The 185,223-nt window shown below is 34.6% G+C and carries 155 protein-coding genes, 1 tRNA gene and 1 pseudogene (1 of these 157 cut by a window edge); 98 read left to right on the top strand and 59 right to left on the bottom strand.

Annotated elements, in window-relative coordinates; genetic code table 11:
• Nucleotides 1–938, top strand: the 3' portion of a protein-coding gene (locus ABXQ82_RS07035) for an FAD-dependent oxidoreductase (protein ID WP_367056954.1). 310 nt of this gene lie to the left of the window's left edge; 938 of the gene's 1,248 nt are visible here — the last part of the coding sequence; its start codon lies beyond the left edge, outside the window; the stop codon is at nucleotides 936–938.
• A 3-nt stretch (nucleotides 939–941) separates the two neighbouring features.
• Here ABXQ82_RS07035 and ABXQ82_RS07040 read toward each other — a convergent pair whose 3' ends face one another.
• Complete coding sequence (locus ABXQ82_RS07040) at nucleotides 942–1,574, bottom strand: response regulator transcription factor (protein ID WP_367056956.1); 633 nt, start codon at nucleotides 1,572–1,574, stop codon at nucleotides 942–944.
• Nucleotides 1,571–3,493, bottom strand: a complete 1,923-nt coding sequence (locus ABXQ82_RS07045) for a sensor histidine kinase (RefSeq protein WP_367056959.1) — start codon at nucleotides 3,491–3,493, stop codon at nucleotides 1,571–1,573. Before ABXQ82_RS07045 ends, ABXQ82_RS07040 begins: the two co-directional genes overlap by 4 nt.
• A 316-nt stretch (nucleotides 3,494–3,809) precedes the next feature.
• On the opposite strand from ABXQ82_RS07045, the gene ABXQ82_RS07050 reads away from it, so the two are divergent.
• From ABXQ82_RS07050 to ABXQ82_RS07070, 5 genes are all read left to right on the top strand, one after another.
• Nucleotides 3,810–4,379: a hypothetical protein gene (locus ABXQ82_RS07050; RefSeq protein WP_367056961.1), complete on the top strand. Its 570-nt coding sequence runs from the start codon at nucleotides 3,810–3,812 to the stop codon at nucleotides 4,377–4,379.
• Between the two features lie 20 nt (nucleotides 4,380–4,399).
• On the top strand, nucleotides 4,400–4,972 hold the full coding sequence (locus ABXQ82_RS07055; RefSeq protein ID WP_367056964.1) for a hypothetical protein: 573 nt from the start codon (nucleotides 4,400–4,402) through the stop codon (nucleotides 4,970–4,972).
• A gap of 11 nt (nucleotides 4,973–4,983) precedes the next feature.
• Nucleotides 4,984–5,394, top strand: a complete 411-nt coding sequence (locus tag ABXQ82_RS07060; protein WP_367056966.1) for a hypothetical protein — start codon at nucleotides 4,984–4,986, stop codon at nucleotides 5,392–5,394.
• A gap of 91 nt (nucleotides 5,395–5,485) precedes the next feature.
• On the top strand, nucleotides 5,486–7,438 hold the full coding sequence (locus tag ABXQ82_RS07065; protein ID WP_367056969.1) for a YgiQ family radical SAM protein: 1,953 nt from the start codon (nucleotides 5,486–5,488) through the stop codon (nucleotides 7,436–7,438).
• Nucleotides 7,439–7,549: 111 nt separating this feature from the next.
• On the top strand, nucleotides 7,550–8,479 hold the full coding sequence (locus ABXQ82_RS07070) for a hypothetical protein (protein ID WP_367056972.1): 930 nt from the start codon (nucleotides 7,550–7,552) through the stop codon (nucleotides 8,477–8,479).
• Here the strand turns inward: ABXQ82_RS07070 and ABXQ82_RS07075 are convergent.
• The 5 genes from ABXQ82_RS07075 to ABXQ82_RS07095 all read right to left on the bottom strand — a co-directional run bounded on the left by ABXQ82_RS07075 (nucleotide 8,472) and on the right by ABXQ82_RS07095 (nucleotide 20,106).
• Nucleotides 8,472–10,685: a DNA cytosine methyltransferase gene (locus ABXQ82_RS07075; protein ID WP_367056975.1), complete on the bottom strand. Its 2,214-nt coding sequence runs from the start codon at nucleotides 10,683–10,685 to the stop codon at nucleotides 8,472–8,474. The genes ABXQ82_RS07070 and ABXQ82_RS07075 overlap by 8 nt on opposite strands.
• A 241-nt stretch (nucleotides 10,686–10,926) precedes the next feature.
• Nucleotides 10,927–13,584 carry a DEAD/DEAH box helicase gene (locus tag ABXQ82_RS07080; protein WP_367056978.1) on the bottom strand — a complete coding sequence of 886 codons (2,658 nt, stop codon included), beginning with the start codon at nucleotides 13,582–13,584 and terminating at the stop codon, nucleotides 10,927–10,929.
• An 80-nt stretch (nucleotides 13,585–13,664) separates the two neighbouring features.
• Nucleotides 13,665–16,523, bottom strand: a complete 2,859-nt coding sequence (gene polA, locus ABXQ82_RS07085) for a DNA polymerase I (protein WP_367056981.1) — start codon at nucleotides 16,521–16,523, stop codon at nucleotides 13,665–13,667.
• Between the two features lie 497 nt (nucleotides 16,524–17,020).
• Entirely contained in the window at nucleotides 17,021–19,192 is a 2,172-nt protein-coding gene (locus tag ABXQ82_RS07090) for a T9SS type A sorting domain-containing protein (RefSeq protein ID WP_367056984.1), read from the bottom strand.
• A gap of 149 nt (nucleotides 19,193–19,341) precedes the next feature.
• Nucleotides 19,342–20,106 (bottom strand): T9SS type A sorting domain-containing protein, encoded by a 765-nt coding sequence (locus ABXQ82_RS07095; RefSeq protein WP_367056987.1) that lies wholly within the window; start codon nucleotides 20,104–20,106, stop codon nucleotides 19,342–19,344.
• 143 nt (nucleotides 20,107–20,249) lie between these two features.
• Between ABXQ82_RS07095 and ABXQ82_RS07100 the strand changes: the two genes are divergently transcribed.
• Nucleotides 20,250–22,169, top strand: coding sequence for a histidine kinase dimerization/phosphoacceptor domain -containing protein (locus ABXQ82_RS07100; protein ID WP_367056990.1), 1,920 nt, complete (start codon nucleotides 20,250–20,252; stop codon nucleotides 22,167–22,169).
• A 1-nt stretch (nucleotide 22,170) separates the two neighbouring features.
• On the opposite strand, the gene ABXQ82_RS07105 is transcribed toward ABXQ82_RS07100, so the two are convergent.
• From ABXQ82_RS07105 to ABXQ82_RS07175, 15 genes are all read right to left on the bottom strand, one after another.
• On the bottom strand, nucleotides 22,171–22,785 hold the full coding sequence (locus tag ABXQ82_RS07105; RefSeq protein ID WP_367056993.1) for a response regulator transcription factor: 615 nt from the start codon (nucleotides 22,783–22,785) through the stop codon (nucleotides 22,171–22,173).
• Between the two features lie 292 nt (nucleotides 22,786–23,077).
• Complete coding sequence (locus tag ABXQ82_RS07110; protein ID WP_367056996.1) at nucleotides 23,078–24,754, bottom strand: hypothetical protein; 1,677 nt, start codon at nucleotides 24,752–24,754, stop codon at nucleotides 23,078–23,080.
• A 1,009-nt stretch (nucleotides 24,755–25,763) separates the two neighbouring features.
• A complete protein-coding gene (locus ABXQ82_RS07115; protein WP_367056999.1) occupies nucleotides 25,764–26,258 on the bottom strand; it encodes a hypothetical protein in 495 nt (164 codons plus the stop codon).
• 62 nt (nucleotides 26,259–26,320) lie between these two features.
• A complete protein-coding gene (locus ABXQ82_RS07120; RefSeq protein WP_367057002.1) occupies nucleotides 26,321–26,596 on the bottom strand; it encodes a hypothetical protein in 276 nt (91 codons plus the stop codon).
• 78 nt (nucleotides 26,597–26,674) lie between these two features.
• Entirely contained in the window at nucleotides 26,675–27,832 is a 1,158-nt protein-coding gene (locus ABXQ82_RS07125) for a hypothetical protein (RefSeq protein ID WP_367057005.1), read from the bottom strand.
• A gap of 250 nt (nucleotides 27,833–28,082) precedes the next feature.
• Nucleotides 28,083–29,216: a hypothetical protein gene (locus ABXQ82_RS07130; protein ID WP_367057008.1), complete on the bottom strand. Its 1,134-nt coding sequence runs from the start codon at nucleotides 29,214–29,216 to the stop codon at nucleotides 28,083–28,085.
• An 11-nt stretch (nucleotides 29,217–29,227) separates the two neighbouring features.
• Nucleotides 29,228–29,782 (bottom strand): hypothetical protein, encoded by a 555-nt coding sequence (locus ABXQ82_RS07135; RefSeq protein ID WP_367057011.1) that lies wholly within the window; start codon nucleotides 29,780–29,782, stop codon nucleotides 29,228–29,230.
• Nucleotides 29,783–29,795: 13 nt separating this feature from the next.
• On the bottom strand, nucleotides 29,796–30,857 hold the full coding sequence (locus tag ABXQ82_RS07140) for a hypothetical protein (RefSeq protein ID WP_367057014.1): 1,062 nt from the start codon (nucleotides 30,855–30,857) through the stop codon (nucleotides 29,796–29,798).
• Nucleotides 30,858–30,869: 12 nt separating this feature from the next.
• Nucleotides 30,870–31,265, bottom strand: a complete 396-nt coding sequence (locus ABXQ82_RS07145; RefSeq protein ID WP_367057017.1) for a hypothetical protein — start codon at nucleotides 31,263–31,265, stop codon at nucleotides 30,870–30,872.
• 72 nt (nucleotides 31,266–31,337) lie between these two features.
• Nucleotides 31,338–31,538 (bottom strand): hypothetical protein, encoded by a 201-nt coding sequence (locus tag ABXQ82_RS07150; protein ID WP_367057020.1) that lies wholly within the window; start codon nucleotides 31,536–31,538, stop codon nucleotides 31,338–31,340.
• A 116-nt stretch (nucleotides 31,539–31,654) separates the two neighbouring features.
• Entirely contained in the window at nucleotides 31,655–32,746 is a 1,092-nt protein-coding gene (locus tag ABXQ82_RS07155; RefSeq protein ID WP_367057023.1) for a hypothetical protein, read from the bottom strand.
• A gap of 50 nt (nucleotides 32,747–32,796) precedes the next feature.
• Entirely contained in the window at nucleotides 32,797–33,081 is a 285-nt protein-coding gene (locus ABXQ82_RS07160; protein WP_367057026.1) for a hypothetical protein, read from the bottom strand.
• 125 nt (nucleotides 33,082–33,206) lie between these two features.
• A complete protein-coding gene (locus ABXQ82_RS07165; RefSeq protein WP_367057029.1) occupies nucleotides 33,207–33,872 on the bottom strand; it encodes a response regulator in 666 nt (221 codons plus the stop codon).
• A gap of 7 nt (nucleotides 33,873–33,879) precedes the next feature.
• Nucleotides 33,880–35,478 carry an ATP-binding protein gene (locus tag ABXQ82_RS07170; protein WP_367057032.1) on the bottom strand — a complete coding sequence of 533 codons (1,599 nt, stop codon included), beginning with the start codon at nucleotides 35,476–35,478 and terminating at the stop codon, nucleotides 33,880–33,882.
• A 357-nt stretch (nucleotides 35,479–35,835) separates the two neighbouring features.
• Entirely contained in the window at nucleotides 35,836–35,988 is a 153-nt protein-coding gene (locus tag ABXQ82_RS07175) for a hypothetical protein (protein ID WP_367057035.1), read from the bottom strand.
• Nucleotides 35,989–36,313: 325 nt separating this feature from the next.
• On the opposite strand from ABXQ82_RS07175, the gene ABXQ82_RS07180 reads away from it, so the two are divergent.
• Nucleotides 36,314–37,615, top strand: coding sequence for a hypothetical protein (locus tag ABXQ82_RS07180; protein WP_367057038.1), 1,302 nt, complete (start codon nucleotides 36,314–36,316; stop codon nucleotides 37,613–37,615).
• Here the strand turns inward: ABXQ82_RS07180 and ABXQ82_RS07185 are convergent, their stop codons facing one another.
• Complete coding sequence (locus ABXQ82_RS07185) at nucleotides 37,616–38,542, bottom strand: FlgO family outer membrane protein (RefSeq protein ID WP_367057041.1); 927 nt, start codon at nucleotides 38,540–38,542, stop codon at nucleotides 37,616–37,618. It lies immediately after the preceding gene.
• Between the two features lie 111 nt (nucleotides 38,543–38,653).
• Between ABXQ82_RS07185 and ABXQ82_RS07190 the strand changes: the two genes are divergently transcribed.
• Nucleotides 38,654–39,943, top strand: coding sequence for a metallophosphoesterase (locus tag ABXQ82_RS07190; protein ID WP_367057043.1), 1,290 nt, complete (start codon nucleotides 38,654–38,656; stop codon nucleotides 39,941–39,943).
• Between the two features lie 143 nt (nucleotides 39,944–40,086).
• Complete coding sequence (locus ABXQ82_RS07195) at nucleotides 40,087–40,383, top strand: thioredoxin family protein (protein WP_367057046.1); 297 nt, start codon at nucleotides 40,087–40,089, stop codon at nucleotides 40,381–40,383.
• A 302-nt stretch (nucleotides 40,384–40,685) separates the two neighbouring features.
• Here the strand turns inward: ABXQ82_RS07195 and ABXQ82_RS07200 are convergent, their stop codons facing one another.
• From ABXQ82_RS07200 to ABXQ82_RS07210, 3 genes are all read right to left on the bottom strand, one after another.
• Entirely contained in the window at nucleotides 40,686–42,095 is a 1,410-nt protein-coding gene (locus ABXQ82_RS07200) for an alpha/beta hydrolase (protein ID WP_367057049.1), read from the bottom strand.
• A gap of 272 nt (nucleotides 42,096–42,367) precedes the next feature.
• Nucleotides 42,368–43,057 carry a polysaccharide deacetylase family protein gene (locus ABXQ82_RS07205; protein WP_367057052.1) on the bottom strand — a complete coding sequence of 230 codons (690 nt, stop codon included), beginning with the start codon at nucleotides 43,055–43,057 and terminating at the stop codon, nucleotides 42,368–42,370.
• Nucleotides 43,058–43,159: 102 nt separating this feature from the next.
• Nucleotides 43,160–46,495 carry a DUF2723 domain-containing protein gene (locus tag ABXQ82_RS07210; RefSeq protein WP_367057055.1) on the bottom strand — a complete coding sequence of 1,112 codons (3,336 nt, stop codon included), beginning with the start codon at nucleotides 46,493–46,495 and terminating at the stop codon, nucleotides 43,160–43,162.
• Nucleotides 46,496–46,709: 214 nt separating this feature from the next.
• Between ABXQ82_RS07210 and ABXQ82_RS07215 the strand changes: the two genes are divergently transcribed.
• Nucleotides 46,710–46,782, top strand: a tRNA-Gln gene (locus ABXQ82_RS07215).
• A 404-nt stretch (nucleotides 46,783–47,186) separates the two neighbouring features.
• On the opposite strand, the gene ABXQ82_RS07220 is transcribed toward ABXQ82_RS07215, so the two are convergent.
• On the bottom strand, nucleotides 47,187–48,011 hold the full coding sequence (locus ABXQ82_RS07220) for a universal stress protein (RefSeq protein WP_367057058.1): 825 nt from the start codon (nucleotides 48,009–48,011) through the stop codon (nucleotides 47,187–47,189).
• A gap of 132 nt (nucleotides 48,012–48,143) precedes the next feature.
• Here ABXQ82_RS07220 and rimP point away from each other — a divergent pair, with 132 nt between their 5' ends.
• The 3 genes from rimP (at nucleotide 48,144) to infB (ending at nucleotide 52,682) form a co-directional block, all read left to right on the top strand.
• Entirely contained in the window at nucleotides 48,144–48,605 is a 462-nt protein-coding gene (gene rimP, locus ABXQ82_RS07225; RefSeq protein ID WP_367057061.1) for a ribosome assembly cofactor RimP, read from the top strand.
• Between the two features lie 13 nt (nucleotides 48,606–48,618).
• The gene (nusA, locus tag ABXQ82_RS07230) at nucleotides 48,619–49,851 is read left to right on the top strand and encodes a transcription termination factor NusA (RefSeq protein WP_367057064.1); all 1,233 of its coding nucleotides are present in this window, start codon (nucleotides 48,619–48,621) and stop codon (nucleotides 49,849–49,851) included.
• Nucleotides 49,852–49,925: 74 nt separating this feature from the next.
• On the top strand, nucleotides 49,926–52,682 hold the full coding sequence (gene infB / locus ABXQ82_RS07235; protein ID WP_367057067.1) for a translation initiation factor IF-2: 2,757 nt from the start codon (nucleotides 49,926–49,928) through the stop codon (nucleotides 52,680–52,682).
• 104 nt (nucleotides 52,683–52,786) lie between these two features.
• On the opposite strand, the gene ABXQ82_RS07240 is transcribed toward infB, so the two are convergent.
• Complete coding sequence (locus ABXQ82_RS07240) at nucleotides 52,787–53,170, bottom strand: SPOR domain-containing protein (protein WP_367057070.1); 384 nt, start codon at nucleotides 53,168–53,170, stop codon at nucleotides 52,787–52,789.
• Nucleotides 53,171–53,390: 220 nt separating this feature from the next.
• On the opposite strand from ABXQ82_RS07240, the gene ABXQ82_RS07245 reads away from it, so the two are divergent.
• The 19 genes from ABXQ82_RS07245 (at nucleotide 53,391) to ABXQ82_RS07335 (ending at nucleotide 84,767) form a co-directional block, all read left to right on the top strand.
• Nucleotides 53,391–54,686 (top strand): c-type cytochrome, encoded by a 1,296-nt coding sequence (locus tag ABXQ82_RS07245; RefSeq protein ID WP_367057406.1) that lies wholly within the window; start codon nucleotides 53,391–53,393, stop codon nucleotides 54,684–54,686.
• Between the two features lie 117 nt (nucleotides 54,687–54,803).
• Complete coding sequence (locus ABXQ82_RS07250; RefSeq protein ID WP_367057073.1) at nucleotides 54,804–58,058, top strand: TAT-variant-translocated molybdopterin oxidoreductase; 3,255 nt, start codon at nucleotides 54,804–54,806, stop codon at nucleotides 58,056–58,058.
• 91 nt (nucleotides 58,059–58,149) lie between these two features.
• Nucleotides 58,150–59,886, top strand: a complete 1,737-nt coding sequence (gene nrfD / locus ABXQ82_RS07255) for an NrfD/PsrC family molybdoenzyme membrane anchor subunit (RefSeq protein WP_367057076.1) — start codon at nucleotides 58,150–58,152, stop codon at nucleotides 59,884–59,886.
• 9 nt (nucleotides 59,887–59,895) lie between these two features.
• Nucleotides 59,896–60,426, top strand: coding sequence for a DUF3341 domain-containing protein (locus ABXQ82_RS07260; RefSeq protein WP_367057079.1), 531 nt, complete (start codon nucleotides 59,896–59,898; stop codon nucleotides 60,424–60,426).
• Nucleotides 60,427–60,434: 8 nt separating this feature from the next.
• Nucleotides 60,435–60,989, top strand: coding sequence for a cytochrome c (locus ABXQ82_RS07265; protein ID WP_367057082.1), 555 nt, complete (start codon nucleotides 60,435–60,437; stop codon nucleotides 60,987–60,989).
• Between the two features lie 20 nt (nucleotides 60,990–61,009).
• A complete protein-coding gene (locus tag ABXQ82_RS07270) occupies nucleotides 61,010–62,392 on the top strand; it encodes a quinol:cytochrome C oxidoreductase (protein WP_367057085.1) in 1,383 nt (460 codons plus the stop codon).
• A gap of 30 nt (nucleotides 62,393–62,422) precedes the next feature.
• Complete coding sequence (locus tag ABXQ82_RS07275) at nucleotides 62,423–63,496, top strand: cytochrome c oxidase subunit II (RefSeq protein WP_367057088.1); 1,074 nt, start codon at nucleotides 62,423–62,425, stop codon at nucleotides 63,494–63,496.
• Nucleotides 63,497–63,521: 25 nt separating this feature from the next.
• Nucleotides 63,522–65,315: a cbb3-type cytochrome c oxidase subunit I gene (locus tag ABXQ82_RS07280; protein WP_367057091.1), complete on the top strand. Its 1,794-nt coding sequence runs from the start codon at nucleotides 63,522–63,524 to the stop codon at nucleotides 65,313–65,315.
• 212 nt (nucleotides 65,316–65,527) lie between these two features.
• Entirely contained in the window at nucleotides 65,528–66,550 is a 1,023-nt protein-coding gene (gene ruvB, locus ABXQ82_RS07285; protein WP_367057094.1) for a Holliday junction branch migration DNA helicase RuvB, read from the top strand.
• 171 nt (nucleotides 66,551–66,721) lie between these two features.
• The gene (locus ABXQ82_RS07290; RefSeq protein ID WP_367057097.1) at nucleotides 66,722–68,062 is read left to right on the top strand and encodes a cytochrome c peroxidase; all 1,341 of its coding nucleotides are present in this window, start codon (nucleotides 66,722–66,724) and stop codon (nucleotides 68,060–68,062) included.
• An 84-nt stretch (nucleotides 68,063–68,146) separates the two neighbouring features.
• On the top strand, nucleotides 68,147–69,043 hold the full coding sequence (gene queG, locus ABXQ82_RS07295; protein WP_367057100.1) for a tRNA epoxyqueuosine(34) reductase QueG: 897 nt from the start codon (nucleotides 68,147–68,149) through the stop codon (nucleotides 69,041–69,043).
• Nucleotides 69,044–69,418: 375 nt separating this feature from the next.
• On the top strand, nucleotides 69,419–71,713 hold the full coding sequence (locus ABXQ82_RS07300) for an NADP-dependent malic enzyme (RefSeq protein ID WP_367057103.1): 2,295 nt from the start codon (nucleotides 69,419–69,421) through the stop codon (nucleotides 71,711–71,713).
• A gap of 52 nt (nucleotides 71,714–71,765) precedes the next feature.
• The gene (ruvA, locus tag ABXQ82_RS07305) at nucleotides 71,766–72,347 is read left to right on the top strand and encodes a Holliday junction branch migration protein RuvA (protein ID WP_367057106.1); all 582 of its coding nucleotides are present in this window, start codon (nucleotides 71,766–71,768) and stop codon (nucleotides 72,345–72,347) included.
• Between the two features lie 6 nt (nucleotides 72,348–72,353).
• Nucleotides 72,354–79,721, top strand: coding sequence for a cell surface protein SprA (gene sprA / locus ABXQ82_RS07310; RefSeq protein WP_367057109.1), 7,368 nt, complete (start codon nucleotides 72,354–72,356; stop codon nucleotides 79,719–79,721).
• 64 nt (nucleotides 79,722–79,785) lie between these two features.
• Nucleotides 79,786–80,166, top strand: a complete 381-nt coding sequence (gene gcvH, locus ABXQ82_RS07315; RefSeq protein ID WP_367057112.1) for a glycine cleavage system protein GcvH — start codon at nucleotides 79,786–79,788, stop codon at nucleotides 80,164–80,166.
• Nucleotides 80,159–80,536, top strand: a complete 378-nt coding sequence (locus ABXQ82_RS07320) for a VanZ family protein (RefSeq protein ID WP_367057115.1) — start codon at nucleotides 80,159–80,161, stop codon at nucleotides 80,534–80,536. The genes gcvH and ABXQ82_RS07320 overlap by 8 nt, the downstream gene beginning before the upstream one ends.
• A gap of 59 nt (nucleotides 80,537–80,595) precedes the next feature.
• Nucleotides 80,596–81,315 (top strand): energy transducer TonB, encoded by a 720-nt coding sequence (locus ABXQ82_RS07325; protein ID WP_367057118.1) that lies wholly within the window; start codon nucleotides 80,596–80,598, stop codon nucleotides 81,313–81,315.
• Between the two features lie 303 nt (nucleotides 81,316–81,618).
• Nucleotides 81,619–82,416: an energy transducer TonB gene (locus ABXQ82_RS07330; RefSeq protein WP_367057121.1), complete on the top strand. Its 798-nt coding sequence runs from the start codon at nucleotides 81,619–81,621 to the stop codon at nucleotides 82,414–82,416.
• Nucleotides 82,417–82,670: 254 nt separating this feature from the next.
• Nucleotides 82,671–84,767: a gliding motility protein RemB gene (locus tag ABXQ82_RS07335; protein ID WP_367057124.1), complete on the top strand. Its 2,097-nt coding sequence runs from the start codon at nucleotides 82,671–82,673 to the stop codon at nucleotides 84,765–84,767.
• 123 nt (nucleotides 84,768–84,890) lie between these two features.
• Here the strand turns inward: ABXQ82_RS07335 and ABXQ82_RS07340 are convergent, their stop codons facing one another.
• Nucleotides 84,891–85,040 (bottom strand): hypothetical protein, encoded by a 150-nt coding sequence (locus ABXQ82_RS07340; protein ID WP_367057127.1) that lies wholly within the window; start codon nucleotides 85,038–85,040, stop codon nucleotides 84,891–84,893.
• Nucleotides 85,041–85,256: 216 nt separating this feature from the next.
• Between ABXQ82_RS07340 and ABXQ82_RS07345 the strand changes: the two genes are divergently transcribed.
• Together ABXQ82_RS07345 and ABXQ82_RS07350 are read left to right on the top strand one after the other, a co-directional pair.
• Nucleotides 85,257–85,853: a hypothetical protein gene (locus ABXQ82_RS07345; protein WP_367057130.1), complete on the top strand. Its 597-nt coding sequence runs from the start codon at nucleotides 85,257–85,259 to the stop codon at nucleotides 85,851–85,853.
• A gap of 84 nt (nucleotides 85,854–85,937) precedes the next feature.
• Nucleotides 85,938–89,096 carry a T9SS type A sorting domain-containing protein gene (locus ABXQ82_RS07350; RefSeq protein ID WP_367057133.1) on the top strand — a complete coding sequence of 1,053 codons (3,159 nt, stop codon included), beginning with the start codon at nucleotides 85,938–85,940 and terminating at the stop codon, nucleotides 89,094–89,096.
• Between the two features lie 73 nt (nucleotides 89,097–89,169).
• Here the strand turns inward: ABXQ82_RS07350 and ABXQ82_RS07355 are convergent, their stop codons facing one another.
• Nucleotides 89,170–90,039 carry an MBL fold metallo-hydrolase gene (locus ABXQ82_RS07355; protein ID WP_367057136.1) on the bottom strand — a complete coding sequence of 290 codons (870 nt, stop codon included), beginning with the start codon at nucleotides 90,037–90,039 and terminating at the stop codon, nucleotides 89,170–89,172.
• Nucleotides 90,040–90,384: 345 nt separating this feature from the next.
• Here ABXQ82_RS07355 and cyoE point away from each other — a divergent pair, with 345 nt between their 5' ends.
• From cyoE to tsaB, 14 genes are all read left to right on the top strand, one after another.
• Complete coding sequence (gene cyoE, locus ABXQ82_RS07360) at nucleotides 90,385–91,278, top strand: heme o synthase (protein WP_367057139.1); 894 nt, start codon at nucleotides 90,385–90,387, stop codon at nucleotides 91,276–91,278.
• 1 nt (nucleotide 91,279) lies between these two features.
• A complete protein-coding gene (locus tag ABXQ82_RS07365; protein ID WP_367057142.1) occupies nucleotides 91,280–91,861 on the top strand; it encodes a cytochrome c oxidase subunit 3 in 582 nt (193 codons plus the stop codon).
• Between the two features lie 343 nt (nucleotides 91,862–92,204).
• Nucleotides 92,205–93,194, top strand: a complete 990-nt coding sequence (locus ABXQ82_RS07370) for a cytochrome c oxidase subunit 3 (RefSeq protein ID WP_367057145.1) — start codon at nucleotides 92,205–92,207, stop codon at nucleotides 93,192–93,194.
• A 142-nt stretch (nucleotides 93,195–93,336) separates the two neighbouring features.
• Entirely contained in the window at nucleotides 93,337–93,717 is a 381-nt protein-coding gene (locus tag ABXQ82_RS07375; protein WP_367057148.1) for a cytochrome C oxidase subunit IV family protein, read from the top strand.
• 148 nt (nucleotides 93,718–93,865) lie between these two features.
• Nucleotides 93,866–94,570 (top strand): hypothetical protein, encoded by a 705-nt coding sequence (locus ABXQ82_RS07380; protein WP_367057151.1) that lies wholly within the window; start codon nucleotides 93,866–93,868, stop codon nucleotides 94,568–94,570.
• A gap of 92 nt (nucleotides 94,571–94,662) precedes the next feature.
• Nucleotides 94,663–95,412 carry an SCO family protein gene (locus tag ABXQ82_RS07385; protein WP_367057154.1) on the top strand — a complete coding sequence of 250 codons (750 nt, stop codon included), beginning with the start codon at nucleotides 94,663–94,665 and terminating at the stop codon, nucleotides 95,410–95,412.
• 56 nt (nucleotides 95,413–95,468) lie between these two features.
• A complete protein-coding gene (locus tag ABXQ82_RS07390; protein WP_367057157.1) occupies nucleotides 95,469–95,993 on the top strand; it encodes a DUF420 domain-containing protein in 525 nt (174 codons plus the stop codon).
• A 265-nt stretch (nucleotides 95,994–96,258) separates the two neighbouring features.
• A complete protein-coding gene (locus ABXQ82_RS07395; protein WP_367057160.1) occupies nucleotides 96,259–96,477 on the top strand; it encodes a hypothetical protein in 219 nt (72 codons plus the stop codon).
• Nucleotides 96,478–96,593: 116 nt separating this feature from the next.
• Nucleotides 96,594–97,295 carry an ABC transporter ATP-binding protein gene (locus ABXQ82_RS07400; protein WP_367057163.1) on the top strand — a complete coding sequence of 234 codons (702 nt, stop codon included), beginning with the start codon at nucleotides 96,594–96,596 and terminating at the stop codon, nucleotides 97,293–97,295.
• Nucleotides 97,288–98,517, top strand: a complete 1,230-nt coding sequence (locus ABXQ82_RS07405; RefSeq protein WP_367057166.1) for an ABC transporter permease — start codon at nucleotides 97,288–97,290, stop codon at nucleotides 98,515–98,517. The genes ABXQ82_RS07400 and ABXQ82_RS07405 overlap by 8 nt, the downstream gene beginning before the upstream one ends.
• A gap of 2 nt (nucleotides 98,518–98,519) precedes the next feature.
• Nucleotides 98,520–99,764, top strand: coding sequence for an ABC transporter permease (locus ABXQ82_RS07410; protein ID WP_367057169.1), 1,245 nt, complete (start codon nucleotides 98,520–98,522; stop codon nucleotides 99,762–99,764).
• Between the two features lie 15 nt (nucleotides 99,765–99,779).
• Nucleotides 99,780–100,907 (top strand): efflux RND transporter periplasmic adaptor subunit, encoded by a 1,128-nt coding sequence (locus ABXQ82_RS07415; RefSeq protein ID WP_367057172.1) that lies wholly within the window; start codon nucleotides 99,780–99,782, stop codon nucleotides 100,905–100,907.
• 2 nt (nucleotides 100,908–100,909) lie between these two features.
• Nucleotides 100,910–102,250 carry a TolC family protein gene (locus ABXQ82_RS07420; protein WP_367057175.1) on the top strand — a complete coding sequence of 447 codons (1,341 nt, stop codon included), beginning with the start codon at nucleotides 100,910–100,912 and terminating at the stop codon, nucleotides 102,248–102,250.
• 88 nt (nucleotides 102,251–102,338) lie between these two features.
• On the top strand, nucleotides 102,339–103,019 hold the full coding sequence (gene tsaB, locus ABXQ82_RS07425; RefSeq protein WP_367057178.1) for a tRNA (adenosine(37)-N6)-threonylcarbamoyltransferase complex dimerization subunit type 1 TsaB: 681 nt from the start codon (nucleotides 102,339–102,341) through the stop codon (nucleotides 103,017–103,019).
• Between the two features lie 87 nt (nucleotides 103,020–103,106).
• On the opposite strand, the gene ABXQ82_RS07430 is transcribed toward tsaB, so the two are convergent.
• From ABXQ82_RS07430 to ABXQ82_RS07450, 5 genes are all read right to left on the bottom strand, one after another.
• Nucleotides 103,107–103,922, bottom strand: a complete 816-nt coding sequence (locus tag ABXQ82_RS07430; RefSeq protein WP_367057181.1) for a mechanosensitive ion channel domain-containing protein — start codon at nucleotides 103,920–103,922, stop codon at nucleotides 103,107–103,109.
• 89 nt (nucleotides 103,923–104,011) lie between these two features.
• Nucleotides 104,012–104,365 (bottom strand): DUF1304 domain-containing protein, encoded by a 354-nt coding sequence (locus tag ABXQ82_RS07435; protein WP_367057184.1) that lies wholly within the window; start codon nucleotides 104,363–104,365, stop codon nucleotides 104,012–104,014.
• Nucleotides 104,362–106,467 carry a thioredoxin domain-containing protein gene (locus ABXQ82_RS07440; RefSeq protein ID WP_367057187.1) on the bottom strand — a complete coding sequence of 702 codons (2,106 nt, stop codon included), beginning with the start codon at nucleotides 106,465–106,467 and terminating at the stop codon, nucleotides 104,362–104,364. Before ABXQ82_RS07440 ends, ABXQ82_RS07435 begins: the two co-directional genes overlap by 4 nt.
• Before the next feature lie 87 nt (nucleotides 106,468–106,554).
• Entirely contained in the window at nucleotides 106,555–106,755 is a 201-nt protein-coding gene (locus tag ABXQ82_RS07445; RefSeq protein WP_367057190.1) for a dodecin family protein, read from the bottom strand.
• An 88-nt stretch (nucleotides 106,756–106,843) separates the two neighbouring features.
• Nucleotides 106,844–107,749, bottom strand: a complete 906-nt coding sequence (locus tag ABXQ82_RS07450) for a NifU family protein (RefSeq protein ID WP_367057193.1) — start codon at nucleotides 107,747–107,749, stop codon at nucleotides 106,844–106,846.
• Between the two features lie 138 nt (nucleotides 107,750–107,887).
• Between ABXQ82_RS07450 and ABXQ82_RS07455 the strand changes: the two genes are divergently transcribed.
• Complete coding sequence (locus tag ABXQ82_RS07455) at nucleotides 107,888–108,898, top strand: type IX secretion system membrane protein PorP/SprF (protein WP_367057196.1); 1,011 nt, start codon at nucleotides 107,888–107,890, stop codon at nucleotides 108,896–108,898.
• 104 nt (nucleotides 108,899–109,002) lie between these two features.
• On the opposite strand, the gene ABXQ82_RS07460 is transcribed toward ABXQ82_RS07455, so the two are convergent.
• On the bottom strand, nucleotides 109,003–110,157 hold the full coding sequence (locus ABXQ82_RS07460; RefSeq protein ID WP_367057199.1) for a vWA domain-containing protein: 1,155 nt from the start codon (nucleotides 110,155–110,157) through the stop codon (nucleotides 109,003–109,005).
• A 210-nt stretch (nucleotides 110,158–110,367) separates the two neighbouring features.
• On the opposite strand from ABXQ82_RS07460, the gene ABXQ82_RS07465 reads away from it, so the two are divergent.
• The 3 genes from ABXQ82_RS07465 to ABXQ82_RS07475 all read left to right on the top strand — a co-directional run bounded on the left by ABXQ82_RS07465 (nucleotide 110,368) and on the right by ABXQ82_RS07475 (nucleotide 113,964).
• Nucleotides 110,368–112,536, top strand: coding sequence for a histidine kinase (locus tag ABXQ82_RS07465; RefSeq protein ID WP_367057202.1), 2,169 nt, complete (start codon nucleotides 110,368–110,370; stop codon nucleotides 112,534–112,536).
• Nucleotides 112,537–112,615: 79 nt separating this feature from the next.
• Complete coding sequence (locus ABXQ82_RS07470; RefSeq protein WP_367057205.1) at nucleotides 112,616–113,350, top strand: LytTR family DNA-binding domain-containing protein; 735 nt, start codon at nucleotides 112,616–112,618, stop codon at nucleotides 113,348–113,350.
• Nucleotides 113,351–113,448: 98 nt separating this feature from the next.
• Nucleotides 113,449–113,964, top strand: coding sequence for a gamma carbonic anhydrase family protein (locus ABXQ82_RS07475; RefSeq protein WP_367057208.1), 516 nt, complete (start codon nucleotides 113,449–113,451; stop codon nucleotides 113,962–113,964).
• Nucleotides 113,965–114,221: 257 nt separating this feature from the next.
• On the opposite strand, the gene ABXQ82_RS07480 is transcribed toward ABXQ82_RS07475, so the two are convergent.
• The 9 genes from ABXQ82_RS07480 to ABXQ82_RS07520 form a co-directional block, all read right to left on the bottom strand.
• The gene (locus tag ABXQ82_RS07480; RefSeq protein ID WP_367057211.1) at nucleotides 114,222–115,244 is read right to left on the bottom strand and encodes a peptidyl-alpha-hydroxyglycine alpha-amidating lyase family protein; all 1,023 of its coding nucleotides are present in this window, start codon (nucleotides 115,242–115,244) and stop codon (nucleotides 114,222–114,224) included.
• 17 nt (nucleotides 115,245–115,261) lie between these two features.
• Complete coding sequence (murI, locus tag ABXQ82_RS07485; RefSeq protein ID WP_367057214.1) at nucleotides 115,262–116,041, bottom strand: glutamate racemase; 780 nt, start codon at nucleotides 116,039–116,041, stop codon at nucleotides 115,262–115,264.
• Nucleotides 116,042–116,267: 226 nt separating this feature from the next.
• Nucleotides 116,268–116,774: an OmpH family outer membrane protein gene (locus ABXQ82_RS07490; RefSeq protein WP_367057217.1), complete on the bottom strand. Its 507-nt coding sequence runs from the start codon at nucleotides 116,772–116,774 to the stop codon at nucleotides 116,268–116,270.
• Nucleotides 116,775–116,809: 35 nt separating this feature from the next.
• Nucleotides 116,810–117,823 (bottom strand): OmpH family outer membrane protein, encoded by a 1,014-nt coding sequence (locus tag ABXQ82_RS07495; RefSeq protein WP_367057220.1) that lies wholly within the window; start codon nucleotides 117,821–117,823, stop codon nucleotides 116,810–116,812.
• Between the two features lie 176 nt (nucleotides 117,824–117,999).
• The gene (gene bamA / locus ABXQ82_RS07500; protein ID WP_367057223.1) at nucleotides 118,000–120,573 is read right to left on the bottom strand and encodes an outer membrane protein assembly factor BamA; all 2,574 of its coding nucleotides are present in this window, start codon (nucleotides 120,571–120,573) and stop codon (nucleotides 118,000–118,002) included.
• A gap of 10 nt (nucleotides 120,574–120,583) precedes the next feature.
• Complete coding sequence (locus tag ABXQ82_RS07505; RefSeq protein ID WP_367057226.1) at nucleotides 120,584–121,324, bottom strand: isoprenyl transferase; 741 nt, start codon at nucleotides 121,322–121,324, stop codon at nucleotides 120,584–120,586.
• A complete protein-coding gene (locus tag ABXQ82_RS07510) occupies nucleotides 121,324–122,010 on the bottom strand; it encodes a DUF6089 family protein (RefSeq protein ID WP_367057230.1) in 687 nt (228 codons plus the stop codon). Before ABXQ82_RS07510 ends, ABXQ82_RS07505 begins: the two co-directional genes overlap by 1 nt.
• A 124-nt stretch (nucleotides 122,011–122,134) precedes the next feature.
• The gene (locus tag ABXQ82_RS07515; RefSeq protein WP_367057233.1) at nucleotides 122,135–123,019 is read right to left on the bottom strand and encodes an NAD kinase; all 885 of its coding nucleotides are present in this window, start codon (nucleotides 123,017–123,019) and stop codon (nucleotides 122,135–122,137) included.
• Nucleotides 123,020–123,056: 37 nt separating this feature from the next.
• Entirely contained in the window at nucleotides 123,057–123,716 is a 660-nt protein-coding gene (locus ABXQ82_RS07520; protein WP_367057236.1) for a CBS domain-containing protein, read from the bottom strand.
• An 89-nt stretch (nucleotides 123,717–123,805) separates the two neighbouring features.
• On the opposite strand from ABXQ82_RS07520, the gene ABXQ82_RS07525 reads away from it, so the two are divergent.
• From ABXQ82_RS07525 to pth, 7 genes are all read left to right on the top strand, one after another.
• Nucleotides 123,806–124,516, top strand: coding sequence for a pyridoxine 5'-phosphate synthase (locus ABXQ82_RS07525; protein ID WP_367057239.1), 711 nt, complete (start codon nucleotides 123,806–123,808; stop codon nucleotides 124,514–124,516).
• Between the two features lie 119 nt (nucleotides 124,517–124,635).
• Entirely contained in the window at nucleotides 124,636–125,400 is a 765-nt protein-coding gene (locus ABXQ82_RS07530; RefSeq protein WP_367057242.1) for an alpha/beta fold hydrolase, read from the top strand.
• Between the two features lie 30 nt (nucleotides 125,401–125,430).
• The gene (locus tag ABXQ82_RS07535; RefSeq protein WP_367057245.1) at nucleotides 125,431–125,778 is read left to right on the top strand and encodes a phage holin family protein; all 348 of its coding nucleotides are present in this window, start codon (nucleotides 125,431–125,433) and stop codon (nucleotides 125,776–125,778) included.
• 312 nt (nucleotides 125,779–126,090) lie between these two features.
• Nucleotides 126,091–127,419, top strand: a complete 1,329-nt coding sequence (gene tig, locus ABXQ82_RS07540; protein ID WP_367057248.1) for a trigger factor — start codon at nucleotides 126,091–126,093, stop codon at nucleotides 127,417–127,419.
• A 143-nt stretch (nucleotides 127,420–127,562) separates the two neighbouring features.
• On the top strand, nucleotides 127,563–128,237 hold the full coding sequence (clpP, locus tag ABXQ82_RS07545) for an ATP-dependent Clp endopeptidase proteolytic subunit ClpP (RefSeq protein WP_367057251.1): 675 nt from the start codon (nucleotides 127,563–127,565) through the stop codon (nucleotides 128,235–128,237).
• A 74-nt stretch (nucleotides 128,238–128,311) separates the two neighbouring features.
• Nucleotides 128,312–129,544, top strand: a complete 1,233-nt coding sequence (gene clpX, locus ABXQ82_RS07550; RefSeq protein WP_367057254.1) for an ATP-dependent Clp protease ATP-binding subunit ClpX — start codon at nucleotides 128,312–128,314, stop codon at nucleotides 129,542–129,544.
• A 150-nt stretch (nucleotides 129,545–129,694) separates the two neighbouring features.
• Nucleotides 129,695–130,261, top strand: a complete 567-nt coding sequence (pth, locus tag ABXQ82_RS07555) for an aminoacyl-tRNA hydrolase (RefSeq protein WP_367057257.1) — start codon at nucleotides 129,695–129,697, stop codon at nucleotides 130,259–130,261.
• 17 nt (nucleotides 130,262–130,278) lie between these two features.
• Here the strand turns inward: pth and ABXQ82_RS07560 are convergent, their stop codons facing one another.
• Nucleotides 130,279–133,020 (bottom strand): reprolysin-like metallopeptidase, encoded by a 2,742-nt coding sequence (locus ABXQ82_RS07560; RefSeq protein ID WP_367057260.1) that lies wholly within the window; start codon nucleotides 133,018–133,020, stop codon nucleotides 130,279–130,281.
• Nucleotides 133,021–133,099: 79 nt separating this feature from the next.
• On the opposite strand from ABXQ82_RS07560, the gene ABXQ82_RS07565 reads away from it, so the two are divergent.
• The 12 genes from ABXQ82_RS07565 to ABXQ82_RS07620 all read left to right on the top strand — a co-directional run bounded on the left by ABXQ82_RS07565 (nucleotide 133,100) and on the right by ABXQ82_RS07620 (nucleotide 149,584).
• Nucleotides 133,100–134,026 carry a bifunctional riboflavin kinase/FAD synthetase gene (locus ABXQ82_RS07565; RefSeq protein WP_367057263.1) on the top strand — a complete coding sequence of 309 codons (927 nt, stop codon included), beginning with the start codon at nucleotides 133,100–133,102 and terminating at the stop codon, nucleotides 134,024–134,026.
• Nucleotides 134,016–135,353, top strand: a complete 1,338-nt coding sequence (locus tag ABXQ82_RS07570; RefSeq protein WP_367057266.1) for an HTTM domain-containing protein — start codon at nucleotides 134,016–134,018, stop codon at nucleotides 135,351–135,353. The genes ABXQ82_RS07565 and ABXQ82_RS07570 overlap by 11 nt, the downstream gene beginning before the upstream one ends.
• A 24-nt stretch (nucleotides 135,354–135,377) precedes the next feature.
• Nucleotides 135,378–136,646, top strand: a complete 1,269-nt coding sequence (gene serS, locus ABXQ82_RS07575; RefSeq protein WP_367057269.1) for a serine--tRNA ligase — start codon at nucleotides 135,378–135,380, stop codon at nucleotides 136,644–136,646.
• Between the two features lie 435 nt (nucleotides 136,647–137,081).
• The gene (locus ABXQ82_RS07580) at nucleotides 137,082–138,857 is read left to right on the top strand and encodes a tetratricopeptide repeat protein (protein ID WP_367057272.1); all 1,776 of its coding nucleotides are present in this window, start codon (nucleotides 137,082–137,084) and stop codon (nucleotides 138,855–138,857) included.
• 14 nt (nucleotides 138,858–138,871) lie between these two features.
• Nucleotides 138,872–139,138, top strand: a complete 267-nt coding sequence (locus ABXQ82_RS07585; RefSeq protein WP_367057275.1) for a SemiSWEET transporter — start codon at nucleotides 138,872–138,874, stop codon at nucleotides 139,136–139,138.
• Between the two features lie 96 nt (nucleotides 139,139–139,234).
• Entirely contained in the window at nucleotides 139,235–139,930 is a 696-nt protein-coding gene (locus ABXQ82_RS07590) for a zinc metallopeptidase (protein ID WP_367057278.1), read from the top strand.
• Nucleotides 139,931–140,098: 168 nt separating this feature from the next.
• Nucleotides 140,099–141,871: a DNA mismatch repair protein MutS gene (locus ABXQ82_RS07595; protein WP_367057281.1), complete on the top strand. Its 1,773-nt coding sequence runs from the start codon at nucleotides 140,099–140,101 to the stop codon at nucleotides 141,869–141,871.
• 114 nt (nucleotides 141,872–141,985) lie between these two features.
• Nucleotides 141,986–142,489 (top strand): hypothetical protein, encoded by a 504-nt coding sequence (locus ABXQ82_RS07600; protein WP_367057284.1) that lies wholly within the window; start codon nucleotides 141,986–141,988, stop codon nucleotides 142,487–142,489.
• A 285-nt stretch (nucleotides 142,490–142,774) separates the two neighbouring features.
• Nucleotides 142,775–143,557, top strand: a complete 783-nt coding sequence (locus ABXQ82_RS07605; protein ID WP_367057287.1) for an amidohydrolase — start codon at nucleotides 142,775–142,777, stop codon at nucleotides 143,555–143,557.
• Nucleotides 143,558–143,694: 137 nt separating this feature from the next.
• Entirely contained in the window at nucleotides 143,695–145,656 is a 1,962-nt protein-coding gene (locus ABXQ82_RS07610) for a histidine kinase dimerization/phosphoacceptor domain -containing protein (RefSeq protein ID WP_367057290.1), read from the top strand.
• Nucleotide 145,657: 1 nt separating this feature from the next.
• Complete coding sequence (locus ABXQ82_RS07615; RefSeq protein WP_367057293.1) at nucleotides 145,658–146,371, top strand: response regulator; 714 nt, start codon at nucleotides 145,658–145,660, stop codon at nucleotides 146,369–146,371.
• 177 nt (nucleotides 146,372–146,548) lie between these two features.
• A complete protein-coding gene (locus ABXQ82_RS07620; RefSeq protein WP_367057295.1) occupies nucleotides 146,549–149,584 on the top strand; it encodes a T9SS type A sorting domain-containing protein in 3,036 nt (1,011 codons plus the stop codon).
• A 187-nt stretch (nucleotides 149,585–149,771) separates the two neighbouring features.
• Here the strand turns inward: ABXQ82_RS07620 and ABXQ82_RS07625 are convergent, their stop codons facing one another.
• The gene (locus ABXQ82_RS07625; protein ID WP_367057298.1) at nucleotides 149,772–151,388 is read right to left on the bottom strand and encodes an Ig-like domain-containing protein; all 1,617 of its coding nucleotides are present in this window, start codon (nucleotides 151,386–151,388) and stop codon (nucleotides 149,772–149,774) included.
• Nucleotides 151,389–151,460: 72 nt separating this feature from the next.
• Nucleotides 151,461–152,135, bottom strand: coding sequence for a phosphoribosyltransferase family protein (locus ABXQ82_RS07630; protein WP_367057301.1), 675 nt, complete (start codon nucleotides 152,133–152,135; stop codon nucleotides 151,461–151,463).
• Between the two features lie 148 nt (nucleotides 152,136–152,283).
• On the opposite strand from ABXQ82_RS07630, the gene ABXQ82_RS07635 reads away from it, so the two are divergent.
• The 11 genes and pseudogenes from ABXQ82_RS07635 to ABXQ82_RS07685 all read left to right on the top strand — a co-directional run bounded on the left by ABXQ82_RS07635 (nucleotide 152,284) and on the right by ABXQ82_RS07685 (nucleotide 163,590).
• A complete protein-coding gene (locus ABXQ82_RS07635) occupies nucleotides 152,284–153,723 on the top strand; it encodes a T9SS type A sorting domain-containing protein (RefSeq protein WP_367057304.1) in 1,440 nt (479 codons plus the stop codon).
• 11 nt (nucleotides 153,724–153,734) lie between these two features.
• Nucleotides 153,735–156,590 (top strand): hypothetical protein, encoded by a 2,856-nt coding sequence (locus ABXQ82_RS07640; RefSeq protein WP_367057307.1) that lies wholly within the window; start codon nucleotides 153,735–153,737, stop codon nucleotides 156,588–156,590.
• A 13-nt stretch (nucleotides 156,591–156,603) separates the two neighbouring features.
• Entirely contained in the window at nucleotides 156,604–156,987 is a 384-nt protein-coding gene (locus tag ABXQ82_RS07645; protein ID WP_367057310.1) for a hypothetical protein, read from the top strand.
• A 477-nt stretch (nucleotides 156,988–157,464) separates the two neighbouring features.
• On the top strand, nucleotides 157,465–157,677 hold the full coding sequence (locus ABXQ82_RS07650; RefSeq protein WP_367057313.1) for a hypothetical protein: 213 nt from the start codon (nucleotides 157,465–157,467) through the stop codon (nucleotides 157,675–157,677).
• Nucleotides 157,678–157,889: 212 nt separating this feature from the next.
• Nucleotides 157,890–158,204 (top strand): annotated as a pseudogene (locus ABXQ82_RS07655) (HNH endonuclease); the annotation flags it as partial.
• Between the two features lie 10 nt (nucleotides 158,205–158,214).
• Nucleotides 158,215–158,769, top strand: a complete 555-nt coding sequence (locus tag ABXQ82_RS07660; protein WP_367057316.1) for a hypothetical protein — start codon at nucleotides 158,215–158,217, stop codon at nucleotides 158,767–158,769.
• Between the two features lie 21 nt (nucleotides 158,770–158,790).
• Nucleotides 158,791–159,570: a hypothetical protein gene (locus tag ABXQ82_RS07665; RefSeq protein WP_367057319.1), complete on the top strand. Its 780-nt coding sequence runs from the start codon at nucleotides 158,791–158,793 to the stop codon at nucleotides 159,568–159,570.
• A 6-nt stretch (nucleotides 159,571–159,576) separates the two neighbouring features.
• Nucleotides 159,577–160,380, top strand: a complete 804-nt coding sequence (locus ABXQ82_RS07670) for a PoNe immunity protein domain-containing protein (RefSeq protein ID WP_367057322.1) — start codon at nucleotides 159,577–159,579, stop codon at nucleotides 160,378–160,380.
• Nucleotides 160,381–160,621: 241 nt separating this feature from the next.
• Nucleotides 160,622–161,299, top strand: a complete 678-nt coding sequence (locus tag ABXQ82_RS07675; RefSeq protein ID WP_367057325.1) for a DUF1963 domain-containing protein — start codon at nucleotides 160,622–160,624, stop codon at nucleotides 161,297–161,299.
• A 167-nt stretch (nucleotides 161,300–161,466) separates the two neighbouring features.
• Nucleotides 161,467–161,865 carry a hypothetical protein gene (locus ABXQ82_RS07680; protein ID WP_367057328.1) on the top strand — a complete coding sequence of 133 codons (399 nt, stop codon included), beginning with the start codon at nucleotides 161,467–161,469 and terminating at the stop codon, nucleotides 161,863–161,865.
• 180 nt (nucleotides 161,866–162,045) lie between these two features.
• Entirely contained in the window at nucleotides 162,046–163,590 is a 1,545-nt protein-coding gene (locus tag ABXQ82_RS07685) for a glycine--tRNA ligase (protein ID WP_367057331.1), read from the top strand.
• An 86-nt stretch (nucleotides 163,591–163,676) separates the two neighbouring features.
• Here the strand turns inward: ABXQ82_RS07685 and ABXQ82_RS07690 are convergent, their stop codons facing one another.
• The 3 genes from ABXQ82_RS07690 to ABXQ82_RS07700 all read right to left on the bottom strand — a co-directional run bounded on the left by ABXQ82_RS07690 (nucleotide 163,677) and on the right by ABXQ82_RS07700 (nucleotide 166,286).
• Nucleotides 163,677–164,204, bottom strand: coding sequence for a DUF3575 domain-containing protein (locus ABXQ82_RS07690; protein WP_367057334.1), 528 nt, complete (start codon nucleotides 164,202–164,204; stop codon nucleotides 163,677–163,679).
• Nucleotides 164,205–164,286: 82 nt separating this feature from the next.
• On the bottom strand, nucleotides 164,287–164,754 hold the full coding sequence (locus ABXQ82_RS07695; RefSeq protein ID WP_367057337.1) for an Lrp/AsnC ligand binding domain-containing protein: 468 nt from the start codon (nucleotides 164,752–164,754) through the stop codon (nucleotides 164,287–164,289).
• Nucleotides 164,755–164,921: 167 nt separating this feature from the next.
• Nucleotides 164,922–166,286 carry a saccharopine dehydrogenase family protein gene (locus tag ABXQ82_RS07700; protein WP_367057340.1) on the bottom strand — a complete coding sequence of 455 codons (1,365 nt, stop codon included), beginning with the start codon at nucleotides 166,284–166,286 and terminating at the stop codon, nucleotides 164,922–164,924.
• Nucleotides 166,287–166,332: 46 nt separating this feature from the next.
• Here ABXQ82_RS07700 and ABXQ82_RS07705 point away from each other — a divergent pair, with 46 nt between their 5' ends.
• Both ABXQ82_RS07705 and pckA read left to right on the top strand, forming a co-directional pair.
• Complete coding sequence (locus ABXQ82_RS07705) at nucleotides 166,333–166,716, top strand: DUF423 domain-containing protein (protein WP_367057343.1); 384 nt, start codon at nucleotides 166,333–166,335, stop codon at nucleotides 166,714–166,716.
• Nucleotides 166,717–166,814: 98 nt separating this feature from the next.
• On the top strand, nucleotides 166,815–168,410 hold the full coding sequence (pckA, locus tag ABXQ82_RS07710) for a phosphoenolpyruvate carboxykinase (ATP) (RefSeq protein ID WP_367057346.1): 1,596 nt from the start codon (nucleotides 166,815–166,817) through the stop codon (nucleotides 168,408–168,410).
• Between the two features lie 18 nt (nucleotides 168,411–168,428).
• Here pckA and ABXQ82_RS07715 read toward each other — a convergent pair whose 3' ends face one another.
• From ABXQ82_RS07715 to ABXQ82_RS07725, 3 genes are all read right to left on the bottom strand, one after another.
• Nucleotides 168,429–168,917: a hypothetical protein gene (locus ABXQ82_RS07715; RefSeq protein WP_367057349.1), complete on the bottom strand. Its 489-nt coding sequence runs from the start codon at nucleotides 168,915–168,917 to the stop codon at nucleotides 168,429–168,431.
• A gap of 138 nt (nucleotides 168,918–169,055) precedes the next feature.
• Complete coding sequence (locus ABXQ82_RS07720) at nucleotides 169,056–169,805, bottom strand: uroporphyrinogen-III synthase (RefSeq protein ID WP_367057352.1); 750 nt, start codon at nucleotides 169,803–169,805, stop codon at nucleotides 169,056–169,058.
• An 18-nt stretch (nucleotides 169,806–169,823) separates the two neighbouring features.
• Nucleotides 169,824–170,468: a DUF4271 domain-containing protein gene (locus ABXQ82_RS07725; RefSeq protein WP_367057355.1), complete on the bottom strand. Its 645-nt coding sequence runs from the start codon at nucleotides 170,466–170,468 to the stop codon at nucleotides 169,824–169,826.
• 140 nt (nucleotides 170,469–170,608) lie between these two features.
• Between ABXQ82_RS07725 and ABXQ82_RS07730 the strand changes: the two genes are divergently transcribed.
• Genes ABXQ82_RS07730 through ABXQ82_RS07740 form a run of 3 tightly spaced genes read left to right on the top strand, consistent with a single transcriptional unit; the run spans nucleotide 170,609 to nucleotide 173,195 of the window.
• The gene (locus ABXQ82_RS07730) at nucleotides 170,609–171,337 is read left to right on the top strand and encodes a polyprenol monophosphomannose synthase (RefSeq protein ID WP_367057358.1); all 729 of its coding nucleotides are present in this window, start codon (nucleotides 170,609–170,611) and stop codon (nucleotides 171,335–171,337) included.
• Nucleotides 171,337–172,683 carry a dihydroorotase gene (locus ABXQ82_RS07735; protein WP_367057361.1) on the top strand — a complete coding sequence of 449 codons (1,347 nt, stop codon included), beginning with the start codon at nucleotides 171,337–171,339 and terminating at the stop codon, nucleotides 172,681–172,683. Before ABXQ82_RS07730 ends, ABXQ82_RS07735 begins: the two co-directional genes overlap by 1 nt.
• Nucleotides 172,680–173,195: a DUF4296 domain-containing protein gene (locus tag ABXQ82_RS07740; RefSeq protein WP_367057364.1), complete on the top strand. Its 516-nt coding sequence runs from the start codon at nucleotides 172,680–172,682 to the stop codon at nucleotides 173,193–173,195. The genes ABXQ82_RS07735 and ABXQ82_RS07740 overlap by 4 nt, the downstream gene beginning before the upstream one ends.
• On the opposite strand, the gene ABXQ82_RS07745 is transcribed toward ABXQ82_RS07740, so the two are convergent.
• Nucleotides 173,155–174,165, bottom strand: a complete 1,011-nt coding sequence (locus tag ABXQ82_RS07745) for an NAD-dependent epimerase/dehydratase family protein (protein ID WP_367057367.1) — start codon at nucleotides 174,163–174,165, stop codon at nucleotides 173,155–173,157. The genes ABXQ82_RS07740 and ABXQ82_RS07745 overlap by 41 nt on opposite strands.
• Nucleotides 174,166–174,419: 254 nt before the next feature.
• On the opposite strand from ABXQ82_RS07745, the gene tyrS reads away from it, so the two are divergent.
• Nucleotides 174,420–175,724, top strand: coding sequence for a tyrosine--tRNA ligase (gene tyrS, locus ABXQ82_RS07750; RefSeq protein WP_367057409.1), 1,305 nt, complete (start codon nucleotides 174,420–174,422; stop codon nucleotides 175,722–175,724).
• Nucleotides 175,725–175,837: 113 nt separating this feature from the next.
• On the opposite strand, the gene ABXQ82_RS07755 is transcribed toward tyrS, so the two are convergent.
• From ABXQ82_RS07755 to ABXQ82_RS07765, 3 genes are all read right to left on the bottom strand, one after another.
• Entirely contained in the window at nucleotides 175,838–176,290 is a 453-nt protein-coding gene (locus ABXQ82_RS07755; RefSeq protein WP_367057370.1) for a YHS domain-containing (seleno)protein, read from the bottom strand.
• Between the two features lie 46 nt (nucleotides 176,291–176,336).
• Nucleotides 176,337–177,317 (bottom strand): acyl transferase, encoded by a 981-nt coding sequence (locus ABXQ82_RS07760; RefSeq protein ID WP_367057373.1) that lies wholly within the window; start codon nucleotides 177,315–177,317, stop codon nucleotides 176,337–176,339.
• A 277-nt stretch (nucleotides 177,318–177,594) separates the two neighbouring features.
• Nucleotides 177,595–177,936 (bottom strand): T9SS type A sorting domain-containing protein, encoded by a 342-nt coding sequence (locus ABXQ82_RS07765; RefSeq protein WP_367057376.1) that lies wholly within the window; start codon nucleotides 177,934–177,936, stop codon nucleotides 177,595–177,597.
• 199 nt (nucleotides 177,937–178,135) lie between these two features.
• Between ABXQ82_RS07765 and ABXQ82_RS07770 the strand changes: the two genes are divergently transcribed.
• Nucleotides 178,136–178,813: a response regulator transcription factor gene (locus tag ABXQ82_RS07770; RefSeq protein ID WP_367057379.1), complete on the top strand. Its 678-nt coding sequence runs from the start codon at nucleotides 178,136–178,138 to the stop codon at nucleotides 178,811–178,813.
• Nucleotides 178,813–179,859: an ATP-binding protein gene (locus ABXQ82_RS07775; RefSeq protein ID WP_367057382.1), complete on the top strand. Its 1,047-nt coding sequence runs from the start codon at nucleotides 178,813–178,815 to the stop codon at nucleotides 179,857–179,859. Before ABXQ82_RS07770 ends, ABXQ82_RS07775 begins: the two co-directional genes overlap by 1 nt.
• Here ABXQ82_RS07775 and ABXQ82_RS07780 read toward each other — a convergent pair.
• Entirely contained in the window at nucleotides 179,833–180,888 is a 1,056-nt protein-coding gene (locus ABXQ82_RS07780) for a glycosyltransferase (RefSeq protein ID WP_367057385.1), read from the bottom strand. The two genes, ABXQ82_RS07775 and ABXQ82_RS07780, sit on opposite strands and share 27 nt — an antisense overlap.
• Nucleotides 180,889–181,082: 194 nt before the next feature.
• Here ABXQ82_RS07780 and trmB point away from each other — a divergent pair, with 194 nt between their 5' ends.
• The 7 genes from trmB to ABXQ82_RS07815 all read left to right on the top strand — a co-directional run bounded on the left by trmB (nucleotide 181,083) and on the right by ABXQ82_RS07815 (nucleotide 185,181).
• Nucleotides 181,083–181,757, top strand: coding sequence for a tRNA (guanosine(46)-N7)-methyltransferase TrmB (gene trmB, locus ABXQ82_RS07785; protein WP_367057388.1), 675 nt, complete (start codon nucleotides 181,083–181,085; stop codon nucleotides 181,755–181,757).
• A complete protein-coding gene (locus tag ABXQ82_RS07790; RefSeq protein WP_367057391.1) occupies nucleotides 181,758–182,387 on the top strand; it encodes a LysE family transporter in 630 nt (209 codons plus the stop codon).
• Nucleotide 182,388: 1 nt separating this feature from the next.
• Entirely contained in the window at nucleotides 182,389–182,718 is a 330-nt protein-coding gene (locus ABXQ82_RS07795) for an MGMT family protein (protein ID WP_367057394.1), read from the top strand.
• A gap of 210 nt (nucleotides 182,719–182,928) precedes the next feature.
• Complete coding sequence (locus ABXQ82_RS07800) at nucleotides 182,929–184,065, top strand: Mrp/NBP35 family ATP-binding protein (protein ID WP_367057397.1); 1,137 nt, start codon at nucleotides 182,929–182,931, stop codon at nucleotides 184,063–184,065.
• Nucleotides 184,066–184,068: 3 nt separating this feature from the next.
• Nucleotides 184,069–184,311, top strand: a complete 243-nt coding sequence (locus ABXQ82_RS07805; protein WP_367057400.1) for a NifU family protein — start codon at nucleotides 184,069–184,071, stop codon at nucleotides 184,309–184,311.
• 111 nt (nucleotides 184,312–184,422) lie between these two features.
• Nucleotides 184,423–184,755 carry a ferredoxin gene (locus ABXQ82_RS07810; protein ID WP_367057403.1) on the top strand — a complete coding sequence of 111 codons (333 nt, stop codon included), beginning with the start codon at nucleotides 184,423–184,425 and terminating at the stop codon, nucleotides 184,753–184,755.
• A 174-nt stretch (nucleotides 184,756–184,929) separates the two neighbouring features.
• Entirely contained in the window at nucleotides 184,930–185,181 is a 252-nt protein-coding gene (locus ABXQ82_RS07815; protein WP_367057412.1) for a YegP family protein, read from the top strand.
• The last annotated feature ends 42 nt before the right edge of the window (nucleotides 185,182–185,223 follow it).

The raw sequence follows: 185,223 nt of genomic DNA on the forward strand, positions 1-185,223 counted from the left end.
GCTACACCAAATTAGTGATTGCTACAGGAGCACGTCCTATAATTCCACCGATTCCAGGAATTAAGACTGCTAAAAATTTATTCCCGTTACGCACAGCGACCGATGTTACCAATATTAAACAAACCATAAACACACTTTCAAGTAAAAATGTAGTGGTTATTGGCGGTGGTTATATTGGTTTGGAAACTGCAGCATCTCTTAAAAAGTTAGGGGCAAATGTTACTGTTTTAGAGCGTGAGACACGTATTTTACAACGTGTTACGGCACCTGTAATGTCTGAGTATTTCGGTCAATTACATCAAGAAAATGGTGTTACTGTTTTAGAAGGCAAGAATGTAACATTGATAGAAACGGATAACGAAGCTAATACAGTTATTTGTGCTGATGGTTCAAAATTTGATGCTGATATGATTATTGTTGGCGTTGGAATTTTTGTAAATAAAGAACTCGCCGATGCCTCAAAAATAGTCACTCAAAACGGTATTTTAGTTGACGAACAAGCACGTACAAACGACCATGATATTTATGCCGTTGGCGATTGTACGTTCCATCATAATCCACATTATGATAGACATGTAAGATTGGAATCTGTACAAAATGCAGTTGACCAATCTAAGGTTGTAGCAGCTTCAATTTGTGGGCAAACACCTGTTTATGATACGATTCCTTGGTTTTGGTCCGATCAGTATGATGTAAAATTACAAATGGTTGGCCTGTCAGAAGGCTATACCGAAGTCATTAAAAGAGAAGAAGCAGACGGAAAAAGCTTTTCAGTTTGGTATTTTAAAGATGATGAATTACTAGCTGTCGATGCTGTAAATAATGCTAAAGCATATGTTTTTGGCACTAAATTTATTAAAGACAGATTGCAAGTTGATAAGACTAAGTTGGTAAATCCTGAAGTACCGATGAAATTGAATGAGCTAAAAACTATTTAATTTCTATTTGTTTTCTTGCTTTAGCACATAATTTACCAAACCCGTATTGCTTTTAATGCCCAATTTTTTGTGGATATTCTTTCTATGGGTATCAATAGTAAATTTACTGAGTTTTAACTGTTTTGCCATCTGTAAAGAGGTTCTGCCTTTTACAAGGAGTTGTAAAATTTCGGTTTCTCGTTTTGTTAATTCAGTTTTAGGAGTGTTTCTTTCCTGGTTGAACCAATCCTTGATATCATCAGGAAGGTTTTTACTGAAATAATATTCGTTTTTTACGAGTGTGTTAATGGCTAATTCCAGTTCGTTTTTATCTACATTTTTGGTCACGTATCCCTTTGCGCCAACTTCGAGCATTTCGGTAACATCAATGGTTTGATCGAACATGCTTAATGACAATACTTTAATTTTGGGATATTCTTTAGTGAGTATTTTAGTCAACCCCACACCATCCAATATTGGCATCCTAATATCAGTAATAATTACATTTGGATGTAAACCTTCTTCAAGTAATTTTAGAACTTCTAATCCATTATTGGCTTCTCCAATAACTTCAACATTTAGTGCTTTTTCTATGATAGATTTTAATCCGTCAATAAAAAGTTGATGGTCATCAGCTATAATGATTTTAATGGTCATAATGGAATATTTAAAATTACTGTGGTACCGTTACCTTTGGAAGTGTCAATGACAAACTCGCCATTAATTTTTTCAATACGTTTTTCAATATTTGAAAGTCCAATACCAGATTTTGAACTGTTCATGTCAAAACCACATCCGTTGTCTTCTACAATAATATTCAGCACATTTTCGTCTTCTGAAAATTGAATTGTTGCTTCAGAAGCTTTAGAATGTTTTGTAATATTGGTAATCAATTCTTGAATAATTCTAAAAATTTGGATCTCAATATTGTTTTCTATCCGCTTTTCAACATCAATATTTATAACCTCTATGTTTAGTTTTTTTGTATCCGAAATTTGAGCAGCTATAGCTTTAGTAGAGTGGATTAGACCACTACTTATTTGAGCACCAAAGTTTTTGTTTTTCGAGATATTTCTTATTTCATTGTATGTATCTCCTATTAAATCTTTCAGCTTACTGTAATTATTTAAAAAATCATCTCTGTTGTCAGAACTTTCTAAAAGCAGTTTTAGCGTTGCCACCTTACTTCCTAAATTGTCATGTAATTCAGCGGCCATTTTAGAGCGTTCTTTTTCCTGTGCTTCTAAAATATTATCGATACCCTCTAATTCTTTGGCTTTTAAGGATTGATTGAAAGCTTGCTCTTTTATTTTCAAATCCTGTTGCATGATGATACGCTTTCTTTTTGCATTTTTCTGCAAGAAATAAATAGAGAAAATAGCCAATGATAGCGCCAATAAAGCCCAAGTAAACAAGTATAAATTCTTTTTACGCTTATAGTTTACTTCAAGGTTCTCGGCTTGTAATTTTAAGATTTCATTTTCCTTTTTTTCAGTTTCGTATTTGGTTTGTATTTCAAGAAAACCTTTTTGATTTTCAACATTTAAAATACTATCATTCAATTTACTCGATTTTTTGGCATACTCTAAAGCATTTTGCAACTGCCCAGTTTTGCTGTAAGCTTCAGATAAATTATTATAAATTGATACCAATTGTTTTCCTTTTATGCGCTTTTCAGCTTTTTTAAAATAAGAAATGGCGGTGGCATACTCCTTGTTTTTAAGATACGCATAACCCAAATTATTCTGTGCAACTTCAACACCAGATTTAAGGTTGAGTTTGTTTTTAAGCTGTAGTGTTTTCTCAAGATATTTTTTGGCTTTTTCAGTATCCTTTTCTAAAAATAAATCCCCTAAATTATTGTAAATAATTGAAAGTGAGCGTTTATCATTTGCCTTTAAAGCTAAATTTTCTGCTTTTGTATTATAGATTAACGCATTAACGGTATCTCCATTTTTGTAGTATTGTGTTGCAAGATTTGGTAACGCGATAAGTTGCAATTGTGTGGCGTTCAAACCTTCAAAAATGGTATTGGCTTTTATACTGTATTCTATGGCTTTGGTATAAATTTCTAATTCTGCAAAAGCACTCGCAATATTTAAATAGCATTTTGCAGCATTAAGATTATCAGAATATTTTTCAAAATAAGAGGCACTTTCTGTTAAGGTTTTAATGGTGCTATTGTAATCTCCCTGCCTTAATTGTATGGCACCAAGGCTAATCTTGATAATAGCAGCATGTTTTTCATCTTTTAATTTTGAATAAATAGTAGCAGCGTTTTTAAAATAAGTTGTTGCGGAATCTAGCTCCCCAGTAAAAAAATGAAACCTACCTATTTGGTTTCCTGTTTTAGCGAGTAAAGTGTCATTCTCTTTATAATTAAAGGCTTTGTGAGCGAACTCTTTTCCTTTCACTAAATCTATACGTTCGTGCAGTTCTGCTAATTGCAAATTTAATATTGCTTTTAGATACGGGTTTGAAGTCGTTTCCAAAACAGATTTTAAACTGTCTGCTTTTTTAGTTTGAGACCACAACAAAGAAGTTGAAAATAAGCATATAATTAGAATTAGTCTCATGTTACAATTAGAAAAGATGTAAAATTAAATATAGGCATTTATTTTATGGGAACTACAGTCTGCTTTAAATTGCTTAAGGTCTTAAAAGGAGTTTTATGCACATATTAATTCCGTCTATACAAAAATTCAATTCAAACTTTTTTAAGCATGTATCATAAAAGCAGGACAGATATTGAGCGAATAATATGTTTTAGTTGAAATAGCATTTAGGTCAAAACTAGGTAAGTATTAAGAGCGTTCATATACCTAACATTAGGTATATGATTATAGACTGTTGAGGTATAGTTTTGTTCTTCAACCAATAAATTGTATATGTATGAAACTTAATTACATTCTCTCAGTAGTTTTAGCATGCCTGATTTTTAGTTGCGACGAACTTGAAGAACTCATAGATAAGGAAGTAACAATAACCACTTCATATACTGATGCTGTAACAATTAATATAGCTTCTGAAGCCGATCCAGAAACCGATGTTAACTTTAGAAACGGAGGGATGTTCGATTTTTTAAATAACTCTGATATTACCGAAGTAATTGGTACTCCAGAGCAAATTAAAAAAATAGAAATAGTAAGTATAAAATACGAATACAAGGATTTTAGTGGCAACGTGGATGCTCAGGCGCTTAATAGTTTTTTCTTTATTGCTACTGGATTTATGAATGGCGAAAGTTTCCCAGTACAGAATGAAAAGATAGCAGAAGCAGATCTTTTGGGTTCTGTATTTAACCTTACTGGAGACTTTAGTAGGGTTAATAATTTTATAACAGAAGGCAAGCTTTTCTCTTATTTATATGAAGGCAATGTATCACACAATCCAGCATTTTTTAGGGTAGAAATTACTGTAACTGCTAAACTTACTGTTGAGGTAAATTTAGATGATATATAATCGTAAATAATTAAAATACTATGAAAAAGATAAAATATGGCATCTCATTGCTTTTAGTAATGTTCACCACTTTGGGATGCGATGAACTCGAAGAATTACTGGAACAGGAAATAGAGGTGCAAACAACATTTATTACCGAGTTGGAAATTAATGTGCCAAATGCAGCTTCCCCAGATGAGGCCGTAGATTTTGAATCTAATTTTGGATTTTGGGATTTTAAAAAAGACCCTAATGTTTTAGATGTTATTGGGAGTACAGATGAAATCACAAAACTTGAAATTAATTCGGTACGTTACTTTTATAAGGATGTTGTTGGCAATGAAAATGCCCATGTTGAAGGTGCAATGGTTTTTGTGGTCGGCCAAGGAAATGAATCGTATAATACAGCTCAGACCAATTTAAAACAAGCCGATTTTAATAACACCTTGTTCACCCTAAATGGAGATTTTAGTCCGGTAAATGCAGCTATGACCCAAAACAAGACCATTGGTTTTTCTTATAAAGGTTCTGTATCCGATAATCCCGTCAGTTTTATAGCAGATGTTTCCATTTCGGTTACGGTAACCATTAAGCCCGACTTAGATAATATATAAAAACAAGTCTTATGAAAATTTCCAAATACAAGTTTTTAATAGCCATTTTGAGTATGACTCTGTTTTCTTGTGATGAAGATGAAGTGCTTTCTGAAAGTAGGGATCTATTGGAATTTGAAATTCTACTCATCAATAACAATTTTGATGTCTGCAATTCTATTTCATTAACATATCTTATAGATGAAGAGGGGGTGCAAACGAGCTATGATGTAGTTTCAGGAAGTTCCAAAACAGTTCATTTAAATGTTAGGAGAGGCGAGTTTATTGGTGTAACAGCCTTTGATACAAATGATAACACTAATAAGGTTTTGGCATTTGCAAATATCGATTCCAGCCACTATTCCAAGGATAAAGAAAACCGTTTGAGAGTGTATTACACAGAATGTCCGGTTATCGATAAAATTTTATGGGTTACTTTTTAGGGCTTCCCAAACAGGGAAAATAACTTATTTATCTCTTAGATTGAAGGCCTTATAATGTAAAGCGTCTATTTTTGCGTATTTTTGCAGCGCTATGCAAGACTTACAACTTTCAGATTGGTTGCCTACCACAAACAAAGAGGTTAAAATCCGCGGATGGGATGCGCTAGACGTTATCTTGTTCAGTGGCGATGCCTATGTAGATCACCCGTCGTTTGGACCTGCGGTTATTGGTCGTATTTTAGAAAGTTATGGCTTGCGGGTTGCCATTGTACCGCAACCTAATGTGAATGATAATCTTCAGGATTTTGTGAAATTGGGCGCTCCAAAATTATTTTTTGGGGTTACTGGTGGTTGTATGGACCCGATGATTAGCAACTATAATGCGAATAAAAAACGCCGAGATAAAGATGCTTACACCCCAAATGGCGATATAGGCTTTAGACCCGATTATGCCACAACCGTATATTCGAATATTTTAAAAGAAAAATGGCCAGATGTTCCTGTTTTAATAGGTGGGATTGAAGCCTCATTGCGTCGCGTTACCCATTACGATTATTGGAGTGATAAACTGATGCCCACTATTTTGGAAAGCTCAAAAGCAGATATGTTGGTGTATGGCATGGGCGAGCAACCTTTGCGGGAAGTAGTGCGTTTGTTGCAAAAAGGAGTGCCGTTTTCTAGTATTACCACTATTAAGCAAACAGCTGTTCTGTTGGATGCCAATGCGAAGATTCCAAAGAACAGTAATTGGGAAGATATTGAAATAGTATCGCATGAAATTTGTTTAAAAGATAAAAAGAAGTTTGCCTCCAACTTTAAAATTATAGAGCGGGAGAGTAATAAGCTGGCTGCACGCCGAATTTTTCAAAAAGTTGGGGATAAGACGTTAATGATAAATCCGCCGTATCCAACCATGACCGAGGATGAAATTGATGCCTCTTTTGAGCTGCCTTACACACGATTACCACACCCAAAATATAACAAACGCGGTCCTATTTCAGCTTATGAAATGATTAAGTTTTCCATCAACATCCATCGTGGATGTTTTGGAGGATGTAGTTTTTGTACCATTTCTGCACATCAAGGAAAATTTATTGCATCCCGTAGTCAGGAATCTGTGTTGCGCGAAGTGGATACTGTGGCAAATATGCCTGATTTTAAAGGCTACTTATCCGATATCGGTGGACCAAGTGCGAATATGTACAAGATGAAAGGGAAGATACAGTCTATATGCGATAAGTGTGTAGCACCTTCCTGTATTTCGCCTGTAATTTGTAGCAATTTAGATACCTCCCATAAGCCATTAACGGATTTATATCAGGCGGTTGATAGTCATCCGAAAGTAAAAAAGTCATTTATAGGTTCTGGAATTCGACATGATATGTTGGTGCCGGAGTTTAATAAAAATGCAGATCCGAAAGAATTGGACGCTTATACAGAAGAAGTGATGACGAAGCATGTTTCGGGACGATTGAAAGTAGCCCCAGAACATACCAGCGACCCGGTTTTAAAACTGATGCGCAAACCGTCTTTTAGTTATTTCCATAAGTTTAAGGAACGTTTTGATAAGATTAATATAGCGAAGGGATTGAAGTTACAATTGATACCGTACTTTATTTCAAACCATCCTGCATGTGAAGTCGAGGATATGGCGAATCTTGCCGCCGAAACCAAAGATATGGGGTTCCAGTTAGAACAAGTACAAGGCTTTACACCAACGCCTATGACGGTGGCGACGGTCATTTATTATAGCGGCTACCATCCCTACACGCTTAAAAAAGTAAAAACACCCATCACACGTAAAGAAAAAGATGAACAACATCGTTTTTTCTTTTGGTATAAAGAAGAAAACAAAGCGTGGATAAAAAAGACCTTAAACAAACTGGGGCGTCAGGATTTATTAAAAGTATTACTCCCAGAAAAAACGGAGAAGTGGCGTAAAAACAAACCTAGCGGAGAAGCAAAACATACTTTTGATGATGCCATTCCTTTTAATAAACGGAAGAACAAGGCTAAGTTTAGGGGGAAGAAGATGGGGCGGTGAGAAATTTTGACCATAGCAAAAGCACATGATTTACTATAATAAAACTTGCTTAAGGAATGTACTTTAGGGCAGAACTTATTTTTGAATATATTTACGAATAAATCTATTTTAATGACAATACCAGATTATTTTAGAAAAATATCAATAGAAAGTTTGTTTACAACCAATACAATGAATAATTGTTGGCCAATTTGGAAAGAAAGTATTGATGAGATTTTGGGAGAAGATTTTAACGAAACTGATATTATTAATCTAGGAGATCATTTGTCTGATATATTTAAATCAACTGGTGGAGAAGGTCGAGGTCAAAGTCAAGTTTCTGCTGGAGGAACTGCATGGGAATCCTTAGTTTGTTGGTATATTAATTTGTGTACTATTGGAAGCAAAACAGTTGCAATAAGAAAAATGAGTTTAGTGCCTACACCTATTCAAGATGCAATTACAGTAAATTATGGAAATTTTGCCTGCAATACAGAGTCAGATATAACTGTTATAACTTTTCCCGATGAATTAGAATTTAATACTAGAATAGAAGATTTAACTGTTCAAAATAATGGTGTAAATATAAATAATTTTAAAAAGGACAAGTTCAATACCGAAGTATCCAATTATTTATGTGGTAGGGACTTTGATAGTTTTGAAATTGGCGTTATTCAATGTAAAACTAATTGGAATGACAATGCTCAAATACCTATGTTATGGGATATGATATATTCTGCCAATGGCTTTAAAGGTAGAAACATTACAATAGGTCGTGATGGTTTCAATATTCATGACACCAATAATTTTACTTATTCTTTTGTAACAGTACCTTCAAATCAAAAAGCTAACTATAATTCTAATTCGGTTGCAGTAAAAAGAGTAACCAATCTTTCTGGTGGTAATTATTGGGGAAATCCTACTGAGCAACATGTGGCTAGATCACTAAAGGAAATTTTCACAAATAACTTCCAATCTGGTTACCCAAATAATATTAGAACAGAAATAAGAAATGCTATTCCTCTTCTTTCAGAAGAGTTATCTTATTTTAAGATTATTTAATATTTTTCAAAATTTCAGTTGCAACTGCTCTAGCTAAAAGTGGCGGAACTGCATTACCAACTAAAGTATATTGTGGTAATTCTGACTTCCTGTTATTTCCACCAGTAGAGCGTTTTCCTTGAAATACAAATGAATCATCAAACGATTGTAATCTGGCCATCTCCCTAACAGTTAAAGCTCTAGGGCAATTATAGTGTATATAATCATCAGCGATAGTCATTACAGTAGGGCTTTGTTTTTCTGGCTTTAATACGTTGTAATTCCTCTTATTTGTAGATAACCCACATTTCTCCAATTTTGTCTTGGCTTTTTTGTAATCGCCTTCTTTTAGTATAATATCAAGTCGCTTTATTACATCTTCACCTTGGTTACTTGTTTTGTGATTATGAAGTACGTCGAACACTTTTTCTCCATTATTTAGAGCCTCTGTACTTTTTACATAGAATGGCTTTTTTGCCTTTGTAAATCGGCCATTCAATCTTCCTTTTTTGCTCCAATCTGCATAGGTTTTCCCATTTGTTTTTAATGGTTTTCCATCAATTGAACGGTTTTTAAGAAGGCTTTTCATCTTTTTGGCTGTTCCATTATATTGTTTGGAAATATCAACCAATTGATAATGATGGACTTCTTCATTATTTCCTATAAAATCTAAATCATATAACGCTTCAAAAACAGAAACCTTTTCTTCTTCAGTAACTGTAGCAGGAATTTCGGATATGAATTTTTGGTCTTTTCTACATCCTATAAATAAAACACGTTCTCTGTTTTGTGGAACTCCGTAGTTAGATGAATTGGCAACAAAAGGTGCTTCAATTCTATAAAGTCTTATGTCGTTTATAATTTTATCTAATTGAGTGCATTGTTCCTTATTACAATAATCACGAATTATTGTAATACAATCATCTATGTTTAAAATGTAAATCTTTAATGCTTGGATAATATCATTACAAGATTTTTTAAAGTCTCTAGCAACGTTTAATTTACCAAATGCTTCTTCTATCTTATTGATAACTTCGTTTGAATCTATATCAGTAAGAAATTGAGTAAAAGAATCTACAAAATAATCATTGTCAATATTACAGAAATCTTTTTCCCGTATAATATCGCGTTTTAATTTTTCCCATTCTTTATTTCTAACTAATAGATTAAATCCGTGCCTAATGGTACTAATTCTTTCATCAGTTTTACTCGTTTTATAATCGGCAATATCTGGAGTTAACTTTTTGAATTTAGAATCAATGGTTTTTATATAAGTCTCTTTTGCTTCTTCCGCTTTTATATCAGTAAACTGTTCAATCTCAATTCTTTTAATTAAACAATCTAAAAGAAAATCATTATCAATATTTGTTTTCTTTAAAGATTTAATAAATGAAGTTAAAGCCGGAATTTCTTTAATATCAACTAGGGAATTGATTTCCTTAAGAATAAGTTCTTTTATTTTCCCTTTTTCTTTTGTTAAAATTCCTCTTACGTTCTCCATTATAAAATACTTTGGTTGAAGCACTTTAATGACTTCTAAATAATGGGAAAATAAATCATCTTTTTTATCAAACTTCTTCCTTTTTCCTGCTAGACTAAAACTCTGGCAAGGTGGTCCACCACAGACAACATCAACTTTTTTGCCTTTAGTTTTTGAGAGTAGATTGTCCAAAAAATCTGGCTCGGTAATGTCTTGGCATAAAAAGTCGGCATCTAAACCTAATTGATGGTTGTATCTAACTACATGCGTTAATTCTGAATTTTCGTTGATGTCATTTGCAACAAGAAAGTCAAAGAATTTGTTGTTGTGTTCTGCTTGAATGAAGCCTTCACTAAATCCGCCAGCTCCTGCAAATAAATCTACAAACGTAAATGGATTACCATAAAGAGATATTTGCTCTCTAATTATATTAACGCAATGGTCTTCTTTGTACGCCTTTACAAAATCGGTAAGTTTTGACTTTATTTCTTTATTTGAATAACTGTTTTTGTATGTGTTGTTAAATAATTCATCTGCTCTGCTTTTTAAATAACCTAGATAATGATTGATTTCTGTTACTCTTTCAGCTTTTTCTTTGACAAGTTGTGTTTCTTTATCAAAATCTTCTGGTTTAATTTTCTCGCCAGTTGAGATTTTTACTTGTTCAGAATTGCAGTTAATTCTTAAATGAATAGGAGCAAATCCTTTTTTATCAGATTTATCGAGATAGAAGTTTACAGTAGCCATAATTATATGTTGCGGACGTTTTTACGGACACGGACAAATTTACGGACAAATTTTTTGTTTTCAGATAAAATGGTATTTTTTTTAATATCTAATGCGCCTCCAACCAGTCCCAATCCCAACATCCATTAAAAAACTCTAATATTTCTAAAAACTATTATTTCTATTCACTTAAAGATTGTCAACCCAAAAATCCCACAATTAAACCATGTATTTCACAATGAAGCATTACCTTTTTTTAAATTTAGGACTTGCCACCATTCAAATCCATTTTAAAAGAAATTGAAACTTCTCCTGTTTCTTTGTTTACATTTACTTTTGGTGTTTCGCCATTTGCAAGGTTTTTGCCAGTGCTCATTTGGTATAATCCTGTTAAAAACTCCATGCCTTTGGTCATCACATCTTCCATTTGCTTAAAATCTGGAGCTGTTGTTTTCCTGTTTTCTGCTATTGGATGTTCATTGGTTTTACTTGATTCTTTTTCTTTGTATCTGGATTCAACTTCTAATACATCTTCTGTTTCGTTTTCTTGTAAAAGTGTTTCAGTTTCTATTAAATCGTCTTCCTCATTTAGCGATTCTAAAGGCATATTGACAGGATCTTCTTTAACAACTTCTTCTAATTGTTGAATGAATTGAGATTTTCCTTTTTCTGAGAAATCAACTTCATCTATTAGGTTGTTTTCATTTAAAACACCTTCAAAAAGATTTTGTTTTAACAACAATCCTGTGGCTATTTTCATTTCAATAGAATCGTAAGACAACAAATTAAAAACATGTAAGGTTTGTTTTTTCTGACCAATTCTGTCAATACGACCTATACGCTGGTTTTTCTTTGCAGGATTCCACGGTAATTCAAAATTTATAACCGTATCGGCAACTTGTAAATTAAGGCCAACACCACCAGATTCTGTTGATAAAAAAATCTTGCAATCGTCATTAGCTTCAAATTCCTTAATTAATTCCTGACGTTTTTTTACGGGAACTTTTCCAGTAAGCATGGTGTAAGTTATGCCTTCTTCCTTTAACATATCGCCAATAATATTGAGCATGGTTACCCATTCCGAAAAAATAATAATCTTTCTATTACTGTTTTTAATATTTAAACGTTGCATTAAAATATCCCTTAATTCCACCAGCTTTGGGGAATTATGCGATTGTTTGTCTATTAAATAACTGGAATCACAAACCATACGCATATTGGTTAATAAAAGCATTAGTTTTTGCCAGTCGTAAGTGGTTTTAAACTTTTTACCCAGTATTTTGGCAATTCCAGATGCAAAACTACCATGCATACTTGCTTGTTCGTCAGAAAGTGAAACATACACATTTTTTTGGATGACGTTTGGTAATTGGTCGAAAACATCTTTTTTCTCTCTTCTAATTAAAATGTCATTTAAGCGTTGCTTTAAGTTTTGAAGATTGTAATACCCGTGAATTCTATTTTTGGATTGGGTATTGAAAATACAATGTTGATACGAGAATTCCCATTGAGGTGCCAATAGATTTTGGTCAAGAAACTGAACAATGGAATAGAGATCCAACAGCTTATTTTCTAAAGGAGTGCCAGTAATTACCAAAGCGTGTTTTTTCTGAATGCTCTTAATGGCAATGGCTGTTTTGGTTTCGTAATTTTTAATTTTTTGGGCTTCATCCAGAATTACAAAATCATAATTTACGTCATTTATGGACGACAGGTCTCGCAATACGGTTTCGTAATTTATAATATGAAAAAAATCGGGATTTGTGGTGTACGTATGGTTTCGTTCTTCTGGAGAACCTTCAATTACGGTCGCTTTTTCATTGCTAAATTTTAAAACTTCGCTTTGCCATTGTCGTTTTACAGAGGCTGGACAAATAACGAGTGTTCTTTTAAAATTAAAAATATCCTTTTTTAGTATGGCAGTTGTTATGGCTTGAAGTGTTTTACCCAATCCCATTTCGTCTGCAATAATGACCCCTTTTTTAAATACCGAAAACGCAACACCTTCCTTTTGGTAAGGATACAATGTGGCATTTATAGGCGAATAATCCAGCTTGGTTTGCTGTTGTAACTGGTCTAGTTCGACGTTTTCAAAATGGGTTTCAATTTTTTCAAAAACTTCTTCCCGTATTTTTATGCGCTGAAAATCTCTTGAATTTTGAAAAAATGAAAAAAATGATGCTATTTTAAAATCTTCAATATATGTTGCATTTCCAAAATACGAGTTTATTAATTTTTCTTCGTCTGCACTTAATTCCTCGGGAAAATACCACGAAATTTTATAATCGTTTAATGGGTCTGTGTAAATTTCTATAAACGGAAATTCCTTTTTTAATCGTGCGGTTTTCTTTGGATTTTCTTCTAGATAATTATAGAGGTATAAAATATGTTTGGTAGTGCCTAATTTGTTGGTTTTCCAGTCTATATTATCAATATAACCTGTTTTGGTTTCAAAATCCCATAAAGTAACTTTAAACGATTTCCCTTTTTCGTTAATTAAACTGTGTTCGCCATACAGGTTATTGGCGAGCTTAACCTTGTAATTTGCTTTTTTTGCTTTGACTGCACGTTCTTCAAGCACACGATGTATCATCCCTTTTCGGGTATATTTTTTTCCGTCGGAAAGCGGTGTTTCCTTTAAATCATGTTTTATAATGTATAGCCCTACAAGACCATTAATATCCCATTCGGTTTCAGAACCGTCAATTTTTAATATTAAGTTATCTTCCGTTTCAGAAGCAACAATTTGGACATTTATGGGTTCTTCATTTTCAATTTGAATGGAAATCGCACTTTTTCCATAAGATAAAATAACATGTTCTTGGGTTTCAAAAATATGCTTTGCTTTTTCTATTTCTAATGGTGAAAGGATTTTGTGGTCTGCTATGGACTTTATGGTTTGGTTTACGAGTTTTATCATTGGGTAATATTTTTTGGTTTACTGTGCCCTATACATAAAATTGGTGCTAGAATTTCTGTTTTTTCAGGATTAAAATAATCTTAATGCGCCTCCAACCAATCAGCTCCAATACCAACCTCCACATCCAAAGGCACATCCATTTTAAAAGCATCTTCCATCTCCGTTTTAATCAAGGTTTTCATCTCTTCCAATTCTGGTTTATAAACATCAAACACCAATTCATCATGCACTTGCAACAGCATTTTGGTTTTATAATTACCAGCTTCCAGTTTGTTGTAAATATTAATCATAGCAACCTTAATAATATCGGCAGCACTACCTTGAATTGGTGCATTAACGGCATTTCGTTCTGCTGCACCACGCACCACAGCATTTCTCGAATTGATGTCTTTTAAATAGCGGCGACGTCCTAAAACGGTTTGCACATAACCATTATCACGAGCAAAATCGACTTGCTCGCCCATATAGGCTCTTAGTTTTGGGTAGTTTTTGTAATAGGTATCAATCAATTCCTTGGCTTCACTTCTGGATAAATCGGTCTGGTTGCTTAATCCGAAAGCGGAAACGCCATAAATAATTCCGAAATTCACGGTTTTCGCATTACTACGTTGCTCACGAGTCACTTCATCCAAAGGCACATTAAATACTTTTGAAGCGGTAGAAGCATGAATGTCTTCACCGTTTTTAAAAGCTTCAATCATGGTTTCTTCTTTACTTAAAGCAGCGATAATACGAAGTTCTATTTGAGAATAATCGGCAGCCAATAAGACGTAGTCTTCGTTTCGCGGAATAAAGGCTTTGCGCACTTGTCGTCCGCGTTCTGTACGGATAGGAATGTTCTGTAAGTTTGGATTGTTGCTGCTCAATCGTCCTGTGGCCGCAACGGTTTGCATATAGTCGGTATGCACACGTCCTGTACTTTCTTCAACTTGTAAAGGCAAAGCATCAACATAGGTACTTTTTAATTTTGATAGCCCTCTGAAGTCCAAAATATCCTGAATAATTTCATGGTCTTTTGCTAAATAGCTCAGCACATCTTCAGCCGTGGAATATTGCCCGGATTTGGTTTTTTTCGGTTTGTCCACCAACTTCATTTTTTCAAAAAGGATGACGCCTAATTGTTTTGGAGAGGCTATATTGAATTCTTCGCCTGCTTTCTCATAAATTTTTTCTTCTAAAGTTTTAATGTCTTTATCCAGTTGTTCCGAAAGGCTATTTAAGAAATCTTTATCCAAATTAATACCTTCCAGTTCCATATCGGCCAAAACACGCAATAAAGGGATTTCAATCTCATCAAAGAGTTTTTGGGTATTGGCTTCGCCTAGTTCATTTTGAAAATGTTCCTTTAATTGCAAGGTGATATCCGCGTCTTCAACTGCATATTCGGTTTGTTTATCTAACGGCACTTCTCGCATTGACAACTGGTTCTTTCCCTTTTTGCCAATCAAGGTTTCAATGGAAATAGGGGTATAGTTCAAATAGGTTTCTGCCAAAACGTCCATATTATGGCGCATATCTGGATTGATGAGGTAATGTGCCAACATGGTGTCGAACAATTTGCCTTTTACTTCAACATTGTATTTCGCCAAAACCTTGATGTCGTATTTTAAATTCTGACCGATTTTTTCAATGGTTTCACTTTCAAAAAACGGACGTAATTGCTCAATAAGTTCTTGAGCTTCATCTTTGTTTTCTGGAAATGGTATATAAAACCCTTTGCCAACTTCCCAAGAAAAAGCTATACCAACGAGTTCTGCAGTTAAAGGATTTAACCCTGTAGTTTCTGTGTCAAAACATACAGAAGTTTGGTTCATCAAGTTTTTAATGAACAGTTTTGTTGCCATTCCTGATGCGACACTTTGGTAAAAATGTGAGGTGGTTTCGGCTGTTTTTCTTGCAAATGCCGAACTTGTTTCAGTATCCGTTTCATTTGATGGATCTGCTCCAAAAAGAGAAAATTGACCTGCGCCAGCCGATGTCATTTCTTTAGGAGTAGATTTCGATTCAGTTTTTTCTTGAGATTCAGATTTAGCAGTAGTATTGCTGGTTTCCGCTTCAACAGCAAATGTCTTTAAAAAATTATCTGTTAAGCGTCTAAATTCCAGGTCTTGAAAAATGTTTTTAACAGCTTCAATATCGGGGTGGTCGAGTTCAAAATCCTTCGCATTAAAATCCACCGGAACATCCAGCATAATGGTGGCCAGTTTTTTGGAGAGCAACCCCAACTCGCCATTGGCTTCCACTTTCTCTTTCATTTTGCCTTTTAGCTTATCGGTATTGGCAAGAAGCCCTTCCATACTGCCAAATTCCTTGATGAATTTTTTTGCGGTTTTTTCGCCAACACCCGGCAATCCGGGGATGTTATCACTGGAATCTCCCATCATGCCTAAAAAGTCAATAACCTGCATGGGCTCTTCTACTTCAAATTTTTTCTGAACTTCGGGGATGCCCCAAGTTTCGTAGCCACCGCCAAAAACGGGACGGTACATAAACACATTTTCGGTTACCAGTTGCGCAAAATCCTTATCGGGCGTTACCATATAGGTTTTATAACCTTCTTTTTCCGCTTGACGGGACAATGTGCCTATAACATCATCGGCTTCATAGCCATCCTTGACCATAATGGGAATATGCATGGCTTTAAGGATATTGTAAATATGCGGAATGGCAGTAAGAATACCTTCGGGGGTTTTATCTCGATTGGCTTTGTATTCGGTGTACATCTCAACACGATCGGCACTTCCGCCTTTATCAAAACAAACCGCTAAATGATCTGGGCGTTCACGTTTAATGACATCCAATAAGGAATTCATAAACCCCATAATGGCGGAGGTGTCTTCACCTTTGGAATTGATACGTGGGTTTTTTATAAAGGCGTAATACCCACGGAAGATTAAAGCATAGGCATCGACAAGAAAAAGGCGTTTTTGATCGGACATTTGAATGATTTTGAAAGAAACTCAAAGCTACAAAAACCAGTAGTACAATACACAGTTTTTTAATTAAGGTTTGGGGTTTTTTTTCAACAAAATATGAACTACGCCATTTTTGTGTTAAGGCTGAGTGCCCATATAATGGCACATGCGATAAAATGAATACAGCACACTGTACGCAGCAAGGTATCTGATAAAATAAAGATAGTGTATAGGAATTCGATGGCGGCTGTAGTGGTCCATAGTAAAAAGGACAAACTATTGGCACATGGCTTTTTCTTTACATAAAGTTCCTTAATGGTCGGGAAATATGCAATTAGGCTGATAATGCTGCTTATAGCGTAGGCTAATATGAGGCCTTTTAATAATAAGCTTTCCATAATTTTGACGAGTTATTTTTATAATGTCCTAATGTTTTCAATAGTGGTCGCGCAGTTCCCGACACTTCATTCTATGAGACTGCACTCATTAGAATATTTTTAGATTTTAAGTTCGTTTTGATGCTACTTTACCATAAGTTTCTTAACAAGATTTTTTTGATCTGAATACATTTTTAAAATGTACAGACCAGATTGCAGATCATTGATTGTAAAGCTGTTTTGTTTTAAGTTAACCTGTTTTATTTTCTTCCCCGTGAGATCGAAAAATTCAATGCGATCGATGGTATAGAGTGTCTTTGATTTTACGGTTACTTCATTCGAAGCAGGGTTTGGGTAAATGCTTACTTGATTTTCGAAGTTCGTCTCGGTGGTGCCCAAGGTAGAAATGGCTTGAATGGTAAAATTGGTATTCCTGGGATCGGTTATGAGACTTCGGTCCCTAAATGCCCGAAGTTTATAGCTATTTCCAGATAACAAATTTTCGAAAAGCGGATCGTTTATGCCACATTCTATTTGGTTTCCGTTGCAGACATCATAAAGGGCAAATTTATTTAAATTAGTGTCGCCGTCAACTTGTAAGCTACCGCTAATGGGCATGGTAAACTCGAACCAAACATCGGCATAATCGTCGGTTGTGCCCGTGCACCCCACTTCATTGTTTATGGATGCTCCGGCAATATTGAAATCAACAGTCATTAACGATGTGTCAACGGTAAGGTTTTCAGCATTATCGCAAATATCGTTTGCAGCAGCTTCAAAGGCTTGTATTTTAAAGCTATTATACCGGGTGTCGTTTACCAATTGCTGGCTTCTAAACACCCGAAGCTTGTAATTGTTTCCAGAAGATAAATTTTCAAAAACCTGATCAGCGAAACCACATTTTATCAAGTTGCCGCTACAGGAATCGTATAGTGCCATTCGGTTCCATGCATGGGTTTCAACCAATAAGTTACCGTTAACGGGCATGGTAAACGTGTACCAAATGTCGGCATAATTATCCATGATGCCCGTACAACCCTCTTCATTGTTTATGGATGCGCCAATGATGTTAAAATTAACCGTTTGAGGTGACGTATCAATGGTAAGGTTTTCGGCATTATTGCACGTATCGTTTACAACGGGCGGAAAAGCTTGAATGGTAAAGAGTGCGAACGACATATTGCTCGCTAAGCTTAGTTCCCTGAACACCCTAAGTTTGTAGGTAAGGCCTGCGGACAAATTGCCAAAAACCTCATTGAGCGCGCCACATTGTATTTGGTTTCCAGTACATGCTTCATACAGTGCAAACTGGTTCCAGCTAATGTTTCCATCAATAAAAACATTTCCGTTAAAGGGCATGATAAACTCGAACCAAACATCGGCATAATCGTTGGTGGTTCCGGTGCAGCCTTCTTCGTTGTTTGTGGTTGCTCCTGCAATATTGAAGTTTACCGTAGATTGCGCTGTGCCAACGGTTATGGTTTCGGCACTGGCGCAGACATCGTTGGTGGCGGCTTCAAAAACCTCAATGGTAAAACTGGTAAATTGAGTGTATGTTGCCAAGCTTAAATCCCTAAACGCCCGAAGTTTATAACTGTTCCCCGGGGTTAGGTTTTCGAAAAGCTGGTTTTGGGAGCCGCATTGCAGTTGGCTGCTGTCGCAAGCATCGTAGAGGGCAAAGTTATTCCAGTTAATGTCTCCATCAACAAATACGTTTCCGTTAACGGGCATGATGAATTCGTACCAAATATCGGCAAAATCGTCGGTGGTTCCGGCGCAGCCTTCTTGGTTGTTTATAGTAGCACCGGCAATGTTGAAGTCAATAGTAGTTTGGGATGTGCTAACCGTGATGGTTTCGGCATTGGTGCAGATATCGTTTGTAGCCGCTGTAAAGGCTTGTATGGTAAAGCTGTTGAATCTTGTGTCTTTTGCAAGATTCTGGGTTCTGAAAATCCTGAGCTTGTAAGTGTTCCCAGAGTTTAGGCTTTCAAAAAGCTGACTGGTAGGGCCACATTGTATTTGTTTGCCGTTACAGACATCGTAAAGGGCAAACAGGTTCCAACCGATGTTGCCGTCAACAAATAGGTTTCCGTTAACGGGCATGGTGAATTCGTACCAGATATCGGCATAATCGTTGGTGGTTCCTATGCAGCCTTCTTCGTTAATTATAGTTGCTTTGGTGATATCGAAGTTAACCGTTGTTGCTGAGGTTGTTACGTCTATATTTTCTGCCGAAGTACAGTCGTCGTTCGCAATTTGTGAAAAAGCGTTGGCAGCTACGAAGATTGTAATAAGAAAGAACGTTAGATTTTTCATAACGGGTTGTTTTTAAGTTTGTTGTATGTTCCAGACCCTTCAGGTCTTTAATCTGAAGGGTCGTGGAAGGGTCTCAATTTCACGACTATAACCATCATTTATAAAGTTTAAACTAATATGGTCATGCACTAAAAAAAATAGGGAACACACTATTTGATGATTATTTTTTTTACCACTGTTTTATTGGTTGAAGTTACGTTTACAAAGTACAAGCCTTTATTTAGCAGGTTAGTGTCTATTCTTGTTTCGGTTTGTCCTTGAACATGCAATTCTTTTATTTTTTTGCCCATAGCATCAAAAAGTGTAATGGCGGCATCTCCTTTTAAATTTACAATCCTAAAATTATCCGTAGAAGGATTTGGAATAATTTGAAAGGCATTCTCATTTTCTTCGGAATCGGGAACGCTCAAAGTAGGATCGTTGATCACAATTTCCGCATAGAAATTTCTAACTATTCCACTAGGGCCAATACTGGTATAATTGATGTTCAGAAAGTTTTGGCCACCATACACATATCCGGGAATGCCGCTTGCAAATTCAGCACTATTTACGGTAAAGCTATTACCGGATTCACCACAAAAGCACTCGCAGGAACTCGCAACAGAACCTGTTCCGATAACCTCACTATTGATGCTTATTTCCATATCTGCATTACAATCGCCAAAATAATTAACCGTTATGGTTCTTGGAATATCTCCCCCAACCAAAGGGTCGGTAAATGGGTATGAAACAGTACCCGTGGTTGTGATGGTTTCATAGGTAATGCCTGCGGGTCCATTTGGGCAGGATTCAGAAAAGCATGAGCCACTTCCGGCAAAATCGATGAGCACCAAGTATTCATTTTGCTGCCCGTAAAACGCACCTGTGATAAACAAGCACATTAAAAGTCTTAAATAAGTAATTGTAGTTTTCATAATAGTTGTTTTTATGGATTAATAATTAGTGTTAATAGCATTGGTATAAAATTATTAACTTAAAGGACGTTTTTTTTCATACTTATGGGTGGTTTTTAAAGCATGGATGTTTACTAACTTTGTGTTATTAAGATGGCTGGCACATGACTAAAATTTTAAAATGCTGTTGTTTTGTATTAGGTGTTTACGGTGCGGTATTTTCCCAGGACGCAAAACCGGATACTTATCAAGATAGTTTGCAGGCTATTATTGATAGTAATATTGCCAGTATAAAAAAGAAAGAGCCTTTGTTTTTATTGGGGGAACATCTGGTGCAGCGTCATCCAGATTTAGCCGAGACCATTGCTGCTAATTTAAAAGCTAATTATCTGAATAAAAATGACAGTAGTGAGATTAGGCGAAACAACTATATTTTTGCAGCAAGCCATAGGTGGCAGGGTGATTTTAGTACTGCTTTAAAATATTATGGCGATATATATGCGTATTCAAAACGGAATAACGATTCTATGGATATTGCCAAAAGCGCCCATTTTATTGGCTCTATATCCATGTTTTTGGGGAATAATGTAACCTCTCAAAAACACCTCCTTGAGGCCGCTGAAATTTATGACCGTATTGGTGACGCCAAACAAAAAGCAAGCATTAACAATGCCCTAGCTAGTTTTTATTTGAATATTGACCAGTTGGAAAAAGGAGAAGAACAATATTTAAAGGCACTAAAACAGTTTGAAGTTTTAAAGGATAGTGCTGGTATGGCAAGCGTAAATGCCAATCTAGGCTTGGTGTACACAGACCTAGGGGACTTTAATAAGGCTGAGATGCATTTAATGCAACAAAAAGCACTTAATGTAGTGTTTCCCACCTTAAGGGAAATGGGGTTCCATCATGATTTTCTTGGGGTGTTGCGCCAAAAAGAAGGCAAACTGCAAGAGGCCTACCAAGAGCATCTTAAAGCGTTGAACATTCGTAAAAATTTAAGCAGCACCTATAATTTATGCGAATCGAAATTAAGTATTGGGGACGTGCTGATTAAGCTAAACAGACCTGCTGAGGCGATAGCCCATTTAAAGGATGTATTTGCTTATGATGAACACCAGTCTCTTAATCAGCAAGAGCGTGCTTATGAAATGCTTGCCGAGGCGTATGAAAAAACTGGGAATTATAAAAACGCGCTTCAAAACTATAAGGCATTTAAAAGGATAAGCGATTCCATATATTCAAAAGAATCAATTGAGATTATTGCCGAGAAAGATGCCCTGTACAACAAACAAAAAAAAGATTCCGAAATTGCTTTATTGAGTAAGGAAAAAGAGATTTCAGATCATAAAATAAAACGTTCTATAACCATTGCCATAATAACTTGTACGGTATTATTGGTGCTTCTTATAGCTGCCATCGCTTTATACAAATTGTATTTAAAAATTAACCATAAAAATAAAATTATAACAAAGGCCTTAAAGGACAGGGAGTTGCTGTTGCACGAAACCCATCATCGGGTTAAAAATAATTTACAAATGGTATCTAGCCTTCTTAATTTGCAGTCTAAATATGTGAAGGACGACAAGGTATATGAAGTATTGCAGAATGGAAGGAATCGGGTACAATCCATGGCAATCTTGCACAAAAACCTGTATATTGGGGAAGACCTAAATATGGTGAATATTCAAAACTATTTTGAAGGATTGGCGCAAAACATCTTGAATTCCTTCAATAAAACAGAAGGAGAGATTCAGCTCGATATTCAGGCTAAAAACATTATGATGGATGTTGAATCTTTGATTCCCATTGGGCTTATAGTTAACGAATTAATAACAAACGCTTTTAAACATGCTTTTCCATTGGATAAAACTGAAAAACCAACAATTACAGTAAAAATGGAAGAAAATGATACAAACTATATTATAGACGTTAAAGATAACGGTATTGGAATCCATACTTCTAAAACTCATAAAACGGAATCTTTTGGACAACGTTTAATTAGATTGTTTGCCGACAAATTAAAAGCAAGGGTTACTACAAATAGCCAAAATGGTACGGAAGTCAACATTGTATTTCCTAAATAAACTAGTGTAATAACTTGTTGAGTACCGTAATTGTTTCCAGCCGGGTATGGGTGTTCATTTTTTCGTAAATGTTTTTTATATGGGTTTTTATAGTGTTTACACTTACAAATTGATCTTCTGCCAATAACTGATTAGTTTTTCCTTCATACAGCCCTTTAAGCGTTTCAAATTCTTTTTGTGTCAACGGTGTTTTTAGTAACGAATTGATAGTCTCCCGATTTATGGCAACGGGAAGCATGAATCTTGAAAAATTATACAATGCTATTTCAATGGTAGAATAGAGCTCCTTTTCGTTAAAGGGTTTGACGATATAGCCCATTGGCAAGGTTTTTTTTGCCCTATCTATTATTTGTTTTCCAGAATAAGACGTCAGGTATATAAATGGGGTTTTGGAGTTTTTATTAATGTATTCTGCAATATCAAAACCTTCATAATATCCTTCTAGATTTATATCCAAAAGTACGAGGTCTGGTTGCAGTTCATCAATGGTTTCGATGGCTTTTTTTTTGTTATAAGCAACACCGACCGTGTTATAGTTTGCATTAGAAAGCATGTCTCTAATATCTTCACAGATAATAGGGTCGTCTTCTACAATTAAAATACGAATCTCTGACATGAGTACCGTTTTTTTCTCATAAACTAAAGATATGAATATTTATGTTTGGAAAAAATGGACAAGGCACTAATTTTAAACAAATAAGTGTTTATGCTTTTTAGGTTTTTTTATGAAGACAGGATACCCACGGACAATTAATAGCGTCAACATTTATAAAAAGGTGTTTTTAATTGGGCATTGTATTGTCTTTTTGAAAATGATAAAACTTCAAAACTTATGGTGGTTTTTGGGCATAAAAAAAAGCCACGGTTTAATTGTGGCTTTTAGTGAATAATTTTGATCTTTATTAAAACTACCTTACACGTTCCACAGAGAAACTTGTAAACTTAGATGTATTGTCAATCGTTAGACCAGAAGCTACGTTAACTCTTGCTTCAATATAAATTGTATCAGCCGCATCTAGTTCTGCCAATGCGGAAACTTGTCTTACTGCTCTAGAATTTTCATTCATTTGCTTGTAATTTACTTCTTGATAGTTGTTGCCACCAGCTACAATTCTTATTCCAAATGTTCTGCTGTTGTTTTCATTGGCATCTGATGTGTACATTGCTGTTATGCGATAAACACCATCTGCTGGCACATCAAACTCATCATTTGGTTCGTCATAATCGTTATTTAAATCAAAATCAGTAGCGTCAAAATTTACTTTGGTCCATGTGTTTGCAGATGCTATTGTTTGATTGGTTGTAACAGTTGCTCTAGAAGCAGCTAATGTACCACCGCCTCCAGCAGCCCAAGTTACCGCACCAGCACCATCGGTTGTTAATACTTGATTTGCGGTACCATCGGCAGCAGGAAAAGCATATCCGGTACCTGTTGGGTCATCAACTTGTAGTGTGCCATTAACCCTAAGGATATTATTGTCAAATTCTCCGTATATCAATGGTGATGCTGTACTCGAATTTTCTATGTATAATTTATCACTACCCGTTTCGTTGTATCCTGAACGGTATCCAATAAATATATTACCGCTTTTATTTTCAGCATTCCCATTACCACTACCGCCACTAGTATAAAGACCAGCACCGGCATCAGAACCTATATATACGTTTTGTGAAGCATTGATATCTGAGTTTCCAGCGTTTGAACCAATATATACATTGTCATCATTATCAAGATCCACCAAATTTTCATCATCTAAAAATCGTCCAGCATAATCTCCAATGGCTGTGTTCTTGTCTCCAAATTCATTGTTCCTAAGGGTCTGATTTCCCAAAGCGTTATTGTTTATTCCAGTTGTATTTGTGGCAAGCGATAAGTAACCAACGGCAACGTTAGAGTCGCCTGTGGTGTTATCATTAAGTGCTACGGCTCCAATAGCTGTGTTGTTGTCTCCAATTGTGTTTCCTTCTAAAGCACCTTGTCCAATGGCAGTATTTCTCTGACCTGAACTATTGGTAGTTAGTGCAGTATATCCTAAAGCTGTGTTTCTTCTACCTGATGTGTTTAATGTAAGTGTTTGATAGCCTACTGCCACGTTTTCGACGCCCTCGTTTGCTACATTGCCAACCGCAGCGTTTAGGGCTTGATAGCCAATTCCTATATTTCCGTTGTCTGAAGCATCATCAGCAGCACCAGCTGTAATTCCTAAGAAAATTGAAGAGCCATCTTGTGAGCCATCCACATCAGATTTGCCATCAGTTAAATCGTCGATTCTTTCAGCACCTGTACCGCCACCTGTAAATGGAATCCATGATAAGGTACTGAAATCCCACCAATAAAAGCCTTCCGTTGGTGTACCTGCACCTGTGGCAAATATAAGCATACCGTTTTGTGTTGTTGTTGGATTTGTAGCTGGAAAATCATCGACACGAGGTATCAGGATTCCATCGGTATTAGCTGGTGTTGCCACATTGCTTGCTGTTATATCCAGCATGGATTGGGGATCTACATTATTCACGCCAACTTGACTTATACTGATTTGAATGCACAGTAAAAAAAATGCTAAAAAAGGAATTTTGGTTTTCATAGGGTTTTTTTTTTCAATAAATTGGTTTCTTTAGTGGTTGGAGGAAACCTTGAGATTAAATCTAAAAAAAGTAGAGAGAATTTAATTTTTAAATTTAGAATCAAAAGCAAATATATGTTTTTAGTCGTTTAAAAAATACATTTTATCGGTTTTTATGTTAAAATTTTCATTAAAAAAAGACCAATTCTACTTTTTTGTAAGCGTTAACTTGTAAAACAGTTAAAAATGTAAGGGTTGTATGAAGCAGTATAGGTTAATTTCTTTACTCAGAATGTTTGTTTGATCTTTAAAGTTTTTGCAGATGTATTTTTATGTAAGGTAATTTTCTGCTGAACGATCTAAATTATGAATCTTGATTGTGTTTTTAGCTTGGGGTCTAGATTATTCATTATGTTTAGTTATAAGTTTGCGCAAAGCTAGCCATTAAAAAAATCTACAGGGTATAAAATTTGACACAATGGGTTTTAAAATTGTCAATTTGAAATTTTATTATGTGGGTTGGATTATTTTAGGCGATGGAAAAAAAGTGCTTTTAATGAGATTATCTTGACTTCTTGTTTTTAATCGAAAATGGGTTTAATGCTTGTTTGAAATAATGGGTGTCATAGTGATGTGATATATTTCCTTTAATCATATAAACCAAGTCGCCTTCAAATGTAGCGTTTAGAATGGCTTAACTGTGGTTTTTTAAATACTCCACATCATTTGAGTTTGCCAAAAAGGCTGTAATAATGATAGTGTTATAGAATATGAAGAAATAAGAAAAGAGAGGTTTCCCGTTTGTTTTTTTTATGAACCTATGCTTTCTTTGTAGAAAACCAACTCATAATTTTCAAAACTAATATTGACTTCATTTTCTAAATAGACTATGTCATTATTTTCCCCATTTTTAATTTATAATTGTCAAATACTATGGGTGTTTGCTTTTGAGCATGATGATAAATAGAAACAGAAGAGTGTGATAAACAAAAGTTTGTGGCTGAAAGGAAATGGTTTCATTTTTTAAAATTTATTCGAGTTTTATGGTATATATTATTGTTTCTAACGATCCTATTCTTAAAGCACTTACATTTGTATTTATATCTATCTCCACTAAGTTTTCTCCAGACTCCAGTTCTGTTCCTTTTACTTCAGTAACAATTTGATTGCCATTCAAAATTTGAATATCTAAACACCCACTACAATTATTAAATAGTGAAATGGATATTTTAGAAACACCTATAGATTTTGTTAAATCTAATTCTAAAACACTAAAATCGCTTGCTTGATTAGGGTAAGCTAAAAGAATACCACCCGATTGAGATTTAACACGAGTAGCTTTAAACTGAAAACCATCAACAACAAAAGAAGTGTCATCGGTATCGATATTTAATCCGTCAAGGTTTATTGTGACAGGTTGAAAAGGGTTTTCTTCTTCTGTATTATCATCATTTGAGCACATTGCTAACGGCAAAGTTGTAAAAATTATGAATATGAATTTGTAACTGAATAGGATGGTTTTCATATTTAAGAAGTTTTATGGTATTCGTATTTAACATTCAATAGATTAGTAAAATTTTTTTAGTTTTATTTGTTTGTAAACCAAAGAGGTCCTAGAATTAATTCACTGATGAACATTAAAACCATTCCAGTGCTCCCTAAGCAACCTATCAACTTACCTTGGTTTTTAGATTTAGTAAAATGTTTATAGTCTTTATACTCTACAGCTCCGCCACTAGTTGTATTCTCAAATTCATACTTGTCCTTTTTGTAGTTCATACGACCTGCAAAAAGCCATAGTAAAAGTCCTATAATGAAAACTGTAATTAGTATTGGACTGTTGGCTTGTTCGAATGGATTCATGCTTTTTATTTCATAATTTATTTATCTATTATGACTATTTATGTCTATCTCTATTTTTACTACAGAGCTGATTTAAAATCAGTTTTTCCGTATTACATCTAATTTTCTAATTGCTGCGGCTCCACTTGCGCTAAAAGCTTCGGTGTTTTCTATAAATGTACCTTTTCCCGTGGTAGGATTAATTATAATAAATTCTCCATCTATAGTGAGACCAAGCAACTGATTTCTAAACAACGCTAATCCCCAAACGTCATTAAATCCAGTTTCTCCAATGAAACTTGTCTCTCCAGTATTTGGATTAATGATAGCAATTCGGTCTGTTGAATACCCTGGAACAATTAAACTCCCATAAAGAAATTCATTATTAACATCAAAAACCAGATCGCCAGAAGAAACGGCACCCGACTCGAAAGTGCCAATTATAGTACCCTTGGCTGTTAGAGGGTCAATTGATAAAAATTTACCATTGTTCGTAGCTGCATATAGTATATTACTTCCTCCTTCAAGTGCGTTAACTTTAGAAACGCCAATATTACCAACTAAAGTTCCCTGTCCAGTATCCAAATCTATTGAGATTAAGTTTGATGATAATGTAACTCCATAAAGATTGTTAGAAAGAAAAGCGATATCACTTAGTTGAAAACCAACCAGTCCTATATTGACGACTTCCCCTGTATTAAAGTCTAGTGTTGAAAGGGTAGAATTATTAGCGAAATTAGAAAAATGAATAACCCGATTCTCAATATCTTTATCGGTTATTGAAATGGTAATATCAATTAAGTCTGATAGTGATTCGTTCTCATCTCTTACACTAATATTCGCATTAAAAGTACCATCATTAATTGAAGAGGGAATGTCGATAGTTATACTAACGGGTTCCGATTCTGCATTAGTAAGCTCATCATCGTTATTGAAAACATAATACCCAGAAGCTCCATTAATTGTGAAATAGACTTCTTTGATATGTGATGCAACATCAAATACCAAATCAATACGTTCCGTAGTTGATCTTGTAGTTTTTATCATGTCAGGATAGCTTGTAATAGACGGGAAAGTGGTGGTATTTGAAAAAGGCAATCCTCCCATTTCAAGAATACCCTCTTTGCCATTTACATAAATTTCCAATGACTCTAAAATTTCATCCGAAGAAGGATTATTTTCATTATTACTTTCTTTGCTACATCCAACTATAACGATGACTGAAGTAACCAAAAGTAGTTGTACTAGTTTTTTCATTTCTTTATAATTAATGTGTTAGCTTTATTTTAATTCAGCTATTATTTATGTGCTTAATAATTGGTAGAGATTTTTCCAATCAGCCTTTAGCTTACTTTGGTTGGCCGTTCTATTCCAAAGCCCAAATACCGTTTCCATTAAGAAATGTTCCAATGATCCAAAGTTTGTTATTAAATACTAAGGTAGCGTAGGTGTTAATTGGGAAAAAGGAAGGCGCAGCTTGCACCCAGTTCACACCATCATCACTGTGTCAAATATCATTATAAAAATTAGGGCTATTATACCCTGCAACAACCCATATTTTATCATTGAAAACGGCTGTGACTAGATTATTTCTTTTAGAAAATGAAGCTTCATTGGTAGCCGCTTCCCAAGTTACTCCATCGTTACTGTACCAAACATCATTTAGATATGTTCCATTACCACTTCCAGCAATTACCCACAGTTTATCCTCAAAAACCACCACACTATGTGATGACCTTTTTGGAAAAGGAGCCCCGGAAGTTGCTTGAACCCATGTTACTCCGTCCTTACTATACCATACATCATTTTTACTGCCTTCACTAAGATTCCATCCTCCAATCATCCATATTTTATTATCAAAAGTAGCCAATGCATGATCATGTCTTCCGGAAAAGGCATTTGATGTAGCTTCTATCCAATTTATACCATCATTGCTGTACCAGACGTCATTATAAAAATCTTCAGGGTCATTTCCATCACCCCTTCCTCCTATTACCCAAATTTTATTGTCGAAAACAATGGATGCATGAAGATGTCTTACCGGAAACTGGGCATTTTCGATAGCTTTTTGCCAATTTTCGCCGTCTTCGCTAAACCATACGTCATTTTTATTGACATATTGATTTCCATCAAAAAATTGCCCTGCAATTACCCATATCTTATTTTGGAAAACTACTGTTGAAAAACCAGTTCTTACGGAAAATGCAGGTGTGTCTGTAATCGATGTGAAATTAAGACTTTCACTTATAGTGGTAAAAGAAAAAATTTCACTTTCTGTAGTACCCCCATTACCATCCATAGCTGCTATTTTCCAATAGTATTTTGTTGAAAACGCTAATGGCTCGTCTATAGTTATAGACGTTTCTGAAATATGCTCTTTATATACTTTTGTTAAAGTTTCATCCTCATCTAGGTATAGTGTATAAGAAACGGAATCACCGTCGGGGTCAATAGCGGTCTCCCAGCTTAGTATGGGAGATGTTACTGTATTTAGGGCTTCGTTTTCAATACTTTTTAGTGCAAAATTTTCTGGAGGTCTGTTTTCTGCTGCCTTATTTTCAATTTCTTCGTCATTATTTGAACAAGAGGTTAAATAAATAGAGAAACAAAGTGCTGCAATTATATAATGTTTTGTCTTCATTCTAGGGTTGTTTAAAAATTATCACAATATTTCCAGCCGTTGCTGGTTTTGGTGAATTTTAGTTTTTGGAGCCAAAACTCCGAAGGTTCCTTTTTGGCAAAAATGGCAAACGGTGTTATTTCAGAGGCCTTAAAATTAACTTTGACAACTGCTGTATTAGTAGATGGTGTTTCATGAACTTCTAAAACCTCATCCACCACATACTTATAGGTCTTGGCTTCTGCGGTACCATCGTTTTCTGGCACGTTTTCCATGTGTTCTAAGGCTTTTTCGGTTAGCTTTACCTCAAACTCCTTGCGTTTTCTATAGCCGGTTTTTACTTCGTTAATCATGGTCATTTCTATAAGGCCTTCATCTAAAAGGGTCTTATATTTTTGTAGCAGTTCCTTATCGTAGTCCCTGTCCCTAAAAGTAGCCTTGCCAATGGTAATTCGTGCAGTACGTTGTTCGGGGCTTTTTTCCAGGCATTCTTTTAGGATATCTTTGGCCTTGGAGTTGCTCAAATTATCCGACCCACAAGAACTTATGGTGATAGCCAATGCCAGTAGTGCAATATAGTTTTTCATGGTTATTATTGTTTTAAAGGTTTTGGTCATTTTTTTGATTGTAATTGATCTGTATTTCAGCAATTTTATTGTGCTGTACTGGATAGCCAGTAGCCATTTTATAAAACTCTATGGTCTTTATTTTGGTCTCAAAACTATAAGGACGCGTTTGCAACTTGGGTATGGCCATTGCATAGGTTGTTTTGACTATCAGCTTAAAAGGAGGGTTTTTACTGCGCTCGTTTAAGCTGGCATAATACTCAAAAATTGCCTTGGCCTCGTTTTCGGCCATATCCAGTTGATAGGTGCGTGAGGATTGATAGCGATAGTTGCTTTTTGGGAATGCCGTTAGTTTTGATTTCGTATTGCTCCTGCCGATTTGTTGACTATGGTTTACATAGTACTTTATATTTAGTTTTTTTGTATTAAAATCGTAGCCTTCTATTGAGGCTGTTACCAATTTGTAAGACACAAGGTTTTCTGGGTCAACACCCTCCAACAGTTTATTAAAAGCTGCCCTCTTTTCGGTTTCTAAACTTTGGCGTATGTCGCGCAGTTTAAAAACGTTGTCCCTATATTCTGAAATAGCATTGTAGTTATAGTATGTATTGAGGTAGTACTCCATGGGCTCTATATAGGGGCTGGGTATAAAGCCCGCACAACAATGGTCTATTTTTATGCGCTCTTTTCCATTTTTTAAATTTCCCTTTCTGTACGAACCAAACACACTATTAAAATTGAAATTCTTGCAGAGTTTTGATGCTGCCAAAAAAAGAATTTGGGCGTCTGTATTATACACATGGATTTGTTCTCCTAAGTCCGAACCGTTAATAACTTGCACGCCGTATGTTGGGTCTCCTGTTATTTCTGTATTTAATTCATTATAAAGCGTTTCTACTGGTTTCTTTTCTTGAGCGTCAAATGTAAAGGGATCATTGTTCTTTTTGCTGTTATTTAAAACGGTAGAGGCTTTTTTCGTTTCCGTCGCCGTACTATCATCCCACGAAAAATCGTCTTGCTTTGATTTTTGTTTACAGTTTGTTGCTAGAATAAAGACGGTTAGGTACCCAAAAATTTGAACTATTGTTTTCATCATAACCTAGGGGTTTTATCTTTTAGAAATTATTTTCAAGTACAGTAACACCTTCAAAGAAATTTGTAAAACCTCCCTAATCAAACCTATGTACAGCGGAGAGAAATAGGTAGTAACCAAAATGCCAAGAAAAAGCCCAAAACTTCCAAAATAACCACTCCATCCCTTTATTGCCATAATAACACCTATTGGGTAAGCCAAAACAATAAGCGCATTAAAAATACTGATTAACCAGATGTATAAAGGGAAATCTGAGGACAAATTACTTTCTTCAGAATCATCAGCTTTACCGTTTGAGAGCGCTATTAATGCATTTTTATAAATTTTAAAGGGCAGCGTTAATGGTTTTACTATAATGAGTTCAAGTGTTTTTAATGCTGCTTTTCCGAAGTTAATTTCTTTTTGTTCCATGATATGATTTTATTGATAGCAATTCCCAAAGCTTATTTATTGGGTTCTTCTTTTAAATAATCAGTATGAAATTTACCTCATACTTTTTTGTTCTTTTTTTTTTTTGAACTTACCATCAAGGTGTTGTAGATCTCTATCCCTTTCTTCCTCTTCTCCAGAGCTATTGGAATCTAACATAATTCTAAATTCTACGTTCTTAGAATTGTTTGTTTTCTTTAATAGTTCTTTTGAAATAAGAGATCTGGCATTTGCTGCTGAGCTTTGATCCTTCATGTTATAATCTGTATAGAAAGAACCCGTGGTAGATATTTCTATTTTTTCATCATCTAAAAGAAAGATGAGCGATTTGCATTCTCTTACTCTTAAAAAAAATACATTTTCATTAGATGTTATTTTGTGTATGTGTACCAAAGAGAATCTTCGGTAACACCGTCACCATTCTTAATCAGAATTTCATTACCGTTTAGGACAACAGTAGCGTCCCAAAACAAGTCTCCATTACCAGGCTCCCTCATTTGGTCAAAAGCTATTTCATCACCATCTAGCCTGAAGCGTCTATATGAAATCAATACTAATCGATTATCGCCCTCTATATATGACCATACTCCTGAATTTTGGAATTTTCTATTTATCTTTTCCAACCAAATAGGGGTGCATTGTTGCCTTGTTGCAGTATAATCGAGAACATCTGTAGTCGAATTATCCTCGTACAAATACGTGCCATCGCTATTGAATATTATCTTGCCATCGCCCTGTATGTTCTCTCCTTTATACTCATATCTAAGCCCAGTTTCTGTACAATCGCCGCTTCCACCAAAGGAAAAAGCAATATCCCCTACTTTATATGTAAAAGGTTCGGTTATCCCGTCTGAAATAGCAAAAGTCTCTCTTTTTTTGAAGATCCATTCATTAGTCAAAACAGAGTCCCCTCCTAATAATTGTATTGTGGTACATACCTTTTGAGGCGCACTAATATTGCCAGCTTCATCATAAACACAGATGTAGTAACAAAAAACACCTGTTTTAATGTTGTCGTTGAAATCTACATCAAATATGTTTGTCTGGTTATTTAACCCCTTTAACTTTTTAACTTGAGGGCTGTTTGATTTTCCAAAAGAATTTAATTGAAGGTTTACATCAAAGTATCCTTTGGCTTTTATATCATTATTGTCGCTAAATTGAATATAGGCACCTAAGATGGGGTTTTCTGAATTAATTGTTATATTAAAACCTTCTATGGGGAGAGCTAAATCATCATTATCAATAAGGTTGAAACTTATCTGTTTGTTGGGTGTGGGTAAATCGGTTTCAATGTAGCTGCTTCCAGCAATAATTACTTTCTCCGATAGCTCATTAGGATCTAGATTTACAGCTGTTGGATCAGCCTTATTTATATCCGAATCATCTTTGGAACATGAAATAAAGAGGGTTAATAGCAATAAGCAAGACAAAAATTTGTGACTAAATGTTAATGTTCTCATTTTTTAAAAGTTATTTAATAATCTCAAACAATCTGAAATATATGTATATGTTAATTACAATCTGAAGAAGCTTTCAAAAGTGCTTCTTGAAATTCTTGTTTTTCCTCTAAAGAAGAATATTTCGCATTCATTTTTTGAACCAAATTTGTTGCTTCTGCCATAAACTCTTGTGCATCTTTCATACTAGATGCATCGCCCGTCATGGCTTTTTGTTGTAGTTTTTTTGCTTTGCATTGCAGATCTGCAACTTCTTGGGCATCGCTAGAGATGGAACCGCCACAACTCGTTAAAAATAATGTTGCAGATAATAGGATGCTTGATAGTAATTTTTTCATTTCTGAGAGGTTTTAAGTTGAACAACAAACCTAACCTCCAAACAGATAAAATCCGTACGGTTTCCCGTAAAGTGCTCGAAAAAAGGGTGTAAATTAGATGAATGTTAAATAAAAAAGATAAACGGCTAGATAATTCCTAAATCTTTGCAGGTGGCTACCAAGTGAACGGTGTTTTTTGACTTAAAATGGACCTTAAGTTTATTGATTTTCTTTTCAATGTAGCTTAAACTTGTCGATTTTGTGTTTCTATGTTGAAACAATTGGGCTATTTCTTTTTGGTTTGTACCTTTTGAGAGTTCCTCTAATATAAAAATATCAATATCATCAATTTCAAAGAGGTTGTTTTGATTGCTCAATTCCAAGGCTTTTGAAGTATAAAGTATATTGTTCCACACACTTGGGATGGCCTCTAAAAGTTCTTTTAAACCATACTTCCCCTTGCTGATAAATCCATTAATGTTATAAGTGTCTGTAAAGGATTGCACCTTGGTTTTTCTGTCTTCCACAGAATATATAATGATTTTAATATCGGCTTGTTTTTCCCTGAGCAACTTAATAAGTTCTATGCCAGATGTGATGTTTTGTTCGCGGTAGCCCTGTTTAAATGTAAGGTCGGAAATTACAAGATCGAAAGGGTTGCCATCGAATGACGCTTTTTGGAATTTGATGTAAGCATCATCACAGTTTTGCGTAAACACAATTTGCGGAATTTGGGTGTTCTTTTTTAAGGTCTGCACAATGCCATAGTTTACGCTATTATGGTCATCTACAACTAAAACTTTTTTAAACATCACGTCATTATATTGGTAAGGAAATGTTTATGGCCACTCCTGATTTTCGGTCTGAATCAAAATTAAGCGTTCCGTTGCAATTTTTAATACGGTTTTCCACATTTTGTAATCCGTTGGCTTTAAAATGGTCTGTTTTTTTTAAACCAATACCATCATCGGTATAAACAATATGGAGGTTTTTTTTGTCTTTTTTAAAACGGATGACCACATTTGATGCGTTACTGTGTTTCTTCATATTGGTCATTAATTCTTGTAGCACTCGCAGTATCGTGATTTTTTTTGAATCGTCTATAGGTTGAAAAACAGCTTTGTTTAAACCCAAAGTTGAAATATGGATTTGAGGCGACTGATACGCGTTCAACATCTCTTTTAATTCTAAATAGAAATAGTTGTTATCTAAGTTGATGGTGCTGTTTTCATGGGAAATATCTCGGGTGCGCCGATATATGTTTTCAAGTTGGTTTACAACATCGGTTTGGTTATCATTGGTTTTGTTCTGTATTTTGTTAATCAAATGGTACATGTCGTTTGCCAATTCATCATGTACTTTTTGTGAAATTCGGGTTTCGGTGGTGTAAATTTCTTGGAGTTTTTCTCTTTTGTGGCGTTGTTTTAAAATATAAACTATAAATCCGCCAACTAAAATTAAAACCAAACCACCAGATAAATAAATAATTTTATAGGTGTATTGTTTTGAGACTTCTAATGCTTGTTTTGCTTTTTCAGCTTCTAGTTTTAAAATGGTTTTTTGGTTGGTTTCATCGTCATATTTCATTTTAGCAAATTGGGTTTTTGCTTTTAGTTCTTGTTTGTATAAGCTATCGTTTAATGCGATGTAGCGGTCTTTATAAACAATGGATTTGGGTTTTAAGGCCATTAAAAATTCTAAAGCCTCTAATTCTCCTTTTGGGCTTTTAATTTGTTTGGAAGTTTTAATAGCTTTATTAAGATACCGTAAAGCTTCATTTGGGTTCTTTTTTAAAAAAAAGTTACCTAAATGGATATAGCTTGCTATTTGCCCATGCTTGTCGTTGTTATTTATCTTTATATTCAAGGCTTTTAGTAAAAGGTTTTGTGTATTGCTCTTATCTTCAAGCCATTGTGCGTAGCCTAAATTATCGATAATGGTAGCATATTGATCAGAGCTTTTTTGTATGGTAGAATCCTGCTCAATAGGTCTTAATAATGTAATGGCATTATTATAGTGCTTGCCGTCTATATAAGTGGTGGCAAGATTATTTTGATAAATGAACTTATCTGCTTTAGAATTGGTGGTTTCAATAGCTTTTAAATAATACGTCGTGGCATCCTTATAATTCAATAATTCTTGATGGTTTATCGCCAGTACGTTGTATGATGAAGCCAAATATTTAGCATCCTTTTTTTTCTTTAGATAGGGAATGGCTTCTGCTACGGTTTCCTTGCTTCCTATATAATCATCCTCTATTTGTTGGATGATGGACATGCTCAATAATTGCTTGCCTGTATTTGTACTATCGTTTACAATCTTAAAATTTTTCTTTGATTGATTATAATAATAAAAAGCACTATCGTAATCGTTATTTTGAAAATGCATGAGTGCCGTGTACCAATTAGCTTTACCCATAAAAAAATAGTTTGAAACTGCATTTGCGTTCTTTAACAAATATCTATCGTAGTAAAATGCACTATCATAGTTTTTTAATTTATAGTGCAATTTTCTTTTTAAGACGATGCAGGACAAGAACAAGGAATCTTTTTTTAGGTTCTTGGTTTTCAAAAAGGAATCAAGGTAAATCAGTCGTGTGTTTGTGTCTAGGGTTTTGTCTTTTGCCTTTTTTACAGCTAAGGGGATTTTGTAGTTATTTTTATCTCTAAAATTGCCTTCGCAATTAAGAAAGAGAAAAAAGACTAAAGATAAATAGAGGAATGAAAATATTGAAAATTTCATTCCCCTAAAGTAATAAGTAATTTTTAATAATGATTAATCTTCATCTGGATCTGGTATAACATTTTTTTTATCGCCATCAGTAGCTATTTCTGTCTGGTCTTCTATACTTTCAGCAGTACAAGAGGTAATGCTTGTGCCTAATAAAATGATTCCCAATACTGCAATTAAATTTTTAAATGTTTTCATAATTTTTTCCTGTTTAAATTTGACATAACTCTTCCTGTTCGGGTTTTTAAACCAAATGGCGTAGAGGCTTTTTGCCTCTGTTTAAAAAATTTGAGTACTCAGTTTTTTGGGAAGTAAAATCTAAATGCGGAAGCTTTTAACACTTCCCATTTGGTTATTGGCTAACCGCATAAAGATTTTTATTAGAAATTTGTTTTCTATATTAGCTTGATATAGTATGAACTAGTTTCTTGAGACAAATTTAGGAGGTTGGATAGCTAGCAACTCTAGCTTATTCCGAAGATTCTTAATGATTTCAAAAGATTCGGTATGATTCTTAAAAACTATGAAACAAAAGACAATTGAAGATTATAGAAATTCAATTTTAGAAAAATTTAATACAGATACTAAGGAGGGAAAAACAAAATACATTTTTAATTCTACGCCTGCTTCTATACGAAATGCCTGCGTTAGATGCCTTAATGAAGAAAAAATTAGTTTAGAAGATAAAAGGATGTTAACCTTATTTTTTGGATTAAAATCAGATGAAGATTATGTAAAGGGCATAATGGATTACCCAGATGGAAAATTAAGAGTTGTGACTAATTTTTTAGTAAATGGAACTAAGCCAAAGCGACAAGGAGTAGATGAGTTGGTAGCTTGGTTAATAGACTTTAAACCAAGACCTTTTTTCAAATTCCGCAATCAAAGATCGAATGAAAAAGCGCTTATAGATAAAGGCAAAAAAGTTGATGAAAAACCAAGAAAAAATTCGGGACAAGGTTTTGATACAAAAGAAGGTAAGTTTAATTATGGCACCGAAAATGAATTTGGCACTAAGGTTCAAAAGAAAGAGGCAAAATCTAAACACAGCTTTAAATTCTTAGTTATTTTAATTCTTATCGCAATATTATTTTTTGTTTATAGCATCTCAAAAAGCACCCATTTTATAAGTAAAGATGTTGAAGCTATCCGAAAAATAAGTAGCAATGAACTTCCCGGTTATTTGAAAACAAACCATACCGTATGGAAAGGCGTGTCTAATTCTGGTACAATGGAATATTTTGCAACATCAGGGAAGCATCCAGTTACGGGTAGAGATTTAATTTTGATGTCTGATGAAGAACGCAGAGACATAATTATAGAGAAAGAGATTGTCGGTAAAACTGAAGAACCCAAAGAAGAACCTAAATTGTTAGAAAAATCTATATTGAATCCTGCTCTTAAAAACAGGATAGATTCCAAAGAAATGGCGATTTTTATTTTTGGAGATGATTTTCAATTAAATAATAAGGTTTTGTCTCAATTGCAAAATGGCATATTTAGCAATTATAATAGTACAGGCAATTTGTTGATACCCAATAAATTAAATGAAACCATAAAAGCGAATTTAATCTCTGGTAATTTGGCTGTTTTAGGAGATGCGCTAGATAAGCATACCGACTATGTTTGTGTTGGAAATGCGAATTCTACATTTAGAAAAAGCACCATAAATTCTGAAATCACTATTTGCGATTTAGAATTGAACATAGCAGTATATGATTCAAAAGGAATAAGACAAAAAAGTTTGTCAAAATCAGACTTCCACATTGGGCAAGGTTTCAATGAACCTGAAGCTTTGAAAAATGCTATAAAACAAATTGAATGATTATTTGATAGTGTAAGTTTTAGATTTGCAGGTTTCTACTTTAAGTTCCCCCATGTCTTTAAGATACTTCCAATAATGGTCATGACTTAGGTAGTGTTCATTTCCTTTAAATTTTTCATCATCTATATAATCTTTCCATTTAGCAATATGATATTTTAAAGGTCTATCTACTAATCCATAAACACACTTGGTTTCCTTTGCGTCTAGTATGATTGTTTTTTTTGAATGATTGAAATACTTAGTGTCAGGAGTTGTAAAAAAGGTCAATTTAACAACAATCTTTTCATTTAATGAATTGGAAAAACAAACATCCCCTGTGCTCATTTTTTTACACTTAGAATCAACCGTTTCAGGATTGTTAATAGTTTCATTAGAGTTCAAAGGTGTGTTAAAACCTTTGTTAGGATTGTTGCCTCCATTTACGGCAATACCTAAATAAGAATTCACATCTTCATTCATAGGTAAACTTGTCATATTTGCAGCAAATTGTAGCGCGGTTTCAGTATCTAATGCTTTAGCGCGTACTTTTATTGTGCTGCTTAAAACGGTATAAGTACCAGTAACAATAGCATCAACGGCTATAATTTTTTGTAGTTCTTTTGCTGTGGCTTTGTCAATATAACCTTCAGAATTTAGTTTATGCTCTTTAAGAATTATATCTAAATGTTTTCTATCTATAATTTCGAAATTATCAGCAAAATTGGTCATGTAAATAGAAAAGTCTTCGGTTAAATAATTTCCTAAAGCCGTGCGTTCGCCACCTTCCGTTACGAAACCCCAAACAGCAATCTTTTTTTTGCCTTTCGTATCTATTTTATGAGATAAATCTTGAGCTAGTTTTTCAAATTTTGAGTCAAAATCTTGGGCAAATAGGGCTGTAATATTTAATATGCAGCATGAAATAAATAAAGTGGAAAGGTGTTTCATAATGTATTTGGATTATTTTTTTGTTAAAATACTAATTTCTTAACCAATAGTTAAATATCTCCAATTTTTCAAATAGTAATTTTGAATACCGCTATATTTGAATAAAAAAACATGTCGCGCTGGATAATTCTCATTTTATTATGTCTTTTTGTTAGTTTTTATGGCTTTCAGGCTATAAGAACCGTTACAAAAAATATTTGGGTTTATGCTGGATATTGGTTGATATCGGTACTGGTAATGGCCAATTTTATCTACCGCTACACCAATTTTGTAAGAGGGGAAAGTTTTACACATGCGCATGGTTATGCATTGGCATTTTTATTTACTTGGTTTCTGCCCATAATGTTTATTACACTATTTATGCTGGGCGAAGATCTATTTAGAGTGGGTTCATATGCCGTTCGTAAAATAACCAATAACGAGGTAGATTCTAATAGCAGGAGACAGTTTCTCTCCCAATTGGCACTGGGCGTTGCGGCCATACCTTTTGCATCATTTTTATACGGAATTACTAGAGGGAAGTACAACTTTCAAGTCATAAAGCACAAATTATATTTTGAGGATTTACCCGATGCGTTTGACGGTTATAAAATCACTCAAATTAGCGATATCCATTCTGGAAGTTTAGAAAGTAAAGAGGATATTGCCTATGGCGTAGATTTGGTGAATAAGGAAAATAGCGACCTGATTTTATTTACTGGAGATATTGTAAACTCTAAAGCCGAAGAAATGGGCGAGTGGATTCCTGTTTTTGATAAATTTAAGGCGAAGGACGGTAAATTTTCTGTTTTGGGCAACCATGATTATGGCTATTATGCCTACGGAGGAGATGTTGAATTAATCGGAAAAAACCAATTAGAACTAGAGGCAGTACACAAAAGTATTGGCTTCGATTTAATGATGAATGAGAGCAGGCGCATAGAACGCAATGGAGAACATATTAATATTTTGGGTGTAGAAAACTGGGGCGCTTCAAGACATTTTCCTAAACGGGGCAGTTTAAAGGAAGCCACAAAACATATTGGAGATAACGAGTTTAATATTTTGATGTCACACGATCCTTCCCATTTCGATTATGCCAAAATGGAACTCAATAAACGTGATATCAATAATCATGATATTGTAGTTGATGAACCCAATATCATCAATTTCGAAAAACATATTCATTTAACATTGGCAGGACATACCCACGGGATGCAATTTGGTATAGAAATTCCACTTTTAGGCATAAAATGGAGCCCTGTAAAATATCGTTATCCAAAATGGGCAGGATTGTATAAAGAAGCCAACAAATATTTACACGTTAATAGAGGATTTGGCTATCTCGCATTTCCTGGACGCATAGGGATTTGGCCCGAAATAACAGTAATTGAACTCAAAAAAGGCACTAATAAAGCATAATTGCAAAGAAATGTTGTATATACTCTAAAATTGTTTATTTTTATAAATAAGTCAGAGTGAACCTGTTGGCATAGGCGTTTTTAAATAGTGTCGAAAAAAGATCAAGCAGGTTTAAAATACATTTTATATCAAAACATTAATATATGTCAAAATTTGGGGAACTAATTGATGTTGAAATTCCTGTTCTGTTCGATTTTTATGCAGAATGGAATGAACAATCTACCGCAATGCACCCCGTGTTGCGAGATGTTGCGGCTGCTCTTGGCGACAAAGCCAAAGTCATTAAAATTGATGTTGAAAAAAATCAGGAACTAGCCGATGCTTTACGTGTTAAAGGCTTGCCAACCTTGATCATTTACAAAGATGGTGAAATGAAATGGCGACAAAGCGGCGAGCAAGATGCCAATACGCTTATTGGGATTATTCAGGAGTATGTTTAAATTCTAAACTTTTTTATTTGGGCGTTACCCTAAAAAGGGTCGGGCTTTCCACTATATCTTTTTTTAAGCGTCATAGCGAGGACTAAGGACGTGGCTATCTGTTAAATTAAAGTTCTAAATAAAGTTTATGTTTATTATTTTAAAAAAAGGATGTCGTTTCAATTCCTAACGCACTTGTTTGCTAATTTAGGTTTTGAATTGTAGGTTATTTTATTTTCTGAGAAGTTTGTTTTAAGGAACTGTTTTCATTAAATAGAATTGGTCACTCAAATGTATTTTTCAAAAGAGAATCTCCTAACATTTTAATTCTTCTTTTGATCTGGCATCGTCAAGTTCCATTTGATTGGCTTCTTTTCAGAGCTACATTCTGTATTAGGTCTCTGGGTAGGATGGTTGAGAAAATCTTCGACTATTTGGAAAAAACACGGGTTAAATAGATTGTGACCTTCATCTGAAAAAATTAATTCATAACCGTTTTTCAAATGCTTTATCGCTTCTTTAGCGTTACTAACGGGAGTAACATGGTCTAAACCACCGCTTACCATTAGTGTTGGGATTTCAGAAACTACAGCTTGATTTTCAATCTCTGAAGCTCTGTAAGAGTGCCAATTCTTAAGTAATCCTATGCCTAGCTCAGAAGACATAGATAAATTAAATGCTATTTCAGATCGTTTTATAGATTCAATCATAGCCAATTCGTCATAAAAAGGAAGTTCTTCATAAGCCATGACCGAATAATTCATAGGCCAATTAATATAATTAGATAAATTTTCAATAGCTTTTATAGCATATAGAAGAGATTCAGTTTCTCCATTTTCGAAAGCCTCAATAAGTAAAGGTATATTCCCTATGGAACGACGATCGTAAAGATGTAGAATAAGTATTGTCAAGGCATCTTGACGGTTTAGAACGAACAGTTTGCCTTCATAGTCAAAATGTAAAGGGTCAGATTGTAATTTCTTTATTGCTTTCAACAAGCGCTCTTTCAAATTTGGGTAACGCTTATTACAGTTTTCATTTTTCTCACAACGCTCAAGAACAGTAAAAAGAGAGTTTTCTAAATTCGGTATATTCTCTTTTAGAATATCCGTTTCTGGTGCAAAGATTCCCGTAAATACTGTACTTCTAATACTGTTTGGGAAATCACGCATTATTGTTAACCCCAGCCTAGAACCATAAGAAACCCCAAAAAGATTCCATTTTTCATAACCCAACGCTTTTCGCAAATCCTCAAAATCAGCAGCATTTTCTTTGCTAGTATATCCAGCAAGGTCAACCTCGTCTTTTTTCATGCTTTTTTTACATTCGGAAAATATAGAGTTTAGTGCCCTAATTTCGCCCTCGTTGTCAAGGTCTTGTCTCATAATAGTGAACATTGCATCTCCAATTTCGATGCAGTTTGCTTCTGAAGCTCCTGTTCCGCGTTGATCCATTAGTATAATATCCCTATTGTTTCTAAGAGGATGGTTTTTCCAGAACTCTGCCTCAATCACGGTTGGTCCACCTGGACCACCCTGTAAAAAAACAATGGGTGCTTTTTGGGTGTTAGCCTTTTTAGCCTTTAACACCTTGTAAACTAATTTGAGGGTTCTAGAATTGGATTTTTTTCGATTTTCAGGGACTTCTAGAATTCCGTCTATAACTTCATTTGAAGAAGTTGTATTACAGGCAAATAAAAGAACTAGCAAAACTAAAATTAATGATGAACGCATATTTATTGATCTTATAGAATCTATTAATTATTCCGTTTCTCTTCGTCCAGATTTTCAATTCCGTTCTGAGCTCTGTTTTTCGCTAAAAACCCAATTTTGAAATTTGATAAAGTGCTTTTTTACAATAAACACTAATGATTCTCTGACGAAAAATCATTTCAATACTGAAACAAGTTCAGCACAGCTGTTTTTTATCAAGCGTTAAACGAAGTTCGACATTTTTTTTTAACAAAGTCAAGTACTCTGTTAATTATTAATGAGTACAATAGTTATTAATTAATAGTATCCAAAACCTCAAACCGATACCCTTTCTCACTAAAACACTCCAAAACCTTAGGCAATGCATATTGCATATTTCTAGAAGCTTTTACGCTATCATGAAATACAATAATACTTCCTTCTTTAGTTTTTGAAATTACGTTATTTAGGCATTCATCTGGACTCACATTTTCCTTCCAATCAAAAGGCAGAACGTCCCACATGATGATTTTATAGCCCAATTCAATTAGTGATTTTCCCTGTGAAGAAGTTATTTTCCCATAAGGTGGTCTGAAAAGATTAACGGTTAACGTCCCAATAGCTTTCGTGATTGGAGCTTTAACATCAGAATTTGTAATTTGGGATTTTAAAACAGCTTCACACAATTCAATGTTTTTGAGATATTCCTTAGCTTTAGTTTTCCAACCTTTTATATGGTGCTGTGTGTGGTTACCAATAGCATGCCCGTCATTTAAAACCTGTTGAAAAATACTGGGATATTTTTCAACATTAGCCCCAATACAAAAAAACGTTGCTTTTGCGTTGTATCGTTTTAAGATGTCTAAAGTCCATTCGGTAATTTCAGGAGTAGGGCCATCATCAAAAGTTAAGTAAATTATTTTTTCAGAAGTGTCAATATTCCAAACATAATTTGGAAATAAAGATTTTACAACTTTTGGAGTTTTTACAGGTACTAAGACCATGTTTTAAATTTTTTACAAAGCCTCGATACACAATGGCTTGCCTCGTTATTTTTGGAATTTAGTTTTTTGATATTTGGAATTTGGTTTTTTGATTTTGGAATTTTATTCTACTGCCTCAATTGGCGCATTACTATCCAATGGAACATCTATGTCGGTTTCCTCTTCAACATCATCATCCCCATAAAAATATCTGAATTTCCTTAAATAGTTATTAAATATTTCGCCCTCCTTTTCAGCTAGTTCGGTATCATACCTTAACAAAACATCAACCAAACCTTTATAACGTTGAATATCAGTATAAATATCTTCAAATAAACGTTCTTGGTTATCTCTAGTTAAACTACTGTAATACATCAAGTTTTCCTGATATTTTTTACTCACTTCAAAATATAATTGCTGAGCCTTTTCTTTACTGCCTACTTCATAATAAGCACCAATATAAGGTTCGAGCAGCGTGTAATACCCAAAATATTCCACTGGCATGTTTTTCATGGCAATATCTGCGATCTCTTCAGCCTTTTCTAGTTTATCTTCGTTAATCAATTGTTCCACCAAACGTGCTAAATTGCCGCGATATGTAATAGAGTTTTTACGTGTCTCAGGATCGTGATAAATATCAGGACTCCCGCTGTTACCCCAATACCAGCTTTTAACTTTTTCATACATAATATCAGTATCAACACGTCCCATGTCGAAAGGGTTTGCTCTATCAACAGGTGTTTTTATGGGTACTAATTTGTAGCACATACCATCCAGTTGTAAATAGTCTTTCATCCAAAGGTAATCGTCATCTCCAAAACTACCTCCTGTAAAGTAAATAGGGCGTTTCCATTCGTTATTGGCAACAATATCGAGCATTAATAATCTATTTTTGTATAATGCATTAGACTTGATTTTTATATCGATATGCGGTACAATTTTATCTGCATCTTCTGGTTTTACAATGCCACTCTTTAGAACATTTTCTTTATTCACAGGAATACGAATATATTCAGTTGGTAAATAGCTGTTATTTAAATCTTGTGCTCTAATCGAAGAAATATCAACACCTTGCTGTTGCAAAATATATTTATATTTCGTTTTTGGGTTATCACTTTGAATAAAATCCAAAGCATATTTTAAATCCAACGTGTCTTTAGTGACAGATTCTATAATGATATAATCATTAGTGCCATATTTATAATCATCATGTTCCAATTGCGACGGAATAGGGTCGCTCTCATAAGCCTTACGTTTCATTTGGTCGATATACCAATCGGTTTGAAATAAACTAGTATTCACCACCCGAACATCGGTTCTATAACCTTCAATTTCCTGGGCATACCAAAGCGCAAATGTATCATTATCGCCTATGGTAAATAAGATGGCGTTTTCGGCACAGGAATCTAGGTATTTTCTAGCCATAGCCTGCGCTGTATATTTCCCAGAACGGTCATGATCGTCCCAGTTGTTTGCGGCCAGAATCCCTGGCACTAAAATTAAACAGGCAATAGTTACAATAGGAGCTGCCAATGCTTTTGGAAGTGTGTTTTTTAGGGCATTGTAAATGGCATATACCCCAAAACCAATCCAAATAGCAAACACGTAAAAAGAGCCAACCACGGAATAATCGCGTTCACGAGGTTCAAACGGACGTACATTGGTGTAAACCTGTATCGCAATTCCTGTAAAGAGGAAAAATACCAACATGACCCAAAAGCGTTTTTTGTCCGTATTCAATAAAAAGAACATCCCTATAAGTCCTAAAATTAACGGCAGGAAATAATAGGTGTTTCTCGCTTTGTTATTTTTAATATCACTTGGTAAATTATCTTGCGAAAAGCCCAAATGCCATTCGTCAATTGGTTTTATACCGCTTATCCAATTTCCGTTATTGTCATATCTTCCTTGAATATCATCTTGCCGCCCTGCGAAATTCCACATAAAATACCGCCAGTACATATAGCCTAATTGATATTCAAATAGATATTTTATATTGCTTACTAAATCAGGTTTTTCAATATCTATATAACTTTTGTAACGTTTTAAAAAACTGTTATAATCTTCATAATCAACATTACCTTGCATCACTTCTTTTCTAAAATCTGAAACGATTTTACGCAATTCGTTTTGCATTTGATATTCAGGTTTCAAATTAAAATTTAAATACCCAGTAAACATCATATAGTTTTCGGCGTGTTCGCCACTCCACATGCGTGGTAAAATGGATGCATGTCTTTTATTGTAATTCTGTTTGGCGTCTTTCCAATTATTTACAACGACATATTTGCCTTTTTCTTCGTCCTTTTCATATTTAGGTTTATCATCTACATAAGGATTGTTGTCATCTAAATAAGCATATTGGTCCGTAAACTGAGGGCCGTAAAACAAGTGTGTTTCAGGGTACTGCTCTAAATTATAATATGCCAAAAGTTCTCTCGCACTCGACGGATTATTTTCATTAATTACCACATCGGCATTAGCGCGAATTGGCAACATCAACCAAGTTGAAAACCCAATGATCACAAAAGTTAAACACAAAATCCCTGTATTTAAATGCACATAATTCTTTTGTCGTGTATAACGCAATGCATAAACAATAATGGCGACCAAAATCAATCCTGCAATGATAGAACCCGAATTAAAAGGCAACCCGATACTGTTCACAAAGAAGATTTCAAAAACACTAAAAATCTTAAGGATATTGGGAGCCAATAATTTAAAGACGAATAATAAAATAGCTACTGAAACCACATTCGCAATAATGAAGTTTTTAACTGTTACTGTTTTATAGTTTTTAAAGAAATAAATCAGTCCGATTACGGGAATTGTCAATAATCCCATAAAATGTACTCCAAAAGATAATCCAATAATAAAAGCAATGAGTATCAACCATCGGTTTCCACGAGGTTTATCCATGTCTTGCTCCCAACGTAATGCCAACCAAAATAAGGCTGCCATAATTAAAGTTGCCATCGCATATACTTCGGTTTCAACAGCATTGAACCAAAATGAATCTGTAAATGTAAATGCTAGACTGCCCACTAAACCACTTCCTAAAATGGCGATATATTGTTGTTTCGTCAAAGTAGCATTTCCAGTAGTGTCTCCCTCTTTATAAGAATTTAAATTAAGGACTAGTTTTGATAAAAGCAGCGTAATTGTCCAAAACATAAACAGGATGGTGAACGCACTCGCAACGGCACTCATCATATTCATCATCAAGCCTATAGCCTCGTTATTTCCAAAAGTAAAGGTTGAGAAAAACGCACCAAGCATCTGGAAAAGTGGTGCCCCGGGAGGGTGTCCTACCTGTAATTTAGCTGAAGTTAAAATATATTCGCCGGCATCCCAAAAACTAACCGTAGGCTCTACCGTTAAACTATATGTTATCAAGGCAATTAAAAAAGAGAACCAACCTAATATGGTATTCCATTTTTTAAAATTAAAATCTAGCATCTAAAATCTGTATTTGTTTGGTTTGGCGAATTTAATATATAAATATGAAACAGGAATAAATATTATACTCCTGTTAACATTAACGCGTTCGCAAGTAGAAAGATTCTAGCAAAAACTCAAAATTTTTAAATCGGACTATTTTGATAGGATATTTTTCTAAAAAATGCTTGTAGAAATAAAACTTTATACTAAATTTGCAGCCTCAATTAAGTATTGGCCTATGGTGTAACTGGCAACACGTTGGTTTTTGGTACCAAAGAGTCTAGGTTCGAGCCCTAGTAGGCCAACAAAAATTGAATAAAGTCCTTGCTTTTAAAGTGAGGACTTTTTGTTTTTTGTCATTCCTACGAAGTCAGGAAGTTTGTACGATAAAATTATTACGCAGAGTCTCATAGAGAACCATGGAGATTAGCAGAGAAATAGTTCATCAATCATTAAAATTTTATTTTTTTTTTACTTTTTGCTCTGTGTCGCCCTGCGCAAACTCGGTGTACCTCTGCGTAATTTTTGTCTATCTTAATCCTTTGCGCGTCCGCGGCCCTGCCTGCCGACCTTTAGGCAGGTTTGCGCGAAAATTATTTTTGGAGATTGTTTTTAGTCTAATTTAGTTTTTAAAACACCATATTTCATTTTTGTATTTTTTTTGAAAGCATAAGAACTTTAAATTAATACAACTTTGCACGATAACTTTCTAAATCTTAAAAGTAATCACCGGTCTCCGTGCATGATTTACCAAATCCTCACTAATACTGCCATTAAAAAAGTGAGACAATCCTTGTCTGCCATGAGTGCTCATGCCAATTAAATCTGCATCGACAGACTGCGAAAAATTCATAATGCCTTTTTCAATCGTTTCATCATTATAAATATGGATGGTGCAATAACTATGGGTTACAGTATCTAAAAACCCTTGTATTCGTGCTTTAGCTTCGGCAGTAGTAATAAATTTATTGGCCGTAACTACCATTAATAAATGCATTTCAACCTCAAATGATTCCGCAAATTTTAGAGCTTTTAAAAAGGGCACTTTAGATTCGTCTTTAAAATCAGAAGCAAATACAAAACTTTCAATCTTAAAAAGTTCGTGCCTCTTTTTTACAACCAAAACAGGTACTTCAGAAGTACGAACCACTTTTTCGGTGTTAGAGCCAATCAATAATTCCTTAAATCCGCTCGCACCATGAGATCCCATGATAATAAAATCGATGTTATTTTTTTCGCAAACGTGATAAATGCCTTTAAAAATATCATGAAATTCTATAGCCTCATGAACTGTAATACCTTGTAAATAGTCTTTTTCTTTTAGCTTTTTAAATTTCTTATGGGCCAATTTCATAAAAAACATGGCTTCTGGCAAATCTCGATACGTGCTTAAAGCATCCACTTCGTGTAAAGGAAGATCTAATACATTTAGCAGATAAATTTCGCTATGGTGTTGTTTTGCCAATTGGGCAGCTACTTCTAGCGCATTTTCAGCTTGTTCTGAAAAATCGGTAGGGACTAGTATTTTTTTCATATTAGGGAGATGTTAGCTTCATAAAAATAAGGATAAATTCTTTAGAAATCAATAAAATATATTATATTTGCGCCGTTGAAAGGCGAGAATTAAATATGAGGGGACGGAAAGTCCCCTCTTTTTATACTAAAAATGTTTAGAAATACAGTAAAAAATTTATTAGATGACGGGCTAAATGAACGCCCTGACTTGTTTTTGATAAGTTTCAATATTAGCGAAGCAAACCATATTAAAGTTGTTCTTGATGGCGATAATGGTGTGCAAGTAGAAGACTGTATGTTTATAAGCAGGGCCATAGAGCATAACTTGGATCGGGAAGAAGTAGATTTTTCTTTAGAAGTCATGTCGGCTGGTGCAACAGAACCATTAGTAAACACAAGACAATATAAAAGACATGTAAATAGATCGCTAAGTGTTAAAACAACATCTGATAAACTAGAGGGTGTTTTAACCGAAGCTACAGATAGTGCCATTGTTTTAGAATGGAAAACAAGAGAACCAAAACCTATTGGAAAAGGTAAGGTTACCGTAAATAAGCAAGCTAATGTTGCTTATGATGATATTGTAGAAGCAAAAGTTATGATAAAATTTTAATTTAAGTAGAGATATGGAAAATGTTGCGTTAATTGAATCTTTCTCAGAATTCAAAGACGATAAACTTATTGATCGTGTGACACTTATGGCTATTCTAGAAGATGTTTTTAGAAGTGCTTTAAAAAAGAAATTTGGAGATGACGATAATTTTGATATTATTGTAAATCCCGATAAAGGAGATTTGGAAATATGGAGAAACCGTGTTGTGGTTGCCGATGGGGAAGTGGAAGAACCAAATCAAGAAATTTCCTTATCTGAAGCTCGTAAAATTGAGCCAGATTTTGAAGTAGGTGAAGATGTATCCGAGGAAGTGAAATTAATAGATCTAGGAAGACGTGCTATTTTAGCATTACGCCAAAACTTGATTTCTAAGATTCATGAGCACGATAACACCATAATCTACAAGCAATTTAAAGATTTAGTAGGCGAGATTTATACTGCTGAAGTACACCACATTCGTCATAGAGCTGTAATTTTGTTGGATGATGATGGCAATGAAATTGTATTGCCAAAAGACAGACAAATTCCGTCAGATTTCTTTAGAAAAGGAGATAATGTAAGAGGTGTTATTGACAGCGTGGAGCTTAAAGGCGCAAAACCTACAATAATTATGTCTAGAAGTTCCCCAGTATTTTTAGAGAAATTATTCGAACAGGAAATACCAGAAGTTTTTGATGGTTTAATTACCATTAAAAAAGTAGTGAGAATTCCTGGTGAAAAAGCAAAAGTAGCTGTAGATTCTTATGATGATAGAATAGACCCAGTTGGTGCTTGTGTAGGTATGAAAGGTTCAAGAATCCACGGGATTGTTCGTGAATTAGGAAATGAAAATATTGATGTTATCAATTACACGAACAATGAGCAATTATTCGTGACTAGAGCATTAAGTCCTGCGCGTGTTACTTCAGTTAAATTAAATGAAGAAACAAAACGCGCTGAGGTAATTTTAAAACCAGAGGAAGTAAGTAAAGCGATTGGTAGAGGCGGACATAATATTCGTCTGGCTGGTCAATTAACTGGTTATGAAATAGATGTATTTAGGGAAGGTGCTGAGGAAGATGTAGAATTAAGAGAGTTCTCTGATGAAATTGAAGATTGGATTATTGCAGAATTCAGTAAAGCTGGATTAGATACTGCAAAAAGTGTATTGGAACAAGATGTTGCCGATTTGGTAAAAAGAATCGACTTGGAAGAAGAGACAATTAATGATGTTATTAGAATTCTTAAGGAAGAATTCGAAGAGTAAATACCAATTCAATTTCATAAGAAATTGGAATTGAACAGGTATTCATATTATATTTGAGATTTTAAAGGCAATTTATGGCTGACACAATTAGATTAAATAAAGTTTTACGCGAACTGAACATTTCTTTAGATCGCGCTGTGGAATTTTTGGATTCCAAAGGCGTGGAAATTGAAAAGCGTCCTACTACAAAAATTTCTGAGGAGACTTATAATATCCTTTCAGATGAATTTGAGACGGATGCGAACAAGAAAATGAAGTCGCAAGAAGTTAGTGAAGCTAAGCTTAAGGAAAAGGAAGATTTACGTATTAAGCGTGAAAAAGAATTAGAGGAAAGGCAAAAAGCTCAGGAAGCCAGAGAAAAAGCGCAACAAGAAGAGGTGGTTAAAGCTTCTAAAGCACTTTCAGGGCCTAAAACTGTTGGAAAAATAGATTTAGATTCTAAAAAACCTGAAGAAAAACCTGCTGCTGAAAAACCAGTTGAAGCTGAAAAGCCTGTTGTAAAAGAAGTCAAAGAGGAAGTTGCAAAAGCAGAAACCCCTAAGACTGAAGAAAAACCAGTTGTCGATAAAAAACCTGTCACCGAAGCAAAAGAAGCTTCTAAACCTGAAGTGAAGCAGGTAGTTATTGATGGGGAATTGGTAACCCCTGACGAAAACGTTAAAACACAATACAAAAAACTTTCAGGGCCTAAAATAGCTGGAGATAAAATTGATTTATCGAAGTTCAATAAGCCAAAGAAGAAGAAAGAAGATAAAAAACCAGATGCGAAAGCGGGAGACCCTAAGAAAAAGCGTCGTCGTATCAGTAAAGTTGGCCCTGGTGGTTCTGGTACTGGTGGACAAAATAGAGGTCCTGGAAACCGTGGAAACGATAGGTTTAAAGGAAAACCTGGTCAAGGTCGTAGAAATATTGTAAAAGAAGAGCCTTCTGAAGAAGATGTAAAAAAACAAGTGCGTGAAACACTTGAAAAATTACAAGGAAAATCAAACAAAGGACGAGGCGCTAAAAACAGAAGAGATAAAAGAGATAAGCATAGAGAGCAGACTGAGATTGATCAGCAAATAGAAGCTGCAGAAAGCAAAATCCTTAAAGTTACAGAGTTTGTAACTGCAAGTGAAGTTGCTACAATGATGGATGTTGGGGTAACTGAAATTATTTCGGCTTGTATGTCGTTAGGAATGATGGTAACCATGAATCAGCGTTTAGATGCTGAAACATTATCTATTGTTGCAGATGAATTTGGTTATGAAGTAGAATTTGTTACCGCCGATATTGAAGAGGCTATTGAAGACGTTCAAGATAAACCCGAAGATTTAAAACCTCGTGCGCCAATAGTTACGGTTATGGGGCATGTAGATCATGGTAAAACATCCCTTTTGGATTACATACGTAAAGAAAATGTAATTGCGGGAGAATCTGGTGGAATTACGCAGCACATTGGTGCATACGGCGTACAATTGGAAGGCGGACAAAAAATTGCATTCTTGGATACACCAGGTCACGAAGCCTTTACCGCAATGCGTGCTCGTGGTGCTCAAGTAACAGATATAGCAATTATTGTTGCCGCTGCCGATGATGATATTATGCCACAAACAAAAGAGGCGATTTCGCATGCGCAAGCTGCGGGAGTACCAATTGTTTTTGCAATTAATAAAATTGATTTACCTGCGGCCAATCCTGAAAAGATTAAAGAAGGTCTTGCTAATATGAATTTATTAGTTGAAGATTGGGGCGGTAAAGTACAGTCTCATGATATTTCAGCAAAGGTTGGAACGGGCGTAAAAGAATTATTGGAAAAAGTATTGCTGGAAGCCGAATTATTGGAGCTTAAAGCAAACCCAGATAAGCCAGCACAAGGAACAGTTGTTGAAGCCTTTTTAGATAAAGGCCGTGGTTATGTATCTACTATATTAGTACAGGCAGGGACTTTGCGAGTTGGCGATTATGTGTTAGCAGGGAAAAATAGCGGTAAGGTTAAAGCCATGCACGATGAAAGAGGAAATGATGTGAAAGCTGCAGGACCTTCAACACCAGTATCTATTTTAGGATTAGATGGTGCGCCACAAGCGGGTGATAAATTTAATGTATTTGCAGACGAACGTGAGGCAAAACAAATTGCTTCCAAGCGCGCACAATTGCAACGCGAACAATCTGTGAGAACACAACGTCATATTACACTTGATGAAATTGGACGTCGTATCGCACTTGGAGATTTCCAAGAATTGAATATCATTCTTAAAGGTGATGTGGACGGTTCTGTGGAAGCATTAACAGATTCATTCCAGAAACTATCTACTGAAGAAATACAAGTGAATATTCTTCATAAAGGTGTTGGAGCAATTACCGAAAGTGATGTGTTGTTAGCTTCGGCCTCCGATGCAATTATCGTTGGGTTTAATGTGCGTCCTGTAGGAAATGCAAGAGATATCGCCGATAAAGAAGAAATCGATATCAGAACATACTCCATTATTTACGATGCCATAAACGATCTTAAGGATGCCATGGAAGGTATGCTATCTCCAGAGCTTAAGGAAGAAATTACAGGTACTGCCGAAATTAGGGAAATCTTTAAAGTTTCTAAAATTGGAAGTATTGCTGGATGTATGGTTACTAATGGAAAAATCTTCAGAAATTCTGGAATACGCTTAATCAGGGATGGTGTTGTAGTCTATACAGGCGAATTAACATCATTAAAACGATTTAAGGATGATGTTAAAGAAGTAGCAAAAGGTTACGATTGTGGTATGCAACTTAAAAACTATAACGACATTAAAGAAGGCGATATAGTAGAAGCTTTCCACGAAGTTGAGGTTAAGAAAAAATTGAAATAAATAATTTTCACTTCTAAAAAAGAAAGGCGAACCAATTTAAATTGGTTCGCCTTTCTTTTGTGCTAATTTTATATGTCTTAGAACAATTTAAGGTTTAATTGGTGTTATGTTTTCTTCGGCTTAAAGATAAAAGCCGCAGGAAACTTGCGTTTAATTCTTTGCAAAGCACGATCTGCTTCTAATCGCGTGCTAAAATTTCCAGCCCAAACCTTGAAATTTGGTGTTTCGTAATGCATTACTGGTCGCCATTGACCATACGCATCTGCAAAATCTTTTTGGGCATTTTGAGCTCCAGAACGACTACCAGAATACACTTGTATTTTATACCTCCTAGAATCGGTTTCGTTCCGATTCATTTCCTTTTTTAAATCTAATAGTTTTGTAATTCTTTTATCCTGATTTACAGTAACCTTACCTTCTTGGGAATGACCGTAAAATGATAGAAAAACTGAACATATAACTGTTACCGATAGACGTTTTAAATTCATGTAATTCATTTTTAGTTATCTTATGCAAATGTATGCGATATAAACGTAAGTCATAGATGTTTTCTTATTTAGAATTTCTCTAAATTAGCAATTAACAGTTCGCTAACATTTCTCAAATCGACTTTTAATATTACTTTTGCCAGAGATTTTACAACTGTGTTTTTTCAAATGTTTAATGAAAAAACCATACCAAAGTTTAGAAGTTAATATAACCAACAATATGAAACAGGTGATACACCGTAGATTAAGCAATACTATTCTTCGTTTAAGCTTAATTGTATTATTAGCGTTTACAACATCACTTTCAGCTCAGGAAGGAGATCCAGCAAAAGGGAAATCTCTATTCAATGCAAATTGTGCTGCTTGTCATCAATTAGATAAAAAAATGACAGGGCCTGCTTTACGTAATGTAGAAGCAAGATTGTCTGATGAGCAAGGTTTAGATAGAGAATGGCTTTCTGCATGGATTAGGAATAGTGCAGGTGTTATCAAGTCTGGAGATGCTTATGCTAACAAAATTTATAATGAGTATGGTGGTGCTGCAATGACAGCATTTCCTCAATTGTCAGATGATGATATTAACAATATTTTAGCTTATACTGCTGAAGAAAAGAAAGCTCCGGCTGCTGCTCAGACTGCCGTAGCTCAAGACGGTTCTGGTGGGGGTTCGTCCGGTGGAATTTCAAACGAAATCATATTAGGCGCCTTAGCTATCTTATTCATTCTTTTAGCGGCAGGTTTATATTTAGTAAACAAAACATTACGCCGTTTTGCTTCGGCACAAGGTATAGAAGTAGATGACGCATCTGAAGGAACACCACTTTGGAAAGCGTTTTTGCAAAACCAATTCTTAATGATAGTTGTTGCAATCTTCTTTTTACTGTCAAGTGCTTATTTTGCGTTTGGTTACTTTATGCAAATAGGAGTAGATCAAGGGTATCAACCAGTTCAACCAATACATTTTTCACATAAAGTACATGCAGGTGATAATGGTATCGATTGTAAGTACTGTCACTCTTCTGCTAGAGTTAGTAAAACATCTGGTATTCCTTCATTGAATGTTTGTATGAACTGTCATAAATCAATCTACGAATATAATGGGGAAACATCTCCAGAATACTCTAAGGAGTTCTATGATGGAGAAATCAAGAAATTATATGCTGCTGCAGGTTGGAGTGACGAAGATCAAAAATATTCAGGTGATGCACAACCAGTAAAATGGGTGCGTATTCACAACTTACCAGACTTTGCATATTTCAATCACTCGCAGCACGTTACCGTGGCTGGGGTTGAATGTCAAACATGTCACGGTCCTGTGGAAGAAATGGAAGTGATGTACCAACATGCACCATTAACTATGGGGTGGTGTATCAACTGTCACAGAGAAACCGATGTGAACATAAAAGACAATGCCTACTACGAAAAAATACATGAGGAATTATCCAAGAAGTATGGCGTAGAGAATTTAACAGTCGCTCAAATGGGTGGTCTGGAATGTGGTAAATGTCACTATTAAGAATATGATTTTTCTTTTCCCCGAAGGCGGAAAACTATAAATTAACAAAAAGTATAAGTTTTAGTTTAGAAGAAATTCTAAAAACTAATGACTAACAACTAATAACTAGTAAAAAATATGTCATCAAACAAGAAATACTGGAAAAGTGTTGAAGAGCTAAACGAAAATAGCTCTATTGTTGAGACGCTAAAACAAAACGAATTTGTAGAAGAGATTCCTACTGATGAATTTTTAGGTGATAAGGAAATATTAGAAGCAACATCTACTACGCGTCGTGATTTCTTAAAATATGTTGGTTTTACAACAGCTGCAGCTTCTTTGGCGGCTTGTGAAGGACCAGTAAAAAAATCAATTCCTTACGTTGTTCAGCCAACAGAAATTATTCCTGGGGTTGCCAATTATTATGCAACTACAATTGCTGATGGATTTGATTTTGCAAGTGTTTTAGTTAAGACTCGTGAAGGTCGTCCAATCAAAATAGAAAACAATAATTTGGCTGCTACCAACGGTAGTGCGAATGCTAGGGTTAATGCTTCTGTTTTAGGATTGTATGATAGTTTAAGAGTTCAAGGTCCAAAAAAAGGCGGAGAAGCTATTTCTTGGAGTGATTTTGATGCTGAAACTACTAAAGCTTTAACAAACGTTGCGGCTGCAAATAAGTCAATTGTGTTATTAACACAGACTTACGCAAGCCCTTCTACAAATAAATTAGTTGCTGAATTTTCTGGAAAATACGGAAATGTAAGTCACGTTCAGTACGATTCAGTTTCAGAATCTGCTGCTCTTGATGCGTATCAAGCAAAATACGGAGAAAGAGGTTTGGCTAATTACGATTTTTCAAAAGCAATGACTATTGTTTCTGTCGGTGCAGATTTCTTAGGAGATTGGCAAGGTGGAGGATTTGATTCTGGATATTCTAAAACTAGAATCCCCGATCATGGAAAAATGTCACGACATATTCAGTTTGAAGCTAATATGTCGCTTTCAGGTGCAAATGCCGATAAGCGTGTGCCATTAACACCAAGTCAACAAAAACAAGCATTAGCAAAATTATATAGTTTAGTGGTTGGTGGTGCAGTTGCTACCGATTTACCAGAACATGTAAACGAAGCGGTTCAAAAAGTAGCTTCTGAATTAAAGAAAGCAGGAAGCAAAGGTGTTGTAGTTACTGGTATTCAAGATGTAAATGCACAAACATTAGCTTTAGAAATCAATGCTGCCTTAAATAGTAAAGCATTTGATCCTGCTACACCAATTAAAACAAGACAGGGAAGCGATAAAGCGGTACTACAATTAGTTGCCGATATGAAGGCAGGTAAAGTTGGAGCCATCATAATGAGCGGTGTTAATCCAGCATATACATTGCCAAATGCTGCTGATTTCTTGGAAGGCTTAAAGAAAACAGAATTATCAATTGCATTTTCTTTGAAGGAAGATGAAACATCTTCTGAAACGCAATATATAGCTGCAGCCCCTCATTATTTAGAATCTTGGGGTGATGTAGAATTGAAGAAAGGACATTACGGGTTGACACAACCAGCTATTCGTCCTTTATTCAACACAAGACAATTTCAAGAGGCTTTATTGAAGTGGACTGGAAACGATAGTTCTTACCATGATTATATAAAAGACACATGGGGTTCTAGCGTGCTAGGTGGACAATCATTCAACAAAGCATTACATGATGGTGTGTTTGTTTATGGTTCATCTAATGGAACAAATGGAGATGCTTTTAAAACCGTTGAAACGACTTCAACTGTATTAAATGATAAAAAGAAAAGAACCTTTGTAGGCGGTATTATTCATGATGTAGCCGTTGGTGTTGGTATTAAGGATGAAGATAAAGCTGGCTTTACAACAATAACATCTTCTTCAAGAATAAATACTGGAAATGGTGCATCGGCAACTGCTGGAGTCCTTGGAGGGGCGGGTGCCGCAAAAGCATTAGCTGCATCTGCAACATCAGAAGGTTTAGAATTAACATTATATACTAAAGTAGGTATGGGAGATGGGCAACAGGCCAATAACCCATGGTTGCAAGAATTCCCAGATCCTATTACAAGAGCATCTTGGGATAATTACTTAACGGTTTCTAAAGCGGATGCTGATGCATTAGGCTTAGAAAATTCACATGTAGCCAATGGCGCATTAAATGGTAGTTATGCTACTGTTAATGTAAATGGTGTGTCTGTAACAGCTCCTGTGATTATTCAACCAGGGCAAGCAAAAGGTTCTGTTGGTTTAGCTTTAGGTTACGGAAAAACTCTAGGTCTAAAAGAAGAAATGCAAACAGGTGTTAATGCATATCCATTATACCAAAACTTCAATACTACACAACCTGTAACTATTGAAGCTGCGGCTGGAGAGCATGAATTTGCTTGTGTGCAGTTGCAAAATACATTGATGGGGCGTGGCGATATCATTAAAGAAACCACGTTAGAGATCTTCAACACTAAAGATAGAGATGTATGGAACAAAGTTCCTACGGTGTCTTTAAACCATCAAGAAACTAAAGTAACTGATCCTAGTGTTGATTTATGGGATGAATTTGATCGTTCAATAGGGCATCATTTTAACTTATCAATCGATTTAAATGCATGTACCGGATGTGGTGCTTGTGTTATAGCATGTCATGCAGAAAATAATGTACCTGTAGTTGGTAAAACCGAAGTACGTCGCAGTCGTGATATGCATTGGTTACGTATAGATCGTTATTATTCATCTGAAGAAACATTCACAGATGATGAAACTAAAAAAGAAGATACAAAAGGATTAGGGGTAATAGGTGCTTTAGAAGAAATGGAATCGCCTGCTCATAATCCGCAAGTAGCTTTCCAACCAGTAATGTGTCAACATTGTAACCATGCGCCTTGTGAAACTGTATGTCCAGTTGCGGCAACATCACATGGTCGTCAAGGTCAAAATCATATGGCATATAACCGTTGCGTAGGTACTAGATATTGTGCAAATAACTGCCCGTATAAAGTACGTCGTTTCAACTGGTTCTTATATAATGGAAATGATGAGTTCGATTATCATATGAATGATGATTTAGGACGTATGGTATTAAACCCAGATGTTGTAGTGCGTTCTCGTGGTGTAATGGAAAAGTGTTCTATGTGTATTCAAATGACACAGAAAACGATTCTTGATGCAAAACGTGACGGACGCGCAATTAAAGATGGAGAATTCCAAACCGCTTGTTCTGCTGCATGTAGTAGTGGTGCAATGGTATTTGGCGACATCAATGATAAAGACAGTAAAGTTGCAAAACTTAAAGAAGATAACCGTATGTATCACTTATTAGAGAGTGTTGGTACTAAGCCTAATGTGCAGTACCATACTAAAGTGAGGAATACAACTGAAGCATAATAAAGTTGGAAGTTAGAAGTTGGAAGTGAAATAGTTCATGCTTCAAAATTTTAACTTAAATAAAAATAATTTTTTTTAATTAATATTAATTATGGCGTCTCATTACGAAGCACCTATTAGAAGACCTTTAGTTACAGGGGAAAAATCATACCACGATGTTACCGTGGATGTAGCAGCACCTGTAGAAGGAAAAGCCAATAAGCAATGGTGGATAGTTTTTGGTATCTCACTTGCAGCTTTTCTTTGGGGAATTGGATGTATCATTTATACCATATCAACAGGTATCGGTACTTGGGGTTTGAACAAAACCGTAGGTTGGGCTTGGGATATTACTAACTTTGTTTGGTGGGTAGGTATTGGTCACGCTGGAACATTGATTTCCGCGGTACTATTATTATTCCGTCAAAAATGGAGAATGGCAATTAACCGTTCTGCAGAAGCCATGACAATTTTCTCGGTAGTTCAAGCAGGTTTATTTCCAATTATTCACATGGGTCGTCCATGGTTAGGGTATTGGGTGTTACCAATTCCAAACCAATTTGGGTCGTTATGGGTAAACTTTAACTCGCCATTACTTTGGGATGTATTTGCAATTTCCACGTATTTATCGGTATCATTAGTATTCTGGTGGACAGGTTTATTACCTGATTTTGCAATGTTAAGAGATAGAGCAATCAGGCCTTTTCAAAAGAAAATCTATTCTTTATTAAGTTTCGGATGGTCTGGTCGTGCAAAAGATTGGCAACGTTTTGAAGAAGTATCTTTGGTACTTGCTGGTTTAGCAACACCACTAGTACTTTCTGTACATACTATTGTATCATTTGACTTCGCAACATCTGTAATTCCTGGTTGGCATACAACAATATTCCCACCTTACTTTGTTGCTGGAGCTGTATTTTCAGGATTTGCTATGGTAAACACACTTCTTATTATCATGAGAAAAGTGTGTAGTTTAGAAGATTATATTACAGTACAACACATTGAATTAATGAACATCGTAATCATGATTACAGGTTCTATAGTTGGTGTGGCATATATTACTGAGTTATTTATAGCATGGTATTCTGGTGTAGAATATGAACAATATGCGTTCTTAAACAGAGCAACCGGACCTTATTGGTGGGCCTATTTGTTAATGATGTCTTGTAATGTATTCTCTCCACAATTCATGTGGTTCAAGAAATTAAGAACAAGTATTATGTTCTCATTCTTTATTTCGATTGTTGTGAACGTAGGCATGTGGTTTGAACGTTTCGTAATTATTGTAACCTCGTTACATAGAGATTATTTGCCATCTTCATGGACAATGTTCCAACCAACATTTGTAGATATTGGCATTTTTATTGGAACTATTGGATTTTTCTTTGTATTGTTTTTGTTATACTCTAGAACATTCCCTGTAATTGCACAGGCAGAGGTTAAGACTATTTTGAAATCTTCTGGAGAGCGTTATAAAAATATTAGGGAAAGAGGAGATAGTTTGGTAGGAACTGGAGCCGATACAAGAACGTCTGGAAAAGCGGTTGCTGAACCTGTAGTTAAGGTTGAAACGACGCCGAAAGACGATAATTCTGAAAAAGTAAGTAACCTTTTAGGAAGTATCGGAAGTTTTGACGCAACAACCCAAACGGCTGATGACTTGAAAAAAATAAGTGGTATTGGACCTAAAATGGAAGAAGTATTAAATAGCATTGGTATTTATACATTCCTTCAGGTTAGTAAGATGACCAAAAAAGAATATGATTTGTTAGACAGTATTACGGGTTCTTTCCCAGGAAGAGCAGAACGTGATGATTGGTCTGGGCAAGCTAAAAAATTAATAAACTAAACATAGTCAATGGAAGCTTCAAAAGTTATTCACGCTATTTATACTGATGATGATATTTTAATGTCGGCCGTTAAAAAGGTTAAGGCAGAAAGACATCACATTGAAGAAATATATACGCCATTTCCAGTTCATGGACTAGATAAGGCTATGGGATTAGAACCTACACGTATTGCTATTACAGCATTTATGTATGGTTTGGTAGGTTTAACAGTTGCAATTTTGATGATGAATTTTATCATGATTGAAGATTGGCCACAAAACATAGGTGGTAAACCTAGTTTTAGTTATATCGAAAATATGCCTGCATTTGTGCCAATTATGTTTGAGTTGACGGTGTTTTTTGCAGCCCACTTAATGGTAATTACATTTTACTTACGTAGTAGAATGTGGCCATTTAAGAAAGCTGAAAACCCTGACCCAAGAACAACGGATGACCATTTTTTAATGGAAATTGCAGTTCACGGCAATGAAAATGAGTTAGAAAGCTTGTTGAAAGAAACTGGAGCAGTAGAAATTAATTTAGTTGATAAAGCCCATTAATTATAAATATGAAAAGCTTAATTAAAATAGTAGTAATTGCAGTTGTATTTGTTGCTGTGTCGTGTAAAAAGGATACTGCACCAAATTATCAATTCATGCCAAACATGTATGAGTCTGCAGGTTATGAAACTTACGGAGAAAATGCAATGTTTGAAAATGGAATGGAGGCAAGAACTCCAGCGGAAGGAAGTATTCCAAGAGGATTTATTCCATTTGATATTGAAAATAACACCGATGGTTTTGCCTTAGCAAAAGCAACACTTAAGAGTCCTTTAAGTTCTGATGAAGTAGATTTTGAAAAGGGTAGCCCGTTATATGCTATTTATTGTGGTATATGTCATGGTGTTAAAGGAGATGGACAAGGTAACTTGGTAAAGCGCGAGAAAATATTAGGTATCCCTAGTTATGATGATGCAGGTAGAGCAATTACTGAAGGCAGTATTTACCATACTATTTATTATGGTAAAAATGCGATGGGTAGTTACGCAAATCAATTAAACGAAGAAGAGCGTTGGCAAGTTGTTGCATACGTTTTGAAGTTAAAAGAAGATTTAGAAAAGTAAGAAGATAAGATTATATAGATATGTACACATTTTCAAATAAATTAAAGACATTTTCTATCGCACTAATAATTTTAGGCGTATTGGGCGTAGGATATGGTTTTATGACATCTCATAAATCTTTTGAAGAGGTTGAGCACATGTTAGCTGAAGAAGCGCATCATGGTGGTGGTCATGGAGAAGAAGTAGCTCATGCCGCTCCCAGCCATGATGAACATGCGACGGATTCACATGCAACTGATGCTCATGATGAACACGCAAATGAAGAAGAGGGGCATGTACAAGTTGATGCACATGCAAAACATGTTGAGCATGTACAACATCAAATAGCAAACAGACCTTGGTCTGCACTTTACGTAGCGGCATTTTTCTTTATGATGATTGCACTAGGTGTTTTAGCGTTTTATGCGATTCAAATAGCATCGCAAGCAGGTTGGTCTCCAGTATTGTTTAGAGTCATGGAAGGTATAACAGCTTATTTATTACCTGGTGCTTTAATAGTTTTAGGTATTGCTATTGCATCTGGAACAATTGGACATTACAACTTGTTTATCTGGATGGATCCAGAAGTTGTGGCTCACGACAAACTAATTGAAGGTAAAACAGGATGGTTAAACATCTGGGGTTTCGCTATTCGCGGGCTTATTTTTATTGCTGGTTGGGTAGCATACAGACATTTTTCACGTAAATTTTCAATCGCTCAAGATACAGCAGATGATAGAAGTAACTTTAAAAAGTCATTTCGTATTTCAGCAGCATTCTTAGTATTCTTTATTTATACAGAATCTATGATGTCTTGGGATTGGATTATGAGTGTAGATCCACATTGGTTCTCTACTTTATTTGGATGGTATGTATTTGCGAGTATGTTTGTGAGTGGGATTACAGTAATTGCTTTAATCACAATCTACTTAAAATCTAAGGGTGTACTTGATTTTGTAAACGAAAACCATTTACATGATGTCGCAAAGTTTATGTTTGCATTCAGTATTTTCTGGACATACCTATGGTTCTCACAGTTTATGTTGATTTGGTATTCAAACATACCAGAAGAGGTAACGTATTTTGTAACACGTTTCCAAGATTATAAATTACCATTCTTAGGTATGGTAGTGATGAACTTTGTGTTCCCAATATTAATGTTAATGAATGCTGATTACAAGCGTATTCCATGGTTTGTGGTTATGGCTGGCTTAGTAATATTATTTGGACATTACATAGATATTTTCAATATGATAATGCCTGCTACCGTTGGCGATAGATGGTTTATAGGTATTCCAGAAATAAGTTCAGTATTACTGTTCGCTGGTTTATTCATTTTTGTAGTATTTACTGCTTTAACAAAAGCACCTCTACTAGTAAAAGGTTATCCTTTTAGAAAAGAAAGTGAAGAATTTCATTATTAATCAAGATATAAATAAAGACTACCGATAACAATGACTGCTTTATTAACAATTATAGTTTTAGTATTTATTTTAGTTGCCATATGGCAAATGGTAAAGATTTTCGATTTAGCTCAGGCGAAAAGCGAAGACACTACACCTGGGGTAGCTACAGATAAGGATAATACATTAAATGGATATTTAATGATGGGCTTTCTGGCTTTCATTTATATTATAACCATTGTATGTGTTGTAAAATATGGTGATTTACCATTAATGTCAAATTCTGCATCAGAACACGGCCCAACCATCGATAATTTGATGTGGATCTCTATGATTCTTATCTTTTTTGTACAAACGATAACACAGTTTCTACTACACTATTTCGCTTATAAATATAAAGGTGAAAAAGGAAAGAAGGCTTTATTCTTTGCAGATAACAATAAGTTAGAATTTATCTGGACTATCATTCCTGTAATCGTTTTGGCCGGTTTGATTATTTATGGATTAAACACTTGGATTAACATCATGGGTGTAGATGAAAGCGATGATCCTTTAGTAGTTGAATTATATGCACAACAGTTTAACTGGAAAGCTAGATATGGAGGTGCTGATAATACCTTAGGTAAAGCTAATGTGAGATTGATTGATATTGACCGTGCTAATATTTTAGGTTTAGATGAATCGGACCCAAATGCTCAAGATGATTTGATTACTACGGAATTGCATTTGCCAGTTGGAAGACCAGTTTTATTTAAAATGCGTTCGCAAGATGTATTACATTCGGCATATATGCCACACTTTAGAGCGCAAATGAACTGTGTGCCCGGTATGATCACGCAGTTTGGGTTTACCCCAACAAAAACAACTGTTGAGATGCGCGACACGCAACAAATGAAGGATAAGGTTAAAAGAATTAATGAAATAAGAGTTGAGAATAGTAAACCTTTAATTGCAAAAGGGGAAGAGGCATTAGAACGCTATGAATTTGATTATTTATTGTTATGTAACAAGATTTGTGGAAAATCACATTACAACATGCAAATGAAAATTGTAGTTGAAACTCAAGAAGAATATGATGCTTGGATTGCAGAGCAAAAAGAATTCAAAAACTCTCTAATTAACTAATACAAAAGAAAAACGATATAAGATTATGTCAGCACACGCAGATACTCACGATCACGACGACGATCACGGACATCATCATAAAGAAACGTTTGTAACTAAATATATATTTAGTCAAGACCATAAAATGATTGCTAAGCAGTACCTTATTACCGGTACTATTATGGGAGTTATAGGTGTACTAATGTCTATGATGTTCCGTATGCAAATCGCATGGCCGGAAGAACCAAATGTTTTGTTTGAAGCATTATTGGGTAAATGGGCACCAGACGGTGTTATGGATGCTGACATTTATTTGGCATTAGTAACGATACATGGTACCATTATGGTATTCTTTGTATTAACGGCGGGTTTAAGTGGTACGTTTAGTAACTTATTAATTCCATTGCAAATTGGTGCACGTGATATGGCATCTGGGTTTTTAAATATGGTTTCCTATTGGCTATTCTTTTTATCGAGTGTCATCATGGTAATTTCATTATTTGTTGAGGCAGGGCCTGCAGCAGCAGGATGGACTATTTATCCACCGTTAAGTGCCTTACCAATGGCTCAAGGTGGTTCTGGTATGGGTATGACCTTATGGTTGGTATCTATGGCTATATTTATTGCATCTTCACTATTAGGATCGCTTAACTACGTAGTTACGGTAATTAACTTGCGTACTAAAGGCATGTCTATGACAAGACTACCTTTAACAATTTGGGCATTCTTTGTAACTGCTATTATCGGTATTATTTCATTCCCAGTATTATTATCTGCAGCTTTATTATTAATTATGGATAGAAGTTTTGGAACATCATTCTTCTTATCAGATATATTTATTCAAGGTGAAGTATTGCATTACCAAGGAGGTTCGCCAGTATTATTTGAACACTTATTTTGGTTCTTAGGGCATCCAGAGGTATATATTGTAATCTTACCTGCAATGGGACTGGTTTCAGAAATTATGGCGTCAAACTCACGTAAACCTATATTTGGTTACCGTGCAATGATTGCTTCTATTTTAGCGATTGCATTCTTGTCAACAATTGTATGGGGACACCATATGTTTATCTCTGGAATGAATCCATTCTTAGGATCTGTATTTACATTTACAACATTATTAATTGCAATTCCATCGGCAGTAAAAGCATTTAACTGGATAACCACACTCTGGAAAGGTAATTTGCAGTTAAATCCCGCAATGCTATTTTCTATAGGTTTCGTATCAACATTTATAACAGGAGGTTTAACAGGAATTATCCTTGGAGATTCTGCTTTAGATATTAATGTTCACGATACATATTTCGTGGTAGCACACTTCCACTTGGTAATGGGAATCTCTGCGCTTTATGGTATGTTTGCCGGTATTTACCATTGGTATCCAAAAATGTTTGGTAGAATGTTGAATAAGAATTTAGGCTATATTCACTTTTGGGTAACAGCTGTTTGTGCTTATGGTGTTTTCTTCCCGATGCACTTTATAGGTATGGCAGGTTTACCACGTCGCTATTATACAAATAGTAACTTCCCCTTATTTGATGATTTGGCAGATGTAAATGTGATTATTACTATTTTCGCTTTAGTAGGAGGGATCGTTCAAATCGTTTATCTATATAACTTCTTTAGTAGTATTTTCTTCGGAAAGAGAACTGTTCAAAACCCATGGAAGTCAACAACTTTAGAGTGGACAGCTCCTGTAGAACACATGCACGGAAACTGGCCTGGAGAAATTCCTCATGTACACCGTTGGGCTTACGATTATAGCAAGCCAGGGCATGATGTAGATTTCGTCCCTCAAAATATTCCTTTAAAAGACGGTGAAGAAGAATTACAGCATTAAACTAATTCCGTAGTTTATACTGAGCGTAGTCGAAGTATAGGCAGGAATCATTTATAAATAACAGAAGACCTTTAGATTGATTAATATTTCTAAAGGTCTTTTTCATTATATTTGTTTATATAGACTTTTTGTCATTCCCGCGAAGACGGGAATCTAATTTTATAATAGCTTATTCAATAAGTAAAGAGATTTCTGCTTTAGCAGGAAGTGTTATGAACCAAAACCTTGATCCAACAGACGATAATTTTTCTCCAGAAGAATTAGATGTAGAACGAAAATTAAGACCCTTATCATTCGATGATTTTACGGGTCAAGATCAAGTATTGGAAAATCTTCAAATCTTCGTTCAAGCCGCAAATTTAAGAACCGAAGCTTTAGATCACTCGTTGTTTCATGGACCTCCAGGATTAGGGAAAACAACTTTAGCGTACATTTTAGCTAACGAATTAGAGGTTGGTATTAAAGTAACTTCAGGACCAGTTTTAGATAAACCAGGAGATTTAGCAGGTTTATTGACTAATCTTGAAGAGCGTGATGTGTTGTTTATTGATGAAATACATCGATTAAGTCCTATTGTAGAAGAGTATTTATATTCTGCCATGGAAGATTATAAAATCGATATCATGATTGAATCAGGACCAAATGCACGTTCGGTTCAAATCAATTTAAATCCATTTACTTTAATTGGGGCAACCACACGTTCAGGGTTGTTAACGGCACCAATGCGTGCACGTTTTGGTATTCAAAGCAGATTGCAATATTATAAAACCGATTTACTTACAACTATTGTACAGCGAAGTGCTATGATTTTAGATGTTCCAATTTCTATGGAAGCTGCTGTTGAAATTGCAGGAAGAAGTCGTGGCACTCCAAGAATAGCGAATGCTTTATTGAGACGTGTTCGAGATTTTGCGCAAATAAAAGGGAATGGCAGTATTGATATTAAAATAGCCAAATTTGCTTTGGAAGCTTTAAATGTTGATGCTTTTGGATTGGATGAAATGGACAACAAGATTTTATCCACCATCATTGATAAATTTAAAGGTGGACCTGTTGGGATTTCTACCATTGCAACGGCAGTAAGTGAGAGTCCTGAAACCATTGAAGAAGTTTATGAACCATTTTTAATTCAACAGGGTTTTATTATGCGTACACCTCGCGGGCGTGAAGTTACGGAGCAGGCTTATAAGCACCTAGGGAAAGTCAAAAGACCAACTCAAGGCGGTTTGTTTTAAGCCATCTACATTTGAAATACATGAAAAACAAGCCTTTTTTCAAAGATAGAAAATGCGCTTCATCGAAACTTTTACAATACAACTAATATATGAGGTTTTCAGCAAATTAATGTAAGGTTTTTAGAGTTGGGTTTTATTTTTACACCACAATAGTAACCCAATCTATTTAATATGAAAAACTTAAAAACCTACAGTCTTCTGTTGTTATGTACTTATTTTTTAAATTCGTGTGCAACAGACCACGATGATTACGCAGCAATTCCATCCCAATCTATTTTAGAAAGACAGATTGAAGATCTATTCGGTTCTAAAGCATCATTATTACTTCCTGCTTCAAACAATTTTACGGATATTCCTAGTGATGCTAAAAACAGTATCACAGCAGCAAAAGTGGCATTAGGCAAATTATTGTTTCATGAAACTATGCTTGGAAAAAATCCAAATAATGAGGAAGGCATGAATACTTACTCCTGTGCCAGTTGCCATCACGCAGCGGCTGGATTTCAAAGTGGTGTTCAGCAAGGCATTGGCGAAGGAGGTATTGGTTTTGGAGTCCATGGAGAAGGTCGAATTAAATCTTCTAATTATTTAGAGACCGATTTGGATGTGCAACCTATAAAAAGTCCAAGTGTCTTAAATGTTGCTTATCAAGAAGTTATGTTATGGAATGGTCAATTTGGAGCTTTGGGTGCTAATCTTGGTACCGAAGCAAATTGGACAGTAGGTACTCCAAAAGAAGCCAATACTTTTGGTTTTGAAGGTGTTGAAACACAGGCCATAGCAGGACTGGATGTACATAGGTTGTTAATAGATAAAGATTTTATCGTAAATTCTTCATATAAAACCTTGTTTGATGCGGCGTTTCCGAATGATGCTGAAGACAGCCGTTATACTAAAATGAATGCGGCACTTGCAATAGCCGCCTATGAAAGAACAGTCTTATCTAATGAAGCACCTTTTCAAAAATGGTTAAAAGGCGATGCATTAGCGATGAGTGAAGACGAAACAAAAGGTGCCTTATTATTTTTTGGAAAAGGACAATGTTACACCTGCCATTCTGGACCTGGTTTAAATGGTATGGAATTTCATGCTTTAGGTATGAATGATTTGGCCGGAGAAAATATAATGACAGTTGTAGATGAAGCTACAAAAAAAGGGCGTGGCGGTTTTACAGGAAATCCTGATGATGATTATAAATTTAAAACACCTCAACTTTATAACTTAACAGATGCTGGTTTTTATGGTCATGGTGCTAGTTTTAAATCTATTAGAGATATCATCAGTTATAAAAATAAAGCAATTCAAGAAAATAGTGAAGTACCTTCAAATAAACTATCGGAGTCTTTTATACCTTTGAATTTATCTGAAGAAGAAGTTGATTTATTGACAATGTTTGTAGAAAACTCATTGTATGATGCCAACTTAAAGCGTTATCAACCTGAAAGTTTACCTAGCGGAAATTGTTTCCCAAATGCCGATTCTCAATCCTCTATAGATATGGGATGTATTTAAAATAAAATCTCTTTCCAACTATAAAATGAAAATCGTAATTTAGATGTTTTAAGAAAACTTGTGGATACACTAAATTACTCCAATATGATTAAAACCGAAGCCAAACGCCTCGGTTTTTTGTCTTGTGGTATCAGTAAAGGGCAGTTTTTAGAAGAAGAGGCGCCTCGACTTGAAAAATGGTTAAATAACAACATGCATGGGCAAATGCACTACATGGAAAACCATTTTGATAAGCGATTAGATCCCACAAAACTGGTAGAAGATTCAAAAAGTGTGGTGTCCCTATTATTAAACTATTTTCCTTCGGAAGCGCAAAATAAGGACAGTTTCAAAATTTCAAAATACGCTTATGGAACAGATTATCACTTTGTTATAAAAGATAAACTCAAATCATTATTACATTTTATACAAGATGAAATTGGCGAGGTTCATGGGCGTGCCTTTGTAGATTCTGCACCAGTTTTAGATAAAGCTTGGGCAGCAAAATCAGGTTTAGGATGGATTGGTAAGCACAGTAATTTATTAACCCAACAAGTAGGGTCTTTTTATTTTATAGCCGAACTGATTATTGATTTAGAGTTAGAGTATGATAGTCCCACTACTGACCATTGCGGATCATGTACAGCCTGTATTGATGCATGTCCAACAGAAGCAATAACAGAACCTTATGTAGTAGATGGTAGTAAATGCATTTCCTATTTTACCATAGAATTAAAAGAAAACATCCCTTCTGAATTCAAAGGAAAACTAGACGATTGGATGTTCGGGTGTGATGTCTGTCAAGATGTGTGTCCGTGGAATCGGTTTTCAAAACCGCATAACGAACCATTGTTTAACCCGCATCCAGAATTACTTTCCATGACCAAAAAAGATTGGGAAGAAGTTACGGAAGACACGTTTAGAAAAGTATTCAAAAAATCTGCGGTTAAGCGAACTAAGTTTTCAGGTTTAGAGAGAAATATTCAGTTTTTAAAATTGTGATTATTTTTACCATATTTCTGACCTGCGAGGTTTTAAAAACCTTGTAGGTCTTACAAACAAACAGTCTTTGTAAATTTTTGGTTTAAGTTGGTTTAGTTAAGCCTATTCGGCTCAAAATAACTGTAAAAATGAGTCGATTAGTAAAATTAAACGGTTCTTTTATGGGTTATTAGTTATCTGTATTTCAAACTCCACAGTAAAACGTACCAAATTCTCAGGCTTTAAAAGAAACATCAATTTTCTAAAAGATTAAGTGTAAGCTCTCTTAGGATTGTTATATTTGTTGGTCTAAGAAAAACTGCTTTAAGCTAGCTTAAAGCTTTCTTTTAAACTGTCATTCCCAAGAAGGCGGGAATCCAACAAAATTAGTCCATTATGAGCGAAGAAAGCAAACGTAGAGAGGCCCTGATATACCACGCAAAACCTACTCCAGGTAAAATTAAAGTAGTGCCAACAAAAAAATATTCTAGTCAGAGAGATCTATCCTTGGCATATTCACCAGGTGTTGCAGTACCTTGTTTAGAGATAGAAAAGGACAAAAACAATGCTTATAAATATACAGCAAAGGGGAATCTCGTAGCCGTAATATCAAACGGAACTGCGGTTTTAGGTTTAGGGAACATTGGTCCTGAAGCATCAAAACCTGTCATGGAAGGTAAAGGTCTGTTGTTCAAAATTTTTGCTGATATCGATGTATTTGATATAGAAGTAGATACTGAAAATGTTGAAGAATTTATTCAAACCGTAAAAATGATTGCTCCTACTTTTGGAGGGATTAATCTTGAAGATATTAAAGCACCGGAAGCTTTTGAAATTGAAAGGCGTCTAAAGGAAGAACTGGATATTCCCGTAATGCATGATGACCAACATGGAACGGCAATTATTTCGGCAGCCGCGTTAATCAATGCTTTAGAGCTTACCAATAAAAAAATTGAAGACGTAAAAATAGTAATTAGTGGTGCAGGAGCTGCGGCAATTTCTTGTTCACGCTTGTATCAATCTTGTGGTGCGACCCGTGAAAATATGGTCATGCTGGATAGCAAAGGTGTTATTAGAAATGATAGAGATAACTTGTCTTCTCAAAAAGCAGAATTTGCAACACATAGAAAAATTGACACGCTTGATGAGGCAATGATCGATGCCGATGTGTTTATCGGTTTGTCTATGGCTGATATTGTGACACCTGAGATGCTCAAAGTCATGGCAAAAGACCCGATTGTTTTTGCTATGGCAAATCCAGATCCCGAAATAAAATACCAATTAGCTATAGATGCCCGTAAGGATATTATCATGGCTACAGGGCGTAGCGATCATCCTAATCAGGTTAACAATGTGTTAGGGTTTCCATTTATTTTTAGAGGGGCATTGGATGTTCGTGCAACAGCAATTAACGAAGCTATGAAAATGGCAGCGGTTAAAGCTTTGGCAGCATTAGCCAAAGAGCCTGTGCCAGAACAGGTAAATGTTGCGTATGGTCAAACCCGTTTAGCATTCGGAAGAAATTACATCATTCCAAAACCATTCGACCCAAGATTAATAGCAGAAGTACCGCCAGCAGTTGCAAAAGCTGCCATGGATAGCGGCGTTGCATTAGAACCAATTGAAGATTGGGGAAAATATAAAAACACATTAAGAGAACGATTAGGCTCTGATAATAAACTGGTAAGATTGCTATTGAATCGGGCGAAGTTAAGTCCTAAACGTGTCGTATTTGCAGAAGCAGATCAGTTAGACGTATTAAAAGCAGCTCAAATAGCTTATGAAGAAGGCATAGCTATTCCTATTTTGTTAGGTAGAAAAGAAACCATCAAATCATTGATGGCTGAGATTGATTTTGAAGCTGATATTACTATTATCGATCCTAAGACTGAAGCCGAAAATGAGCGTAAAAATAAGTATGCCAAGGTGTATTGGGAGCAACGTAAGCGCAGGGGCGTCACGTATTATTCCGCGCAGCGCTTAATGAGAGAACGTAATTATTTTGCTGCAATGATGGTAAATGAAGGCGATGCCGATGCTTTAATTTCTGGATATTCCCGTAGTTATCCAACCGTTGTGAAACCTATGCTGGAGTTGATAGGCATGGCAAAAGGTGCTACGCGAATCGCCACTACTAACGTGATGATGACTAAACGAGGCCCTTTGTTTTTAAGCGATACCTCAATCAATATTGATCCTACGGCTAAAGATTTGGCTAAAATTGCTGTAATGACCTCCAAAGTGATTAAAACATTCGGGTTTGAACCAGTAATAGCAATGACATCGTATTCTAATTTTGGATCTTCCAGTAACGATAGGGCATCTAAAGTTAGGGAAGCGGTTTCGATGTTACACCGAAGCTATCCAGAAATGATCGTAGATGGAGAATTACAAACAGATTTTGCCTTAAATGATGAAATGTTGCGCGATCAGTTCCCGTTTTCTAAATTGGCAGGTAAAAAAGTTAATGGTCTAATTTTCCCGAATTTAGACTCGGCAAACATCACTTATAAACTATTAAAAGAGTTGAATGAAGCCGATTCTATTGGTCCTATTATGATGGGAATGAATAAACCCGTTCACATTCTCCAGTTGCATGCCAGCGTTGACGAAATCGTAAATATGACTGCCATAGCCGTAATTCATGCGCAGAATAAAGAAATTTGGGAGTTAGAAAAAGATATTTCTTAGTATTGAAACGCAAATAATTTCATTACATTTGGCAGGTCAAGAGGGATTTTAGATGATTACACACATACAAGGAAAGCTTATTGAGAAAAACCCAACCGATGTAGTAATAGACTGCAATGGGGTTGGCTACTTTCTAAACATATCTTTACATACCTTTTCGCAAATTCCTGATAAAGAAAGTCTTAAGTTATACACGCATCTTCAAATAAAAGAAGATTCACACACACTTTTTGGTTTTTCTTCTTTAGCTGAACGTGAAATATTCAGATTGCTACTATCTGTAAGCGGTATTGGCGCTAGTATAGCGAGAACCATGTTATCATCTTTAACGCCGAAACAGGTTCGGGAAGGCATTGCTACAGGCGATGTTGCTTTAATTCAATCTATAAAAGGCATTGGCGCAAAAACAGCACAACGCGTCATTATAGATTTAAAAGATAAAATTTTAAAGATTTACGATATAGACGAAGTTTCGGTTTCTAAAGACAATACCAATAAAAATGAAGCGTTATCTGCTTTAGAAGTTCTTGGTTTTGCAAAAAAGCAGGCAGAACGCGTTGTGGACAAAGTTATCATGTCCCAACCAGATGCTACTGTTGAAACCATCATAAAACAAGCCTTAAAAAACTTATAAAAGATTTTGACTATAACTAACCATAGCTATTACAAATCGATTAAAAGATATTTCGCCCTAGTTGCCCTCCTACTTTTGTCGGCTGCCGCATGGTCTCAGCAACCTGTTCAAGATTCCACAAAAACGGGATTTAGTTTAGGAACTATCAAAACCGCTAGACCTAACAGTATAGAGACTAAATACACTTACGATCCTATTACAGACCGATATATCTACACCGAAAAGATTGGTGAATTCAACATTAATTATCCTGTAATTTTATCCCCTAAAGAATATAAGGATTTAGTGGCAAGGGAAAATCTAAAGAATTACTACAAAGAAAAAATAGATGCTTTTGATGGTAAAAAAGAAGGGTCTGAAGAGCAACAAAAAAACTTATTGCCCGAATTTTATGTGAATTCAGGGTTTTTTGAATCTATCTTTGGAAGCAACACTATAGAAGTTGTACCTCAAGGTTCTGTAGAAATGGACTTAGGGATTCTGTTTTCAAAACAAGATAATCCTACATTTTCACCAAGAAACAGAAGTAATTTCACCTTTGATTTCGATCAGCGGATCAGCTTAAGTTTATTGGGTAAAGTGGGAACCAGATTGCAGGTAAATGCCAATTATGATACGCAATCTACATTCGATTTTCAACAAATCATGAAGTTGGAATACACACCAACAGAAGATGATATCATTCAAAAAATAGAAGTCGGTAATGTAAATATGCCATTAAACAGCTCTTTGATTACCGGAGCGCAAAGTTTGTTTGGGGTAAAAGCACAATTGCAATTTGGTAGAACAACGGTTACAGGAATTTTTTCTGAACAACGCTCGCAAGCCAATACCGTTGTAGCCCAAGGTGGTGGTACTTTAGAGGAATTTGATTTTTTTGTTAGGGATTACGACGAAAATAGGCACTTCTTTTTAGCGCAATATTTTAGAGATAAGTACGATGAAGCTTTAAGAGATTATCCGTTTATCAATAACGGTGGTTTGCAAATTACCCGTTTAGAAGTTTATATTACAAACAGGAGTAACAGAACCGATAATGTAAGGAATGTAGTGGCATTACAGGATTTAGGGGAATCATCTCCAAACAACATATATATAAATCCTTTGCCTCCAGGATTTATTCGTCCTGATTTTAGTGTTTTTCCAGATAATGGAAATAACGGTTTTGACCCAACTACAATAGGGTCAGGTTCTATCTTAACCGAATCCATTAGAGATATCGCAACAGCACAAAGTGGTTTTGGCACCCAATCAAATAATGTGGATGAAGGTTCTGATTATGGTAAAATCGAAAATGCCCGAAAATTAATCAACGGTCAGGAATATACGTATAACGCCGAATTGGGTTATATATCTTTAAACCAAAGGTTAAATGCTGATGAAGTTTTAGCGGTTGCCTATCAATTTACAGTTGGCGGACTGGTATATCAAGTTGGGGAATTTGCCAACGATGGTGTAAACCCAAACCAAGTCGATAGAAATGGCGATGGTGATGTTACTGCTGTTACCAATAAAGCCTTGGTGCTTAAAATGCTAAAAAGTAGTATCACGAATGTGCAACAGCCTATTTGGGATTTAATGATGAAAAACATTTACGATACGGGTGCTTTCAATTTAAGTCAAGATGATTTTACGTTGAACATCTTTTATAATGAAGCATCGCCGTTAAATTATATTACACCTGTTCCCGAAGCTGGGGAAACTCAAGAAGAAGCTAACTTTGGTTTAGACATCAACGGAGATCCTGTAGTGACAGATATGGGGAATCCAAATTTTACTGCAACCAATAAGCGTTTACAAAGTATTCCATTAATCAGGCTTTTCAATTTAGATAAACTGAATTTTAATAATGATCCGCAGCCTAATGGAGATGGTTTTTTTGATTTTGTTCCGGGTATAACTGTACAACCTCAAAATGGAAAAATTATTTTTACTAAAGTAGAACCTTTTGGAAGGTATCTATTTGATGTTTTAGATGATGATAATAACCCGAATAATAATGACGAGGATTATGAAACGGGGATTTATAATTTAGATCAAGAAAAATACGTTTACGATATTCTTTATAAGAGTACAAAGATTGCAGCCTTAGAAGAAGCCGAAAAAAATAAATTCAAATTAAAAGGACGTTATAAGTCTAGTGGTGGCGATGGCATTCCTATCGGCGCGTTTAATGTGCCACGAGGTTCGGTAAGAGTTACTGCTGGTGGACGTGTGTTGGTAGAAGGTGTAGATTATACGGTAAATTATCAATTGGGTCGTGTTCAAATTTTAGATGAAGCATTAAAGGCTTCAAACACGCCAATTCAAGTGTCAACTGAAAATAATGCGGTGTTTGGTCAGCAAACAAAGCGTTTTATGGGGGTAAATGTAGAACATAAGTTTAATGATAATTTTGTGTTAGGTGCGACACTTTTAAATTTGAATGAACGCCCAATTACGCAAAAAGCAAATTACGGTTCTGAACCTATAAATAATACCATTTTTGGTTTTAATGGTAATTATTCTTCGGAAGTACCTTTCTTAACAAGATTGGTCAATAAATTACCGAATATAGATACCGATGTACCTTCTAACATTTCATTAAGAGGTGAATTTGCGTATTTAGCACCAGGTGCACCAAAAGGCACAAACTTAAATGGAGAAGCAACATCTTATATTGATGATTTTGAAGGGACTCAAAACGCTATCGATTTAAAAGCACAACAATCTTGGTTTTTATCAAGCAGACCTAAAAATTTAGGAAGGAATTACACCAATATTGGTGGTGTTAATTTTGGCCCTGAGGATGATAATGGAATTCAAAATGGATTTGATCGTGCCTTTTTAAACTGGTATGTGATTGACCCCATTTTTTACAGTTCAAGACGACCTGATGGTATTTCAGATGAAGATTTATCCAGTTTATACACAAGCCGTGTGTTTATTAATGAGTTGTTTCCAGAACAAGATTTAGTACAGGGACAAAATTCAGTTTTAAATACGTTGGATTTAGCCTATTATCCAACAGAGCGCGGGCCTTATAATTTCAATCCTGCTTCTGATGATGGAACTATTTCAAATGGTAATGGCTGGGCAGGGATTACGAGACAATTAACGTCAACGGATTTAGAACAAGCCAATGTAGAATATATTGAGTTTTGGTTACAAGATCCGTTTCAGGAAGACCCATCTAATCAAGGGGGAAAATTAGTGTTCAACTTAGGAAATGTTTCAGAGGATATCATTAAAGATGGAAGAAAATTATATGAAAACGGTTTACCAGAAAACGGAGATATAACCATACTGAAACAAAACCCAACGTTTTGGGGTTCAATCGTACCGCTTAATCAATCCTTAATTTATGCTTTTGATACAACGGGGCAAGAACGTACCAATCAAGATGTAGGTTATGATGGTTATAATGATGCGAATGAAAAACTACCAGTCGAATCTACGAGTACTGATCCAGATGTTCAGGATCGTATTGCAAGGATCAATAATGCAATGGCACCTTTTAGAGGACTTGAAGATCCAGCAAAAGATAACTACACCTATTTCTTAAATACAGATGGAAATATTTTTGACCGTTATAAAAGATACAACGGTGTAGAAGGAAATACGCCAGATACGTTTACGGATACTGATAGAAGTGCCAATACACAACCAGATGTAGAGGATATTAACCGAGATAACACAATGAACACCATTGATAGTTATTTTGAATATGAATTAGACATTACGCCAGCCACTTTAAATTTAAACAATGAATTTATTGTGGATACAAAAAACGTTGATGCACCGAGTGAAGATAACCGAAGAATTCTTGAAAACGGGGATGTTGTCTATCCTAAATGGTATTTGTTTAGAATTCCAGTTACAAAAAGCACAAGAGCAATTGGTGGCATTACCGATTTTCGTTCGGTACGTTTTGTAAGAACATATTTAAAAGAGTTTACTCAAAACACCGTATTCCGTTTTGGAACATTAGATTTGGTAAGAAGTGATTGGAGACGTTACAATCAGTCTTTGGAAGTAAACAATGATGACCCTTCTGATGACAATACCGATTTTTCAGTAGGTATCGTTGGCACCATTGATAATGAAGGTTCGTATGTAAGACCACCGGGAATTGAGCCAGAACAATTGTTTAATAACAATACGGTTGTAAGACAGAACGAGCAATCTTTAGTGGTTAATGTGTGCAATTTGGAATCTGAGGATTCCAGAGCAGTTTTCAAAAACATCAATATAGATATGCGTCAGTACAAACGTTTGCGACTATTTTTACATGCACAGGACGGAGACAATGGGTATCTGGATTCAGCTTCAGAGAAACTTGTCGGTTTTATCCGTATAGGTAACGATTTAAATGATAACTACTATCAAATTGAAGTACCATTGGTAAAATCGCCAAATGGTTCTTTAGATAGAGATGATGTATGGCCTTTTCAAAATGAAATCAACTTACCCATTGATGTTTTAGGTAGAATAAAAGCACAGGGCATTTCTGATGGCACTTTATCTGATGGGTTGCCTACTTTCTATGATGTTGTAGGCGATGAAATTTTACCTGTAGGCGATCAATTTTCTGGTTATGTTACTGGGCAACATCGTGTGGCTATTAAAGGGAATCCAAATTTTGGAGATGTGAGAACATTGATGGTTGGTGTTAAAAATGCAACTGGTAGTGATGCCTGTGCACAAGTTTGGTTTAACGAACTCCGTTTATCAGATTTAGATAACGAAGGCGGTTGGGCAGCCGTATTAAGTGTAGATACCAATTTTGCGGATTTCGCAAATATTAGTGCTACTGGGAGACAAAGTACGTCTGGCTTTGGAACTATTGAGCAAGGTCCAAGTCAAAGAGCATTAGAAGATGTGAAGCAGTATGATGTGGTAACCAATGTAAATGTGGGTCAGTTATTGCCAAAGAAATGGGGCGTTCAAATTCCGTTTAATTACGCACAAAGTGAAGAGTTGATTACACCTAAATACGATCAGTTTTATAAGGATTTAAAATTAGAGGCCCGTTTGGATGCCGCCGCAGATGAAGCCGAAAGAGACGAAATTAAAGAACAATCGGAAGATTATACAAGACGCCAAAGTATCAACTTTATAGGCGTTAGAAAAAATAGAACTACAGAAAAAACACCACGTTTTTACGATGTTGAAAATTTCACTTTTAATTATTCCTATAATAAAGTGGAACATCGCGATTTCGAAATTGAAAATTCAGTAAATAAAACAGTAAGAACTGGCGCTAATTATGCCTTTAACTTCAACCCTATAACTATTGAACCTTTTAAAGAAAACGATTCTCTATTCACAGGGAAATACTGGAAATTCTTAAAGGAATTCAACTTTAATTTACTGCCAACCAGTTTTGCCGTAAATTCGGATATCAACAGACAATTCAACCGTCAAAAATTTAGGGAAGTAGATTTAACAGGCGATAATATTGCTATTGAGGAATTATTCCGAAGAAATTACACCTTCGATTTTCAATACACCATAAATTATAACATCACAAAGGCATTGCAATTAAACTTTACTGCTGCCAATAATAATATTGTTAGAAACTATTTTTTAAACGACAACCTCATTGCGGGCGAACAGGATAAAAGACTAGATGTTTGGGATGGTTTTCTGGATATTGGAGATCCTAACCGACAAACGCAAAGTTTAGGCATTACCTATCAACTGCCATTAAATAAAATTCCAACCTTTAGTTTTATTGATGCTACCTATCAATATAATGGCGATTTCCAATGGCAAAAAGGGTCGGATCTATATGGACAAATAGATGGTTTTAATCAAGAAGAGATTAATACAGTTCAAAATTCAAATACCCACAATATAAACACGAGTTTAGATATGGGACGCTTATACCGGTATATCGGATTGGTTAAAAAACCAACGCGAACGGTAAGAACTAGAACAAGGGCAACGGGAACTCCAGGGGCGAAACCGCAGGAAGTAGTGAAACCTAAAAGTGGCAGTAAAAAAGGTGCTAAATTACTAAATGCAGGCATTGATATTTTAACGAGTATCAAACGTGTTCAAATAAATTATTCTGAAAACAATGGTACGTTTTTACCAGGATATACCAGAACGCCAGGTTTTGTAGGGACTTTAAAACCCACTTTAGGATTTACATTTGGGAGCCAAAGTGATGTAAGGGATGAAGCGGCCAGAAGAGGATGGTTAACGTCTTTTCAACAGTTTAACCAACAATATACCGAAACCCATAGCGAGCAATTGGATATTTCTGCAAGCTTGGAACCGGTAAGGGATTTGAAGATTGATCTTACTGGAAACAAAACCTATTTTGAGAATTATGCTGAGAATTACAGGGTAGATGAAACTACTTCAGAATATATTAGTCTTACACCAAACACTTTTGGAAACTTTAATATTTCAACCATATTAATAAAAACCGCATTTGGTAAAAGTGACGAAACAGGTTCGGATGCCTTTAATGATTTTAGGGCTAACCGATTACTTATCGCAAGACGTGTTGCTGCTGCAAACGGCGCAGATGTTAACGATGTGGATGCGGAAGGCTTCCCTAGAGGATTTGGCAAGAATAGTCAAGCAGTATTGCTGCCTGCGTTTTTAGCGGCTTATAGCGGTCAGGATGCCAACAATGTAAAACTGGGCGCATTTAGAAGTGTGCCTATTCCAAACTGGGATTTGAAGTACACCGGTTTTATGAAATTTAAATGGTTTAAAAAGCGTTTCAAACGTTTTTCTGTAACGCATGGGTACCGTTCAAATTACAACATCAACCAGTTTCAAACAAATTTGGATTATGGTGACGGACCAGATTTTAGTATAGACTATGATAGTCAAAACCCAAACACTAAAGATCAATCGGGCAACTATAAAAATGCAAGATTGTACAGCAATATCAACCTAACAGAAATGTTTAGTCCGTTGGTGCGATTAGAATTCGAAATGAAAAATTCGGTTAAGATTCTTGCTGAAATTAAAAAAGACAGATTGTTGTCCTTAAGTTTCGATAATAATTTAATGACCGAAGTTTTAGGGAATGAATATGCTTTAGGTCTAGGATACCGTATTAAAGATGTGCGTATAAAGTCTAAAATGGCGGGGCCTAAAAAGCGCATTGTGAGCGATTTAAATATGAAAGCAGATCTTTCGATTAGGGATAATAAAACCATAGTAAGATATCTGGATTTAGAAAATAATCAGGTCACTTCTGGACAAACCATTTGGGGACTTAAATATTCCGCAGATTACGCCTTTAGTAAGAACTTAACTGGTATTTTCTACTTTGATTATTCATTTGCTGAATATGCTATTTCAACTGCGTTCCCACAAACAACCATTCGCTCAGGACTTACATTGCGTTATAATTTTGGTAATTAATGGTTTCCTGTTTGAAATGTAGTTTTGAATAAATACATTTGCGAAAACTTTTTAAATTAGTACAATGAATATCCCATCAGAATTAAAATATACCAAAGACCACGAATGGATTAAAATCGAAGACGATTTAGCTGTTGTTGGTATTACCGATTTTGCCCAAAGCGAATTAGGAGATATTGTTTACGTTGAAGTAGAAACCCTAGACGAAACTTTAGAGGCAGACGAGATTTTCGGAACGGTTGAGGCTGTCAAAACTGTTTCGGATTTGTTCTTGCCACTATCAGGGGAAATAGTTGCTTTCAATGAAGGTTTAGAAGATGAACCTGAAAGCGTAAATTCTGACCCCTACGGAAATGGTTGGATGATAAAAATCAAGTATTCTGATGCGTCCCAAATAGATAATTTGTTATCCGCCGAAGATTATAAAACTCTTATTGGTGCTTAAGCGATATGCACTTTTGCTTGCAATACCATACTCTATTGCGTTAGCTACGGTAAGTTTAATGCATCTTAAAAATGTTCCTGATGTTGGGGTAGATTATGGTGATAAAATCTTTCATTTTCTGGCATATGCAGTCATGTGTTTTCTGTGGTATCTCGTATTTCGTTTTAAATATAATTATACTTTTAATAAAGCGATAGGGTATGCCGCAATTTTGGCAATCGTCTTTGGTATAATTATTGAAGTATTACAAGGAACGTTAACCACAAAAAGATCATTAGACGTTTATGATGCTCTTGCAAATTCTTTAGGGGCATTGTTAACAAGTGTGGTATTAGCAATAAAACATAAAATACAAGTTAAAAATGAATAAACACTTGCTTTTTTAACAAATAAGTGGTTATTTTAGCAATCTGGAAAAACAATAAAATTATGGAACCTAAAAAAAATCCGAAAGCTAATGTAGCAAGAAACAGTTCTCTGTATTTCGCCATTGGTTTAGCATTAATGCTGTTTTTAGCAAATTATGCCATTAATTACAAAACGTATGATAAGGCTGAAGTTGATATAGGAATGGTAAATATGGAAGAAGAAATAGAAGAGGAAATTCCATTAACACAACAATTACAAACACCTCCGCCACCACCTCCACCTCCTGCAGCTCCAGAAGTTATTGAGATTGTAGAAGATGAAGAAGAAGTGGAAGAAACAGTCATTGAATCTACTGAGGTAGATCAAGAAACTGAAATTGTTGAAGTAGAAGAAATAGAAGTAGCAGAAGTAGAAGAAGATATTGAAGTGCCATTTGCGGTTATTGAAAACGTACCGGTTTTTCCTGGATGTGAAGGCGGAAACAATGCTGCTAAAAAAGCTTGTATGTCTGATAAGATTTCAAAATTTGTAAATAGAAAGTTTAATACTGAATTGGCAGGTGAATTAGGATTATCAGGAAGACAGCGTATCAATGTAATTTTCAAAATAGATAAAACAGGAAATATTGTGGGTATCCGTGCTAGAGCACCACACCCTGGATTAGAAAAAGAGGCCAAACGCGTTATTGGTTTGTTGCCTAAAATGAAACCAGGTAAACAACGTGGAAAAGCGGTAACTGTACCTTATTCATTACCTATTATTTTCCAAGTACAAGACTAAGCATCTAAAAAAAAATATTTAATCAATAGAACCTTTGGAGCTAATGTTTCAGAGGTTTTTTTATATCTTCTTTGGAGAGATTGAAATAGTTTGAAGCAGTTTTGGAAGAAGCGTAAAATCCCGTAGCATTAAATGTTACGGGATTTCTCTTTTGGTATGCTTATTGTGTTTTTATCATAATATTAACATTTTAACTATATTATTATGAAATGAGCATAGACTAATAGCTGTTTTCTTGCATGCGAAGCGAGACATTAGTTTAGCGAATTACATTTGACTGTAGTTTTATAAAAATCACAACAAATGAAAAATTCAAAACAATCCCACGAGCTCATTCGGCAAAATGAGCAAACCGTGAAACAATCACAAAAGCATGATGCAAATTTACAAAAAAACTCCACGCTCTATTTTCAAGTGGGTTTAATTGTGTGTTTATTGGCTGCATTTGGTTTATTAGAACTGCAGTTTGAGAATACAATTGACAATTATTCTGAGACTTTACCTCCAAGGGAAGAAACTTTCGAAATGGCGGTAAAGGATTTCGAAATTTATGAAGAACCAAAAGCAGAGGTAAAACCTAAAACCGAAGCAAAAAAGGTGTTATTAATTGATGAACCTATAATCGTTGATGATGATACGCATATGAAAGAGGCTTTAAAAATTGATACACCTGAAGAAATGACTCCTGATGTGCCTTTTGATGATAGTAAACTTGATATCGATAAACCAGATGAAATAGTTGAAGTTCATTTTACCAGAATAGAAGAGGTTCCCGTTTATCCAGGCTGTGAAAAAACAAAGGGCAACGACGCACGAAAAAAATGCATGTCTGATAAAATCACACAATTGGTACAGCGTAAATTTAACGGCAGCGATATTGCTTCTAATTACGGTTTATCAGGAAAACAAATGATTTCTGTAGAATTTTTAATAGACAAAACAGGAAACGTTACTAATATTAAAACCCGGGCACCGCACCCTGAGTTAGAAGCCGAAGCAAAACGCGTAGTAAATAAAATACCGGAAATGAAACCTGGGAAACAACGCGATAAACCTGTTGGCGTTCGTTATACGCTTCCAATTATTTTTATGGTGGAATAAAGCCCATGGTAATTTAGCATGCAACAAGCCGTTATCTTTTAAGGATAATGGCTTTTTTTTATTTGGCTTGTCAATTCGAGTGAATTTTACACTTTTTTAAGTATGAAATTTTTATCGATAATCATTATTTTTTCAGATTTTAAAAAGTTCTCGATACAATTTTCTGTAGAAAATCACTCGAACAGACAATGTCAATATGTTACCTAAATAAATTATACTATCTTTCGACCCAAAAAGACATCATATCTTATCATATGAAGCAGTTTGCAGCCCTTCTACTTTTCTTAATTCAAAGTCAAGCCTTTTCTCAAGACACAAATTTTTATGAAAAACCACCGGTTTTTCCCGAATGTTCCAATGTTTCCATAGACTCACTTCAAACGTGTTTTGATGTCAATGTCTATAAATTGATATCAAAGCATTTTAAAGTACCCCAAAATGTATTGGGCAAGAAGTATAAAGGTGAAGTTGTAGTGCTTTTTGAAGTGGATACCACAGGACAATTTCGGGTTATGTATGTGGATGCCATGTATAGCGAATTAAAAGAAGAAGCAAAACGTGTATTTTCGTTATTTCCAAAGATAATGCCTGCAACATATAATGGGCGACCCACGTATAAGCAATATTCAATGCCTATAAAAATTCCGTTGGAAGAGTATGATCCAACGCATTCTAGTGACCTATCAAAAGATAATGAATTCACTAAGTTAGAGTCTGCCGCTAAACAAGAATTTGATAGTGTGAATGCGACTTTAAAACCCTATTCAAATAGGGCGTTATCAAGTCAATTAAATATTCAATTTACACATAGTGATTACGCGCGATTTGATCGTGCTATGAATTTGATTGGCACCAACAGCCATACAGCATCAAAACCATTTTTATATGATGATGTATCTAAATATCATGATTTTGAAGCAGAACGAAAGTCGTTATCAAAACCTACCGAAACATGGGCAGGTAAAAAATTGTGGAACGAACATTTGGTGCAGTTACAAGGTAAAGACTATTGGTTTACTATAGACCCTATTTTCGATTTACAAACAGGAACGGACTCAGAAGGTGGTTCAACCTATAACAACACCAGAGGGTTTATGGTTCAGGGAGGTTTGGGCAAAAATTTTAATTTTTACACAACGGTTTTTGAAAGTCAAGGGCGTTTTGCTGATTACGTCAATCGCTATGCCGAAAGTTTAAAAGCCTTTGGTCCAGATCCTGCTATAATCCCTGGGCGTGGTATCGCAAAACGTTTTAAAACAGATAGCTATGATTATCCTGTGGCAGAAGCTTATTTATCATATTCGCCAGCTAAATTTTTGAATGTTCAGTTCGGACATGGAAAAAACTTTATAGGCGATGGGTACCGTTCGTTGTTAGTGAGTGATGTTACCAGTCCGCATCCATTTTTAAAATTAAACACAAAGTTTTGGAAAATAAAATATACCAATACGTTTATGTGGATGAAAGATGTGCGTGATGAAGTAGTGCAAGACAAGGCATTTTTAACCAAATACATCGCCAACCATTATTTAAGTTGGAATGTCTCAAAGCGTTTTAATCTGGGATTGTTTGAGTCGGTATTGTGGACCAATAGTAACGATAGAGGTTTTGATGTGAACTATTTAAACCCGGTTATTTTTTACCGTGCCATAGAATTTGAAACTGGCCAAGGCGCTGGAAATGCATTACTGGGAGCTACCGCAAAGTATAAATGGAATGATAATGTGAACCTATACGGGCAATTTATTTTAGACGAATTTTCGTTAGGGGATATTAAAGGCGGCGAAAAAAGTTGGAAAAACAAATACGGATATCAATTAGGAGTTAAATATTATAACGCCTTTAAAGTTGATAATTTAGTGTTGCAATTTGAGTACAACCGTGTGAGACCATATACGTATTCTCATAATACCATAGTTTTAAATTATGCACATAATAATCAGCCATTAGCGCATTTATGGGGCGCTAATTTTAGTGAAGTGATATTCATTGGACGCTATCGTTACAACCGATGGTATGGTAATGCTAAATTTATCTTCGGAAATAGAGGATTGGATTTCAACAACGGTACGGATAACTTTAGTTATGGTGGTGATATTTATAGAGATTATAACGACCGGCCCTTTGATACTGGTGTAGAAATAGGTCAAGGCATCAAAACCAAAAGCTTTTACGGAAATTTACAAGCGGGTTATTTGATAAACCCTGCATCAAACATGAAACTATTTACAGATATCACAGTTCGAAATTTTAATCCAGAAGCTACAACAGCAACTACCTTTAAAAACAATACGGTTTGGTTGAATTTTGGGATTAGGACTGATTTGTTTAATTGGTATTTCGACAACTAAAGTTGTCGTGCTGAACTTGTTTCAGTATCTCACTTTATTTTTATTCCTGCGCAAGCAGGAATCTCTTCCCATTTATATTTTTAAAAAACAGCTTCCCGCTCCGCAAAGTCTCCCGACTTTGAGCTATGAATACTGCTCCAATTCCTCCTTCAAACTCATATAAAAAGTCCTCTTCATTTTTTCTGAAGAAATAAAACAACACCCATAATCCATATCATCATAGGGTTTAGCAATTGAAGCGTTATAAGCAACTTCATCTTTAGTTTTGCCCATTGTTTACTCCATTTTAAATATTTAAAAAAAACATTAGAAACTGATATTTATCATGTTTCTAGTGTTTTTTCTGACATATATTTACCACATTATTTAAAACAACATTCCTGCTTTAGGTTTAAATTTAGAATGCAAATCTCACTACTGCATTTTTAAACCTATAACATCTCTCAACTAAAGCAGTATTATTTATTATATTAATTTAAAAAGAACACTATGAAAACAACACTCTTAATTTTAAGTCTATTATTACTACAATGTTGTAGTGAGAAAGACAACGGTTTTACGCCTACATTACCGCCCATAACCCAAACGGGCGCAAATACCTTTGGCTGCTACATAGATGGTAAGCTGTTAACACCTCGTGATGGTACGGGCACTTTTAATTTACCAGATTCTGGAATGAGTTATACTGGGCTTGGAATAGCACCTAATTATGACTACAATGAAATTAAAGTTCACGATTTTAAAAGCGGAACGGGAGGTCTTATGGACATACACATCCATAATCTTCATGCTATAGGGGAAGGTTCTTATGTTATTAATGAAAGTAACTGTGAAGATAATGTAGATGCTAACCAAAATGTAAATATCCGTTGTAGATGGTGGGATGAAAATTTACAGGTTTATAAATGGTATTGTTCTATGGAAAATAGTGGCACACTTAATATTAATCGATACGATTTTAAAAACCGAATTGTTTCTGGAACATTTGAATGTACCGCTCAGAACAGAGATGACCCCAATGAAATCATTGAAATTACCCAAGGACGTTTCGATATTAAATGGGATGCCATCCCCAGTTTTCCTTAAACTAAAAAGGGTGCTACGCCAATAGCACCCAATTAACAAATAAAACCTTTAACAACATGTTTCACTTATTAATACTTTAAAATTATGAAAAATTTAATTACTTCAATTCTAGTATTTATGTTTATAAATTTTGGTTTTGGTCAAACTAAAAGCGACATCTTACAGCCTAATATAGATAGTATGTTGGTACATATAGATAAAACCAAACTTACGTCTTCTTTTTTATATGACCGTACAACACCTATTGCTAATTTAACGCATTTTAATTCCAAGGATAAAAATACTTCTAACTTAGGGTATTTTGAACAAGCCTTACAGGAACTTTACAAGTCTTCTAATACAACTAGATTCAAATCATATAAGGATGCCCGTAGAGATTACAAAGGTAAGGAAGATTTAAATACTGTAAATATTGGTGTTTTACATGTAAAACTGCAAAGCCTTAACTATAACAGGATAAACGAGTCTCTTGGCGCCTTACATTTTGAAAATAACCAAATAACTAGAATAAACGAAAACCCCGTTTTTTTAGAACACGATGTACTGGTGGTTTCACCATTATTGGATTATGCCGTAGGTAGCACAATTAATTATATGTTTAACCCAGATTTATGGTTTGAAGATAGTGAAAACGAAATCACGTCTATTACAGCTAATTTTGATACTTATAGTAACTACGTAATTTACAGCAAAGGTGGGTATAAACAGATTAAACTACCTATTACTTACAAGGAACCAGGTTATAAAACCTTAAAGTTTACTGCCATTTATAAAGATGGAACAGTAAAAACCACTTATGGTAAATTACATGTAAAATTATCCAATACAACCAAGCATAGAATGATGGATCCTTTAGTTGAGGATGTACAGGGATTTGTATCTACCATTCCGTTTCAAGGCTATGATGAAACATCTCCAGTTTATGGCGAATTAGATTATCGCATATTCTACCATACCAATAATGGTAATACCCAACCAACATTATTAAAACCTATCATTATTATAGACGGTTTCGATCCTGGAGATGCGCGTAAAATACAGGATGAGGACTCGCCAAAACCAGCTGATGAGCATAATTCTATTGAAGAAATGATGATTTATTATGATATCGCAGGAGTCAGACAAGACATAATTCCAATATTGCGAGACTTAGGCTATGATGTCGTTATTGTAAATCATCCTACTTATGAAAGAGGTACAAAAACTATAGATGGTGGTGCCGATTATATAGAACGCAATGCCATGACCCATATTGCACTTTATCAACGTTTAAATAGTAGTGTGGCTGGTAATGGTAGCAATGAAGAACTTGTTATAGTTGGTCCCAGTATGGGTGGGCAGATAAGCCGTTATGCCTTGGCGTATATGGAAAAACATAATATACCTCATAATACACGGCTTTGGGTAAGTATAGATAGCCCACATTTAGGTGCAAATATCCCTATTGGTGTGCAAGCACTTTTAAATGTTCTTAAAGACCAAACAGGTAGCGTAGGTGCTATAGATTTTGTTGATAAATGGTTAGGCTCAGTTGCTGCGAAACAACAATTGATAGAACAACACAAGTTAAATTATATTAATATACCTCCTGTTGGGCTTATTCCCTTAGAGGATCTTAATCAAGATTATATGGATGGCAGAACCATATCCCAAGGGTTCTCCGAAACTAGAGGCCATCCATTTTTTACACAATTTTATGATAATTTGTTTTCAAATGGTCTGGCTAATAGCAAAGGATATCCACAAAATCTGCGTAAAGTGGCTATAGTTAATGGTTCGTTATCTGGTAGTAGGGCTTATAAGAATCCTTACACCAATTTAGGTACGAACCTTAGTGGGTCAACGTTTGATGATAATTTTGCATACAGTACCGCAAAAGCCTTAAAAATTGAAGGAAATGAAGATGTTCTAGATCTTCATTTAGCTACCTTAGAATCTTATTTTATGCCAACTTTTGGTGCGCGTCATAAATCAGCTTATTTCAAGACGAAGAAGTTTGGTGGCTGGAATTATTACCATCGCTATGTAACTAATGTAAATTCAAGGGGAAATATGGATAATATTTCTGGAGGATGGTTTCCTACCCAAAGAGAACTGGCACATTCAGTCATAGGTGAGTCGCCCTCACAAACTATATTTGGCTTGTTAAATTGGACTATTACTATCGATAGATGGATTGTTAAAGATTTAGAGCATGTAAGTTCGTTTATCCCTACAGTAAGCGCTTTAGGTTTTAAAAATCCTGATTTTGATTGGAGTGACGCATTAAACCAGAATTTAGTATGTACTAACGAAATCCCATTTGATAGTTATTTTGGACCTGACGTAAATGAATCGCATACTTCATTTACTGAGGAAAGTGTTGATTGGTTACTTGAGGAATTGAATAAAAATCCTCAAGATCCATATTTTCCTGTTAATGCTGCTAAATTGACGGGATCAAGCAAGGTTTGTAGTGCCGAAACTTATACATTTCAAAATTGTTCTACTCCTAGTACTGTACAAAATTGGGATGTGTCATACAATTTAGAGATTGTTAATAGTGATAATAATTCAATTACTGTAGACTTGAAATCTCCTAATGCCGGAGGTAATGGCTGGATAAAGGCAACTTTTAGTAATGGAAACCAAATGCAGAAGAACTTAGCGGTTGGCACTCCTAATGTAGATAATGTGTATTTTGAAAATGGTATTTATGAAGAAGGCTATTTTTGTTCCAGCAATTACGGAAACACTTATGAAATTTATCCTAATATATCTGGGAATTTATATCAATATAGGTTATTAAAGTATCCAAATTTAAATGTAGTATATACATCAACTGTAACTAGTAGTTCTTCGGGAACAGTTTATTACACTCCAAGTCCAGGATGGTATCTTTTCGAGGCTAGAATGACAGATGCTTGTGGGACTTCAGATTGGGCAGGTTTTGAGGTTGAATATGTAGATTGCAGCAATAGTGGTGGTGGCGGAGAAGAATATAGATTTGCTGTGTATCCAAATCCATCTTCTTCTGAGATAAATATTTCAAAAAACACAAAAGAAAAGTCATATGCTTTAGCGAATCAAAAGAATGCTATTACCAGTTTAAGAGTTTATGGTTTTTCGGGTAATGTAATACTAGAAAAGAAACGAGGTAGCTTAAAAAATATAAATGTATCTCGTCTTAAGGAAGGCATGTATTATCTGGAAATAACATCAAACGAAAATGTGGAGGTACATAGAATTATTATTGAAAAATAATTTTGTAGGGTAAATTTATAACTAAGGCTGTCTCAAAATAACGAAACTTTTAAGGCAGCCTTATTCATTTAAATTATTTTCTTTTCAAACTCCTATAAAAGGTCCGTCGCATCTTTTCCGACGAAACAAAACAACACCCATAATCCATATCATCATATTCTTTAGTAATTGTATCATTAGAAGCAACTTCATCTTCAGTTTTACCCTTTTTTATTTCAGCCAAAATAGTAGCTTTTACTGTTTCTAACATTTTTAAAAACGTTTCATAATCGCTTTTGTTGGCTAAATTTCCGTGTCCGGGAATAATTTTGGTGTTATCATCAATTAACATCAGACCTGCTTTAACGGCATTGATGTAACCATCTACACTTCCTCCAGAATTTAAATCGATGTAAGGATAGCGTCTGTTAAAAAAGGTGTCGCCTGTGTGCAATACATTACTTTCTGTAAAATAGAGTAAAGCATCGCCATCGGTATGTGCATTATCAATATGAAAAACCAAAAGGTCTTCTCCGTTTACTTGAACACTTAATTTATCACTAAACGTAATAACAGGTAAAGCAACTTCGGGACTTTTTTCTTTAAGGCGTTTTTTTACGTTATCGTGTGCCATAATGGTGGCGCCTAAGTTCCCAAGGTTTTCGTTGCCTCCTGTATGGTCGCCATGATGATGCGTGTTCATAACTGTTTTTATCGGTTTATCACTTAATTCTTTGATAGCTTCCAAAATCTTAGGTGTTAATGGTGCAAATTGCGTATCGATGACTAAAACGCCATCTTCCCCAATAGAAACACCAATATTTCCGCCAGCACCCACAAGCATATATGTGTTTTTAGTCAATTTAATGGTTTCAATAGTGACTTTATCAAACCGTCCTTGGGCACAATTTGTAAGACTGATTAGCAAGAAAAATAGAACCGTGAAAAATTTTATGAGTTTCATAAATAGTTAATGTTAAGGATGATGTGTGTTAAAGATATTGAAATTTTAAGACACGTCCCGAAGTTTCGGGATCAAGAATTATCCCGGATTTTTTTAAAAATCTAAAGATTTTACAGCTTTTAAATTAGTTATAGAATTAAAGAAATAAACTCACACCTCCCTTAATCCCTCCTTAGTAGGAGGGAAACTGTTGCGCATGAGTTCCCCGATCCACAAAGTCTCCCGACTTTGAGAAACATACTTCACACAGTATTTCGAAGCGAATTTATTTCATCATTTTGAAGTTTATTTGGTTTTAAGACCTATCTTTGCACTCGCATAAAAAAGCGGTAAAGCACATTAACTTTGGGCACTACAAAATCTTCATTAACAACCCCTTCTGTGATTTCAGATTTTAAGGAAATCACTAAAATGCGTCTGGCATTGAGTGTGGTGTTTTCTTCGCTTGCTGGTTATTTGTTGGGTGTTGAAACTGTAGATTATAAGACCTTGATTTTACTAGCTTTTGGCGGTTATTTTATGGTGGGCGCTTCTAATGCTTTCAATCAAATTATTGAAAAAGATTTAGATGCGTTGATGAACCGTACTAAAAACCGACCAATTCCTGCGGGACGCATGTCGGTAACTACAGCATTCATTATTGCTTCAATTTTTACGGTTTTAGGGATTATTATTTTATACTCCATCAACAAGCAAACTGCTATGTTTGGTGCGATTTCTATATTTTTATACACCTGTGTCTATACACCGCTAAAAACAAAAACGCCATTGTCTGTTTTTGTAGGTGCCATCCCTGGCGCTATTCCGTTTATGTTGGGTTGGGTGGCTGCAACGGATGATTTTGGTATAGAACCAGGTACTTTGTTCGCATTACAATTCTTTTGGCAATTTCCTCATTTTTGGGCGATTGGTTGGTTTTTATACGAAGATTATAAAAGAGGTGGTTTCTTTATGTTGCCTACTGGAAAGCAAGATAAGGGTACAGCGGTACAAATTATCATGTATTCCATATGGACTTTGGTGGTTTCTATTATTCCTGCCTTTGGTTTTACAGGACGCTTACACCTGTCTATTATTGCAGCAATTGTAGTTTTTCTTCTTGGATTATGGATGTTGTATTCCGCTGTTCGATTGTTTAAATTGATGACCGAAAAAGCGGCAAGACAGCTGATGATAGTAAGTGTGTCTTACATTTCGCTAGTACAAATAGTTTACGTTATTGATAAATTTTTAAGTTAGAATGGATTTAACTCAAGGTACACCGCAAGAAAAGAATAGCAGAGCCAAAAAAATGATGCTTTGGTTTGGGATTGCCTCTTTAATCATGTCTTTCGCAGGATGGACAAGTGCTTTTATGGTAAGTAGTTCTCGACCAGATTGGTTGAAAGATTTTGTGTTGCCAAATGGGTTTATTGTCAGTACTGTCGTAATTATTTTAAGCAGTATCTCCTTCATATTAGCCAAAAAAGCTTTAAAAAACGGACAGCACAAAGCAACATCGCTTTGGTTGTTTATCACGCTTATTTTGGGAGTTATATTTATTCTGAGTCAGTTTTCTGGATTTCAACAAATTATAGATTTAGGTTATAATTTTACCGGACCAACGAGTAATGTGACCATGTCTTACATCTATTTAATAGCTGTTGTGCATATTTTACACGTTGCTGTTGGCTTAATTTGCCTGTTGGTTGTAATTTATAATCATTTTAAACAAAAGTATAGTTCAGGGAATATGTTGGGTCTGGAATTGGCAGCAACCTTTTGGCATTTTATAGATATACTTTGGGTTTACCTCTTTTTGTTTTTATATTTTGTGAGGTAATGATTAACAAAACAAGCTTTTAATTGCTTGTTTTACAGGGGTTTTGGAGGATGCATGCGTTAGGGGTTGAACGGCATGTCTTGATCCCGATAATCATCGGGAGAGTAGTATGAAAGCCCGACTTTTTGTGATCCCACAAGGTTTTTAATCCCGAAATGTCGGGAGTAGCTATGAGCGAAAAGTAACGGCCAAACCATTTTTAACGATGATAAATTTCATGTTTTTAATTTTTAAAGCGGTATTTTTTATTAGATAAATAAATTGATTATTTTTGTGCAACTTTTAACAATACTGGTTTAGCTTGTTTTGTAGAACAACCTAAATGGTATACTAACCAAAATATATGAGTACAGCAGTAGCAGAAGGCAAAACTTGGGGTGGAGGAAACCAACCTTTACAAGCGAGTTACGGTAAAATGATGATGTGGTTTTTCATTGTTTCCGATGCTTTAACTTTCTCAGGATTTTTAGCAGCTTACGGATTTTCAAGATTCAAATTTATTGATGCATGGCCAATTGCCGATGAGGTGTTTACGCACTTTCCGTTTTTACACGGTGTAGATGCGCCTATGTATTACGTGGCATTTATGACGTTTGTGCTTATTATGTCGTCTGTAACAATGGTACTTGCCGTTGATGCTGGACATCATTTGGATAAAGCCAAAGTAACACTCTATATGTTTTTAACCATTATTGGTGGTTTAATATTTGTAGGATCTCAAGCTTGGGAATGGAACACATTCATTAAAGGAGATTATGGCGCTGTACAAACAAAAGGTGGTAACATTTTACAGTTTGGAGAATACGTTGAAGAAGATGGAGAACAGGTATTTAAAAGAGTGGCTGTAAGAGATTTTGCGGCAAACGGACATGGAGAACGTGTTGTGCACGAAAGAAAAAATGGACTTTGGTTTGTTGATGAAGGTACGCTTCCAAATTATACAGTAGATGAAGTGATTCACGGGTTACAGGCTAACAAAAACATTTTAGTAAGAACTCAATTTATAAATGATGAAGGCGAAAAAACGGTTTTGTCTAGAGGCGAATCGATGAATCAAATCATGAAAAACGGTAAATTGGTTGTTGAAGGTGCAAATCTTCATGTGAACGAATATGGTTCGCCGTTGTTTGCTGATTTCTTTTTCTTTATCACAGGATTTCACGGATTTCACGTATTTTCAGGTGTAGTTATCAATATTATCATTTTCTTCAACGTTGTTCTAGGAACTTACGAAAGACGTAAAAGTTACGAAATGGTTGAGAAAGTTGGTTTATACTGGCACTTTGTAGATTTAGTTTGGGTATTTGTATTTACATTCTTTTATCTGGTTTAATAAATAAAGTCATTTCCGCGAAGGCGGAAATAAACAACAGTTAAAATGTCATTTCCTTGAACCTGCTTACCGGCAGACAGAGAAGGAAATCAATTAAAAATATATTTTCATCCTGATGCTATCGGGGTCTAAAACACATAAAATGGCACACGAACATAAATTAGCAATATTTCAAGGTTTAGTTAAGTTTAAATCCAACACGCAAAAAATTTGGGGCGTTTTGGTTTTCCTAACCATAGTTACTGTGATTGAGGTTGCTTTAGGTATCCTTAAACCAGAAGCTTTAATGGGGTCGTTTTTAGGCATGAAGCTTTTAAACTGGATCTTCATTATTTTAACCGTTGTAAAGGCATACTATATTACTTGGGATTTTATGCACATGCGTGATGAAACAAAAGCTTTAAGGCGTATGGTGGTCTGGACCGCTATTTTCTTGATTATATACTTAATTTTCATCTTATTGCAAGAAGGGGGTTATGTATTTGATGTCTATGACAGTGGGTATATAAAAAAGGATTTCTAATGAAACTCTATTTTTGAAAGCTACAGAGTAGCGCATTAAAATAGCAAGTTGAATTGATCCCGTATTTTCATGGGATAATCATAAAAAATTAGTGTTAAAAATATACAATTAAGGTGGTTTTTATAACCACCTTTTTTATTTTTGCAAAATGGACAAGAAGACCACAAAAAAGAATTTAATATTAGGGATTTTGTTTTTTCTACCCGTAGTGTTTGTGTTCATCATGTCTATATCTTCTGAAAATTATGAGACTTTGGATATTGTAAAATCTGATGTTACAGATATTCTTCCCGAGTATGATGCAGATGTAAAATTAAAAGAGCATTTAACGGTATTGGCTTTTTTTGGTAAGCACCCTATGGAACGCTCCATTGAAGCCTTAAACCTCAAAGAGATTGTTTACGATAAGTTTAAGGGGTTTAAAAAATTTCAAATTGTGGTATTGGTGACGAAAGATGCCAAAGCAGAAGCAAAAGAGTTATTTCAAGAAATTGCATCCTACGAAGATTTAAGGTTTTGGCATTTTGTGCATTTGGAAGCAGAGGATATTCAAAATACATTTCGCAGTTTGAAAACCGATTTTAGTTTGGATGCTAACCTATCGACCGATAAGATTTTTGTTATAGACACCGATTTAAATCAGCGAGGTAGAATTGATGCTAGAGCGGACAATGAAAAAGGAAAAAATAGTCCTGTTTACGATATGAATTTTTACAGTTGTATTGAAGTAGCCGAATTAAAAAACAAATTGGCTTCGGAAGATTTACGTGTGTTATTTACAGAATACAGACAAAAACGAAAGGGAGATTTTAATTCTGATGTAAGAAGGGCGGATGATTTAAAAGCCAAATAAATTAAAAAGACCTGTCAGGTTTTAAAAACCTGACAGGTCTAATAAAAAAAATATTTCCAAGGGATTTTTGGGTGGCGATAAAACATATTTAAATGAACAAAAAAACTAATTATTCATACATAGGCATTGCATTTATCATTTTAGTTTTTGGAATATTGTTTGTTCCAAAAATAGTGGATAGAATAAGTGATGGCGATATTTCTCGACAAGAAAGTAGAAGTGATCAAAAAGCGGCAATTGAAAAGACGAGGCTTTCCGATTTGGTTTTTATTGAGAATAACGGCCAAAAAAGAAAAGTTCCAGAATTTAGTTTTACAAATCAAGATGGAAAACAAATCACAAATAAAGATTACGAAGGGAAAGTTTATGTTATAGAATTCTTTTTTACAAGCTGCCCTACTATTTGCCCAAGAATGAATTCCAATTTAATTCAAATTCAAAATACCTTTAAGGATTTTGAGGATTTTGGAGTGGCATCATTCACTATTAATCCAGAAACCGATACACCAGAAGTTTTAAAAACCTATGCCGAAAACTATGGAGTTACAAATCCTAATTGGCATTTAATGACTGGAGATAAAGATGCAATTTATAAATTGGCGAACGAAGGGTTTTATATTTATGCTGCTGAAAATCCAGATGTGGAAGGTGGTTTTGAACATTCCGGAAACTTTGCGTTGATTGATAAAAACGGATTTATCCGCTCAAGAAAAGATGAACATGGAAATCCGATAATATATTACAGAGGGATTATTTCAGAGGAAGAACAAAAGGATGATGACGGTGTAAAAGAGCAAATAAGTGCCTTAAAACAGGATATTAAAAAATTACTTAATGAGTAGTTTTTGTCATTCTGAATTTATTTCAGAATCTCATTCCAAAATTAAGAATTATTAAAATGAATAACCAAAATCAACTTTTAAACGAGAAAAAATACAACAAACTAATTGTTGTTTTATCAATAGCAATACCGTTGGTAGTTGCTGCACTTTTTGGGATTAAAATAGATGCAGAATTACCAGTTTTTTTACCACCTATTTATGCATCTATTAATGCTACCACTGCATTTGTACTTGTACTTGCTTTTATTGCTATTCAGAATAAAAAAATAAAATTGCATGAGGGTTTAATGAAATTTGCGATAGGACTTTCCGTATTGTTTTTACTGCTGTACATTGCATATCATATGACGAGCGATTCAACAAGTTATGAAGGCAGTTACAGTTTTCTATATTACTTTGTGTTATTAACGCATATTATATTGTCGATAGCTGTGATTCCGTTCGTATTGATAACCTATGTGAGAGCCATAACCAATAACATAGAAAAGCATAAAAAAATTGCCAAAATAACATTTCCGTTATGGCTGTATGTTGCAGTTACGGGAGTTGTTGTTTTTATTATGATTTCGCCTTATTATTAATGAAACCCTACTTTTCAAAGCTCGAAGAGCGCATGAAAAGTAGTTGGTTGAATTAATCCCGCTGAAGGGCGGGATCTAAATATTATAATTTCGCCCTACTTTTCAAAGCTCGAAGAGCGCATGAAAAGTAGTTGGTTGAATTAATCCCGCTGAAGGGCGGGATCTAAATATTATAATTTCGCCCTACTTTTCAAAGCTCGAAGAGCGCATGAAAAGTAGTTGGTTGAATTAATCCCGCTGAATAGTGGATCATTGAAATTTAAACATGAAGCAAAAAATTATCTTTTTTCTTTTCTCTATCCTCTTTTTTCTAAAGGGTAACGCCCAATGCGCCATGTGTCGCGCGGTATTGGAAAGTGAAGAAGGGCAGGCTACAGCGGAAGGCATCAATAACGGCATTGTGTATTTAATGGCAATTCCTTATATTCTTGTAGCTGGCATCGGCTATTTTATTTACCGTAAGTATTATTCGAAAAGTAAGTAAAAGTTTTACTCATCATTTTAAGTTAAAAAAGTAATAAAAGTTTTTTTAAACATAAAGTGTAACATTTCTTTGCACTGTTAGTCTTATTATAAACCACTTCATTAATCAATCAAAAGATGCTAAAAATAAGCGCATTACACAAATCTTATAGAATTGGGGAAACTAGTTTACATGTTTTAAAAGGCATAGATCTATCTGTTGAAGCGGGCGAAATGGTTGCCATTATGGGGTCTTCAGGTTCTGGTAAATCTACCTTATTGAATATCATAGGGATGTTAGACGTTGCCGATTCTGGGGAATATATCCTTGATGGCTTACCTATTGATAATTTGACCGAAAAGAAAGCTGCTGTTTATAGAAATAAATTTTTAGGATTTATTTTTCAATCCTTCAATTTGATTAATTATAAAAATGCTTTGGAAAACGTAGCACTTCCTTTGTACTATCAGGGCTTAAAGCGAAAAAAACGTCAGGAGTTGGGCATGTTTTATCTTGAAAAAGTGGGGCTGGCAGATTGGGCACATCATTTACCTAAAGAATTGTCTGGTGGTCAAAAACAACGTGTTGCCATTGCTAGAGCTCTTGCGGCAAATCCTAAGTTATTACTGGCCGATGAGCCTACCGGAGCTTTAGATACCACAACTTCTTACGAAATCATGGAATTTATCCAACAATTAAATGATGAAGGTAAAACCATTTTGATGGTTACCCATGAAAGAGATATCGCCAATATGTGCAAGCGTATTGTACGTTTGCGGGACGGCGTTATCATGGAAGATAAAATAGTAACTCAAGTTAGAGCGGGCCAGCATGTTTGATATAGACCTTTGGCGGGAAATATTTCAAAGTATCAATAAAAATAGAACCCGGAGTTTATTATCTGGTTTTACGGTAGCGTTTGCCATTTTATTATTTACGATACTTTTCGGAATTGCCAATGGTTTAGAAAACACCTTTAAGGAAGCTTTTGGAACCGACGCCAATAATTCTATAGTTATTTTTCCAGGTAGAACAACCAAAGCACATAAAGGGCTTCAAGCCGGTAGAAGAATACAGTTTAAAAATGAAGACCATGATTTTGTACTGGATAAGTTTGGCGATAAAGTGCAATACATCACCTCTAAAGTCAATAGAAATGTAGTCGCCTCTTTTAAGAACGAAAAAAACAGTTACCAGCTTAGAGCCGTTCATCCAGAATACATGTTTATTGAAAACAATAAGGTAAGAGAAGGGCGTTACATCAATCAAAACGATTTAAAACATAAAACAAAAGTTGCTGTTATTGGCAGAATTGTTAACGACCAATTGTTTCGAAAAGTAGATGCCGTTGGTAAGTATATCAATTTAAGCGGAATCCCATATAAGGTTGTGGGCGTTTTTACAGATGATGAAGGCGACAATGAAGAACGGGTTATTTACATCCCAATTACCACAGCACAGCAGGTATATGGAAATAACGATTTTATCGATTTTATGCACTTAACCTATAATCCAGAAATGAACAATGACCAAGCACTTTCTTTTGGGACTTTAATTACAAAAAGTTTGAAAGAGCGTTTCTCGGTAGCACGAAGTGACCAAAGAGCAATACGTGTTCATAATATGGCGCAAGGCACTAAGCAAGTTGACATGTTAACTTCTGGTCTAACACTTATCATTTTAGTGATAGGCTTTGGAACTTTAATAGCCGGTATTGTTGGGGTTAGTAATATTATGATTTTTATCGTAAAAGAGCGCACCAAGGAAATTGGTATTAGAAAAGCTTTAGGTGCATCTCCAAAATCTATAGTTTCTATTATTCTTGTTGAATCTGTATTAATTACCGCCATTGCTGGATATGTTGGTTTGTTAATAGGAGTAGGCGTGTTGGAATGGGTTGGGCCCAGTTTAAAGGATTATTTTATAACAGATCCTGGAGTTAGTAACCGTTTAGTAATAGGCGCAACCATTACTTTAATTTTAGCGGGCGCCATTGCAGGCTATTTGCCAGCAAAAAAAGCATCAAAAATCAAACCTATCATAGCCTTAAGAAACGACTAATTATGTTTAGATTTTTATTCGATAGAGATACTTGGCAAGAAGTTATAGATAGCTTTAGCAAAAATAAGCTCAGGTCTATTTTAACAATGGTTGGTGTGTGGTGGGGCATATTATTATTGATTGGTTTATTGGGTTCTGCAAGAGGTTTAGAAAATGCCTTTAATCGGTTATTTGGGGATTTTGCAACAAACAGCGTGTTCTTTATGGGGAATGTTACAAACAAACCTTTTAAGGGTTTTCAAGAGGGAAGACGTATTCAATTAACAATTCCCGATATTAAAAAAGTAGAAGAAAATGTAGAAGGTATTGAGTTTGTAGTACCTAGAAACATGAATCCAGCAATGGTTACTAAAGATTTTCTTTCGGGAACTTTCAATATTTTCGGGGATTATCCCTTGCTGGACAGAGTTCAAAAAAAGAAGTTAATCCATGGCAGGTTTATCAATCAGAACGATATTGATGACCATAAAAAAGTAGCGGTAATTTCAGAAAGCATCTATAAGCAGTTATTCGAAAAAGATGAAATTGCTATTGGCGCTTACATTCAAATTAATAAAATTAATTATACGGTTATAGGTCTATATGACCCTGGGGATGCTAATTTTGGACCCTCCGAAGATATTCATATTCCTTTTACAACATTCCAAAGAATGTACAATCAAGGTGATAAGATTGGTTTTATGATGATTACTGGAAATCCAGAATTTGATATCGTACAAATTCAAAAAGACGCTGAATTAATGCTGAAAAACCTTAACGATGTGCATCCCAAAGATGACAGGGCTTTTCGGAGTTTTAATTTAGGAAAAGAGTTCGCCAAATTCACGGGCTTTTTAAAAGGCATGCAGTTTTTAACTTGGTTTGTGGGCATCGCCACTTTAATTGCAGGCGTTTTTGCTATCGGAAATATCCTGTTGATTACAGTTAAAGAGCGGACCAAAGAAATAGGGGTGCGTCGTGCATTGGGCGCCACACCTTTCGAAATAAAAAGACAAATAGTTGTAGAAGCAGTTTTCTTAACACTAGTGGCAGGTATTTTTGGAATCATTACAGGCGGATGGATTTTAATAGCTTTAGATGCTAAATTCGGGCAAGGTGACGAAGCTACTTTAGTTAATGCATCTGTCTCTATAGGTGTCGTTTTTATTTCCCTGATAATATTAGTTGTTTTAGGGACTTTAATCGGATTGATTCCAGCCTTTAAAGCCACCAGCGTAAAACCCATAGAAGCATTAAGAGAAGAATAAACAATCAAAAAAAAGATGAACAAAACTGTAAAAATTATTTTAGTATTAATTGTGATAATACTCCTGGCATTCGTACTTAAGTATTTTAAAGATGCCAATTCAAAAGATATTATAGATTATAAAGTTGAAGAACCTTTTTACACCTCCATAAATACAAAGGCAGTAGCTACGGGTAAATTAAATCCAGAAGAAGAGATTGAATTAAAACCACAAATTTCTGGAATTGTAGATAAAATTCTTGTTGAAGAGGGCGATATCGTTAAAAAAGGCGATTTAATAGCGACGATAAGAGTGGTTCCTAATGAGCAAAGTTTGGTCAGTGCTAAAAGCAGAATAGCGACTTCAAAATTATCTTATGAGAATTCAAAAGTCTTATATAATAGAAATAAAACGCTTTTTGAAAAAGGCGTCATATCTCAACAAGATTTTGAAAATAGCGAACTGTCTTTTAATCAAGCTAAAGAATCATTGGCCCAAGCACAAAATGATTATCAAATTATTAAACGAGGTTCTATTTCTGGCGGAAGTGCTGCAAACACCAATATTGTTGCTCAAATCCCGGGTACTATTTTAGAAATTCCAGTTCGTGAAGGCGACCAGGTCATACAAAGTAACAACTTTAACGCAGGTACGACCATTGCTACTATAGCCGATATGAGTTTAATGATTTTTGAAGGTAAAGTTGATGAAGCCGAGGTTGGAAAACTTAAAGAAGGCAAAGAGATAAAAGTGATTTTAGGCGCCATAAGGGATAAAGAGTTTCCTGCTACCTTAACCTTTGTAGCACCAAAAGGCATTGAGGAAAATGGCGCAGTTCAATTTACTATAAAAGCAGATGTTAAAATTGATGCCATAACTAATATTAGGGCGGGTTATAGTGCGAATGCAGAAATAGATATTGAAAATAAAGACAGCGTTCTGGCGATTAAAGAAGCGTTATTGCAATACAATAGAATTACGGAAAAGCCTTTTGTTGAAATATTGGATGAGAAGAATAAATTTAGAAAGGAAAATGTTGAATTAGGATTATCTGACGGTATTAATGTTGAAATTATTGAAGGCGTTAAAGAGGGTGATAAAATAAAAGTGTGGAACAAAGCATCTAAAGATAACGAAGACGAAGACGAAGAAAACGATAATTAAGAATGATGAAACTAGTTAAACATAAAATTTTAATAGGTCTATTTCTTGTTGGATTATCTGGGTTTTCACAACAAAAAAAATGGACATTACAAGCGTGTGTCAATCATGCTTTGGAAAATAATATTACAGTAGCACAAAGTGAAAATAATTTACTTATTGATGAACAAGATGTTATTGCTGCAAAAGGGCAATTTCTACCTTCCGCAAGAGCGAACGTCGGGCATAGTGTTGGAATAGGTACACAACGAATTGATATTGGTAGCAACCAGATTGTTATCGATAGAACAACAAACGTTACAAATTTAGGCTTTGGAGTTAGTCAAACTATATTTGATGGATTTAGATTAACAAATTTGCACAAGCAATCACAGTTAAATCTTGAAACAAGTAAGCTGGAATTAGCACGTATTAAAGATGATATTTCCCTAAATGTGGTCAATGCATATTTAAACATTTTATTTAATCAAGAACGTCTAGAAACTGCACAGGCGCAATTACAATTCTCGGAAAAACAATTAAATCAAGTTGAAGAATTGGTTGATTCAGGAGTACAACCAAAAGTTAATATTTATGATGCTGAAGCAACTTTAAGTGCAGACGAACAAAATGTAACCATAGCCGAGAATAACTATAACTTAGCGTTGTTGACCCTATCCCAGTTATTGCAATTGCCTTATGATGGTTTCAATGTTGAAATAATTGAAGTAGATAACCCCTCTGAAGCTTTACTCTACAATACTATTTCTCCAATTTTAAGTTATGCGCTTGAAAATAGAAATGAAATAAAAGTGGCCGCAAAGAATATTGAAAATGCACAATTAGGGACTGAAATCTCCAAATCTGGATACTATCCTACCGTCAGTTTTAATTATAATTTTGGAACAAATGCCTTCTTTACCAATATTACCGATATGGAAGAAAGTTTGCTGCATCAATTAGATCAACAAAAAGCACATAGTTTTGGTTTGAATGTTGGTATTCCAATTTTTTCAAGATTTCAAAATAAAACAGCAGTTGCAAAATCAAGAATTCAAGAGGAAAACGCCAAGTTAGGTTTAGAACGTGCTAAACTGGACTTAGAATCTAATATTCAACGTGCCTTTACAGATGCCCAAGCAGCCTTTAAAGCTTTTGAAGCGGCTAAAAAATCACTAAAATCTCAAAAATTAGCTTTCGAAAATGCTCAAGAACGCTATAATATTGGCGTCATGAATGCTTTTGAAATAGAACAATCTAGAGTTCGATTTATAAATGCGGAATCGGCATTAATCAATGCGAAGTACGATTTTGTTTTTAAGACAAAAGTTTTAGATTTTTACATGGGAAAATCTCTAACTAATTAGCTGAATATTTTTATGTATCAAAGCCAAAAAGAGGTAAAAATGTAAAGATAAAACGATAGTTTTGTTTTTAATACCAATTACAATTCAAATGAGTATCTATATTCTCAACATAGAATCCGCAACAACAAACTGTTCTGTCTCTCTTTCAAAAAATGGAAAAACAATTGTCTTAAAAGAAGATGCAAGAAACGGTTTTTCGCATGCTGAAAAGCTTCATGTTTTTATAGATGCTATTTTAAATGAAGCAAATGTAAGTCGAGATGCTTTAGACGCCATTGCTGTTAGTAAAGGTCCAGGGTCTTATACGGGTTTGCGTATTGGGGTTTCCGCAGCAAAAGGACTGTCCTTTGCTTTAGATAAGCCTTTAATATCAGTACCAACTTTAGAGGCTTTAGCACATCAAGTTCAAACCGATAACGGCGTTATTGTAGCTATGCTAGATGCAAGACGCATGGAAGTGTATTCGGCTATTTATGATTCAGATTATAATGAAATACGAGAAACTGAAGCACAAATTTTAGAGGCAACCTCTTTTAGTGATTACCTAGAGTTAGGAAAAGTTTACTTTATCGGAAATGGGGTTGAGAAAACAAAAACACTAATTATGCACCCTAATGCCGTTTTTGTTGAAAATAAACTGCCTTCAGCTAATGAAATGGGTTTAGTGGCTTTTAATAAATATAAAATAAACGATTTCGAAGATGTTGCTTATTTTGAACCTTACTATTTGAAGGATTTTGTGGCTTTAAAACCTAAGTCTAAATCATAAAAAAAGACCTGTCAGGTTTTTAAAACCTGACAGGTCTGGAATAGTTTTATCCTGCAAGGTTTCTAAAACCTTGTAGGTATGTTATAATTACCCTTGCTTTTTAATTTCAACTTGATGTGGGTAAGGAATTTCAATACCAGCTTTATCGAGTGCTTCTTTTACATCTTCAGTAATTCCGAAGTAAACATCCCAATAATCATCAGAAGTACTCCAAGGTCTTACCGCAAAGTTTATAGAACTATCTGCCAATTCAGACACATTTACCGTTGGAGCAGGATCTTTTAAAACTTTAGGGTGTGACGTTAAAACATTCATTAACACTTCTTTGGTCTTTTTAATATCAGAATCGTAACCAACACCAAATGTTAAATCTACACGACGTGTCCCTTCGGTGGTATAATTAATAATATTTCCATTTGATAAAGAACCATTAGGAATGATGATTTCTCTATTTGAAAGTCCGGTTAATTTGGTTGTAAATATTTCAATTTCCTTTACAACACCAAGTTCGCCTTGTGCTTCTATTAAGTCTCCTATTTTAATAGGTTTGAATATCATTAATAAAACACCACCAGCAAAATTCCCTAAAGAACCTTGTAGTGCTAAGCCAATAGCTAGACCAGCAGCAGCCAATATTGCTGCAAAGGATGTGGTTTCAACACCCATTGTGCCAAGTACAACTATAATTAAAATAATTTTTAATATCCAAGATATTAAGTTTAATAAAAACTTTTGGAGGCTAGCATCATAGTCTGCCTTTTCCATACCTTTTCGGGCTACATTAACGAGTTTCTTAATAACCCAAGAGCCAATAATCCAAATAACAATAGCTCCAAGAATTTTTAGTCCGTAGTCTAAACCTAATTCTAGCCATTTCTCTGTGTCGATGTTTTCTAAATTCATGATTTTTTAATAGTTAATTAGTGGTACAAAATTAAAAACTAAACCTTAGTTTTTAAGTGTTTTATTGATAAAAAAATGATTAATTAATTTTAAATAAAGCAAAAAATAAGCGCAATAATTGCAGGAACTGCTTGCGCATAAAACAACTTTATCTGTTTTGTTGAGTAAGACCCATAAATACCTGCAATGGTCACACATACTAGAAAGAAAATTGCACTATTTTTTTGATTGACGATTAAAGAAAATAGTAATCCCGCTGCTAAAAAGCCGTTGTAAAGCCCTTGGTTAGCGGCAAGTACTTTAGTGTCTTCCGCAAATTGTTTAGATTTTAACCCGAATGTTTTAATGCCTTTTGGTTTGGTCCACATAAACATTTCCAAAAACATAAAATAGACATGTTCTAAAGCTACAATCGAAATTAAAATAATGGTTAAGGTGCTCATTTTTTGAGTAGTTTAATAGCTTTTTCAACTTCAGAAACTGGTAGCTTACAAGCTTTATTAACGCAAACGTAAATTAAGGTTTCTTTTGGGTTGTATCTGTTTTCTAATAAAGGCATATCGTTTTCTGAGGTGCTACCAGCAATGAGTTTATTCGGAATATACGCTTTGTTTAAATCTGAAATCTTTTGTTTCGCGTTTGTTCCAACAATGGCAACTTCGTAATATGGATGGGTGTAATTCAACATTAAATCGAACCAATTGGAATAGGAGGATGGGTATTGGGACATTTCTGGTTTTATAGTATTGAGCATGGTCATAGCAGATTCCGCGAACTTTTTATTATCAAAATAATGTGATAGTTTGAAAAGGTTTTTTGCCATTATGGAATTACTTGCAGGAATAACATTGTCATGATACACAATATTTCTCGACACTAACGAGGTGTCTTCATTTGAAGTAAAAAAGAATAATTTGCTCGTGTCGTCATAAAAATGGGCGAAAGTATAGTTTGCCAAATCTTGGGCCGTGGTTAACCATTTTTCATTTAATGTAACTTCATAAAGCGCTATAAAGGCATCAATTACAGTTGCGTAATCTTCGAGGTAACCATTAATTTTACTTTCACCTTCTTTAAACGTATGATTCAATCCGCCATCTTTTCTTAGGATTTTGGAGATGATAAAATTCGCATTTTTTTCAGCAGCTTTTAAATACACTTCATTTTGGAAAACACGATATGCGTCAACATAACCTTTTAGCATCAATCCGTTCCATGAGGTTAATGCTTTATCGTCCATTCTTGGTTTTGGTCTTTTATTGCGAATTTCAGAAAGTATAGATTTCCATTCGGTTTTCCTTTCTTTAAGTTGAATTTCCGTAAGCTGATGCTTTTTTAGAATTGAAGCATCATCATCTTTTCGAATTAAAACATAATTACCGTGTTCCCAAAGTCCGAAATTATTAATATTATAATAGTCTGAAAACAACTCAAAATCATTTCCTAAAAGCGATTTTAACTCTTCTTTTTGCCACACATAAAAAGCACCTTCTTCTAATGCCCCTTCGGGAGTATCACTATCCGCATCAAACGACGCATAGAAAGCACCTTCGGGAGTGGTCATTTCATTCTTTATGAAATTTAAAGTTTCCTCGACGATATCTTTATACAATTCGTTTTTTGTTAAGAGATAGGCATCCGCATATAGACTTACCAATTGTCCGTTATCGTATAACATTTTTTCAAAATGAGGCACATGCCATTTTTTATCTACTGAATATCTTGAAAAACCACCACCAACTTGATCATAAACACCGCCATACGCCATTTTGGTTAGCGTTAAATTGACAAAATCCAACAATTTTTCGTCATTGTTTTGATGGGCATATCTCAATAGGAACTGATAATTATTAGGCATCATAAATTTTGGAGCTCTATTCATACCTCCAAAATTGGCATCGAATTGTTTAGACCAATTGGAAATAGCATTCTCTATAAAAGACCTTTCAAAAACGGGTTTATCGGTATTTGTTTTTACAATAGTCATAGATTTTATACCAGCTTCAACTTTTTCTGCCTGTTCAATTAATTTTTGAGGAGCTTCGTTGTAAATTTTTGAAATCTGATGTAATACATCCATCCATTGTTCTTTTGGAAAATAAGTGCCACCCCAAAATGGTCTTCCGTCAGGTAAGGCTACAACATTTAATGGCCAACCACCGCTACCTGTCATTAATTGTACTGCGTTCATATAAACTTGATCTACATCGGGGCGTTCTTCTCTATCAACTTTAATATTTATGAAATTTTTATTCATAACCTGTGCTACCAAACTATCCTCAAAACTTTCGTGTTCCATAACATGGCACCAATGGCACGCTGAATACCCTACACTTATTAATAGTAGTCTATTTTCAGCCTTAGCCCTTTTTAAAGTTGCTTCATTCCAAGCATGCCATTCTACCGGATTATGGGCATGTTGCAATAAATACGGACTGGTTTCTTTAATTAGGGCATTGGTATATTTATGATTTTCCATGGGTTTGGAATTCTGACCTTTACAGCTCATTAAAATAATAAGTAAAAATAGTGCGGTGTACTTCATGACTCAAAGTTAGTTAAAATTAGGCATAAAAAAAGCGCTCAGTCCCGACACTTCGAGATGAACGCTATAATTTAAAAGAGTAAGGAATTATTTTACTTCAAAAGTGATTTTTACGTTCACTCTAAAGTCTGTAACCTCTCCATCCTTAACACTTGCGCTTTGATCCTGAACATATACAGAACGAATGTTTTTCACACTTTGAGAAGCGTGTTTTACAGCTTTTTTAGTTGCATCTTCCCAACTTTTTTCTGAATTTGCTAAAATTTCAATTACTTTTAATACTGCCATGATTTTATGTCTTAAAGTTAATAAATAGTTCTTATTAAGATAATAAATTTATGACACATATAAGCTTGAAAAGTCACTTAAAATTATTTTAGCCATTAATAGCTTCAACAGTTTCTACTTTACCTGGAAGCATCTGTTTTAGCATATTTTCAATACCGTTTTTTAAAGTGAACGTAGATGACGGGCAACCACTACAAGCTCCTTGAAGCATGACGCTCACACTTTTTGCATCCGCGTTGTATTCTATAAATTGAATGTTTCCACCATCGCTAGCTACGGCAGGTTTTACGTATTCTTCTAAAATATTTACGATTTCTTTTGAAATATCATCTAATGCTTCAAATTTTTGGTCAAGCTGAGGCGATGTTTTTTGCATGGCTTCTTCGGCTCCTGGAAGCACAACGTCTTTTCCTTCTTCAAGAAATTTTCTAATGAATTCTCGTAGTTCAATGGTAATCTCTTGCCATTCGACCCTATCATACTTAGTGACAGACACATAATTCTCTTCAATAAATACACTTTTTACGAATGGGAAATGAAACAACTCGGTTGCTAAAGGCGATAACTTTGCATCATCTATAGACGTAAATTCAAAAACAGATGTTGCAATTTTTTTATTAGAAACAAACTTCATCACCGAAGGGTTTGGAGTACTTTCTGCATACACCGTAACGGGCGTTTTCTTTATGGCAACTGCGTCTTCTTCCATGACAATTCCGCCATCGTTTAAGTAAGCTTCAATTTGTTCTGCTACTTCATCTTGTACGTCATTCCATTCTACAATATCATAACGTTCTACGGCAATAAAATTACCGGAGATATATACCTTTTTTACAAAAGGCAAATAAAACAATTGTTGGACTAGAGGAGATGATTTTGCTTCATCTATATTGTTGAATTCAAAACTCTGATGCTTTGTAATGAATTGATTGAGCTCAAATTTTACGATGGCATTGTTGGTTGTTTCCTGTACTGAAACCTTGAAATTACTCATTTTAGCTAATTTTTAGCAAAAATACTAAAAGAAAACCTAGATATCCATATATTTGAGTTTAGTTAAGCGTTTAATATATGTAATTTTTTTGCTAAAGAAGCGTTAACTAGAAACCAGTTTACCTAGATATTACAACCTATGAAATTGAAATATACTTTATTATTAATGATTGGAATATTATGTGTTCCAGACTTTAATGCCCAAGAAGGGCTTCCTATATACACCGATTATTTAACCGATAATTATTATTTAATCCATCCGTCTATGGCTGGTGCTGCCAATTGCGCAAAGGTGCGGATGACGGGGAGACAACAATGGTTTGGACACGAAGATGCGCCAAAATTATTAACGTTAAGTATAAACGGACGTATAGGTGATTCGCAATCTGGTATAGGAGCGATTTTATATGCCGATAAAAATGGTTATCATTCTCAGAAAGGTGCGTACTTTACGTATGCGCATCATTTAATGTTTTCAAGAAGTGAGGTAGATTTAAATATGTTGTCCTTTGGGTTAAGTGCTGGTTTTATACAATATCAACTGGATGAAACAACATTTCCTTCTGATGGTCCAGATCCTGGTATTGATGGTATAGTCCAAAACGCCACCTATCCAAATATTGATTTTGGATTTTCATACCATTATTTAGATTTTTATGCACATGCTACCGTTAAAAATATTCTTAAAAACGATGGTATCAATACCGATATAAATCCTGAAATTAGAACCGACAACCTAAGAAGGTACTTATTGTCTGCGGGTGGGGTTTTTGGGAAATTTGGTAGCGAATGGACCTACGAACCCTCTATTATGTTTCAGTACAGAGATGGGACAAAGGAATCTATTGTAGATTTTAATGCGAAGGTTTATAAACAAATGGAGTTTGGTAAACTTTGGGGAGGGTTGTCTTACCGTCAAAGTTTAGATGGTGCGCAATTTTTGAATGGTTCTAATGTTCAGAGCCAGAAACTTCAGCAAATTACGCCAATTATTGGGGTTAATTATAATCAATTGATGTTTGCATATACTTATACCTATCAGACAAATGAAGTGGTTTTTACTAGTGGCGGATTCCACCAAATAACTTTAGGATATAACTTTAACTGTAGAAGAGAGCGATATCATTGTAACTGTCCTGCGGTTAATTAGGAATAGATTTTGTCATTTCGAACGCAGTGAAGCAATCCCTAACAACAAAAGGTCTAAACATTCAACAGGTTACTTCGTCGTGCCTCCTCGTAATGACGCCTGTTTCACCAAGTATATTTTTTCTTTTTAGCCTGGGTTTTTATGGCTTTTGTCAGGGCATTTTCCAATCCATTTGAAGTTGCCTTTTTCTTTTCAGAAATATAGGCTTTTCGTTTTGCATTTAAATCTTGTATTTGCTTTTGAATAACTTTACGTTCTGTTTGCTTTTTAGTGACATATGCTTTTATTTCCGTAGTGTTTTTGCCTTTTAGCTCATCAGGTAATGCTTCTTTATCTAAATCTTCAACTGCTACTTCTTCGGTTTCAACAGCATCCACTAAATCCCACGTAGAATTTTTGTATAAATGTGAACTTTTACTAACCGTGCGACCAACAGCATTTGCTTTACTATAACCACTTGCATTCGCATCTTGTTCGGCTTGCATTAGTCGCTTTTCTTTACCTCTTTGTCCATAAGCTACATACGTTTTATTCAACTTTATATTGAGTTGTAAAATTTGATCATCATAAGGCGAGGCAACATGGACGGTAGCTTTATTGTGGTTTATAGCCATATAATCGCCATGGGTTAAAGCAGCACCATCTTTCCAATACGTAGAAATTCCTTGATTGTAATCGCCGCAAAAAATGGTGTTTACAGTCACGTCTTTTTCCTTCGCATTCGCAGAAGCATCTTTATAACTCACTCTTCCTTGCGTAAAGGGCTCGTTACCGGCGATAAAAATCAATTTTAAATCATCGGCATTTTTACCCCAATTTAATTGGTTTAATGAGGTTTGAATAACTTGCCCGCAGTACTCATTACCACCATTTGTGGTCAAAGAGAATAACTCTTTAGAAATTTCATCTAAATCATCACTAAAGGCTAAAACTTGTTTTATGTAGCCTTCATCAGCATTCAATCTGTCGTTTCCATATTCGTATAAAGCAATTTGTAAATTGGGTTTTTGAGTACCACATTTTGCATAAGACAATTCATTTACAATTTCCCAAAGTTGCGCTTTTGCTTGGTCTATTAATCCGTCCATGCTATTGCTAGTATCCAACAATAAGGCGACTTTTATAAATTGTTTGTTGGGCTCTGGATGCGTAATTTCTGTGCTATTTAAGGCAATATTTTGGGTTTTGTTGTTTGCGTTACAGGCTGTAAAGCTTAAAATTGAAATGAATAATGCGAGTAATTTGATTTGAGTTTTCATAATAAAAATGTTTTTTGATTCATACCGTAAATCTATCATCAAAGTATTTCATAAAAAAAGCAGAATGAGCAACGGTGTCATTTCAATGAGTGAATGCAGGTATTGAATGTGTAAAGAAGGAGAATTGTGAAGTAAAAGTGAAGATTCTTCACTTTTACGATTTTAATATACCAACGAAAGTGCGTAAGTTTAGCTGTTATAAAAAAGTAAATGAAATTATATTTTGAATACATATTGTTTATATGTCTTATGTTTAGTGGCTTTGTGCTGCAAGCGCAGGATTATAAAAGTTCTAAAGAAGGACCAAAGTTTACGGTAAGAGGCTCAGTTATTGAACAAGATACCCGAGACCCAATTTCTAATGTTAATGTTGAAGTCAATGGTGGCTCTTACACAACTACAGATATGTTCGGCGAATTTAGAATTCAAGCTAGAAAGGGCGATGAATTAACCATTAGGCACAAAGATTTTGAAACGGTTTATTATATCATTAAAAGTAATGAACGAATTACTGTAGAAGTTGAACCTAGCGAGCAGGAAAAATTTATCAGTAAGCGTTCAAAAAAAGCCAAAGAACCCCAATTTAATTGGTTTATCGATTCCGCTGAGACCTATCTTAAAAAGGATGCAAAAAAGAGCATTCAATTTATAGCCGAAGCTTTAGAGTTAAGCAATTCCAAAAAGGAAAATGCAGAAGCCTATGAGGTTTTGGGTGACATTTATAGGCATTGGAAACAACCAGATTTGGCGGTTTCAAATTATAGGAACAGCTTAACCAATGCGAGCACAAACGAAGTCAAATTAAAATTAGCGCAAGCCTACAAGCAAAACAAAAATTACCAGGAAAGTATCCAGGAATATCATGGGATGAATAGACGAGAACTTTCAAATTATCAAATGGTAATGCTTTATGAAGGTTTGGGGGATGTGTATCAAATCATCAATCAATATGATGCTGCTGTTAAAGCGTATCAAGAAGGTTTAAAAACAGCGCAAAAGCACTTGATTACACCTAAAATAACCGATTTAAATTCTAAAATAGCTCAAGCTTTAAGTAGCAAAGGGGAATTAGCTGAAGCTGAAGAATATTTTGATAAATCTTTAAAACTTGCCAATACCCAGAATAAAAGGCGCGCATTAGAAGAAAAGGACAAAGTTGCCGACTTTAAAAATAGTAACAATCTATATTCCAAAGAAATTGAATTGCGTAAACAAGCCCTAGAAGATATTAGTGATATTGAAAATGATTCTATTTTAGACAATGAAAGCGCATTGACTTCGCAGCGACAAAATTATAAAATTGGGAAGGCATATGCACAACAAAACGACTATGGAAATGCGATTACATATTTAGAAAAAAGTATTGAGGAAGCCGATACCAGAGAAGATTTAATAGTGAAGAAGGATGCCACCAGAAGACTATCTGAGGTTTATGAAACAACGGGGGATTTTAATAAAGCACTTTCTGCATATCAGGATTATGTTGATGTTGTAGATAAATTGTACAGAAAAAAAGAACAAGAAATCTCCCAAGCCACTCGGTTTAGTAAAGATTTAGTCGCAAAACAAAATAGGATTACAAGTTTGGAGAGTGATAGAGAGCTCTCGGAAAGCAATTATTTATTGACTATTGAGCAATCCAAACGTCAAAAAATAATTATATATTCTTTAATTGGTGGTGTTTTTCTTTTATTGCTTACCGCATTTTTAATGTTTAAATACATCAAGCAACAACGGTTGGCGAATAATTTATTGGCTTTAAAATCGCTGCGCAGTCAAATGAATCCGCATTTTATATTCAATGCATTAAACTCAGTAAATAGTTTTATTGCTTCCAGTGATGAACGTGCCGCAAATAAGTATTTAACAGATTTCTCTAAACTCATGCGTGCGGTTTTAGAAAATAGCGAAGAAGATTTTATTCCGTTGGAAAAAGAAATAGAATTACTCCAATTATACACCCAATTAGAGCATTTCAGATTTCAAGATAAATTCGACTACACCATAAATGTAGATGAAAAAATTAATATTGACGACTTTGTAATTCCGCCAATGCTATTACAACCTTATATTGAAAATGCAGTATGGCATGGGTTACGTTACAAAAAAGAAAAAGGGCAATTAAGCATTGATATAGTTCAAGAACGCGACCATGAAATAAGAATTACGATTAGCGATAATGGCATAGGACGAAAAAAATCAAAAGCCTTAAAAACAGAACACCAACAAAAACAAAACTCAAAAGGGATGGGTAATATTAAAAAGCGTGTGTCTATTTTAAACAATATGTACAAAGATAAGGTTGATGTGTTTGTGGATGATTTTCAAGATGAAGAAGATAGAGGGACAAAAGTAGTAGTAACGTTGAAGAAGGATTAAAAAAAGCTTCCCTAGCCGCCATGGGAGGGGATTCTTACTCTTGTGAAAATAAAAATAAAAAATAATTAATGATACTGTGATGAAGCTAACAGCAATAATAGTAGAAGACGAAGAAACCAGCAGACAGATTTTAAAAAATTACTTGCAAAAATATTGTCCAAATGTTAATGTTATAGGAGAAGCTGCAAATGTTGACGAAGCTTTGGTGTTAATACGAAATAACGATTTAGATCTCGTGTTTTTAGATGTGGAAATGCCGTATGGAAATGCCTTCGATTTATTGGAAAAAGTAGGCGATGTAGATTTTGAAACTATTTTTGTAACTGCTTATAATCATTATGCCATAGAAGCATTAAATGCACATGCTTCTTACTATTTGATGAAACCAATTTCTATAGATGAATTGATAAAAGCAGTAGATTACGTAACCGAAATAAAAACCAAGGAAAATGCATTACAAGATGAGGTACTAGTACCTAAAATAGCGACAATAAATGGTAAAATTACCATCCCACAACAAAGCGGGTTCGAGGTGTTGAACACCGCCGATATTTTATATTGTAAAGCCGATGACAATTACACCGAAATCTATCTCAACAATAACAAACGGAAAATAGTAAGTAAAACTTTAAAGTATTTTGAAGAAGCTTTAAGAGATTCAAGTTTTGCACGTGTGCATAAATCTTATCTTGTAAACGTAAATGAAGTGGTAAAATACCAAAAAGGTAAAGGAGGAAGTGTTGTTTTGAGTAATGGAAAAGAGGTTGTAGTTTCGGCTTCAAAGAAATCTGGGTTGTTGTCTTATTTCAAGTGATTTTTTTGTCATTCCCGCGAAGGCGGGAATCTTTTTAAATTAACTAAATTTATACAATGAGATTCCCTTCTTCAAGGGAATGAAAAAAGGAATAAAATATGCCAGTAATAATACCAGTAAGAGGAAAAACCCCCATCATCCCAGAAGATTGTTTCATTGCCGAAAACGCCACGATAGTTGGAGAGGTCACCATGGGAAATCAATGTAGTGTTTGGTTTAGTGCCGTAGTTCGTGGTGATGTAAACTTTATAAAAATGGGTAACAAAGTAAACGTTCAGGATGGTGCCGTTATACATGCCACATACAAAACTGCGCCAACAACCATAGGTAATAATGTCTCAATTGGGCATAATGCATTGGTTCATGGCTGCACTATTCACGATAATGTTTTGGTGGGTATGGGCAGTATCATTATGGATGGTTGCATTATAGAAAGTAACAGTATCATTGCCGCGGGTGCCGTGGTTACAAAAAATACGATAGTAAAGGCAGGAAGTATTTTTGCAGGCGTACCCGCTAAAAAGGTAAAAGATGTAAGTGAAGAGTTAATTTCAGGGGAAATTAATCGCATTGCCGATAATTATATCAAATATTCTAGTTGGTTTAAGGAGTGACTTGTCATTCTGAACTTGTTTTCAGAATCTTATCAAGAGTTTCTAATAGTTGGGCGTTACCACAAGGGCAGGTCTTTTTTAAGCGTCAATGTAGGACGAAGGACGTGGCTATCTGTTAAATACAAGTAGTCAAGATAACTGTTTTTCTGTTTTCATAAAAAAGGATGCCGCTACAATCCCTAACGCGGGTATGTCTGGATGAGCAGTCTCCAGTTTGCGGTTAGTTTAGTATCCGTATGTTGTGCGTAAGTTTTATTTTATTCGCCTTTCTTTAATTTGAATTTTTGAACCTTGTTGCCTAAAATATCTCCAACATAAATACTTCTTTCATTATCAATTAAAATGTCGTGATATCTCGAAATTGGGCCATCATAAAATCCAGTTCTTCCAAATTGTAATTGTTGATTTAAGTTCAAATCAAAGCGAAAAATATCAGAACCTTTTACAATAGAATCATTAACTGTCATATAATCTATTCCAAACAGATGGTTGTTCTTATTATCAATAGTGACAGAATATAATTGTTCAGTTATTTTATTCTGCCAAAGAGCAATAAAATTTCCTTTGGCATCAAATTTTTGAATTCTATTGTTTTCTCGGTCAGCCACATAAACATTGGCCTCATTATCTAAATCAATTCCGTGTGGAATATTAAACTCTCCTTTTTCATTTCCAAACTTGCCCCATTCAAATAAATATTTCCCTTCCTTTGAAAATTTTACTATTCTGCTATTTTCATAACCATCACTTATATAAAACGAACCATCTTTTGCAACAGCAATATCTGTAGGTAAATTAAAATGTTCAGCATCATTTCCAGAAACTTTTGCTTCGCCTAAAGTCATCAGTAAATTTCCATTTGAGTCAAATTTAAAAACTTGATGAAGTCCACAATCGGTAACCCAAATATTATTCTGATTATCAACTTCAAGTCCGTGAGGCATTATGAATAAATTCTTTCCCCAAGATTTTATGATTTTTCCAGTTTTAGCATCTATTGTTGATATTGTATTCTTTGTAATCAAGGGTAGGTGAGAAATAGGCATAGAATCCCATGCTCTTCCAGAACGATGAAAGACAATAATATTCCCGTTAGTATCGAGTCCCAATCCTGTAGGACTGCCTAGAGTGAAACTGTTTGGTAATTTAGGCCAATCATTAACTAGTTCGTAGTAATCTGAACTAATAGCTTTTTTTGTCTCTTTTTTTTCAGAGTTTCCACATCCTAATATCAGAATCGTTATTAACAAGTATAAAAAACTTATTTCTTTATATTTCATAAGCGATATTGGTTCAATTAAAACTCCAGATATTCAACATCAAATTTAGAACCTAAAAGTGTTGCCATAACATCCACATTCCCATTGGTAAAAAATTCATTTTTCACTTTTGAAATCGATGTATTCAAGACATTATGTTGTTCTAAAATAGCTTTTGTTTGTCTAGCAACCGCTTCTCCAGAATCTATGATTTTAACATGATTAGGCAATAATTCTATTAACATCGGAATTAAATAAGGGTAATGTGTACAGCCTAAAACCAAGTAATCTATATTCGCAGAAATCATGGGTTTTAAATACTCCGATAAAAGCCCTTTCATTTCATCCGAATGTAATTTTCCACTTTCAATAAGTTCAACGATCCCTTCGCCGACTTGCTCTACAACCTTAATATGGCTCGCAAACATTCCAGAAGTTTTAGAAAATAAAGCACTTGTCAAAGTGCCCTTAGTGGCTAAAATACCAACAGCATTCGTCTTCGTATTTAATGCAGCAGGTTTTATAGCAGGTTCAATTCCAATAAAAGGAACGTCGAAGTTCTTCCTTAGGTAATCAATGGCATTAGTAGTGGCTGTATTGCAGGCTACAACAATAAGTTTACAGTTTTTACTTAACAGTAATTCTGTGTTTTTAATGCTTAACTCAGTAATTACTTCAGACCCTTTTGATCCATAAGGGGCGTTTAAACTATCGGCTAGGTAAATAGTATTTTCATTGGGTAAGAGCTGATGGATCTCTTTCCAAATAGAAGTGCCTCCAACGCCAGAATCAAAAATACCAATAGGATTGTTACTCATTTATTAAAAAAACTTAGACCTTGCTAAGATATACAAAGAGATCCTGATTTTCATCAGTATAAGTTCAACTATTTCATTACGATTAAGTGTAATGAAAGTTTACTACATAAAAAAAGCTGCTTCGTTAAAAGCAGCTTTAAGTAAGTTGTTTTTTTCCCATCCGGAATTGCTTTTTGGCAATTCCTACCTCCGCAAGGGAAAGGTGGAATGGAATTTATACTTTTAATTATATTCCTAAAGATTTTTTTACGTCATCCAATAAGTTTTTGCCATCTGCCATGATGGTAACGCCTTGAGAAGAATCCAATACGTAATCAAAACCTTGCGCTCTAGCTACTTTTAAGATGGCTGCTTTTGCGTCGTCAGTAATAGGCTTTAATAAATCGAACTCTTTTTTCTGTAAATCTTGTTGCGCTTTTTGTTGGTACTCACGGATACTTTGCTCCATAGTCTGCACCTCTTTAGCACGGTTTGTGTTTTCTTCCTTAGTTTTTGTAGCTGCTTCAGAATCATAAAGTTGCACTTTCTTTTGGAACTCGGCACCCAAAGCTTGTAATTCAGTTTGGTATGTTTTAGAAAGTGTCTCCAATTGCGCTTTAGCTTGTTCCATAGCAGGCATTGCTTGAATCAATTCTTGTGTGTTTATATGTGCAATCTTACTTTGAGCACCAGAAAAACTGATGGTTCCTATACTTAAAGCAGTTGCTAATAAAATTGTTTTTAAATGTTTCATTTTTAAAATAGTATTAATGTGTTATAGTTTTTAATTTAATTATTTCTCAAGCTATCCTTAGCTTTTTGTCTGTCTTCCAATATTTTTTGTTTTCTCGCTTCTAATTCCTTTTTACGTGCAGCTCTATCCCTTAATTTTTTTTGTCTGTTTTCTTCAATTAATTGAGCTCTCGTTTTTGTTTCGGTTGCAGGAGCGCTAGTTGTTGTTTCTTCTTTTGCTGTTTCTTCATTTTTTTCTTCAACATCATCTTGAGTGGCTATTGTTTTATTTCGAGCATCTAGTTTTGCTTGTTTTGCCTTTTCACGATCTTCTAAAATCTTTTGGCGCTTTGCATTTGCTTCTGCTTTCTTGGCTTCACGAGCTGCTAATATTTCTTGTCTGCGTTTTTCAACTGCACTTTCGCGCGCTTGTTTTTTTTCTTCCAGTGCTTTTTCGCGTTCCTCCAATTCATAATTAATCTCTGGAACCGCTTCTTCATTTTCCGCTGCTTTCTTTTCTGCTTTAGACTTTGCTTGCCTTCTTTTTGAAGACCGTGTGATGGCTCTTAAAACTTGCTCGCTTATATCGAATCGTTTTGCAGAGTATAGCATCACAACATCAGCGGATTTATCAAAAATAAAATCATACTTTCTACTTGCCGCCATATCTTGAACTGCTGCAAAAATTTGATCTTGAATAGGCTGCATCAACTGTTTTTGTTGGATCATTAAATCGCCATTTGGTCCAAAACGCTTTTGCTGATAATCGAGTATTTCTTTTTCCTCAAAAGCAATATCTTCTTCGCGTTCGTCTATGAGCTCTTTAGTTAAAAGTACTTTTTCATTGCTTAAATCTTTACGTTTTTGAGCAATCTCAGAAATTTTACCTTGGATTTCATTTTTCCATTTTTGGGTTTTGTCATCCAACTGCCCCATGGCTTCTTGATATTCGGGAACATTTTCTAAAATATATTCTGTATCAATATATGCTATTCGCACACCACGTTGCGCATGCACCGAAATACTCAGCATAACTACTAAGGTCAATAAAAAAAGAACTTTGTTTTTCATCTGTGTTTCTATTTTTATAATTTATAATTTCCAAAAACGACAGATGATTTCATGTTTTCTGTCTCTCTTTCGAATTGTATCTTCAAAATTAACGAAATTTAATCTTAAAAATTTTAATTCTCATTCAAATCATCAAAGTGTTATTAGAAAATATCGTGCCAAAACTAATTTATCGCTTAAAATTGTTGACCAATTATAAAGTGAGTTTCCCAGCCATTCTTAACACCAGTACCGTCTATCGAGTCGAAACCATGTCCAAAATCTATACCTAATAAACCAAATGCTGGCATAAAAATACGCACACCTAAACCTGCAGAACGTTTAATGGTAAATGGATCAAAATCTCTAAAACTGTTATATGAAGCCCCTCCTTCCATAAAACCTAAAGCATAAATTTTAGCTGAAGCTTTTAAAGTAACAGGATAACGTAACTCTAATGAAAACTTATTGTAAACACTACTACCATCTTGGCTTGATAGGGATTGATTAGGGTATCCTCTCAATTGCACCACTTGTCTGCCGTCTAAAGAAAAATTACCTAAACCATCTCCTCCAAGGAAAAAACGTTCAAAAGGAATCACACCTCTATCATTGTTATAAGCTCCTAGAAAGCCAAATTCAACACTTGGTCTTAATACCAAATCCTTTGTTAACTCGGTGTACCAATCTGCTTTAAAGTTTACTTTGTAGAATTCTAACCATTTAAAACGCTCTTGGTCTATTTGACCTATTCTTTCACTAGCAGCTATTCTATCCGCTTCAGAATTAGAAGTGTCGTTAATAATAGTTTGACTATCGGTTCGTTCTTGTTTTAAAGCTGAATAATCTACACCATCAAATAGAGAATAAGGAATAGATAGTTTTGCGGTAACGGAGAAATTTGAACCTCCTGTTGGATATATGGGATCTACTCTTGTATTGTTTCTACTTAAACCTACGGTATAAGATAAGTTTTTAGCGCTACCATTACCAAAGGTAAAAAGACCTGTATTGTAATTATTTAAATCGTAAACCTGATAACTCAATGCTTGAGATAACGTAAAATAATCATCCGGGACACTCAACCGTTTTGCCAACCCTAAAGTTATACCTGTAATATTAAAACTTTTGCTTTTATCTGCGCCCCTTGTTAAAGGGTTAAACAAAAACTGTTTGGTATGGGAAAGTGATGCTGAAAACTGTACTGGACGTTTACCACCTAACCAAGGCTCAGAAAAAGAAAAGCTATAGGTTTGGAAAAAACGACTTGCTTGTAAACGCAATGCCAATTTTTGACCATCACCCATCGGGATTGGCTTATAAGCATCTTTATTAAAAAGGTCTTTAATAGAAAAATTGTTGAAAGATAAACCTAGCGTTCCAATAAAACCACCGCCACCATAACCACCTTGAAGTTCTATTTGGCTAGATCCAGTTTCTTTAACCGAATATTCCATATCAATAGTGCCCTCATTAGGATTTGGATTGTTGAAGTTAGGCGAAATTTCCTGGGCATCAAAAAAGCCCAATTGCCCTAATTCACGAACCGTGCGTACCACATTGGCTTTACTATATAATTGCCCTGGACGCGTTCTTAATTCCCTGTATATAACGTGGTCGTTTGTTTTATCATTTCCAGTAACAGATACATCATTGAAATAGGCTGGTTTTCCTTCGGAAATTCGTATTTCCATATCAATTACGTTATTATCTGCGCTTACTTCAACTGGGTTTATAGATGAAAATAAATAGCCATTGTTTTGGTATAAATTCGCAATATCATCACCATCTGGTTTTGTGTTATCTTGAATTCGCTTTTCTAGGAGCACACCATTATAGGTTTCTCCTTTCTTAATTCTAAGATACCTGTTTAATTGCTGGTCTGTATAAACCGTATTGCCTATAAATTTGATGTCCCCAAATTTATAAAGCTCGCCTTCTTCTAATTTAAGATGAATTGAAATGGTTTTATCGCCCTCAACGCTAATACTGTCAGAAATAATGCGCGCATCGCGATAACCGTTTTCTGCATATTTGTCAACAACACTAGACAAATCTGCTTGATATGCAGAATCTATAAATTTAGAACGTTTTAAAATTCGTAATCTATTGATTTTTTTCGTGCTCTTCATTGCTTTTCTAAGCACCTTATCTTTTAGGGCAGTATTCCCATCAAAAGTAATATCCTTGATTTTTACTTTTTCACCTTTATCTATGGCAACCACCATATTTACTCTAGCCTTCTCAATGGAATCTTTTACTTCTACGGTGTTGATATGGACCTTAGCATTGTAAAATCCGTCTTTTTTATATTTTTTAACCAAAAAGTTTTTAGTAGTAGTAATAAGGTTTTCGGTAACTTTTGTGCCTTTTTTAAGCTTGTTGTCTTTTATAATACCTTCAATTTTACCTTTTTTTACACCCGTAACCTTGACATCAATTAACTGGGGTAAATCTGACAAGTGAATTTCCAAAAAAGCAGTATTTCCTTCAATATTTGTAAGGAAGACTTCAATATCACTAAAGAGTTTAGAGTTCCAAAGTTTTTTTATGGCATTTGCAATGTCTTCACCAGGAATGGTAATTTCATTTCCCTTTCTTAGACCGGAATATGCAACAATAGTTTGCTCGTTAAAAGTTGTATTACCAGAAACAGAAACACCTCCTAGGGTATATTTTTTACCGTTATCGTACTGTAGATCTTGCCCATGAAGCGCAAAGCTAAACGCAATAACTAATACTGCAATACATTGTTTTAGGTAAGTTTTCAATAAAAATGTATTAGCTAAGTTGTTCACTTGTTTTCCCAAATCGTCTTTCTCTTTTTTGATACTCTATAATAGCTTTATACAAATCTTGTTTTGTGAAATCTGGCCAAAGTGTATCCGTAAAATACAGTTCGGCATACGCTATTTGCCAAAGCAAAAAATTACTAATACGTTGTTCGCCGCTTGTTCTAATAAGCAAGTCCACGTCTGGTAAATTTTGCGTGTAAAGATGCTTATTTATAATTGATTCATCAATAATTTCGGGCGAAATTATGTTATTTTTAACTTTATTACTAATTTCTTTAACGGCGTTTAACAGTTCTTCTCGAGAACCATAACTTAGCGCCAAGGTTAAAGTCATTCTACTGTTGTCTTTTGTACACTCCATAACTTCCTTAAGCTCTTTGTTTACTTTGGATGGCAGTAAACTTAAATTGCCAATGGCTGTTAATTTTATGTTATTGTCCTGGAGTGTTTTTATTTCTTTCTTTAATGAAGAAATCAATAACTTCATTAATGTTTTTACCTCTAGTTTAGGGCGGTTCCAGTTTTCGGTTGAAAATGCATAAAGTGTTAGGTTGGGTACCCCTAATTCCGTAGAGGCTTCTACAACCTGTCTTACCGATTTGGTGCCACTTTCATGTCCAAAAGCTCTGAGCAACCCCTTTTGTTTTGCCCATCTACCATTACCATCCATAATAATGGCAATGTGTTTTGGTAGCGCTTCAAGTAGTATGTTGTCTTTTAAATCCATTAGTTAACGCAATAACAAGGGTTCTCGCCAAATGTGTAAGTTAAGGTAATTCCTGAAAACACATACCAATCATTATTATTTATATTCCCAAATTGGAAGGTGTCTCTAAATTCGGAATCAGGGATACTACCATCAATTTCATCTGAAAGTGTGTAGCGTGCGCCAACTTCGATCCCTAGAATAAAATTCTCTATAAAGCGCATTTTAAAACCTAGAGCCATCGGTATGCCATATGCCCAACTTTTGGTGTTTTCTGAAGTTAAAACCCCATTATTAAAATAATTGTTATCGTGACTTGCAAGGCTAATTCCAGTATATAAATAAGGAGTTGCTACGGGTTTTCTGTTGTGTAAATTATAGTTTAGGAACGTAAATTCCATACCTGCCGAAACTTCAAAAATATTAGTGTTGAAACTATAACCGCGTTGTTGGCGTCTAGGATCGTCTGAATTTGCATCGATACCTTCTAATTCGCTAAAAATCACGGACACTCTATAAGAATGTCTCGCGCTCCTGTTCCATTTATAAATTCCTCCAAATGCTGCTTGGTTGGGTGAGATATAATCGGTTGCGCCAACATCGCCAATAAAGTTGCTCCCTCCCACAAAAACACCAATTTCATTGATTTGAGAGAAACTTAATTGCACTGTTAACATGCTAATAATTAATAGGGTAACGTACCGCATAGCCATTTAAAGTTTGCAAATATAATAAATAAGATGTGCCTATTGCAATTTGTATTGAATAGTATGTGTGTAAAACTGAATTTATAGTGAATTATTGTTTAGAATTGATAAGTGAAAGGGGTGTTTAGTTCCGGTTGTCTTCCCCCCAAAGCATTTTCTTCCGAAGTGTTTTTAAAAAGCTTTCATCCAGTAAATCAATCATTTTAATTTTGAAGTCCGCTTTTTTAATAGTGATAATCGTATCATTATCCAGAGTGGCAATTCTTGAATCTAAAGATAACAAGTGTTGTTCTTCCCGTCCACGCACCTTTAGTTGTATTTTGGTAGAATCTGGAATTACCAAAGGGCGTGCACTAAGATTATGAGGCGCTATTGGCGTTAAAACAAAACTATTTGCGCCAGGTGTAATTACGGGGCCGCCACAACTTAACGAATATCCGGTAGAGCCTGTTGGCGTTGAAACTATCAGGCCATCGCTCCAATAAGAAGTTAAATACTCGCCGTCTAAAAGTGTTTCCACAGTAATCATAGAAGTGGTGTTTTTTCTGCTTACCGCTACTTCGTTCATGGCAAAATTTAAATCTAAAATATCTTCATTTTCAGGCGAGGTTTCTATAGCTAACAAGCTGCGTTCAGAAATCTTATATCGTCCGTCAATAATATTCTGGATTGCTTTTTCTATGTCCTCGACTTGAATGGTGGCTAAAAAACCCAGTCGTCCAGTATTGATGCCAACAATGGGAATGTCAAGTTTCATAACTAGCATAATGGCTCTTAAAATAGTGCCATCGCCACCAATACTAATTAACAAATCATAAGATTCATCTAAGTTTTCAAAGGTTTCAAACGTATCGTAAAACGTTCTTTTTGTGGATACAGATTTTATAAGTTCAGAAAATTCTGCTTCAATATAAACTGCAATATCTTTTTTAGCTACATAATTGAGTAATGTGTCAACCGAAGTCAATGTGTATTTATTGTTGAAACGTCCAAAAACGGCAATCTTCATTGGTATAATTTTTAATTACTAAATGCTCACAATGAGTTTAAATATTTAGGTATTTATTCAAATAATCCGACCGGTCTTTTAAACTTTGCTTAAAACTATCTTCTTCGTGACCAGAAGCAATATTATAACTGTACCGTCTGAAGGTTTGAATAATATCGTTTAAACCGGTATTGCCAATTTTTAAAGTAACTTGTACAATATCGTTTTTCATTTTTGAAACAAAAGCCCCTAAAATTTTTCCGTTATTGGACTCAACTATTTGGCTAATTTCGCTAAACGAATAATCATTAATGCCTTTTTCAATCACTAAAACACCTCCTGCTTCGTAGAAAAATGGCGATTCGTTAAATAATCCTATAACGTCATTGAGTTCATAGTAACCTATATAATTATTTTGTTCATTTAAAATAGGCATAATATTCGCGGAATTTTGAGCAAAGGCTTCTAAAACATCAAGCCACATAGTGTTTTCTTTTACGAAGAAATCTTCAATGGTGTGTAAATAATCGCTCAGGTATTTCTCGCTTTCAAAACAATGTACATCCATTTCAAAAAAAGTGCCCAAAAACACACCGTTTTCGTCCATAACTGGAATATGGGAATAGGTAAGCTGATTAAAAAGCTGTTGCAATTCGCTTATTTTGCTTTTGGTACTTAGCGGTTTTATATCGTTTATAATGAATTCTGAAAGTTTCATATGGAATATGATGTTATACTGCAAATTAATCAAAAAAATAGTACTTAGGGCTGTTCTACTTTGTATTTTTGTGCTTTAAAATAGAATTGATGACAAAGTTAAGCGTAAATATTAACAAGATTGCAACTTTAAGGAATTCAAGAGGAGGCGATGTGCCTAATGTAGTGCAATTTGCAAAAGATGTACAGCGTTTTGGAGCAGAGGGTGTTACCATTCATCCAAGACCAGATGAGCGTCATATTCGTTACCAAGATGCGCGAGATTTAAAACCTGAGGTTTATACCGAATATAACATTGAAGGCAATCCAATACACTCTTTTATTGATTTGGTATTGAGTGTAAAACCAACTCAAGTAACGCTTGTTCCAGATGCGGAAGACGCCATTACAAGTAATGCAGGTTGGGATACAATTACTCATAAAGACTTTTTAATTGATGTGATTAAGGAATTTCAAAATAACGGCATTCGGACTTCAATTTTTGTGGATCCAGTTTTAGAGCAAATAGAAGGTGCAAAAGCCACGGGAACAGATAGGATTGAATTATATACTGAAGGTTTTGCACATCAATACGGTTTAGGAAATAAAAACGGAATAAAACCATATACCGAAAGTGCTATTTTAGCCAATAAATTAGATTTGGGCATTAATGCAGGTCATGATTTATCGTTGGATAATATTCAATTTTTCAAGGAAAATATTCCAAATTTATTAGAGGTATCAATCGGACATGCTTTAATAGCTGAAAGTTTATATTTAGGTGTAGAAAACGTGATACAGATGTATTTGCGTAAGCTTTAATAAGTTGGCAGTTTACAGTCGCGGTGTTCAAAAATCGTTAATCAACAATTGTTACTCGTTAAACAAAGAAGGGTAATCACATAACAGTTTCCCTCCTTCGGAGGGATTAAGGGAGGAAAATGATATTACATTCAAACATTATAGGAGAAGGAAAACCATTCGTAATCCTACATGGTTTTTTAGGTATGAGCGATAATTGGAAAACCCATGGCAAAAATTTGTCGGAACTCGGTTTTGAAGTGCATCTGGTCGATCAACGAAACCATGGGCAAAGTTTTCATGCAGAAGAATTTAGTTATGAAGTGCTTGTAGCAGATTTAAAAAACTATTGCGAAGCACATGATTTAAATGATATGGTGCTTTTAGGGCATTCCATGGGCGGAAAAACAGCGATGTTGTTTGCTACGGAATATCCTGAACTAGTTTCAAAATTATTAGTAGCCGATATTTCGCCTCGTTTCTATCCTGTACATCATGATGCGATTTTGGAAGGATTGAGTGCTTTAGATTTCAATGAGATAAAAAGTAGAGGAGAAGCAGATAAAGTGTTAAGCAACTATGTGTCAGACGCTGGTACCCGAATGTTTTTATTAAAAAATCTCTATTGGGTTGAAAAAGGACAATTAGGATTACGCATCAACTTAGAGGTTTTAAAGAATGAAGTTGCCGAAGTTGGAGAATCCTTACCAAGCTACGCAAGGTTTGAAAAAGACACTTTGTTTTTAAGAGGAGACCGCTCAGAATATATTGGTGTTGGCGATGAAAGCATTATTAAAAACCATTTTCCAAACGCTCAAATTGTAACGATAGCTAATGCAGGCCATTGGTTGCATGCCGAAAACCCTAAGGATTTTTTTGAGGCGGTGTTGGGTTTTGTACAATAAATTAGTTCGTACTTTTAAAATAAAATAATCATGAATCTAATAATCAGACTTTTATTAAACGCCATCGCCGTATTTGCATTGGCCCATCTTTTAAGTGGTGTGCAAGTCGATAGTTATTTAACCGCAATTATCGTTGCTTTAGTGCTTGCGGTTTTAAATCTTTTGGTAAAACCTCTTTTGGTCATTTTCACCTTACCAGTGACCATACTTACTTTAGGCTTGTTTCTTTTAGTAATTAACGGATTAATGATTCTTCTAGCCGATGAATTTATCAATGGGTTTTCCGTAGCTAATATTTGGTGGGCGATCTTATTTAGCATCCTATTATCTGTACTGCAATCACTTTTACAATCTTTACTTAAAGAAGATAATATCTAGTAAATACTCGTTTTTCTTTTTTTTGGAGTTTAGTATCTGCTTTTTGGAATTTTAATGCTTTATGGCTTCACTCCTGGCTAGTTTGTTGTATGCCATTTTTTAAGTTGAACAGGTATTGTAAATCAACTAATTAAAAACTTTGCTGGGATGTAAAAATATACTAATTTTGCATCCCAATTTTAATATTGAATAATGCTTCAAATTTTTTCGAAGTTACAATTGAAATTGTCATTCCCATAAAAACGGGAATCTAGTATATAAGGTTACAAAACCTATTGTTAAACGCCTTACTAAAGGCTTATATCATTCAAAATGAATATTACAAGAGAAAACGTAGATGCATTAAATGCGGTAGTAAAGGTAGATATCGCTAAAGAAGATTACAGCGATACAGTAGAAAAAATCTTATCAGATTACCGTAAAACAGCAAATATCCCGGGATTTAGAAAAGGACATGTACCAATGGGAATGGTTAAAAAACAATACGGCAAAGCTGTTTTGGTTGATGAGGTTAACAAGTTGTTACAAGATGCGTTAAATAAATATTTAACAGAAGAGAAATTGGATGTCTTAGGACAGCCACTACCAAAAACCCAAGATGAAATAGATTGGGATTCTGATGGTTTTACCTTTGAATTTGAATTAGGATTAGCTCCAGAATTTGAAGTGAACCTTAAAAGCAAAAAATCAATTACGCATTATAATATCGTTGCCGATAAGAAAATGATTGATGAGCAAATAGAGCGCATCCAAAAGCAATATGGAAAGCTAGTGTCTCAAAATACTGTTGAAAAAGACAGCGAGATTACTGGAACTTATACAAATGAAGAAGAGGAAATTGATAATACCGTAACTTTAACTTTAGACAAGTTTAAAGGTAAAGCAACTGCAAAACAATTTGTTGGAGCTAAGGTTGGTGATGTTATCGCATTAAGTACAAAAGGGCTTTATGAAGATGACCACGAGTTAATGCATGCTTTAAAAGTGGAGCACGATAGAGCTCACGGTTTAGATATTGAAGTGTCTTTTACAATTACAGAAATCAATAAGCGCGAATTGGCCGATTTAGATCAAGAATTGTTTGATAAATTATTTGGTAAAGGTGAAGTGACTTCAGTTTCAGAATTAAGGGATAAGATTAAAGAAGATGCTGAAAAGCAGTTCAAACAACAGTCTGATCAAAAATTATTGAATGATGTTACAGAGCATTTAGTTGAGAACACAAAATTTGATTTACCTGCTGAATTCTTAACAAAGTGGATGCAAACCGCTGGCGAGCAAGAGATGGATGAAGCCCAAGCAAAAGAGGAATACGAAAAGTCTGAAAAAAGCCTGCGTTACCAATTAATTGAAGGAAAATTAATTGAAGGTCACGATATTCAAGTGACTATAGATGATATTAAAGATCATGCCAAGGAAATGATAAAAGGGCAAATGGCACAGTTTGGTCAAATGAATCCTTCAGATGAAGAACTTGACGGAATAGCTGCTCGTGTTTTAGGAAACCAAGAAGAAGCACGTAGAATCTCAGAACAATTGATAAGCCAAAAATTAATCGCCTTATACAAAGAAAAAGCAAACTTAAAAGTAAAGGAAATGAGTTACGAAAAGTTTGTTAAAGAAGTGTATGGCGATAAGTAATCAAATAATAATTCATTATATTTATGCGCTTAAATCACTATGATTTAAGCGCATTTTTGTCCGCTAATAGTTTATTTAAAACATGAAATTTAATTCACCTTATTGTAAATCAGGGTGATAATCAAAAAAATATAGAACCTACTATGGATTACGGTAAAGAATTTGAAAAATTCGCAATTAAAGATCAAGGCATCAGTAGCACATACTACAATAAAATTATTAGTAGCATGTACCCAACTAACTTAACACCAAACATTATTGAAGAACGCCAGATGAACATCGCTATTTTTGATGTGTTTTCTCGTTTAATGATGGATCGTATTATCTTTCTTGGCACAGGAATCAACGATCAGGTGGCTAATATCATTCAAGCACAATTGTTGTTTTTAGAAAGTACTGATGCTAATAAAGACATTCAAATATATATCAATTCACCAGGAGGTAGTGTTTACGCTGGTTTAGGTATTTACGATACCATGCAGTTTATCAAGCCCGACGTAGCAACAATTTGTACGGGTATGGCAGCATCAATGGGTGCGGTTTTATTGTGTGCCGGCACAAAAGGAAAACGTAGTGGTTTAACACATTCTCGTGTCATGATTCACCAACCAATGGGAGGTGCACAAGGTCAGGCAAGTGATATAGAAATTACTGCAAAGGAAATCATGACGTTAAAAGAAGAGCTTTATAAAATAATTAGTAAGCATTCGGGTCAGGACTACGACAAAGTATATGAAGATAGTGATAGAGACTACTGGATGAAGTCTGATAAGGCCAAGGAATACGGCATGATAGACGAGATTTTAGCTCGCAAATAATTTTTTTGTACTTTTATAAGTCCAAATAGCAAAAATGTAAGTAGTAAAACTACTTCCCTAAAATATAATGATTAATGGCAAAAGAAGAATTAGAATGCTCGTTTTGTGGCAGGAAAAAACCGGAAACCAACTTGTTGATTGCGGGTCTAGACGCTCATATTTGCGATAGATGTATTGAGCAAGCGCACGGTATTGTTTTGGAGGAATCCAAGCAAAGCGATAGCAACGATTTATCTGCAGAATTAAAGCTTAGAAAGCCACAACAAATTAAATCTTTTCTTGATGAATATATCATCGGGCAGGAAATGACCAAAAAGGTCATGTCTGTTGCGGTTTATAATCATTATAAACGTTTATTGCAAGTGCCTTCCAATGATGATATTGAGATTCAAAAAAGTAATATCATTATGGTTGGGCAAACTGGTACAGGTAAAACCTTAATGGCAAAAACCATTGCTAGAATGTTGAATGTTCCTCTTGCTATTGTAGATGCTACTGTTTTAACAGAAGCAGGATATGTTGGTGAAGATGTAGAAAGCATTTTAACACGTTTATTACAAGCTGCAGATTATAATTTAGAAAAAGCCGAAAAAGGTATCGTCTTTATTGATGAAATTGATAAGATTGCCAGAAAAAGTGATAATCCATCCATTACCCGTGATGTTTCAGGAGAAGGTGTGCAACAAGCTTTATTAAAACTTTTGGAAGGTACCGTAGTAAATGTACCGCCAAAGGGAGGAAGAAAACATCCTGATCAAAAATTCATTGAAGTGAACACCGAAAATATATTATTTATCGCTGGTGGTGCTTTTGATGGTATCGAGCGTGTGATTTCAAAGCGTTTAAACATGAAGGCAGTAGGTTATGCCGCATCTATGTCTGATGATGTTGTAGATCAACAAAATTTACTGCAATACATCATTCCGAAGGATTTAAAGGATTTTGGATTAATTCCAGAAATTATCGGAAGACTTCCAGTATTGACGTACATGGATCCACTAGATGCCAAAACATTAAGAGCCATTCTTACAGAACCTAAAAACGCCATTATTAAGCAGTATAAAAAACTGTTTTCTATGGACGATATCGAATTCACTATTACCGATGGCGCTCTTGAGTTTATTGTAGGTAAAGCAATTGAATATAAATTAGGGGCAAGAGGTTTGCGTTCTCTATGTGAAGAAATTTTAACCGATGCCATGTTCGAATTACCAAGTAGCAATGATAAAAAATTGAATGTTACTAAAGTATATGCTGAAGATAAATTGTCTAAAACAACACTCAAAAAATTGAAAGCGGTTTCTTAGTTTTTTGAGTAAATAATTATAATAAAGAGCATTCTGTTTATTCAGAATGCTTTTTTTATTTTTGAAAAGATTTTAAAATGTAATATTATTATGTGCAGGTTTTTATGGAATATTTTCAGATTTAAAAAACCTAAAGTTGAGCAAGACCCTATGAAAAAGTTTTTAATTGTTGGTTTAGGTAATATTGGCGAAAAGTACGCAGAGACACGTCATAATATCGGGTTTAAAATCTTAGATCATTTTGCCGAAAAAGAAGGGTTTTCTTTTGAAACACAGAAACTTGGAGATATTGCTACTTATAAATTAAAAGGAAGAACATTCGTTTTCTTAAAGCCAAGTACCTTTATGAATTTAAGCGGAAAAGCGATTTTATATTGGATGACGAAGGAGAAAATTCCAATGGAAAACCTCCTGGTAATTACCGATGATTTAAATCTTCCATTTGGTAGTATTCGTTTAAAAATGAAAGGTAGTGATGGCGGACATAACGGGTTAAAAGATACTCAAGACAAATTGAATACTACTAAATATAACCGTTTCAGGTTTGGTATAAGTGATGCATTTGGCAAGGGAAGACAAATAGATTATGTTTTAGGCGAATGGACAGATGAAGAAAAAAAAACATTGCCAGAGCGCCTGGACACCTCTGTCGAACTCATTAAATCTTTTGTGCTTGCAGGGGTAAATACTACTATGAATGCTTTCAATGGGAAGTAATTTCAGAATACCCCCACCTATTTCACAACTATTTTATGAGTATAAACTTTATTGGTATCATACAAATTCAAAAAGTACATACCTCCCTGTAAATGGTTTAGATCAATACTTTTGGTAATTTTCGATGCGCCATTAAATGTTTCGGTATGGATAAAACGTCCTTTCATATCAAAAACTTCAAGTTTTAGGTCACGTTCATCTGCACTAGTATTTAGTTTGATATTAAATACGCCGTCATTCGGATTTGGAAAAACACTAAAACCAACAAATGTATCTTCAATTAACTTAAAAGTAGTCGTGCAAAATTCTAAAGACCAATCGTTAAGCGTGCCCTCATCGCCTTCAAAATCATCAAAAATTGAAATCGTCCAGTTGCCTTGATTATCTAATCCTTTAAAAGCACTCAAAGGTTCTAAAGGTATAAATGTTCCTGTGGTAGGCGAATTGCAATCAACACTTGCTGCGTCATCATCAAAAGTAACATCAAGATTTTCGTAACCTGAATCGCGAAAGCAGTTTTCAGACCAAAGCACAGAAGAAATCGTTCCGTTAGGGTGTTGTAATGTAACTGTTAAATCACTAATAAAACTATGTGAAACATCAACATTGGCTCTTATACTGCTGATGGTGCCGGAGTTAGGGACATTAATACTATTGGATATTGTTTGGCCATCTAAAATCGATAAACCTAAATTTTCGCTAGATGCGTATTGTTCCTCACAGGTTGTTATAACCTCATAGCCAATTGCAAAATCAACAGTATTTACTGCGTAATAAATATTGCCAACAGGAACAATCATTATTCTACACATAGGTGCGGCTATATTTGGAACCAAAATATCTTCTTCTCCATCGTTTGGTGTATTAGTTATCAAAACAGTATCGAAAGTTAAACCAGCATCGGTTGATAATAAAATATTGACATTCGAGGTATTTATATCATTTGAATCCGTTCCAGCAACATCCCATGTAATCGTTTCAGTAGAGTTCTGCAACCAACTTATGTCATTTGTTGCTTGAGAAGTCACGGCAAATGGCCCAACAGGATTTGATGTATTACCACCTCTAACGTTTACTTGCATAGTATCATAACTAGATTGCCCAACGCTATTACTCATGGGGCTTCTATCTCTAACGGTCAATGCCCAGTTCAATGTTCTGGTTATGGTAGAAGCCGTCTCCCAATCGCTTCCCAATCCAGGATTGGTTTGGGTGATTTTACCGTTTAAAACGCTACTAAGCCTAGGGATATACCTGTCTGAAGACGTTGAGGGCGGTAACGATCTGTTCATGGAGCCATTACTTATAGTGGGGCCAAAATTAGTATTATCCACCCTCCCGTTATCTGTTTGTTCCCAACAATAGGTAAGCACATCACTACCATCAGCATCTGTAGCCATACCTTTTAATATGTATGGTGTTCCTGCCGGAATTATAAAATCGCTTCCAGCATTAGCACTAGGAGGGTTATTCGAGATGGCTTCAGTTGTTTGGCAACTTTTTGTGGCAATATTATCTAAAATTTGTTTGATACTATGAAAATGAAAATAAGGGTCGCTTTTGGTCGCTACATTATCTTCTCCTTGCAAGCCAGCATAAGCCATAACAGTTGTTCCGCTTCCAGGTTCAGAGTTTACGCCAGTACCTTCAGTATCAAATGCCCATGTGTGGTTAGCCCCCATTTGATGTCCAATTTCATGAATTACATAGTCAAGGTCAAAAGTATCACCTTCGGGTCTTGCGTCTGGTGGAGAAGTAAACCCCCTACCTTTAGAGCCGTTTTCACATACACAACCTATACAACCTGCAAAACCGCCGCCGCCATCATCACCAAATAAATGACCTATATCGTAAGCAGCATTTCCTATGGTAGATGTTAATGTGTTTTGTAGTTGCAAACTCCATCCATTGAGGTTGTCGAAGTTGTTTTCGTCGGTACCTTCGCCAGCATCAGAATAAGGGTCGGTATCTGCATCTGTGTAAATTATTTCGGTGGCATCAATCAGTTCAAAAGTAATGGCCATATCTGCTTCAAAAATAGCATTTACCCGAGCTAATGTCGCATTTATTCCAGCTAGTGCGCCGCCAACAGTTCCGCCATGATATGCGGTATATTCTCCAGTAACCGATATGGCAATTCTAAACTTTTGAAGCGTTTTATTGTTCGCGCCGCCTTCGTCCAACAAAGTTATATTAGAGTTTTTGGAAGCTTGATGTTTTAAAGATTCCAAAGTGGAACATTTAAAGGCTTTATCTGCCTTCGTTTTATCTGCTTTTTGATACACTACATATTCACCGCTACCCTTTTTTAAGGGCTGCATAAAAACGTTGGGTTTATCTAAATAGGAAATCATGGTTTGCACACCATTGGGAGATACGCTCATAGTTAATTGAGCTCCAGATCCATCAAGGGCGTAACCTTTGTAAGATTTTATGTTTGGAAATTTTGCAGCAAGCTTTGGAGAAAACACGGAAGATTCGGTAACGTTAAACGCTTTCATCGCTCCATTTTCATCAGGTATATTTAATATTCCAGAATTATTATTTTTTGAATACCTTGATATAGAGTTCAATTTCTGCTCGAATAACGACACATTCAAACTAAACGATGCTGTTTTGGAAGTATCTAAATTTAAATCGGAAATAGCTTTTAAATCCGTAGTGTTTTTTATAGGTTTCCATGCAGAATTTTGTCCGTTAAGAGAAAATACAAACAAAAATATTGTAAATGAAAAAACATAATGTAGTTTTGCTTTCATAACGATTCTAGGGGCTTTTGGTAACAAATCTAGCTTATTTCGATTAAATTAACAATTTTAAGTATTTATGGGTAAAACTATGAACATCGAATCTTATACATCTAAAGGGCCTTCGGTTGTCACTATCGGTACTTTTGATGGCGTTCATATCGGACATCAAAAAATAGTGAACCGTCTCATAACGCTTGGAACTAAAGAACGTTTAAATTCTGTAATTCTTACATTTTTTCCGCATCCAAGAATGGTTTTACAAAAAGATTCAGATATAAAGTTGATAAATACTATTGATGAACGCAGTCAGATTCTAGAACGTTTAGGGTTGGATTACCTATTGATAAAGAAGTTTACCATAGATTTTTCTAGGCTTTCCGCCGAAGAGTTTGTGACTAAAGTTTTGGTAAATAGGCTGAATGCAAAAAAAATAATTATTGGTTACGATCATAGATTTGGTAGAAATAGAAATGCGGATATTAATGATTTAATAAAGTATGGAGAAGAATTTGGTTTTGAAGTTGAAGAAATTTCAGCACAAGATATCAACGATGTTGCCGTAAGCTCTACTAAAATTAGAAAGGCACTTCTAAATGGAGATATTACTAAAGCCAATAAATATTTAGGCTATCCTTTTATGCTGACAGGCACCATTATAGAAGGTAAAGGTATTGGCAAGCAATTAGGTTATCCAACGGCAAATGTCAGTATAGAAGAAAGTTATAAACTCATTCCGAAACATGGTTCTTATATTGTGAAATCGGTTATTGACGGGAACACAGTTTTTGGCATGATGAATATAGGGTTTAATCCAACTGTTAATGGGGTGAAGGAATCTATAGAAGTTCATTTCTTCAACTTTGATGCTTCTTTATATAACCAAAAAATTCAAATTGATATTTTAGAGCGTATCCGAGACGAAGAGAAGTTTCAATCTATAGAAGATTTAAAATACCAATTGGAAAAAGACAAATCTTTTTCGCTAAATTTTATTAAAAATTATCATGCTAAATAAATGGTTGTTTAGACATATTGATAATTCACAATTAGTAATTTTTAGAATCTTTTTTGGCGCACTTTGTTTTCTCGAATCTTTCGGAGCCATGCTTACAGGTTGGATAAAAACCACTCTGATAGAGCCAAAATTCACGTTTTCTTTTATAGGTTTCGAATGGCTGCAACCATTAGAAGGCAATGGCATGTATGTTTACTATTTTGTCATGAGCATTTTTGGGTTGCTCATAATGGTAGGTTATAAATATAGAATGAGCATGATAGGTTTCACATTGCTCTGGACAGGGACTTATTTAATGCAGAAATCTTCATATAACAATCATTATTATTTATTGGTGTTGATTAGTGCAATTATGGTTTTTATGCCAGCACATAGAGACGTTTCTATAGATGCAAAACAAAATCCTGCCATTAAAACGAATGCAATGCCCAATTGGTGTCGGTTGGTATTTATTTTGCAACTCTTCATTGTTTACACTTATGCATCGGTAGCAAAGTTATATCCCGATTGGTTAGACGGTACCGTGTTAGAGGTTTTAATGCTAGGAAAAAAGAAATACTACCTCGTTGGAGAGGTATTGCAACAAAAATGGGTGCAAAATATATTGAGTTATGGCGGTATTCTTTTTGATGGTTTAATTATTCCATTTTTACTTTGGAAACCAACCAGAAAATGGGCTTTTATCGTGTCCATTGGGTTTCATTTATTTAACTCCGTAATATTCCAAATCGGTATTTTTCCATACTTGGCATTAGCATTTTATTTGTTTTTCTTTCCGCCTAAAACCATTAGAACTATTTTTCTTAAAAACAGATTGTTTTATAATGAAGCTGAAGTGAAACTTCCGAAGTTTAAGAATGGTTTTGTCATTTTGTTTTCAATGTATTTTATAGTTCAAATTGCGTTACCGCTGCGCCATCATTTTTTTGAAGATGATGTATTATGGACAGAAGAAGGACATCGTTTATCGTGGCGGATGATGTTGAGAGCAAAAAACGGAATAGTAACTTACAGCGTTTTGGATAAGAATTCAGGAGAAAAAACCACGATTAATTTAGATGATTATCTCACTAGAAAACAGCAACGGGGCGCAAGTACAAAGCCCGACGTCATTTGGCAATTTTCCCAACATTTGAAAAAAGATTTTGAAGCAAAAGGAAAAGATGTGGGCGTTTATGTAGATTGTAGAGTGAGCGTAAACGGAAAACCATTAAAACGTTTAATCAATCAAGATATAGATATCGCAAGCGTGCCATGGCAACCCTTAAAGCACAGCGATTGGATTTTGCCTTCAAAAAAAGAATTGAATCGTACATTAATTCCTTAAATTTGTCGCTTAAATTTTTGAATCATGCTACAAGTCCCATTTATAAAAGAAAACAAAGCAGTAGTCGTTGCCCGTTTAGCAAAACGAAATATTGACGCTGCTAAAATGATTGACAATGTTATTGCTTTAGATGAAAACAGAAAACGTTTGCAAGCGGAATTAGACAGCACACTAGCAGAGTCTAATTCAATTTCTAAGGAAATAGGCATGTTATATAAATCGGGAAAAGTCGCAGAAGCAATTAATTTAAAAGCAAAAACTGGAGAGCTTAAAGAAACTTCAAAAACACTTACAGATAGCTTAAACGAAACTGTTGAGAACTTAAAAGACTTGTTGTTTCAAATTCCGAATGTGCCTCACGAATCTGTTCCTGACGGAGTTTCTGAAGCGGACAACGAGGAGGTTTTCAGAAAAGGAGACATTCCAAAATTACATAAAGAAGCGTTGCCACATTGGGAACTAGCCAAGAAATATGATATCATAGATTTTGAACTTGGCAATAAAATTACAGGTGCTGGTTTCCCTGTTTATAAAGGTAAAGGCGCAAGGTTACAACGTGCCTTAATCGCTTATTTTTTAGATAAAAATACCGAAGCGGGTTATACGGAATATCAATTACCTCTTTTGGTCAACGAGGCTTCTGGAATAGGTACTGGGCAATTGCCAGACAAAGAAGGACAAATGTATCATGTTACAGAAGATAATTTGTATTTGATACCTACTGCCGAGGTGCCGGGAACAAATATCTTTAGAGATATAGTTTTAAGCGAAACCGATTTACCCGTCGGAATAACAGGTTACACACCATGTTTTCGTCGTGAAGCCGGAAGCTATGGCGCGCATGTAAGAGGTTTAAATAGACTGCATCAATTTGATAAAGTTGAAATTATAAGAGTTGAGCATCCAAGTAAATCTTATGACGCTTTAGACGGTATGGTTAACCATGTCAAGACTATTTTAGATGCACTAAAATTACCATATAGAATATTGCGTTTATGTGCTGGCGATACGTCTTTTGCCGCAGCTTTAACTTACGATTTTGAAGTGTTTTCTACCGCACAGGATAGATGGCTGGAAGTGTCTTCAGTATCTAACTTTGAAACTTTTCAAGCCAACCGTTTAAAATTAAGATTTAAAAATGCTGATGGCAAAAACGAACTGGCACATACTTTAAATGGAAGTTCTCTAGCCTTACCAAGAATTTTGGCCAGTATTTTAGAAAATTATCAAACTGAAGAAGGTATTGACATTCCAGAGGTTTTACAGTCTTATACCGGTTTTAATAAAATTTGATAGATTTTTCTTTCTAAATTTAACTTAAAATCGACGAAATGCATTTTTTTGATGTTGTTTGACGATTTTATGTAAGTTTTGTTGGTTGTTTTTAAGATATTTTCCAATTTAGTATCACCAAAATCAATTAACCTACTTAACCATGAAGAATGTAAAGCGCATAGTTCTGCTTCTTACTCTTATTTTTCTTGCAAGTAAAGTTTTGTTTTCAGATTTTAGTTTAGAAAAGCCTGAAAACGAAACGATAGCGGTTGTGAAAAAATAATATTTTTCCACGCACAAGGCTGTCCCCAATCGAGTGTGCTGTCGTTTTTAATAACGGTAGTCTAGTTAATAGAACATTAATTTTGGTTGGTTATGCCCGAATGTTTTATTTCGGGCATTTTTAGTTTTGGTATCACTACGCTTAAAACTACATTTTGTTATCTTTACCCTATGAGATTGATAACTTTTTTATTCTTATGTATTGCCACAATAGGTTTTGCGCAAAATGATGCTTCCGCTAAGGAATACTTCAAAAATGGAGATTTTGAAAAGGCATTGTACGAGTATAAGAAACTGTATGCTAAGTCGCCTTCAAATATCAATTACATCAAACAAATTATAGATGCGCATCAACAATTAGAACAATATCAGGAAACTGAAGATTTTTTATTGAAGATTATAGCTAAAACAAATTACCCAGCGTTTTATGTAACTTTAGGCTATAATTACCAATTAAAGAACGATTTAGAAAAGGCTGAGGAGAATTACAACATAGCAATAAACAGTCTTCTGGTTAACCCAAATAATGCATTTCCAGTAGCACGGAGTTTCCAGGAACATTCACTTTTAGATAAAGCTGCTATCACTTACGAAAAGGCAATGGAGCTTAAGCCAGAACTTAATTTAAAATTACAGTTAGCGCAAATTTACGGGGAGCAAGGTAAGATTGAGGAAATGATGCTTAATTATATTGATTTTGCAGAGCGTAACCCAATTTCCTTAAGTAATGTAAAACGCGCTATAAGCGATTTTATAAGTGAAGACGCAAATAATGAAAGCAATATCATTTTAAGAAAATTGCTGATTAAAAAAATACAACAAGAACCCAATGTACTCTGGAACGAAATGTTGAGTTGGCTTTTTATTCAGCAGAAAGATTTTGGAAAAGCATTTGCACAAGAAAAAGCCATTTATTCACGCCAACCGGAAAGTTTATCTCGTATTATAGACCTTGGTAAAATAGCAAATAGTGAGCATCAAACAGAACTTGCAAGCTCTATTTTTAACTACGTAATTGAAAAAGCGCAAGACGCTGATACCAAATTATTGGCCTATTACGATCTATTGCAAATTGAAATTAAGGAAAGTGATTCCGAATCCCATGAAGAATTGCAAAGTAAGTTTTTAGAGTTATTTGATACTTATGGCACATTTTCCCAGACTTTTGAACTGCAGATTGCCTATGCACATTTTTTGGCATTTCATATGAATAAAACCGAAGAAGCCACTGCCTTTTTAGAGGACGCTTTAAAGTTGCCTTTAACAGATTTGCAAAAGGCAGAAATAAAGCTGGAACTTGGCGATATTCTCGTATTGCAAGAAAAATTTAATAAAGCACTAATTTATTACACTCAAATTCAGCGGAATTTAAAAAACAGTACAATTTCTCAAAAAGCACGCTATAAAGTGGCAAAAACGAGTTATTATAAAGGCGATTTTAAATGGGCCGAATCTCAACTCAAAATTTTAAAATCTTCCACATCTCAATTGATAGCCAATGATGCATTAGATTTAAAACTGTTGATTTCTGATAATAAATATGAAGATTCACTTCAAACAGCATTAAAACTCTATGCTAAAGCAGATTTGCTAGCGTTTCAAAATAAAAATGACGAAGCCATTTCGCTATTAGATACAATTTTGGAAAATCATAAAACAGAGCCAATTATTGCCCAAGCTTTATATAAACAAGCCCAACTTTTCGAAATTAAAAAGCAGTTTGAAAAAGCAGCAGAAAATTATCAACATGTCATAGATAATTATAGAGACGGTATTTTAATAGATAATGCTATTTATAATTTAGCCGAATTATATATGACGCATTTAAACGCACCAGAAAAAGCCAAAGCCCTCTATAAAGAGATTGTTTTCGATCACGTAGATAGTATTTATTTTATTGAAGCCAGAAAAAAGTTTAGAAGACTTCGCGGAGATGCCATTAACTAAACTAAATAGAATTTATGGGGTTTGATAATAACGAAATTATTGGTTTTGCAGCGGCATTACTTACCACAATTGCATTTTTGCCTCAGGTGTATAAAACATGGAAGACTAAAGATGTTTCCAGTTTATCACTTCCTATGTTGGTTCTGTTTTTTATTGGCATTGTATTGTGGCTTGTTTATGGATTTTTAAAACATAGCCCATCAATGATTTCCGCAAATTCAATAACCGTAGTTTCTGCAATACTGTTACTTTACTTCAAAATTGTTTATCAAAATAAATAGTTGAAACGTTATGATATGATTTCATCTGACAAAATTTCAGATATCAAAATTGGTGCAATTATTGCTATCTTTATGACGTAATTTAAACATAAAATAATGATTGGATATTATATATTAATAGGGGCAATTGCTCTAGTAAGTTGGTTGGTAAGTAATACTTTAAAGAGGAAGTTTGAAAAGTATTCTAAAGTACAGCTCCGTAACGGCATGAGTGGTGCTGAGGTAGCCCAAAAAATGCTATCAGATCATGGTATCATGGATGTTGAGGTTATTTCTACACCTGGACGTTTAACGGACCATTACAACCCGAAAAACAAAACAGTAAATTTAAGTGAAGCGGTTTACAATCAAAGAAACGCAGCAGCAGCAGCAGTTGCTGCACATGAGTGCGGACATGCAGTACAACATGCGCAGGCTTACAGTTGGTTACAAATGCGCTCTACTTTAGTACCCGTGGTTAGCGTGACTTCAGGAATGTCTCAATGGTTAATTATTGGCGGACTTGTTTTAGGTGGTGCTGCTGGTTTAGGTTTAGGCTGGTGGGTTGCGGCGGCTGGTGTTGCTATGATGGGTTTCGCAACTTTATTCAGTTTTATAACGCTCCCTGTTGAGTACGATGCCAGTCATAGAGCTTTGGCATGGTTGAAAAATAGAAACATGGTCACTCCAGATGAATATAAAGGTTCTGAAGATGCTTTAAAATGGGCAGCAAGAACTTATTTAGTGGCTGCAATTGGTGCATTGGCAAACTTGTTATATTGGGCCTTGCAAGTATTTGGAGGTAGAGATTAACTTAAAAAATCCCCCGATGTTCTGCGCTGGGGTTTCCTATTATACCTCTCCTTTGGGGAGGACAGAACTGTGTATTTGGCAATTCTGGGTGGGAGAAAAATAAATTCTTCTAAAGGCTCTGAAATATTTTCAGGGCTTTTTTGTTTCTTTACGAATTAGAAAAATTGAATGAACAATCCACAATCCTATTATAAAGAACATTTAGAGGAATACCAATCTGAAGTTAAGAAGCTATACAAGCGAATGACGACTTTGAGTATGTTGCGATTGACGGTTTTTGTTGCTGCTGCTTTTGGTGTGTATCTAGTTTTTAGTCAATGGCAAATAGCACTTTTAATAGGTGTAATTGGTGTGGCAGTTTTTATTTATTTCTTATCAAAACATACAGATGTAAAACGACAAAGAGATTTCAACAAAGCTTTGGTAGCAATAAATGAAGATGAACTAAAGATAGCTTCGGGAAATTTTCATGATAGAAATGATGGCAGGCCTTTTCAAGACCCAAGTCATTTTTATAGCTTAGATATCGATCTGTTTGGTCGTGGTTCTTTTTTTCAATTTATAAACAGAACCACTATAAATGAAGGTACGGCACAACTTGCCGATAGTTTAAAAGCAAACAGTATTACAGATGTAGAATTGCGTCAAAAAGCCATAGAAGAATTAGCTTCAAAACCAAAATGGCGACAGTTTTATTCGGCCAGTGCAAGTTTAGTACAGGTGGAAACTCCAGCCAAAAAGATTGTTGCTTGGTTAGATAATTATAAATCTTTTTTACCGAGTATCATGCGTTGGTTGCCACTAGCTTTTACTATTGTATCGGTTTTAATATTTACACTCGTATATTTCAGTATTATTTCTAACCAAAATATCATAGGCTATTGGTTATTTCTCGGATTGGGAATTACTGGAGTTTACGTGAAAAAAATGAACGAGTTATCGTCACATACTGATAAGGTTAAAGATACATTTCGCCAATATTCGGTGTTATTGGATTTAATTGAAAATGAAACATTTACTTCTGAATTACTTCAGGAAATGCAAAATAAGATTAAATCTGACGATGAGAAAGCTTCATCTATTTTCAGAAAACTATCAAAATCCTTAGATGCTTTAGATAACAGAAATAATATTATAGGCGCAATTTTTGGAAACGGATGGTTTTTAACCGATATAAAGCACAGTTACGGTATCGAAAAATGGATAGAAAATTATGGCGATAAAGTCTCAGATTGGTTTGAAGTAGTGTCCTTTTTTGATGCATATAATTCCTTGGGAAATTTCACTTTTAATCATCCTGAATTTGTGTTTCCAGACATTAAAACAAACGCTTCCGTTATAAAAGCTTCAGATTTAGGACATCCATTATTGAACAAGGAAAAACGAGTGGATAGTAATTTAACTATTGATAATGAACAGTTCTTTATCGTTACAGGAGCAAATATGGCAGGGAAAAGCACATTTTTAAGAACCGTGTCCCTTCATATTGTGATGGCAAATATGGGCTTGCCTGTTTGCGCAAAGTCAAGCGAATATACTCCAGTAAAGTTAATTACGAGTATGCGAACATCCGATTCCTTAACTGACGATAGTTCGTATTTCTTTTCAGAATTGACCAGACTTAAATATATTGTTGACGCCATTCAAAAAGAACCTTATTTTATTGTTTTAGATGAAATTTTAAAAGGCACAAATAGTACGGATAAAGCCATTGGCTCACGAAAATTTGTTGAAAAATTAGTAGCTTCGGATGCCACAGGAATCATTGCGACGCACGATTTAAGTTTGTGCGAGATAGAAAAAGAGTTGGAAGATGTTAAAAATTATTATTTTGACGCAGAAATTATTAATGATGAATTATATTTCGACTATAAATTGAAACAGGGTATTTGCCAAAATATGAATGCATCATTTTTATTGAAGAAGATGAATATCGTTTGATTTAAACAGAACTCTTTGATACAATGTGTCGGGGTTTTCTTTATCGCTTTGGCGGGAATTTCAATGTGACTTTTTAATTATCTAAGTGTCTAAATTGTAAAGTATATTAAGATTATGAAAAATACAATCAGGGTTTTATTGGTAATAGTATTTGTGTTAATAGGTAAATCCTTATTTGCGCAAGCTGTAACTGTGAACAATACTATTTATGAGGTTAAAAAAGGTGTTATTTACAAAGATGGGGTTGATGTTACAACCACATTGAGTGTAGATGAAAAGGCAAAAGTGTTATCGACATTTGAAAAGAAAAGCCTTGAACTAGAGGAAGCTGAAAAGGTGCAAAAGCAATTAGAAAAGGCCGAAAAGGAGCAGGAAAAGGCAGAAAAGGATCAAAAAAAGGCCGAAAAGAAACAGAAAAAGGCAGAAAAAGCACTAAAGAAAAAAGAAAAGGCGCAATCTAATTTTGATAAAGCAACTAAAAAACATCAAGCTGCTATCAAAAAATATGAAAAGTTAAAAAAGAAAGGCAAATTGTCGCCTGAAGATGAAAGAAAATCGTTGGAAAAGATTGAAAAGTTAAATTCTAATATCGCAAAAGCAAAGAAGAAACTAAAATAATTTAAGTAAGCATTATGTAATCCCTAATTCCAAAGCTTTGGAATTAGGGATTATTTTTTGCTAAAAATCGAGGTGTTGGAACCCATAAAATGGAGGACTTCATTTTAGTTTGAATTTATTCATTTTTTAGGGTTTAACCAGCCAGCCCTGTCTGCCGACAGGCAGGCAGCAGGCCAGCACCCCGAGGCTTGCCCCGTTTTTCTTTTTTGGAATTTAGTTTTTTATTTTTGGAATTTTAATACCTCGTGGGCTTGCCTCGAAGTAGTTTATTGGTATTTTTGTAGCATGCAAGACGAACTCAAAATAGCATTAATACAATCCGATTTAGTTTGGGAAAACCCTAAACAGAATCGTGAAAATTTCACCCAAAAAATTGAAAACATTTTGGGTAGTGTTCATGTAATCATACTACCTGAAATGTTTACAACGGGTTTTACCATGAACGCCACTTCGGTTGCTGAAACTATGCAAGGCGAAACGGTTACTTGGATGAAGGATTTGGCATCAAAAAAGAATGTAGCTATTACTGGAAGCATCATCATATCTGAAACTAACAATTTCTATAATCGGTTGCTTTTTGTAAAGCCAAATGGCAAGATTGAATATTATGATAAATGCCATACGTTCACTTTGGTAGGCGAGCATAAAACATTTTCAGCTGGAAAAGAAAAAGTAATCATAGATTATAAAGGCTGGAAAATTTGTCCGTTGATATGTTACGATTTACGTTTTCCCGTTTGGGCTAGAAATACAGAGGATTATGATGTTTTAATTTACATTGCCAATTGGCCACAACCCAGAATTTCAGCTTGGGATGCCTTGTTAAAAGCCAGAGCTATAGAAAACATGTGTTATTGTGTGGGTGTAAACCGCGTGGGGATTGATGGCGTTGATAGCACATATTCTGGACATTCAGTGGTATATGATGTATTGGGAAACAGCATCACTTCTTTTGATCCCAATGTAGAGCAAACACAAATTGTGGTTCTTAAAAAAAGCCATATTGAAAGGTATAGAAGTAAGTTAAAGTTTTTAAATGACAGAGATACTTTTGAGCTCAAGAGTTAACTTTAAAATTCCACTCGTTTACTAATAAAAGTCGGTACTTTGCTTATTTTAAGCTTTTTCAATGTTTTATTTAATTAGTTTTATCTTTATAAGAATCAAAAACCTTGATTTAACCAATCACTAACTAATTAATTCTTTTGAAATTATACGCAATCTTAATACTTGCATTTTGTTTTCCTCTATTTATCTCTTCTCAGCAAGATTCAAATAAACTGATTAAAATAGTAGATTCTTTACTTCAAAATGTAGAAAATTGGGAAACAGATAGAGAGCGTATATCAAACCTTACAGGATTTGCCGGAAAGTATAGATACGTTAGCGGTACTAAAAAGTTACTTGATAAAGCGATTGAAATTTCTAAACGTTCTAATGAAGAAGAATTACTGGCACAATCTTACTATTCCCTCGGGAATTATTACTATTTCAATTCAAAATTAGATTCTGCCTTATTTTACAATACCAAGGCATACGACTATTTAAAAAGCAAAGATTTTCTTTTTTTAAAAGCTAAGATTCTCAATTCCAAAGGCACTATTTATAGAAAAAAGGGGAATGTAACTGTGGCTATTGCTACCATGTTAGCCTCTAAAAACCTAATGGAAACCATAGATACTCTAGCTTTTACAGATGCTGAAAAATTTCAGTTTAAAGGGCAAAATCTTGTTTTGAATAATTCATTGGCAAATTTTTATAATCAAATGGAAGATTATGAAACCGCTTTAACCTATTATGACGAAGCCCATAATATGGCGTTAAAAATTGGCGCCACGGTAAATGCAGGAGTCATTATGTCCAATAAAGGCGAATCGCTATTAAATTCGGGCAATATCAAAGAAGCTATAAAAGTATTGGAGCAAGGGAAACGCTTAAAAATAGAGGGAAACGCACACCCTCGCCTCATTGCAAATTCTGATTTGAATCTTGGTTTGGCATTTTCGAAACAAGGGAACTATGAAAAAGCTTTAATGTTCTTGAACCATGCGCACGATTATTATTCAGCGAACAAACTTGATGACAGACTTGCTTTGGCATTAAATTATCGAGGTCAATTATTTCTAAAGCAAGGGCAGTATGTAAAAGCTAAAGAAAATTGTGAAAAAGCAAAGCAAATAACTAGAGAACAAAGCGATCTGGAGGCTTACATGGAGGCGTGCAAATGTTTATATGAAGCCAATAAAAACTTGAATTTATTTGAGGCCTCGCTCAGTAACCATGAAGCATATCTCAAAGCTAAAGATTCGCTTTTTAACGAGAAAAATGTAAAAAAGCAGACGCAGTTAGAGATGCAATACATGTTTGATAAAGAACAAGAACTACAAAAATTAGAAGCCGATAAAAACGAAAAACAGCGTAAATTATATTTGTCCATTGCCATATTAGGTGTGATTGTTGCATCATCGCTAACATTTTTATATTCAAAAAACAGAAGCAAAAGCAAGCTGTTGGCAACACAGAAACAATTGTTGGAAAAAACGGTAGGAGAGAAAAATATGCTGTTAAAAGAAACGCACCATCGTGTAAAAAACAGTTTTCAGATTGTCTCTGGACTATTGTTTTTACAAGCTTCAACAATAAAAGATAAAACGGCATCGAAAGCTTTAAAGGAAACCCAGAACAGAATTAATTCCATGGCTGTTTTGCATCAGAAATTGTATAAACAGGATCATACTTCTGGAATAGATTGTCGAGATTATATCACGGCCTTGATCACCGATATTCTCTCATCTTATAGTATTCCAAATATTGAAAAAAAGCTTACCGTTGAACCAATTATCATGGATATTGAGGTGGTAACTTCTTTAGGTTTGATAATTAATGAAATGGTTACCAATAGTTTAAAATATGCATTTACTGAAAATATGGCTCATAAGTATATTGAGATTAAACTTCAAAGAAAAAATGGTAACATTATTTTAGAGGTGGTTGATAATGGTATTGGTATTTCTGAAAATGAAGACAAAAAAGATACTTTAGGACTATCATTGGTAAAAGATTTAACTAAAAAAATCAATGCGGAGATTAGTTTTGAATCTTTGAGAAGCACAGTTCCAAAAGGCACTAAAGTCGTGATTGTTTTAAACGAAAAAGACATCTTGTGATATGACATCTATTTATATAGTAGAAGATGAGCCCATAATTGCCAGAACTATTAAAACTGCTCTGGAAGAAGAAGGCTATACCATTTGCGGGGTTGCCGATAATGGAAAAGAAGCCTTGTATGATATTGATGATTTAAAACCCGATTTGGTAGTGCTCGATATTACATTAAAAGGTCCCGTTGATGGTGTAACGGTTGCTGAAAAACTGCAACGGAAAACCAATATTCCTTATGTTTTCCTTACTTCGCTTTCAGATTCAGAAACCACAGAACGGGTAAAATTAACAAAACCAGCAGGCTTTATCAGCAAGCCTTTTACAATTGCCAGTTTGCGAAACAATATTGAAATTGCATTGTTCAAACTCCATGAAGAAGCGACCAATGAAGCCGATACTACGGTTGATGATGATGCGCTATTCATTAAAAACAAAAGTGAATTTATAAAAATAAACAAAGCCGATATTCTTTATTTTGAAGCCTCAGATTTTTATTGTTTTGCGCATACTTTGGAAAGAAAGGTGCTTATCAGCAGAACTTTAAAATACGTTCAAAATAATATAAGCGATAGTTCTTTTATAAGAGTGCATCGTTCATATATTATCAATATTAAAAAAATAGAAGCACTTTATGATGGCTATTTGACCATCAACAAAAAAACAATTCCGGTAAGCAAGTCCAATAAGGAGAAACTGCTTAATTCATTATCATTACTGTAGTATTTCTTACTGAAAATAACTTCACGTTTACTTGAAAAAAAGCAACGTTGCCTTTTTTTAATCCATCTGCCAGATATACCTGTTTAACTTTACTCTCGGCTATTAATAATCTCTAACCTAACCTGTTCCAGTAGTTTAGTACAAGTTAAAAACGGGTTAATCTAAAAATTCTACACCATGAGGAAGTTTACTCTTGTATTTCTTTTTACTAATTTATTTACGATAATCGGACAGTCGCAAGTAACCTACGTTCCAGATAATAACTTCGAACAAGCATTAATAGATTTAGGCTATGATTCGGGAAGTTTAAATGATTATGTCCCGACTACCAATATAAGTTCTGTTACTATTTTAAATATTGACGACAAAGGGATTTCCGACCTTACCGGAATTGAGGATTTTACGGCATTAACAGAATTAAGATGTTATACAAATACCATTTCAAGTCTTGATGTGTCTGCAAATACACAACTTATTTATTTGCATTGTAGCAGTAATAATTTAACAAGTTTAGATGTGTCCAACAATTCACAATTGCAATTTTTAAATTGTAGTTTGAATGCTATTGGCAGCTTGAATTTGAATCAAAATGCTTTGTTGTCAAATTTTGATGCTTCAAACAATCAACTTACTGCACTAAGTATTAAAAACGGGACTGGGAATATCATTACTAATTTCAATGCAACAAACAATCCAAACTTAGCCTGTATTCAAGTAGATAATGCAAATTATAGCACTAACAACTGGACAAACATAGACGCTCAAACCAGTTTTAGTGAAGATTGCCATTATGGAGAAACCTATGTTCCTGATGATAATTTTGAACAAGCATTGATTGATTTGGGATACGATTCTGGTAGTTTGGATGATTATGTGACAACTGCTAATATTAGCTCGCTAACTTTTATAGATGTTAATAATAAATCCATTTCTGACCTTACAGGAATTGAAGATTTTGTGGCACTAACAAGCTTGTCGTGTATTGGTAACACATTAGCGAGTATAAATATAAGCAACAATACAAACTTATCGACTCTGTTTTGTAGTGCAAATAATTTAACCAGTTTAGATATTTCAAATAACACAAGTTTAGATAGAATTTTTTGCAGTTCTAATGACCTAACCAATTTAGACATCACAAATAATACTTTATTAGAAGATTTAGATTGTGCTAGTAATGATTTAATTAGCATAAACACCTCAAACAATCCATTATTAGAATATTTAAATTGTAGAAATAATGATTTAACAAGTTTGAACCTCTCAAATAATTCTTCCTTAGAATATCTGCATTGTGGGAATAATGAAATAATAGGCATTAATTTAAAAAACGGAAACAATACAATCATTACAACTTTTAATGCAACTAACAATCCAAACTTGACTTGTATTCAAGTTGAAGATGCAACTTATAGTGCAACAAACTGGACAGATATTGATGCGCAAACCAGTTTTAGTGAAGATTGCCATTATGGAGAAACCTATGTTCCTGACGATAATTTTGAACAAGCTCTAATAGATTTAGGGTATGATGCTGGAAGTCTAGACGACTATGTGCTAACTGCCAATATCAATACGCTCACTAATTTAGTTGTTGATGGCAAGGGGATTTCAGACCTGACTGGAATTGAAGACTTTACTGCGTTAACGACTTTAGATTGCTCTTCTAATAGCTTGACAAGTTTGGATGTAAGCAACAATAGTGCATTAACACATTTAACTTGTAGTTCTAATGGTTTAACAAGTTTAGATGTAAGTAACAATACTGCATTGACAAGTTTATATTGTAGTATTAATAATTTAACCAGTTTAGACGTTAGTAACAATACTGCATTAACGACTTTATTCTGTCATATCGGTAATGATTTGACAAACTTGGATGTAAGCAACAATACCTTACTAACAGTATTGGTTTGTGGATATATTAACCTAAATAGTTTAGATGTGAGCAACAATACAGCATTGGAGTCTTTATATTGTCAAGGCAATAATTTAAGCAGTTTGAATTTAGAAAATAACCCATCATTAGAAATTATTCATTGTATCGATAATGATCTGACAAGTTTAAATCTAAAAAATGGGAACAACACAATCATTACAAGTTTTGAAGCAACAGGAAACCCAAACCTAACTTGTATTGAAGTGGATGATGCAACATATAGCACAACAAACTGGACGGATATTGATGCGCAATCTGGATTTGCCACAAATTGTTCAAGCACTACCTATGTTCCAGATGATAACTTTGAACAAGCGTTAATTGATTTAGGGCACGATTTTGGACCTTTAGATGATTATGTGTTTACTACCAATATCAATACAATCACTAATTTAGTTGTTGATGACAATGGGATTTCAGACCTAACTGGCATTGAAGATTTTACAGCTTTATTGACTTTAGATTGTTCTTCTAATAGCTTGACAAGTTTGGATGTAAGCAACAATAGTGCATTAACACATTTAACTTGTAGTTCTAATAGTTTAACAAGTTTAGATGTAAGTAACAATACTGCATTAACAAGTTTATATTGTAGTATTAATAATTTAACCAGTTTAGACGTTAGTAACAATACTGCATTAACGACTTTATTCTGTCATATCGGTAATGATTTGACAAACTTGGATCTAAGCAACAATACCTTACTAACAGTATTGGTTTGTGGATATACTAACCTAAATAGTTTAGATGTGAGCAACAATACAGTATTGGAGTCTTTATATTGTCAAGGCAATAATTTAAGCAGTTTGAATTTAGAAAATAACCCATCATTAGAAATTATTCATTGTATCGATAATGATCTGACAGGTTTAAATCTAAAAAATGGGAACAACACAATCATTACAAGTTTTGAAGCAACAGGAAACCCAAACCTAACTTGTATTGAAGTGGATAGCGCAACATATAGCACAACAAACTGGACGGATATTGATGCATCAACCAGTTTTAGCGAAGATTGTTCTACGTTAAGTATTGATTCATTTGCTGAAACCAACATATCGCTATATCCAAATCCGGTTCATGATGAATTAACAATTTCAGCTCAAATAAATGGACGTTTCAACATTTTAAATGTTAACGGACAAATACTAAAACAAGGTGTTTTGATGCATGGGAACAACACAATTAATATGTCGCAACTGGAAGCAGGGTTGTACTTTTTAAATATAAAGGCAAACAGTAGTTCTATGCTCAAAAAAATAATTAAAAAGTAATACCAATTCTTTTTTTAATTTACGGTTAAATGAAGAATGTTATAAACTTTGGCGAGATTCTTTTATATTTCTCGAAAAGTGTGTTGGTATCATTAAAGATAAAAAAATGAAGGTTTCGTCCCGATAATTATCAAGACGAAACCTTATTTAGTTAACAATGAATTGTGATTATATAAAGTCTATGGGGCTACTTCAACGTAAAACTAGTTTCTTGATCCCACCCTGCACGCACTTCATCAATTTGTTTTTCTGAATGTTTTACAATTTCAGGTTGTATCTTCTTTAGATAATTTCCCGTATCATAAATTTTATTTCCGTTAGTATCAAAAATCACTCTAATAAAATATTTTCCAGGACTGATATTTAGAAAGTCAAGAGGCTTTTGTTCAGTTGCGTATTTTTCATATTTTACGTCGCCTTTTTCATTTGTAAGCTGCACTATTATAGGGTAAACCGCATTAAATACATTGAGACGTAAATTACCGTAGCTATCCAATTTTTGTGTTCTTACCGAATAATTAATAGTGTCATTTGTGTTTTCAAAAAAATCAGTAAATGCATTTGCTAAAACAGTCATATTATAGCTGTTATCTTCCGTTTTTTCGAAAGCGAGCGCATAAGTATTACTAATAGAATCAAAAGTTTTTACCGTAAACGGAACAAGAAGAGAATCCTTATCCATCAACTCTATTTTAGAAGTATCAATATTAGTAAACGGAATATTTCCAGAAATTTTAAAATCTTCGGTATAACCAATACTTCCGTTTGGCTCAGAGTTTATCAGTAGTGAGTCCCGTTCCTTATCGCGTATTCTAACCGTGTAGTCCTTATTAAATTTAGGGTGTTCTATATTTAAAACTAAAGAATCAACTTCGAGTTTTGGTTGGTACCAATAGAATAATGTGTCCGTTTCTTTGTTTTTGGTAATGCGAGACTTAAAATCTTCCGGCACTTCAGATTTCATATTAATTTTAACACCCGTATAATCGCCTTCATAACCAATCATTATTTTTTCGCCATTTACCAATTGTGGTCTTGAAGGGTTAAAATCAATAATTTCATTAAACAATCTTAAATTGTATGTAGAGTCGGTTGGGACATTTATAAAACTTTTATAAAAACCAATTTGATCTGATTTTTGCTGAAATTTATTATCACCGTTTTTATCCTTTAACGCAACCAATAAATACTTTCCAGCTTTTATGTTTTCAATGGTGTAAGTGGTTAAGCTGTCTAAAGTATTGGTAATATATTTTGGTGTTTCTTTGTAAATGATAGAGTCGTTAAAAATTGAATCCTTTTCATATTCATAAAGCATCACAGAAACAAAAGTTTCAGGTTCGCGTTTTAAAGCGTCGGTTATATTTCCCGAAACGGTTAGGGAATCGATATAATCGCCAGTAGAAAATACGTATCTATAATAAATATACGGATTGCCCTCATTGTTGTCTTCTATACTATTTCCGAAGTTAAACGCATAGGTGGTATTTGGAGGCAAAGTGTCGTAAATTTTAATGGTTATCGTTTTGCTCGCGCTTCCCAGAGGTGTAATTTCAGGTTGATTTTTCATGGGTGGCGAAATAATCAACTGTTTTTGTAAATTCTTTATTTTGATGTATTCGTTAAATTCAATTTTAATTTCCTTGGCTTTAAAATTGGTAGAATAATTTTCAGGATAGGTGTTCGTAATTACCGGCGGTTCAATATCTTTTTCACCACCTTGAGGTGTGCCGCGGTTAGCGCAGTTTATAAAAACACAGCTAATACTAAAAATTAAAAGAAAGTTTAAAAGCCTATTACTCATTGCCGAATTAAAATTTTGCACAAACCTACATAAATTTATAGATATATGCTTCAAGTATAAACGATATTCTTATTAGGCTATTGCCATGGTTGCAATACTTATTTTTGTGTTTTTTGCCTGACTTAAAACGGAAATACATGCCTCTAAAGTGGCTCCTGTCGTAATTATATCATCTACCAAAAGAATGTGTTTATTCTCGATAGTTGTAATATTTTTTAACGCAAATAATTCATCATTATTGGTCCAACGTGTAAACTGTTTTTTTGTGGTTTGTGAGGCCGTATTTGTGATTTTTATTAAAACATCATCAACATATTGAGAATTTAGAGCCTTAGCAATCTGTTGTCCAAATTTTGAAACTTGGTTAAAGCCTCTTTTTTTGAGTTTTTTAGGATGCATTGGCACAGGAATTACCATATCAATATTTTGATATCCTGCTACTGTTTTAAGTTCGCCGCCCAACCAATCGCCAAGAAGCACGCCTATATGTTCATAACCTCGATATTTTAAACCATGTATCAATTGTTGCACAGGTCCTTTTTTTTCAAAACGAAATAAAGCAGTACCATGCTCAATTTTTGCACGTCCGCGTAGTACGTTTTGAATAGCATTATCATTGTTGAAATGAAAATCGGTCACCGGTAAATCATGTCTGCAATTGATACAAATAGTTTCCTCGTTATCCGAAAGATAATCGGAACAGGCGTAACATACCTTTGGAAAAAATAAGTTGATGATGGATTTCAAATTAAAACACTTCAAGTTTAAAAAAAAATAAATTTACGGTTTTCCCACAACAAAAATAAAAATATATAAGCTATATTCGTACATAATAAAAAGTTATTTCTTATATGTGTAAGAAATATTTCTTTCAGTTTAATTTAAAGCAATTCTTATGAAACGAAAATTATGTTACATCTTATCAATGCTATGCTTTTTTCAATTTTTAGAAATTAAAGCACAAGCTAAAATAACCGATTGCGATTTTAATATCGATAAAGCTATTGATTATTTGCGAAACGAAAATTATTCCCAACAAGATTCTTTAGCAGCAATAGACCTTATAAAGCCATGTGTTAAAAATGAAAACCCGTATGCACAACTATTAATGGGGCGTTTGTATTTAAACAATGCTATAATTAGTGATAATGTTAAAGGCTTTAAGTTGATACGGAAGGCCGCAAAACAGAAGCATGCATTGGCTTGCTCAGATTTAGGCGATTTGTTTAAGTATGGTCTCGGTTGTGAAATTAATTATAAAAAAGCGAAAAAATGGTATAAAAAAGCTCATAAACTTGGTGATGCTAGAGGGACTTATAGTGTTGGTTATATGCATTATAAAGGATTAAATGTTGCTCAAAATTATTCTAAAGCCATTAGGTGGTTTAAGAAAAGTGATTACCCCATGGCAAAACATTGGTTAGGCGTATGCTATTATTTTGGTTATGGTGTAAAGGTAAACAAGCAAAAGGCAATGAGGTTGCTTAGTCAAAATTCAATAAAGAATAGTGCAATAATGCTAGACTGTATGGAGTATCATTTAAAAGAGGAGCAAACAGTAAAGAATGACCTTGATTATATGAAAATACTTGATGGTGAACCAATAGATTTTGAGTTTTTCCCTGAAACATTAAACGGAAAATGGAATGGTAGTTTAGTGAAATTAGATTGGGCTGAAAAACAGATAGAACAAATTGAGCCGATAGCTTTAGAATTGAATTATGATGATGAAAAAGAAAGTACGACTTATAGTTGGGTTTTAAATGGCAAAGAAAGTAAAGGTGTTGCTTTTAATGATAGTAACATGTTATTTTTTGAAAATTTAAATTTGAATTTAAAACGATTATACTTTAGTGGTGAAGGAGAACAAGATATACCATATAGTATATTGTCAAGTGATTTTAGCTTAAGAGCACACGATGATAAAACATTTTTAACGGCAATTCTAGACAGTTACGTCATTGAAAAAAGGGAGCCTGGAAACAAATTTGCTCTAATATTAACAAAAGCAAAAGTAACCACCGAAAATGGAAAGGAAATTACAGATGAAACCATTGAGGGCTTATCCAACCAAGACGATAGCTTTATTAAGTTATATCCAAACCCTTTTGAAAAAGACCTTTACATCTCTTATGCATTAGAAAACCCGGGCTTGGTAAACATTGAGGTTTCAGATTTGCATGGATCTCAAAGCCATATTCTTGAACAGGCAAAACAGCAAACTGCTGGAGACTATATATACTATTTTGATGGGGCTAAACTTAAAAAGGGCATCAACATAATTACGGTATTTGTAAATGGAGAAAAATATACTAAGCTAATTGCTAAAAAATAAACCTGGAAAAAATGAAAAGTACATATAAATATATAACCGCAATAATTTTAGTCTTAGTAGCATTAAATTTTTCTTTTGCCCAAAGAGGAATACCACATCCAATTAGAGATAGTCTAAGTAGGGATACTTTAAGGTTTACAACTTTAATTCCGAGGAAATTATTAGATTTTAAAAAAGCGGATTTTAGAGTAATTAGCAGATATGATATAACTTTAATAAGGAAATCTAGAGAATGTTGTTCCAATGTTGAGGTGCCTGATTTCACGTTTACAGACCCAGCATTATCGGCATTAAAAAACCATGAAGCCTCACAACTTGCCGCAGAAAGGGATTTTTATCAATGGCTTGATAGACAATATGGTATTCTAGAAGAAGAAATAGAAAATCAGTTGGGGCAGCAGTTTTCTAATTTTGGAGAAGCCCAAAAAGAATTTTTTAAGGATTTTGAAATGCCTAATGTTAGAACTGCTTCTAAGGCATTACGACCTAAATTTGATGGCAAGGTCAATGTGAAAAAGAATATTAGGGATAGATGTCTAAGAAACATTAAACTATTAGACTTTAGAGCTAACGAAATAAACTCGGGAATTATTAATAATTCTAAATACGGGCATTTAAAATTAGGTACTAAGTCTTTGAGCGAAATAACTTCAATAGCTCAAATAAATACATTAAGAAATCAGGAAATAGGTATGTTTTCTGAGAATCAATGGCGATTAGAGCAAGAGCAAAAAATTCAGAATCAATTAAATAATGAATTAGCAAATTTAGATGATTTAAACCATGACATTCTTGAGGAGTTGGCGCAAACGCAAGTAGATTATTTTAATGGTGCGGGGAACGATTTTGAAAAATTAGACCACATGCAACAATATTTACTTTCAAGTGATTATTGGAACAACGCCACCAATTATGTATCAGAACCACCATATAATTGGTTTAAAGTACATGGTTTTGGTAATCAAGATTTTGTAGAGCCTTATGTTTGGAGAAATAACCCACCACAATTATCAATATTTCATGATGGTTATTGGAATTTAAGAATACAAAGTGATCCTTGGAATACAAATTATTGGCTCCGGCAAAGAGAGCATGCTAGAACAGCGGCTTTAAATAATGCCTTAGGGGAGTTTGATCTAGCAAAAGCCTTAGCAGATGGACTAATAGCAGGCTTGGGGCCAACTAATGGGAGTTATGAAAATTACATAAAAAAAAGGCCAACGTTAAAAGCAGAATTAGAAAACTACTTTAAACTTAACGACTATTCTAAGTTGTCTCACGACTGTGCAAATTATTTGTTAAATCAATACCTGCAAGGTGGCGATTTTACATTGGGCAAAAATTATTATGCATCAGCAGGAACACCAGAATTTAACAGTCCGTTTAACCCCAATATAGCCATAGGTACTGATTTAAATGCCATAGCCAAACAAGATGAGTTTACATACTTGAACAACGTATTGGCGGCATTATTAAACGATAGTGTGCACAGGCCAGAATATAAGGGGCAAATAATAAGAGAAGTTTTTCAAGCAAATGGCGTAAATGTACCCCAAGGTATAGATAATGCTATGCTAAGTAACTACTTTAATTTTGCACCAACAGGCGCAGATAATATGCGTATAGACCATGCCAGGGGACATGGTGTTAAAGAAAATTTAGACCAATATTTAAAAGATCTAAAAGCATTTCATGAAGATGTACAAGATATGTTGCAAAATGCCCCAACAGGCATGAACCAATTGGCCTATGTAGATTATGAGAATAGAATTGCCGAAGTATTAAACTTTACCAATGATGATGGTGCGATTGCAATTGCCGATATGTTTACCAATGAGGTAGCTAGAAATAATTTTTTAAAGCTAGAACATCATCAGGCGATAACGAATAGTGCTCATGATATTTTAGAAACAGGGTTTGCCGAAGGGTTGGAATTTAGAAAACTAGACCCCGAAGGCATACGGGTTGTAGCCCACGAGGCTGCTGAGATTTCTGCTATAGATGATATAGCAGAAGATGTAGGGCAAAATGGTAGTGGTTTTTGGCCTCAAAATGCTGAAGAGTGGAGTGCTTTTGGAGAAATGATGGTACCGCTTATTGGTGAAATCGTAATAGGCTTTACACCAGCAGGCGATTATTACGACCTTATTATATCTATAAACTCAGGTGATGTGCTAGGGGCGTCTTTGGCTATTAGTGGCATTATAATTAGTTCTACAGCCCTGGGGCCTATAAAAGGTGCGATAAAAGGCGCAAGGGCTTTTAGAAAAACTATAAAAATATATCGTAAATTGCGAGGGGTTTTAGGTGCTGTATCAAAAGCTGCTAAAAAAGGATTTAAAGTTTTTCTAGATGCTTCTGGGCAGCTAATTGTTAAGAAGGGCGATCAAATCATTGCTCAAGGGGATGATGCGGTGAGAAGATTTTTAACTAGATTTGATAACTTTAGTAAAGCATTAGATAATACTATTGACTCTTTTAAAAGAGGTGCTAGGTTTGATCTTAATGGTACAGGAAAATTTAAAGATGTAAGAGGACACCATCCTATGGCGAAAAAGTCGTTTGAAGGTGAAGTGGTGTATAATGCCAATGAAGCTTTTAGTGTATCTGCAAATACTTTAGGTGGGCAAGCTGTGCATAACGCTATAACTGGAAATCAAAATAGATTATATAGTGCTTGGAAGCGGGCAAACCCAAATAAAAGAATGGAAATAAATGATATGGCTAACATTGAGCTTCAAGCTATGATAGATGCGAGAATTCCCGAAAATATTGCAAGAGGTTGGGTAGTTAAAGCACTTGAAGATTTAAAAGAACAAGGGGTGTCCGAAATCACACGTATTCCATGGAATGGTATTAATCCATAAATGTTAAAAAATTATGAAATCAGAAAAAGAAATACTCGATGACTTTGGGTCTAAGTTGATAGAAAGAGTTTATGATGATGCTATAAACTATTTTGATCAAATTGTATCTGGAACAACACCATGGGGTGTTGGAAAAGAGTATACGGATATATTTAAAAAATTGAGTAAGGAAGATCATGTTCTACTAAGGAGGTATATAAAAGAGACCATAGGGACATCATTATTTGCAGTTTTAGGTATATTTGAAGAGAATCCAGAATTCAAAATTAAGTACATAGGAGAAGGAAAAGAAATGGATTTAGTTGCAATAAGCGAAATGCTAAAAGCAGAACCAACTATTGAAAATGGATGGATTGATCGCTTTAGTAAAAAGCTTCGTTACAACGAATTGACTTAATTTAATGTGTTTTTATTTTACGGAACAGCCAATTTTTATAGTTGGCTGTTTTTGTTATGCCGTAACCATCAACTAGCGACAAAACAGCAGTAGCTTTTGGCCTCCGCTACCGCACGAATCCTTTCGTGTGGTTATAAAACTAAAGAGGTTAATAATATGAACAAAAAGCTATAAAATAAGTTGTGAGTGGAAACTATAAATTCCATAATCCTGAAGGTTTGTACACCCAGTCAAGCTGAGCACAGGCTTCATTAGTTTTGCTGTTGTGGGTTGGTTGGGCCTACCTATACCAGCAGGCAGGTGTATTTACAAGAAACGAATACAAAGATTTGTTTTTAGAGAGTTTAGAGTATTGTCAGAAAAGCAAAGGCTTAGAAATTCATGCTTGGTGCATTATGAGTAGTCATGCCTTTACTCAGCGAAGTCAAATGGGTGCATCTAGTTTTTAGGAGTATAACTGGGCAAAAGCCAGAATTATTGATTGGCGATTTAAAACGATTTACCAGTAAATCAATTGTAAAAAGTATACAAGAAAATCCAAGAGAAAGTAGGAAAGAATTTTTATTAGATTTTTTCAAAAAAGAAGCTAAAAAAAGTTTTAACGTGAAACATTATCCCCCGAAGTTTCGGGGTTGGCGACATGATAACAAACCAATTGAGCTATGGAGTAATAAGGTAATTCAACAATAAATAGATTATGTTCACAGTAATCCTGCAGAAGAAAGGTTGGTTTATAAAGCAGAAGATTATGTTTACAGTAGCGCTATTGATTATGCAGACCAAAAAGGTTTAATTGATGCTATTGTTGTTTTTAGGATGTTTGAAGGTTAATTAAGAACAACCACACGAAAGGATTCGTGCGGTAGCCGGGGGGAAGACAGGTAAGTGTAAACTATGATAAAAATGGATTCCCAGACTTTAAGAGTTATTCCCTAGGAAAGGATTTTACCTTTAAGGCAGATGATTTGATTGGTAACGGCACATCAACAGATTTTACAAGAGCAACAAACTGGTTGAAAAATAAGTTTCCTAATAGAAATATACAATCTAGAAGTACTGGTGTGGAAATTGATGGTAAGGTTTATTCATGGCATCATCATCAAGATGGTAAATCATTAATGCCAGTACTACAGGATGTTCACGGGGCATTCAGACATTCAGGAGGAAGTGCTGTTATAGATAGAGGGCTAAAAGGTTTATTTAGTTCACCGTTTTAAAATATGAATTATGAAAGGATTAGAGTTTTTTAAAAGTAAAGCTGGTAATAAAACCTTTGATAAAGTAGAAGAAGTAATCGGATTTGAACTGCCGAACTATTTTAAGTTTTTTACTTCATTATACGAGCTAGGTTCAAATAAAATCTTATCACATAAATACTTAAATTCTAAGTTTAAATCTGTTTCTGATTGCGGTCTAGTTGTATTTAAACCGTCTCAAAATGAAGAATACGGTTTTGATGGATTTTTTGATGAAAATGAGTTGATAAACGATTGGGAATCATATTCAATTGATAGTCATGAGTTTTTAGAATACGGACTTGTCAGAATTGCGAATATAGGTATTGGGGGTGGAGTTTTTATTGGGACAAAAGATGAAAAAAGAGACAAAATATATTTGGTCAATTGGAGCAAAGACGAAGATTATTACCTTATAGCGGATAATATTTTTGAGTTTTCTAAAAGCCTTATTTTTAAAGAAGAGGATTCTTTTATACCTCAAAACTCATCATATTCTCAACTGTATAAAAACTGGGGAGAAGATTTTTGGCGTGTAAAAGAATAATAATCTATCGCCTATTTTTTATTGCAATCAATTAATGAAGGAGATGTACTCGGAGCTTCATTAGCTGTCTCAGGATTATTTGTTGATGTGGCAGGCTTGAGTACTATAAAGGGTGCTATAAAAGGAGTGAAAATTTTCAGAAAAGGTTTACGAATTTATCGTAAATTAAGAGGGGTTTTAGGAGGGCTTCGTCGAGCAACTCAGAGAGGTTTTAAAGTTACTTTTGATAATTTAGGTGGTCTTATTATCGAAAAAGGAGGAAAAGTAATTGCAAGAAGTGATGATAAAGTGAAAAAACTTTTAAAAGCACTTGAAAAAACCTTAGATGCTATTTACGACACTCAAAGAGCTGTTATTGATAAGTACAAAGGGGCAACCGTTAAAGGGGCAAGCAGAAATGCTAAAGGTGTTTTTGGTGAAGTGGCTACTGATGTTAAATTTGCAGAGAATGGTTTTGAAGCGTTGCATATTAGAAAAGGGCAGAACGGAGATTTACTAGACGGATGGGGAGATTCTGGAATAGACCATGTTTTTAAAAAGGATGGAAAGTTTTATATTGTAGAATCAAAATATGGAACAGCAAGTCTAGGAAATACCTTAGATGGAAGACAAATGAGTGAAGAATGGATTTCTGCGGGTAACTTTCAAAGATTAAGAGAAACAGTTGGGAATAACATTACTAATGAGATGATAGCGGAAGGCTATGTGCGGGTTATATCTAAAGTTGCTGAAGATGGAACTACATTACTAAAGAGGTTAGATGAATTCGGTAATGAAATTGGTATTTTTGTTTTCAATTAATTACTTATGAGAGATTTATTAAAAAATAAAACTTATTTTGAAAATTACATCAAGAATTCTTGCGCAAATCGAAAAGCTCTTTTGAAAAAAATTGAAAAACAACAAATTTCAAGAGATAGAGTTTCTATAGTTATGAGATCCTTGGCTGATTCGTCAGTTCAATTGTGTATTTCAAAATATTCTGCTGGATATTCATTAGTTGACATTCGTGATAGTTATTTTGAGTCCATTGATTTGATATATAAAAGTTGGGACGGTTTTTGGAAGTTGAAAATTGATAACGAAGTATTTAATCAGTACACAGTTTCTCCATATCAGGAAATGTTAACTATGTTGTCAATCGGTTATCTTCTAAATATACCAAATGAAAAATTTCAATTGCTAGTGGATGTAATAGATAGAGACCATGTGAAAGATAAACTTTTTGAGTTTATTATTGCTGCTAAAATGCCGAGTAGAAAACCATTGGAGTCAGAAAGCTACAAGAAATATTTTGGTATTCCCGATATTTTCAAAACGTTGCGACAAATTATTGATTCAAAGGATAAAGATGAAGCATCTTTGCTAATGGCGAACTATTTGAATAATGAATGGTACAATATCCAAGCAGAAACAGGTATCAAAGACATCCATAATAGTAGGCATGATATTTATTATGGTTATTGGAGTTTTGAGTCTGCGGCAATTGTTAAAATAATGGATTTAGATGATAGTAGCTTTATTAACAACCAATATTATCCTAAAGATTTAGTGCATCAATTGCCAGAGTCAGACAAAAAGAAAGGCTGGTTTGGTAAGCTGGGGTTTTAGGATATATTACTTTAGCTTTTTAACCCCTGCTGGTGCTAGTTTGTCAAAGTAACAGATGTCTGCTAGCGCTCGACTGTGTCGAGTGCCGTACCAAAATGTCTCAGCTTTATCGGCACTCGTTTCAAACGAGTGCTAGCGTAATAGGAGATCCCCAAATACTATTCCCTCAGGCATTAATAGGAGTCAATTTAATGCTTGGAAAAGGAGATATTGGAAAAGTAGAGCTAAAGATTTTTAAATTATGAAAAAAGAAGAAATTATAAAAAAAATTTCAAAACCTTCGACTCTTTTCAGAGTTGGAGGTTTAAGGGCAATAGATAGTATTCAAGCATCTTGGTTTGGAAAAATTCTTTTATGTAAAAAAGGAGAGGATTGGCCTTCTATTGATGGAAATTTGATGACTCCACTATGTCAAATTAATTTATCAAACATTCCATATAAACCAGATATTATTAAGGATATAAATTTTATTTGTGTTTTTATCGATAAAGAAAGAATATTTAATGAAGAAGGAAGTGATTCTGTTTTAATAAGGACTTATGAAAATTTAGACGATTTAATACCTTTGAGACAGTTGGAATATAAAACTTCGATAAAACCATTTCAATTAGACCCTTATTTGGAAGAAAACGACTGTCCTTGTTGGGATGATTGTCCGATAAATATCCCTGAAGACTTTGAGGATAAGTACGAAATGCTTTTTGAAAATAAGTCAGGTATTAAAATTGGCGGATGGCCAACACTAATTCAAAGCGAGATTTTTTGGACTCCTTTTAACAAAAATGCTGAGGATATAAGTTTTGTCTTTCAAATAGATAGTATTGAAAAAGCTAATTGGAGTTGGGGGAATAGTGGAGTTGGGTATTTTGGTAAAAATACTCAAACAAATGATTGGTCATTTACATGGCAAGCTTATTAATTATTTTCCAGAAAATAATTAATAAAGAAAAACAAATTGTTTTCATTATAAAAAAATATAATATACATCGCTACTCAAGGAGGGTTTAGCCATTCAGGAGGTAAAGCTATAATAAATAGAGGTCTGGAAGGTTTATTTGACGGACCAGTTTTTTAACTTATTAACTTATGAGAAAAGGTTTTGAATTATTAAAAACTAAAAAGGAAGCTGAAATTATTAATATTGAAGCTTTAGAAAAGGAACATAATTTAGAAATACCTCCTTTGTATAAAGTATTTGTAAATAGCTTTTCTACGGAAGAAAATAGTATTTCTTACGAGATGTTTTACCATCCGACTTTTAAAGATGAGAGATATATTAGCTATTTCACTTTTTCTTTGAAGCCTGAGATTGATTTTTCAGGTTTTAATTCCGTCGAAAATTCAATATTATTTTCAAAAGATATAGAAGGAAAAGATGATATTGATTACTTAACCATAGGGCATTGTTCTATCGGCGGTATTCTTGTTGGTTTAAAAGGAGATGATGTAGAAAAGGTTTTTTATTATGACCCCCGTTGGTGCTAGTTTGTCACAGTAACAGATGTCTGCTAGCGCTCGACTGTGTCGAGTGCCGTACCAAAGTCTCAGCTTTATCGGCTCTTGTTACAACCGATCGCTAGCTCTAGATTTACTGTTTATGTAAACTTAAATAAAAAAACAGTAAACATTTCAATTTGTTTTCTGCACTTTCATATTTTTGCACCTATGGCAAATCAAGACGATACATTTAAGAAGGTTATATCACATGCAAAGGAGTACGGATACGTATTCCAAAGTAGTGAAATATATGATGGTTTAAGCGCAGTTTACGACTACGCCCAAAACGGAGCGGAATTAAAGAAAAACATTCGAGACTACTGGTGGCGTGCCATGGTACAGATGAATGAAAATATTGTAGGTATAGATGCCGCAATTTTTATGCACCCTACCACTTGGAAAGCTTCGGGACACGTTGATGCGTTTAACGATCCATTAATTGATAATAAAGATTCTAAAAAGCGTTACAGAGCAGATGTTTTAATTGAAGATTATTGTGCTAAAATTGAAGCAAAAATTGATAAAGAGGTCAAAAAGGCCGAAAAACGTTTTGGTGATGCCTTTAATAAAGAAGAATTTCTAGCTACTAACGGTCGTGTTGTTGGTTATCAAGAAAAAATAAATACTATTCTTGCTAGAATGGGAAAATCTTTGGGTAATGAAGATTTAGCTGATGTAAAAGCATTAATTGAAGAATTGGAAATTGCAGATCCTTTAACAGGAAGTAAAAATTGGACGGATGTTAAGCAGTTCAATTTAATGTTTGGGACTAAATTGGGAGCTTCTGCCGAAAGTGCCATGGATTTATATTTACGCCCTGAAACTGCGCAAGGTATTTTCGTGAACTTTTTAAATGTACAGAAAACCAGCCGTTTAAAAATTCCTTTTGGAATTGCACAAACAGGTAAAGCCTTTAGAAACGAAATAGTTGCAAGACAGTTTATTTTCAGGATGCGTGAGTTTGAACAAATGGAAATGCAATTTTTCATAAAGCCAGGCACCCAAAAAGAATGGTACGAGCATTGGAAGGAGCACAGAATGAAATGGCATTTGTCTCTGGGAATGGGGGCGGATAATTACCGTTTTCATGACCATGAAAAATTAGCGCATTATGCCGATGCTGCTGCAGATATTGAATTCAAATTCCCATTCGGATTTAAAGAATTGGAAGGGATTCACTCTAGAACCGATTTCGATTTAAAAGCGCACGAGGAATATTCAGGAAAAAAATTGCAATATTTTGATCATGAAGAAAACAAAAGTTATGTGCCTTATGTGTTGGAAACTTCAATAGGTTTAGACCGTATGTTTTTAGCAGTTTTTTCTAATGCTTTACAAGAAGAAGCATTGGAAAACGGAACAACCAGAACCGTTTTAAAATTACCAAGTGTTTTAGCACCTGTTAAAGCAGCAGTTTTACCATTGGTTAAAAAAGATGGCTTGCCAGAAGTAGCGCGTCAAATAGTTGAGGAATTAAAATGGGATTTCAATATTATTTATGATGAAAAAGATGCAGTTGGGAGACGTTATAGAAGGCAAGACGCTAACGGTACGCCATTTTGTATTACAGTAGATCATGATACTTTAGAGGACAAAATGGTGACCATTCGTCATAGAGATACCATGGAACAACAACGGGTTAAAATTGAGGGCTTAAAAGATATTATTAAGAAAGAAGTTGATGTCCGTAATTGGTTGATGAAAATGAAATAGCAAAATTCCTGCGAACGCAGGATCTCATAAAAAAAATCCCAAACTGAGAAGTATGGGATTTTTTTGTAAAATTAGTTGTCTAGGACTTAAAACCTATAACCTAAGTTAAGCCCACCTTTACCAACAACTTCAAAATCGGAATCATCATTATTGAAAAGGTTTCTTCCTATGCCTCCAAATACTTCAAAGCTAAATCCTTTTTTCGTAACCCATTTTCCGCCTAAAGCAAATCCAAGGGCAAAATCTGTTTTAAAATCGTCGCCAGAAGAACTTATAAAGCTAACGCTCCTGTCTGTTGAGTTTAACATCCCAAAACCTTCAACAAAAAATCCAGTAGCTTGTCTGCCAAAATAAAAACGATAGTAAGGAGAGATATAATATTTTAAATCATCACTAATATCATCATCAAAAGGAAGAAAAAGAGAAATTCCAAAAGCAGATTCTTCGTTTAAAGTGCGCTCGTAACTTACTTCAAATGCACCAGCAATTAAGAATACGCCATTAATTTTTAATTCATTAAAGTTTTTTGAAGTTTGTTTTGTGCCGTCTTCTTGAGAAAAGGAACTAGCAGAAATTAATAGCGCAACAAGCACTAACATAAATGTTTTTTTCATATAAAGTTTAGTTTGTTATAATAATCGTCTAGGGAATAGATGCAATAATACAACAAAGGTTGCGTAAAAAATATGACTTTTATCAGATCTTTATTTGTCTTTGAATCTGTTGTGCCAACGAAATAAATGTTTCAGTTCTCGACACTCCATTAATATCTTGAATGGTGTTTAAGGTCTGCATTAAGTGGTCGTTACTTTGGCAGAGCACCTTTAAGAACACATTCCAATTGCCCGTAGTATAATGGCATTCAAGCACCTCAGGAACACGTTTTAATAGTTTAATAATTACTGGAGCATCCGCAGCTTTATCAAAATATACACCTACAAATGCCATGGTGTCAAACCCTAAAACTTCTGGGTTTACAACAAATTTTGAGCCAGCTATAAGACCTGATTTTTCTAATTTACGTAAACGTTGGTGTATGGCAGCTCCAGAAATACCTACGTTTCTGGCAATTTCTAAAATTGGTGTTCGGGCATCTTCCATTAATGTTCTAAGAATTTTTTTGTCTATGCCGTCAATTGTAGTTGGTTTGCTTTTTGAGTTCATTTAAATTATAAATTAGAACATAAAAGTAATAATTTGATTTCAAATAGGAACAAATTTGTACCTTAATGATTACACTAGTGTTTGTTTTGTGTTGAAGTTGTCGTTAGAGAGTGTTGTAATTTGCTTATTTACAAATGATTAGATCATAATTAAAACTAATTGCTTTTTTAATTATTTAAAGGGTTATAACCCAAATACGGCACAGCTTTTTCTTGAAACGAAATACCATAATCTTCCAGCTCTTTTAAAATAGGTTTGTAAATCTCTTTTGTAATCGGGATTTGAACACCTACGGAAGTGATGTCGCCATTCAATATTGCCAAAGTTGCCATGGCTACAGGTAAGCCAACTGTTTTTGCCATAGCTGTATAGGTCTGGTTTTCGCCAATAACAACCATATTGGAATCTATCTGATGTTTTTTACCTTCTAGCTCATAACCAAACTTATGATACATCACAATCATATCTTTATCGTCTTCACCTAATGTCCAACTTTCCATTAAAATTTTTTGAAGAATCTGTGCGGGTGTGGCGTTTTTAAGTCCTACTTTTTTATTTGGGTTGAAAATATCCAGTTCAACTAATTTGTCCCAAACAATATCATCTTGATCAATTTTTAATTCGTTACGTAGTTTTAACTCCACAGAATCTTTATGGCTATAAGGTAAAAACGCATTGGTAAAATCGCGATAACTCATGTTTTCACTATCTTCTATCGTAAAGCTATCATCGGTCATTCCTAGTGAAACAAAAATATGCCATGCACGACAAAATCCCACACGACGCATGGTGCCTCTATAAAGGGTTCTAATATTTTTTAAGCCATAAGCGGTTTGATATTTTAAAGAATCTCGGTTGGCGTATGCTTCAAATCTGCCATAACCCTCAATATCCAAAAACTCGGTACGCCTAAATAAACGTTGATAGGGGATGTACTTATAACTGCCTTCTTGTATAAATTTAGCAGTACCGCCTTGACCGGCCGTAACTACATTTCTGGGATTCCATGTAAATTTATAATGCCACAGGTTATTATCGCTTTCGGGCGCTACCAGTCCACCAGTAAAAGATTCAAACAAAATAATGTTTCCGCCTTTATCACGAATGTTGTCTAAAGCTTGCATGGCGCTCATGTGGTCAATGCCTGGATCCACACCTATTTCATTCATCAAAATAATGCCTTTCGTTTTTGCTTCTTCATCTAGTGCTTTCATTTCAGAACTCACATAAGAAGCTGTAACCATATGTTTTCCAAACAAAATACAATCTTTTGCAACCACGCTATGAAAACGGGCAGGGAGCATTGAAATCACAATATCCGCTTTTTTTATGGCGTTTGAACGGTCATCGTCATTAAAAATATCCAAGACAATTGTTTTTGAATTTGGATGATGCCCAACAATTTTTTGAGCATTTGACACATCTAGATCGCCCACAGTAATAAATAAATTTTCAGCATCGGATTTCTGTACTAAATATTTTAAAAGATAAGAGGATGACTTGCCTGAACCTATGACTAAAATCTTTCGCATATTGCTAATTGTTAAGTAAATTTGTTAGCGAATTTAAATTTTTAAAATGAATAAAGTTATATTAATTACCGCCGCTATTTTGGGGTTGTTATCAATTGTTATTGGTGCATTTGCTGCTCACGGATTGAAGGCACATGTATCTCCAGAAAACCTTCAGACTTTCGAAACAGGTGTGCGTTATCAAATGTATCATGCGTTATTTTTACTTTTTGTTGGTAGTTCAACCCTTGTAACTTCAGAATGTAAAACCATTATATTTTATCTTGTCATTATTGGTGTCGTTTTGTTTTCAGGCTCAATTTACGGTCTTGCAACCGATAAACTTTCTGCTTTTAATTTTAAATCTATTGGGTTTGTAACTCCAATTGGCGGATTGTTTTTAATTAGCTCCTGGGTGGTTCTAATTATTAATTTCATAAAATTAAAGTGATAAAAATACGAATAATATATTTTTAGTTGAAAATATTATCATAGTTTTGCATAATAATTATTTTATTCTGAAAAATAACAGCAAACTATATTTAAGTTATGGGTACAATTTCGTTAGAAAATTACGGTATTAAAAACGCTAAAGCACATTACCAATTATCTTCAGAAGAATTGCATAGTATTACGATTAAAAAAGGGCAAGGTGTCGAAGCTTCCTCTGGCGCATTAGCTGTTAACACAGGCGAATTTACAGGCCGCTCTCCAAAAGATAGATTTATAGTTAAAGATGCGATTACCGAAGACAAAGTTTGGTGGGGCGCTATTAATATTCCCTTTACATCTGAAAATTTTGATAAACTTTATGATAAAGTAACCGATTATTTATCAGGGAAGGAAGTGTTTGTCCGCGATTGTTATGCATGTGCAGACGAGAATTACAAATTAAATATCCGTGTGATTAACGAATATCCTTGGAGCAATATGTTTGCGTATAATATGTTTTTACGCCCGACATCCGAAGAATTGGAAAATTTTAATGCAGAATGGACTGTTGTTAATGCGCCAGGTTTTATGGCAATTCCAGATGAAGACGGTACAAGGCAACATAATTTTGCGATTTTAAACTTTACAAAAAAAATTGCATTAATTGGCGGAACAGGTTATACTGGCGAAATTAAAAAAGGCATTTTTTCAGCATTGAATTTTATTCTTCCAGTAACTAAAAACACGTTACCGATGCATTGTAGTGCAAACGTAGGTAAGGCTGGAGATACCGCTGTTTTCTTCGGGTTATCGGGAACAGGAAAAACAACACTTTCTACAGATCCTAATAGAAGTTTAATAGGTGATGACGAGCATGGATGGACTAGCGAAAACTCTATTTTTAATTTTGAAGGCGGTTGTTATGCAAAGGTTATTAACCTATCAAGAGATAAAGAGCCGGAGATTTATGATGCGATTAAAAAAGGGGCAATACTCGAAAACGTAATTTTAGATGATAAAGGGGAAGTGGATTTTGGAAATACTTCAATTACCCAAAACACAAGGGTAAGCTACCCCATTCATCATATTGAAAATATTCAAGTGCCTTCTGTTGGTAAAAACCCGAAAAATATTTTCTTTTTAACTGCGGATGCTTTTGGTGTTATCCCGCCAATTTCTAAATTAACTCCAAGTCAGGCTGCGTATCATTTTATTTCTGGATATACCGCAAAAGTTGCCGGAACGGAAGCTGGGGTTAAAGAGCCTGTGCCTTCGTTCTCAGCATGTTTTGGAGCACCATTTATGCCATTACATCCTGCTAAATATGCTGAAATGTTGAGCAAAAAGATGATTGAAGCTGGAGTTAATGTGTGGTTGGTAAATACGGGATGGACAGGTGGGCCTTACGGCATAGGAAAACGTATGGAATTAAAATATACACGAGCCATGATTAATGCGGTATTAAATGGTAATTTAGGTTTGTATAATTATGACGATTACCATATTCACTCCGTGTTTGGGGTAGCGCAACCAAGAACCTGTCCTGGTGTGCCAACTAGCGTATTAAGTCCAAGAGCTACCTGGAACGACGACAAAGCGTATTACACCACAGCCTTTAAACTAACAAATGCGTTTAGGGAAAATTTTAAAAAGTTTGAAATGCATTGTACAGAGGAAATCAGACGTGGTGGGCCGCAGCGGTATGCGTTTTAATCAAAAAAACCTTTATTTCTATTTCAACTCTATAAAATCTATTAATCCTTCTCTGTTAATATCACTAAGTTTGGTTTTATGTAAGAGTCTTTCGATTGACATTTTATAGAAAGTAGAAAATTCAATATCATATAAACGTTTGTATTTATAGTACATTTTTTCGCAATCTTGGCCTATCATCCAAACATCTTGTGTTTCGTTGATTAAAATTGGGGAATACCATACTTTTGAAGTGGGTAAGTTATATTTTACTAAAGCCCATTTGCAATTAAATTTAAAACTTATGTGTTCCCCAGTGCAGTGAAGCCATAAAAGGAAAGCTTTATCTGATTTTTTGATTTTTTTCATCACTAAATGAGTAATCTTCTTAAAATTGTCGTAATCAGATATGTCAACATTTTCATGGTTAATAAGTCGAAAAAGCTCAGAAAGTTTTTCTTCTTTATTCTTATGGATGTTTAATAAGAAATCTTGATGATTTTGAAAATTACTTAATTTATCAAACATGTATTCTAGTTAGATTTTATGTTTATTAAAAGTAATTAAATCTATTTACATGTAATAATATTCTTTGGATAACCATCAATAAAAAAGCGTTTCCAAGTTTAATGGAAACGCTTTTTTATATATAGTATAAATGAGTTTTTATTTCCCCTTATTAACCTTATCAATATATTTTTCTAAAGCCATGCTCATCGAAGGTGTCTCAGGCGTTGGTGCTGCAATATCAACACGTAATCCTTTTTCTTCAACCGCTTTAATAGTCGTATTTCCAAAAACCGCTATACGTGTTTCATTCTGTTGAAAATCCGGAAAATTTTGAAATAATGATTCTATTCCAGAAGGACTAAAGAACACCAATACATCATAAGATACATTAGCTAAATCTGATAAATCGCTAACAACAGTTTTGTAAAAAGTAGCTTGTTTCCAGTTGACACCTAAATCATTCAAGATTTGTGGAACTGCTGGTTTTACTTTATCGGTATTCGGCAATAAAAACTTTTCGTCTTTATATTTCTTGATCAAAGGTGATAACTCCGAAAACGTACGTTTTCCTACGTAGATTTTACGTTTTCTATACACCACGTATTTCTGTAAATAATAAGCAACAGCCTCAGACTGACAAAAATATTTCATGGCATCGGGCACCTTAAAACGCATTTCTTCAGCTATTCTGAAAAAGTGATCTACAGCATTTCTACTGGTTAGAATAATGGCAGTATAATTGTTTAAATCAATTTTTTGATGTCTTATTTCCTTAGCGGAAACGCCTTCTACGTGAATAAAAGGTCTAAAATCTATTTTTACTTTTCTTTTCTCCTGTAAATCAAAATATGGAGAATTCTCAATTTTAGGTTCTGGTTGAGATACTAAAATGGTCTTCACTTTCATAGGTTCAAAATAGTTAAATTAGGCGCTAAAAATCGAATATATAATAATATAGGGTGCGATTTCGAGAGCGCAAAGATACAAAATAAAATAAAACAAGTTATTTTTTATTTCATTTTGATACACTTTAAATGTGGTAAATAAACCGCTAATATTCACTATGATAAGTAAAATAATAACGCCAAAAATTATGTTTTCAGTTGGAGTGATGCCAAATACTAAAATGGCGTTGATGGGTAAGAGTAATAAACCAAGATAATTTTTATAGCTTATTTTTTGAAAAAGATAATTGTCTATGATGGTGTCAATCTCAAAAAGACTAGCAATTAAACGCTCCAATAATACTTTGGCTAGAATAAAAATGCCAATACCCAAAACAAGTTTAAAGACAAGGGTACTATTAAATTCTTTTTCATTAGTAAAACTTTGTAAGCATAAAATAAAAAAAATGGCAGATGAGATAATTAAATTGAGAAATAATAACCCATCGTAATAGTCTAAAAACTTTTGATCCTTACCATAAATCTTCAGGTATTTTGAGTTTCCAATAACCAAAACGAATTCGTCAAAACGCTTCGGGGCAATGCTTTTTGCAATGGCTATCGCAAAAAGGCAGATAACCATTAAAACTGTAAATAATGTATATGACGGAACTTCCCTTAGCATGGGTTAAAATTATCATAAAATTTGTAGAGATGGCAAAATATTACGAAATATTTAAAAAAAAGAATGGCTTAAAAATGTACATTTGCCCAAGTATTTTACAATAAAGCAGCATAAGTTTTATTGTTTCTATATGATATGAGATGAAGGACGCCGTAGTTATTATTCCAACCTATAACGAGATTGAAAATATCGAAGCTATTATAAGAGCGGTCTTTTCAGAATCTAGAGCTATACATATTCTTGTTGTAGATGATAGTTCTCCCGATGGCACTTCAGAAAAGGTAGAAGAACTTCAAACAGAGTATCTTGGACGATTATTTTTGAAGCGAAGAGAAGAGAAAAAAGGATTGGGTACAGCTTATATTCTTGGTTTTAAATGGAGTTTGGTAAGATCGTACAGTTATATTTTTGAAATGGACGCCGATTTCTCCCATAATCCAAAAGATTTGCAAAAACTATACAATGCTTGTGCTATTGATGGTGCAGATGTGTCTATTGGCTCGCGCTACATTACAGGCGTGAATGTTGTAAATTGGCCTATGAGCAGGGTCTTGATGTCCTATTTGGCGTCAAAATATGTGCGTTTAATTACCGGTATGAACATTCAGGATACCACGGCAGGATTTGTGTGCTACAAACGTCATGTGTTAGAGACGCTAGATTTAACAAAGATTAAGTTTATTGGATATGCGTTTCAAATTGAAATGAAGTTTAAAGCCTATATAAAGAAATTTAGAATCGTGGAAATTCCTGTGATTTTTACAGATAGAACAAGAGGGAAATCAAAACTGAGTTCAGGAATTATTTCTGAAGCGGTATTTGGAGTGATCTCAATGAAGATGAAGAGTTTGTTTAAAAGAGAAAAGTAATGAAATTGAAAAAAACACTTATAAAAAATGCTAAAATTGTAAACGAGGGTACGATTTTTAGTGGCGATATATTAATTGAAGGTGAATTTATCAAGCAAATAGATACTTCTATTAGTGCAAAATCTGCCGATGTTCATGTGATAGATGCTGAAGGAAAGTATGTAATGCCAGGGGCCATTGACGATCAAGTGCATTTTAGGGAACCTGGATTAACGCACAAGGCAAATATTGAAACCGAGTCTAAGGCAGCAATTGCAGGAGGCATTACGTCTTTTATTGAAATGCCAAATACGAATCCGCAAACCACGACCATAGAAAAATTAGAAGAAAAGTTTGAAATAGCGGCAAAAACATCATCGGCTAATTATTCATTTATGTTTGGTGGTACCAATGATAATTTAGAAGAAATACTAAAGGTTGATGCAACGACTGTAGCTGGTTTGAAGCTCTTTTTAGGGTCTTCTACAGGAAATATGTTGGTGGACGATCCAAAGGTGTTGGAGAAAATTTTCAAAAGTACCAATATGGTGATTTCTGTGCATTGTGAAGACGAAGCCACCATAAAAAAGAATTTTCAAAAGCATTTAGAGGAGTATGGAGAAGCTATCCCCATTGAAAAACACCCCATCATTAGAAGTGAAGAAGCCTGTTATTTATCATCTTCAAAAGCGATAGCATTGGCAAAAGAAACAGGTGCAAGACTCCATGTATTTCATGTGTCAACAGGAAAAGAAACCAAATTATTTTCCAATAAAATACCCCTAAAGGATAAAAAAATAACTGCTGAAGTCTGTGTGCACCATCTTTGGTTTTCTGATAAGGACTATAAGGAAAAAGGAACAGCAATAAAATGGAATCCTGCCGTTAAAACAGAAAAAGACAGAGCTCAGTTGTGGAAAGCGTTGTTGGATGATAGAATAGACGTTATTGCAACCGACCACGCGCCACATACTTTAGAAGAGAAGAAAAACGTTTATACTAAAGCGCCGTCAGGAGGACCGTTGGTGCAACATGCATTACCGGCGATGTTGGAAATGCACCATAAAGGCAAAATTTCAATTGAAAAAATAGTTGAAAAAATGTGTCATAATCCTGCTATTTTATTTCAAGTAGAACGCAGAGGCTATATTAAAGAAGGTTATTTTGCCGATTTGGTTATTGTGGATTTAAACAGCCCATGGACGGTTAAAAAAGACAATATATTATACAAATGTGGATGGTCTCCTTTCGAGGGCTCTACATTTAAATCTAGAATTACGCATACCATTTTAAATGGCAGTTTAGTATATCACAATTTTAAGTTTCCAAAGGTCAAAGCTGCTAGAAGATTAACATTTAACAGATGATGCTAAAAAAAATAATATTACTTTTTTGTGTTTTAATAGGGGTTGCTTCTTGCTACAAATACAATAAACCAGATAAGCCAGAACATCTTATTAGCAAAGATGAAATGGTCAATATTCTTATTGATTTAAGGTTGATGGCATCAGTGACCGGGCGAGATAAAAAAGTGCTGGACAGCGCTAATGTGATACCAGAACAATATATATATCAAAAATACAATATTGATAGTACGAGTTTTGCGGAAAGTAACGCATATTATGCTTATTATTTGGATGATTACAAAGATATATATGGGCGTGTAAAAGATAGCTTGACCATCTTAAAAAATCATTATAAAGAAATTCTTGAAGAAGAGCGAAAAGCAAAAAAGGAAAAAGATTCTCTAAAACGTTTAGAGAAAGATTTGGAATTAATTGAAATTGAGCCTGAAATAGAACTTGAATTGGAAGAAGCAGTCGAAGCTGAGGAGGGACTTATACCTCCTGTTTCAAATAAAGATCTGCAACCCGAGTAATACAATTCGAAATTGGTTCGAATGAATAGTCGAGTTCTTTTTCAATCTTTTTGCTACTATACTCTTTTGTGGTGATTAGGGAATTAACAACTTGTTTGGTTAAAACACGACGTTTTCCTGTAATTAAACGTTTTAACCAATCTAATCGCCATGCCATATGTAACAGCCATGGTTTTGCTGTTTTTTGGGGTTGCTTCACATTTAAAGCTTTGGCGATAGTTTGAAAAAATGCTTTATAAGACCAGTTTTCTGCAACCAAAATATAGCGTTTATTTTTAATGTCACTTTTCAAAAGCAGCGTCATAATTTCAACAACATCTTTCACAGACACCAATCCAATACTGCCCGAAGTGTAATATTTTAACCCTTTATGCACTTTTTTAAACAAACTTCCAGAGCCATAACGCCAAATACCAGCACCCAAAATTACGCCTGGGTTAACAATCACGGCGTCTAAACCTTCTTGAGTGCCACGCCAAACCTCTAGTTCTGCACCATATTTTGTTATCGCATAAACGTTGTTATCCTCCTCAGGGTTCCATGCAATTTCTTCAGTAATTGGTATGTCTTTTAGTGGTTTTCCAATAGTGGCTATAGAACTCACGTAGCACAATTTTTTTACCTTATTTGTAATACACAGATTTACAATATTTGCAGTGCCCTCAATATTCGTGCGTCGCAATTGCTGGTATTTATCAGGTTCAAAAGACACAAAAGCAGCACAATGATACACATAATCTACATTTTTTAAGGCTTCATCAAGCGAAGGAATATCTAGGATATCGGCGTTAACCCAGTCAATTTTATCAAATAAGCTTTTGTAGTTTTCAGTATAACCAGAAAATACATTTTTTACATTCTGAAGTTTTTTTTCAGTACGGTAAATAGCTCTAACAGGCTCATTATTAGAGACCAATTTATAAAGTAAATGCGCACCAACCAAACCTGTGCCTCCTGTTACTAAAACCATAAAACGAAAATACTAAATATTTGAAGTAGTTGTATGGGTTTTTATTTATTTAGTCGCAGTCGCAGTTTACCGTTAACTGTTGAAGTTTCTTTGCTATATTCCTTTTTAAGCCAAAACTCTTTGCGTCTTAGCGCCTTTGCGAGAAAAAATTCTCCGCGCATCTCTACATAATTTAAACCAAAGAATTATCCAAAACCACTCCCTATTTCTAAGCGTATTTTTATATTTGCGCTAGTTTTCTAAAATTTGATATGATGATAAGGAATTTTGTAGAAGAATTAACTTGGAGAGGCATGATACACACAGTTATGCCAGGGGCTGAAGAACATTTAATGGAAAGCATGCGTAGTGCCTACGTCGGGTTCGATCCTACCGCAGATTCTTTACACATCGGAAACTTAGTGCCAATTATGTTATTAGCACATTACCAACGTTGCGGACACAAACCTGTAGCTTTAGTTGGAGGTGCAACGGGTATGATTGGAGATCCGTCGGGGAAATCTAGCGAGCGTAATTTGCTGGACGAGAAAACTTTACGTCATAACCAAGAAGCCATAAAAAACCAATTAGCACATTTTTTAGATTTTGAAAGTGATGCTGAAAATGCTGCCCTTTTGGTGAATAATTACGACTGGATGAAAGATTTTTCGTTCTTGGAATTTATTCGTGATGTAGGGAAACATATTACTGTAAATTACATGATGGCGAAAGATTCTGTAAAGAATAGAATTTCTTCAGATTCGGAGGAGTCAACCGAAGGTATGAGTTTTACGGAGTTTACATATCAACTGGTTCAAGGGTATGATTTCTTGCATTTATATAAAGCAAACAATTGCTCTATCCAAATGGGTGGAAGCGACCAATGGGGAAATATCACTACGGGAACAGAATTAATTCGACGTATTTTTGGGGGGAAAGGTTATGCTATTACCTGTCCGTTGATTACAAAGTCCGACGGGTCTAAATTTGGAAAATCAGAAGGGGGCAATGTATGGTTAGATGCGAACAGAACATCTCCGTACAAATTCTATCAATACTGGTTAAATTCAAGTGATGAAGATGCGGAAAAGTATGTCAAAATCTTCACGTTTTTAAATGAAGAAGACATTAGTGGATTAATTTCAGAACATAAAGAAGCACCACATTTAAGAGTCTTACAAAAGCGTTTAGCTGAAGAAATTACTAAAATGGTGCATAGTGAAGCAGATTTAGATAATGCTATAAAAGCAAGTGCTATTCTCTTTGGAAAATCTACTGGCGACGATTTAAAACAACTCAACGAACAAACATTTTTAGATGTTTTTGAAGGTGTCCCACAAACTGAAATCGACAAATCAGAGATTGATAACGGACTGGATATGATTGCTGCATTGGCTGAAAAAGGTGGGTTTTTAAAATCTAACGGAGAAGCAAGACGAGCACTTAAAGAAAACTCAATATCTGTAAATAAAGAAAAGGTAAAAGAAGATTATCAAATTACCCCATCAGATTTGATTAACGATAAGTTTGTGCTTTTGCAACGTGGTAAAAAAAGTTACTTTGTTTTAATTGTAAAATAAACAAAACCCCGCCTTTAAGCGGGGCTTTGACAAACTAACCAATTTACTTAAAAATAAATTTTCTTATTCTTAGCTTAAATTTAGTCGTATATAAGTTGAAATCCTTACACTAATTATTTCTGTTTTTTAAATTTTATAGTTTCCCAATTCTTATCCGCTCTTTGCTGTAATTCTTTAGGGTCTTCATTGTTCCATAATTCCAAAGTATTAGTGCCCCAAGCATTGTAAAACAAATACAACTTTCCATCTCTAATTAAAAACGATTCGGGGTTTATAGAAACTTTATCGTTTTTTAAAGCAATAGCATAGGCGCAATAACCACCATATTGTGGAATATACTTATCAGGGTTTTTTATAAATAGGTTGCGGTTTTCTTCCGAAGAAAATTTATAGTTCACACCGTCAAAAGTGGTTGTGAATTTGTTATTGCCTTTAAGAGCTTTGTTATTGAAATAGGAAACTACATCATAGCCATTAGCAGCAAAACCCTTTTTGGTGTTATAATCTATAGTTTGAGAAAAAAGTGATGTGGCATAAAGCAGAACTAATAAGATGAATGGTTTCATAATTAAAGTTTAATGTTAAGTCGAAAAAAAGATAGCAATATTACTTTTATAATACCATAAGATTACAACCTCGAATATCGGAATTATCAAAACGTCCAATAATTTCAAAGGAATCGTCATTGTAAACACGTCCTAAATCCTGAGTTGCAATAAAAGAGCAGGAGTTCATATTTGCCAAATCAATTACATTGATGCCTCCAGCTTTTTCGTGTTTTTGAATACTTAAAGGGTCTTCGGTATTTCGAGTTAAGATTTTCATCCATGGCGGACAATGAAAAATACCATTGCCTTTAGAATACGCCTGACTTAAAAGTTCCGTCATGCCGTATTCACTATGTATATTTTCAATACCAAAACCTTTCGATAATTTATCATGAAGTTCTTCTCGAATGAGTTCTTTCCGGCGTCCTTTCATGCCGCCAGTTTCCATGACGATGGTGTTTTTTAGATTGAAAGATGCATTTTCCACTAAATCCAGCAAAGCAAAAGAAACCCCTATTAAAAGCATTTTTTTTCCTTCGGCATCAAGCCTGATTAATTTATGTTTTAATTCCGAAAGGTTATTTAAATAAAAGCCACTTTCAGAAGCATTGGATTGGGTAATCAATGCATTTACCATATAAACCAAAGAAGAACCTTCTCGCTCCAAATAAGAGGGAAGTAATGCCAAAACCACGTAGTCTTCAATATTTCCGTAGAAATTATGAAACCCTTTCTGGAAACTTTGTTCGTACAAATTTAAATCGTTTATATAATGTTTACTGGTAATATCCCCAGTAGTTCCGGAACTTGTAAATATGGTTTCAGGGTCTGAATTTCCACTAACGACTTTATGAGACTTAAAAAACTGAATTGGTAAAAAAGGAATATCCCGAATGGTTTTCACATCACTCGGATGCTTGTTTATTAAATCACAAAACGAACGATAAACCCTATTGTTTTTAAACTGAAATTTAAACACTTCTAATGCTACGTTTTGAAATTCAGTAGCGTTTTCAATATTAAAAATAATGTTTTGGTCAATCATTCTTTAATGCAACTATTACTTGATAACTTGAAGTTTATAACATCAAGACAAAAATATGCAAATAAAAAAGCATCGCTCCGCGCAATGCTTTTAAAATTCAATTTTGAACTCATTTAAACTTTTTGTGTTTAAGCGAAAATTAGGAATTTTGAAGTTAAATGAAGGCTTTTTTAAACGGCATAGCATCGCTACGGAGTACTAAAAAGACAAGGTTTAACTTTAAAAGGACAATTTTTTAGCAAATAGAAAAAGCTTAAATGAGTTCTTTATATGAAAATTAGCGTATGACCAGTTTTCTAGTTTCGCTAATCGAGTTTTCGGTAATCTTCAAAATATATACGCCAGAAGTTAAAGATGAAATATCTAATTCCTTTTTTGTGGACACAGCAGCAGTAATTTTTTTTCCTAAAACATCATAAATTTCAACCCGTTTTAAAGCCTTACTTTTTGTGGTGATAAAAACAACAGATTTACTATTGCTTACTGGGTTTGGAAAAACTGAAAGTCCTTCAATACTATATTTATTAGGAGTGCCAAAAGTTGCATCCTGTGAAAACCCATTTTGAGCTGTCAAGAATAAAAAAGCCAGAACCAAGTAAAAAAAATAGTATTTCTTCATAGAAAACTTAAGCTAGTTAAATGTAATGATTTATTATCAAAAGCCATACCAAAATAGTGTTAAAGAATTGGGTTTTACGTCGAAAAGTTAATATTCGCTAAGTGCAATGTTACCATATTGTTATTTATGTTTTTATCTTTAAAGATTAACGCTATTAGTTTTATATTTACTTGCGAACACTAAATCTTACGATTCGGTAATGAATAAAAAAGACATAAAAATACTTCTAGTCGATGACGAGCCAGATATTCTAGAGATAGTTGGTTATAATTTATCTAACGAAGGCTATCAGGTAATTACTGCGGAAAATGGTGTTGAAGCTGTAAAAAAAGCGAAGAAGGAATTGCCTCAATTAATTATTTTGGATGTTATGATGCCAGAAATGGATGGAATTGAGGCCTGTGAGATTATCAGAAAAAATTCAAAATTAAAAGATATAGTGATTGCCTTTTTAACGGCAAGAGGTGAAGATTATTCGCAGGTTGCTGGGTTTGATGCAGGGGCAGATGATTATATTACAAAGCCAATTAAACCAAAGGTTTTGGTGAGCAAGGTCAAAGCGCTTTTAAGGCGTTTTAAAGATGATGCTAAGGATAGCATGAAAATTGGGGATCTTGTAATAAATAGAGACGAATACAAAATTAGCCTAAAAGGAAAGGAGATAATTTTACCGAGAAAAGAGTTTGAATTATTATCTTTATTGGCGTCGAAACCAGGTAAAGTTTTTAAGCGCGACGAAATTTTAGATAAAGTTTGGGGTAACGAGGTTGTTGTGGGAGGCCGAACAATCGACGTACATATTCGTAAGCTACGCGAAAAAATTGGAGATAAAAGCTTTAAGACAGTAAAAGGTGTCGGCTACAAGTTTGTAGATTAATGCAGCAGATAAAATTTAAGAGATCTTATAAGTTTGCGATCACGACATCGCTTTACATCACTATATTGTTTACACTCTTAATGAGTGTTTTTTTGTATTACTATTTTTCATTTCTATGGTTGCCCGTTTTGGTGTTTGCAATTGTTTGCTTCATTTTTTCTTTTTTAATTATTCAATTCAGGGTACAACGCCACATATACAGACGCGTAAAAACAATCTATGATGATTTAACACTTTTAGAATCGGCAAGTTTAACAAGAGGGGCTATAACTACAGACATGGCAACCTTAACTCAGGAAATTGACAAATTTGCTCGCGATAAAAAATTAGAGATTGAAACCTTAAAAATTAGAGAGCAATACCGAAAGGAATTTTTAGGAAACGTATCTCACGAATTAAAAACACCGCTATTTACAATTCAAGGTTATATTTTAACATTGCTTGACGGCGCGATGAATGATAAAAATATCAGAAAAAAATATTTGGAACGTGCCAATAGCGCGGTAGAAAGGCTAAGTTATATCGTCAGCGATTTAGATTTAATAACAAAACTAGAAGCGGGAGATTTAAGACTAAAACCCGAGGTCTTTGATATTGTTGCACTTATTAGAGAGGTTTTTGGTATGGTAGAAATGCGGGCCAACGATAAAAAAATCACTATAACTTTTGATAGAGACTATAAAAAACCTGTGATGGTTAATGCCGATAAAGAACGCATTCAACAAGTGTTAGTGAACTTAATTATTAACTCTTTAAAATATGGACGTTTAAAGGGGACAACGGAAGTAAGCATAGAAAATCTCATAAAAAATAAAGCCATTATACGTATAACCGATAACGGGGAAGGCATCGAAAAAAACCATCTGGCACGATTATTTGAACGTTTCTATCGTGTAGATAAAAGTGGTTCACGTAACCAAGGAGGCTCTGGTTTAGGGCTTTCTATCGTGAAGCATATTATTGAAGCACACGACGAACGTATTTATGTGGAAAGTGAATACGGCGTAGGTAGTGAGTTCTCATTCACTTTGGAAAAGGCGGAATAAATTGGCATAATCTATTTCACTATTAAAATTGGTTAAACCTTTAAATCCTGAAATGTCATCCAGCATTTTTATGGAAAAATCATCTTGATTACAACTAGGGGCAAAACCTTTTTTGGTAAATTGCTTCGCCAAATATTCCTGTTCAGATTGCCCGGGCGTGGGAATAAAAAACGCTTTCTTTTCTAATTTTGCCAAATCCATAATAGTCGTGTAGCCAGATCTAGATAAAACCAATCTGCTTTCGTTTATGGTTTTTTCCAACAATTCTGAAGTCATAAAATTATAGATACTCAATGTGCCTTTATGTTTAACTGTTTGTTGATTTTCCATGAGCCCTCTCACAAAAACGATACGTCCAGAGTAATTTTCTAACTCCTTTAAAAGTTTAGTTTCCAGTAAGCTCCGTTGAGGTTCTGGTCCAGAAAGTAAAACCAATAAATCAATTGTTAGAGTACTATCTTTTTTTTCAAACCTGCTCAAAGCACCGATATATGTTACTGGAGTATCCAAACTATGATCATGTCCCAATTTTCCGGACAAGTTAAGTTCACCTTTAGTATCTGGCACCCAACATGCATCAAATTGTTTTATAAATTTTTCATGTAATTTAGTACTTAACCAAGTCGTACTGCCACTCAATACTTTCAATTGATGCGTTATAAAAACACTCGGTACATTTTTATTATAAACACCCAATCTATTATCCGAAATTATCCCAGAAATATTCTGCGTTTCAATAATAGCCGCAACGGCTTTTTTTTCAGCTTTAATCGCCTTCAGTAATTTAGGAGCATCTTTTATCAATTTCAGCTTAAAAAACTTCCCGTTTTTGGCATAGGTCATATTATAGGCAGGCAATTCCATCGTAGAAAATTCAGGAAACTCTTTTTTTAAAAGCAATAATGCGGCACCGTCGCTCGCAATAATAGGTTCAAAACCATGTGCAAACAAAGCTTTTATAATTGGGATACATCGGGCGGCATGACCCAATCCCCAATTTAAAGGTGCGACTAAAATTCTTTGTTTCATTATTAATAATTATGGCGTGCCACCTCCCAAGGTCGGCGTCGGGCTTTCGGCAGTCGCTCTCTGCGAGGAGCTTCAACAAATGCCTCAATCCCTCACGCACATTTTTGCTAAATTCAAAGATAAGCTATTAAGGTTCTTGTGTATTTGCTTAATTTTACCAATTCAAAAATATTATAAGAAATAGTCAAGAGATTTTGGGAAGTAAAAATAAGCTTAAACGATTTAGAGAAAACGATACATTTACAAACGTGTTTCAACCATCGAGAGACGAATTAGTTCATTCTAATTTCGAATTAAAAGGACAATGGAACAATCAGTTTTTTAAAAATAATAATCCAATAGTTTTAGAGCTGGGTTGTGGTAAAGGTGAATACTCTATTGAATTGGCAAAAAAATACCCCAACAAAAACTTTATTGGTGTGGATATTAAAGGCGCACGATTTTGGAGAGGCGCAAAGACTGCGATAGAAGATACTATTCCTAACGTAGCTTTTCTACGAACTCAAATAGAGTTAATAGATCATGCGTTTGCAGAACATGAAGTAGATGAAATCTGGATTACTTTCCCAGACCCCCAAATAAAATACAAACGTACCAAACACCGATTGACAAATGCTGCGTTTTTAGAACGTTACAAGCAAATTTTAAAACCAGACGGCGTGGTGAACCTAAAAACCGATAGCGAGTTTATGCATGGTTATACATTAGGACTTTTACATGGCGCGGGCCATGAGGTGCTGTATGCAAATCATAATGTCTATAAACAAGAGGGGAGTCCGGAAGAAGTAACAAGTATCCAAACCTATTATGAATCTCAATATTTAGAGCAGAACAAACCAATTACGTATATTCGGTTTAAAATAAAATAAGTGGACATTACCTTTATCTTTTTCTTGGGATTATTTTTTGCGCTAGTAGGCGTTATTCCTCCTGGGTTGTTGAATATGACGGCTGCAAAAATTAGCTTAAAAGAAGGACACGTTCGAGGTATTATGTTTTCTATTGGTGTTAGCTTTGTTGTTCTCATACAAACCTACGTAGCCGCAATTTTTGCACGTTATTTAAGTAAGCATCCTGAAGTTATTGATATACTTAGAATTGTTGCTTTAATCATCTTTATCTTAATTACTGTCTATTTTTTATTCATCGCAAAATCAAAACCCAAACAACAAATTGAACCCAAGATAAAAAGTAAGCATAGCCGATTTTTTCAAGGTATTTTCATGTCGGCAATTAACATGTTTCCTATTCCGTATCAAGCTTATATGACCATTACCTTGGCATCGGTAGGTTGGTTGAATTTTGAGCAGACCAGTATTATTTCTTATGTAGCAGGTGCAGCTATGGGGACTTTTGTAATGTTATATGTTTATATTTTCTTTTTTGATAAAATTAAAAGTAAGTCGTTAACCTCTCAAAAAAACATGAATTATATTATTGGAGGCATTACGGGCATTATTTCAATAGTAACTTTAATTAACATTATTAAAGATTTCTAAGATGAAACCTGAAACCTTAAATTTCTTTGATAAAGTTTATGAAGTTGCAAAATTGATTCCATATGGACGAGTTACCAGTTACGGTGCAATTGCAACATATTTGGGAGCAGCAAGAAGCGCAAGAATGGTAGGTTACGCCATGAATGGTTCTGGCGGAAAAGATGTTCCAGCACATCGGGTAGTGAATAGAAAAGGATTGCTAACAGGGAAACATCATTTTGATGGTACAAATTTGATGCAACAACTTTTAGAGAGTGAAGGGGTTGTGGTCATAGATCATCAAATTCAGAATTTTGATGCAATCTTTTGGGATCCTTCAAAGGAATTATAATTGCTATGCCGTACCGAAATTTCGGGGTTATTTCAGCATCTCATTTAGTTTATCCTATTATTTCCTAATTTCAGTAAAATTTACAAATAATCATAAATCCCAACCCATAACCAAACCCAATATCAACATAGCAAAAACTTCTAGCTTCCGACTTCCGTCTTCAAGCTTTATTCTCTATCTTTGCCTTTAGAATGATTCTTAATAAAAGAAATGAAGTTAAATAAACAAGACATATACAAAGCACTCGAAACCATTACCGTTCCTGGCGAAGGACAAAACATGGTAGAAAGCGGTGCTGTGAAAAATGTGGTCACATTTGCCGATGAGGTTATTGTAGATATCACGATTAAAAACCCGAGTTTGCAGGCAAAAAAACGAACTGAAGTAGATATTCTTAAAACCATTCACGAAAAGGTGTATGCGAAAGCAAAAATCACTATTAATGTTAAGGTTGAAGCTCCTGAGACACCAAAAGCGAATGTGATAAAAGGAAAGCCAGTTCCTGGTCTTCGAAATATAATTGCTGTAGCATCGGGTAAAGGTGGTGTAGGTAAATCTACTGTTACTGCAAATCTTGCGGTTACTTTGTCAAAAATGGGTTTTAAGGTAGGCGTTTTAGATGCTGATATTTATGGGCCATCCATTCCAATTATGTTTGATGTTGCAAATGAAAAACCATTAGCAGTAAAAATAGATGGGAAATCTAAAATGAAACCCATAGAAAATTACGGTGTAAAAGTATTGTCTATAGGATTCTTTACACAACCCGATCAAGCCGTAGTTTGGAGAGGGCCTATGGCAGCAAAAGCTTTAAATCAAATGATTTTTGATGCACATTGGGGCGAACTTGATTTCTTGCTTTTAGATTTACCACCGGGAACAGGCGATATTCATTTAAGCATTATGCAGTCGTTACCCATTACTGGGGCGGTGATAGTAAGTACACCACAAATTGTAGCCTTAGCCGATGCTAAAAAAGGAGTAGCGATGTTTCAGCAAGAAAGTATCAATGTTCCCGTTTTAGGAATTATTGAAAATATGGCGTACTTTACACCAGACGAGTTACCTGATAACAAGTATTATATCTTCGGAAAAGAAGGCGCAAAAAACCTTGCTGAAGATTTAAAAGTACCATTTCTAGGGGAAATTCCGTTAGTACAAAGTATAAGAGAGGCTGGAGATATAGGTCGGCCTGCTGCGTTACAAACAGCAACATCTTTAGAAAAAGCTTTCGAAAAAATAACGCAAAACGTCGTACAGGAAGTGGTAAGTCGTAACGATACTTTACCACCAACGGAAGCAATAAAAATTACCACTATGGCTGGGTGCGCAGCAGTAAAGAAATAAGATATGACTTCAGAAGAATTAAGACTAAATGTTGAAAAGGCCCTAGATGAAATTCGTCCGTTTTTACAAAGCGACGGTGGCGATATTTCATTATTATCTATAGAAGATGATAAATTGGTTAAAGTGCAATTGCAAGGTGCTTGCGTTGGTTGCAGCGTTAATCAAATGACTTTAAAGTCTGGTGTAGAAATGACGATAAAAAAACACGCGCCACAAATAGAACAGGTTATAAATATTGATGCTTGATTTTTTTCTTCAACCATAAACTTCTTTCTTACTTTTTTAGATTAATACCATAAAATATAATATTTTTGGCACGCAAAATGCAATAGCATTGATGTAACAATAAATCATATAATGAGTCAAGACATAAACATAAAAATAACAGATAGAGATGGTGTAGCACACGAGATTGTGGCACCTACCGATATGGCAATGAATTTAATGGAAGTAGTGCGTTCTTACGAGCTAGCTCCAGAGGGCACTATTGGTGTTTGTGGCGGTATGGCTATGTGCGCCTCTTGCCAATGTTATGTGTTAAGCGAAACTGAATTGCCAGAAATGAGCGACGACGAAGAAGCTATGTTATCAGAAGCTTTCGATGTAAAAGATAGTAGCCGTTTAGGGTGCCAAATACAAATGACGCCAGACATGGAAGGTTTGGAGGTGGAATTGGCTCCTGAGAGTTAAATTATTATGTGACTTATCGTAAATTAAGTGTCCTATAATTAATCAAACAGGTTAATGGCACTTCTAAAAATTTTTCAGGATAAGGATAGTAATTTTAGGTTTTTTTTAAAAACTAAAAAAGACATACTATTTTTTAGTGAACCATTTTCTTCATTGCAATTATGTTCGGAAAAAATGAGCTATTTTAAAGCGCATTCAAGAGCAGAAAAAAACTTTAAAAGACGACAGGCTGGATGTGGAAGCTATTATTTTGTTTTTATAAAGTACGGAAATAATGAAATAATAGGTACTAGTAAAAGTTATCTTAATAAAAGTTCAATGGAGAATTCCATTTCACTAATTAAGGGATCAAGAACAATTGTTGTGTTTACGCAAATACTGTGGTTAACCTATAAAGGAAAAAATCTACGTTTCTCACACCTCTGAACTGTGCCCTAAAAGCTTTAATTTTTGCGTTGAAAGATTCTG

The sequence above is a fragment of the Algibacter sp. 2305UL17-15 genome, from assembly GCF_040720935.1.
Taxonomy (GTDB): domain Bacteria; phylum Bacteroidota; class Bacteroidia; order Flavobacteriales; family Flavobacteriaceae; genus Jejuia.

What these genes read in the sequence shown, in the direction of transcription:
- ABXQ82_RS07090 (WP_367056984.1), bottom strand. Translation starts at nt 19,192, where the DNA reads ATGAAAAATCTAACGTTCTTTCTTATTACAATCTTCGTAGCTGCCAAC.
- ABXQ82_RS07115 (WP_367056999.1), bottom strand. Translation starts at nt 26,258, where the DNA reads ATGAAAACCATCCTATTCAGTTACAAATTCATATTCATAATTTTTACA.
- ABXQ82_RS07290 (WP_367057097.1), top strand. Translation starts at nt 66,722, where the DNA reads ATGAAAAACTTAAAAACCTACAGTCTTCTGTTGTTATGTACTTATTTT.
- ABXQ82_RS07810 (WP_367057403.1), top strand. Translation starts at nt 184,423, where the DNA reads ATGAGTCAAGACATAAACATAAAAATAACAGATAGAGATGGTGTAGCA.
- clpP (WP_367057251.1), top strand. Translation starts at nt 127,563, where the DNA reads ATGGATTACGGTAAAGAATTTGAAAAATTCGCAATTAAAGATCAAGGC.
- ABXQ82_RS07460 (WP_367057199.1), bottom strand. Translation starts at nt 110,157, where the DNA reads ATGAAAACTCAAATCAAATTACTCGCATTATTCATTTCAATTTTAAGC.
- ABXQ82_RS07580 (WP_367057272.1), top strand. Translation starts at nt 137,082, where the DNA reads ATGAGATTGATAACTTTTTTATTCTTATGTATTGCCACAATAGGTTTT.
- ABXQ82_RS07405 (WP_367057166.1), top strand. Translation starts at nt 97,288, where the DNA reads ATGTTTGATATAGACCTTTGGCGGGAAATATTTCAAAGTATCAATAAA.
- murI (WP_367057214.1), bottom strand. Translation starts at nt 116,041, where the DNA reads ATGAGTAACAATCCTATTGGTATTTTTGATTCTGGCGTTGGAGGCACT.
- queG (WP_367057100.1), top strand. Translation starts at nt 68,147, where the DNA reads ATGATTAAAACCGAAGCCAAACGCCTCGGTTTTTTGTCTTGTGGTATC.
- ABXQ82_RS07570 (WP_367057266.1), top strand. Translation starts at nt 134,016, where the DNA reads ATGCTAAATAAATGGTTGTTTAGACATATTGATAATTCACAATTAGTA.
- ruvB (WP_367057094.1), top strand. Translation starts at nt 65,528, where the DNA reads ATGAACCAAAACCTTGATCCAACAGACGATAATTTTTCTCCAGAAGAA.
- rimP (WP_367057061.1), top strand. Translation starts at nt 48,144, where the DNA reads ATGTTTAGAAATACAGTAAAAAATTTATTAGATGACGGGCTAAATGAA.
- ABXQ82_RS07060 (WP_367056966.1), top strand. Translation starts at nt 4,984, where the DNA reads ATGAAAATTTCCAAATACAAGTTTTTAATAGCCATTTTGAGTATGACT.
- ABXQ82_RS07195 (WP_367057046.1), top strand. Translation starts at nt 40,087, where the DNA reads ATGTCAAAATTTGGGGAACTAATTGATGTTGAAATTCCTGTTCTGTTC.
- ABXQ82_RS07110 (WP_367056996.1), bottom strand. Translation starts at nt 24,754, where the DNA reads ATGAAAACCAAAATTCCTTTTTTAGCATTTTTTTTACTGTGCATTCAA.
- gcvH (WP_367057112.1), top strand. Translation starts at nt 79,786, where the DNA reads ATGAATATCCCATCAGAATTAAAATATACCAAAGACCACGAATGGATT.
- ABXQ82_RS07240 (WP_367057070.1), bottom strand. Translation starts at nt 53,170, where the DNA reads ATGAATTTAAAACGTCTATCGGTAACAGTTATATGTTCAGTTTTTCTA.
- ABXQ82_RS07300 (WP_367057103.1), top strand. Translation starts at nt 69,419, where the DNA reads ATGAGCGAAGAAAGCAAACGTAGAGAGGCCCTGATATACCACGCAAAA.
- ABXQ82_RS07160 (WP_367057026.1), bottom strand. Translation starts at nt 33,081, where the DNA reads ATGAAAAAATTACTATCAAGCATCCTATTATCTGCAACATTATTTTTA.
- ABXQ82_RS07620 (WP_367057295.1), top strand. Translation starts at nt 146,549, where the DNA reads ATGAGGAAGTTTACTCTTGTATTTCTTTTTACTAATTTATTTACGATA.
- ABXQ82_RS07635 (WP_367057304.1), top strand. Translation starts at nt 152,284, where the DNA reads ATGAAACGAAAATTATGTTACATCTTATCAATGCTATGCTTTTTTCAA.
- ABXQ82_RS07280 (WP_367057091.1), top strand. Translation starts at nt 63,522, where the DNA reads ATGTCAGCACACGCAGATACTCACGATCACGACGACGATCACGGACAT.
- ABXQ82_RS07420 (WP_367057175.1), top strand. Translation starts at nt 100,910, where the DNA reads ATGATGAAACTAGTTAAACATAAAATTTTAATAGGTCTATTTCTTGTT.
- ABXQ82_RS07070 (WP_367056972.1), top strand. Translation starts at nt 7,550, where the DNA reads ATGACAATACCAGATTATTTTAGAAAAATATCAATAGAAAGTTTGTTT.
- ABXQ82_RS07605 (WP_367057287.1), top strand. Translation starts at nt 142,775, where the DNA reads ATGCAAGACGAACTCAAAATAGCATTAATACAATCCGATTTAGTTTGG.
- ABXQ82_RS07080 (WP_367056978.1), bottom strand. Translation starts at nt 13,584, where the DNA reads ATGATAAAACTCGTAAACCAAACCATAAAGTCCATAGCAGACCACAAA.
- ABXQ82_RS07210 (WP_367057055.1), bottom strand. Translation starts at nt 46,495, where the DNA reads ATGCTAGATTTTAATTTTAAAAAATGGAATACCATATTAGGTTGGTTC.
- ABXQ82_RS07050 (WP_367056961.1), top strand. Translation starts at nt 3,810, where the DNA reads ATGAAACTTAATTACATTCTCTCAGTAGTTTTAGCATGCCTGATTTTT.
- ABXQ82_RS07780 (WP_367057385.1), bottom strand. Translation starts at nt 180,888, where the DNA reads ATGAAACAAAGAATTTTAGTCGCACCTTTAAATTGGGGATTGGGTCAT.
- ABXQ82_RS07600 (WP_367057284.1), top strand. Translation starts at nt 141,986, where the DNA reads ATGAAAAATACAATCAGGGTTTTATTGGTAATAGTATTTGTGTTAATA.
- ABXQ82_RS07075 (WP_367056975.1), bottom strand. Translation starts at nt 10,685, where the DNA reads ATGGCTACTGTAAACTTCTATCTCGATAAATCTGATAAAAAAGGATTT.
- ABXQ82_RS07565 (WP_367057263.1), top strand. Translation starts at nt 133,100, where the DNA reads ATGAACATCGAATCTTATACATCTAAAGGGCCTTCGGTTGTCACTATC.
- tyrS (WP_367057409.1), top strand. Translation starts at nt 174,420, where the DNA reads ATGATAAGGAATTTTGTAGAAGAATTAACTTGGAGAGGCATGATACAC.
- ABXQ82_RS07705 (WP_367057343.1), top strand. Translation starts at nt 166,333, where the DNA reads ATGAATAAAGTTATATTAATTACCGCCGCTATTTTGGGGTTGTTATCA.
- ABXQ82_RS07760 (WP_367057373.1), bottom strand. Translation starts at nt 177,317, where the DNA reads ATGATTGACCAAAACATTATTTTTAATATTGAAAACGCTACTGAATTT.
- ABXQ82_RS07520 (WP_367057236.1), bottom strand. Translation starts at nt 123,716, where the DNA reads ATGAAACTTTCAGAATTCATTATAAACGATATAAAACCGCTAAGTACC.
- ABXQ82_RS07795 (WP_367057394.1), top strand. Translation starts at nt 182,389, where the DNA reads ATGAAACCTGAAACCTTAAATTTCTTTGATAAAGTTTATGAAGTTGCA.
- ABXQ82_RS07495 (WP_367057220.1), bottom strand. Translation starts at nt 117,823, where the DNA reads ATGAAAAACAAAGTTCTTTTTTTATTGACCTTAGTAGTTATGCTGAGT.
- ABXQ82_RS07250 (WP_367057073.1), top strand. Translation starts at nt 54,804, where the DNA reads ATGTCATCAAACAAGAAATACTGGAAAAGTGTTGAAGAGCTAAACGAA.
- ABXQ82_RS07220 (WP_367057058.1), bottom strand. Translation starts at nt 48,011, where the DNA reads ATGAAAAAAATACTAGTCCCTACCGATTTTTCAGAACAAGCTGAAAAT.
- ABXQ82_RS07355 (WP_367057136.1), bottom strand. Translation starts at nt 90,039, where the DNA reads ATGAAACTCATAAAATTTTTCACGGTTCTATTTTTCTTGCTAATCAGT.
- pckA (WP_367057346.1), top strand. Translation starts at nt 166,815, where the DNA reads ATGGGTACAATTTCGTTAGAAAATTACGGTATTAAAAACGCTAAAGCA.
- ABXQ82_RS07685 (WP_367057331.1), top strand. Translation starts at nt 162,046, where the DNA reads ATGGCAAATCAAGACGATACATTTAAGAAGGTTATATCACATGCAAAG.
- ABXQ82_RS07490 (WP_367057217.1), bottom strand. Translation starts at nt 116,774, where the DNA reads ATGAAACATTTAAAAACAATTTTATTAGCAACTGCTTTAAGTATAGGA.
- ABXQ82_RS07385 (WP_367057154.1), top strand. Translation starts at nt 94,663, where the DNA reads ATGAACAAAAAAACTAATTATTCATACATAGGCATTGCATTTATCATT.
- ABXQ82_RS07045 (WP_367056959.1), bottom strand. Translation starts at nt 3,493, where the DNA reads ATGAGACTAATTCTAATTATATGCTTATTTTCAACTTCTTTGTTGTGG.
- ABXQ82_RS07435 (WP_367057184.1), bottom strand. Translation starts at nt 104,365, where the DNA reads ATGAGCACCTTAACCATTATTTTAATTTCGATTGTAGCTTTAGAACAT.
- ABXQ82_RS07670 (WP_367057322.1), top strand. Translation starts at nt 159,577, where the DNA reads ATGAGAGATTTATTAAAAAATAAAACTTATTTTGAAAATTACATCAAG.
- polA (WP_367056981.1), bottom strand. Translation starts at nt 16,523, where the DNA reads ATGTCCGATCAAAAACGCCTTTTTCTTGTCGATGCCTATGCTTTAATC.
- ABXQ82_RS07145 (WP_367057017.1), bottom strand. Translation starts at nt 31,265, where the DNA reads ATGGAACAAAAAGAAATTAACTTCGGAAAAGCAGCATTAAAAACACTT.
- ABXQ82_RS07395 (WP_367057160.1), top strand. Translation starts at nt 96,259, where the DNA reads ATGAAGCAAAAAATTATCTTTTTTCTTTTCTCTATCCTCTTTTTTCTA.
- ABXQ82_RS07455 (WP_367057196.1), top strand. Translation starts at nt 107,888, where the DNA reads ATGAAATTGAAATATACTTTATTATTAATGATTGGAATATTATGTGTT.
- ABXQ82_RS07645 (WP_367057310.1), top strand. Translation starts at nt 156,604, where the DNA reads ATGAAATCAGAAAAAGAAATACTCGATGACTTTGGGTCTAAGTTGATA.
- ABXQ82_RS07100 (WP_367056990.1), top strand. Translation starts at nt 20,250, where the DNA reads ATGACTAAAATTTTAAAATGCTGTTGTTTTGTATTAGGTGTTTACGGT.
- ABXQ82_RS07270 (WP_367057085.1), top strand. Translation starts at nt 61,010, where the DNA reads ATGTACACATTTTCAAATAAATTAAAGACATTTTCTATCGCACTAATA.
- ABXQ82_RS07560 (WP_367057260.1), bottom strand. Translation starts at nt 133,020, where the DNA reads ATGAAAGCAAAACTACATTATGTTTTTTCATTTACAATATTTTTGTTT.
- ABXQ82_RS07140 (WP_367057014.1), bottom strand. Translation starts at nt 30,857, where the DNA reads ATGATGAAAACAATAGTTCAAATTTTTGGGTACCTAACCGTCTTTATT.
- ABXQ82_RS07040 (WP_367056956.1), bottom strand. Translation starts at nt 1,574, where the DNA reads ATGACCATTAAAATCATTATAGCTGATGACCATCAACTTTTTATTGAC.
- clpX (WP_367057254.1), top strand. Translation starts at nt 128,312, where the DNA reads ATGGCAAAAGAAGAATTAGAATGCTCGTTTTGTGGCAGGAAAAAACCG.
- pth (WP_367057257.1), top strand. Translation starts at nt 129,695, where the DNA reads ATGAAAAAGTTTTTAATTGTTGGTTTAGGTAATATTGGCGAAAAGTAC.
- ABXQ82_RS07660 (WP_367057316.1), top strand. Translation starts at nt 158,215, where the DNA reads ATGAAAGGATTAGAGTTTTTTAAAAGTAAAGCTGGTAATAAAACCTTT.
- ABXQ82_RS07530 (WP_367057242.1), top strand. Translation starts at nt 124,636, where the DNA reads ATGATATTACATTCAAACATTATAGGAGAAGGAAAACCATTCGTAATC.
- ABXQ82_RS07510 (WP_367057230.1), bottom strand. Translation starts at nt 122,010, where the DNA reads ATGCGGTACGTTACCCTATTAATTATTAGCATGTTAACAGTGCAATTA.
- ABXQ82_RS07615 (WP_367057293.1), top strand. Translation starts at nt 145,658, where the DNA reads ATGACATCTATTTATATAGTAGAAGATGAGCCCATAATTGCCAGAACT.
- ABXQ82_RS07275 (WP_367057088.1), top strand. Translation starts at nt 62,423, where the DNA reads ATGACTGCTTTATTAACAATTATAGTTTTAGTATTTATTTTAGTTGCC.
- ABXQ82_RS07805 (WP_367057400.1), top strand. Translation starts at nt 184,069, where the DNA reads ATGACTTCAGAAGAATTAAGACTAAATGTTGAAAAGGCCCTAGATGAA.
- ABXQ82_RS07330 (WP_367057121.1), top strand. Translation starts at nt 81,619, where the DNA reads ATGAAAAATTCAAAACAATCCCACGAGCTCATTCGGCAAAATGAGCAA.
- ABXQ82_RS07445 (WP_367057190.1), bottom strand. Translation starts at nt 106,755, where the DNA reads ATGGCAGTATTAAAAGTAATTGAAATTTTAGCAAATTCAGAAAAAAGT.
- ABXQ82_RS07125 (WP_367057005.1), bottom strand. Translation starts at nt 27,832, where the DNA reads ATGAAAAAACTAGTACAACTACTTTTGGTTACTTCAGTCATCGTTATA.
- ABXQ82_RS07165 (WP_367057029.1), bottom strand. Translation starts at nt 33,872, where the DNA reads ATGTTTAAAAAAGTTTTAGTTGTAGATGACCATAATAGCGTAAACTAT.
- ABXQ82_RS07365 (WP_367057142.1), top strand. Translation starts at nt 91,280, where the DNA reads ATGGATTTAACTCAAGGTACACCGCAAGAAAAGAATAGCAGAGCCAAA.
- ABXQ82_RS07450 (WP_367057193.1), bottom strand. Translation starts at nt 107,749, where the DNA reads ATGAGTAATTTCAAGGTTTCAGTACAGGAAACAACCAACAATGCCATC.
- ABXQ82_RS07065 (WP_367056969.1), top strand. Translation starts at nt 5,486, where the DNA reads ATGCAAGACTTACAACTTTCAGATTGGTTGCCTACCACAAACAAAGAG.
- ABXQ82_RS07375 (WP_367057148.1), top strand. Translation starts at nt 93,337, where the DNA reads ATGGCACACGAACATAAATTAGCAATATTTCAAGGTTTAGTTAAGTTT.
- ABXQ82_RS07245 (WP_367057406.1), top strand. Translation starts at nt 53,391, where the DNA reads ATGAAACAGGTGATACACCGTAGATTAAGCAATACTATTCTTCGTTTA.
- ABXQ82_RS07690 (WP_367057334.1), bottom strand. Translation starts at nt 164,204, where the DNA reads ATGAAAAAAACATTTATGTTAGTGCTTGTTGCGCTATTAATTTCTGCT.
- ABXQ82_RS07155 (WP_367057023.1), bottom strand. Translation starts at nt 32,746, where the DNA reads ATGAGAACATTAACATTTAGTCACAAATTTTTGTCTTGCTTATTGCTA.
- ABXQ82_RS07525 (WP_367057239.1), top strand. Translation starts at nt 123,806, where the DNA reads ATGACAAAGTTAAGCGTAAATATTAACAAGATTGCAACTTTAAGGAAT.
- ABXQ82_RS07055 (WP_367056964.1), top strand. Translation starts at nt 4,400, where the DNA reads ATGAAAAAGATAAAATATGGCATCTCATTGCTTTTAGTAATGTTCACC.
- ABXQ82_RS07815 (WP_367057412.1), top strand. Translation starts at nt 184,930, where the DNA reads ATGAGCTATTTTAAAGCGCATTCAAGAGCAGAAAAAAACTTTAAAAGA.
- ABXQ82_RS07415 (WP_367057172.1), top strand. Translation starts at nt 99,780, where the DNA reads ATGAACAAAACTGTAAAAATTATTTTAGTATTAATTGTGATAATACTC.
- ABXQ82_RS07770 (WP_367057379.1), top strand. Translation starts at nt 178,136, where the DNA reads ATGAATAAAAAAGACATAAAAATACTTCTAGTCGATGACGAGCCAGAT.
- ABXQ82_RS07480 (WP_367057211.1), bottom strand. Translation starts at nt 115,244, where the DNA reads ATGAAATATAAAGAAATAAGTTTTTTATACTTGTTAATAACGATTCTG.
- ABXQ82_RS07680 (WP_367057328.1), top strand. Translation starts at nt 161,467, where the DNA reads ATGAGAAAAGGTTTTGAATTATTAAAAACTAAAAAGGAAGCTGAAATT.
- ABXQ82_RS07715 (WP_367057349.1), bottom strand. Translation starts at nt 168,917, where the DNA reads ATGTTTGATAAATTAAGTAATTTTCAAAATCATCAAGATTTCTTATTA.
- ABXQ82_RS07130 (WP_367057008.1), bottom strand. Translation starts at nt 29,216, where the DNA reads ATGAAGACAAAACATTATATAATTGCAGCACTTTGTTTCTCTATTTAT.
- ABXQ82_RS07515 (WP_367057233.1), bottom strand. Translation starts at nt 123,019, where the DNA reads ATGAAGATTGCCGTTTTTGGACGTTTCAACAATAAATACACATTGACT.
- ABXQ82_RS07350 (WP_367057133.1), top strand. Translation starts at nt 85,938, where the DNA reads ATGAAAAATTTAATTACTTCAATTCTAGTATTTATGTTTATAAATTTT.
- ABXQ82_RS07390 (WP_367057157.1), top strand. Translation starts at nt 95,469, where the DNA reads ATGAATAACCAAAATCAACTTTTAAACGAGAAAAAATACAACAAACTA.
- tsaB (WP_367057178.1), top strand. Translation starts at nt 102,339, where the DNA reads ATGAGTATCTATATTCTCAACATAGAATCCGCAACAACAAACTGTTCT.
- nusA (WP_367057064.1), top strand. Translation starts at nt 48,619, where the DNA reads ATGGAAAATGTTGCGTTAATTGAATCTTTCTCAGAATTCAAAGACGAT.
- ABXQ82_RS07475 (WP_367057208.1), top strand. Translation starts at nt 113,449, where the DNA reads ATGCCAGTAATAATACCAGTAAGAGGAAAAACCCCCATCATCCCAGAA.
- ABXQ82_RS07590 (WP_367057278.1), top strand. Translation starts at nt 139,235, where the DNA reads ATGATTGGATATTATATATTAATAGGGGCAATTGCTCTAGTAAGTTGG.
- ABXQ82_RS07725 (WP_367057355.1), bottom strand. Translation starts at nt 170,468, where the DNA reads ATGCTAAGGGAAGTTCCGTCATATACATTATTTACAGTTTTAATGGTT.
- ABXQ82_RS07325 (WP_367057118.1), top strand. Translation starts at nt 80,596, where the DNA reads ATGGAACCTAAAAAAAATCCGAAAGCTAATGTAGCAAGAAACAGTTCT.
- ABXQ82_RS07200 (WP_367057049.1), bottom strand. Translation starts at nt 42,095, where the DNA reads ATGCGTTCATCATTAATTTTAGTTTTGCTAGTTCTTTTATTTGCCTGT.
- ABXQ82_RS07135 (WP_367057011.1), bottom strand. Translation starts at nt 29,782, where the DNA reads ATGAAAAACTATATTGCACTACTGGCATTGGCTATCACCATAAGTTCT.
- ABXQ82_RS07205 (WP_367057052.1), bottom strand. Translation starts at nt 43,057, where the DNA reads ATGGTCTTAGTACCTGTAAAAACTCCAAAAGTTGTAAAATCTTTATTT.
- ABXQ82_RS07735 (WP_367057361.1), top strand. Translation starts at nt 171,337, where the DNA reads ATGAAATTGAAAAAAACACTTATAAAAAATGCTAAAATTGTAAACGAG.
- ABXQ82_RS07340 (WP_367057127.1), bottom strand. Translation starts at nt 85,040, where the DNA reads ATGGGCAAAACTAAAGATGAAGTTGCTTATAACGCTTCAATTGCTAAA.
- ABXQ82_RS07260 (WP_367057079.1), top strand. Translation starts at nt 59,896, where the DNA reads ATGGAAGCTTCAAAAGTTATTCACGCTATTTATACTGATGATGATATT.
- ABXQ82_RS07265 (WP_367057082.1), top strand. Translation starts at nt 60,435, where the DNA reads ATGAAAAGCTTAATTAAAATAGTAGTAATTGCAGTTGTATTTGTTGCT.
- ABXQ82_RS07170 (WP_367057032.1), bottom strand. Translation starts at nt 35,478, where the DNA reads ATGGGTAAAGCTAATTGGTACACGGCACTCATGCATTTTCAAAATAAC.
- ABXQ82_RS07120 (WP_367057002.1), bottom strand. Translation starts at nt 26,596, where the DNA reads ATGAATCCATTCGAACAAGCCAACAGTCCAATACTAATTACAGTTTTC.
- ABXQ82_RS07410 (WP_367057169.1), top strand. Translation starts at nt 98,520, where the DNA reads ATGTTTAGATTTTTATTCGATAGAGATACTTGGCAAGAAGTTATAGAT.
- ABXQ82_RS07465 (WP_367057202.1), top strand. Translation starts at nt 110,368, where the DNA reads ATGAAATTATATTTTGAATACATATTGTTTATATGTCTTATGTTTAGT.
- nrfD (WP_367057076.1), top strand. Translation starts at nt 58,150, where the DNA reads ATGGCGTCTCATTACGAAGCACCTATTAGAAGACCTTTAGTTACAGGG.
- ABXQ82_RS07095 (WP_367056987.1), bottom strand. Translation starts at nt 20,106, where the DNA reads ATGAAAACTACAATTACTTATTTAAGACTTTTAATGTGCTTGTTTATC.
- ABXQ82_RS07535 (WP_367057245.1), top strand. Translation starts at nt 125,431, where the DNA reads ATGAATCTAATAATCAGACTTTTATTAAACGCCATCGCCGTATTTGCA.
- ABXQ82_RS07765 (WP_367057376.1), bottom strand. Translation starts at nt 177,936, where the DNA reads ATGAAGAAATACTATTTTTTTTACTTGGTTCTGGCTTTTTTATTCTTG.
- ABXQ82_RS07190 (WP_367057043.1), top strand. Translation starts at nt 38,654, where the DNA reads ATGTCGCGCTGGATAATTCTCATTTTATTATGTCTTTTTGTTAGTTTT.
- ABXQ82_RS07730 (WP_367057358.1), top strand. Translation starts at nt 170,609, where the DNA reads ATGAAGGACGCCGTAGTTATTATTCCAACCTATAACGAGATTGAAAAT.
- ABXQ82_RS07180 (WP_367057038.1), top strand. Translation starts at nt 36,314, where the DNA reads ATGAAACAAAAGACAATTGAAGATTATAGAAATTCAATTTTAGAAAAA.
- ABXQ82_RS07585 (WP_367057275.1), top strand. Translation starts at nt 138,872, where the DNA reads ATGGGGTTTGATAATAACGAAATTATTGGTTTTGCAGCGGCATTACTT.
- ABXQ82_RS07755 (WP_367057370.1), bottom strand. Translation starts at nt 176,290, where the DNA reads ATGAAACCATTCATCTTATTAGTTCTGCTTTATGCCACATCACTTTTT.
- ABXQ82_RS07335 (WP_367057124.1), top strand. Translation starts at nt 82,671, where the DNA reads ATGAAGCAGTTTGCAGCCCTTCTACTTTTCTTAATTCAAAGTCAAGCC.
- ABXQ82_RS07470 (WP_367057205.1), top strand. Translation starts at nt 112,616, where the DNA reads ATGAAGCTAACAGCAATAATAGTAGAAGACGAAGAAACCAGCAGACAG.
- ABXQ82_RS07400 (WP_367057163.1), top strand. Translation starts at nt 96,594, where the DNA reads ATGCTAAAAATAAGCGCATTACACAAATCTTATAGAATTGGGGAAACT.
- ABXQ82_RS07150 (WP_367057020.1), bottom strand. Translation starts at nt 31,538, where the DNA reads ATGAAGGATCAAAGCTCAGCAGCAAATGCCAGATCTCTTATTTCAAAA.
- ABXQ82_RS07430 (WP_367057181.1), bottom strand. Translation starts at nt 103,922, where the DNA reads ATGAATTTAGAAAACATCGACACAGAGAAATGGCTAGAATTAGGTTTA.
- ABXQ82_RS07345 (WP_367057130.1), top strand. Translation starts at nt 85,257, where the DNA reads ATGAAAACAACACTCTTAATTTTAAGTCTATTATTACTACAATGTTGT.
- ABXQ82_RS07185 (WP_367057041.1), bottom strand. Translation starts at nt 38,542, where the DNA reads ATGAAACACCTTTCCACTTTATTTATTTCATGCTGCATATTAAATATT.
- ABXQ82_RS07440 (WP_367057187.1), bottom strand. Translation starts at nt 106,467, where the DNA reads ATGAAGTACACCGCACTATTTTTACTTATTATTTTAATGAGCTGTAAA.
- ABXQ82_RS07505 (WP_367057226.1), bottom strand. Translation starts at nt 121,324, where the DNA reads ATGGATTTAAAAGACAACATACTACTTGAAGCGCTACCAAAACACATT.
- ABXQ82_RS07775 (WP_367057382.1), top strand. Translation starts at nt 178,813, where the DNA reads ATGCAGCAGATAAAATTTAAGAGATCTTATAAGTTTGCGATCACGACA.
- ABXQ82_RS07695 (WP_367057337.1), bottom strand. Translation starts at nt 164,754, where the DNA reads ATGAACTCAAAAAGCAAACCAACTACAATTGACGGCATAGACAAAAAA.
- ruvA (WP_367057106.1), top strand. Translation starts at nt 71,766, where the DNA reads ATGATTACACACATACAAGGAAAGCTTATTGAGAAAAACCCAACCGAT.
- infB (WP_367057067.1), top strand. Translation starts at nt 49,926, where the DNA reads ATGGCTGACACAATTAGATTAAATAAAGTTTTACGCGAACTGAACATT.
- ABXQ82_RS07595 (WP_367057281.1), top strand. Translation starts at nt 140,099, where the DNA reads ATGAACAATCCACAATCCTATTATAAAGAACATTTAGAGGAATACCAA.
- ABXQ82_RS07105 (WP_367056993.1), bottom strand. Translation starts at nt 22,785, where the DNA reads ATGTCAGAGATTCGTATTTTAATTGTAGAAGACGACCCTATTATCTGT.
- ABXQ82_RS07175 (WP_367057035.1), bottom strand. Translation starts at nt 35,988, where the DNA reads ATGAAAACATTTAAAAATTTAATTGCAGTATTGGGAATCATTTTATTA.
- serS (WP_367057269.1), top strand. Translation starts at nt 135,378, where the DNA reads ATGCTACAAGTCCCATTTATAAAAGAAAACAAAGCAGTAGTCGTTGCC.
- ABXQ82_RS07380 (WP_367057151.1), top strand. Translation starts at nt 93,866, where the DNA reads ATGGACAAGAAGACCACAAAAAAGAATTTAATATTAGGGATTTTGTTT.
- tig (WP_367057248.1), top strand. Translation starts at nt 126,091, where the DNA reads ATGAATATTACAAGAGAAAACGTAGATGCATTAAATGCGGTAGTAAAG.
- ABXQ82_RS07640 (WP_367057307.1), top strand. Translation starts at nt 153,735, where the DNA reads ATGAAAAGTACATATAAATATATAACCGCAATAATTTTAGTCTTAGTA.
- ABXQ82_RS07720 (WP_367057352.1), bottom strand. Translation starts at nt 169,805, where the DNA reads ATGAAAGTGAAGACCATTTTAGTATCTCAACCAGAACCTAAAATTGAG.
- ABXQ82_RS07675 (WP_367057325.1), top strand. Translation starts at nt 160,622, where the DNA reads ATGAAAAAAGAAGAAATTATAAAAAAAATTTCAAAACCTTCGACTCTT.
- ABXQ82_RS07745 (WP_367057367.1), bottom strand. Translation starts at nt 174,165, where the DNA reads ATGGTTTTAGTAACAGGAGGCACAGGTTTGGTTGGTGCGCATTTACTT.
- ABXQ82_RS07625 (WP_367057298.1), bottom strand. Translation starts at nt 151,388, where the DNA reads ATGAGTAATAGGCTTTTAAACTTTCTTTTAATTTTTAGTATTAGCTGT.
- ABXQ82_RS07800 (WP_367057397.1), top strand. Translation starts at nt 182,929, where the DNA reads ATGAAGTTAAATAAACAAGACATATACAAAGCACTCGAAACCATTACC.
- ABXQ82_RS07740 (WP_367057364.1), top strand. Translation starts at nt 172,680, where the DNA reads ATGATGCTAAAAAAAATAATATTACTTTTTTGTGTTTTAATAGGGGTT.
- ABXQ82_RS07370 (WP_367057145.1), top strand. Translation starts at nt 92,205, where the DNA reads ATGAGTACAGCAGTAGCAGAAGGCAAAACTTGGGGTGGAGGAAACCAA.
- ABXQ82_RS07700 (WP_367057340.1), bottom strand. Translation starts at nt 166,286, where the DNA reads ATGCGAAAGATTTTAGTCATAGGTTCAGGCAAGTCATCCTCTTATCTT.